Source organism: Mesorhizobium sp. L48C026A00 (assembly GCF_000502375.1).
Classification (GTDB): domain Bacteria; phylum Pseudomonadota; class Alphaproteobacteria; order Rhizobiales; family Rhizobiaceae; genus Mesorhizobium; species Mesorhizobium muleiense.
Map to the genome: position 1 here is coordinate 54271 of NZ_AYWU01000015.1, position 206931 is coordinate 261201.

Genomic DNA, 206931 nt, shown 5'->3' on the forward strand with positions numbered 1-206931 from the left:
GCGACGAGGCCGGGCCGCCGCATCGCGACGAGGACTATCTGATCCTGTCGACCATCCATTCGGCCAAGGGCCAGGAATGGAAGAACGTCTTCGTGCTCAACACCGTCGACGGCTGCATCCCGATCGATCTCGCCGTCGGCTCGAAGGAGGATATCGACGAGGAGCGCCGCCTGCTCTACGTGGCGATGACGCGGGCCAAGGACGGCCTGCACCTGGTCATGCCGCAGCGCTTTTTCGTACACGGCCAGGCGGCGCGCGGCGATCGCCATGTTTACGCCTCGCGCACCCGCTTCATCCCGGCCTCGATCCTCGGCGCCTTCGAACAGACATCGTGGGCGAGCGTCCAGGCCACGGATGATCCGCGCCGCCAGCCGCAAGTGCGCGTCGACCTTGGCGCCCGCATGCGCGACATGTGGAAATAGGCCGCTCTTCGGCACGACGCTCATGCCACGGAGCTTGGTGGCGAAAATCAAATTTCGGCAACATGGAACCTGATGCCGCAATCCGCGTTTCTGGGCGTCCTACCCCCGGTCGGAGAGCGGCGTCCGCCCGTCACCTCCGCCCAATTCGAGAGGCCAGAATGCACGATAAGACATTTTTCACCCCGGTCGCCGTAACCGTCGGCGCCGGCCATAAGCGCATGATCGCTTCGCTGTTCGACATGCATGAGTTCCTGACCGAGTTCCCGCCATCGCGGCGACGCCTGAGCTATGGCGCGGCGGTGAAGGCCTGCGAGGCGGCACGCGCTGGCGAGATCTCGCCCGAGGCCGCGCGCGACGCCCTGACCACCTTCGCAGTTTCGGCAGGCATTCTCTGGCCCTCGGCGCAGCCGGCAGTCTCGGTCAAGCCGATCTCCCGCGGCCAGGGCGGATACGCCGCCTGACTGGCCAGGCCTGTTTTGCGACTATAGCCCGTCGAAGTTGCTGTTCGCCTTCGACGGGTTTCCTGTCAATTCGATCCGGATGATCCCAAATCATGCGTAGGCGCGGCCCTCTTCGCTGCGCTGGAACAGCGTCAGGTCGAGCGGCACCGAAGGCCGGCCGAGAATGGTCAGGATCGCGTGCGCTTGGCCGCGGTGATGGGTCTGGTGATTGAAGAAATGATCAAGCGCCGGCGCCAATCGCTGCGAGACGGTGCGCATGTCGGAGACGGTCATGTAGGAGAAGCGGCCGGACAAAGCCTTGTCGCTTAACGCCCCAACCCAGTCGACGATCCTTTTGTCTTCGGCCTCGCGCGCCAGCCGCAAGCCCGGCAGGGCGCGGTGCAGGACCGTGTCGAGCCTGGCCGGCGCGTCGCCCTCGCCGGTAAAGCGCCTCATCCAGATGCGATCGGCAGTCAGGACATGGTTGAGCGTCCCCATCATCGAGCCGAAGAAGACCCCGACGTTGCGGTGAAAATCTTCCTCGTCGAGATCGGCGGCGGCATCGTAGATGCGGCTATTGGCCCATTGATTGTAGGCCGCAAACATCATGAAGTGCTGTTTCATCGTTTTCTCCGGCCCGCGAGACCCCGTTTCGGGTGCTTACCGCAAGGCCCGAACGTCGCTCTAGTAGACCGCAGGGAAGCTGCCGCCAATGACCATTCTGCTCTATGATCTCGTCGGACGCGATGGCGCCCGTCCGTTCAGCCCGCATTGCTGGAAGGCGACGATGGCGCTTGCCCACAAGGGCCTCGATATCTCAACCGTGCCGACACGCTTTCTCGAAGTGCCCACCGTTGAAGGCGGCGTTTCAAAACTCGTTCCGGTGATCCGCGACGGCGAGAAGGTGGTCGCCGATTCTTTCGCCATCGCGCTCTATCTCGACGAGGCCTATCCAGAGCGACCGACATTGTTTTGCGGCGACGGCGGCAAGGCGATGGCGCGCTTCGTCGAACGCTGGTCGCAACTGACCATCCACCCCTATGTCACCACTGCGGCAATCATGGACCTGCACGCCATGCAGGACGAGGCCAACGCCGCCTATTTTCGCCAAAACCGCGAGCAGCGCTTCGGCCAGAGACTGGAAGAGGTGGTGGCGGCGCGGGACGCCGGCCTTGGTGCCTTCCGTGCCTCGCTGGAGCCGTTGCGCTCGATGCTTGCCTATCAGCCGTTCATCGGCGGCCAATCACCGCTGTTTGCCGACTACATCGTCTTCGGCGCGCTGCAATGGGCGCGCATCGCCTCGCCCTACCGGTTGCTCGACGACAGCGATGTGGTGGCGCAGTGGTTCGAGCGCTGCCTCGGCCTGCATGATGGCCTCGGCCGCAAGGTGCCGGCGGCCGCCGCCGCGGCATAGGGCAGTAGGGCAGTAGGGACTAAGGAAGTAGCGGGGGCGCGCATTCCTACTCCCCTACTGCCCTACTGCCCTACTGCCCTACTGCCCTACTGCCCTACTGCCTTACTGCCCTACTCCTTTGGCAAAGACAGTACGAACACCATGACGTCAGACCCGGAATTCCCGGACGATTTTCGCGCCGATCTGGCCAATCTCTTCCTGTGGCGGCGGGATGTCAGGCGATTCAGGCCGACGCCGCTCCCCGAAGGCGCGCTGGAGCGGCTGCTTGACGTCGCCAGCCTTGCGCCCTCGGTCGGGCTGAGCCAGCCTTGGCGTTTCGTCATGGTCGAGAGCGCGGAATGCCGCGCCGCCGTCAAGGCATGCTTCGAGCGCTGCAATGCGGAGGCGCTCGCGTCGTTCGGCGGCGAACGCGCCGCGCTCTATGCGCGCCTGAAGCTTGCCGGCCTGAACGAGGCGCCTTGTCAATTCGCTGTCTTCGCCGACCGCGGGACGCAACAGGGACATGGGCTCGGCCGCCTGACCATGCCCGCGACCATCGAATATTCGGCGGTGATGGCGATCCATACTTTTTGGCTGGCGGCGCGCGCCGAAGGAATAGGCATGGGCTGGGTCTCGATCCTCGACCCGGCCGAAATGGCGACGATCCTGGACGCGCCGCCGGAGTGGACGCTGATCGGTTACTTCTGCGTCGGCTACCCCTGCGAGAACCACAGCGTGCCGGAACTGGAGCGGGAAGGCTGGGAAGTCCGGCGCGCTTCGATGGTGATAAGGCGGTAGTGCAACGGCAACGCTGCCATCCTCCCTTGCAGGGGAGAATGGATATCAGGATGATTTCGCCGATCGCCGGCGTTGCCGACAAGACACCACGGGAAAGCCAGCCGTGACGGCCTTGATCTGAGGAAGGGCACAAATGTTTCGCTACGACGTGCAGGCCGAGATCTGGGTCTATCCAGGCAAGGGCGGCTGGCATTTCGTGACGCTGCCGCCGGAGCTTGGGGCACGGATCAAGACGGCAATGGCGGGGATGGCACGACCCTGGGGCTCGCTTGGCGTGGAAGCCGTTATCGGCCAGACCAGATGGCGAACATCGCTGTTTCCCGACAAGAAATCCGGCAGCCTGCTGTTGCCGATCAAGACGGCGGTGCGGGTCCGCGAAGGCCTTCGGGCTGGCGACACGGCCAAGCTGACGATCGAGATGAAGTTATGACAACATTGGTTTTGGCTGACGGCGACACGCTATGCGGCGGCTAAAGCACGTCGGAGACGCGCTTAAGTTCTTGTTTTTATGCATGTCGTGATCGCAAAACCGCTGCGCACTCTTGCGCGACATGCATTAGCGCCAGCCCCTTGGCAAGCCGGCGGGCGGCTTGTATAGAGCCCGCCACCGTGAATTCCACTCTCCATCACAAGGACGACCCCATGGCGCTCGAACGCACCTTTTCCATGATCAAGCCGGACGCAACCCGGCGCAATCTCACCGGCGCCATTACCCAGATGCTCGAAGAAGCCGGCCTGCGCGTCGTCGCCTCGCGCCGGGTGTGGATGAGCCGCCGCGAGGCGGAAGGTTTTTATGCTGTGCACAAGGATCGTCCGTTCTTCGGCGAACTGGTCGAGTCGATGTCGTCGGGCCCAACGGTCGTGCAGGTGCTGGAAGGCGAGAACGCCATTGCCAAAAACCGCGACGTGATGGGCGCCACCAACCCGGCCAACGCCGCCGAAGGCACCATCCGCAAAGTGCACGCGCTGTCGATCGGCGAGAATTCCGTGCACGGCTCCGACGCGCCGGAGACCGCCGCGCAGGAGATCAAATACTGGTTCTCGGACACCGAGATCGTCGGCTGAGCCGATAAGTCACCACGTCATATGCAGAAAGGCCGGCGCAATGCCGGCCTTTTTCGTTGCGGCGATCCGGCACCGGACGCCGGGCGCCGACACCCGCCAACTGCGCGTGATGCTCAAAAACCGAAACCGGTTATCAGCTCGCGGCGTTGAAGCGCAGGATGACGCGGTCGTCTTTGTCGACGATGATGAGCTTGCCGGCGTCGACGTGATACGATGCCGCCTTGGCCAGCGCCTCGAACAGCGCCTTTTCCTCGGCCATAGTCTCGGGCGCGCAGGCCTTGAACGTCGAACCGATGTCACTGATGGCAATCGTCGAACCATCGACTTTGGCGGTGGCGAAGTAGACGTTGCAAGGCCCGCTGCCTCCGGCCTTGCCGGCCTCGTCGATCCTGAACGTCGCCTGCGGCTCGGCGATCACACCAATGCCGTCGATATACTCGATCAGCCAGCTCTGCCCGACCACCGGGGCCGACGCCGGCTGCTCGCTCGACGTCACCATCTTCAGCATGATGGTCTGCGGCGCGTCGCTCAGTGGATCGACCTGGTGGCGCATATCGGAGATGAACAACAGCCTGTCGTCGACGGTGATGCGCGCCTGCAGCGCATAGGTCATATGAGGCCGGATCACCTGGGGATCAAAGCTGATCTCGAACTTGATCGGCACCTGGCCGGCCGGCGCCACCTTGCGCTCGCCGATGACAGCGGCCGTCGCGTCGGCCAGCGAGACATCGGCAAGCTGCACGGAAAGCACGGATTTCGGCGGCAGAGCGATGCGCTCGCGATACATCACCTCGCCCTTCAGGGTCTTCTCGGCAGCGACTGACAGCTCAGGCACCACCAGTATACCGACCAGCGGCACGACACCGAAGATGAAGAACTCGGTGATCCTGCCCAGCATGATCCTGCTCCCCATAATGCGCCAAACTGGTCGGAAGGTCTCGCAGGATTGCGGTGGTTCCGTGGCGCCCCACACGGGCTGTTTACACGGCGGTGCCTTCCGGCGGCTCGTTGCCCTGTGGTCGGCCTCCTTGGCGTGACAGGCGAAATATTGCTCACGCCAGGTCCCCATGCGATCACGAAGTCGTGTTCCAAAAAGATGTAACGCAGGGAACCTCCGAACCGAACTAACCATGCGCGCTTGAGGAACGGCGCGCGCAACAACCCAAGCGGAGGTGAAATCATGTCAACAAGATCAACCGTGAGCACGGCCTTTCTGGCCGGCGCCGTTGCCACGGCCCTTGCTTCTTTTGCGACGGCCGCGCCGCTGTCCGAGGCAGAGGCCAAGGCAGCGATGGATGCCGGCAAGGAGAAGTGCTTTGGCGTCGCCCTGAAGGGGCAGAACGACTGCGCGGCAGGACCAGGCACCACCTGCCAAGGCACCTCGACGGTCGATTACCAGGGCAACGCCTGGAAGTTCGTCGACGGCGGCACCTGTACGACGATGGACCTGCCCGGCGACCGCAAGGGCTCGCCCGCGGCGCTGACCCGCGACGTCCCGTCCTAAGCAATGCAAGCTGCCCGGAAAGCGGAGATGAAGATGAACGGACTGGCCCCGGCATCCCGCATATCGAAAACCTCGCGCTTTCCGGCGCACCCGATCGCCGGCCTTGCCGGCACCAGTTTCAAGCACGGGCATCTGCACGCGATCCTTGGCGACGGCCCAAAGGACGGCTTCTTCGAGGTCCACGCCGAAAACTACATGGGCACCGGCGGTCCGCCGCACGATGCGCTGACCAGGATTCGCCGCGACTATCCCGTTTCGCTGCACGGGGTGTGCATGTCGATCGGCGGACCGCGGCCGCTCGACAAAGTGCATCTCGGCCGCTTCAAGGCGCTCGTCGACCGCTATGAGCCGGCGCTCGTTTCCGAGCATCTCGCCTGGTCGACCCACGACACCACCTATTACAACGACCTGCTTCCCCTGCCCTATACGCCGGCAACGGTTTCGCGCGTGGCGGATCACATCGATGAAATGCAGGAGACGATCGGCCGCCCGATCCTGCTCGAGAACCCCTCGACCTACGTCCTTTTCGCGGAATCGACGATGAGCGAGACGGATTTCATCGGCGCGCTGGTGCAGCGCACCGGTTGCGGCCTGCTGCTCGACGTCAACAATGTTTTCGTTTCGGCCACCAATCACGGCTATTCAGCCGTTTCCTACCTCGCGGATTTCCCGCTCGATCATGTCGGGGAAATCCATCTGGCCGGGCACGCCGAGCAGGAGGATGACGAAGGCGACCTGCTGCTCATCGACAGCCATGACGGTCCGGTCGCCGACGCGGTCTGGAAGCTCTTCGATATCGTCATCGGCCGATGCGGACCGCTGCCGACGCTGATCGAGTGGGACAGCAACATTCCCGACTGGCCGGTGCTCAAGGCGGAGGCCGCCGCCGCCCAAGCGATTCTCTACCATCACGGCGACAGCCACCATGTGTTCGGAAAAGCCCATGCCGCAGGATGAGCTCCAGTCGGGCGATCTTAGCCACCGGTTCGACTATGCCACGGCATTCACCGCCGGTTTGCTCGATCCTGACCGTGCCCCGCCTGACGCCGTCTCAGGGCCGAACGGGAAGGCGGCAGTCAAACGATACGCCGTCTACCGCAACAACGTCACGGTCAGCCTGATCGATGCGCTGGTCGCCAGCTTTCCAGCGACGCTGCGCATCACCGGCCCGGACTTCTTTCGGGCGATGGCGCGCTTCCATGTCCGCGAAACGCCACCCACTTCGCCGCTTCTGTTCGAATACGGCCGCGACTTTCCCGACTTCATCGAGCGCTACGACTATGCGCGGCCGATGCCATGGCTGGCTGACGTGGCGCGCCTGGAGCGGGCCTGGCTCGACGCCTATCATGCCGCCGACGCGGAACCGCTGGCTTGCGTAGCACTGGCCTCGATCCCGCCCGAACGGCTGGCCGATACCGTGTTCGTACGGCACTCGGCAACGCATGCCATTCGCTCGCGCTATCCGGTCGTGACGATCTTTGCGGCGAACCGGCGCGACGGCCCCGTCGGGCGGATCGAGGCGGACGGCCCTGAAGATGCGCTGGTCACGCGGCCCGGGCTCGAAGTGTTTGTTCGCCATCTGCCGCCCGGCGGCGCAGCTTTTCTGGATCGTCTGATGGCGGGCGAGCCGCTCGGAGCGGCGGCCGCGGCAGCATTTGCGGAAACTGCCGAATTCGACCTTGCCGCCAACATTGCCGGCCTGCTGCAAGCAGGCGCCTTCACAGCGGCAGACCAGGGAGGGTGAGCATGACGAACCATGGATGGAACGCCAGCACCGAGCCGCGAGGGGCTGCCACCCTCGTCGAGAGGGTGAATGCCGCGCTGCGCACGAGTGCCACACCTTCGCTGACGCAACTCGTCCTGCGCTGCGCCCTCGCTGTCCCGTTCTGGCGGTCCGGCATTAACAAATGGGACGGTTTTTTGCAGCTGAACGATGTGGCCGTGCTGCTTTTCAGTTCGGAGCTCAAGCTGCATCTGCCCGGCGGCCCCTACGATTTTCCCGCGCCTGGGCTGGTGGCCTTCGTCTCAGGGTCGGCGGAAATCTTGCTGCCAATTCTCCTCGTTCTCGGCCTGGCGACACGCCTGGCGGCATTCGGCCTGCTCGTGATGACGCTGGTCATACAACTCACCGTGCCGGACGGCTGGCCGCTGCACATCACCTGGGCGGCGATGGCGCTCGGTATCATGGCGTGGGGACCCGGCCGGGTTGCGCTCGATCACTGGATCGGCACTGACAAGGCTGATGGGAGGCCGAGGGGTGATCGGGGTTGATGTGAACCTCGCCCTCCAGCGGTGACGCGAAGCATCAATTTCGTTTCGGCACGGCCCGCTTCCAGCGGCTTGCGGCCTCGTCGTCGGCCTCCTTGGCATCGACCCAGCCGCCTTCCGAGCCGTCGGTGTGATGTTCCTTCTTCCAGAACGGCGCGCGCGATTTGAGATAATCCATGAGGAAGTTCGCCGCCTCGAACGCCGCCTGCCGATGCGCGGAGGCAGCGACCACCAGCACGATGTTCTCACCGGGCGCGATCCTGCCGTGGCGATGGATGGCGGTGAGCCCCTGCAGCGGCCAGCGCTGAACCGCCTCGGCGGCGATGCGGCCGATCTCGGCCTCGGCCATGCCGGGATAATGTTCGAGTTCGAGTGCCGCCAGCCTGCCCGCTTCGTCGCGGCAGAGACCCGAGAAAGTCACCACGGCGCCGATGTCGGCGCGGCCTTGCGTCATCCTGGCGATCTCGGCGGCGACATCGAAATCCTCCGCCTGGATGCGCACCGTCGGCACCACCGCGCCGGGCATTTCAGCCACCCGTCATCGGCGGGAACAGCGCGATCTCGCGCGCACCTGATATCTTCTCGCGGTGCTCGACATGTTCCTGGTTGATGGCGACGCGGATCACGTCAGGATATTGCAGCGCGTGCTCGTACTCCTCGCCGCGCGATTTCAGCCAGCGCAGCAGGTCGGCTACCGTCTCGATGCCGGCGGGCAATTCGACGTCCTCTTGCGGCTTGCCGATCCGCTCGCGCACCCAGGCGAAATAAATGAGCCTCGTCGACATGCTACTCGTCCTTGATGTGCTTGAGGCCGGCGCGGAAATAGTCGTAGCCGGTGTAGAGCGTCACCAGCGCGGCGATCCACAACAGCACCAGCCCGATCTGCGTAGTCAGCGGGAAGATCTTGTCGCCGGCAGGTCCCGCGAGCAGGAAGGCGATGGCGATCATCTGGATGGTGGTCTTCCACTTCGCCAGCTGCGTCACCGGTACCGAGACCTTCAGCGCCGCCAGATATTCGCGCAGGCCCGAGACGAGGATTTCGCGGCACAGGATGATAATCGCCGCCCACAGCGACCAGCCGGCGATGCCGGCATGCCTATCGGTATCGGCCGCCAGCAGCAGCAGGCACGTGGCGACCAGCAACTTGTCGGCGATCGGATCGAGCATCTTGCCGATATTCGAGGTCTGCTGCCAGGCGCGCGCCAGATAGCCGTCGAAATAATCGGTGATCGAGGCGAGCAGGAAAATGACCAGCGCCGACCAGCGGGCGAAGTCGCTCGACTTCAGATGGCCTTCGAGAAAAAAACACAGCACAACCAGCGGCACCGCGAGGATGCGGACGTAAGTGAGCATGTTGGGCAGGTTGAATGCGCGCTGGGCCATTTCTTTGGAACTCTTTCTACCTGCCCACTCAAATCAGAAGCGAATGTGGGGGGTCAACAGATGATAGTCGATGGACCAGCCGAAAATAGCCGAATCATCAGCTCTCGTGAAAATGGTTGTAGACCAGCTTGGCGACCTGCTCGGAAATGCCATCGACCTTGACCAGATCCTCGATCGCGGCGCGGCTGACCGCCTTGGCGGTGCCGAAATGCATGAGCAGCGCGCGCTTGCGACCGGGACCGATGCCGCTGATCTCGTCAAGCGGGCTCTTGACCATCTCCTTCTTGCGGCGGGCGCGGTGGGAACCGATGGCGAAACGGTGGACCTCGTCGCGCAGCCGCTGAACGAAATAGAGCACGGGGTCGCGTACGGGGAGCGAAAACGGTGGCTTGCCCCTGACGAAGAAGCGTTCGCGGCCGGCGTCACGGTCCTGGCCCTTGGCGATGCCGATGGCCTGGACACGGTCCTCGATGCCGAGGTCGGCGAGGATTTGTCGCACCGCCGTCATCTGGCCCTGGCCGCCATCGATGAGGATGACGTCTGGCCAGGCCGGGAAGCCGCCTGCATCCTCGATATCGTCGCCCTGTTCGGCCAGGTTGTCGTCCGCCGCCAGTTCGCTCCGCGGCACATCGCCATGTTCCTTCAGCAGGCGGGAGAAACGCCGCTCCATCACCTCGCGCATCATGCCGAAATCGTCTCCCGGCGTGATCTCGGTCGAGCGGATGTTGAATTTCCGGTACTGGTTCTTCACGAAGCCTTCCGGCCCGGCGACTACCATGGCGCCGACGGCGTTGGTGCCCATGATGTGGGAGTTGTCGTAGACCTCGATGCGCACCGGCGGTTTCTTCAGGCCGAAAGTCTCGGCGAAACCGGTGAGCAACCGCCCTTGCGTCGAGGTCTCGGCCAGCCGGCGGCCGAGCGCCTCACGGGCATTCTGCAGGGCGTTGTCGGTCAAATCCTTCTTCTCGCCGCGCTGCGGCACCGAGATCGCCACCTTGCGACCCGCGCGGGTGGAGAGCGCCTCAGCCAGCAATTCCTGGTCCTCGACGCCATGCGACAACAGGATGGCGCGCGGCGTCGGCTTGTCGTCATAGAATTGCGCCAGGAACGAGCCCAGCACCTCGGCCGCCTCCATCGCCGGATCGGCCTTGGGGAAATAGGCGCGGTTGCCCCAGTTCTGGCCGGTGCGGAAGAAGAAGACCTGGATGCAGACCTGGCCGCCTTCCTGATGGATGGCGAAGACATCGGCCTCGTCGACGGTCTGCGGATTGATGCCCTGATGGCTCTGCACATGCGACAACGCCGCCAGCCGGTCGCGATAGATTGCGGCGCGCTCGAAATCGAGATTCTCCGCGGCCTGCTGCATGGCGGCGGAGATGTCGGTCTTCACCTTCTGGCTGCGGCCGGACAGGAAGTCCTTCGCCTCGGCGACCAGCCTGGCATAGTCACTATGCGAGATTTCGCCGGTGCACGGGCCGGCGCATCGCTTGATCTGGAACAGCAGGCACGGCCGGGTGCGGTTCTCGTAGAAGGAGTTGGTGCAACTCCTGAGCAGGAAGGCGCGCTGCAGCGAGTTGATGGTGCGGCCGACGGCGCCGGCCGAGGCGAAGGGGCCGAAATAGTCGCCCTTGCGCGAGCGCGCGCCGCGATGCTTGTAGATGCCGGGCGAGACATGATCGCCGGTCAAAAGGATGTAGGGAAACGACTTGTCGTCCCGCATCAGCACATTGAAACGCGGCCGCAAGCGCTTGATAAGATTTGCTTCCAGCAGCAGCGCTTCGATCTCGGTGCGGGTGACGACGAACTCCATCGTCGCCGTCTCGCGCACCATGCGGCCGATGCGGCTGGTGTGGAAGCGGCCTTGTGCGTAATTGGTCACCCGCTTCTTCAGGCTGCGCGCCTTGCCGACATAGAGCACGTCGCCTGCGGCATTCATCATGCGGTAGACGCCGGGCGCGTTGGGCAACCGTTTGACCAGCGTCTGGATGACTTCGGCGCCGACCATGCCGTCGGCATCGCCGGCATGCGGCGTCCAATCGATGGCCGTGAAGGCGACATCAGGGCCGCCGGAACCGCGCGTTGACGGTTCGACGATCTCCTCCGCCACCTCGTCCTCGAGGTCGACATCGGGCGGCAGGTCTACGGCAGCGCCGACACGTTTGTGTTTCTGGTCCATGCGACTCATTCGACAATGCCTGTCACATCGGGAGTCTGCCACGCAAGGTGCTGGCCGCCGTCGAGCGCGATCATCTGGCCGGTGACCGAGCTTGCGCCCCAGAGATAGCGGATGGTGGCGCCGAATTCAGGCAATTCCGGGCCGCGCTTCAGGATCAGGCCGTCGACCTGCGCGGCAAAGTCGCTGTCTTGCTGACGCGCGCTCTTCAGCGTCGGGCCGGGACCGATAGCATTGACGCGAATGCGGGGTGCTAGCGCCTGCGCCATCATCTGCGTCTGCGTCCACAATGTCGATTTCGACAGCGCATAGGAGAAATAGCGGGGCGTCGGGCGCCAGACGCGCTGGTCGATCATATTGACGATCAGCCCTTCCTCGCCTTCCGGCAGCGCGCGGGCGAATTGTTGCGCCAAAAATGCCGGCGCCTTCACGTGGATGGCGAAGTGACGGTCCCAGGCAAGCCAGTCGACGTCCTGAACCGTATCGTCCACGAACAGCGACGCATTGTTGACCAGCAGTGTAACAGGCCCGAGCGCGGCTTCGGCGCGGCCAACGAGGTCCTCGACCGCGGCCATGTCGGTCAGGTCGGCGGCGACCACAGCAGCGCGGCCACCCTGGCCAAAATGACCGCCGTTGATCCGCGCGGCCAATGCTTCCGCCTCGGCCCGCGAGCGGTTGCAATGGATGGCGACGGCAAAACCGTTCGCGGCGAGATCCTCGACGATCGCCTTGCCGATCCGCTGGCCCCCGCCCGTCACCAGCGCCGTTCCAGCGGCCTTGCTCATCCTGTCAATCCTCAATGGGGCTCGATTTTGAGCCTGCCGGCAAAATATGGCCGGCGAAGCGTTAAATGCCGTTCGGACCTTGGGCAGCATTGTGGCAAAGCGGCCGGATCAGTCTTTCGACTGTGGCCGGGACTCGGCCTGCCAGCCGCAATATAGGACTACGGACCCCTTGCTCCAAGCGTCGTTCAGCGCGGCACGGCTAAGCCTCCTGACACCATCTGTTGCGCAGATGCAACGTCAAAGTTCAGCCTTATTCGTGCCAGGTAATGACCCAAGTTCAGGTTCGCTTCAGCCGTATTTTGACACGACATTCGGAACCGTTGAGCGCCAGACCCGTTTTTCCCCCCGGCGGGTTGAGGGCGCTTGTGAAAAGCAAGCCTGTGCCTGTGGCTTAAGGAGTAAAAAACAATGCAAGCCAATCTTAAATTTGCGCGACCGCTGGCGGTGGCGTTCGGGCTCTTCGCCCTCGGCGGAACCGCCTATGCTGCTGACGTCATCGCGGAAGAGCCGCCGGCCCCCGCCCCGATCGCCGAACTTCCGGTCGCTTCCTGGGCCGGTCCCTATGCCGGTGTGAGCGTCGGCTACGGCTTCAGCGGTCACGCCGATGCCGAGGATATCGGCACTGACGTCGACACCGATGGTTTTGTCGGCGGCGTCTTCGGCGGCTATCAGTGGCAGCAAGAGAACTTCGTCTACGGTGCTGAAGCCGATATCGGCTATAGCGGCATCGAGGGCGACGATGGCGGCGTCGAGGCCAAGGGCGGCTTCGAAGGCTCGCTGCGCGCCCGCCTCGGCTACGCCGTCACCCCGGAAATCCTGCTCTACGGCACCGCCGGTGGCGCGCTCAAGAACCAGGAGATCGAAGCGCTCGGCGCCAGCGACGAAAACACCATGCTTGGCTGGACGGCCGGCGTCGGCACCGACATCAAGATCACCGACAATGTGTTTGGCCGTGTCGAGTATCGCTACACCGACTTCGGCGACAAGGACTTTGACGGTATCGGCAAGGTCAAGTCGACCGACAACCGCGTCACCTTCGGCGTCGGTATGAAGTTCTAAAATCGTCCAAGCCACGACACGAAAAAGCCGGGCCTCGTGCCCGGCTTTTTTATGCCCCCTTCTCTGGCAGCCGCTCACGCCGGGACGCTGGGTTTCAGATCGGGAAACTTCTCGTCAAATCGCGCCGCCCAGCGGACCAGCCTGCTGCGGCCCTTTTCCCATTTTCCGGCAAAGCGCAGTGAGAGATAGCCAAGGCAGGCGCGCAGCGCCAGCTGGCCGGCGGTGATCTTCTTTGGCAGCTTTGGCGGATTGGCGTTGAGCAGGTCGAGCGCGCTGGTGATCTTCGCCCACTGGCGGTCGAGCCACGGTTGGTAGACCATGTCTTCGGGGCGCGTGCGCCGCTCATAGACCATCGACAGCGCGCAGTCGCAGATGCCGTCGGCCAGTGCCTCAAGCACTTCCGCCTCGAGGCGCTTGTCGGGATTGCGCGGAAACAGCGCGTTCTTCGACATGCGGTTGAGATGCTGGGTAATGGCGCGGCTATCGTGGATCGAGCGGCCGTCGTCGAGCACCAGCACCGGGATCTTGCCGAGTGGATTGGCGTCGATCAGATCAGCCGGTTTGTCTTCGGTTTTTATCGGCACGAGCTCGACGGCGATGCCGGCATAAAGCGCGGCCATGCGCACTTTGGAACTATAGGGTGACGTGGACGCGTAGAGCAGTCTGGGCATGATCGGGTTCCTGTTTGCCGAGTACAGAGCATGGACGTGCAAAGGACGCTGTAGCACTTTGAATTTGCGTGTGATCCATTTCCGCGACACTGTTGGCCGGACATCCCGACATGATCAACAGCCCACAGGCGGAAAAACCGGGCGCCACGGCGAACGACCGTCCTCTTCCATGATCCGCAGGCAGATGAGCGGTACAGTTCCAGCCTGAGAGCATCTGAACAGGTCAGACGGGTTCGAAACCGAGCCAACTCGTCTTGCACCAAGAATTTCTCTCCGGGCACAGAGAAATGCCCCACCGGACTTCGCCATATGGCGAAGTCCTGGGAGCTGCGAAAAGCTGTCTTCCCTCCGCCTCTGTTGCTGCCCGAGCACTGACCCTGCGAGCGAGGCGCCTATCCGGCACCCGCCCTCAACCGTCCTCAGCACTGTCCTCCGCGAGCGAAGAAGCGCGATTACTTCTTGGCCTTCGCGGTCGCGGCCTTCGCCTTTGGTTTGGCCGCAGGCGCTGCTTTCTTCACCGCTACCGAAGACTTCGCTGCAGCCGCTTTCTTTGCCGGCGCAGCCTTCTTGGCCGGTGCAGTCTTGGCAGGCGCAGTCTTGGCAGGCGCAGCTTTCTTCGCTGCCGGCTTGGCCGCGGCCTTTGCAGCCGGCTTCTTGGCCGGCGCTGCTTTTGCCTTGGCGGGCGCAGCCTTGGCCGGTGCTGCTTTCTTCACTGCCGGTTTTGCCGCAGCCTTCGCAGCCGGCTTCTTGGCGGGCGCTGCTTTTGCCTTGGCCGCGGCGGCCTTCGGCTTGGCAGCAGGTGCTGCTTTCTTCACAGCGGCTGCGGCCTTTGCCGCCACTGCCTTTACTGGTGCTTTCTTTGCCGGTGCCTGCTTTGCCGGTGACTTGGATGCCGGCGCTTTGGATGACTGTTTAGCCATATCATGCCCCTTAGTTATGCCGACGGCCGTTAATGACCCGGCGCGTAATGCATATCTGACTCGCGCTTGTCTAGCCAGCGAAGCATCAGCATGATTTTCGAAGTTTAAGTTTCGGTTACACGCGACACTACGCTCGTGCTGATTTCGCAAAATGCCGGCGCTGCTCTTCGAGCTTTGCCGACCGTTTGCGACAGACATTCTGCGCGCATTGCCGGAGCCAATCCCACTTCAAGGCGCTGAAGCTTAGCAAGCCTTTTTTGTTCGTTGATCGTCGACCGACACCACCATGACGGCTGCTTCATCGATCTCATCTTCTTGTTCTAGCAGGCGATCTACACAAGCTGCAAAAGCAAAGCGCGGCAATTCCGCTGCCATGATTTGTCCGCGGTTGACAGATTACTCTATTTGGGAGAGTATTCTGAATCATCTGGAAGAGCGCATGTCATTCGCGCAATATCGGGCGGCGCTGACCCAGATCAGTGAGACTGAACGCCGGACACCACAGCAGGCCCGATAATGGCTGCCGACGAAATCATCCACCAGAGCGTGCGGCTCAGGATCATGGCGGCGCTGAATTCTCTGGAACGGCGCGAAGCGCTGGAATTCACCCGATTGAAGCTCATCGTCAATGCGACCGACGGCAATCTCGGCGCGCATATCGATACGCTTGCCACGGCGGGCTATGTCGATGTCGAAAAGCTGTTTGTCGGACGTCGACCGCAGACGCGGGTCAGGGCGACGTCAGTCGGACGACGCGCCTTTCGCGGTCACGCCGCCTTCCTTCGCGCCATCCTCGATGAGGCGGAGCAGCCCGGCAAACGCAATCAGCGCAGGACGCGGCAGCGGCCGTTGTAGACCATCCAGCGGTCGAAGCCCGCGACGCAGAATTCGACATTGTCGCCGATCGAGGCAAAGCCCTGCCCTTCCTCGATCAGATACCAGATGGTGCGGGCGTGGCCGTCGGACAGGCTGACGGTGGCGCCGCAATAGCGGCGGCCGATCGGCCAGGTTTCGTTGGCTGGCAGATAGCGATGCTGGTGGATGCCCTGGAAATCGACAATCTCGACGTCGGGCAGATTCGGCACGTGGTGCACCTGGTAGGAGAAGCGGTTGGTGATCTTGTTCAGCACCCAGGCCTCACCGCAAACGCCGCTGTCTTCTTCGGTATAGACGACGGCAAGGTCGGCCGCCTTTGCTGGCTGGATGACAGCGAGGGACGTGCCGAGCGGCGTGCAAAGCGCTATCAGTGCGGCAAGGGCGGATTGGGCGAAGCGAGTCATGGCAGCCTCTTATGGTCGACTGCGCGCACTGTGCGGATTCGCTTGCGCGCGGTCAAGCGGTTGTAGCGACAATGGTTTCCTAGTTCGAAATCGCCTTCAACCAGGACAGGCGCGCGGATAGCTCTGCCGCCTACGCCGCCAGCCATTCCAGCGTCCAGTGCGCCGGTTTTTCAACGACAAGCAAATTGTGCAAAGCCGGCAGCAGCGTGCGCAATTCGCCTTCCAGCGTGAACGGCGGGTTGACCACCACCATGCCGCTGCCGTCAAGGCTGGGCTCGGCCGTTGGCGGCCTGATCTCGAAGCCGATGTCGAGCAGCTTCGGGACACCTGACTGCGCCAGCGCCTTGCGGAAGGCGGCGACCGCCTTGCGGTCCTTGACCGGATACCACAACGCATAGACGCCGCCGGGCCAGCGCTTGTGGGCTTTGCGCAGCCCGTCGACGAGGCGGTCGAACTCGCCCTCCTCCTCGAAGGGCGGATCGACGAGTACAAGGCCGCGCTTTTCCTTCGGCGGCAGATGCGCGCCGAGTGCCAGCCAGCCGTCGAGCTCGATCACCCGGGTCTGGAAATCGCCAGCGAATAGCGCCCTCAGCTTCGCGGCGTCCTGGCGATGCAATTCGACCGCCGACAGCCGATCCTGCTTGCGCATGAGATGACGCGCGATCAGCGGCGAGCCCGGATACTTTTTCACGCCGCCTTCAGGATTGAGCGAACGAACGGCTTCCAGATAAGGCGCCAGCAGTGCTGCCGCCGGCGCGTCAAGCGCGGCATCGACCAGTCGGCCGATGCCGCCTTGCCATTCGCCGGTCTTTTGCGCTTCAGTCGACGATAGGTCGTAGCGGCCGATGCCGGCATGGGTGTCGATGACGCGAAAGGCCTTGTCCTTCTGCTTCAGATATTCGACGAGCCGGCTCAGCACGACATGCTTGACGACATCGGCGAAGTTTCCGGCGTGATAGGCGTGGCGGTAATTCACGATCTAGTTCGAGCCCCTGCCCCAGCGTGGCGGTGGCGGCTGCGAGTTCGGATTTTGCGGCCGGCGGCCGCCGAAACACAACGCCAACAGCAGCCCGATCAGGCCGGCCGCTATCAGCGAGAAGCCGACCGGCCGCGCCCGGCGATCGATCTCGCCGACGCCGGAACGCAGCACGAGGTCCACCGCCCGCATCTCGATGCCTTCGGCGTCGCCCGGGCCGATGGTGAAGAGGTACGGGCCGGGGCTGACCTTCGCGATCAGGCCGGCTTCGTCGCGAAAGATCTTGTCCGGCAGTTGCGGGCTGACCTGGCGCGGATTTTCCGAATGGTTGAATTGCAGCGCCGAGGCGAGCACGGTCCTGCCGCCGGTGGCGGCGGTCAGCGTCAGCACGGTGCGCTGTTGCGAGACGACGATGCGTTCGGTTCTCGCGGTGAGGTCGACCAGCACCCGCACCGGCGCGTCGCGAGCGGCCAGCGGCACCGTCACCGGCATGAACCGGCCCTGTTCGTAAACCCGCCAGGTGCCGATCTCACGGCCGGAGAAATTGGTCATCGCCCAGGGATAGACGACGCCGATGCTGATGCCGGCGAGCAGGATCAGAAGAAACAGAAAGCGCATGCGCTCGACTACCTTGCCGGATATTAGCATTAGCGCCGCGCGGGCGCGTTCCATCTCGTCCCAGGAGCCATGTCGAGGCCGAGATCAAATGTCGTATCGAATTCGGCGGTGCCAAGATAGACAATAGCATCGGACCCAAAGGTGGGAACAGAATCCGAATGATCTGAGCGCCCGATAAGGAGGATCAGCCCTTCCCCTTCTGGAGGCTCGATTCCAATGCGCGCATTCCAGTCTCGTCGAACAAATGCAGATGTTGCGGCGGGAAAGCCACCGTCACCGTCGGGCCAGCCGTCAGCGCCGCCCTGTCCAGCGTGAAGACGTTGAATGGCAGGCCATGCAGGCCGAGATGCAGGATGATGCCGAAGCCGGTCGGCTCGATCAGGTCGACCGTCGCCCTCAGGCTGCTCTCCGATGCCGGCGACATCTCGACATGCTCCGGCCGGATGCCGAGCGTCACCGCCGCGCCTGGCTCGAGTTGATAGGCTGACGAAAGCGCAATCAGCGTTCCGTCAGGCAATCGAGCGCCGGCCGTGCCTGCGCCGACCTCATAGCGCGCCGACAGAAAATTCATCGCCGGCGATCCGATGAAGCCGGCGACGAACAGGTTGGCAGGGCGGTCGTAAAGCTCCAGCGGATTACCGACCTGCTGCACCACGCCCTCATGCATGGCGACGATCCGGTCGGCCAGTGTCATCGCCTCGATCTGGTCGTGGGTGACATAAATCGAGGTCGCGCCGAGATCGCGGTGCAGCTTCTTGATCTCTGCCCGCATCTGCTCACGCAAGCGCGCATCGAGATTGGACAGCGGCTCGTCGAACAGGAATGCCTTGGGCTGTCGCACGATCGCGCGGCCCATCGCCACGCGCTGACGCTGACCGCCCGACAGCGCCTTCGGCCGCCGCGCAAGCAGCGGCTGCAGCTCAAGCTTCCTGGCTGCATTGCTGACGGCGGCCGTGATCTTCTCGCGGGCAGCCTTCCGGATGCGCAGGCCGTAGCTCATGTTCTCGGCGACATTCATGTGCGGATAGAGCGCGTAGGACTGGAACACCATGGCGATGTCGCGGTCCTTGGGCGCCCGCTCATTGACGCGCATGCCGTCGATCCGGATCTCACCTTCGGTCACCTCCTCGAGCCCGGCGATCATGCGCAGCAGCGTGCTCTTGCCGCAGCCCGACGGCCCCACCAGCACCACGAACTCACCGTTCTCTATCGACAGGTCGACGCCATGCAGCACGGAGACGACGCCGAAATTCTTGCGGACGTTGCGGATGTCGATCGATGCCATGGAACCTCACTCAGCCCTTGACCGCGCCGGCCGTCAGGCCCTGGACCAGATAGCGCTGGATGAACAGAAAGAAGAGGCAGGCCGGGACCAGCGCCAGCACGCCGGCCGCCATCATCTGCCCGAAATCGACCGAAAACTTCGACACGAAGGTGAGCAGACCGACCGGAAACGTGGCGGCGCTGTTGCCCGAAATCAGCATCAGCGCGAACAGCAGTTCGCTCCATGCGGCGGTGAATACAAAACCCAGCGTCGCCGCAATGCCGGGCAGCGTCAGCGGCAGGACGATCTGGCGAAACGCCATGAACTGCGTGGCGCCATCGATCTTGGCCGCCTCCTCCAACTCCTTGGGAATGCCGTCGAAAAACGACTGCATCAGGAACGTCGCGAAGGGGATGTTGAAGGCGGTGTAGACGACCACCAGCCCGGTCAGGCTGTTGGTCAGCCCGAGTGGCGAGAGCATCTTGAAGATCGGCGCGACCAGCATCACCAATGGAAACATCTGGGTGAGCAGCATCAGCGCGACCAGCCAGTATTTGCCGCGGAAGGTGAAGCGCGACAGCGCATAGCCGGAGAGAGACGCAAGCAGCGTCACGATCACGGCCGTCGCGCCGGCAACGATCATGCTGTTCCTGAAGAAGACCGGGAATGCGCTGTGGGCCAGCACGAAGCGGAAATGTTCAAAGCTCATCCGTGACGGCCACATCCGCACGCCCTCGGAATAGAGCAGGTCGTTCGGCGTGACCGATACTTTCAACAGCCAGAACAGCGGGAACAGTGCAAAGAGGACGTAGCAGAGGATCGCCAGGCGGTGCAGCGCGGTGCCGAAGGTCGAATAGCTGTTCATCTGGTCATCCCGATCAGGCCCGATCCATCAGGACTTGCCGCAGCATGACGATCAGCATCGAATAGGCGAGCAACAGGACGAGCAGCACCAGCGCAATGGCCGAGGCATAGCCGAAATCCAGGGCCCTGAAGGCTTGCGTGAAGATATAGCTCGCGACGATCTGGGTGCGGTCGGCAGGCCCGCCGCTGGTCATGACGATGATCAGGTCGGCGAAGTTCGAGATCCAGACGGTGCGCAACAGCACGGTGATCGCAATGGTCGGCGCAAGGAACGGCAAGGTGATCGACGTGAACCGCCTGAATGCCCCGGCGCCGTCGATCGCCGCCGCCTCGTAGAGGTCGCGCGGGATGGCCTGGAGCGCGGCCAGCAGCGTGATGGCGAAGAAGGGAATGCCCCACCAGACGTTGGCGATGATAGGTCCCCACATGGCAAGCTGCGGACTGGAAAGGATGTTGGCCGGTTCATTCATGAGGCCGAGCGCATAAAGCCAATGCGGCAGCGGTCCGATCACGGGGTTGAACAGCCACGCCCAGTTGAGCCCGGTGAGGAAAGTCGGTACCGCCCAGGGCAGGAACACCAGCGCCTGCGCTATGGCGCGGCCGGCGAACGGCCGGTCGAGCAACAGCGCCAGGATCAGGCCGAACACGAATTGCAGCAAGACGGACGCACCGGTCCACCACAGCGTGTTGCGCAGCGCCCGATAGAAATTGTCGTCGTCATAAAGGGTGCGAAAATGATCAAGCCCGACATACCCGCCGGAGAAGGGATTGAGCAAGTGCACGTCGCGGAAGGCGTAGGACAGGCCTAGCACTAACGGCGCCAGCATGATGGTGACGATCAGAATCAGCGCCGGGGCGGTGTAAAGATATGGCTCGGCGTGGCGCGTGATCCGGTCGACCAGCGACCGGCGGCGCGATTCGGGGAACCCGGCGGTGGCGTCAAAAACCATCAGCTAACGCATTCGCTCCAATTGGCCATCCGTCCAATCGACCATCCTTCCAACCGACCTTGGACGAGAGCCATCGGAGCCGCCCGCGATGGGCGGCTCCGATGCCTGGCGTCCGCCGTTTATTTCTTGGCCAGGTATTTCTGCTGCGCCTTGGTCAGATAGTCGGCCCACTGGTTGGCCATTTCCTCTGGCGTGATATCGCCAAGCAGTGCCTGTTGACTGGTCTTGATGACCATCGAGTCCTTGAAGAAGGCGAACTCCTCGAGATAGGTCGGCATAACCGTTGGCACCGCATCCTTGTCCTCGAGTTCAGCGAACCAGCCCTTGAACTGCTCGCTTGCGTAGAAGGGATCCTTTTCGGCCGACTTGTGGACCGGCAGTGCTCCGGTGCGTTTGTTCCATTCGACATTGCCCTCGGGCCCTTCGAGCGTTTCGATCAGCTTCCAGGAGAGGTCCTTGTTCTGGCTGGCCGCCATCATCGACCAACCGGCATAGCCGATGGTCGGGAACGTCTTGCCGCTCGGCCCCTTCGGCATGGTCGTGACGCCGTAGTCTTCCGGCTTCATCCGCTCGGCTATCGCGATCAGCGCGTCTGGATCCTGATCAAGCATTGCGCAGGTGCCGGTGTAGAATCCCGCGACGATTTCGTTAAAACCCCAGTTGACGCTGTCCTTCGGCGCCAATCCCTTCTTGTACAGATCGACGACCCAGGTCAGTCCCTTGACCCAGCCCTCGCTGTTCATGGTCGAGGTGCCGTCCTCATTGAAGAACTCGTTAGAGCCGGCCATGGTTGCGCCGAACATGATCCAGCCGTTGAGGCCACCCGGCCCGCCGCGCAGGCAGTAGCCATATTTGCCTGGAAGCTTGGATACTTTCTCCGATGCCGCCACGAACTCGTCCATCGTCTTGGGCGGCTCGGTGACACCAGCCTCCTTGAACAGCTTCTTGTTGTAGAACATCGCCCGCAGATAGAAGCCGTAGGGCAGCATGTAGGCGGTGTTGTTCACGTCGCGGCCGAGTTCGAGCGCGCGATCGGTGAGGCCCGAGGTGTGCTCCCATTTGGCAAGATAGGGTTCGAGGCTTTCGAGAAGGCCGTTGTTGGCATAGAGCGACAGCCAGGTGTCCGGCATCTCCATGACGTCGGGGATTTCGCCGGCAGACACCATGGTCGCGAATTTCTGGAACGCCTCGCCCCAAGGCAGCGAGATCACCTCGACCTTGGTGCCCGGGTTGGCCGCCTCGAACTTGGCGACGATCGACTTCAGGGTTTCGGTACGCTCGGGGCTGGTGATCACCTCCACGAGCTTCAGCGTCGTGTCGGCGAGTGCAGCACCCGACATCAGTACGGTGGCGAATGCGGCGATAAGAAGCTTCTTCATTTTCCGTTCCCTTCTTGTCTGGTTGCTTCAGGTCTTTTCTTCGGAAGCGGCGTCGATCGCCGTTTCCAGGTCACTCCACAGCGCCTCGGTTCCCTCGAGGCCGACATGGAGACGCACGGACCGCGGATGGACGCCGAACGCCATCGCGGAATTGGGTTGGGCCTTCTGCTGCAGCACGACCTCGCCGGGCACGATGAGGCTTTCGTGGCCGCCCCACGACACGCCCAGCTTGAACAGCTTGAGGCGGTCGGCAAAGGTGCGGATGTCGATGCCGTCGCGGAAGACAAATGAGAACAGGCCCGACGTGCCGGTGAGCCCCGCGGGAAGCAGGTTGGCCAACCCTGGATGGCAGACCCTCTCAACGATTGGATGATCCCGCAGGCGCCGTGCGATTTCGAGGCCGGAGGCCTGATGAGCGCGCATCCGAATCGGCAGTGTGCGCAAGCCGCGAATCAAGAGCCAGGCATCGAATGGCGACAGCTTGCCGCCGAGATATGGATAGGCTTCGCCGCGGATGCGGCCGATCAATTCCTTTGAGCCCGCGACCACGCCGGCCACCACGTCGCTGTGGCCGCCCAGGTACTTGGATGCGGAGTGGACCACAACGTCGACGCCGAGCGACAGCGGCCGCTGAAAGACCGGGCTGGCCCAGCTGTTATCGACGATGGTCGGGATGCCGCGGGACTTTGCCCGCGCAGCGAGCGCGCCGATGTCATGCGTTTCCATGACCCAGCTGGTGGGGCTTTCCATATAGAACAGCTTGGCGCCAGGCAGCGCGCTCGCGACAGCCGCCTCGTCGCGCCCGTCGACGTAGGTTACCTCGATGCGCATGCGCGCGAGCAACGTACCGAACAGCCGGAACGCGTCCGGGTAGATATGCCTGACCGCGACAATGCGGTCGCCCGGTTCGACGAAACTCAGCACAGCCGATGAGATGGCGGACATGCCGCTTGCAAAGCCGATCGCGTCCTCGGCGCCCTCCAGCTTTGCCAGCATTTCCTCGAACATGCGCACCGTCGGGTTCAGCCCGCGCGTGTAGGTCGGCCGCACTTTTTCGCCGCGGTATGTTTCGAGCATCTCGTCATAATTCGAGAAGGTGAAGAGCGAGGTCTGCACGATCGGCGGGACGACGGCATCGAAGGCGTTGCCCTCGTCATGGGCGGCGATCAGCGAGGCCTGGTCGAAAAAGTCCGGGCCATTCATTTCGACATTTCCTCGATATCCTCTTCCACGATCTCGAGGATCTTCAGCGTTTTTCCGCGCGCCAGCTCCGCGTCCCCGGCGACGATGGCATCGAACAGCTCACGGTGATACGGGAACGATCGCCGCGCGAAATCCTGCCGGTCGAAAGGATGGTCCCAGAAGCGCTCGAACGCTTCGCGCATCTGCCCCAGGAGCTGCCGGAAAAGCGGGTTGTGCGTGGCATCGTAGACCGCCAGGTGAAAGGCCAGGTCTTCCGGCCCCGACGTGCCGGTGGCGAGATGGACGCGCTCCATCTCGATGAGTTTTTCCTCGATCGTCCGCAGATCGTCGGCTGTCCGCCGCCGCGCCGCAACCATGCTTGCCTCGGCCTCGATGCCGCGGCGCACCTCGAGGGTATGCAAGAGACCGTCGCGCAGCTCAGCCGTATTGAGCGACAGCGGCAGATGGATCGTGCCGGCGGATATCGGCTTGAGAAGATAGGTGCCGCTGCCTTTGCGGGTCTCGGTGACGCCGAGCGCTTCGAAACGCCCCATCGCCTCGCGAATCGTCGAACGCCCCACGGAAAGCGCGGCCATCAATTCGCGTTCGGTCGGAAGCCGGTCACCGCTCTTCAGCGCAGCGCGCTCGACATAGTCTGCCAGCGCTTCCATGACTTGTTTGCCGCGGTCCAACGGCGGGAGCGTGGCGATTGCCACACGCGTGGCAGGTGCCCCGGGCAGTTCGCCGCGCATTCGCATGGGTATCTACGCCCAAAATTGGTCTGACATCTTAGCAGTTTTGCGCGCCACCAGGCTTTCGTCAAGTGGCCTCGGCAGTGCAGAGGTTGCATTTCAGCTCACACCCATTGCGGAACCCTGGACGTTGCCGCGTCTTCTGCGACCTTGCAAAAATCAGCTGCAAAACTGTGACTTTAATCAGCGATTTTGCGACAGTCGCTTTCAGCCAAAGCTACCGTTCAGCCTCATTTTGGAGAGAGGCCATCGAGCAGGAAGCCGAGGCCATTCCTGAAAGCGCCGTCCCAATCATTGTCCAACAGCAGACGAGAGCGTTCGATTGTCGGATAACGTTCGCTGAGACGTGTAAGGCGCTGCTGCGCAGCGGCCCTGTCGTCGTCCGAGAGGTCGAAGCTCGCCCGGGTGATGGTGGCGCCCATCACATAGTTCCAGAGCGACCATATCGCAACGTTCACATCTGCGTCCGCAACGCCGGCTCTGGACAAGGTCTTGCTCAGCAGTTCCAAGCGACCGAGGATGTTCGGGCCGAGCGCTCGGCGCGGCAACAGCGAAGCCGACCAAGGGTGGCGCAGCATGCTGGCGCGCCAGTCTTCGAGCACATGAACGACTTCTCCGCGCCAGTCTTGAGCTGTTTGCGGCAGTCCGCGATATTCAAGCACCGAGTCGAGCGCCAGATCAAAGACATCCTCTTTGTTGTCGACGTGCCAATATAGGCTCATCACGCCCGAGCCGAGGCGATCGGCCAGCCGACGCATCGTCAATCCGTCGACTCCTTGAGCGTCAAGCAGTTCCACCGCGGTCGCCACGATACGTTCCCGAGAGAGCGGCGGTTCACTGCGCGGCTCCTGCAAGGGCTGGAGCCGCTCATTTATCCCTCGTTTGCTCCGGCCGCTGCGTTTGGCCGCCATTCGTCTTCCTCGCTGTTCAGAACGTCGATTTTGACCGGCACCGCGAACGAATGTCGATCTGAACGATTGACTCGTACGGCGTACCATACGATGACTCGTACGTCGCACGAGTCATCGTATGGGCGATACGGTTAAAGTTCAATAATGCCGGCCGCGAGGGTACGTTGCTCGCTTAGCCAAGAGAAAATCATGTCACGCGCAATCAAGCATCTGCTTATCGAAGGGCTAATCATCATGACGATGGGAGTTCCCACTGCCACGACAGCCAATGAGAAGGATCTCAAGCTGACCATCGTCAATCCACAAAACCTCTACGACCCGTCGCCAAATGGCTACAGCACGGCGGTGATCACGCCGCGCGGAGCCCGGGTGGCCTACATCTCCGGACAGGGCGGGCAAGACAGCACGGGAACCTTGTCGCCCGACTTCGCTGTCCAGGTTGAGCAGGCCTACACAAATTTGCGCACCGCCCTCGATGCGCTCGGTGCGAGGCCGGATCAGGTCGCCAAGCTCACCGTCTTCGTGGTCGATCACGATATGTCCAAGCTCGAGGTGTTGACCAAGACCGTCAAAAAAATGTTCGGTGAAGCGCTACCGGCGCAGACCCTGATTCCCGTTGCCAAGCTTGCAATTGACCCCATGCTCTTCGAGGTGGAGGCCGTCGTCATTCTGGAATAGTGGAGCCGCTCGCCTTTCGCAATTGTCATGAGCTTCGCGGAATTACGAATTAAGGATCGCGGTAGGGAGGCCCAGCAATGGGCGTCCCTACCGCGATCAGTAATTAGACGCCATCAACATCAAAACCGGACAACCGGCATTTCCGAGATCATGCCATAACCGGACATTTTGCTGATTTGCCTCCCTGACCGCGCTACAACAAGGCACAGATGGTGCTTAACGGGATCTGCATGATGCGGGCAATCCGATCCACCTTGGCAATCGTCCTACTCTCCGTTTCCGCTTTCGGAGCCGATAATTCTCCTGGAGAGGATGCGATTAGGAGCCTCCTTATCAAACCGGAGACCTGGACGATGTACTTGGAGTTCACGGACGAGGCGATGCCCAGCGACCGAGCCCAGAAGATGATTTGGGAGTACTTTCAGCGTGATCAAAAGGTAATGGGACGCCGGGTCGGCCTCGCATTTGGAGGCTGCGATCTTGAACTCTCGTTGAGAAGCGACGGGTTCAGTTTTCGTTGGTGCCCGCCCCTCGACGCCAGCGGGCCATCACTCGTTTACGATCCGAGTGATCCACAATACCCCTTCAAGGGTCACGGTCCGCAAAAGATCTGGCTCAAGGCAAACGAATGAAAGCGGGTGGGCGCGATGGTGGCGCCCCGCCACCCTTCCGCTCATGCCGGTACCGGGTTGTTGCCGGCGCCCAGGCCACTGGAATATCGCAATCTAATTTGCACAGCCGTCATAGCGCGTAAGCCCGACCGCATCGCCGAGCAAATCGGCAAGGCCGTGAAAAAGGGGAAAACGAGGCAGGCGACGAAGGAAAAATAGTGGGGATCGAGGAGCCGAATGTGATGGCATTGGATGGCGTACGTGCGTTGGTATTCGACGTGTTCGGCACTGTCGTCGATTGGCGCAGCGGCGTGGCGCGCGAAGTTGAGCCGTTCCTGAAGCGCCATGGAGCAGGCTCCGCTATTCCTACCGCTTTCGCGGATGCGTGGCGCCGCCGTTACTCCCCAGCGATGGAGGAGGTGCGCAGCGGCCGGCGGCCCTTTACACGGCTCGACGTGCTGCATCGGGAGAATCTGGAAGCCGTTTTGCCAGAATTCGGGATCGACCCGGCTTCGGTGCCGGCGTCCGAGCTGGACGAACTGAACCTGGCATGGCACCGATTGGAGCCATGGCCGGACGTGGTGGTCGGCCTTACACGGCTCAGGGCCCGCTATATCATCGCGCCGCTCTCGAACGGCAACATCGTCCTCATGCTCAACATGGCGAAGCGCAGTCGCATCCCCTGGGATGCGATCCTCGGCGCCGAAGTCGTGCAAGCCTACAAGCCTGCGCCGGAAGCCTATCTTCGCACCGCTGACGTGCTGTCAATGAAGCCGGATGAGATCTGTCTTGTGGCCGCCCACAATGGCGACCTTGCAGCGGCTCGGGCATGCGGATTGCGAACAGCCTTTGTCCCGCGTCCGACCGAGCACGGGGTGGCGCAGACCACGGATCTGCACCCTGATCAAGCCTGGGACCTGGTGGCCAGCGACTTCATTGACTTGGCTGAACGACTTCAGTTGTAGCAACCCCAGGTTGCTGATCGCCCAGGCGGCAGGCTTTGCTACGCCTTGCGTTCCCAGCGCCGGTCTGGGGTCTGCTGCCAGTAGGTGACTGCGTGGCCGGCTTCCTTCATCGTCTTCCAGTGCGTGCGCGCCGCCTCGACCTGGGCCGCATCGTGGCCGTCGAACAGGAACACGGCGCGCTCATAACCGGCAAGCTTCGGCGGCACCGCGCCGTCAACCAGGAAGCGTATCTGCGCCTCGTTCGGATTGTCATGGCTGGTTGTCAAAAGGATCGGCTGCTCGGCCAGATAGGATTCGCGGTCCGTCGCATGCGCCAGGAAGGAATCGTCCCTGAAGGTCCAAAGATGCTGGTCCAGCGCGTCGCGCCGTTCTTCGGAGCCGGTCTGTACCACGGCGCGCCAACCGCGATCGACACTGCGCTCGAGCAGGCCGGGCAACGCATCCTCCAGAGTCGATTCGGTCAGGTGGTAGAACAGGACGTCGGCCATGATCGCGCCTTGAAAGGCCTCACTCCTCATAGTTGTCGCGAACCAGCCGGTCGAGCAGCCTGACGCCGAAGCCGGAGGCCCATGACTGGTTGATCTCGCTGGACGGCGCGCCCATCGCGGTGCCGGCGATGTCGAGATGCGCCCAGGGTGTATCCCTGACGAATCGCTGCAGGAACTGCGCCGCGATGATGGCACCGCCATAGCGGCCGCCGATGTTCTTCATGTCGGCATTTTTCGAATCGATCAGCTTGTCGTATTCGGTGCCGAGCGGCATCCGCCACACGCGTTCCTGCGTCGCCTGCCCGGCGCTCGTCAGCCTGTTCGCCAATTCGTCATTGTTGGAGAACAGCCCGGCATAGTGCTGGCCGAGCGCGACCATGGTGGCGCCGGTCAGCGTCGCCAGATTGACCATGAATTTCGGCTGGAAGCGATCGCTGCAGTACCACAGCGCATCGGCCAGGACGAGGCGGCCTTCGGCGTCGGTGTTGAGCACCTCGATGGTCTGGCCCGACATCGAAGTGACGATGTCGCCGGGGCGCTGCGCATGGCCGTCGACGGCATTTTCCACCAGCCCGATGATGCCGACGACATTGGCCTTGGCCTTGCGCGCGGCCAGCGCGTGCATCAGCCCGGTCACCGCGGCCGCGCCGCCCATGTCGCCCTTCATGTCCTCCATGCCGGAGGCCGTCTTTATCGAATTGCCGCCGGTGTCGAAAGTGACGCCTTTGCCGACGAAAGCAATCGGGCTGTCCTTGGCCTTGCCGCCGTTCCATCGCATGACGGCCAGGCGCGCGCCACGCGGCGAGCCTTGTGCGACGCCGAGCAGCGCGCCCATGCCGAGCTTCTTCATCTCCTTCTCGACCAGGATCTCGACCGCGACGCCGAGCGCCTCCAGTTCGTTGACGCGGGCGGCGAATTCCACCGGCCCCAGTATATTGGCCGGTTCGTTGACCAGATCGCGCGCCAGGAGCACGCCGTCGATCACCGCCACCTCGTCGGCGAAGGCCTTTTTCGCCGACGCCGGGTCGGCGGTGTGGATGGTCACCTTAACCGGCTTTTTGGGCTCGGCCTTGTTGCCGTCGCGCTGGCCGTCGCCATTGTCCTTTTTCGTCTTGTACTTGTCGAAAGCATAGCTGCGCAGAAGAATGCCCGCGGCAAGCTGTGCCGATTGCCTGCCGCCGACGTCAGCACCCGGCAGATCGAGCATGACCGCCACCTCCGTCGCCTTGCGCAAGGATGCAGCGATGGTGCCGCCAAGCTTGAGCCAGGCATAGTCGTCGAGCGCCGAGACCTTGCCGGCGCCGACCGCCACCAGCCGGTCGAGCGATGTGCCCTCCGGCGCCAGCACTTCGACCAGGCCGGCGAACTTGCCGGAAAAGTCGGCCACCGGAAACGCCCGCTCCAGGGTCTTTGCCGGATCGCAAGCCTTTGCCGCGTCGCCGAGACCGCCATCGTTGGCCGCCAGCATGAAGACGCTGCCTTTTTTGGGCACTGCGAACCTGGCAAAGGCGATCGAAGGTCTCGAAGTCATCATGTCCTGCTTTCGGGAAAGGCGTTGGGTTTTCGGGGGGAGTGCCTTGACGAACCAGATATTTGGCTGTTTCCGACCGGAAGCACCACCCCCATTTTCAATCATCGCCCCTGCCTGGCGATCTGCTGCGTGATTGTGTTGGCGCCGATCACGACCGCACCGTGAAAAATCGATTCCTGGCCGGTTTTGCTGCGCAATTCTGTTACTTCTGCTTTCATGCTTGTACCTGTCGCAGCCGCGGCGGCCATGTCGGTGACCGGCGCGACATTTGGTCGTTTTCCGGCATTTGGCAAGACTTTGCCGGAATCCGATCCCATATGGCAGATGGAATCGATGGCGATTCGTCGCGGCACGGCCCCGCTTTACTGCCGCAACCTGTTGTTAACCATTGATGTTCGCCCTTTCTTATTCAATGCCGCCGACACTCCGGCCACCGGAAACAACGATGTGGGACGGGAACCAGATCGAACCGCCAACGGACCGGTTGTGCAGGCGTCGCCGGGCGACTACCTTGTCTGGAGGCATGATGCCGTTCGGCAAAATCGAGAAAAGCCTTCATGAAGGTCGTTGAACGCTACATCATGCGTCGTGCGTTGGCGGTCTTCCTCGCAGCGCTCATCTGGACGCTGGCGATCGTGTGGACGACGCAGGTGCTCGCCCGCATCGATCTCGTGACCGACAGCGGGCAGTCGGCGCTGACCTTCTTCGAGGTCGCTGCGCTGATCATTCCGTCGATCGTCCCGATCGTCGTGCCCTTCGCCCTGGTGGTCGCGGTCGCGCAGACACTGAGCGCGATGAATTCCGATTCTGAGCTTGCCGTCTTGAACGCCGCAGGCGCTTCGCGCTGGACCATCGTCAGGCCGATCATGCTCCTGGCACTGGCGGCCAGTGTTTTTTCGTTCGCCGTCGACAACGGCGTCGACCCCTATGCACGACAGAAAAACCGCGAGCTGGTGGCGTCGTCGCGCGCCGATCTTCTGTCGCTCATCATCCAGGAAGGCACCTTCCACAAGATCGACGACGGCCTGTTCCTGCAGATCGGCCAGCGGCTTCCGGACAACCGCCTTGGCGGCATTTTTGTCGCCGATTCACGCGAAGAAGGCGTCAACCTCATCTACTACGCCAAGAGCGGCGCCATCATCGAAAGTGGCGACGAGCGGGTGCTGATGATGAACGACGGCGTCATCCATCGCAAAACGCTGGCCGGCGATCTTTCGGTCATCCGGTTCACCTCCTATGCCTTCGACCTGTCGGCCTTCATGTCGGCCTCATCGGAGGTATTGCTCTTGCCGAAGGACCGGACGACACAGTACCTGCTCAATCCCAGTCCGAACGACAAGATGTTCCAGAAAAGGCCGAACAAGTACCTGGCCGAGGTCCACCAGCGTTTCTCCGAATGGTCCTATTCACTCGTTTTCGCGCTGATCGCGCTTGCAGTCGCGGGAGACGCGCGCTCCCATCGCGAGGCGCGCATTCATCCGCTGATCACGTCTATCGCGATTGCCCTTTTCGTGCGCTGGCTCGGTTTCTTTGCCGCTGGGAAGGCCGACAACATTCCGCAATACGCCTATGTGGTCTACGGCGTTCCTATTGTGGCCTCCGCAGTCGCGACATGGTTCATCGTCTCCAACCGGACCATGGAACTGCCGGTCGCCTGGGCCGACTGGATGACGAATTTCGCCGGCCGCTTCGGTGACGGCTGGAGCGCCCTGAAGCTCCGCTTCGCCAGGCGCGGCGCTTCTGGCCAAGAGGCCAGCTGATGGGCTGGACACGCTAATGGGCTGGACTCTGGGCAGATACTTCTTCTTCCGCTACGTGACGATCACCATCTGGTTCTTCATCGGCCTCCTGGCGCTTGTGTTCCTGATCGACTTCACCGAGCTTTCCGGCCGCACGACCGGCTTGCCGGGTTTTACCTACGGCACGGCGTTTGCCATCTCAGGATTGCGAATGCCGATGATCATGCTGCAGACGGTGCCGTTCGTCGGCCTGTTCTCGGCGATGGCGACGCTGGTCTCGCTTAATCGCAGGTATGAACTGGTCATCGCGCGTTCCGCCGGCGTATCCGCATGGCAATTCCTGCTGCCGTGCTGCATCGGGGCGCTGCTGTTCGGGGTGTTGTCGGTCGGTGTCATCAATCCGATCGCCGCGTATGCGTTTTCCTGGTCCGAAAAAATCGAAACCCAGCTCCGCTCCGGCAAGTCGAACACCGTCTCGGCTGACGCCGAGCCCTGGATCCGGCAGAAAACCAGTTCCGGCGATACTATCATCGGCGCGCGCGCCATCCTCAATCAAGGCCTGGAGATGGCCGACGCCGCCTTCTTCGTCCTCAACCCGCAAGGCGACATCGTCGAACGCAAGGACGCAGCGCACGCCTATTTGCGGGATGGCTACTGGGAACTGCAGGACGTCAAGGTGTTCCGGGACGGCAACATCCAATCGGTGGCAACCGACCGCATACCGACCGATCTCAAGCCCGAGTTCGTGCAAGAGCGGCTGGCGCGCCCGGAAACCATCCCTTTCTACGATCTGCCCGGCAAGATCGAGGTTGCCCGCTCCTTCGGCCTCAAGGCAAATGCCTTTGCCATGCAATTTGATTCACTGGTAGCGCTGCCGTTCCTTCTCGTCGCCATGACTTTGATCGCCGCAACGGTGTCGATGCGATTTGCGAGGATGGGACAATCCGCGACGATGATTCTGGGTGGCGTCCTGGCCGGGTTTCTGCTTTATGTCGTGACAGTGCTGGTCAAGGCATTCGGCGTGGCGGGATTCGTACCCACAGTCGTCGCTGCATGGGTTCCGGTTGTCGTGGCTATGTTCTTCGGGGTGACTTTCTTGCTGTACAAGGAAGACGGCTAGTGAGGGGGGCGGTTTTGCGCATCCATAGGCATGCCGATTCGGCGCGCCTCTATGGGGCGAGCGCCTTGGCGTGCCTGCTCGCTTGCGTCGTTCCGAGTATCCCGGCTTTTGCCCAGGATATCAGCGGCATGGCAGCCGACGTTCCCACCGGTTCGCAAATGCTGCTGGCGGCAGATACGCTGGTCTATGACAATGACAACCAGACCGTAACGGCCGTCGGCGGCGTGCAGATCGATTATGGCGGCAACCGCCTCGTCGCCCAGCGGGTAGAATACAATCGCAACACCAAGCGGCTCGTCGCCAGCGGCAATGTCGAGGTCATCAACAGCGACGGCACCAAGATCTATTCGCAGCATGTCGACATCACCGACGATTTTGCCGACGGCTTCGTCAACGCGCTGCGTGTCGAAACCGTCGACAAGACCTATTTCGCCGCCGAAAGCGCGGAACGCATGGGCGGCGTGCTGACGACGTTCCACAACGGCGTCTACACGGCCTGCGAGCCGTGCGAGGACAAGCCGGACAAAGCGCCGACCTGGCGCATCAAGGCCAGAAAGATCATCTGGAACGGCGAAAAGAAGACGGTTCGCTTCGAGAATTCGAATTTCGAGTTCTTCGGCTTTCCGCTCGCCTATCTGCCGGCCTTCGAGATTGCCGACCCGACCGTCAAGCGCAAGAGCGGCTTCCTGATCCCCAGCATCGCTTACAAGAGCGACCTCGGCCTCGGCGTCAAAGTCCCCTATTATTTCGCGCTCTCACCAACCTACGACCTCACCGTCACCGGCAGCGGCTATACCAAGCAGGGCTTTCTCGGCGAAGCCGAGTGGCGCCAGCGCTTCAACAACGGCCAATACAGTCTGAAGATCGCCGGCATCCGGCAAGAGGATCCCGACGAGTTTATCGACGACGACGGGCGCAATGTCGATTCGGGTGCGGCCGGCGACCCAAACGAGTTCCGCGGCATGATGGGCACCAAGGGCCAGTTCGCTATCAATCCGCGCTGGGACTTCGGCTGGGATGTCCTGCTGCAGACCGACAAGAACTTCTCGCGCACCTACGCCATCGAAGACTTCGGCGACAGCGTGCATCGCTCCTCGATCTACCTGACCGGCCTCAACGGCCGCAACTATTTCGACGTGCGCGCCATGCGCTTTGTGGTCCAGGAAGAGGCACTCCCTGACGATCCGACCGCGCGCGCCGGCAAACAGCCCTGGGTGCTGCCCTCGCTCGACTACGCCTACATCCCCGACATGGCGGTGGGCGGCGGGCAGCTGTCGCTCAATGTCAACGCGCAGGCTATCAGCCGCGACAGGCTGGATAGGGCCCTTGCCGATCCGAACAACGCTGCGTCCGTCACCAGTGTACGCGGCATCGAGGGCCAATCGGGCCGTCTCACTGCCGAAGCGGAATGGAAGCGCACCTTCACCACCGATGGCGGGCTGCTGCTGACGCCCCTGCTGGCGCTGCGCGGCGACGCCGGCTATGTCAACGCCTCTTCGGGATCGCTCAATGCCATCAATCAGATGGCGTCTAACCTCGGCGTCGACGACGATACGCGATCGTCGCTCGCCCGCTTCATGGCAACCGCCGGACTGGAAATGCGCTGGCCGGTGCTGTTCTCGTCGACCAGTTCCAGTCACATCTTCGAGCCGATGGCGCAGGTGTTCGTGCGTCCGAACGAGCAATATGTCGGCGGCCTCGCCGTTCCCAACGAGGACGCGCAGAGCTTCGTCTTTGATGCCACGACATTGTTCGAGCGCGACAAGTTCTCCGGCTACGACCGCTTGGAAGGCGGCACGCGCGCCAATGTCGGGCTGCGCTATTCCGGCGCCTATGACAATGGCTGGAGCACCAACGCGCTATTCGGCCAATCCTACCAGCTTGACGGCCAGAACTCCTTCGACGCGCCGGACCTGGTCAACGTCGGCGAAGATTCGGGCCTGGAGACCGCGAGCTCCGATTATGTCGGCCTTGTCGGCTTCAACAGCCCCGGCGGGCTTTCCGGCTCGGTCAGCGGCCGCTTCGACGAGCAGAGCTTCGAGATTCGCCGCGCCGAGGTGAAGGCAGCCTATTCCGGCCTGCCGATTTCGTTCAGCGCCAAATACGCCTTCATCCAGGCTCAGCCGCTCTATGGTTTTACGACCGATCGTCACGAGGTCACGCTCGGCGCCTCGGCGCAACTTGCCGAGAACTGGCGTGTCTTCGGTACCGGCACCTACGATCTCGAGCAAAGCGTCCTGGTCAAGGACGGGGTCGGCTTTGCCTATAGTGATGATTGCTTCACCTACTTGATGACGTTCTCGGAATCCCGCGACCTGAGCACCAAGGAAGTGTCGCAGAATATCGGTTTCAACCTGTCGTTTCGCACGCTCGGCGATTTCGGCTCGACGCAAAGCTCCTTCAACACTGTCCAGTAGCAGACCACTGGCCAATAACGGACAGGCGGAACGGGCGGCCGGCCAACGCACCAGCCCGAAAAATTGAAAGTGTCTTGAGCATACGTCGTGCGTCAAAGTGGACGCACATCGCAGCTAACGACATCGTTTCGCCGCATAGGGCAGGCACGGGTTCCAGTTCCCTCAAAATGCGATAAAATTGGGCCGCAACCGAGATAGGATTGGGATGCTTTCGATGAGGAAATACCTCTTTTCGGCAGGGTTCGCGCTGCTGGTGGCGGCGACCTCAGCCTCGATCACCATGATGACGCCGCCGGCTTTCGCCAGCCAGATCAAATACGTCGTCAACAACGTACCGATCACCACTGGCGACATCCAGCATCGGGCTGCCTTCCTGCGCCTGCAGCGCAAGAAGGGCAATGCCGCCGAGGAAATGATCGAGCAGACGCTGCGCGTCGCCGAAGCCAAGCGTCTCGGCATCCGCATCAGCGACGCCCAGGTCGAGGCCGCCTATCAGCGCTTTGCCACGACCAACAAGATGCAGCTCAAGCAACTCGATGGTGTCATGGCGCAGTCCGGCGTCGGCAAGGAGCATTTCAAGGAGTTCATCCGCTCCCAGATGGCCTGGAACCAGGCGCTGACCGCGCGCCATCGCTCAGAGAGCGGCGGCTCCGTGAGCGAGCAGGACGCAGTCAGGCGCATGCTCGACAAGGGCGGCAACAAGCCGACCGCCATGGAGTACATGCTGCAGCAGGTCATTTTCGTCGTGCCGGCGGCCGAGCGCAGCGCGACGCTGTCCAAGCGCAAGCGCGAGGCCGACGCCATGCGCGCCCGCTTCAACGGCTGCAACACCTCGCGCGAATTCGCCAAGGGCCTGATCGACGTCACCGTTCGCGATCTCGGCCGGATACTGGCGCCGCAATTGCCGCCGGACTGGGCCGACCAGATCAAGGCCACCAAGGTCGGCGGCGCCACCCCCACGCGCGAAACAGACCGCGGCGTCGAGTTCATCGGCATCTGCTCGTCGCGCGAAGTGTCCGACGACAAGGCCGCCCAGATGGTGTTCCAGAGCGAAGGCTCGAGTGGCAAGGACGCCGACGAACTCTCCACGAAATATGTCGAGGAGTTGCGGAAGAAAGCCCGCATCGTCGAGCGCTGAAGCCGCCAGAGGCAGCGCTGGCGCTGAAGCCGCCAGAGGCAGCGCTGGCGCTGAGCGCCGGCGATCCATCCGGCGTCGGGCCGGAAATCGCCATTGCCGCCTGGCAGGCGCGTGACAGCGCTGGTGTGCCGCCCTTCTACCTTATAGCCGATCCGGCGCTGATTGCCGCACGGGCGCGCCTGCTCGGCGCCGATGTGCCAATCACGGAGACAGTGCCAGCCGAAGCGGAGCGCGTCTTTGAGCGCGCCCTGCCCGTCATGCCGCTTGCCGCCCGCTTCGTCGACGACCCCGGCCGGCCGGACCCGGCCAACGCCGCCGGCATCATCGAGGCCATCGACCGCGCTGTTGACGACTGCCTTGGCGGTCGCGCGGCGGCGGTCGTTACGTGCCCGATCGCCAAGAAGCCGCTCTACGATGCCGGCTTCCGTTTTCCCGGTCACACTGAGTATCTGGCGCATCTGGCGACGCTCCACACCGGCGCACAAGCGATGCCAGTGATGATGCTTGCCGGTCCCGAGTTGCGCACGGTTCCGGTCACCATCCACATTGCACTGCGCGAGGTGCCGGAAGCGCTGACGACGGAATTGATCGTCGCGACCGCCCGCATCACCGCCGCCGACCTCGAATATCGCTTCGGCATTGCCAAGCCGCGGCTTGCCGTTGCCGGCCTCAATCCGCATGCCGGTGAAGGCGGCGCGATGGGCGCCGAGGACGAGCGCATCATCCGCCCGGCGATCGAAAGGCTGAGGGCGGAGGGCATCGACGCTTTCGGGCCGCTGCCGGCCGACACGCTGTTCCACGCCCGCGCCCGAGCCGGCTACGATGTGGCGCTGTGCATGTATCACGATCAGGCGCTGATCCCGGCCAAGGCACTGGCGTTCGACGAGGCGGTCAACGTTACGCTCGGCCTACCCTTCATCCGCACTTCACCGGATCACGGCACAGCTTTCGATATCGCCGGCAAGGGCATAGCCCGGACCGACAGCCTGATCGCGGCGCTCAGGCTCGCCCGCAGGCTTGCCGACATCGGGGCGAAGGCTGCCGCCGCATGAGGCTTTGCATGAGAGCGGTCGCATGAGCATCGACGGGCTGCCGCCGTTACGCGCGGTGATCGAACGCCATGGGTTGCAGGCAAAAAAGGCGCTCGGCCAGAATTTCCTGCTCGACCTCAACCTTACCGGCAAGGTCGCGCGTGCCGCCGGCGACCTGACCGACGCCACGGTAATCGAGGTCGGTCCGGGTCCAGGTGGCCTGACCCGGGCGCTGCTGTCCCACGGCGCGGCTCGGGTCATCGCCATCGAGCGCGACGAGCGCTGCCTGGCAGCGCTCGCGGAGGTGTCAGATCACTATCCGGGCCGTTTGGAAATCATTGCCGGCGACGCGTTGAAGACGGATTTTGCAGCGCTTGCCGAATGCGCACATGGAGGCAATGGATCTGTGAGGATCGTCGCCAACCTGCCTTACAATATCGGCACCGAACTTTTGATACGCTGGCTGACCGTCGCCGAGTGGCCGCCCTTTTACGCATCGATGACGCTTATGTTCCAGCGCGAGGTGGCCGAGCGCATCGTCGCCCGCCCCGGCAGCGATGCCTATGGCCGGCTGGGCGTGCTGGCAGGCTGGCGGACGGAGGCAAAAATCGCTTTCGACGTGCCGCCGCAAGCCTTCACGCCGCCGCCCAAGGTGGTGTCGTCGGTGGTGCATCTGGTGCCGCGGGCAAATCCGCTGCCCGCCGAAGTCAAGAAGCTCGGCCGCGTTACCGAAGCGGCCTTCGGCCAGCGCCGCAAAATGCTGCGGCAGAGCGTCAAGAGCCTCGGCGGCGAAGCCCTGCTCACCCGCGCCGGCATCGATCCGACGCGGCGGGCGGAAACCTTGAGCGTCGAGGAATTCGTGCGACTGACCAACGCGGTGTGATTGCGGCGGCCCCTAGTCCGTCTTCTCGTCGAGCAGCCCCGAGACGAAATCGAACAGGCCGGGCCGGCGGTCGCGTCTGAGCCGCTCGGCGATGACTATGCCGCGTACCTCGGCGAAGGCACGGTCGAGATCGTCGTTGATGATGACGAAATCATATTCCTTCCAGTGCTCGATCTCGTTGCGAGCGTTCTTCAGACGCGTCTCGATCACCGATTCCTGGTCCTCGGCGCGGCGCTTCAGCCGCGCCTTCAACTCTTTCATCGAGGGCGGCAGGATGAAGATCGAGACGATGTCGGCGCGCATCTTCTCCTTGAGCTGCTGGGCGCCCTGCCAGTCGATGTCAAACAACATGTCGCGGCCCTGTGCCAGCGCCAGTTCGGCCGGCTCACGCGGCGTGGCATAGCAATTGCCATGCACTTCGGCCCATTCAAGCAGTTCGTCCGAATCGCGCAGCCGCTCGAACTCACGCATAGTGCGGAAATGATAGTGGACGCCTTCGATCTCGCTGCCGCGGCGCGGCCGCGTGGTGACGGAGACCGACAGTTCGAGACTGGAATCGCTCTCCAGAAGATTGCGCGCGATCGTCGACTTGCCGGCGCCGGACGGCGACGACAGCACGAGCATCAAACCCCGCCGGCGAATGCGGGAACCCAAATCCCTGGCAACCATAGGCTCCTTGGCGACCATCAGGGTTACTCCAGATTCTGGACCTGTTCGCGAAACTGGTCGACGACCGCCTTCAGCTCCAGCCCTATGGCGGTGATCGCAGCGGCGTTCGACTTCGAACACAGCGTATTCGATTCGCGGTTGAATTCCTGCGCCAGAAAATCGAGCTTGCGGCCGATGGCGCCGCCGCCTGCCAGCAGCACCCGGCCGGATGCCACATGTGTCTTCAGCCGGTCGATCTCCTCGCGGATGTCGGCCTTGGTGGCCAGGAACGCCGCTTCCATATGCAACCGGCTGGCATCGAGATTGGCGGAGGCATCCATCAGCAGCCGCACCTGCTCGGTAATCCGTTCGCGGATCACCGCCGGCTCACGCGACGGATCGGCCTCGGCGCGCATCGTCAGCGCTTCGATAGCGTCGATATGACCGGACAGCAGCGAGCGCAGGGCGGTGCCCTCGCCCTGGCGTGCCTGCTCCAGCCCGCCCAGCGCCACTTCGAGCGCCGAGAGTATCGCGCTGTCGAGCGCCGCCCGCGCCTCTTCGGTTTCGGCGGTTTCGGGAATGTCGAGCACGCCGCGCAACGAAAGCAGCCCGTCGGCTGTCGCAGGCGCTGCGCCGAACATCTCCTGCAGCCGCTTGGCCAGCCCCGCCAAATCTCTCAGGAAGGCCTCGTTGACCACGGGCTGCGCCTGCTGGCCGGCTGCGCGGCCGACGGTCAGCGTTGCCTGGAAATTGCCGCGCGCAAAGCGCTTCTGCACCCTCTGCCTGGCGGCCGGCTCAAGCCGCTCGAGGCCTTGCGGCAGCCGCAGTCTGACCTCGACGCTCTTGCCGTTGACCGACTTGACCTCCCAGGCGATCGACGTGCCGTCATGTTCGGCGACGGCCCGTGCAAAACCGGTCATGCTCTGCAAATTCATGATGCCCTTGCTTCCCCCTGGCGCATGATCCCGGAAGCGGTTCCGGGCCAGATCGTGCGCGGCTTCAAAATCCGGAGCGCCTGTTCGCGTCGAATCGGACGCAGGGCGCTCCTGATGACAAAATCAGCACGTCCCGGCCGTTAGACGAATCGGAGGGACGACTTCACAACCGTCCGGCGCTACTGCGCCGCCGCTCCAGCATCGCCATCGCCGCCGTCAACCGGCGCGTCGGTCTGACCTTCCACCTTGGCGGCGTCGGCCTTGGCAGCACCGGCCTTGGCGGCTTCATCGGCCAGTTCCTTCTGCAGCGCCCGGTAGCGGGCGACGTTCTCGTTGTGCTCGGCCAGCGTCGCGGCAAAGACGTGACCGCCGGTGCCGTCGGCAACGAAATACAGGTCGTCGGTCTTCGACGGATTGGCGACGGCTTCCAGTGCCGCACGGCCAGGATTGGCGATCGGCGTCGGCGGCAAGCCGTTGATCAGATAAGTGTTGTAGGGCGTCGGCTTCTTGATGTCAGACTGATAAATCGGGCGGTCGGCGGGTTTGCCCTTGCCGCCGAACAGGCCGTAGATAATGGTCGGATCGGACTGCAGCCGCATGCCCTTGGCCAACCGGTTGAGGAAGACGGCCGCGACCCGCGAGCGTTCGTCGCCCTTGCCCGTCTCTTTCTCGACGATCGAAGCCAGGGTGACGAAGTCTTCGACACTGGCCAGAGGCAGATCGGGGGCGCGCCGCTGCCAGACTTCCTCGACAAGGTTCTTCTGGTCCGCCAAAAGCTTTTCGACCATCTGCTGGCGTGTCGCGCCGCGGGTGAAACGCAGCGTGTCGGTAGCAAGGCTGCCCTCGGGTGGAATGGTCCCCGGCATATCGCCGTCGAGCGCTGCCTGATCGGCGATGCGCTGCAGCGCCTGCTCGACCGTCAGCCCCTCGGGGACGGTCAGCGAATACATCACCGACTTGCCGCTCTTCAGCAACTCCATGATGTCGCGCATCGAGGCCTGCGGCTTGATCTCGTATTCGCCGGCCTTCAGGGCGGAATCATTGCCAAAAGCGCGCACGCCAAGGCGGAAGATGCGCGCGTCGCTGATCAGTCCGCGCCGCTCGAGCTGCTCTGCAATCTCCTGGACGCCGGTGTTCGGCTTGACCAGGAAGGTGTCGGCATTGGCCGAAGGGCCGGGCTCGTTGAATTCCTGCTTGCCGAAATACAAGGCAAAGCCAGCCGCCAGAACCATCAGCATCACCAGGGAGATGACGAAGTTCATGAACACCACGAACTGGCTGCGCGAGGCGCGCGAGCGCTTGGGCGGCGGCGTGCCGGCTTCAGGCCGCAATGCCTCGCTGGCCGTTTTCGGCACGATCGGGCCCGACGGTGTGGACCGTTGCCCGAATTGCCCGTTGTCCGCCGAATTTGTGCTCATGGCGCCCTACCGTTTGGTCTTGCAACGAATCCCCTTGGGCACAGTAGGGGCGAATATGGCAAAATTGACGACACGCATAGACCGTGCCGGTCGGCGGACCGGTCAGCCATTGTAGCGCTGGAAGACCAGCGAGGCGTTGGTGCCGCCGAAGCCGAAGGAATTGGACAGCGCCACATCGATTTGGCGGGCGCGCGGCTTGTGCGGCACCAGGTCGATCGCCGTTTCGCGCTCCGGGTTGTCGAGATTGATGGTGGCCGGCGCGATGTTGTCGCGAATGGCGAGGATCGAAAAAATCGCCTCGGCGGCGCCCGCCGCACCCAGAAGGTGGCCTATCGACGACTTGGTCGACGACATCGATATTTTCGAAGCGGCGTTGCCGACCAGCCGCTCGACGGCGCCCAGTTCGATCGTGTCAGCCATGGTCGAGGTGCCGTGCGCATTGATGTAGTCGACGTCTGCGGGCGTCAGCTTGGCCCGGTTCAGCGCCGCCACCATGCAACGAAAGGCGCCGTCACCATCTTCGGCCGGCGCGGTGATGTGATAGGCATCGCCGGTCAAGCCGTAACCGGTGACCTCGGCATAGATCTTGGCGCCACGCGCCCTGGCGTGTTCCAGTTCCTCCAGAATGACGACGCCGGCGCCCTCGCCCATCACGAAGCCGTCGCGGTCGCGGTCATAGGGACGCGAGGCCGTTTCCGGAGCGTCGTTGCGGTCGGTCGACAGTGCCCGGCAAGCGGCGAAGCCGGCGATCGACAGCCGCGTGACCGGCGCTTCCGTGCCGCCTGCGACCATCACGTCGGCATCGCCCCACATGATCAGCCGGGCGGCATCGCCGATGGCATGCGCACCGGTGGAGCAAGCGGTGACGACGGCGTGGTTGGGGCCTTTCAGCCCATGCCGGATCGAAACTTGGCCGGATACAAGATTGATGATCTGGCCGGGGATGAAGAACGGGCTGATGCGGCGCGGACCGCGCTCCTTCAGGATCATCGCATTCTCGGCGATGCCTTCGATGCCGCCGATGCCGGAGCCGATCAGCACGCCGGTGGCGCACTGCTCTTCATGCGTCTTCGGCGCCCACCCCGAATCCTTCAGCGCCTCGTCGGCGGCCGCGATCCCGTAGAGGATGAAGTCGCCGATCTTGCGCAGTTCCTTCGGCTCGAGAACGGTCTCGGGATTGAAGGTGGCATTCTCACCATTGCCGCGCGGGATGACGTGGGCGACCTTGCAGGCAAGATCCTCCACCTCGAACTCGGTGATGCGCTTGGCTGCGCTGCGGCCGGTCAGTAATTCCTTCCAGCCATGCTCAAAGCCTACGCCGAACGGCGAAAGCAGCCCAAGGCCCGTGACGACGACGCGCCTCATCGCAGGTCCTCCTCGGTGATGACTGCAAATAGCGTCAGGCCGAAGCCTTGTCGATGTACTTCACCGCATCGCCGACAGTCAGGATGGTTTCGGCCGCATCGTCCGGGATCTCGACGCCGAATTCTTCTTCGAACGCCATGACGAGTTCGACCGTGTCGAGACTGTCCGCGCCCAGATCATCGATGAAGCTCGCCTGCTCCGTCACCTTGTCGGCATCGACGCCAAGGTGCTCGATAACGATCTTCTTGACGCGCTCTGCGGTGTCACTCATTTGGGCATCCTCGTCTTTTGTTTGTCTGTCTTCGTTAGCGGGCAGAATGCCGCTAATCAAGCTGAAAGATGGTCCTGTCGGAAACGCAACGGCACCGGACCGGTTTTTGCCCGAACCGCCGGGTTGCGGGCCGCATTACACGAAAATCGGCCGGGCTCCAAGGTGAAAAGGGGTGTTTTCCCGCAACTGTCAAATCATCGCCATGCCGCCATTGACGTGAATGGTCTGGCCGGTGACATAGGCGGCTTCGTTGGAAGCGAGGTAGGCGACGGCGGAGGCGACTTCGGCGCTGGTGCCCATGCGTCGTGTCGGAATCGCCGCCATGATCGCCTCTTTCTGCTTGTCGTTGAGCTTGTCGGTCATCGCCGATTCGATGAAGCCCGGGGCGACGCAGTTGACGGTGATGTTGCGCGTGGCGATCTCCTGCGCCAGCGACTTGGAAAAGCCGATCATGCCGGCCTTGGAGGCGCAGTAGTTGGTTTGGCCGGGATTGCCGGTGACGCCAACCACAGAGGTGATGTTGATGATGCGGCCATGCCGGCGCCGCATCATCGGATGGGTGAGTTCGCGGGTCAGCCGGAACACGGCGGTCAGGTTGACCTCGAGCACCGAATCCCAGTCGGCGTCGGCCATGCGCACGAACAGCCCGTCCTTGGTGATGCCGGCATTGTTGACGAGAATGTCGACGCCTTCGAGATCGGCCTCAACCTTCTGGCCGAGCGCCTTGACCTCGTCGCGATTGGAAAGGTTCGCCGGGAACAGCTTGACCCGGTCGCCGAGCTCGGCCGCCAGCGTTTCCAGCTTCTCGACGCGGGTGCCGTGCAGGCCGACGACAGCGCCCTGCGCATGCAGCACCCTGGCGATCGCCTCGCCGATGCCTCCCGATGCGCCTGTGACGAGCGCCTTGCGGCCGGTCAATTCAAACATGTCTTATCCTCTTCTCAATCGTACAAGCCGGGTGAGTTCGGCTACCTCTAAACGCGTGGTTCACCCCAATGCCGCCAGCGCTGCCTCGACATCGGCCGGCGTGCCGACCGCGCCGGTGGCGATGTCGCGGTTGATGCGCCGCGCCAGTCCCGACAGCACCTTGCCGGCGCCCACCTCGTACAGCGTCGCAATGCCGTTGGCGCCAAACCATTCCACCGTTTCGCGCCAGCGCACGCGCCCCGTCACTTGTTCGACCAGGCGGTGGGCGATCGCATCCGGATCGCTGGACGGCGTGACCGACACGTTGGAAACCACGGGCACGAACGGCGCGTTCTTCGTCACGCCGGCCAGCGCCTCGCGCATGACCTCGGCCGCCGGTGCCATCAGCGCCGAATGGAAGGGCGCCGAGACCTGCAGCATCAGCACCCGCTTGGCGCCCTTTTCCGTGCACAGCTTCGCCGCCTGCTCGACGGCCGCCCTGGCGCCGGAGATCACCAGTTGGCCACCGCCATTGTCGTTGGCGATCTGGCAAATCGACTCTTTGGCCGCTTCAGCGCAGGCGGCTTCGACATCGGCCTGTTCCAGCCCGATGATCGCCGCCATGGCGCCCTCGCCGGCCGGCACAGCCGCCTGCATGGCATTGCCGCGGATACGCAAGAGCCGGGCGGCATCGGCGACCGAAACGAAACCGGCGGCGGCAAGTGCCGAATATTCGCCGAGCGAATGGCCGGCAACATAGGCGACCTTGTGCTTCAGCGAGAGGCCGCGCGATTCCAGCGCCCGGATGGCGGCGAGCGACACAGCCATCAGCGCCGGCTGGGCATTGGTGGTCAGCGTCAGCCTCTCTTCCGGCCCTTCCCAGATCAGCTTCGACAGGTTTTCGCCGAGCGCGTCGTCAACCTCTTCGAAGATCTTCCGCGATTCCGGAAAGGCGTCGGCGAGGTCCTTGCCCATGCCGACAGCCTGGCTGCCCTGTCCCGGAAAGGTGAATGCGACTGCCATGCGTGCCTCCCAAGCGGCTGATTTTTCCTGCCTGTGACGCAAGGCGGGCGGACAAGTCAAGTCCGCTAGCAGCCCGACCCGCGCCGCTCCGGCTCGGTATCGCTGGCCGAGTACCTGTTCCAAAAGGCTTTTTTTCGATCACTCATGATGAAAATCGCTCACGATTCGTTTGCTGGCTCTTCTTATTTCAGCCACAGACGCTAGCTTTTCGTGACATATCGATGACAGCTCAATGACACTTTTGTGTATGGTCGGGGGAATTGTAAGGTGGCAAGGATCAAGAAAGGCGTTGGCAAATCCGCGCCACAGTTTCTGGAAGGCGATCCGGCCACCGGCTATCTGCCGGGCCGGAAATGGCCTGTTATCCGCTATGGCCTCGTCAGCCTTCTCGCCGCCACCATCCTGGTTTTTGCCATCGAACTGATCGTGCGCGGCGACTTTGCCGGCACCGTCGGCTTCTTCCTGCAGCCCTTCAAGCCCGGCTGGACCACCATCATCATCTTCGCGCTGATCCTGATCGGCCTCGATGCCGTGCTCGGCCGCAGCCACCAGAGCCTGATGATCGTCGCGCCGCTGACGCTGGCGCTGGCCTTTGTCGGACACCAGAAATCGCTCTATCTCGGCGATCCGCTCTATCCGACTGATTTCCTCTATTCACGTCAGATCGTGGCGCTGATGCCGCTGCTGGTGCGCGAACGTCCGGGAACCGCCATCGCTCTGGCGGTCGGCATCGTCGGCAGCCTCTCGCTGCTCGTTTATGGCTGGCGGCTGTGGCGCCGCCGCGTACCGGCGCTCGGTCGCAAGGGGCGCCTGGCCCGGCTGACGCTGACCGTGCCGCTGCTCGCCTTCTTCGTGTCGATCATGGATTACGCGACGTTCTCGTGGACCCGCGACCGGCTGCAAATCATCCCGATCATGTGGGACCAGAAGGAAAATTACGCCTCCAACGGCTTCGCACTGGCCTTCGCCCTCAACGTGCCAATGGCCCATGTCCCCGCGCCTGCCGGCTACTCCGACAAGGCGATCGCGGCGATCGAAAGATCTGATGTGAAGGCATCGGTGCCGGCCGAGAAGCCAGACATCATCATCGTCATGAGCGAATCCTTCTGGGATCCGACCGAACTGCCCGGCGTCACCATCACGCCCGATCCGATTCCCAATGTGCGGGCGTTGCGCTCCGGCCACGTGTTCTCGCCCGAATTCGGCGGCATGACCGCCAATGTCGAGTTCGAGGCGCTGACCGGCTTTTCCAACGCCTTCCTGCCGGCCGGCAGCATCCCCTACCAGCAATATGTCCGCGCGCCGGTGCCGTCGATGGCGACGTTCCTGAAGAGCCAGGGCTATGAGACGCGCGCCATCCATCCGGGTACAAGCTGGTTCTGGAACCGAACGCCGGTCTATGCCGATTTCGGCTTCGATGACTTCAAGTCCGAAGAAAACATGCCATATCTCGAAAAGCGCGGGCCTCTGACGTCGGACGCGGCGATGACCGACGAGATCATCCGCGAAGCCGACGCCACGGACGATCCGTTCTTCTACTTCGCCGTCAGCCTGCAAAACCACGGACCCTACGAACCGAATCGCTATTACAATCCGACCCACAGGGTGCAGGCTCCGACCAGCCAGTGGGCAAAGGATTCGCTGCTGAGCTTCACGGAAGGCGCATCCGACGCCGACAAGAGCCTCGAGCGCCTCATCGAATGGGCGAAGAACCGGCGGCGACCGACGGTCATCGCCTTCTTCGGCGACCATCTGCCGCCGCTCGGTCCGGTCTATGTCGAGACCGGCTTCCTTAGGGATAACGTCGCGCCACGCAAGGAGCCGCCCGACCAGATGCTGCTGCATCACCGAACACCGCTGATCGTATGGTCCAACCGCACCGGTCCGGTCGCGGACATGGGCACTGTCAGTCCAGCCTTTCTGCCTTACCATGTCCTGACCACGGCCGGGATCAGCCACCCCTATTACACCGGCTTCCTCGGCCAGATGCACGAGCGCTACAGCGTCGTCGACCGCAATTTGTTATTGACGCCGACGGGCGAGGACACGCCCGACTGGGCGCGCAAGAAGCAAATCGACCCGGCGATTCGCGATTTCCGTCTGCTGCAATACGATATGATGTTCGGCAAGCGCCGTGCAGCGCCCGATTTCTTCCCGGAGACGGTGAACAAGCGGGTCCCGCATACAAGCTGAAGATGCGCGACATGTCGTCCTGAGCGCGGCGGTTTTTCGGCTTGCCCTTGTCTTGCGGCCAAATTCCTGTATAGACGCCCGCAATCTGCCGGTCCTTGCTGGGGGCTGAACGAGGGCCGGAGGTTTTCGAAACCTTCGTGTGGAGCCAGAAGCGCTTCCGCCTCCCGTGTCTCCGCTCTCGACCGTCTCGTCATGCTCCTTTCTTCCCCGCCCCGCCAGGGATCGCCGGGTCAGAGAAGTTGCAGAGGCTTTTGCCGCCGGGACCGGGAGAGAAACGAAGAAAGGCAAAGAACAATATGGCTCTTTACGAACATGTGTTTCTTGCCCGGCAGGACCTCTCGCAGCAGCAGGTCGATGCGCTTGTCGAACAGTACAAGAGCGTCATCTCCGCGAATGGCGGGTCCGTCGGCCGGGTCGAGAACTGGGGACTGAAGTCCCTCACCTACCGGGTCAACAAGAACCGGAAGGCATACTATACGCTGATGGACATCACCTGCCCGCCGGCCGCGCTCAACGAGATGGAGCGCCAGATGGGCCTGTCCGAGGATGTGCTGCGTTTCCTCACCATCAAGGTCGATGCGCATGAGGAAGGCCCGTCGGCAATGATGCAGAAGCGCGAAGAGCGCTCGGAACGCGGCGGCTTCGGCGACCGTGACCGTGGCCCGCGCTCGTTCGGCGACCGCGATCGCGGCGACCGTGGCGATCGCCCGCCGCGCAGCTTCGGTGGCGATGGTGCAGACCGTGGCCCGCGCCGTCCGCGCGAAGCTGTTGAAGGGGGAGCAGAATAATGGTCGACATCAACCAGATCCCGACCCGGCGCCCGTTTCACCGCCGCCGCAAGACTTGCCCGTTCTCCGGCGCCAACGCGCCCAAGATCGACTACAAGGACGTGCGACTGCTGCAGCGCTATATTTCCGAGCGCGGCAAGATCGTGCCGTCGCGCATCACCGCCGTCAGCCAGAAGAAGCAGCGCGAACTCGCCAAGGCGATCAAGCGCGCCCGCTTCCTCGGCCTGCTGCCCTACGTGGTTCGCTAACACTGATCAGTTGACCATGATCTTATCCGAAAACCGGTTTCCACTTTTCGGGATCATGGACAAACTGACTAGTTGACCATGATCTTATCCGAAAACCGGTTTCCACTTTTCGGGATCATGGTCTAGCCAGCGGGCAGTTCGCCGCCCGCTTTTCCCACGGCGACGGGCGCCGCGGGGTTGCCATCAAATCCCGGGTTGAGGTGAAGACCTCTAACTGCCGCGACAGGCAGGACAGCGACATCGGCGGCGACGCCCTCAGCTTCCTGACCTGTTCCAGACAATTCGGCGTCGATGCCAGTGATTTGGCGCCCAAACGAAGGAACAAAACCATGGAAGTCATTCTTCTCGAACGCGTTTCCCGCCTCGGCCAGATGGGCGATACCGTCAAGGTCAAGGATGGATTCGCCCGTAACTTCCTGCTGCCGCAGGGCAAAGCGCTGCGCGCCAACGAAGCCAACAAGAAGAAATTCGAAGGCCAGCGCGCCCAGCTCGAAGCCCGCAACCTCGAGCGCAAGTCCGAGGCCATGCAGATTTCGGAGAAGCTGGACGGCAAGAGCTTCATCGCCGTGCGTTCGGCCGGCGAAACCGGCCAGCTCTACGGCTCGGTGTCGACCCGCGACATTGCCGAGTTGCTGACGGCTGAAGGTTTCTCGGTCAACCGCAACCAGATCCTGCTCAACCAGCCGATCAAGACCATCGGCTTGACCAATGTGGCGATCGCGCTGCATCCGGAAGTCGAGGTCACCATCACGCTCAACATCGCCCGCACGGCCGACGAAGCCGAGCGCCAGGCCAAGGGCGAGACGCTGACCACAGCCGAAGCCATCTATGGCGACGACATCAACGACAATGCGCGCCCGGACAACTTCTTCGATCCCAATGCCGAGTTCGAAGGCAGCGAAGACAACGGCTGATTGCACGTCACAAGGCGTCAGAGCGGCGCTTTAAAGCGTTTCGTCGGCTTCCAGTCATTTCTGGACCAACGCCCGGGCGCCTCGCCCGGGCTTTTTTGTGCCAAACGGAACTTTTCGACCCCCTATATCTTGATGCAGACTATAGCGCCGCGCGTCGTTTGGACGCGCAAAGGACGCTGCAGGACTTTGGTTCGGCGCATGATCCTTTCCGAAATCGATTTCGATTGTCGGGTCATGCGCCGAGACAGCGTGTCTGACCGAGAGGGGACATTTGTTCATGAATATTCTGCTGAAACGCATTCTCGACCGCCTGGTGCGCACCGGCAATCTCAAGGTCACCGGACCGAAAGGCCTCTCGGTGACTTTCGGTGACGGCAGCGGCGATCTGGTACACATGCACATCAAGACCACGCATGCCGAACGCGCCATCAGCTTCGATCCGATGCTGGCGGTGCCGGAAGCCTATATGGACGGTGAGCTCGACATACTCGAGGGCGGCGTGCTGGGGGTGATGCGCATCGCCTTCCAGAACATGGACAGCGGCGGCATCGATGCCACCTGGTCGAAGGCGATAGAAGGCCTGCGTCACGCCTTCCGCCGCCTGCAGCAGATCAACACGGCGGCGCGCGCGCGCCGCAACGTGCAGCGCCATTATGATCTGTCAGGCGACCTCTACAGACTCTTCCTCGACGAGGACATGCAGTATTCCTGCGCCTATTTCGAGCAGCCGGACATGACGCTCGACGAGGCGCAGGCAGCCAAGAAGCGCCACATTGCCGCCAAGCTCAGGCTGAAGGCCGGCCAGACGGTGCTCGACATCGGCTCCGGCTGGGGTGGGCTCGGTCTCTATCTCGCCAAGTCCTTCGACGTCGACGTGCAAGGCGTGACGTTGTCGACCGAGCAGCATGGCGTCGCCACCGACCGCGCCCATGCGCAAGGCCTGGAAAACCGCGTGCATTTCGAAGTGAGGGATTACCGCGAGCTCAACGAGCGCTTCGACCGCGTCGTCTCGGTCGGCATGTTCGAGCATGTCGGCGTCAACCACTACCGCACCTTCTTCGACAAATCGGCGACGCTCTTGAAGCCGGACGGCGTCATGCTGCTGCACACGATCGGCCGCTCCGGCGCGCCGTGGGCAACCAGCGCCTTCATCCGCAAATACATTTTCCCGGGCGGCTACGTCCCCTCGCTCTCGGAAGTGATGCCGGCGATCGAAAAGTCGGGCCTCATCGTCACCGACATCGAAGTCCTGCGGCTACATTATGCCGAGACGCTGAGACATTGGAGCCAGCGCTTTGCCGCCAACCGCGACAAGGCCAAGGCGATCTATGACGAACGTTTTTGCCGCATGTGGGAGTTCTATCTGGCAGCCTCGGAAGCCGCTTTCCGCTGGCAGGATCTGGTGGTCTTCCAAATCCAGATCGCCAAGAAGAACGACACGCTGCCGATGTCTCGTGACTATATGGCCAAATGCGAGAAGGCGTTGCAGCTGCGCGACATGGGGCATCGTCCAAAAGCCCCTGCCGCCAAGCCCGCCCGGCGCCGCAAGGTGGCGGATATGGAATAGACTGCCGGCGATCACGCCATTGCCGCTTGCCATTGGCGGCCCACACGCTGAAAAAGGTCTCGCCGTCGCCGCGAGACTTTTTTCATGACCTATCTCATCTACATCGTTGCTGCCCTTGCCGAGATCGCCGGCTGCTTTTCGATCTGGGCGTGGTGGCGGCTGGAAAAGTCGCCGCTGTGGCTGGCGCCAGGCCTGGTCTCGCTCGCTTTGTTCGGCTTCCTGCTGGCGCTGGTAGACATCAGTGCTGCGGGCCGCGCCTATGCCGCCTATGGCGGCATCTACATCGCCGCCTCGCTCGGATGGCTGTGGCTGGTGGAAGGCGTGCGCCCCGACCGCTGGGCCTTACCGGTTCCGCGCTCTGCATCGTTGGCGCCTCGGTGATCCTGCTCGCACCTCGGGGTGCCTGAGCTATGGAACTGCCTATCCCGCTTCGACAGGGCGTCGAGCGTCTCCTCGAAAAAGTGCCGCTGCCGACGCTGAAGCTAGCGGCAAAAACGCTGTCGGACCGCTATCGCGCCGAACTGCGCGACGGCCGCCTGCATATGGCCGAGGAGATCGCGGTCAAAGCCTATCTGGCGACGCGGCTGCCGGCGACCTATGCCGCTGTCCGTGCCAGTCTCGATGCGCTCAGCGAGGCAAGGCCCGATCATGCACCCAAAACCCTGCTCGACGTCGGCGCCGGCCCCGGGACCGTGCTTTGGGCTGCGCTCGATCTCTGGCCCGACCTCGAGCAGGCGGTGCTGATCGAGGCGAGCGCCGCGGTGCGCCGGGTCGGCGCGGCGCTTGCCGCTGAGGCGATGACGGCCAGGGTCGCCTGGCTGGCCGGCGATGTCAGCCTCGATCTCGCCGATCTCAAGCCGGCCGAGCTGGTCACCTGCGCCTATGTGCTGGACGAGATCGTACCAGCGTCGCTGCCAACACTCATCGACCGGCTCTGGCACCTGACCAACGACACGCTGCTGGTCGTCGAGCCGGGCACGCCGGCCGGATGGCAGCGCATTCTTGCCGTGCGCCGACAGCTGATCGAGGCGGGTGCGCACGTGCTTGCGCCTTGCCCGCATAAGTCACCCTGCCCGCTCGCGCCGCCCGACTGGTGCCATTTTTCGCGCCGTGTCGCGCGTTCGCGCCTGCACCGGCTGGCCAAGGACGCCGACGTGCCATGGGAGGACGAGAAATTCATCTATGTCGCTGCCTCCCGCCACGCTGCTGCCCCGCCGCAGGCGCGTGTGATCGCACCGCCGAAATCAGGCTCGGGCAAGGTTCTGCTGAAACTTTGCGAGAAGGACGGCAGCGCCGACGAGAAACTGTTCACCAAGCGCGACGGCGATGTGTTCAAGGCCGCGCGGCGACTCGACTGGGGCGACGCACTGCCGGAGTGATTGGCAGCTATTTTCCTGTTTTGTTCTCGCCCGAGAACGGCTAGGCTCGCCATCTTGATTCGAGTCAATCAAGATTCTTTCCACCGAAAAAACTTGGCTGTGAATCGCGGGCACCGAAGCTGATTGAATGAAGACTGATGCAGATAAGTCATCACCGACCTATCCCGTTACTGATATCGAGAGACCGGCATCGAAATCGGGGACGTAATGGCAGAGGCAGCACGAAAATTCGGCGTGGCGGAAACACCGCTCTATCGCGAGGCACCGAACAACATCGAAGCCGAGCAGGCGCTGCTCGGCGCCATCCTCGTCAACAACGACGCCTTCTACCGCGTGTCGGATTTCCTGAAATCCGGCCATTTTTACGAGCCGCTGCACAGAAAGATCTTTGAGGTCGCCGCCGAGCTCATTCGTATGGGCAAGATAGCGACGCCGATCACGCTGAAGACCTTTCTGCCGGCCGACGAGAGGGTCGGCGACATGACGGTTGCGCAATATGTGGTACGGCTGGCCGTCGAGGCGGTCACCGTCGTCAATGCCGCCGACTACGGCCGCGCCATCTATGATCTCGCCACGCGACGCGCCCTGATCACCGTCGGCGAAGACATGGTCAACATCGCCTACGACGCGCCGGTCGACATGTCGCCATCCGAGCAGATCGAGGACGCCGAGCGGCGCCTGTTCGAACTGGCCGAGACCGGCCGCTACGATGGCGGTTTCGAGAGCTTCACCGACGCGGTCAAGACCGCCGTCGACATGGCCAACGCCGCCTATATGCGCGACGGGCACCTGTCGGGCGTCGCCACGGGCCTGCGCGATCTCGACCGCCGCATGGGCGGCCTGCAGCCGTCCGATCTGATCATCATCGCCGGCCGCCCGGGCATGGGCAAGACCTCGCTTGCTACCAACATGGCCTTCAACATCGCCGAAGCCTATGTGCCGGCGCAACAGGCCGACGGTTCGTTCAAGGCGGCAAATGGCGGCGTCGTCGGCTTCTTCTCGCTCGAAATGTCGTCGGAACAGCTCGCCACCCGCATCATTTCCGAACAGACCGAAATCCCGTCGTCGAAAATCCGCCGCGGCGAGATCAGCGAAATGGATTTCGAAAAGCTGGTCGCCTGCTCGCAGACCATGCAGAAGATCCCGCTGTTCATCGACCAGACCGGCGGCATCTCGATCGCCCAGCTGTCGGCGCGGGCGCGGCGGCTGAAGCGCCAGCGCGGCCTCGACGTCATCGTCATCGACTATATCCAGCTGATGCAAGGGTCGAGCGCCAAATCCTCGCAGAACCGCGTGCAGGAGATCACCGAGATCACCACCGGCCTGAAGGCGCTGGCCAAGGAGCTTGCCGTGCCGATCATTGCGCTGTCGCAGCTGTCGCGTCAGGTCGAAAGCCGCGACGACAAGCGCCCGCAGCTCTCGGACCTGCGCGAATCGGGTTCGATCGAGCAGGATGCCGACGTGGTGATGTTCGTCTACCGCGAGGAATACTACCTGAAGAACCGCGAGCCGAAGCCGGGCACCGACGAATACATCAAATGGGAACACGAGATGAACGAGATGCGCGGCAAGGCCGAGGTCATCGTCGCCAAGCAGCGCCATGGACCGACCGGCTCGGTCAGCCTCGCCTTCCAGGGCGAGTTCACCCGCTTCTCCGACCTCGCCGAGGAGCATCATATTGCGGAGAGGTTTGAGTAGGCATGGGTAAGCGTTTCAGGTTTTCTGTCCGCCTGACTCTCGTGCTCGTCAGCGCGGCTGTCCTGCCTGACGTCGCTTCAGCTTGTTCAATGCCTGCAAACTGGACGCCACAACGAGCATTTGCTGAGGCGGCCCTGGTGTTCCGAGGCTTGGTGACAGCCACAGAGCTTAGTCCGACAAAGCTTGGAATTGTCGCAGCCGATGAGGGTGATGGTCGGATACTGGTTAACGTTCGCTACGAGACAATGGAGGTGTTCAAGGGCAATCCGGAACCGAATGGTGTGATCTCCACGACCACTTTGATCATGGGAGGATGCGGCGTACCTGTTCTGGCTGGGCAAAATTTCTTGTTTTACGTCGACGCGATTGATGAGGAGACGCGAAAAACGCAGCCTGAGTTTGCAGGCCAAACACAAGGCATGATCTCCATTTACGACAGCCAGATGCTATCGCCCAATCCGCAGTTGCTCGATGAGTCGCTTGCCGAAGTACGCGCTCTCGCCAAGAAACACTGAATTGTATCCGCGCTCGCCAAATCCCGGCCGAAAATGCGGACATTCTCGATCCGCCTCCCTTCTAAGGTATGCGAGATTTCATGGCTAAATCGCGCGTCCAGTTCATCTGCCAGAATTGCGGTTCGGTGCATCAGCGCTGGGCTGGCAAATGCGATGCCTGCGGCGAGTGGAACACGCTGGTCGAGGAAGGCACGTCCGGCGGCATCGGCTCGGGCCCGGCCAATACCCGCAATGCGCGCAAGGGCCGCGCCGTGGTGCTCACGACTTTGTCCGGCGACATCGAGGACGCGCCGCGCATCGTTTCCGGCATCGGCGAGCTCGACCGCGCAACCGGCGGCGGTTTCGTGCGCGGCTCGGCCCTGCTGGTCGGCGGCGATCCCGGCATCGGCAAGTCGACGCTGTTGACCCAGGCCGCCGCAGCACTGGCGTCCAAGGGCCACCGCATCGTCTACGTCTCGGGCGAAGAGGCGGTCGCCCAGATCAGGCTGCGTGCGCAGCGGCTCGGCGTCGCCGATACTCCGGTGGAGCTTGCCGCCGAGACCAATGTAGAGGACATCCTCGCCACCATCGCCGACGGCAAGCGGCCGGACCTGGTGATCCTCGATTCGATCCAGACCTTGTGGACCGACATGGCCGATTCGGCGCCCGGCACCGTCACCCAGGTGCGTGCCGCCGCCCAGGCGATGATCCGCTATGCCAAATCCACAGGCGCGGCGATCGTGCTCGTCGGCCACGTTACCAAGGAAGGCCAGATCGCCGGGCCGCGCGTCGTCGAGCATATGGTCGACGCGGTGCTTTATTTCGAGGGCGAAGGCGGCCACCACTACCGCATCCTGCGCACGGTCAAGAACCGCTTCGGACCGACCGACGAGATCGGCGTGTTCGAAATGTCTGATATGGGCCTGCGCGAGGTCGCCAATCCATCCGAGCTTTTTCTCGGCGAACGCCATGCGAAAGCGCCGGGCGCCGCGGTTTTCGCCGGCATGGAAGGTACCAGACCGGTGCTGGTCGAGATCCAGGCGCTGGTGGCGCCGTCGTCGCTGGGCACGCCGCGTCGAGCCGTCGTCGGCTGGGACGGTGCCCGGCTGTCGATGATCCTCGCCGTTCTCGAAGCCCATTGCGGAGTCCGCTTTGGCACGCATGACGTCTATCTCAACGTCGCCGGCGGCTACCGTATCTCGGAGCCGGCCGCCGATCTGGCGGTGGCGGCCGCACTGGTTTCCTCGCTCACCGGTCTTGCCCTTCCCGCCGATTGCGTCTATTTCGGCGAAATCAGCCTTTCGGGCGCCGTGAGGCCGGTTGCGCACGCGCAGCAGCGCCTGAAGGAAGCCGAAAAGCTGGGTTTTGGAAGCGCGGTTCTGCCCTTGGGCAGCGAGGAACTTGCCGGGGGGATAGGGGCCGGCGCTTTCCAGCCCACCGAGCTTGCCGATCTCGTGGCGCGCATAGCCGGCTCACGGCGCAGCCGCGCCGACGAGCAAGAATGACGCGGCTCATGAAGTGGGGCAAAAGACATGCCGATTACGCTGCTTGACGGAATTCTCGTCGGCTTCACCTTGGTCTCGGCGATGCTCGCCATGGTTCGCGGCTTTTCGCGCGAGGTCCTTTCCGTCATCTCCTGGATAGCGGCGGCCGCGGCAGCGTTCTTTTTCTATCAACCGGTCCTGCCTTACGTTCAGCCCTATGTCGACAATGAGAAGATTGCCATGGTGGTGGCCGCCGGCATCGTCTTCATCGTCGCGCTGATCGTCGTCTCCATCATCACCATGAAGCTCGCCGACTGGATCATCGATTCCAGGGTCGGCGCGCTCGACCGCACGCTTGGTTTCCTCTATGGCGCGGCGCGCGGCATCCTGGTCGTCGCGGTGGCCCTGCTGTTCTTCAACTGGCTGGCCGGCCCCAAGGCTCCGGGCTGGGTCGCCGATGCCAAGTCGCGGCCGCTGCTCGAATCGATCGGCGCCAAGCTCGAAAGCCTGCTGCCCGAGGATCCGGAAAACGCGATCCTCAACAGGCTCAATCCGAATCAGCCGGCACCCGAGACCGGCGCCGAGACACCTCCGGCAGCGGATGCACCCGCGGCGGACGCACCGGCAACTGGCGACGATGCTCCGGCGCCCGACGGCAGCGAAACCGACGCGCCACCGGCCGACAATGCACCGGCCAATCCGGCGCCGGCAAACTGACGATCATGTGAAGGCCGCAAACTCTACGTTGCTCTCGAGCCGTCATCACACTATATAGCGACTTTAGCGGAGCTGAAGATGGCAGACGCAGACGACGTGCTTTCCGCCGAGGCTGACGATCATTTCCATGACGAATGCGGTGTGTTCGGTATTTTTGGCCGGCAGGACGCTGCGGCTATCGTCACGCTCGGCCTGCATGCGTTGCAGCACCGCGGCCAGGAAGCGGCCGGTATCGTTTCCTATGACGGCACCCAGTTCCATGTCGAACATCATGTCGGCCTGATCGGCGATACGTTCACCAAACAGCGCGTCATCGACAGCCTGCAAGGCAACCGCGCCATCGGCCACACACGCTACGCCACCACAGGCGGCGCCGGCCAGCGCAACATCCAGCCGTTTTTCGCCGAGCTCGCCGATGGCGGCTTCGCCGTCGCCCACAACGGCAACCTCACCAACGCCATGACGGTGCAGCGCGCGTTGCAGAAACAGGGCGCGATCTTCTCGTCGACCTCCGACACCGAGACGCTGCTGCATCTGGTCGCCACCAGCAGGGAACGCGATCTCAACTCGCGCTTCATCGATGCGGTGCGCCAGGTCGAAGGTGCCTTCTCGCTGGTGGCGATGACTTCAAAGAAGATGATCGGCTGCCGCGATCCGCTCGGCATCCGGCCGCTGGTGCTCGGCGATCTCGACGGCGCCTGGATCCTGGCTTCCGAAACCTGCGCGCTCGACATCATCGGCGCGCGTTTCGTGCGCGACCTGAAGCCCGGCGAGATGGTCGTCGTCACCGCCAAGGGCATAGAGAGCCTGTTTCCGTTCGAGCCGCAGAAGACCCGCTTCTGCATCTTCGAATATGTTTATTTCGCGCGTCCGGATTCGTCGGTCGAGGGCCGCAACGTCTACGAGGTGCGCAAGCGCATCGGCGCCGAGCTGGCGCTCGAAAGCCCGGTCGAGGCCGACATCGTCGTGCCGGTGCCCGACAGCGGCACTCCGGCGGCGATCGGCTTTTCGCAAGCCGCGGGCATCCCGTTCGAGCTCGGCATCATCCGCAATCACTATGTCGGCCGCACCTTCATCCAGCCCGGCGATTCGATCCGCCACATGGGCGTCAAGCTCAAGCATAACGCCAACCGCCGCATGATCGAAGGCAAGCGCGTGGTGCTGGTCGACGATTCGATCGTGCGCGGTACCACCAGCCAGAAGATCGTGCAGATGGTGCGCGATGCCGGCGCCAAGGAAGTGCACATGCGCATCGCCTCGCCGCCGACGCGCGCTTCCTGTTTCTACGGCGTCGATACGCCGGAGAAGTCGAAGCTGCTGGCGTCGCGCATGTCGGTGGAAGAGATGGCCGAGTTCATCCGCGTCGATTCGCTCGGTTTCCTGTCGATCGACGGGCTCTACCGCGCCGTCGGCGAGGCCGGCCGCGACAATGAGCAGCCGCAATTCTGCGACGCCTGCTTCACCGGGCAATATCCGACCCGGCTTGCCGATTTCGAAGGTTCGGACAATGTGCGGACGCTGTCGCTGCTGGCGGCGGGCGGGGCGTAGGATTGCCGGAACACCAATTGCCTTCCCGAGTTTCACGCCTACTCACGGAGGCCCTCGCATGATCCCCACCCCTGGCCTCGACTTGTCCGGCCGCGTCGCAGTCGTCACCGGCGCCTCGCGCGGCATCGGCTACTTCATCGCCCTGGAACTTGCCGCAGCTGGAGCCCACGTCATCGCGGTTGCCCGCACCGTCGGCGGACTGGAGGAACTCGACGACCAGATCAAGGCAACGGGCGGACAGGCGACGCTGGTGCCGCTCGACCTCGCCGACATGGCCGGCATCGACCGGCTGGGCGGCGCCATCCATGAGCGATGGGGCAAGCTCGACATCCTGGTCGCCAATGCGGCGGTGCTCGGCGTCATCTCGCCGATCGGCCATGTCGAGGCCAAGACTTTCGAGAAAGTTATGACCATCAACGTTACCTCGACATGGCGGCTGATCCGCTCGGTCGACCCGTTGCTCAGGCTCTCCGACGCAGGCCGTGCCATCGTGCTTTCCTCCAATGCCGCCCATTCGGCGCGGGCCTTCTGGGCGCCCTACGCGGCGTCGAAGGCGGCAGTCGAGACCATGATGCGTTCCTGGGCGCATGAGACGGAAAACCTGGCCCTCAGGGTCAATGCCGCCGATCCCGGCGCCACCCGCACCGCCATGCGTGCGCAGGCGGTGCCCGGTGAGGATCCGGAGACGCTGCCGCATCCCCAGGAGATCGCCAAACGCATCGTGCCGCTGGCCAGCCCTGCGCTTACGGAAACCGGGCTGATCTTCCAGGCCAAGCACAACCGCTTTGTTGCCTACCGGCAACCGGAGTAGACGCATCGCGCATTTCGACGGAAGAATTGCGCCGCCGCCGACGTTATTGGAATGCCAGATTTTCCGAAACGGAGGACCACCATGCGCAGACTGCTTCTCGTCACCGCCGCTGCATCTCTGGCAGCCATCGGCGTCGCATCCTCGCAGGACGCGACGATGAGCTTCTTCGTCACCAGCGTCGGCTCGGGCAAGGGCGCCGATCTCGGCGGCCTCGCGGGCGCCGATGCGCATTGCGCCTCGCTGGCTGAAGCCGCGGGCGTTGCGGGCAAGACATGGCACGCCTACCTCTCGACTAGCGACACCGATGCACGCGATCGCATTGGCACGGGACCGTGGTTCAACGCCAAGGGCGTCAAGATCGCCGACGATGTCGCTTCGCTGCATAGCGATGCCAACGCCATCACCAAGCAAACAGCGCTCAACGAAAAGGGCGAAGTGGTCAACGGCCGCGGCGAAAAGCCCAACCGGCACGACGTGCTGACCGGGTCCAAGCCCGACGGCACGAAAATTGCCGACCAGACCTGCGGCGACTGGACGCTCAGCGGAGCGGAAGGTGCGGCAATGACGGGGCATCACGACCGCACCGGTCTCGACGATTCGGCCGCCGCCAAATCGTGGAATTCCTCGCACGCTTCACGCGGCGGCTGCAGTCAGGAGGCACTGAGGAGCACCGGCGGCGACGGCCTGTTCTACTGCTTTGCCGTGAACTGAGCCGGCCCAACAAATGCAGAACACGCTGGCATGGCGACCCACCGCGCCAGGCCGCGCTTTCGCCGATCGCCCAGAATTGATAGGATCACCCGACTCCCACAACAAGCGAGGAAATTTCCATGGCTTCGAGCGTAGCGCTGGTCTGGTATCTGGTGATTGCCGGCCCGCAAGGCGGCATGGTGGTGCTGCCCAGCACGTTCGACACTCGCGAACAGTGCGCCTTCGCCGTCACCGAATATCAGAAGCAGCCAACGCCGGCCGGCTGGTCGGTGCAGTGCGTGCCGAGCGCCTCGCCGTTCGCCGACGAGGGCGAAAGCGAGTAGCCGGCGGCGCGCGTTCAGCGCTGAGCGCTGACCGTCAGTTCCGGCCTCGTATTGATGGTCTGAAACACCACGCAATAGCGTTCGGTCAGCTTGAGCAGTGTGTCGACGCGGTCTTGTGGCTCGTCGCTGTCGAGGTTGAAATTCAGCCGGATGGCGCGGAAGCCGACCGGCGCATCTTTTGCCACGCCTAAGGTGCCGCGAAAATCGAGATCGCCTTCGGCCTCCACGGTGGCGGCGCCGAGTTTGAACTCCAGCGCCGTCGCCACTGCCTTCAGCGTTACGCCAGCGCAAGCGACCAGCGCCTCCAGCAGCATGTCGCCCGAGCACAGTTCGAGCCCGGAACCGCCGGTAGCCGGATGCAGACCGGCAACGGCGAGCGCCCTGCCGGTCTCGACCTTGCAGGCGATCGACTGGTCGTCGACCGAGCCCTTGGCCCGAAGCGTGATCAGCGCGCGCGATGCGTCGTCGCGATACGCCTCCTTGAGCGGCGCCTGCATGGCCTTCAGTCCGGTGGTGTCCATGTCCAACCCTTTTCGGCAGTCATTTTCATCGCTCGTCACGATACTCGAATAGAACCGGTACGGCCTAAACCTTGATTTCACGACATTTGGATCGGAGTGACAAGCTGTCCAGACATTGCTGCGTCGTTAGACTTGATGCCTTTCATGCGGCCTGGGGCCGCCACGCGATGACGCCGTCCGTCCGCGTCCGCACCTCGGGTGAGGCCAGGCAGGTGGCGACGGCCTCGTAGCCGGGAGTGCCGGGGTACCGGGCGACGTACGTTGGCGGGCTGTGATTGGCGGGGCAGAGGATGATCGCTTCGTCGGTGCCGACAGCCGCCAGGTCGAGTATCGCGCAGGAGCGCGTGAGCAGAAAAAGCGGTCGACCGCCGGGGCCGCGGCGACGCAAATGGGCAATCAGGGCTTCTTGCGAGGCTTGATCCAGCCCCTGTTCGATCATGTCGACGACCAGGATGGCCGGACCTTCGGCTTCCAATCCGACGAGTAGAGCGATCATTGCGTCGGACACCGCGGCACCGTCCTCGACGAGCCAGGCCAGCGTCTGATCGACCCGCGACCTGAGAGCTGGGTCGGCGTCCACACGAGCCAGAGCCGCCGCACAGCCATTCGCCAGTCGATCCAAGCCAAGGAAGGCGGCGTCGGGCAATGTCTCGGCCAGGCGCTGAGCCAGCCGGGTCTTGCCACTGCCCAGCGGGCCGATGATGTAGTTCAGCGGTCGGATCTGTCCCAGTTCGAACCGCTCGCCTCCCCAAGGCCAGGGAAGGTCGAAAGCGACGCCGAGCGTAGCCTCTGGCGCCAGCAGGCGCGCCAGTTCCCCGGCGCTTGGCGCTTCGCCTCGAGCGAGGTCGTCCCGCAGGCTACCGATCTTCTCTATTACGCCGACAAGCTGGCGCACCCGGCTCTCGAGTACTGCCTGGTGTGCGGCCAAGGCCGGCTCCATGCCCCGGGAGTCACCCTCCATCACCCGCGCCACCTGGGCCAGGCTGAAGCCAAGCGCGCGCAGGGCCGCGATCTCGGCGGCGCGGCTCATTTCGACAGGACCGTAGGCGCGCCATCCGGCCGCAGTGCGGATCGGAGCGATCAGGCCGCGCTGCTCATAAACCCGCAGGGCCTTGGCCGACACCCCGAGCCGGCCGGCGGCTTCGGAAGCGTTCAGGAACTGGGCGGAAGAGTTCATGAATCACCTTGTTGCTGTTGACCGCCTTTCTATCGGGGCTGACCCTGGGGCCGAGTCAACAGGGATGTTCGCGGTCCGCAGGAGGACACAGTGTTGCTCGTCGCCTTCGGCACGTCGTTCGCGCTGGCCTCTATTCTGTGGACGGAGGGCGCGCGGCTCATTCCGGCTGCCGAATCCGGCCTGCTGGGCTCGGCTGAAGTACCGTTCGCGATCCTGTTCGCCTTCCTGTTCCTGGCCGAGGTCCCGCCAGCCGCCAGCATGATCGGCGGCGCCATCGTGCTCTGCGCGGTGTTCGCCCATGGCGGGCGCGACTGGCAAGCGGCCAGGCAGCGCTCTGCCTGCGAAAAATTTGCCCCCGAAAATAAAACTGCGGGTGCAAATAAATTAGCAAGGTCATGGAACCATCAACAGGTTCAGGCATTGTTGGCTTTGACGGGTCATCCAAGTCCCCCCAAACCCCTCGGCCCGTCTAACCTATAGCCGATCGCAAGGTCGGCTTTTTCTTTTGCGAAATCAGCTCGGTGCGCCTGGCAAGGCAAGGTTGCCACTGAACAGCGCAGCCAGATCCTGGGCCGGGGGCTCGGCATCCTGGCGCAGCCGGATGGCGAACTCGGCGATGGGAACCTGCGGCAGGCCAAACTCGCGCGGTGCCTCGACGATGCCGGAATGGGCAAACCGCGCCGTCCGCAGCGTCAGAGCAATGCCGGCATGCACCGCCGTGCGCAGCCCGGCCAGGCTGGCACTGCCGGCGGCGATGCGGTAGCGGCGGCCTGCCCTGTCGAGTGCCGCGATCGCCGCTTCGCGAAAGCCGCAATGCGGATCGAGCAGCGCCAGCGGCAGTTCGTCCTGGTGTGTGGCCAAGCCTCTTTGCGAACAGAGCCACATCATCGGCTCGCGGAGCACGCCGATCTCGTCCGGCGCCGGAGCCTGTCGCATGGCGATCATCAGATCGAGGATGCCGGTTTGCAGCGCCTCGGCCAATTCGGCGGAGCGGCCGACGCGCAGTTCGATCCTGACGCGCGGATAGCTCGCGGCAAAGGCCCTGAGCAAATCCGGGAGGCCGCTGTCGGCGAAATCTTGTGTCGTGCCGATGGCCACGCGCCCATCGGCTCGCACGCCCTTGAGGGCCAGCCACGCTTCGCGATGCACAGCAAGGATGCGCCGCGCATGACCGGCCAGATCTTCGCCCGCCGGCGTCAGGACGCGCCCTCTTCCCTGCGGCGTCAGAAGTGGTTCGCCGACAATATCCTCAAGCCGCTGCATCTGCGTGGTCACCGCCGACGCCGAGCGCCCGACAAATGACGCCGCCTGCGCCAGCGAGCCGCGGTCGACGAAGGCGAGAAAGGTTTTGAGGAGGTCGGGGTCGAGCATTGTCATAATTCGACAGTATCAAAGTTTTCCCTGAAAACAATTCGATTTTCATAACGCAGGAGCGATGGCAAAGATTTCTGACGGCGAGGAGACGCCGCGTAAACCCGAGGAGAGAAATTATGCCGATCATCAATGTCAGCGTCACAGGCAAGCCCGATGCCGTTTTGTCTGCCGCTATCGCCAGGCAGGTGACCGAACTGACCGCCACGCATTTGCGCAAGGATGCGACGATCACAGCGGTGGCCATTTCCTACCATGACCCCGAGCACTGGTTCGCCGGCGGCAAGTCGTTGGCCGAGCATGACGCCAACAGCTTCTGGCTCGACATCAAGGTGGTCGACGGCACCAACACCAAGCTTGAGCTGGAGGCCTATCTCAAGGCGCTCTTCCTTGGCTTTGGCAGCCTGCTGGGCAAGGTGCATGAGGAGAGCTATGCCTTCGTGCATGAAGTCCCGGCCGCCGCCTATGGCTATGGCGGCAAGACGCAGGAATTCCGCTTCATCAGCGGGAGATTGAAGGCGGCGTGAGCCGCCCCCATCAATCCAGGCTCATGCCGCAGGCGCTTTCTCTGCCGCAAGGAAACATAGACACCGCACTTTTCATGGCCGGCCAGGCCAGTAATGCGAAGGTACCGCACCTCCGCATTGACGTTGAGCCCACTTCGTCTAGGTTCTCATCGAAGCGGTCCCGAAGAGCCGCGAGGTCAAAATCTGTTGGGAGAGACGCGGCATGATCCTGACACTGGCGCTGCTTGCGGGTCTCGTCGCGGCCTGGCTGCTGATCGGCGTGGTGGAAAAATTCCGCCTCGGCCTGCGCTTCACGCAGGCGCTGCTCTATGTGCCGTTCAAGCTCGCCTACCGGATTGCCGATGATCGTATGAAGATCGCCCGCAGAACAGCCGCCCCGGTCATTTACGTCATTTCGCACCAGTCGCGCCTCGAACCGGCGCTGATGCTGTCACTGCTGCCGGAAGACACGCTGCACATCCTCGACGAGGTCTCGGCGCGATCGCCCTGGCTCGAACCATGGCGCGAGCTTGGCCGCACTATCGCTTTCAACGCTGAGCATGTCTTCGTCAGCCGCCGGCTGGTGCGGGTGCTGAAGGGCAAGGGCCGCCTTGCCGTCTATCTGCCGGATGCGGTCGAGCCTGATATCAAGACATTTCGCCTGTTTCGCGCCGTCACCCGCATCGCCATGCAGGCCGATGCCCGCATCGTGCCGATCTTCGTCGCCGGCGCGCGCACTCTGCCGGTATCGCTGACTGCGGCGGACAAGGCGCCCCGGCGCTGGTTTCCGCTCCTGTCGATCAGCGTGCTGGAGCCGATGACCATCGCCGAGCTGGTAGCGCGAAACCCTGATCAGTCTTCGAACACCAATGCGCTGTTCGACCGTTTCGCCGAAGCCCGGCTTTTCGGCAGCGATCTTGACCGCGGCCTGTTCCTCGCCATACGCGACGCCGCCGACCGTGTCGGCGCCTCGCATCCCATCGTCGAAGACGTGGTGAGCGGCACGCTGGATTACAGAAAGCTGTTCATCGGCGCGCGGGTGCTGGGCCGCCGCTTCGAGGCGGTGACGGCGCCGAATGAAGCGGTTGGAGTGCTGCTGCCCAACGCCAACGGTGTCGTGCTGTCACTCGTTGGCCTGTTGTCGGCGAGCCGGGTGGCGGCGATGATCAACTACACCGCAGGCCCGGCCAGCGTCACCGCCGCCGTGCGCACGGCGGAGATCCGCACCGTGGTCTCGTCGCGCGCCTTTGTCGACAAGGCCAGCCTCGCTGACATCGTCGCGGCGGTAGAGGAAGGCGGCGCCAGGCTGTTGTGGCTGGAGGATGTGCGGGCCAGCGTAACCGTACTGGACAAGCTCGCCGCCGCCTTGCTGTGGCGCTGGCCGCTGCAGCCGCAGAATGCGGCCAAACCAGCGGTGATCCTGTTCACCTCAGGCTCGGAAGGCACGCCGAAGGCGGTGGTCCTGTCGCACAGAAATCTTCTCGCCAACGCGATGCAGGCTGAGGCCCGCATCACCATCTCGCCGGCCGACATCCTGCTCAACGTGCTGCCGGTGTTCCACTCGTTCGGGCTCACCGGCGGCACCATCCTGCCGCTGGTCACCGGCGTGAAACTGTTCCTCTACCCCTCGCCGCTGCACTACAAGCTGATCCCCGAGGTCGCCCGCAAGGCAAGGCCGACGGTCATGTTCGGCACCGACACGTTCCTCGCCAACTATGCGCGCACCGCCAAGGACGGCGATTTCTCCAGCCTGCGCTTCATCGTCGCCGGCGCCGAGGCGGTGAAACCGGAGACGCGCCGCGTCTACCGGGAGCGCTTCCAGGCCGAGATCATCGAGGGTTTCGGGCTGACCGAGGCAGCGCCCGTCGTTGCCGTCAACACCGCCATCCACGGCCGCGACGGCACGGTCGGGCGACTGTTGCCGGGCATGCGCATGAAGCTCGAGCCGGTCGAGGGCATCAGCGGCGCCGGACGGTTATTGCTCAAGGGGCCGAATTTGATGATGGGCTACATGACCTCAGATCGGCCCGGGGAATTGCAGCCGCTCGACGGCTGGCACGATACCGGCGACATTGTTTCTGTCGACCGCGAGGGCTTCATTACCATTCGCGGCCGGGCCAAGCGCTTCGCCAAGATCGCCGGCGAGATGGTGTCGCTGGGCGCGGTCGAGATGCTGGTGCAGTCGCTGTGGCCGGAAGAGCACCACGCTGTGGTGGCGGTGCCGGACGAGCGCCGCGGCGAGCGTATCGTGCTGGTCACCACCGCCGATGACGCCGACCCCGATGAATTGCGCAAATTCGGCAGACAAGCCGGCGCCGCCGATCTGATGGTGCCGAACGACATCGTCAAGGTCGAGGAAATCCCGGTGCTGGGCTCTGGCAAGACCGACTACGTCTCGACCCGCAAACTGGCGATTGACCGACTGGGGCTCAGCGCGGCAGCCTAGCGCCTAAAGCGCGTCGCGTCTGATTTATGCGACGCGCTTTAAGTTCTTGCTTGAATGCATCTCGTTGTCCCAAAACCGCTGCGCACCTTCGGGTCAGGCCCGAGGGCATGCTTTTGGGCGACATGCATTAGAGGACCACCACCGACAACAGCAGGATGAACCCGACCGCCATCATCAGCAGGCCCGGCCAGTTCTGCGACAGGCCGAGGAAACCGAGGCCGCGCCGCCGCGGCTCAAGTGTCGGGCCTGGCGTTGCAAGATTTGGCGTCGAGCGATCCGGCGCCGCGCGAGCAGGCGCCGGATCGCTGAGCCGCCCACGCCAAAGGGCTGCGCCGGCCATGTACACAACGCCAGCGACAATGAGCAACGCGCCAATGAGGACGACAGCCATTTCTCCTCACTCTTCTTTAAGCTCCTGGGCCTGGGACAGCAGCTTCAAGGCTGATAGCGAGGCGTTCGCGACGTCGCTCGCCTCGCCCGCTGAGTCAGAACGGTCAAGACGCCGGCAGGTTCCGCTAGAGCGGGATGCGTCCGACTTGAACTAATTGAACTATCAGCGAATTGGCGACAGATCTGTCAGCCGAAGTCCGAAGGCGGCACCTTCTCGCCTTCGCGCTTGGCGCGCCTGGAATAGGCGCGGATGCTGAGCGGCAGGAAGAGCAGATAGCCGGCAACCGACGCCGTCAGCGTGTACCAGGGATAGGTCATCAACAGCAGGATGTAGAGGACGACACCGAGGATGATCGGCAGCACCTTGTCGCCCGGGACTTTCAGGCTTTTTCCGGAATAGACCGGCAGCCGGCTGACCAGCAGGAAGGCTATCAGAACGGTGAAACCGGCGGCGATGAAGGCGGCAGGGCGGGACGGCTCCACACCAAGCCGCAGGAAGTACAGGTAAAGCGGCAGCATCACCAGCACGGCGCCCGCCGGCGCCGGCACGCCGACGAAATACTCGGTCTGCCACTGCGGGCGATCAGTTTCTTCGTCGAGCACGTTGTAGCGAGCGAGTCTCAGCCCGCAGGCGATGGTGAACAGCAGCGCGGCAATCCAGCCCGGCGAGCCGGCCTGGTCGAGCAGGAAGGCATAGAGCACCAGCGCGGGTGCTACGCCGAAATTGACGATGTCGGCCAGCGAATCCATCTGCGCGCCGAATTTGGACGTCGCCTTCAGCATGCGTGCCAGACGGCCGTCGATGCCGTCGAGGAAGGCGGCCAGCAGCACCATCACCACTGCCGGCTCGAAACGGCCTTCGAAGCCGAAGCGGATGCCCGAGAGGCCGGCGCAGATGGCGAGCACTGTGACAAGATTGGGCAGCACCATGCGCATCGGAATTTCACGGATGCGCGGGCCGCCGCTGCCATGCGCCTCGAATTTTTTGAACGGCGCGCCCACGGCTCAGGACACCCGCACGAGCGGCGTTGCGGCAACGCCGCCGAATTCGGCCAGTATGGTTTCACCGCCGACCGCAGTCTGGCCGACGGCGACACGCGGCGTTGCGGTCGACGGCAGGAACACATCGACGCGCGAGCCGAAGCGGATCAGCCCGAAGCGCTCGCCGATGCCGATCGTGCCGCCGGTCTCGGCCCAGCAGACGATGCGCCGCGCCACCAGCCCGGCGATCTGCACCGCGGCCACCGTGCCGTTCGGGCTGTCGATGACCAGGCCATTGCGCTCGTTGTCGGCACTCGCCTTGTCAAGTGCGGCGTTGAGGAACTGGCCGGGCCGATGCTCTATCCTTGTGATGCGGCCGCGCACCGGAGCCCGGTTCACGTGGCAGGAGAAGACGTCCATGAACACCGAGATGCGGGTCATCTCGCCGCCCCCGAGGCCAAGTTCGCGCGGTGGCACTGCCGGACCGACCGCCGTGATGATGCCGTCGGCCGGGCTCACCACCAGCCGGTCGTCGACCGGCGTGACGCGCTCCGGATCGCGGAAGAAATAGACGCACCAGGCCGTCAGGATGAGGCAGACCCAGAACAGGATCGAAGAGAAATAGCCGAGGAAAAGCGTCACCGCTGCGAAGGCGGCGATAAACGGATAGCCTTCGCGATGGATCGGAACCAACGTTTTCTTGATCGTGTCGACGAGGTCCATGGAATGGAAACAGCCTAGTTTCAGGTCCGGCCTCAATAGCGGAAACACCCTGTGGCCGCAACGCGACAATGAGGGAACGCCGGATCCGGCGTTCTCGTCCGCATTAGCCGATCGCGGGCGTTGGAAGCGGTCCAATGAGCCTGTCCAAAAAAGCATGACTGGTGTCGGGGCGAACCGGCCTCATGCGTCCTTGGAGATACGGGCCTTGTCAAAGCGCCCACCGAACGAAAGCTGGAGGCAACAAATGCTGTCACGGAAATCAGCAGCAAAGAAAGCGCGGGTCGTGATGAACGGTCTGGCGTTCGGCGAATCGCCGCGCTGGCATGATGGCAGGCTTTGGATCTGCAACTGGGGAACCGGCCAGATCATCGCCGTCGATGCCGACGGCAACAGTGAGGTCATGCTCACCGTGCCGGCCACCCTGCCCTATTCGGTCGACTGGCTGCCGGACGGTCGCCTGGTCGTCGTCTGCGGGCGTGAGGGCTTGGTGCTGCGGCAGGAAGCAGACGGGACGCTGGTCACCCACGCCGATCTGCGACACCTCTCAGGGAACGCCTGGAACGAGATCGTCGTCGACGGGCGCGGCAACATCTACGTCAATGGCGGCGGGCCAGCGCCGGTTTCCGGCCAGCATTTCGGCCCCGGCACCATCGTGCTGATTGCACCGGACGGGTCAGTGCGGCAGGTGGCGGACAAGATCGCCTTCGCCAATGGGATGGCGGTGTCGCCGGACAACAAGACGTTGATCGTCGCCGAGTCCCACGCCAACAGGCTGACCGCGTTCGACATCGCCGCCGATGGCAGCCTTGCCAACCGGCGGCGATGGGCCGACCTCGGCAACGGCTTTCCCGACGGCATCTGCCTCGATGCCGAAGGCGCCATCTGGTATGCCGACGTCCCCAACCGGCACTGCGTGCGGGTGCGCGAGGGCGGGGCGATGCTCGACAGCGTCGATGCAGATCGCGGCTGCTTTGCCTGCATGCTCGGTGGCGCCGACGGCAAGTCGCTGTTCATCGTCGCCGCCGAATGGCGCGGCTTCGAGCACATGATCAGCGATGCGCGCACCGGCCAGGTGCTCAGCATCGAAGCTTCCGCGCCGGGCGCTGGCTGGCCGTAGGGGCTACGACACCTCGGAGGGGCGGCGGCGGACGACAACGCCGAACTCGTCGCGCTCGCGAGCAATGCGCAACCGCTCCTCGGCCTCGGTTGCCTCACGCTGGCGATCCCACATCGACGCGTACAGGCCGGCCTTGCGCATCAAGGCGGCATGCGTGCCGCGCTCGGCGATCTGGCCGTCCTGCAGCACGATGATCTCGTCGGCCGAAATCACCGTCGACAGCCGGTGGGCGATGACGATGGTGGTGCGACCCTTGCTGACGAGGTCGAGTGCCGCCTGGATCTCCTGTTCGGTATGGCTGTCGAGAGCCGAGGTCGCCTCGTCGAGCATCAGGATCGGCGGCGCCTTCAAAATGGTGCGGGCGATTGCCACGCGCTGCTTCTCACCGCCGGACAGTTTCAGTCCGCGCTCTCCGACCATCGAACGGTAGCCGTCGGGCAGCCGCTCGATGAACGGTCCGATCTGGGCGAGTTCTGCCGCCTTGCGCACATCCTCCTCGCTGGCATCGACGCGGCCGTAGCGGATGTTGTAGGCGATGGTGTCGTTGAACAGCACGGTGTCCTGCGGCACCATGCCGATCGCCGCGCGCAAGCTCTGCTGAGTCACGTCGCGAATGTCCTGGCCGTCGATCAGAATCTTGCCGCCCTGGATGTCGTAAAAGCGGAACAGCAGCCGCGAAATGGTCGACTTGCCGGCGCCCGATGGCCCGACAATGGCAACCGTCTTGCCGGCCGGCACTTCGAAGCTGATGCCTTTCAGGATCTTGCGGTTGGGATCGTAGGAAAACTGCACGTCGCGGAACTCGACTTTGCCGGAGCCGACGACCAGCGGCTTGGCCCCCGGCTTGTCGACGATCTCCTGCGGCACATCGAGCAGATCGAACATCTGCTCGATGTCGGTCAGGCCCTGGCGGATTTCGCGATAGATGAAGCCGATGAAGTTTAGTGGCACCGAAAGCTGGATCAGCATGGCGTTGATGAAGACGAAGTCGCCAACCGTCTGCGTGCCGGCCTGCACCTCCAGCGCCGAAAGGCACATGACGATAACCGTGCCGAGACCGAAGATGACGCCCTGGCCGAAGTTCAGCCAGCCGAGCGAGGTCCATATCCGGGTGGCGGCGGTCTCGTAGCGCGCCATCGAACGGTCGAAGCGCTCGGCTTCCATGCCCTCGTTGTTGAAATACTTGACCGTTTCGAAATTGAGCAGCGAGTCGATCGCCTTGGTGCTGGCATCGGTGTCGCTGTCGTTCATGTCGCGGCGAATGACGATGCGCCAGTCGCTCGCCCTGATGGTGAACCAGATATAGAGGCAGACCGTCACCGCCACCACAGCCACGTACTTCCAGCCATAGGTGACCGCGAATATGCCGGCTGTCAGCGCGAATTCGAGGATGGTCGGCAATGTGTTGAGCACGGTGAAGCGGACGATCGTCTCGATGCCCTTGGTGCCGCGCTCGATGATGCGGGACAGGCCGCCGGTTCGGCGCTCGAGATGGAAGCGCAGTGACAATTGATGCATGTGGACGAAAGTGCGGAAGGCGAGCTGGCGCACCGCATATTGGCCGACGCGGGCAAACAGCGCGTCGCGCAGCTGGTTGAAACCGAGCTGCACCAGCCGCACGACATTGTAGGCGATGACCAGCATGACTGGCGCCAGCATGAAGGCCGGCAGCGGCGGCGCCGACTTGGCGTCACCAGCCAGCGCATCGGTCGCCCATTTGAAGAAGTAGGGACCGGCAACCAGCGTCAGCTTGGCGACGACCAGAAGCACCGTCGCCCACACCACCCGCGCCCGCAAATCGGCGCGGTCGGCCGGCCACATATAGGGCCAAAGATTGCGCAATGTCTTGAAGGTCGAGCCAGAATCGGCGGAGACGGTTTTTTCGGCCATTTTATCGCCTTTTCGTATTTCTTATTGCTTGACCACGATCTTTTCCGAAAACCGGCTTCCACTTTTCGCTGACACGGTCCTTCGGTTCGGGATGATGGTCTAGCGGCCGGAGCAGCACGAATTGACCAGAGCGGCCAGCGACGTGGAAACATCTTCGAGCGCATCGCTGTCGACTTCATAGCGCGAGCGTTGCCGATCCGGCTGGTAGCGGACGAGCCCGGCATCGACCAATATCTTCAGGTGCTGCGAAACGGTGGACTGCGCCAGGTCGAGATGGTCGACGACCTCGCGGCAGCAGCAGGAGTGGCTGGCCGAAAGGTGCCGGAGAATTTCGATCCGGGCCGGATGCGAAAGCGCGGCGAGCTTTGCGGCGACGGCCTGGCTGTCGGCGAAGCCGCAGGTCTTCTCGGTCAAGGGAGCGTTCATCGTCTATCGGCGATAGACGATGAATGAACTTTCCGCAAGAGCCCGCTAGAGAAGAAAAGGATTTCTAGTTGGCCTTTGTCGGGGCCGTCGTCATCTGGTCGCCCATCGCCTTGAGGTTGGCGGCTTCGCCTTCCTGCGATTTTCCGGGGACCTTGAACACCTGCCCCGGCCAGATGCGGTCGGGATTCCTGATCTGATCCTGATTGGCGAGGTAGATGGTCGAGTAGCGAACGCCTTGGCCGTAGACGCGCCGCGAAATCCGCCACAGCGTATCGCGGCGGCGGATGATAACGGCGCTGTCGGCGTGTTCGAGCTTCGGCGCCGCCGTCTCGGGCACTCCGGTCGGGGGCGTCGCAGCCGCCATNTATCGGCTGGCGCCTCGGCCGCGGGCGCCGCAGGCGTGGTTGTCGGCGCGGCCGGCTTTGCCTCGGCAGGCGCCACGGCGGCGATCGACTCGCCCGGCTCGCGCTCGAACGGCACGGCGGCACGGGCCACCACCTTGACCCCGTCGGCATCGAGCGCGTCGACGTGGATCGTGTAGGTGCCGACCGGAATGTCGCGCGTCGCCTCGACCAGGAAATGGCCGTCGGGCGAAGTCTTCGCGTCGCCGAGCAAGATATCGTTGGCATAGGCGCGCACCTTGCGGCCGGGGTCGGCGAGGCCGGCGACGAAGATCTTGTTGCCGTCGATCTCGATCGCTTCGACGACGACCTTTGGCCCTGCAGCTGGTGTCGCTGGTGCGGCCGGCCCGCCCGGAGCGGGCGCGGGGACGGCTTCGACGGTGGCCGGCGCCGTGGCAGCCGGTGCGGCTGGGGCTGGTGCTGCGGCAGCGGGGTCCTCGGCAGCGGAGTCCTCGGAAGCCGGGACGGCCGCCTTGTCGCCGGCAGGCGGCGATTCAGGCTTTGTCTCGGGTGTAGGAACGGTGAGCAATTCGGAGGCCTTGCCCGGCTCCTCGATCATCGCCAGCACCTGGCCAGCAGGACTCTTGGGAATCGAGACGATAGCCGTCTGCGCCGAGGGGGTCACGACATTGCCGGTCATCGAGCGCAGCGCGATCGTGTAATCGCCGGGTTTCAGCGCATCATCGAGAACGATGGCAAAAGCGCCATCGGCACCGGCGACCGTCGAGCCGAGAACCGTCGAACCGTTGAGAATCTCGACCTTGGCGTTGGGTGCGGCTTTGCCGGCGACGACAATAGAGCCCTTGATCTCGACCCGAACGATGTCGAAAGTCGGCGCAATCGCATCGGCCGTGGCCGGCGCTGCCGGTGCCATCGCACCAGCGGCAGGCGCCGGCGGCGGCGGTGCATCGGTCACTGGTTCGGCTGGCGTCTCCACCGGCGGCGTCAGCGATGCCACTTCCGCCGGCGGCGTGCGAGTGAGATACGGATCGAGCGCGCCCGACACATAGGCGGTTCCCGCCGCGGCGACGGAGCCGCCGACGACGAACAAAAACGCCTTCAAAGGATTAATTGCCATATTTCCCTGCCCTTAGCCACCTAATGCGGTCTAGCCTGTTTTGCCCAAGGCGACAAGAACAAGGGGGGCCGACAAGAAAAGGGCCCGACACGAATAAACGGGGCCGACAAGAAAAAACCCGCCCGGGCTTGACCGCGAATAAAGACCCAATCACCAATCATGTCATGAACACGATTCGATCCATCTGCGTCTATTGCGGCTCGTCGCCGGGCCGCGATGTAACCTATGCCAAGGCCGGACACCTGCTTGGGCGTTCGATCGCCAAGTCCGGCCTGCGTCTGATCTATGGCGGCGGCACCAGGGGCATCATGGGAGCCGTCGCCGAGGGCGCAATGCGGGCCGGCGGCAAGGTGACGGGGATCATTCCGCGCTTCCTGATCAACAGGGAGGCCACCGAAACCGCGCTTGACCGACTTGACGAGCTCGTCATCACCGAAAACATGCACGAGCGCAAACAAACGATGTTCGAGAAATCCGACGCGTTTGTGGCGCTTCCGGGCGGCATAGGCACTGTCGAGGAAATCATCGAGATCATGACCTGGGGCCAGCTCGGCCATCATCGCAAGCCGATCGTCTTCGGCAACGTTGGAGGATTCTGGGACCCGATGCTGGCGCTGCTCGACCATATGATGGCCGAAGGCTTCATCCACACCGCGCAGCGGGTCAGGCCGCTGGTGGTCGACGATCCGGAAGCGATCGTCGCTGCCATCATGGTCGCGGGATCGTCGGTCGACGCACCGACCGAAGGCGTGCAGTCGGTGATCGACAAGCTTTAGGGTATAGGGGAGTATGTAGTGCATGCCGCGCTCATGAGGCGCTGCCCTACTGCCCTACTGCCCTACTGCCCTACTGCCCTACTGCCCTACTGCCCTACTGCCCTACTGACCCGCCAGATGACATTGCCGACATCGTCGGCGACGAGCAGTGCGCCGCTCTGATCGATAGCAACGCCGACCGGACGGCCCATCGCCCTGCCGTCACGCCCGACGAAGCCAGCGAGCACATCTTTCGGGGGACCGCTCGGTTTACCACCGCGGAACGGCACGAAGATCACCTTGTAACCGCTGAGCACACTTCTGTTCCACGAGCCGTGCTGACCAACGAACGCGCCGTTGCCGTAGGCTGGGCCGAGCGACGCCCCTTTGGAGAAGGTCAGTCCCAGCGAGGCGGTATGGGAACCCAGCGCGTAGTCGGGCTTGACCGCCCTAGCCACGAGACCGGGGCGCTGCGGCTTGACGCGTTCGTCGACGTTCTGTCCGAAATAGCTGTAGGGCCAGCCGTAAAAAGCGCCGTCACGAACCGAGGTCATATAGTCCGGCACAAGATCGTCGCCGATCTCGTCACGCTCGTTCACGGCGACCCAAAGCTTGCCGGTTTCAGGGTTCCAGGAGAGCCCGTTCGGGTTGCGCAGCCCTGACGCGAAGACCCGGGTACGGCGGGTCGACCGGTCCACTTCAAGGACGGCGGCGCGGTTCTTCTCCGCGGCCATGCCGTTTTCTCCAACGTTACTGTTGGAGCCGACGGTGACATAGAGCTTGCGTCCATCCGGACTTGCGATCACATCCTTGGTCCAATGATGGTTGAGATCTCCGGCCGGTAAGTCGACGATCTTTTCCGGCGGCGTTGTGGCTCGGGTCTGGCCATTGGAGTAGGGGAAAGCGACAAGCGCGTCGGTGTTCGCTACATAGAGAATGCCTTTGGACAGCGTCATACCAAAGGGAGAATTGAGGCCTTCTGCGAACGTCCTGCGCACATCCGCAATGCCGTCGCCATTGGTGTCGCGCAGGAGCGTGATGCGGTTGGCGCTTTTGGTCGCGGCCCCGGCGCGCTTCATAGCCAGGTCCATAAAGACCTTTCTAAGGCTGAAGCCTTCGTCATGCTTGGCAGGGGCATTGGTTTCGGCAACCAGCACGTCCCCGTTCGGAAGCACGTGCAGCCAGCGCGGATGGTCGAGGCCGGTGGCGTAGGGGTTCACCGTCAGCCCGTTCGCCGGGGTCGGCATACCACCTTTCTGCCAGCCTTTCGCCTCGGCGATGTTGACGGTCGGGATCAGCGTCGGTCTTGGTTTCGGTAAGGTTGGGTTGGGGCCATAGCCGATTATTGCCCCCGTTTTCTGCGCCGAAAAGCCAGCGCAGCCGGCAATGACGGCTCCCAATACCGCTATGAGTAGGCTTCGTGGGAAGCCGGCATGCATCGGACGTCCTCCGCATGGATTGCGTCGTGCTCTTTACGCAAACGCGAGTCAACGACGTATTATTCCAAACTGGCTCCAAACAACGGCGTTGGTACGCCGCCTCGGATGACCGTCAAAACAGTCACACGAAAACGGTTCGCCCGTGCTAATAATCACAGTCTAGGTCGCCGCCACGCGGCGTATTCGAGAGACTGGCGACGCGATCATGAACATCCCTCTCAATCCAGACGGCAGCGATCTGTCGCCTTACCTGCCGGACGAGCACGGGCTGTTCTTCGTCTATCACTTCGCCGCCGAAGGCACGAGAACCAAAGACGCGACCACCACACACTGGACATGGCGCAGCTACCAGGTTTCCGACATGCGCGCGCGCCACGAGATCGCCACCGAGCCGGCTTGCCGCCGCCGGTGCGCGATGCCTTCCTGTCGGCCGGCCATGGCTGCCATAGCGACCTCGAGGGCGACTGGCTGTACGGCGATTTGCCGGACCTGCGCCACGACTATTCGGCGGAGGCGCGCGGGCTTGGCCATTTCCGCTTCGCCTTCAACGACACGATGCTGATCGGCGGCCGCAAGCAACCGCTGCAATCGGTCGACAAAATCCGCAAGGCGATCGACAACGGATCGCGAAAGTTCCGCTCTCCGGCCGAACTGATCGAGGCTGTCATGGGCCAGTCGCTCGACGGCATGACGACGGAACTCGCTGGCCTTGGCGACACGCTCGATGGCATCGAGGACCGCATCGTCTGCGATGCATGGCACAATGAGCTGCAGGCGCTGGTCGATGCGCGCCGGCAACTGGTGGTGATCCATCGAGCAGATGGCGACGCTGACCAGCCTGTTCCGCCATCTCGACCATTCGCATCGCAATGACCTGCCGGACGCAATCAACGACATGGCGGCATGGCTTTCGCACCGCGCCCATACGTTGCATCACGACGGCGAGCAATTGCAGGCCCGCGCCCGGCTCTTGCAGGACGAGCTGATGGCCAAGCTGACGACGCAGTCGAACCAGTTGCTTTACATGCTGTCGGTGATGACCGCGGTGCTGTTGCCGATGACGATCGTCTCAGGCCTGTTCGGCATGAATGTCGGCGGGCTGCCGCTGGTCGACACGCCGGTGGGCTTTTGGGTGGCGTCGGCGATATCGCTCGCCGTCGCGGTGGTCGTCTATCTGTTCGTCAGGCGGCTGGGGCGCGGGATGTAGCGGCAACTGTTACAAGGTCGCGCGAAAATCCTCGATGACAGTGCCGGCAGCGCGCACCTCCGCTTCGTGGTTCGGCTCGCGCCACTCCTCTGCAAGGGCTGCCGCGTACCATTCGCGCATCGCCGGCAGAGCCAGCAATCGCGCCGGATAGGTGGCAGCCGCGCCCTCGAAGGACAGTCCGTAGGACTGAACCCTAAACGCCACCGGGGCAAAGAAGGCGTCAACGGCAGTGAAGCGATCGCCAGCCAGGAACGGTCCGCCGAAGCGGCGAAGCCCGTCGTCCCAGAGATCGCCGAGGCGAAAAAGGTCGTGCTTCAGCGCATCCGACATCGGCACCGGCGCGACGCGGACACCGCAGTTCATCGGACAGGAGCCGCGCAAGGCGGTGAAGCTCGAATGCATTTCGGCCGCTGCCGACCGCGCCCAGGCTCGCGCCTTCGGCTCGGCAGGCCAGACGCCAGCGTGGCGCTCGGCCAGATATTCGGTGATGCCGAGCGAATCCCAGACTGCCCAGCCGTCGTCAATCAGGCACGGTACGAGGCCGCTGGGCGAGAACGGCCGGTAGAGGCTCCAACTCGATCCGGTCGGAAACGGTGTCAGCCGCTCCTCGAAGGCGACGTCCAATGTCCGCATCAGCACCCATGGCCGCAGCGACCACGAGGAATAATTCTTGTTTGCTATGTGCAGCACGTACATCGAAAATCCTCGCTCTAACGCATTGCCGGCCGGATCTCGCGGCCGCGGAACATCGACCAGGAATAGATCGCCAGCGCCGCCCAGATCAGGCCGAAGGCGATGGCCTGGGTGCTGCCGAAGGGTTCGCCGAAAATCAGCACGGCGATCAGGAACACAATGGTCGGCGCGATATACTGCATGATGCCGATGGTGGAGAGACGCAGCAGCTTGGCCCCGAAGCCAAACAGCAGCAGCGGTATGGCGGTGACCGGGCCGCAGCCGATCAGCAGTGCGGTATCGTTCAGGGAACTGGAGACGAAATGGTCCTGCCCGGTGACGATGAGGAAGATGATGTAGCCGAGCGCCGGCACCGACAGCAAAAGCACTTCAAGCAAGAAACCCTGGCTGGGACCGATCGGCAGCGTCTTGCGGAAGAAGGCGTAGGCGGCGAAGGAAAACGCCAGCACCAGCGACACCCAGGGCAGCTTGCCGGCGTCGATCGTCAGCACCGCGACCGCGATGGCCGCCAGCACCACCGCCGCGATTTGCAGCCGGTCGAGCCGTTCGCTGAGCAGCAGCGCGCCGACAACGACGCTGACAAGCGGGTTGATGTAGTAGCCAAGCGCGGTCTCGATGGTACGGTCGACCGCGATGGCCCAGACATAGATGCCCCAGTTGACCGAAATCAGCGCCGCCGTCAGCGCCGCCATGGAAATGATGCGCGGCGAACGCAACGCCGCTTTGAAATCCGCCGTGCGGCCGGCCCAGATCAAAACGGCCGCCGCGATGGGCACCGACCAGACGATGCGGTGCGCGATGACTTCGGCCAGCGGCAGATGTGCGACCGCCTTCATATAGAAGGGCAGCAACCCCCACAGGAGATAGGCGCCCAGCGCCAGCAGGAATCCACGCCGGGCCTTTGAGTCTGCTTCGAGCTGAATTGCATCCATGGCCATGGCCCGACGCTATGCGCCAGCCGCCGGGCCAAGACCATCGCAAAGTTCTGATGGATCAATGGACTTTCGCTGATGGTTCAATCCTACTCCGCCGCGACCAGCCCGGCCATCTCGCGGTTCTTCATCAGCTTGTAGACGATCGAATCCATCAGCGCCTGGAATGAAGCGTCGATGATGTTTTCTGAGACGCCGACCGTCCACCAGCGGGCGCCGGTTGCATCGTGCGATTCGATCAGCACGCGCGTGATCGCCTCGGTGCCGCCATTGAGGATACGCACCTTGAAGTCGGCGAGCTCGAGGTCGGCGATCTCGTTCTGAAATTTTCCGAGATCCTTGCGCAGCGCGATGTCGAGCGCGTTGACCGGGCCGTGCCCTTCCGCCACCGACATCTTCTCCTCGCCATCGACCAGCACCTTGACGATCGCCTCTGAGACCGTCTTCAGCTGGCCATTGGCGTCGAAGCGGCGCTCGACCATGCAGCGGAACGAGGTGACGCTGAAGAATTCCGGCAGGCCGTGCAGGATCTTGCGCGCCAGCAGCTCGAAGCTGGCATCGGCGCCTTCATAGGCATAGCCCTCGGCCTCGCGCTCCTTGACCACTGATATCAGCGCGTCCAGCCGGTGGTCGTCTTTCGGCATTTCGATGCCGCGCCGTTTCAACTCGGCGAGGAAATTGGCCTTGCCGCCCTGGTCCGAGACCATGACCCGGCGGCGGTTGCCGACCGCTTCCGGCGGCACATGCTCGTAAGTGGCCGGCTCCTTGGCCAGCGCCGAGGCATGGATGCCGGCCTTGGTGGCGAAGGCGGAAGCGCCGACATAGGGCGCCTGCGCTTCCGGCGCGCGGTTCAGCAATTCGTCGAAGGCGCGGGACAGGCGCGATATGCCGGCCAATGCTTCGGCCGAGATGCCTGTCTCGAAGCGGTTGGAAAAGGCCGGCTTCAGCGCCAGCGTCGGCACGATCGAGATCAGATTGGCGTTGCCGCAGCGCTCGCCGATGCCGTTCAGCGTGCCCTGGATCTGGCGCACGCCGGCCTCGACGGCGGCCAGCGAATTTGCCACCGCCTGGCCGGTGTCGTCATGGGCATGGATGCCGAGATGGTCCCCCGGTATGCCTGCCTCGATGATCTTCTCGACGATGGCGCGCACTTCCGACGGCTGCGTGCCGCCATTGGTGTCGCACAGCACCACCCAGCGCGCGCCGGCGTCGTAAGCGGTCCTGGCGCAAGCCAGCGCATAATCGGGATTGGCCTTGAAGCCGTCGAAGAAATGCTCGCAGTCGACCAGTGCTTCCTTCCCGGCAGCAACCGCCGCCTCGACCGACGCCTTGATCGCCTCGAGGTTTTCTTGGTTGGTGCAGCCCAGCGCAACGCGGACATGGTAGTCCCAGCTCTTGGCGACAAAGCAGATGGCGTCCGACTTCGACTGGACCAATGCGGCAAGGCCTGGATCGTTCGAGGTCGACACCCCTGCCCGCTTGGTCATGCCGAAGGCGACGAATTTGGCGGTGGCCGTGCGGTGCTTGGCAAAGAAGGCCGTGTCGGTCGGATTTGCGCCGGGATAGCCGCCTTCGATATAATCGACGCCGAACCCGTCGAGCAGCCCGGCGATGGCGATCTTGTCCTCGACCGAAAAGTCGATGCCCGGCGTCTGCTGGCCATCGCGCAGTGTGGTGTCGAAGAGATAGAGGCGCTCGCGGCCCATGATCATTTCCCCGCAAACTTATCCGTCGCCCGGATCAGCCGGTCGAGGATGCCCGGCTCCGAATAGGCATGGCCGGCGCCCTCGACCAGATGGAAGTCCGCCTTCGGCCATGCCTTGTGCAGCGCCCAGGCATAGCGCGCCGGGCACGGCATGTCGTAGCGGCCATGGACGATGGTGCCGGGGATGTCCTTCAGCTTGAAGGCATCACGCAGCAGCTGCCCTTCCTCAAGCCAGCCAGCATGGACGAAATAATGGTTCTCGATGCGGGCGAAGGCGACGGCGTAATCGTCTTCGCCAAACCGGCTGCTGGTTTCCGGATCGGGCAACAGCGTGATCGTCTCGCCTTCCCACAGGCTCCAGGCGCGGGCGGCCTCGACCTGCGCCTTGCGGTCGCTGCCGACCAGCCGCTTGCGATAGGCGGCCATCATGTCGCCGCGCTCGCCCTCGGGGATCGGCGCCAGGAAGCGCTCCCATTTGTCGGGAAACATTTCCGAGACGCCGAACTGATAATACCATTCGAGCTCCGCGCGCGTCAGTGTGTAGATGCCGCGCACGACCAGTTCGCTGACCCGCTCGGGGTGCGTCTCGGCATAAGCCAGCGCCAGGGTCGAGCCCCACGAGCCGCCGAACACCAGCCATTTGTCGAAGCTGCACATGTCGCGCAGGCGCTCGATGTCGGCGACCAGATGCCAGGTAGTGTTGGCCTCGAGCGAGGCGTTGGGCGTCGACTTCCCGCAGCCGCGCTGGTCGAACAGGATGACATCGTAAAGCTTCGGATCGAACAGCCGTCGGTGCTTTGGCGAAATGGTGCCGCCCGGTCCGCCATGCAGGAACACGGCCGGCTTGGCGCCCCTGGTGCCGGAACGCTCCCAATAGACCTGATGGCCATCGCCGACATCGAGCATGCCTGAGTCGAAGGCCTCGATCTCCGGATAGAGGGTGCGCAGGTCATTGCTCATAATTTCAGGCCCTGCTGCGGCCAATTGGCCGTCTCGTGATCCGGATGCTGGAAGGAGATGATCGATTCCTGCCGGGTGTAGTAGTCAGGATCGTCATGGACCGGCGCGTCGAAGATCTTCTCCACCCAAGGCAGCCGGGCGGCATAGTTGATCTGGATCTGCGGTGCGAGGTCGGAGCGATCGTCAAAGGCGCCGATGGCGATCTCAAGCCCGCCAGGCTGCCTGTAGGTCAACGGCGTGCCGCAGCGGCTGCAAAAGCCGCGATCGATGTTGACCGACGACTGGAAATAGCTCGGCTCCTCGCGCACCCATTCGACACCGTCCTTCGGCACCGTCACCAGCGCGCCGAAGAAGGAACCGAACTGTTTCTGGCACATGCGGCAATGGCAGATGGAAGGGCGTCCAAGCGCCCCACGAATGCGGAAACGCACGGCGCCGCACTGGCAGCCGCCGGTTCGAACGGTTTCGGTCATGATCTTTCCTCCGGCGGCCATTGTTCGGTGTCGTGGTCGGGGTGCTGGTAAGAAACGAGATCGGCGAGATAGGAGGACGACGAAACATCGGCCATCGTCTCCTCGCCAGGCAATTCGTGGATGTGATCGACATAGGGGAGTTTTGCTTCGGTGCCCCACTGGATGGTCGGCGCGATCTCCTCCGCATGGTCGAAGGCCGCGATGGCGAGTGCGATGCCGTCGGGCGCCTCGAAAGTCAGCGGCGTGCCGCAATCGGCGCAAAAACCGCGCCAGGCGGCGTTGGAGGAACGAAAGCGTTTGGGCACGCCGCGCGTCCAGTCGAGTTTTGCGCCACGCACCGACACCAGCGGCAGGTAGAAATTGCCGCTTGCTTTCTGGCACATGCGACAATGACAGACGGAGGCGTCGCCCAGCGCGCCTTCGACACGGAAACGCACGGCGCCGCACTGGCAGCCGCCTGTGTAGACCGGTCTGTTATCCAGGCTCATCACTTCACTCCGGGGCATGGCAGACGGCTTCGACATTGTTGCCGTCGGGGTCGAAGACAAAGGCGCCATAGTAGTTCGCGTGATAGTGCGGACGAAGGCCCGGCCCACCATTATCCTTGCCGCCGGCGGCGATGGCGGCGGCGTGGAAGGCATCGACTTCAGCGCGGCTGCGCGCGGTGAAGGCGACATGCTGGCGGTCCTTCGGCTTGTCCTTGCCTTGATGCAGCCAGAACACCGGCCGGTCGCGGCCATAGCCGCCGACCATGGCGCCACCGGTGTATTCCTGCGGCACCATGTAGAGCAGCGAGGCACCGAGCGGCGCCATCGCCCTGTCGTAGAAAGCTTTCGACACGTCGAAATCGGAAACGGTGATGCCAAGATGGTCGATCATGGAACTACGTCCCTTGCTGGTTCGCCGGCCGCCCTCATCGCTTTACCTCCCACGTCGTCACGCGCTCGCCGGTGACCGGATCCTTGCCGTCCTTCAGTTGCACGCCCTGCGCCAGAAGCGCGTCGCGAATGCGGTCGGCCTGGGCCCAGTTCTTGGTGGCGATCAGTTCCAGGCGCCTGGCGATGGCCCTGGCGATGGCATCTTCATCAACCTTGGCCGGCGTAACGTCGAAGCCGAGGAACGACAGTGCCGCCTTCAGCGAAGCGGCAGCATGGTTGCCCGCGGCGGCGTTGCCGCCACCGGCAGCATTGGAATCCACAGCCTCGCCAGCCAGTTGCGTCAGCACCTGGAACGCGGAATAGGTTGCGAGATCGTCCGACAAGGCTTCCACCACTTCGACCGGCAATTGCTTGGCCGCCGCCGGTGCCAGGTCCGCCGCCCGCTTCCATTTGCGCAGCGTATTTTCCGCCTCTTCCAGCTTGCGCACGGAAAAGTCGATCGGCTCGCGATAATGCGTCATCAGCATCGCCAGCCTGAGCACCTCGCCCGGCCACTTGCGGCCGCCAAAGGTCTCCGTCTCCAGCAACTCGTTGATCGAGTAGAAGTTGCCCAGGCTCTTGGACATCTTCTGCCCCTCGACCTGCAGGAAGCCGTTGTGCATCCACACCTTGGCCATTACCTCGGTGCCATGGGCACAGCGCGACTGTGCAATTTCATTCTCGTGGTGCGGGAAGATCAGGTCGAGCCCGCCGCCATGAATGTCGAAGACCTCGCCGAGATAGGCGGCCGACATCGCCGAGCACTCGATGTGCCAGCCCGGCCGGCCCCTGCCCCACTGGCTGTCCCAGCCCGGCTCTTCCGGCGAGGACAGCTTCCACAGCACGAAATCGCCTGGGTTCTTCTTATGCGGATCCACGGCGACGCGAGCGCCGGCCTGCTGCTCGTCGAGATTGCGTTTCGACAATTGGCCGTAGTCCGGCATCGAAGCCGTGTCGAACAGAACTTCGCCTGCCGCAACATAGGCATGGCCGCGTTCGATCAAGCGTTGAATCAAGGAGATCATGTCGACTTTGCCATCTGCGCGCGGCTCGACGAATTCAGTGGCCCGCGGCTCGACCGTAGGTTGCAGGCAGCCGAGCGTCGCCACATCCTTGTGGAACTGGTCAGCGGTCTTTTCGGTGACCCGCCGGATCGCCTCGTTCAGCGACAGCTTTCCCGAGGCAATCTCGGTGCCGAAATCGCGCAGCGCGCGGTCGTTGATCTTGTCGTCGACATCCGTGATGTTGCGCACATAGGTGACGTGCGCTTGCCCGTAGAGATGGCGCAGCAGACGAAACAGCACGTCGAAGACGATCACCGGTCGCGCGTTGCCGATATGGGCAAAGTCGTAGACCGTCGGGCCGCAGACATACATGCGCACATTGCGCGGATCGATCGGGAAGAAATCCTCCTTGGTCCGCGTCAGCGTGTTGTAGAGGCGCAGGCCCTTCGATGCGTCAGACATTCGTGCCTTCCCGGTGCGTTACTTTTTGGTTGGGCCACCTGCGCCGAGACGCAAATCAGCCACCAGCCTGCTGGCCGGGGCGTTTGTCCACTCTAGAAGGAAGATAGGCGAAAACGTCCGGACCAGCGCGAAGCTAGCCAATAATGCAGATGCCACAAATGGCGAATGACGTTCTCATGAGCGGCTTTATCGCCTCAGCCAGTGTTGCCGTCAAGTCGCAACTTTCGGCAAATGAGCCGCTGGATCACAGGTAATGACGCGGTGAAACATTTTATTAAACATCTCGGCACAGTCATGAAACATTCACCGGCTAGATCAGCAGATGTCACGATTTGGTCGGATTCGACCAGCAAACGCGGACACGAAGACGTTACCAGGGAAGAGAAAGATGCCTCGAGCCAAGCAGGACTCCAGCAGCGCCAAGCAACCGGCGCTCGCCAGCCAATACCGGGCGATCGGCCCGGCCGCGATCGTCGCCGCCCTTCTCCACACAGCGAAGAAGAAGAAGCCGGTGCAGAAGATCACCTCGCCCCGCGCTGCCTGATGTGACGTGCGGCCGGCCGTTCGCCAGGAAATGGCAGCGCCGGCAATGAAGGCGCTGAGGCGCCCCAGAAAATAGCAGCTACTGCTGAAACAAGCTCATCTGACTGTCGTCGGCGCCCGGCTTCCGGCGCCTGGCCTTCTCGGGCTCCGGCCCCCTTTCCTGAATCTCCGGCCCGGTGTTGGCGACCTTGTTGACGAGGTCGGAAACCCGGACGGCCTCAAAGAAATCGAGTTGTGCCGGTCTGAGCAGGTCGGCGACGTCGCGCGGCTCGCGCGTGCGGCAATCCAGCCAGCGGGCGAAATCCTGCGGATCTATCACCACCGGCATGCGGTCGTGGATATGGGCAATGTCGGCATTGGCGTTGACGGTCAGGATGGCGCCGGTGTCCATCTCCGAGCCGCCCGGCTCGGCATAGGTCTCGATCAGACCGGCGAAGGCGACAAGCCCGCCATGCTTCGGCCGCACCCAATAGGGCTGTCCCCGCTTGCCGCCTGACCGACGCCATTCGTAGAAGCCGGAAGCCGGCACCAAAGCGCGGCGGTGGCGCATGGCGGCGCGAAACGAGGCCTTTTGCGCGGCTCCCTCCGAGCGCGCGTTGAACAGCAAAGGAAACTCACGCGTGTCCTTCACCCACGCTGGGATCAGCCCCCAGCGCACCAGCATCGGCTGCCGGTCTTGCAGGTTCGAGTCTGGCAGGTTCGAGCCTGGCGCTCGCGGCAAGCCTGCAATCGCCATCAGCACCGGCTGCGTCGGTGCGATGTTGTAGCGGGGCGGGAAATCCTCCAGTTCTGGCAGACCGAGAAAAGCGGCGGCCCGGTCCGGCGTGGCGGTCAAGGCGAAGCGTCCGCACATAAGCTGAAACTCGTTGGATTGGTCGGATGTGAAGGTGGCGATGGAACCGGCGTTGCGCAACCGCTAATGCTTGTTCTCGCCGACCGGTCCACAACCGGCTGCGGCAAATGGCGATCGGAGATCCATGGACGAGATGCGCAAAATACTCCCGGCTGTATCGGTCGCCATTGTCCGCGGCGACACGGTGCTGCTGGTCAAGCGGGCGCGGCAGCCTTCGCAAGGATTCTACGCGTTTCCAGGCGGCAAGGTCGAGGCCGGCGAAACGCTGGAACAAGCCGCGCAGCGCGAATTGCTGGAGGAAACCGGGTTGCATGCGCACAACTACCGCCGCCTTCGGGAAATCCACATCGACGGCGGCAGCGACGGGCACCCGGTCGACTATCTGCTGACGGTATTCGGCGCCACCTATGCCGGCGGCGAGCCCGTGGCCAGCGACGACGCCGAGACCGCCGCCTTCTATACACTCAGCGAAATGACGGCGCTGCCGATTGCCGCTTCGGTGTTTGCTGTTGCCGACGAATTGCTCAGGAATACAGGCGCGTAACCTCCAAAATCGCCTTGCAGGCGACAAATTGTTTGGCCACATAGATTTATGATCCGCGCATCGGTTTTCCTTGCAGCTTGCCTCGCCGCCAGTACGGCAATCGGGGCGCGGCCGGCCATGGCCGCCGAGTCGCCGTTCGAGCCGGGGCTGATGCGGCTGGCCGAGGTGCTTGGGTCGCTGCATTTCCTGCGTAATCTGTGCGGGGAGAAGGGCGACCAATGGCGGGTCGGGATGGAGAAGCTGATTGCTTCGGAAAACCCAAACCCGGAGCGGCGCGCCCGCTTCATCGCCAGCTTCAACCGCGGCTACCGCTCCTTTGGCGGCACCTATACACAGTGTACCGCCTCGGCGACCGAAGCCATCAGCCGCTACATGAAGGAAGGCGAGACGCTGTCGCGCGACATCGCCTCGCGCTACGGCAACTGAGCCTGGCTCCGCCTGCTTGTGTCCCGGCCCGCTTGTGTCTGGTGGCGTCTTGGTGCAATTGTTGTGTTGCACTTCTGCAACGGTGTTAACAAAACGTTACGGCGCGGATGTGGAATTAACTCAAACTGAAGGTTTTCATCCCGCTCGCCGGCCTAATCGGCTAAGTTTTGAATCGGATCGAACGCAGGTTTGCAAAACGTGACGAACCCTTGTCGAAACGACCCCAGAAATGTCGTATTTACAAGTACTTACTTAACCTGCGAGTAAAAGGGACAGCCCAAGCCTGATCCGCATCCGCCGGATCGCCGCTTGAAAAGGGTGGACATCGCAATGGAACATGGCGTCAACGACATCGACGCGCTGGTCAGGGAAGAAAAGCGCCTGACTGCAGTGGAAAGCCACAGCGAGGCCTGGGCGGAAGGGCTTTCGGCCGGAATCGAGACGGAAATCATCGCCGAGGCGGCCCTCGAAACCGCGTTCGGCGAGATGCTGCGCGCCAATGGCGAGACCTCAGCCCTTGCCTTGCTCGACCGCATGCGTGAAAAGGTGATAGCTGGGGCCTTCGAGCCGGGACGGCTGCGGCACTGATTGGCATCAGGCTCTTCGATGACGGCGTGCCGCTTGGGCGTCATGCCCCGGGCACCTGGGCGGGCCTGGGCACCTGTAAGGGCCCGGGCAGCTGGACGGAATCATGGAGAGGCAGGCGGTGAATTTTTCGACGTCAGGCCAGCCGCGTGGCTTGGCCCTCAGCATCCGGCTTGCCGCTTTTTGCGCCGCGTTTCCGCTGGCGCTTTGCCTCGCAATCAGCCCCGCCTATGCTTTGAGTGAAATCAAGCGCGAGGACCTGCCCTCGCCAGTCACGCCGCCCGCCGACGACGACATGTCGCCGCCCGGAACCACGGTGCCGACGCCCGGCCCGCTCGGCGCGACGCCGCCTGCGGCGAGCCAACCGACGCCACCCGACGAACGGGAACAGGTCGAACCGGGCGGGCCAACAGACGATGGTGGCATAGCCAATCCGCAAGTCGACCCGGATGAACCCTTGCCCGAGGTCGTCTACGATCTCGGCAAGCTGCCGGAGCCGGTCAGGCGCATGCACGATTTGATTATCGGGGCCTGCAAGAGCGGCGACATCGAAAAACTCCGGCCGCTGATCGGCCAGGGCGATGCGATGACCCAATTGTCGCTGGCCGAGATCGAAGGCGATCCGATCACCTTCCTGAAAGGGCTTTCGGGCGACGCGGAAGGCCAGGAAATCCTCGCCATCCTGGAAGAGGTGCTCAGTGCCGGCTATGTCCATGTCGATGTCGGCACGCCGCAGGAGCTCTATGTCTGGCCATATTTCTTCGCGCTGCCGCTGGACAAGCTCGACGCCAGGCAGCGGGTCGAGCTGTTCAAGATCGTCACCGCCGGCGACTATGACAGCATGAAGCAGTTCGGTGCCTACATCTTCTACCGCGTCGGCATCACCCCGGATGGACAGTGGACGTTTTTCGTCGCCGGAGACTGAGCGGCATAGCCTCTCCTACCCTCAAGCCCGCTCAGAGCATCGGAGTCGATACCGGTTTTGGGAGAATCCGATGCTCAAACAGAAGATAAGCGGCGGGACGATGCGATTTGAAAGTCCGCCGCTCTATACCGCCAGCGCCTCGGAAAACTCCACCGCACTGCCCTGTCCGGGTGTGACGATCTCGCCTTCCCACATTACGCGCCGGCCGCGCACGATCGTGCCGACCGGCCAGCCGGTGACTTGCCGGCCGTCGTAGGGCGTCCAGCCGGCCTTTGAGCCTGCCTGCGCATTGGTGATGGTCTCGCGGCGCTTCAGATCGACGATCGTGAAATCGGCGTCGTAGCCGGCGGCGATGCGGCCTTTCCTGGCCATGCCGAAGATACGCTGCGGGCCGTGGCTGGACAGGTCGACGAAACGCTGCAACGTCAGCCGGCCGGCATTGACGTGATCGAGCATGATCGGCACCAGCGTCTGCACGCCGGTCATGCCCGACGGCGAGGCCGGGTAGGGTTTCGCCTTCTCGGCCAGCGTGTGCGGGGCGTGGTCGGAACCCAGCACATCGACAATGCCTTGCGCAATGCCGCGCCAGATGCCGTCGCGGTGGCGCGATGCGCGTACCGGCGGGTTCATCTGGATCAGTGTGCCAAGCTGCGCATAATCATCCGCGCTCAGCGTCAGATGATGCGGCGTCGCCTCGCAGGTCGCGACGTCCTTGTGCTGTTCGAGGAAAACAATCTCCTCGGCGGTCGAGATGTGCAGCACGTGGATGCGGGCGCGAACCTGGCGCGCAATGCGCACCAGGCGCTCGGTGCAGCGTAAGGCGGCGATCTCGTCGCGCCACACAGGATGCGAGGCCGGGTTGCCCTCGATGCGTTCGCCGAGCCGCTCGCGCAGCCGGAATTCGTCCTCGGAATGGAAGGCCGCACGGCGGCGCGTATTCCTCAGGATCGAGGCAACGCTTTCATCGTCCTCGACCAAAAGGTCACCGGTCGACGAGCCCATGAACACTTTTATGCCGGCAGCACCGGGTAGCCGCTCAAGGTCGCCGGCGTCCTTTGCGTTCTCGCGGGTGCCACCGACCCAGAAGGCAAAGTCGCAATGCATGCGGCCGGTGGCACGCCGAACCTTGTCGGCAAGCGCTGCTTCGCTCGTGGTCAGCGGGTTGGTGTTGGGCATCTCGAAGACGGCGGTGACGCCGCCCAGCGCCGCTGCCCGCGAACCTGTCTCCAGATCTTCCTTGTGCTCCAGCCCCGGCTCGCGGAAATGCACCTGGCTGTCGACGACGCCCGGCAGGATGTGCAGGCCGCGACAGTCGACCGTTTCGCCAGCGGAAGCCTGGCCGAGATCGCCGATAGCGGCGATGCGCCCGCCGTTGATGCCGATGTCGCGCCGGCCTTCGCCGTCGTGGTTGACCACCGTGCCGCCTGTCAGGATGAGGTCGTAGGTCGTGGCCATGCTGATCCGGTCTCTTGCGGGGGGAGTGCCAGCGGCTTACGTAATGGCCGACCGTTTTGCAAGATCAGGTTCTTTTCCGCCCATGCCCTTTGCCCAGTTGAAAGACCGCGCGCTCGTTTCCGTGTCAGGCCCGGATGCCGAGAGTTTTTTGCAGAACATTCTGACCACCGACCTCGACGCGCTGGCTGCCGGCGAGGCAAAGCCGGGCGCTTTGCTGACGCCGCAAGGCAAGATTCTGTTCGACTTCCTGATCTCCCGCGCTGGCGAGAATTTGTTCCGCCTCGAATGCCGATCCGATATATCAGACGATTTCATACGCCGGCTGATGCTCTACAAATTGCGCGCCAAGGTCGAGATCGCCAAGGCAGATCAGGGACTTGTCGCTGTTGTTTGGGGGGATGATTCAACTGCTTCGCAGTTTGATTCAACGCCGGTTGCCGATGCACGGTTCCGCGACGCAGTCGTCAATCGCTTTTATGGCGCCGCTGCCGCCGGCGGCGACCCGGCCGCATGGCAAGCTCTGCGCATCGCCCATGGGATTGCCGAAAGTGGCAGCGACTATCAGCTCGGCGACGCCTTCCCGCATGATGTGCTGCTCGACGAGACCGGCGGCGTCGGCTTCAGGAAGGGTTGCTATGTCGGCCAGGAGGTGGTTTCGCGGATGCAGCATCGCGGCACCGCCAGACGGCGGGTGCTGATCGTTTCGGCCGAACGGCCCCTGCCCGCTCCTGGCACAGAGTTGACAGTTGCAGGGCGACCGGTCGGCACGCTTGGCACGGCCGCCGGCACGGCGGGCCTCGCCATAGCCCGCATCGACCGCGTCAAGGCAGCGCTCGACTCCGGCCAGCCGATCATAGCGGATGACGTCCCTGTGTCGCTCACCATCCCGGCCTGGGCGAAATTCATCTTCCCGCAGGAACCCGTCGGCGCGGAGGAGGCCTGATGGCGGCTGACCGTCCCGGCGCGCCGCCGCGCGCCTGGCAGCGCATGCTGTCGGGCCGGCGGCTCGATCTGCTCGACCCCTCGCCGCTCGACATCGAGATTTCGGACATCGCCCATGGGCTTGCCCGCGTCGCCCGCTGGAATGGCCAGACCATCGGCGATCACGCCTTTTCCGTCGCCCAGCATTCGCTGCTGGTCGAGGCGCTTTTCGGCGAGCTGGTGCCGGACGCCCCAGCCGATGCGCGGCTGGCGGCTTTGCTGCACGACGCGCCGGAATATGTCATCGGCGACATGATCTCACCGTTCAAATCGGTCATGGGCGGCAGCTACAAGGAGTGCGAGCTGAGGCTGCAGCGTGCCATCCATCTGCGCTTTTTGCTGCCGGTCGAACCGGTTGCGGGCCTGCGCAAGGAGATCAAGCGCGCCGACCAGATCGCCGCCTATTTCGAGGCGACGCTGCTTGCCGGTTTTTCGACCGCCGAGGCGACCGAATTCTTCGGCCGGCCGCGCGGCTTCAATGCCGACCGCTTCGATTTCACCCCGCGTTCGGTGACCTGGGCGCAAAACGCGTTTCTCAAACGGTATGCGGCAATCGAGAAATCGCGGCGCCAAACAGAGCAGCCGGCCGACTGAAAAACGCTGAGGGGATACAGCGCCGTGTTCGGGCGGGGAGCCGAAGGTGTGAGCCTGCCGCGACGGATAGAAGGCTGGGGCGTCGATCGGATAGAACCCCTGCTACCGTCCCTGTCGGTCGAGCCGCTCCAGGAACCACTGCGTCAGCCGCACCCAGACCTCATCTTTTTCGCCAGAGTCCTCCCAGCCATGGTCGAGGTTGGGATTGTCGTTGACCTCTATGACGAAGACACCGTCCTTGGTCTCTTTGAGGTCGACGCCGTAGAGGCCATCGCCGATGCAGCGCGCCGCCCTCACCGCCGTCTCGACGACATGGGCCGGCGCCTCCTTCAAGGTGAAGGTCTTGATGCCGCCCTGGTCAGGCTTGCCGTTGGCCTTGTGGTTGACGATCTGCCAGTGCTTCTTGGCCATCAGGTAGTGCACGGCAAACAGCGGCTGGCCGCCGAGCACGCCGACGCGCCAGTCATATTGGGTCGGAATGAATTTCTGTGCGATCAGGAGATCGGAATCCTCCAGCCATTCGGTGGCAAGCGTCTTCAACTCCTCAAAGGTAGCGCATTTCTTGACTCCGCGTGAAAACGACGAGTCCGGGATTTTCAGCACCAGCGGAAAGCCCAGCGTCTGCGCCGCCACTTCAAGGTCCGAGATGCCGGCGATCATCACCGTCGGCGGCACCGGCACCTTGTTGTAGGTCATCAGCTCGTTGAGATAGACCTTGTTGGTGCAGCGGATCATCGACAGCGGATCATCGATGACCGGCATGCCTTCCTGCTGGGCGCGGCGCGCGAAGCGGTAGGTGTGATTGGAGATCGAAGTCGTCTCGCGGATGAACAGCGCGTCGTAGTTGGCGAGCTTGGCCAGATCCTTTTTGGTGATCGGCTCGATTTCGACGCCCATCTTCTCGGCGATCTTGGCCCAATAGCGCAGCGACGAGATCTCCGATGGCGGCAACTCCTCATGCGGATCGACCAGCGTGGCGAAGGTGTAGCGCGCCGGCGTGCGGCCCTTGGTGTCACGCCACTCGCGGCTGGTGTAGGTCTCGAGGCACTGAAGAAAGCGCTTTTCTTCGTCCTCGGTCATCCTGGCCAGCGGATGGAAGCCGATCTTGCGGATCGACGCCCATTCGGCGTTGTCCGTGATATGGACTTCCAGCGCCGGCGCCCGGAACCAGTCGAACAAAAGCTTGGCGAAGCGATCCCAAATCTTCGACGAGCCGATGCCGAAAAAGATGCAGACTTTTTGCGGAAAGGCTCCGCCCAGATCCTTGCGGCATTTGTTGAGCGCGAGTTCCAGTTCCGGCAGCGCATGCTCGTAGAGCTTGCGCTCGGACAGGTCGATCATCGTCTCGACCGTCGGAATGACCTTGTGACCGCGCGAACCGGCGAGCAGCGAGGCATAGTAGCCGCGGCTTTGGTAGCCGTAATTGTTCGACAGGTTGATGACTTTCGGCCGTTGGCCGCGAAACAGCGCCGGATGCGCAAGATAGTCGCGATTGGTGATGATCTTGTGCGGTGTCGCCACCTGATCGAGATCGTTCTGCCGGCCGGTAAGGATGACCCAGGTCATTGTCTTCAGCGCTTTCCGAGGATTATGGCGGCACGCAATCCATCGCGGCCGAATTGCGCCATGTTCATGAAGATGCCGTAAGGCACCGGAATGTTGGCGGCATCAAGGATGGTCTCCTGTCTCTCGTCTTCGACCCAGGGATCGTGGATCAGGATATGGTCGCCATCGTCGCCGATGGCCAGCACCCAGTGCGGAACCTTCTTGCCGAACATAAGGAAGCCGCTGATCAGGACCAACACCAGTTTTCCTTCTGCGATTGCGGTGCGGATATCGTCTATGGCGAATGGACGGTAATTCACCGGGATGCCGTAACGTTCCGCGCGCCGGCGAAAGTCGACCTGCGCCAGTTCCATCACCCGGCGCTTGTCTTGGCTGCGCACCGACTGCAGGAACAGCGCACCATGAAAGGAGACATATATCTCGGCAGACAGCCCGCTTTCGTGGCCGGCAACGGCGAGGCCGAACGGCTCGCAGCCGCCCGGCCCCGACATCATGAAAACGGTGGTCGACTCGCGCCACAAACGGATTTCCATCACCGGGTCGGGCACGAAGCCGGCATCGAAATTGGCCATCGCCATCATCAGGCAGCACGGGCCGCAAGTGAAATCGCAGGTCTGCTGGTAGAACGGCACCCTGGTGGCGACCGGAATGTCGCCGCGCAGGGTCTTTTCGTAGCGCAGCGCCGTGGCGCCGTCCTCGTAATAGCCCGGTTCGCGGCCGATCTTGCGGTAGCCGCTCTGCTCGTAAATGCGGATGGCTCGGCTGTTGTCCTCGCGCACCTCGAGACGCAGCATCATGCGGTTGTGCTCGAAGGCGGCTTCCTCGGCCCGTTCCAGCAGCATGCGGCCAATGCCGAGCCCGCCGGAAAACGGACCGGTGGCAATGGAATAGAGCCGCGCGACTCCGCTGCCCTTGCGAAACAGCACGACCGCATAGCCGGCGATGCGGCCGTCGTTTTCGGCAACCAGCATCTCGGCGGTCTCGCGTTCGATCAACTGACGAAAGGAACGGCGGGAAATGCGGTCGCCAGAGAAAACAGCTTTTTCGATCGCCGCGAGGTCATCGACGTCGGACGCGCGGGCCGTGCGAATCTCGGCAGGCATGCGGGCTTGGAAAACCTCGATTGGATTCTTGGAAAGGCCTGGTCAGAAGTGTCGACAACACAGCCGAAGCGCCAGCATCCGTCAAGCGCTATCGCACCTCGATTCGGGCTGAATTGTGACAGTTTCGGCGGCGCATGACCCCCAAAAAAATCGAAATCGATTTTCGGAAAGTATCATGCGCAAAAATTAAGTGCCGCAGCCTTTGCGTGTCCAAAGACGCGGCGCTGTAGACGCAAGCTTTGAAAAACAGCGCAGCTCAGCTGGCAAGCCCGGCGACAAGCTGGCTGTAGGCGCTCTTCGCCACTGCAGTCAGCTGCGCGCGCGGCAGCGAGCCGACGACGGCGCAGCCATAGCCCTTGTCCAACCAGTAGATCGCCTCGGGGCCGTCTTCTTCCGATCCATAAGTGCCCTTGGTCTTCTCGGCCGATTCCGCTGTGACGAACAGCGAGATGCGCTCGCCCTTGGCGTCCTCATAAAGCAACATCGCGGCCTTGCTCTCGCCAGCGGGCAGCAGCCGACCGCCGATGAGCTGGAATCCTTGCGCCGCCAGATCCGGTGCGACCAGCTTCAGGCCGAGCCTATTGGACAGCCAGGTCTGCAGATGATCCTTGTCGCTGGCCGGCACTTCCACCGCATGCCGCTGCTCGGCGGCATAGAGGACATGGGCTGCGATCGCCTGTTCGGCGAGTTGGTCCTCGGCCGGATCTTCCAGACCGAGATGGTCGATGCCGGCGACATAGCCGCCAACACCGCCGATGGCCAGCATCGCCGCTGCGGCGGCCGCCCGCCACCAGCGCGAGCTCGATGCCGCCGTCTTGACCGGCCCCTCGCCGAACACGATATTTTGCAACCGCGCCGGCACCGGCTCGTCGAGCACGCCGGCGAAGGCGGCACGAAGTGCTGCGCGGTCGGCGACATAGCGGACGCTCCTCGCCTTCATTTCAGGATTGGCCTCGAGCCAGGCGTCATAAGCCACGCGCTCGTCAACCGGCAGCTCGTCATCGAGGGCCATATGGATGTCGCGTTCGGAAAAGTCGCGCCGGGTCATTTCTCGACGATCCTTATCGCCCGGCGACGCGCGGCATCATCCAGCAACCCGCGCAACTCGTCACGCCCGCGCGCGATGCGCGACATCAGCGTGCCGGCCGGAACGCCGAGGATGTTGGCGGCCTCGGCATAGGAAAAGCCTTCGATGGCGACCATGACCAGTGCTGCGCGCCGATCGGGGCTGATCGCCTGCAACGCGTCGATGATCTCGCGCGAGGCGATGCTCTCCACCTGCTCAGCGGGCGCTGCCTGCGCCTCGCGCGCTTCCAGCGGCAAGATCGCTGCTTCGCCGCGCCGGTTCACCTTGCGCATCTGGTCGATGAACAAATGATGCATGATCGTAAACAGCCACCTCCTGGGGCTTTCTCCAGTCTGCCAATTGTCGAGCCGCACAAGCGCCCGTTCGAGACAGTCCTGAACGAGATCGTCGGCGGAATCGCGATCGCGCAGCAGCGAGCGCGCGTAACGGCGCAGGCGTGGTATCTCGCCAAGGATTGCTGCCTTCTTTTCGTCCATGACCGCTGGTTCTGAGGTCGCCCTTGTTCATCCGATTGAACGCGCCTTCACGGCGCGGCGCAAGCGGCCAGCGCGAAGCGGTCCGCCGCCCGGCCACCCAAGCAATGCAATAACGCTGGCGCGGACCGGTTTATTCCCGGTGGGATTGAGAGGCAACGCAGAGTCCTCTCATCGCGGGCCCCGATAACCCGCCGTGGCATGTGCGGAAGGCGCAGCGAGCCGCCGAGTTCCTTCGCACCCCTCCAGCGCTGCGAAATATCCCACGCCGTATTGGGACTCACAGTTGAACCGCCCAGACCGGGCTCGCCAGCGTCAGTCTTCCCATGCCTCGTCAGTAAATGCCTTCATGTCGAAGTTGGGATCGGATGGCCCCAACGCGGCACACTTCTCCTGCCACACCGCAATCCTGTCCCGTAAAGGCTTGCAGGCGTGGTTACGCTCAAGTTCATGCAAAAGCGCAATCCGCACGGCTTCCGTTTTGCTGGCGGCGTTGATCTCTCGCTGCAGTTTCGTGGCCAACGCATCCACTTCGTCATCGCGAATATAGAGCGGCACTTGAAAGTCTCCTTCGGGATATTCAAATATTTCATTTTGAATATCCAAACAACAGACCTTTAGGTTCCTCTCGCTGCTCTTGTCAGCAGCCGCTGATAGAACAGGCCGATGCCGATCAGCACCGCGCCGAGGCCGATGAAGGACAGCGCCCTCAGAACGCCTTCCAGTTCCGACATGTCGAAGAGGAACACCTTCAACACCGCGACCGAGATCAGGGCGGCCGACGCAACGCGCAGCACCTGCGACTTCAGCCAGACGCCGGCGGTGAGCAGCGCCACGCCAATGATCAGCCACAGCGCGGAATAGGTGTAGGTCTCGAGCTGGCCGAGGCCGCTCCACAGGCCGATGAACTCGCCCTTGAACAGCCGCCGCACCGATAGCGTCGCATAGACGAAGGCGAGCAGCGCCGCCATCAGCGCCAGCATCGCGGCATACCATTTCGGCCGCTTGTCACGGGCGTAGAGCGCGAGCCCGCCGGCAGCGATGGCCGGCAAGAGATAGGCGAGGAACAGCAGGTTGAACACCGGGATCCGGCCGGTTGATTCGTCGGTAAACAGCGGGTTCAGCGCCACAAAATGCTGGATGACGATGAAGGCGACCGAGACGACGCCCGCGGCAAGCGAACCATAGCGCAGCATCAAGCTTGGCGAGCGCATGTCGACGGCGACCAGGATGGCGCCGGCGCCGATGGCGATCAGCGTGTAGATCGCCTGCTCGGCGAGCGTCGCAGCACCCATGTCGATGACGCCGCCATGCATGGCATGGCGCACCAATATGGCAACCGTGAGCACTGCAAACAGCGCTGCGCCCGCTTCCATGGCGAGGCGTGGCCGGCCATTTGTGGTGCGGGCGAGTTGCCAGGCGGCGAAGCCGAAGGCAAGCGCCGGCACGCCGTAGCCCGGCAGCAGCCAGTTGAACACCGGCGTCCTCGACAGGAATTCAGCGCCGACGATTGTCGGATCGAAGGCGATGCGACCGAGCACCGCGATGACCGCAGCGACCGAAATCCAGCCGAGCACCGGGTAGGCGCGCCAGCGGGTGGCCAGCGCCGGCACGATGGCCGCGGCACCCAGAAGCATGGTCGTCCAGCCGGACCCAAAGGCCATGTAGAGCATCAGCAAGGCAGCGACTGCTGCCCCGCCAAGCGCGAACGAGACGGCCGCACCGCCCCGCAGCGGCGGCTGTTCACCGCGCGCAATCCACTCGCCGCCGGTGGCGAAGACCACCACCAAAAGGGCTGCAACCGCCGCGTAGACAAGATCGCGGTCGAGATTGCCGAAGGTGAACCAGAGCGCCAACAGAATGACCAGCGGCGCGACAACGCCCCATGCCGCCCATGAGGCGGCGCGGATGTGAGCCGATGCAGCAAATTTGCGCGCTGCCCAGAAGCCGGCTGCGATGAGCACAAGTCCGAGAACGATGCCGATCCTGAGTATCAGCGTATCGGCAACTGCCGCCGGCAGGCCATCGACGCCGAGAGCGCCACCCGAAAAGTCTGAAACGACAGAGGTTGGCGGAATGATGCCGAGGTAGACCAGAACCGTCGCCAGCCCTGCGGCGTGCAGAAGCGCCAGCGCCAGCGGTCGGTAGAGCGCTACCGCGACCAAGGCTGCGATAAGGGCTGCACCCGGCAGAGCATCGCCGGCAGCGTATGCGGGGTCGACGAACAGCGCCATCGCCGAAAGGCCGACGAAGAAGCCAGGCGCGACCGATGGCCAGTCGAAGCCCCTGGCGGGTTCTGCTTCGCCACCGCGACGGCCGAGCCAGACGAGGGCGAGCACCGCCAGGGTCACCGCATTGATAAAGAGGACGACAGGCAGGTTGGTGCCCGGCGCATCGGTCATGTAAAGAATGGTCCAGAGGCCGGTGCCGACGAACGCTGCCGCCATCAGCAATTTCCAGTCGCGCAGGCGGGCGATCACGCCGGTAGCGGCGAGCACAATCGCCAAATAGCCGAACAGCGCCCAAGGATTCGGCGCCTGCGAGGCGACCAGCATGGGCGTCACCACCGCGCCGAGCAGGCCGACACCGGCCAGCGCCTTGCCATGGACGAGGGCTGCTGCGATCGTCGCCACACCGATGGCGCCGAGCAGCGTGAAGGCGAGCGCCGGCCCGATGAAGCCGTAGACGCCATGCGCGGCATAAACCGTGCCGAACAGGATGAAAGCACCGGCCGCCGTCAGGATCGCCGGAATATAGGCGCCGGCGACTCCCTGCACCGGCACCTTGAAGCCGGTACGGCGGATGAACTCGCCGACGGCGACCAGCACCAGCCCGAGCATTGCTGCCATGCTCAGCCGCACGCCGGGACCGAAAATGCCGGCCTCGATGGTGTAGCGGATCAGAAACAGCCCGCCCAGCGCCAGCGCGATGCCGCCGACCCAGACCGCCCAGCGGGTGCCGAGCGCCGTTTCAATATCGGGTTTTTGGGCCGGTTTCGCCGTCGCGGCCACCGGTTGCGCAGGTGCAGGCCCAGCCGGCGCCGCTTCACCCGCAGCCCACGGTCCGGATGCAGCCTCCGTGGCTTCAACCTCCGTGGGCGGCTTTTCCTCAGCAGCAGCTTCGCCCGCCGGTGGCGGGGCAATGTCGGTGACGGCCGCAATTGCCGCGTCTGCCGGCATGCTGTCGTTTGCGGCCTGTTCTACCGGCTTGGCCTGCGGCGGGGCCACATGGACGCCCGAAAGCACGAGGCTGCGCAGCGCACCAAGTTCGCGCTCGATCAGGCCGATGCGGCTCTGCTGGCGCGAGATAATGACGAACAGCGCGATGATCGCGACGAGGCCGATCAGGCTTTCGAACATGGCGGTTCCCCCAAACCAAGCCAGTAGTGACCGACAAATACGGCGGCCAGACGGCCAGCCGAGTCAGCGCCGCCAGACTGGCGAGCGGAAAGACTGGCGAGCGGAAAGATCGAGCATGTTTCGGTGCCGAAAGCCAGCGGCGGCGCCTTGTATTTGTTGTCGATGATGCGCTGGAGCAATTCCAGGCCGGTATATTCAGCCGATGTCGGCGTGTGGAATGGTGCCGAGGCCGGGCGGCGAGACCTGGCCTGGAAAGAGTTCCACGTCGCTCATGTAATGATTTCTCCGGCGGCGGTCTCGGCGCCAATCTCTTTGCCCGCCGCATGGTGCTTGCGTAGGGCGGCGAGGAAGCCGGTGCGGGCACCGGGCGCCTCGATCCCGCGCGGCTCGTAGACATGGCGGGAAAAAAAGAAGCCGGTCAGCCGGAAGGCGTCCTCGATCGCCGCCGGATCGGCGCGCAGCCCGGAGCCGCGCTGCAGGAATTCGGGGAGCACCAGCATCTTGTCGCGCCATGGCGCGCCTGCGGCGCGCGACACGGCGCGCCCGGACTTCGGCGAGACATAGGCAAGGTCCTGCCTGGCGCCGGTCGCGGCACACTGGCTGAGATCGAGGCCGAAGCCGAGTTCGTCGAGAATCAGCAATTCGAAGCGCGCCACCAGCTCGCCGGCGGCGTCCGCATCGTCGAGATGGGCGATCATCACGGCCAGCGTCTCGTAGAGACCGTCATGCGCGTCGCGCTCGGGCAGCAGGCGCAGATGCGCCGCCATGGTCTGCAGCCCATAGATGGCGACGGCGCTGTCCATGAGCCGGGCGGCGTTCATCTCGATCGCCTCGGCCTGGAAGGTGCCCAGATGCTCGTCGAGTCGCGCCCGCCACAACAGGTCGACGCGGTTGCCGGGCTGCAGAACCGGCTGTTGCTTGCGCGAGCGGCCGCCGCGCACAAGGCCGAGGTGGCGGCCGTGCGCACGCGTCATGACCTCAAGAATGGCGCTGGTTTCGCCATGCTTGCGGGTGCCGAGAATAATTCCCTCGTCGCGCCATTCCATGAACGCAGCTTGTCATCGCTTCGGTGGCGAAATCAAGTTTTTCAGGCGCTGTGTGGGTGCCCTCCGCGGCGATCCCGCGCGGAGGTGATCGGCAAGCACTTCATCGATCACGCGTCGCGACTTTTCAACCTCAATTGGATTGATGTCTATATGGCCGGCGACCGTAATCAGCGCTTTCCATAGCGTCCAGCCACGGCCTCGCGCCCAGGTTGCCTCATCGGCCTGAAGACCGGCGCGAAACACCTCTCGGCTTTTCCCTTCGAAGAGCGTCCACGCAATCGCCAAGTCGCACGAGGGATCGCCCACGCCTGAAGTTCCGAAGTCGATCACGGCGCTCAAAGCACCTTGCCTGACCAACAGGTTTCCCCAACTGACGTCGCCGTGGAACCAGACGGGCGCGCCGTGCCATGTCGCGGCAAGCGCTGCTTCCCACACCGCGCTCGCGGCGACCGTGTCGATCTTGCCGTCGAGGGTTGCAATTGCTTGCCGGGTCTCACCGTCATAGACGCTCAGTGGTCCGCCGCGAAAAAAATTGTGCTGCCCTGGCGCCGGTCCACCGGCGGGATCGATCCGTTGCAGGGCGACCAGGAACTGGGCCAGGCCGGCCGCGAATTGCGGCAGGCTGGCAATACGCTCCAGCGTCGCCGTCTCGCCTTCGATCCAGCGGTAGACGGACCAATGCCAGGGATAGTCGTCGGCCGGGGCTCCCATCGCCAGCGGGACAGGGACAGGCAGCGGCAGCAGAGGCGCAAGCCTTGGCAGCCAGCGATGTTCCTTTTCGACCTGCAAGGCATAGGCGGCCGCACTCGGCAGCCTCACCAGCATATGGTCTCCGAGATAAAAGGTCCTGTTGTCCCATCCGCCTGATGCAACCGGCCGGACAGCAAGATCCTTCCATCGCGGAAATTGCGTGGCGACCAACCGGCTCACGAGGGCTGTGTCGATAGTGACTTCTGGTTCGAGCATGATCTTTTCCGAAAACCGGCTCCCACTTTTCGGGAACATGCTCTAATGCGGAAAATCCAGCCCCATCTCGCGATAGCGCTCGGGGTCGTCGCCCCAGTTCTCGCGCACCTTGACGAACAGGAAAAGATGCACCTTCTGTTCAAGGATACCGGATATCTCCATGCGTGCCGCCTGGCCGATGGCACGGATCGTCTCGCCCTTGTGGCCGAGCACGATCTTCTTCTGGCTGTCACGCTCGACATAGATGGTCTGGTCGATGCGCACCGAGCCGTCCTTCTTCTCTTCCCATTTCTCGGTCTCGATATGGGAGGAATAGGGCAGTTCCTGATGCAGCCTGAGATAGAGCTTTTCGCGGGTGATCTCGGCCGCCAGCTGACGCATCGGCAAGTCGGAGATCTGGTCTTCCGGGTAATACCAGGGGCCGGCAGGCAGGGTTTCCGAGAGATAGTCGAGCACGTCCTTGCAGCCCGACCCGGTTAGCGCCGAGACCATGAAGGTGCGCTTGAACGGCACTCTTTCATTCGCTGCCGCGGACAGGGCCAGCAGCGCCTCGGGCTTGACCCGGTCGACCTTGTTGAGGATCAGCACCATCGGCTGGCGGACATCCTTCAGCCGTTCGAGGATCGCGTCGGCGTCGCCCCTGATGCCGCGCTCGGCGTCGATCAGCAGCAGCACGATGTCGGCGTCCTTGGCGCCGCCCCAGGCGGTCGTCACCATCGCCGTGTCCAACCGCCGCTTCGGCTTGAAGATGCCCGGCGTGTCGACGAAGACGATCTGTGCGTTATTGTGGATGGCGATGCCGCGCACGATGGCGCGCGTCGTCTGCACCTTGTGGGTGACGATCGACACCTTGGCGCCGACCAGTTGGTTGACCAGCGTCGATTTCCCCGCATTGGGCGCGCCGATCAACGCGACGAAGCCAGAATGCGTGGTGGCGGCTTCTGTTGCCGGCGGCGGGACGTCTTCGGTGGCGGTCATGCCGCGCTCCCCTTGTTTAGCCAGACGCCTTCGCGCAACAGCAGTGCGGTCGCGGCGGCTTGCTCGGCCTCGCGCTTGGAGCGCCCGCTGCCGCTCACCGGCGGATAGGCGCCGACCTTGACGCTGACGGTGAACAGCGGATCGTGGTCCGGTCCCTCGCGGCTGTCAATTATGTAGACCGGCACGGCGCCTGCCGCCTGATGCGCCCATTCCTGCAGTTCGGTCTTGGCATCGCGGCGGGCGGCACCGATGGCCTGCGAGCGCGGCCGCCAGTATTTGTGGATGAAGGCGCGGGCCGCCTCCAGCCCGCCGTCGAGATAGAGCACGGCGATCAGCGATTCCAGCGCATCAGCCCGCAGATTGACGCGTTTGCGCCCGTCCAGGCCGCGTACGTCCGAGCCGGCACGGATCAGCTCCGGCAGGCCGATCTCCTCGGCGATGTCCGCCAGCACCTCGGCATTGACCAGCGCGTTGAGCCGGAGCGACAGCTCACCTTCGGCAGCATCAGGATACGCCGCCAGCAGCATGTCGGCGACGACCAGGCCGAGGACGCGGTCGCCCAGGAATTCGAAACGCTCATAGTCAATGCCGGCATGGCTGCTGCGGGCGCTGGCATGGGTCAGCGCGCGCTGCAAGCGCAGTCGATCGGCAAAGGCGTGGCCGGTGCGCTCCATGAGCGCTTCGGCGAGCGCGTCGACGGTCAGCCGTTTTGTCGCCACCATGACCTATTTGACGAAATGGAGCAGGCGCGACGCGCGCATCTGCGACGGCCATTTCCAGATTTCGAGCGGGCTGGCGCTGCCACCGATCGAGAAGAAGATGAGGTTGGCGCGACCGACCAGGTTCTCGTCGGGCACGAAACCGACGGTGAAGCGGCTGTCCGAGGAATTGTCTCTGTTGTCGCCCATCATGAAATAGTAGCCGGGCGGCACGTCGAACTCCTGGGTGTTGTCACCGATCGAGTTGGGTATCAGGTCGAGCGTGTCATAGCTGACGCCATTCGGCAATGTCTCGCGATAGACGTCGACCGGCCCGCTCTCCTCGGTGATGTCGCGATTGTCGATCTGCCCGACCTTCTGGCGCTGCACGCCGACGCCGTTGATGAAGAGCTGGCCATCCTTGACCTGGATCTTGTCGCCCGGCAGGCCGACGACGCGCTTGATGTAGTCGACGGAGGGGTCCGGCGGGAACTTGAACACCGCCACGTCGCCGCGCTTCGGCTCGGCGCCCCAGATGCGGCCCGAAAACAGGTCCGGCCCGAACGGCAGCGAATAGCGCGAGAAGCCATAGGACCATTTGGTGACGAAGAGATAGTCGCCTTCGAGCAAGGTCGGCCGCATCGACCCGGACGGTATAGAAAATGGCTGGAAAAGAAGCGTGCGGATGACCAGAGCGAGCAACAGCGCCTGGACGATGACGCTGACGGTTTCGCCAAGCCCGCCGGATTTCTTCTGGGATTTTTCAGCCACGCTCATGTCGTCCTCGATTATGCGTTGGTTGGTATAGAGTCTCGGCGCGCGCTGGGCAACGTCATGCCGGTGGTGAGATGCGATCAATATGGCGCTTATTCGACGGGCATCGCCTCGATTATCACAAAGGCTTGAGCAAGCGGAAAATCATCGGTGATGGTGAGGTGGATCGCCGCTCTGTGCCCTTCAGGCAGGATCTTGTCCAACTGCGCCGCCGCCCCGCCGGTCAACGCCATGGTTGGCTTGCCGCTGGCCAGATTGACGACGCCCATGTCGCGCCAGAACACCCCTTGCGCCATACCGGTGCCCAGCGCCTTGGCGCAGGCCTCCTTGGCAGCAAAACGCTTGGCATAAGAGGCGGCGCGGGCGCCGCGGTTTTCGGAGCGGGCCTGTTCGACCTCGGTGTAGATACGCTGGATGAAGCGCTGGCCATGGCGCTCCAACGATTTTTCGATGCGTCTGATATCGATCAGGTCGCTGCCGATGCCAATGATCATTGAGCGGGAACTTCCCGTCCGGCCGTTCCAGCTCTGTTCGTCAGGCGCATGGAGCGCGAGAAAGAGCGGCGTGGCCATACGTAGGTGCGCACCCGCTCGAGAAGACCATCAGGCTTGCGGCGTCGAAAAAGCACTCTGTCCCTGTCCTGATCCAATACGCCGGCCCCGGCCACCCGGTAGCGGGTCTTCAAGCACGCCGGAAGGCAATCAAGGCTTCGATATAGCGACACCCAAGTCCCAAGACAACGAATCGCTGCCGCGATGGTCTGCCACAGGAGGTAACCAAATGCGACGGGTTCGCCTTGCCCCGAAGCAGCAAGTTGCATGGACGTCAGCTTGCGAGCGCCAAGCTTCAGCCGCACTCCTATAGTGCACGGCCGGCGTTGCCGGTCTCGAAAACCCAGCCGTCGGGGTAATCTTGAGCAAAGCCAGCCTCGGGAATGAGCAGCGTAGCACGGTATGGCACTGTGGGAGCCTCGTAGATGTACTCGGTCTCACTCACACGATGGTAGGTTTGCGGCAGAACAACCAAACTCGACACGCCAGCCACCAGCCAGGCCACCGGAAAATCCGCCTTGTCGCCGACCTTCAGGTTCATTCTGCGAATTTGTTGTAGGTTCGTCGCCGGCGTAAAGCTGTAGTCCAGATCCACCATCGACTGAACCGCCGGCTGCCGCTGCCCATTGACAGTCCAGCCGGTCTCGTTGCGGATTATTGTGAGATCAACTGACTGGGAACCGATGAACCCGCGAACGCTGCCGGATTTGGTCGTCCAATCTTCGGCCAGTTGCACAGCGTAGTCCAAACGTGCCGGGCCCGCATCCGACAGGTATACAGCGGCTCCATTCAAGTGCCAGCCGAGGTCTGTCTGCTTTAGCTGCACGACATCGTGCCCTGGTGCGTCCGTCCTGCGCCAGATAGCGAGTAGAGACATCTCTCACCTCTCGATGCGTTGTTCATCACCACGATCAATTTTTCGGCCGAGGTCGGATACGAGTTGCTGAAGGCTGCTCCCCAATATGACCAGGCTCACTCCGAGCAAGGCGACATCCTTGATCAGAAAGGCACCTAACCCGTTGAGGAAGGGAAATCCTCCGGAGCCCGTTTCCCAGATCGGCAGGGTGAGCATTGTCGAGGATGTCAGCGCGAAGATGACTGAGCCGATGGCACCCCCCACGAGGCCGGCCCAAACGCTGCGGACAGATGCTATCAGCAGAAGCGCTGTGACCAGTTCGACCACGCCCAGGAAGTAGGAGGCTCCCGCAGATCCGAACGCGGGATAGAGCCATGCCAGCCAAGGCGTATTCTCGATGAATGGCCTAAGCGCCTCGATCTCGATTGCGGTAAATTTCAAAATGCCGATCAACAGCAGAGGGAGCGCCACCCCCAGAAGGGTTACCGCGCGACCGACGGCAGCAAGGTGGTAGCCAGCTTGATTGATGCGCGCCACGAACGGAGCGTTGGCGGTTGCAGAGGTGAACATGGCCTTCTCCTTTCGATTTGTATGCTCAAAGCATATAATAATTCGACCTTGATGTATATGCTCCGAGCATATATTTTTTGGCGATGACCGATTCCAGGATTGAAAATGTGATTGGCGCTCTAGCGCTCGCCTTTGCGGACATTTTGCAGCGGGACGCTCAGGCCAAAGCACCGGAGCCCGGCCCAGCGGCTTCCGCGATCACCCTCATTGGCCACGTACCGGGCCTGTCGATCGAGAGGCTGCGCCGCGCATTGTCACTGTCCCATTCGGGCACCGTCAGACTGGTCGATCGACTGGTCGCGGAGGGATTGGCGGCTCGGTTCTCGGCGCCTGACGACCATCGCGCGGTAGCGCTAAGGCTCACTCCTTTGGGCGAGACGACCTGCAGTGCTATTCTTTCCGCTCGCCAGAAAGGGCTCGCGTCAGCGCTCGCTGTTCTAAGTCAGGAGGAGCTGCAGGAATTCGGTAACCTTGCCGCCAAGCTGTTGCGTGGGCTCGTCAGCACCGAGGACCATGCATACCGTATTTGCCGGCTCTGCAACTATACCGCTTGCCTTGACTGCCCTGTGGAAGCGGAACTGGCCTGAGCTGTGGCTTTGGCAAAACTAAAGCGCGTCGCACCTCGATGATGGCTGCGGCGGGCGTGAACACGGTTGCCCGCAAGCCGACTTGCCGATGCGCTCGTTCGCGCCGAAAATTCCGGTTACCTGTTGTACCAGCTGATCTCGACGAGATTGCCGTCCGGATCGCGGAAATAGACGGACATCATCGGGCCACGGGCTCCGATCCGCTCGACCGGCCCGACTTCTATCGCCACGCCATTGGCAGCCAGGCTGGCACATATCTCCGAGAGCGGGCGCGCGGCGACCAGGCAAAAATCCGCGGAGCCCGGCGTCGGCGCCTTGGCCTTCGGCTCGAAAGTGTGGCCTGCCTCATGCACATTGATCTTTTGCGTTCCAAACAGCAGCGCCGTCGGCCGGTCCGGCTCGTCGAGGCGCTTGAAGCCGAGCACGCGCTGATAGAAGGCGCAGGTGTCTTCGACGGAGCGAACGGTCAGCACGAAATGATCGATGCCGGTAATCACGGTAGCGCCTCAGTTAATGTTTGTTTTAGCAGGTCGTGTCCAAAAACTGCTACGCACCCTCGGTTCAAGCCCCGGTTCAAGCCCAAGGCATGCTTTTAGGCGACATGCCTTAAATGTTGCGGCTGCCCGGCTTGACAGGCGGTATGGCGGCAAGCTCGGGCGGCAGCCTGTCGGCCGGGTAGGCCGGAACCTCATATTCGGCGAGCGCGATCAGCGGCACGCCGACATCGGTCTTGCCGGCCGAGCGGTCGATGATGCAGGCAGCGGCAACCACCTCGGCGCCAAGCGCGCGCAGGCAGTCGATGGTCTCGCGGATCGACAGGCCGGTGGTGACGATGTCCTCGACGATGACGACGCGCGACCCGCTGGCGATCTCGAAGCGGCGGAGCCTGAACTCGCCCGCTTCCCGCTCGACCCAGATCGCCGGTGCGCCAAGATGGCGCGAGGTTTCGTAAGCCGGGATCAGCCCGCCGATCGCCGGGCCGACGACGTAATCGATCCTGCCGGACACAGCAGCGCGGATTTTTTGGGCCAGCGCCTTGCACAGGCGCTCGGTCTTGTCGGCATGCATGAAGACCCGCGCCTTCTGCAGGAAGACCGGGCTACGCAAGCCCGATGTCAGAATGAAATGCCCTTCGAGAACGGCACCGGCTTCACGGAAAACGCCCAGCACTTCGTCGGTGTTCATTGTTCGCTCCGTCCATGGTGAATGGTGAATGGTGAATAGTCAGTAGTCGGCAGTGAGAGCGCCCTTCTTTCACTATTCACTATTCACTATTCACTATTCACTATTCACTATTCACTATTCACTATTCACTATTCACTATTCACTATTCACTATTCACTATTCACTACTCTCGCCATTCACCCATTCACCCGCCGTGCGTCGCTGACGCTCGAATTGTCCTTGAGCTGCGACAGCAGCCGGTTCAGGTGCTTCAGGTCCCAGACTTCGAGATCGATCAGCATTTCGGTGAAATCAGGCGCGGTGCGCACCATCGACAATGTATGGATGTTGGCGTCGTTGGATGCAACGACCTGCGCAATGTCGGCCAGCGAGCCCGGCGCGTTGATGGCGGTGACCGAGACGCGCGCCGGAAACCGCTCCTTGGTGCGCTCGTCAATGTCCCAGCGCACGTCGATCCAGCGTTCTGGCTGGTCGTCGAAGGCCTGCAGCGCCGGCGACTGGATCGGATAGATGGTGATGCCGGTCCCCGGCTGCACGATGCCGACGATGCGGTCGCCGGGCACGGCACCTTCCGGCGCGAAGCGCACCGGCAGGTCGCCGCGCACGCCGCGGATCGGTACGGCGCCGTCCCTTGGCTGGTCCTTGTCCTTGCGTGCGGCGCGGCCCGGAATCTGGAACAGCATGCCGGCGGCGTTGCGGATCTTCGACCAGCCCTCCTCGCGCTGCTTGGGCGCCGCCAGCGTGATGCGCTCGTCCTTGTAGTCGGGAAACACCGCCTTGATGACATCGGTAGAGGCAAGTTCGCCGCGGCCGACAGAGGCCAGCACATCCTCGATGTCCTTGCGTGCCAGCCGATGCAGCACCGATTTCAAGCTTTCCTTGGTAAAAATTTTGCCTGACCGTTCGAAAGCACGTTCCAGTATGCGGATGCCGAGACCCGAATACTGCTTGCGGATGGCGTTCTTGGTGGCGCGGCGGATCGCCGAGCGCGCCTTGCCGGTGACGACGACCGATTCCCATGCCGCCGGCGGCACCTGCGCCTTGGAGCGGATGATCTCGACCTCGTCGCCATTCTTCAGTTCGGTCATCAGCGGCATGATGCGGCCGTTGACCTTGGCGCCGACGCAGGTGTCACCGACATCGGTGTGCACGGCGTAGGCGAAATCGATCGGCGTCGCGCCGCGCGGCAGCGCGATCAGCATGCCCTTGGGCGTGAAGCAGAAAACCTGGTCCTGGAACAACTCGAGCTTGGTGTTTTCGAGGAAGTCCTCGGGATTGTCGCCTTCGGCAAGCTGCTCGATGGTGCGCCGCAGCCAGGCATAGGCGTTGGTCTCCTTCGAGATCGCATGGGCAGTGCCGTTCACCTTGCCGCCGCTGTCCTTGTAGATCGAATGCGCGGCAACGCCATATTCGGCGATCTTGTTCATCTGATAGGTGCGGATCTGCAGCTCGACGCGCTGGCGCGACGGTCCGACGATGGTGGTGTGGATCGAACGGTAGTCGTTCTGCTTCGGCGTCGAGATGTAGTCCTTGAAGCGGCCGGGCACCATCGACCATGTCGTGTGGATGGCGCCGAGCGCCCGGTAGCAGTCCTCGACAGTATCGACGACGACGCGAAAGCCGAAAATGTCGGACAGCTGCTCGAAGGACAGCGCCTTGGCCTCCATCTTGCGGAACACCGACCACGGCTTCTTCTGACGGCTCTTGACCTCGGCCTTGATCGCATATTTGTCGAACAGCGTGGATAGCGCCTTCTCGATCTCGGACAGCACATCCTTGTTGCGCTCGAAGATTTCCGCGAGCCGCGCGGTGACGGCGCGGTAGGCTTCCGGATTGATGAAGCGGAAGGCGATCTCCTCGAGCTCCTCGCGCATGCCTTGCATGCCCATGCGCCCGGCCAGCGGCGCATAGATATCCATCGTTTCCTCGGCGATGCGCAGGCGCTTGGCTTCGGGCACATGGTCGAGAGTGCGCATGTTGTGCAAGCGGTCGGCAAGCTTGACCAGCAGCACGCGAACGTCTTCCGATATCGCCAGCAAGAGCTTGCGCAGGTTTTCCGCCTGCTCGGCCTTCTTGGAGACGAGGTCGAGTTTCTTCAGCTTGGTCAGGCCTTCGACCAGCTTGCCCATTTCCGGACCGAACAGCTCGTCGATCTCGGCCCTGGTCGCCGTGGTGTCCTCGATCGTGTCGTGCAGCAAGGCAACCGCGATGGTCGCCTCATCCATGTGCATTTCGGTGAGGATGGCGGCGACCTCGAGCGGATGCGAGAAATAGGGATCACCGGAGGCGCGCTTCTGGTGACCATGCTTCTGCATGGCGTAGACATAGGCCTTGTTGAGCAGCGCCTCGTTGACGTCAGGCTTGTAGCGCTGGACGCGCTCGACAAGCTCATACTGACGCATCATGGGCGGGATCTCGCAGTGCAGAAATGAATCATGCGCCGCACTGGCGTACGGCGCATGTCATAGATAACCACGAAACCGCCGGCGCGAAAGTGTCGGCGGCCGGTGGGAAGATTAATAATCGTCGCTTTTTTCCGGCGGCACCAGACCTTCGATGCCGGCCAGGAGGTCTTCCTCAGTCATGCGGTCGAAGGTGATGTTGTCCTCGGTGTCGTCGGCGTCAGTTGCCGCAGCGGCGGTGCCGGTCTGGTCGGCGATCGCCTCGCCGTCGGCTTCCGGCTCGTCGACCTCGACATGCTTCTGCAGCGAGTGGATCAGGTCTTCCTTGAGGTCGTCGGGCGACAATGTCTCCTCGGCGATCTCGCGCAGCGCGATGACCGGATTCTTGTCGTTGTCACGAGGAACGGTGATCTGCGCGCCCTGGCTGATCTGACGGGCGCGGTGGCCAGCCAGAAGCACGAGCTCGAAGCGGTTGTTGACCTTGTCGATGCAATCTTCAACGGTTACGCGGGCCATGAGCTGCCCCTTTCATGCCTGGATTTGATGGAAAACAGGCGCGGTCCATAACCCGAACGCCGCCAAAATACAAGCTTTTTGGCAGTGCCGGACAATGCCGGGCTTGGGGCCTGGGCCTGGGGTCTGGCCAAGGCCAGTCTGGGCGCGCGCCGCCTGCGACATGCGGCACCGATCACAATTGCTTGCTATGCAGTATCATACCCTTGGATTGCCGTAAAACCGGCGTTATCTCGAATGACGAAGGTCAGCCGGTTATTTCAAGCCGACCGATAGTCACGCGCATTTAGACGACCGCTTATTTTCGAAAAGGAATATTTCCATGTTCGACCCTCGTGAAAAAATCGCTCTTTTCATCGACGGTGCCAATCTTTACGCCACCTCGCGTGCGCTCGGCTTCGACATCGACTACCGCAGGCTTTTGTCGAACTTCCAGAAGCGCGGCTACCTGCTGCGTGCCTACTACTACACCGCGCTGGTCGAGGATCAGGAATATTCCTCGATCCGGCCGCTGATCGATTGGCTCGACTATAATGGCTTCAAGGTGGTGACCAAGCCGGCCAAGGAGTTCACCGACTCGACCGGCCGCCGCAAGATCAAGGGCAATATGGACATCGAGCTGACCGTCGATGCACTGGAACTCGCCGATGTCGTCGACCACTATGTCATCTTTTCCGGCGACGGCGATTTCCGCACGCTGGTCGAGGCGCTGCAACGGCGCGGGCGCAAGGTCTCGATCGTCTCGACCATGGCTTCGCAGCCGCCGATGATTTCCGACGATCTGCGCCGCCAGGCCGATCATTTCATCGACCTGATTACCTTGAAGAGCGATGTCGGCCGCGATCCGTCAGAGCGGCCGGTGCGCCGGCCCGAACCGGCCGAAGTCGACGAGGACGAGTATTGACGGCGGCGGTCTTGACCGCTCCCCTGGTCGCGTCCTCCGAGCCCGACCGCGATTGCCCGCTCTGCCCGCGGCTGCATGATTTTATCGCGCAATGGCGGCAGCGCGAGCCGTCCTGGTTCAATGCACCAGTGCCGACCTTTCTGCCACCCGAGGGCGAGGATGCGGTGCGGCTGCTGATCGTCGGACTGGCGCCGGGCCTGCGCGGCGCAAACCGCACCGGACGCCCCTTCACCGGCGATTTTGCCGGCGACCTGCTCTACAACACGCTGATCGCACACGGCTTTGCCCGTGGCCAATTCAAGGCGCGGCCCGATGACGGGCTGGAGCTTGTCGGCACGGCGATTACCAATGCAGTTCGCTGCGTGCCGCCGGACAACAAGCCGGCCGGCGCCGAGATTGCCACCTGCCGGACGTTCCTGGTGCCGACGATCGCGCGGTTCAAGAACCTGCGCGCCGTGCTGGCGCTGGGCTCGATCGCGCACCAGTCGACCGTGCGGGCGCTCGGCCAGCGTGTCGCCGCTTATCCGTTCAAGCATGGCGGGCAGCAGCAAACCAATGGCGTGACGCTGTTTTCCAGCTATCATTGCTCGCGCTACAACACCAACACCGGCGTGCTGACGGAAGCAATGTTCGTCAACGTATTCAGGGAGATAGCGGCGTTTCTGGAGAGATAGATTCGGGCGGTGACGCAAACAGCTCGGCCAATTTCTCCGGCCCGCCCTGAAGCACATTCAGATCGACATCCCCGGTGATGCCGTCGACGCGACCGCTGTCGTGGTACTGCCAATAGATCCAGTCGTCATGACCTGGCTGCAGCGCCAGCGAACGAACCCAGCGCGGGCGGCCGACGATCTGGCTGGTATAGGCCCGTGCCGCGTCGTCGGTCACGTAAAGGATCGCCGTCTTGCCGAAAGCTGCCTCGACAGGGCCGAGGAAAGCCGAGAGTTCAACGCTCAATTCTTCGGGCGATGGCCGTCGCGGGCAATTGCCGACGAATTCGATATCAACCGCCGGCGGCAGCAGCGCTTGATCGCTCGGCACGACGGAGATGAAATTCTTCGCCTGATTGGCGCCAGGCCGGCAGAAGGTGAAGAAATGATAGGCGCCGACCGCCAGACCAGCCGCACGCGCCTCACGCAGATTGGCCGCGAAGGCATCGTCGACGTGGTCGCCGCCTTCAGTTGCCTTGATGATGGCGAAGGCGACATCGTCGGCGGCAACACGCCGCCAGTCGATCTGTCGCTGATGATGCGAAACGTCGATGCCCCTGACCGGATATTTGCCGCGGTCCGGAGAAAACGGCTGGAAGTAGAAATAGCCGGCGGCCGTGACAAGGCACGCCAGGATCAGGCTGGCCGCACCCCAAAGGACAATTCGGTTCCTCATCCGGTTCTTCAAAAGAGTGGCTCCCGGCCTACCCACGCTCCTTCAGCAGCCGGCCCTTTTCGCGCGACCAGTCGCGCTGCTTTTCGGTCTCGCGCTTGTCGTGCAGTTTCTTGCCACGGCCGACGGCGAGCACAAGCTTCGCCCGGCCCTTTTCATTGAAATAGATTTTTAGCGGCACCAGCGTCATGCCTTCGCGATCGACACTCTGCGACAGCTTGGCCATCTCGCGCTTGTTGAGCAGGAGTTTGCGGCGCCGGCGCGGCTCATGGTTGAAGCGGTTGGCCTGCAGATATTCCGGCAGATAGGAGTTGATCAGCCAGATCTCGCCGCCCTCGACCGAGGCGTAGCTGTCCTGGATGTTGGCCTGGCCCTGGCGCAGCGACTTCACCTCGGTGCCGGTCAGCACCAGGCCGGCCTCGATCGTGTCGAGCACCTCGTAGGAAAACCGCGCCTTGCGGTTTTCCGCAACGGTCTTGTTGTTGGGATCGGCTTTTCTGACCTGGTTCATGACGTCTATAGTCCGTTTCGAAACTCGCTCCTGCGAGTCAGATGATGGTGGCACTAGAGCGCCGCGCGTTTTTCAAACGCGCAAAGGACGCTCTAGAAGCCTGAGCTTGCGCATGGTCCTTTCCGAAAGCGAACGCTTTCGGGGCCATGCGCGAACCGGAGCGGAGCGTACATATAGTACGTGAGCACCGGAAGCGCAGGTGACGCCTTCAGTTGGCCGCAGGAGTAGAGTTTCCAAACGGGCTCGCTAGTTAATCAAGCCGGCGTGCTTCATGGCCGCATCGATCTTCTCGGCGGTCGACTGCTCGACGGTGACCAGCGGCGAACGCAACACATTCTCGACCTTGCCGAGCTTCGACAGCGCATATTTTGCGCCGGACACGCCGGGTTCCAGGAAAATCGCCTTGTGCAGCGGCAGCAGGCGGTCCTGCAAGTCCAGCGCCTTGGCGTTGTCGCCGGAAAGCGTCGCCTCCTGGAATTCGGCGCACAGCCGCGGCGCGACATTCGCCGTCACCGAGATGCAGCCGACGCCGCCATGGGCGTTGAAACCGAGTGCCGAGGCGTCCTCGCCGGAAAGCTGGATGAAATCTTTGCCACAGGTGGCACGCTGCTCGGAAACCCGCTCGACCTTGCCGGTGGCGTCCTTGACGCCGACGATGTTCTTGAAGTCATGCACCAGCTGGCCCATCGTCTCGGGCATCATGTCGATCACCGAGCGCGGCGGAATGTTGTAGATGATGATCGGCAGGCTGGTCGCTTTGGCGACGGCAGCGAAATGCGCATAGAGGCCGCGCTGCGTCGGCCGGTTGTAGTAGGGCGTGACGACGAGTGCCGCGTCGGCGCCCGCCTTCTCGGCATATTGCACCAGGCCAACCGCCTCCTCGGTGTTGTTGGAGCCGGCGCCGGCGACGACCGGAACGCGGCCCTTTGCCACCTCGACGCACACTTTGACGACGTGGCGGTGCTCGTCATGCGACAGCGTCGGCGACTCGCCGGTGGTGCCGACCGGAACCACGCCGGTCGTGCCTTCAGCGATCTGCCAGGCGATGAAGGCGCGAAACGCTTTCTCGTCGAAACGGCCGCTCTTTTCGAACGGTGTCACGAGCGCGGTAAGCGAGCCTCTCAGCATGTCGTCCAACTCCTTGGGGCTGGCGCACGAGCCCGAAAATCGGAGCCGATTCACGGAAAGATCATGCGCCAAATTTAAAGTGCCACAGCGTCCTTTGCGCATCCGAGATGACGCGCGGTGCTGCAGGTGTTTTGTCGTGCGCGCCTTCTAGCCGAAAGCGAAGCGGCGCACCATAGTCTCGACATTGTTGCGCGGCAAGCATGACAAGAATGCCAGCAAGCGCAATTTGAACGACTTCGATAGTCCCGTTTACAGGCTCTTCACCACAGCCAACTAGGCTTCAGTTGATCTGTGCCTGTTGGTGATTGTGCAAGACAGGAAATGATGAAGACGATGCCGACCCGGCAGCCTCATTTTTTCGCGCTGCTTGGCGCAATTCTCCTGTTGACGCCGACCCTTGTGGCCGCCGGCAAGGTCGATGCACAGGTCACGTCGACCATTCCGAAGCCAAACCTGCTGGATACCGGCCTGCAGGGTCCGGAATCCCCTCCCGCCAGCGTCGCCAGGTTGAAGAGCGGCCTCGATGCGCTGGCGGCAAACGACATTGCCGGTGCGCGCCAGGTGCGCGACGCCCTGCCGGTCAATTCGCTCGACCAGCACATCCTTGCCTGGGCGATCGCGTTCTATGGCGGCGACAAGGTGCCAAGCGGCGACATCGCCGATGCTGCGAAAATGCTGCCGAACTGGCCGGGCATGATCGCCTTGCGCAAGAACAGTGAGCGCGCGCTCTACCGCGAAAACCCCGCGCCTGAGATCGTGGTGCAGGCTTTCGGCGGCAGCCAGCCGCAAACAGCCGAGGGCGTGGTGATCCTCGCCCGCTCCTATGTCTCGCTCGGCAACGTCGAGGCGGCGCGCTCGGTGCTGTCGCCTTTCTGGCGCACCGAAAAACTGCAAGCCAGGGACGAGGCGGCGATCATCCAGGAATTCGGCAAGCTGATCCCCGCAGCCGACCACCGTTTCCGCATGGAGCGCATGTTTTATGCCGACCGGGTGAATTCGGCGCTGCGCGTCGCCGGCCTTGCCGGCGCCCGGCAGCTGGCCGACGCCTGGGCCGCGGCGGACAAGGGCGACAAGAATGCGGGGGACAAGAACGCGGCCAGACTGCTGAAGGTGGTGCCCGCCGCGCAGCGTTCGGCCGGCTATCTCTTCGCCCAAGCCCAATATCTGCGCAAGCAGCAGAAGTTTTCCGACGCCGCCGCAATGGTGATGAAGGCGCCGAGCGACCGCAACGCTCTGATCGACCCGGATGCCTGGTGGGCCGAGCGCCGGGTGCTTTCGCGCGAACTGGTCGACCAGGGCAACATGAAGACCGCCTACAGGATAGTCGCCGCACACGCCGGCGAAACTGCTGCCAACGCGGCGGATGCGGAGTTTCATGCCGGCTGGTACGCGCTGCGCGGCCTCAACGATCCCACCACCGCTGCCAAGCATTTTGAGCGGATCGCCGGTCTCGCCCAGGGGCCGATATCGCTGTCGCGCGCCTACTATTGGCTCGGCCGTGCCGCCGCGGCCGGCGGCCCCGGCAGCGCCAGGGATTATTTTAGCCGTGCCGCCGCCTACGGCACGACGTTCTACGGCCAGCTCGCCGGTGAGCGCGTCGGCCGGCAGGTCCTCAACATCGCCCATCCGCAGCCGAGCGCCAGCGATCACCGGAATTTTTCCAGCCGCGAGGCGGTCTGCGCCATCAGGCGACTGCAGCAGGCGGGCTATCAGCGCTACGCCGACACGCTTTACCGCGACCTCGCCGGACAGTTGAGCAGTCCCGGAGAGCTGGCGCTGCTGGCCGCGATGGCGGAAAAGCAGGGCAATCACTTCCTGGCGCTGAAGGTCGGCAAGATCGCCGGTGCGCGCGGCATCGATGTCGGGGCGCTGTCGCATCCGCTCGGCGCCATTCCCGAGACCGCCAACATTTCCGGCTCCGGCAAGGCGCTGGCCTATGCGATCGCCCGCCAGGAAAGCGAGTTCAACATCGGCGCCGTCTCCAGCGCCGGCGCACGTGGCCTGCTGCAGCTGATGCCGGCGACCGCCAGGCAATTGGCTGACAAGGCCGGAATGACCTTCTCGCAGGCGCGGCTGACCACCGACGCCGGCTACAACGCGACCTTGGGCGCCGCCTTCCTCGGCGAGCAGCTCGGCCGCTTCGACGGCTCCTATGTGCTGACCTTCGCCGGCTACAATGCCGGCCCCGGCCGCGCCGCCCAGTGGGTGCCCAGATACGGCGACCCGCGCGGCAAGGACATCGACGCCGTCGTCGACTGGATCGAGCGGATTCCCTATACCGAAACAAGAAGTTACGTCCAGCGCGTGATGGAGAATTACGAAGTCTACAAGATGCGTATTTCCGGCAAGTACGACATTGTGGGAGATTTGGTGAACGGGCGGAGTTGATCCGTTCGGGCGAAGGCTGGCTTGGCGAAGCACCCCCCTCTGCCCTGCCGGGCATCTCCCCCTCAAGGGGGGAGATTGGCAGTTACACTGGCGGCGCCTTCCTTATCAGCGTTGGCGATTGGCGAAAGCAAAGGGACAGCCAATCTCCCCCCTTGAGGGGGAGATGTCCGGCAGGACAGAGGGGGGCGCTGTCCCGCCGACATCTCGAAAATGACGCTTCGATTTGACCGTGCCCGCCCTCCCCTGTAGCAGTCGACGATCCGGCAACGGCGAGGAATCGAGTCCCAAAATGTCGATCGATTTTTCCGACTTCTTCTACGCCTCGCCGGACGGGCTTGAACTCCACGCCCGCATCTATGGCGAAGCGAATTCCGGCCACTGGCCGGTCGTCTGCCTGCCCGGCCTGACCCGCAATTGCCGCGATTTTCATGAGTTGGCGCTGCATCTGTCGCGGCGGGCGCAAACGCCGCGAAAAATCGTCGCTTTCGACTATCGCGGGCGCGGGCAATCCGCCTACGACCCCGATATCGGCCACTACAATATCGGCGTCGAAGCCGGTGACATCCTCGCCGGGTTGGCGGCGCTGGGCATCGACGAGGCTGGTTTCATCGGCACGTCACGCGGCGGGCTGATCATCCATGTGCTTGGCGTGATGCGGCCGGCAGTCCTGCGGGCTATCGTGCTCAACGATATCGGCCCGGTGCTCGAGGCCGGCGGTCTCGCCCATATCCGCTCCTATCTCGAGCGCGCGCCGAAGCCGAAAACCCACGCCGAGGCCGTCGGCGCCCTGCGCGGCGCGCATGGCAGCGACTTTCCTGCCCTGACCGTGGCGGACTGGGAGCGGATGGCAGCGGCGCTCCACCGAGAGACGGTTGAAGGATTATTGCCGGATTTCGACCCGAAGCTGGTCGAGACGCTGGCGGGACTCGATCTGACCCAGAAGCTGCCAGACATGTGGCCGCAGTTCGAGGCGCTGGCGGCGATACCCTTGCTCGCCATCCGCGGCGCCAATTCGAAGCTGCTGTCCGCCGAGACCTTCGAACTGATGCGAAACCGTCATCCCGGTGTCGAGACGATCACGGTCGAGGGCCAGGGCCATGCGCCGATCCTCGAGACCGGCGGCCTGCCCGGCGCCTTCGCCGCTTTTCTGGACAGGGCCGAGCAACACTTCGCCGGGAGCCGGTTTTTTCAACGATAATGGGTCAGGCTTGTTGATTGTGCCGGCGCTTTTCTTTATCCACCAGCGCAACGGAGAGGTGGCCGAGTGGTCGAAGGCGCTCCCCTGCTAAGGGAGTAGAGGTCAAAAGCTTCTCGTGGGTTCGAATCCCATCCTCTCCGCCATCCCGCTTCGCGCTTCGCGCTCGCCGCTTTTCGCCATGCGGCGATTCTGCGGCAACGCCTTGGCCGGCGACTCACAGACATCGCCGCAATTGCGGCAGGCAATTGCCGGAATCGGCCGGATTGCAAGGGCTGGCCCAATGGGTCTCCAACCTGTCTCCGGCAGCCCAATGGTTAACGGGAGCTTTCCGAGTGAGGCCAAATCGTGTCATTTGTGCAACAAGGCAGGGTGATAGCGCCTGCACAGACCTTTCGCCGATGCGATGGTTGTTGAACGCCGCCGCCTCATGGGTAATGTCGGGTTCGAAGGAGCGGCGCGGTGCGCATCTTTTTCGGTAGTGGGGATGGGGCAGGGAACGCTGTCCTTCAGCAAAGAATACCCAGACCCGTTTTTTAACTTTTGACTGGAGGTCAGAAAATGAACATCAAGAGCCTTCTTCTTGGCTCCGCTGCGGCTCTGGTCGCAGTTTCCGGTGCGCGCGCCGCCGACGCCGTCGTCGTCGCCGAGCCGGAACCCGCTGAATACGTCCGCATCTGCGACGTCTACGGCGCTGGCTACTTCTACATCCCCGGCACCGAGACCTGCCTGCGCATCGGCGGCTATGTCCGCTACGACATCGGCGTCGGCGACGTCGGCTCGTTCGACGGTGCTGAGAACTTCGACGTCGAGGACGGCGACATTCAGGACACCTACTACAAGCAGGCGCGCTTTAACCTGAAGACCTGGACCGGCCAGGAAACTGAGCTCGGCACCTTGAAGACCTACACCGAGACCCGCTTCAACTTCGGCAACCGGAACCGGCACGTCAGCAGCACATACGTCCCCGGTGTCGATCCGGACGGCGACGGTCCGCTGCCCGCGCCGCCAGGTGAGACTATCATTGATGTCGCTAACCCTGCCGAAAACAAAGGCATTTCGCTGAACTTCGCCTGGATCCAGCTCGGCGGCCTGCGCGTCGGTAAAGACGAATCGGCCTTCGATACGTTCATCGGCTACGCCGGCAACGTCATCCAGGATACGCTGGTTCCCTACGGCGGCTTCGACACCAACGTCGTCCAGTACTATTTCGACGCCGGCAACGGCTTCTCGGCCGTGGTCTCGCTCGAACAAGGTTATGGCGACTTCACGATCGACAGCTATGTTCCGCATGTCGTCGGCGGCGTGAAGTGGACGCAGGGCTGGGGCGCCATCACCGGCGTCATTGCTTACGACGCCAACTACGAAGAAGTGGCCGGCAAGGTTCGCCTCGACGTCACCCCAATGGAGAACCTGTCGCTGTTCATCATGGCCGGCTACGGCACTGACGACAACTACGAGGATCCCGGCTTCGCAACACCCGTCGCCGGCGGCCGCGGCATGTACAAGCTGTGGAGCGGCAACTGGGCGGNGATCTCGTATGACGAAGGCGAAAACCTCGGCATCGCTGCCAACATCGCCTATGACATCGTTCCGGGCCTGACGATCACGGCCGAAGTCGATTACCTGCACGCCGGCGAGTTCGGCGAGGCCGGCTTCAGCAACTGGACCGCTGCGGACGACGAAGACAGCCTCGGCGGCATGCTCCGCTTCCAGCGCTCGTTCTAATCAGCAGCGTTTGACTGAACTCGAACCCGGCGGGCAACCGCCGGGTTTTTTCGTGTCGGCGTGGCTGTCAAGGGCGGAATGTTTTCAGCCGAATAATGCAGCTGCACAGAATGAAAGCAGCGGCGATCCTTCGCGCCCCCCTCTGTCCTGCTGGACAGGGCTCTTCCTTCTCCCCCTGTGGGAGAAGGTGGATTGGCGCGCAGCGCCAAGACGGTTGAGGGGTGTTGGACGGAGTGCGGTTGGTGCCAAGCTGGAACACCCCTCATCCGACCGAGCTTCGCTCGGCCACCTTCTCCCACAAGGGGAGAAGGAGAGAGCCCCGGTCAAATCTCAGCAAGATCGCCCAGCGACTGTATCAGTGGCTGAATTTCGTTTTCATAATTCTTCCAGCGCTTGACCGACGATTTGTAGATCGGTTGGCGAACCTGCCAGCGGCTGGGCGTGTTGACCGAGCCATCCCTGTCGAAAAAGCGCAGGCAGGCGTCATCCCAGGGCAGCCCGAGATAATCTATCAGGCGGCGCGACTGGGCTTCCTGGTCGTCGACCAGCTTCTCGTAGCGGTTTTCGAAGATAAGGCCTGGAAAGACCTCGTTCCAGTGCCGCATCAGGCGGTCATATTCGCGATAGTACAGGCCTAGTGTTGTCAGGTCGGTGTTGTAGCTGTGTGCCTCGCTGAAGTTGAGGACGAAGCAGGAGACGCAATTGTCGATGGCGTCACGACGGCAATGAATGATGCGCGCGTTGGGGAAAAGAAGCCCGATAAGGCCGATCAGTTCAAAATTGTGCGGCGTCTTGTCCACGACGCGAAGTGCGGCAGGCGCCCGCTCCCGCAAATAGGACAGATGCTCTTCGGCCAACGTTCTGGACAGGTCTTCCGTGATCGAGGTGATCGGCTGGCTCAAATCACCAGCCGATAATGTCTTGAGGCCGATCGCATTCGCGACCCGACTCAGTTTGCTAAGCTCCCCTGCGCCATGAACGTCCGGATGGCTGGCGCAGATCTGCTCGGTGAGCGTCGTCCCCGAGCGTGGCATGCCAACCACGAACACAGGCGCTTCGGAAGGATTTCCATAGCCGGCGCGGTCAGCCAAAAAGTCCGGCGTGAAGGTTTCGATCATCGAATCGACCCACCGACGATACAGGTCGATATCGAACCTTTGGCCGGAGGCCTGTTTCGCCTTGTTGAAATGGTCGAATGCCTCGTCATAGCGCTTGAGGTCATTCAGCACCTTGCCGGCGGCGTGATGGAGTTGCTGCGCGCCTTCCGAACCAAGTTTCGGATTACCGAGCTCACGAAGGATGGATTGGAGTTCCTCAGGCTCCTCGGTGAAGCTTCGCGTCTGTACAAGGTCGTTGTAAGCAGCCGGCACGCCAATACGACGTGCGATTGCTTCTCTCAGATATGCGGCGGCTTCATCCATACGCCCCAGGCCGCTGAGCGCGCTGGCCAGCCCGGCTCGCACCTTGGGATGATCGCGGTTGATTTTCAGCGCCTTTTCGTAAAGCGGTAAAGCCATGTCGGGCTTGTCGAACGCCGTGTAAGTGCGCCCCAATGCACAAAGTGCTTCGATAAGGCCGGGCTGCAGTTCCAAGGCATACTGCATATGCTTGATTGCTGGCGAATACTCGCTGACCTTCACATAGGCCTCGCCCAGGCTGAGGTGGTAGTAGGGGTTTTTAGGTTCCTCGCCGACCGCCCGTGCGAAATATCGCAAGGCCCGCTCATCGTCGTAACCCAGGTATATGGTCCCCAGGATGTATAAGGCGAGCGGATGGTTTGGCGTGCGCTCCAGAACCCGAAGGCATAGGTCCTGAGCCTCGTCGAGCCGCTTGGCCTGCTGAAAGGCATATGCCTGTTTCAGCAATGCGTCGTCGGCCTGCGCACGCGATTGGGCGCTTGCTTTCTGCGGGCTCACCAAAGGCTTCACTATCGGCCCCTTCACTTTTGGCGCGGGTCCGGGCTTGATGTGCTTTGACCAGGCAGGCGGGAGTCGATTGTTCATGATATCTCGCTAGCAAAAAGAAATATCTCGCTAGCAAAAAGTGCGGGGGGAATCCAGCATGCTGCTGCAGCCAAGGCGGGAGCTTGCGCGGCCACCTGTGCCGCGCTAGCAAGAAGGCACTTTTGGAGCGAGCCCCCTTTTTTTGCGAGACTTGCCATGCGCCAGCGCCCTCCCCTCACGCCGATCGTCAGCGTGCTTCCTTCGACGGTGCCGTTTGTCGGCCCGGAGGCGCAGGAGCGGGATCGCGGCCGCGCGTTTCGCGCCCGCATCGGCGCCAATGAGAGCAGTTTTGGCCCCTCGCCGCGCGTCATAGCCCGCATGGCCGGCATCGCCGGCGACATGTGGATGTATTGTGATCCAGACAATCACGATTTGAAGGTGACTGTTGCCGGGCATCTTGGCGTTGGCGTCGAAAACGTGGTGGTCGGCGAAGGCATAGACGGGTTGCTCAGCCTGGTGGCGCGCATGTATGTGGCATCAGGCGACGCGGTGGTCACCTCGCTCGGCGCCTATCCGACCTTCAATTTCCATATTGCCGGCGTCGGCGGCCGGCTGGTCGCGGTCCCCTACGAGAACGACCGGGAAAGCCTGGACGGCCTGTTGGCTGCGGTCACCAGGGACAAAGCGCCGCTGGTCTACCTGTCCAACCCGGACAATCCGATGGGCAGTTGGTGGGAGGCGGCGGAACTCATCCGCTTCATCGAAGCCCTGCCGGAGACCACCATGCTGGTGCTCGACGAGGCCTATGGCGAATTGGGCCCTGCCTCGGCGCTGCCGCCGATCGACGTGTCGCGGCCGAACGTCATCCGCTTGCGCACCTTCTCGAAGGCCTACGGGCTGGCCGGCATACGCTGCGGCTATGCGGTAGCCGACGCTCAGGTGATCCGCGATTTCGAGAAGATCCGCAACCACTACGGCGTCAGCCGCATGGCGCAGATCGCCGGCGTCGAGGCGCTGGCCGATCAGGACTATCTGCAAAGCGTGGTGGCGCGGGTCGCTTCCGGCCGCCGGCGCATCGCCGAGATCGCCGAGGCCAATGCGCTGAAGCCGCTGCCCTCGGCTACCAATTTCGTCACCATGGACTGCGGCGGCGACGGCGCCTTCGCGCTGAAGGTGCTGCAGGCGCTTTTGTCGCGCGATGTGTTCATCCGCAAGCCGATGGTGCCGGTGCTCGACCGTTGTATCAGGGTCAGCGTCGGCCTCGACCACGAGCTCGACATTTTTGCCGAGGAATTGCCGGGTGCGCTGGCGGCAGCACGGGGAAGCTGAAAGGCGCTCTTCCTTCTCCCCTTGTGGGAGAAGGTGGATCGGCGCGCAGCGCCGAGACGGATGAGGGGTGTTGGACGGAATGCCGACGGTGCCAAGNTGTGGGAGAAGGTGGATCGGCGCGCAGCGCCGAGACGGATGAGGGGTGTTGGACGGAATGCCGACGGTGCCAAGCTGGAACACCCTCATCCGACCTCGCTTCGCGAGGCCACCTTCTCCCACAAGGGGAGAAGAAGGAGTCGCGCTCTTGAATTAATTGAACGTTCGTTTTATTTCTTACCCTCTCAACGAGGCTTGCATGGCGCGCACGACCGGTTCCGACGGCGAAAAGACCGAAGCAGCGGTTCGCGAGGCGGCGGTCAGCCTGATCGCGCGTCTGGGCTATGAGGCGATGTCGATGCGCCAGCTGGCCGCCGAGGTCGGCGTCCAGGCGGCGGCGCTCTACCGTTATTTTCCGACCAAGCAAGACCTCTTGTTCACGCTGATGCGCGAGCACATGGAAGGGCTGATCGGGGCATGGGACGCGGCGCGCCCGGTCGCGGCCGATCCGGCGACACGGCTCGCCGCCTATGTCGAAAACCACATCGCCTTCCACATCGAACGCCGCCATTCCACCCATGTCTCGAACATGGAATTGCGCAGCCTGTCGCATGACCGCCTGACGCAGATCCTGCGTATGCGCACCGCCTATGAGAAGGAGCTGCGCGTCATCTTGCGCGACGGCGCGGAAGCCGGCGTCTTCGACGTCGAAGACACAGGGCTGACCGCCATGGCGCTGATCCAGATGATGACCGGCGTCATCGTCTGGTTCCGGCCGGGCGAGCGGCTATCGATCTCGGAGGTAACCGCCACATATCTTTCAATGACGATGCGCCTGGTTGGAGGCAAAGGCCTCTGGCGCGACAACGACCTGCAGCGCCGCAGCCGGCGAGCAAAGGACGCTGTAGCACTTTGATTTTGCGCCCTTCCCGAAATCGAATTCGATTTCGGGGCCGTGCGCCGGGAGAAACGGCATGTACACGCACACACTCAACTTCGGGCTTGACGAAGACATCGAAGCGCTGCGCGACCTGGTGCGGCGCTTCGCCCAGGACAAGATCGCCCCAATCGCCGCCGAGATCGACCGCTCGAATGAATTTCCGGCGCATCTGTGGGCCGAGCTCGGTGGGCTCGGCCTGCTCGGCATCACCGCCGATCCGGAATTCGGCGGCACCGGCATGGGCTATCTCGCCCATGTCGTGGCGATGGAGGAGATTTCGCGCGCCTCGGCCTCGGTCGGCCTCTCCTACGGCGCCCATTCCAACCTCTGTGTCAACCAGATCAATCGCTGGGCAACACCGGCGCAGAAGGAAAAATATATGCCTGCGCTGTGCAGCGGCGCAAAGGTCGGCGCGCTGGCAATGTCGGAATCCGGCGCCGGCTCCGACGTCGTGTCGCTCAAACTGCGCGCCGAAAAGCGCAACGATTGCTATGTGCTCAACGGCACCAAGATCTGGATCACCAACGGCCCGGACGCCGAGACGCTGGTCGTCTACGCCAAGACCGATCCAGAACTCCAGTCGCGCGGCATCACCGCCTTCATCGTCGAAAAGGATTTCGCCGGATTTTCCGTCGCGCAAAAGCTCGACAAGCTCGGCATGCGCGGCTCCAACACCGGCGAACTGGTTTTTTCGGATGTCGAAGTGCCGTTCGACAACGTGCTGCATGAGGAGGGGCGCGGCGTCGAGGTGCTGATGTCGGGTCTCGACTACGAGCGCACGGTGCTCGCCGGCGGCCCGCTCGGGCTGATGGCGGCGTGCCTCGATGTGGCGGTCCCCTATGTGCACGAACGCAAGCAGTTCGGTCAGCCGATCGGCGAGTTCCAGCTGGTGCAGGGCAAGCTCGCCGACATGTATACGACGATGAACGCCGCGCGCGCCTATGTCTATGCCGTCGCCGCCGCCTGCGACCGCGGCCAGACGAGTCGCAAGGACGCCGCCGCCTGCGTGCTGTTCGCTGCCGAGAAGGCGACGCAGATGGCGCTCGACGCCATCCAGCTGCTGGGCGGCAATGGCTACATCAACGACTATCCGACCGGCCGGCTTTTGCGCGACGCCAAGCTCTACGAGATCGGCGCCGGCACCAGCGAGATCCGCCGCTGGCTGATCGGGCGGGAAATCATGGCGGAAGGAGTCTGATGGCGCTATCTCCTGAATTTGCCATGCTGGACGATTTTCCCCATATTTCTCGTGATATGTCATATTTTTGGAACGAGGCGGGCTATGGCGAACGGAACCGAAAAGGCTGGGTTTGACGGGAATCCGCCGACACAATTCGAGGCAGGAGCTCAAAAAACTCCGCTCCGGTTGCCAGCGAAACGCGAGCGCGTCAGACTTGGCGAGGGCGGACGCTTCGTGATCCCGGCTGCGATGCGCGAGGAAATGGGCGTGAAGCCTGGTGAAGACTTGATCCTTCATGTCGAGAACGGCGAGTTGCGGGTAAGGTCGTGGCTTCGGAATCTGCGGCGCGTCCAGGCCGAATTGTCAGCGTTGAAAAAGCCCGGCGAAAGTGTCGTCGACGAATTTCTGAAGGAGCGGCGGGAAGAACAGCGTCGAAGCGATAGACGTTTGGACCGGCTTCATGCCGAAGGAACGGCGGGGAAGGGAGCGAAGTGAAAGCTTACGTCATGGACAGCTCGGCGGCGCTTGCGATCCTGCTTAACGAGAAAGGCACCGATGTTGCCTTGGGTTTCGCGCCGGATGCGCAATTCAGCTCCGTCAATGCGGCCGAAATTATCGCCAAGCTGATCGACAAGGGACGCAGCATGGAAGAGGCCGCGGACGACCTCGCCAGTCTCGGCATGCCGGTCGCTGCTTTCGACGAGATGATGGGCATCGCCGCCGGTCAGCTTCGCGAGCTGACGCGGCATCGCGGCTTGTCGCTGGGCGATCGGGCCTGCCTGGCCCTGGCTATTCGCGAGAACGCCATAGCCGTCACCGCCGACCGCGGCTGGGGCGACCTGGATATCGGCTGCAAGATCGAACTGATCCGGTAACGCCAATGGCCCCCCTCACCTCGCAAATCTCGCCAGCCTCCGACACCTTCCGCGCCAATGCCGAGCGCATGCGGGCGCTGGTCGCCGACATTGCGCAAAAGGCGGCAACCGCCGAGCGTGGCGGCTCGGAGGAAGCGCGTGAGCGCCACCAGAGCCGCGGCAAGCTTTTGCCGCGCGAGCGCCTCGCCCAATTGCTCGACACCGGCTCGCCATTCCTCGAGATCGGCCAGTTCGCCGCGTGGTCGATGTATGGCGAGGACATCGCATCGGCCGGCATCATTACCGGCATCGGCCACGTCGAAGGCACCGAAGTGATGGTCGTCGTCAACGACGCCACGGTGAAGGGCGGCACCTATTATCCAATGACGGTGAAGAAGCATCTGCGCGCCCAGGAGATCGCGCTGCAGAACAGATTGCCTTGCGTCTATCTGGTCGACAGCGGCGGCGCCAACCTGCCCAACCAGGACGAGGTGTTTCCCGACCGCGACCATTTCGGCCGCATCTTCTACAACCAGGCCAACATGTCGGCTGCTGGCATTCCGCAGATCGCCTGCGTCATGGGTTCGTGCACGGCGGGCGGCGCCTATGTGCCGGCGATGTCGGACGAGACGATCATGGTGCGCAACCAGGCGACCATCTTCCTCGGCGGTCCGCCGCTGGTGAAGGCCGCTACCGGCGAGGACGTCAGCGCGGAGGAATTGGGCGGCGCCGAGGTCCACACGCGGCTTTCCGGCGTGGCCGATCATTTTGCGCTGGACGACGAGCATGCGCTGGCGATCGCGCGCCGCATCGTCAAGAACCTCAATCGAAAGAAGCAGATCGGGCTGGCGCTACGCGATCCGATTGCGCCGCTTCATGCAGCCGAAGAACTCTACGGCATCGTGCCGACCGATCTGCGCCAGCCCTATGACGTGCGTGAAGTGATCGCCCGCATCGTCGACGGCTCCGAATTCGACGAGTTCAAGCAGAACTATGGCACCACGCTGGTCACCGGCTTTGCCCATCTCAACGGCATGCCGGTCGGCATCATCGCCAACAACGGCGTGCTGTTTTCCGAAAGTGCGCTGAAGGGCGCGCATTTCATCGAGTTGTGCTGCCAGCGCAAGATTCCGCTGATCTTCCTGCAGAACATCACCGGCTTCATGGTCGGGCGAAAATACGAGGCCGGCGGCATCGCCAAGGACGGCGCCAAGCTGGTGATGGCGGTCGCCACGGCCCGCGTGCCGAAGGTCACCATGATCATCGGCGGCTCGTTCGGCGCCGGCAATTACGGCATGTGCGGACGCGCCTATTCGCCACGCTTCCTGTGGATGTGGCCGAATGCCCGCATTTCGGTGATGGGCGGCGAGCAGGCGGCCACCGTGCTGGCCGTGGTCAAGCGCGAGGGGATCGAACGCAAGGGCGGGGAATGGAGCGCGGAGGAGGAGGCAAAATTCAAGAAGCCGATCCTGATGAAATACGAGCATGAAGGCCACCCGCTGTATTCCTCCGCCCGGCTCTGGGACGACGGCATCATCGATCCGGCCAAGACGCGCGAGGTGCTGGCGCTCAGCCTGTCAGCCGCGCTGAACGCCGGGATCGAGGAGACAAGCTTCGGCGTGTTCAGGATGTGACCGATGAGCGAGATCGAGGCAAGGATTCGCGTTCATGTCGGCGACATCACCAGGCTGGCGGTCGACGCCATCGTCAACGCCGCCAACACCTCACTTCTGGGTGGCGGGGGCGTCGACGGCGCCATCCACCGTGCGGCCGGCCCCGAACTTCTGGCCGAATGCCAAACCCTGAATGGCTGCAAGGTCGGCGACGCAAAACTCACCAAGGGCTACAGGCTGCCGGCACGCTATGTCATCCACACGGTCGGGCCGGTCTGGCAAGGCGGCGGCAAGGGCGAAGCCGAGTTGTTGGCCTCCTGCTACCGCCGGTCGCTCGAACTCGCCGCCGGCAAGGATTGCAGGACGGTGGCATTTCCGGCGATCTCGACCGGTGTATACCGGTATCCAAAGGACCAGGCGACGCAGATCGCCGTTGGCACGGTGAGCGCCTTTGTCAGCCACAATGCGGTTCCTGAAACCGTCATCTTCTGCTGCTTCGACCAACAGACGGCGGACCTATACCAACAGGCGTTGCTGCGCATGGCGGAGCGCTACCGGCTCAGGTAAGAAAATCCATTCATAGTTTTCAGACTTATTTTCATTCCCCGATCTGGCCAGACGAAAGAATCGCGGCTATTGCTCATTGCAAATACCAATGGGGATTGGGCGAAGATGAGACAGCAGCTTTTTCAGAAAACAACTGTATCTGTACTTGCGGGATTGCTTATATTAGCAGCGCCCGGCATTGGAGCGGCGGAATCGCTGGCGGGAAGCAAGGGCGACAGACGTTTCGCCGTCCATTTTCCGGCAGGTTCGACTGGAGATTGCCCGAAGGCCTACAAGGCCTATGTCGCGGCGAGCGGTCATTCGGCCTATGCGACGACGTTCCAATCGCGCGTGACCGACCTCTACATCATCTGCGGCTCCAAACTCAACGCACCCTCGCAACAGGCCGCGGAAGAGAGTGCGTTGCGCAATTGCCAGGCCGGCTTGACAAGATGGAAGGTCAAGACCGCGGCCGGCGGCTGCGGGATCGCTGCCTCCAAGTAGGCAGGCTGGCTTACCGATCCTTTGACAATGGCCGGACTGCAAAGCAGGGTGTTGCCACAGCACGCGTGAAGGAGCATTCGCGCCGTTGGCGGCAAGCTCTGGCTTTGGAGGTCCCATGTTCGCCAAAATCCTGATCGCCAACCGCGGCGAGATCGCTTGCCGGGTGATCCGCACCGCGCGCAGGATGGGCGTGCGCACGGTCGCCGTCTATTCCGACGCCGACGCCGGCGCCTTGCATGTCGAGATGGCCGACGAAGCGGTGCATATCGGACCCTCGCCGGTCGGCGAAAGTTATCTGCGCGGCGACAAGATCGTCGCGGCGGCTTTGGCCACCGGCGTCGAAGCCATCCATCCCGGCTACGGCTTTCTGTCGGAAAACCCTGATTTCGTCGATCAGGTGACAGCGGCCGGGCTCGTCTTCATCGGCCCGTCGGCCGCCTCGATCCGCGCCATGGGGCTGAAGGACGCGGCCAAGCGGCTGATGGAGAAGGCCGGCGTGCCGGTTGTGCCGGGCTATCACGGCGAGGCGCAGGAGATCGTGCTGCTCGCCTCCAAGGCACGCGAGATCGGCTATCCCGTGCTGATCAAGGCGCGCGCCGGCGGCGGCGGCAAGGGCATGCGGCGCGTCGAACATCCAGACGACTTTTCCGAGGCGCTGTCGGGTGCGCGGCGCGAGGCCAAGGCCGCGTTCGGCGACGACCGCGTGTTGGTCGAGAAATATGTCGACAAGCCGCGCCACATCGAGGTTCAGGTTTTCGGCGATATCTTCGGCAATGTCGTGCATCTCTACGAGCGCGACTGCTCGGCGCAGCGGCGCCATCAGAAGGTGATCGAGGAGGCACCCGCCCCCGGGATGACACCGGCATTGCGCAAGGCGATGACGGAGGCGGCGGTGAAGGCCGCCAAGGCGATCGACTATTCCGGCGCCGGCACGATCGAGTTCATCGTCGACGCCTCGCAAGGGCTGAAGGCCGACCGCTTCTGGTTCATGGAAATGAACACCCGCCTGCAGGTCGAGCACCCCGTCACCGAAATGGTCACCGGCACCGACCTGGTCGAGTGGCAGTTGCGGGTGGCGTCCGGCGAAAAGCTGCCGAAGACGCAGAGCGAGATTGCGCTCTCCGGTCACGCCTTCGAGGCGCGCATCTATGCCGAGGACGCGGCAAAGGGCTTTTTGCCGGCGACGGGCACGCTGCATCACCTGAAATTTCCGGATACAGTGCCGGAGGGCGCCAGCATGCGGATCGAGACCGGCGTGCGGACCGGCGATGCCATCTCGCCGTTCTACGACCCGATGATCGCCAAGCTCGTCGTCCACGGCAAGAACAGGCAGGCGGCGCTCGAGGCACTGGGCATTTCCCTTTCGCAAACCGAGATTGCCGGCTCGACCGTCAACACCGCCTTTCTCGCGGCTCTCGCCGCTGACGCGGATTTTTCGGCAGGTGACGTCGACACCGGGCTGATCGGCAGGCATCAGCAAGCGCTGACCGCAGTGCCGCCGCCGAGCAGCGAGATCGTCGCTGCAGCCGCACTTGCGGCGTCCGGCGCCGGGGCTCAGGCACCGACCCGCGACCCGTGGTCGTCGCTTGCCGGCTATGCGCATTTCCACGCGATGGCGCGGCGCACGCGGCTTCGCTACGGCGAGGACGATATCCTGGCGCTTGTATCGATGCGGCCGGACGGGCGCTTCCAGGTGGCACTGGACGCACCTTATGACAGCGCGCTTGATCTTCGCGCTGCCCCTCGCCTCGCCCGCTGGCCAGGCCATGTCACTGTCTTTTCAGGCGCCGTCGGCTACAGCTTCGCGGTGCCGGACCCGTTGGCAAGGGCCGACGAAATCGCCGCCGGTGCCGACAGCCTGCGCGCGCCGATGCCGGGACTGGTCAAGCTGGTGCGCGCGGCAAAAGGCGAAACCGTCATCAAGGGCCAGCCGCTGTTGATCCTGGAAGCGATGAAGATGGAGCACACGATTTCCGCCACGCATGACGGGACGATCGCCGAGATCGCAACAGAGGGCGCGCAGGTCACCGATGGGACGGTGCTGGTGCGTTTTGCCGAGGAAGCCCACGGCTGACGCTGTTCATCCAAGGAGAGGCGACGACGGAAGACGCGCGCCACAAACGCATCACCAAATGAAAATGGCCGGATCTGCCCCGGCCATCTCCGATTGTCGCCAGGCAAAGCCGGCGATCAAGGCTGGATCGGCGCGTATTTGCCGTCGTGCCACTGGTTGATGTCGTAGCTGACGTTCTTGAGGTCGCCCTTTTCATCGAAAGTGACAGGGCCGACGACGGTGCTGATCGGCTGGCCATTCTTCAGCGCTTCGGCAACCTTGGCCGGGTCGTCACTGCCGGCGCGCTTGATACCCTCGGCAAAGGCCTGGATCACGGCATAGGAGAACAGCGTAAAGCCCTCGGGCACGAAGCCGCCCGCCTTGATCTTTTCGATGGCCTGCTTGGCTTCGGGCTTCGCCTGCGGATCCGACGGGAAGACGAACATGGTGCCTTCGCCGGCCGGGCCGGCAACCTGCCAGAATTCCGGCGTGGCAATCGAGTCCGGCATGATCAGCTGGAACTTGAAGTCCTGTTCCGCCGACTGGCGCAGGATGAGGCCGGCCTCTGGGTGGTAGCCGCCGAAATAGACCACATCAGCCTTCAGTTCCTTGAGCTTGGTGACAAGCGCCGAATAGTCCTTTTCGCCGGCGTTGATGCCCTCGTAGAGGATCTCGTTGAGGCCGTTCTGGTTCATCGTCGCCTTGACGGCATCGGCCACGCCCTGCCCATAGGCGCTCTTGTCATGCATGATGACGACCTTCTTGCCGGCGTATTTCTTGGCGATCCATGGACCGATGAAGGCGCCCTGCGCATCATCGCGCGTATAAAGGCGCATGATCGTCGGCCAGCGGGATTTCGCCGCCGCGTCCGTCAGCTCCGGGTTCGACGAAGCCGGACTCATCATCATCGCACCGGCTTCGGCATAGACGGCCGAGGCCGGGATGCTCGAGCCCGAGCAGGCATGGCCATCGATGAACTTGACGCCGTTGGCGACGATGCGGTTTGCGACCGAAACCGCCTGCTTCGGATCGCACTGGTCATCCTGGACGTCGAGCTTGATCTGGCGGCCGTCGACGGCGCCGGCGGCGTTGATCGCGTCGGCGGCGGCTTGCGCGCCCTGCTTGAACTGGTCGCCGATGGTGGCAAGCTGTCCGGTCATCGGTCCGACCACCGAAAAGGTGATGTCTTCGGCGAAGGCCGGCGCGCTCATCACCAGGCCGACAATGGCCGCGCTCAAAATACGCAACTTTTTCATGGCGATACAACTCCTCCACTCGCGCGCGGCCGCTCCGACCGCGCCTCTTCCAGATTAGGTGGGAGAATTTCACCGTTCGCCAAGCCTGTCTTGGCGCATCGGCGGCACTCGATTGGGCCTGCCGCCTTTCTGTTTGGCCATGATCTTCTTCCAAAAACCGGTTTCCACTTTTTGGGACCATGGTCCGAAAACGCGAAAAGCCGCGCCGGCCTTGTTCCGGCCGGTCGCGGCTTTTGTCGATCGAACAATCCCGAACGCTACGCGCGCCCCGAAAACCGCTCGCCTTCCCTGTCCGTCGCGCAGATGGGCTGTATCCGGCCTGCGGCGTTCTTGTCATTGTTGGTCCGGCCGTCTTGCGCGGCCTTGTTCTTGCCGGTCCGGCCGTCTTCGCGCGGCCTTGAAGCGTCCCTGTCGGTGACCTCAGTACATGATGAGTTCAGGTGAGACTTAGTGCATCGTCATCCATTCGCGGGCTTCGCGCAGCGCCCTGGCGATCTCGACTTTCGACATGGCGGCCGACAATTCCGAGCGCAGTTCCGCGGCCCGGACCGAGCCCTTGATCGCAGCGATGTTGAACCATTTGTGGGCGGCGACGACATCGGTCTCGCAATCGCGGCCGGTCGCATACATCATGCCCAGTTCGAAAAGAATGTCGGCCTGGGCAGTTGCCCCCATGGCGCCGAAGTCGGCTTCAGGCATTTCAAAACGTGCCATTTCAATCCCCTGTTCTAGCCCCTGTCAGGCTCCCGAGAGCTGCCTCGTTCTGTCCCCTGGAAACCCTTGGGGCGGCCGCTCTTTCGATGCTTTCGAGAATGAACCGAAGGCTTGAATCCGTCGTTAAACGGCGTGCTTAATTTGAGGAAAACAAAGCTAAAACAAGAGGTAAACGCCGAAATTCATTAACGATGCAAAGCCAGCAATTGCGCCGGTTTGCGCCAAAATTGATGAAAATTTGCGAGGCGCAAATCAAGACTCCGCTAACCACGGAAGACAAAGCCAGCATGCCCGGTGTTTCATTTCTCGCCGACCAGACCGCTTCAGGCGGCCGGGAAAAATCCCGAAGTCTTCCGCAGCGGCACCGCTTTTGTTTTGCCGGGAGGTGGATTAGCTTACGTTTGCGTAAGAGGCAGACTGGCGGGGCGGAACGTTCGTCCGGATGCCCACAGGGAGGAGAAACATGTTTCGCAAAATCAGCATGGGCCTCGCGGCCACATTGATCATGGCCGGCACCGCTTGGGCCGACCCGATCGAAGGCAACTGGAAAACGCAAGCCGGTTCGACCGCCGCCATCACGGGCGGTGGCGACGCATTTTCCATCACGCTCAAATCCGGCAAGTTTGCCGGCAAGCGCATCGGTTCGTTCCAGGTGTCCGGCGCCAACAAATACACGGGTACGATAACCGACCCGGAGACCGACAAGACCTATTCGGGCAAGGCCTCGGTCTCAGGCGCTTCGCTCAAGATGNGCTCAAGATGAGCGGCTGCGTGCTCGGCGGGCTGATCTGCAGGAGCCAGACCTGGCACAAGCTCTGATCGTTTCGACTGCCGCACAATGAAAACGGGGCCGCAAAGGCCCCGTTTTTGTTCGCGCCTCTGTGTTTGGGACACCGACCGATCGACCGGGCTGCGCCTTCTGCGCCCTGACAGTCCAAATTTGAACCGCAGATGAACGCCGGCATCAGAACCGGTTCAGTTGCATCAGGGCATTCTCATGCGTGTCGAAGGAGACACCACGCCATGTTCGCCCGCCGCTTCACCATCGTCTGCCTGCTGATGAGCCTGTTCGGCATGGCGTTCGCCATCCTCGTTGCCGAGGCCGGGCGCCCGGCCCGCTCCTGGGACCAGGCCAATTCCTGCCGGTTCGATTGCGTGAACCATTTTCGCCCCTGAACCGACAAAGTCTTCGAGAGGAGAAAAGCAAAAACCATGGACCGCATCGCCGCCAACGCCCGCAAGACCCTTCGGCTAGTGCCGCGGGCGACGCTCATCCTGATGGTTCTTGCCNACCGCATCGCCGCCAACGCCCGCAAGACCCTTCGGCTAGTGCCGCGGGCGACGCTCATCCTGATGGTTCTTGCCGCGCCGGTTCTGGCCGTGCCGACGATGCGCGCCGATGCCGGCTCGACGATCGAAGCGCCGGCGCTGAAGAAGACCGGCGTCGGCTTTGTGCTGCTGATCAGCCTGCGGCGTGGCTAGGCAATCGGCCTTCATCGAAACCATTCAAAACAAAAAACGACCCTTCGGCCCCCTCCCAACCGCGTGGCCAAGCCTCTATATTGGGTCATGGAAAAGCGAATCTACCCCCAAGCCATAGACTCAGTCGTGATGCCGGAGCCATTTGGCCGGCAGATCTTCAATGATGCAGCAAAGGCCGTCGCGGCCTTGCAGGCCCTCTACGACCGCAACACCAAATTCCTGCGCGATTCGTTTACGGCGCTCGCCGCAGGCGGCGACAACAACAAGCGCTACCGGGCCTTTTATCCGGAGGTCGGTGTCACCACGACTTCGTTCACCCAGATCGACTCGCGGCAGGCTTACGGCCATATGCCGACGCCCGGGCATTTCTCGACCACCATAACCCAGCCGGCCCTTTTCGAACGCTATCTCATCGAACAGCTTCGCCTGATCATGCGCAATCACGGCGTTCCGGTCACGGTTTCGGAATCGACGACGCCCATCCCGCTGCATTTCGCGTTCCTGGAAGGCTCGCATGTCGACGGCGCGGCAGCCGAGCGCATCAGGCGGCCGATCCGTGACCTGTTCGACGTGCCGGATCTCGACGGCACCGACGACCAGATCGCCAACGGCACGTTCGAAGTGGCGTTAGGCGAAGCCAGGCCGTTGGCGGCGTTCACGGCGCAACGCATCGACTACTCGCTGCACCGGATGTCGCACTACACGGCGACCAGTCCCCAGCATTTCCAGAATTTCGTGCTGTTCACCAATTACCAGTTCTACATCGACGAATTCGTCGCCCGTGCGCACGATCTGATGGCGAAAGGCGGCGGCGGATACGTCGAATTCGTCGAGCCGGGAAACGTCGTCACCAAGGCTGGACAAAACGCGCCCAGCCATGGCGTGGCGCCGCCGCGCCTGCCGCAGATGCCGGCCTATCATCTGAAGAAGCCGAACCATGGCGGCATCACCATGGTCAATATCGGCGTCGGCCCCTCCAACGCCAAGACGATCACCGACCACATAGCGGTGCTCAGGCCGCATGCCTGGGTGATGCTCGGCCATTGCGCCGGCCTGCGCAACACCCAGGCGCTGGGCGACTATGTGCTGGCGCACGCCTATGTGCGGGAAGACCATGTTCTGGACGACGATCTTCCGGTCTGGGTGCCGATCCCGCCGCTGGCCGAAATCCAGGTGGCGCTGCAGGAGGCGGTCGCCGAAGTCACCGGCCTTTCCGGCTATGACCTCAAGCGTATCATGCGGACCGGCACTGTTGCCACCATCGACAACCGCAACTGGGAGTTGCGCGACCAGCGTGGGCCGGTGCAGCGGCTGTCGCAGTCACGGGCGATCGCGCTCGACATGGAGTCGGCGACGATCGCCGCCAATGGCTTCCGCTTCCGCGTACCCTACGGTACGCTGCTCTGCGTCTCCGACAAGCCCCTGCATGGCGAATTGAAGCTGCCCGGCATGGCGACCGAATTCTACAAGCGGCAGGTGGCACAGCATTTGACCATCGGCATCAGGGCGATGGAAAAGCTGGCCGAGATGCCGATGGAACGGTTGCATTCGCGCAAGCTCAGAAGCTTTTCGGAGACGGCGTTCCAGTAGCGCCGCTCGGCCTGCGACCCTGGCAACAGCGCGGCAGGGCATTTCGTAATCTTGCTTTGGGCTGCATTTCTGCCGATAAGCAAAAGAGATGGCACCCGTTCGAGACATGATGGCTTCGATGGCATTCGTCGCAATGCTCGTCTTCTCGGTCGCGCTGGTGGCCGGGTTTTTCGGAACGCTGCATCCGGCCTTCGATTCCTTCGCTCATTTCCGCGTTCATCTTGCCGTGCTGATGGCGCTTTGCGCGCTGCCGCTGCTGGCGACCTCGTTTCGCCTGCAGGCGGCCACAGGGCTGCTCTTTGCGGTGGCTGCCTTTGCCACCACGTCGAACGCCCTGTCGGTGCCCCGCCTGTGGCCGGTCCAGGCAGCCTACGAAGTCGAGGCCGGCGATCAGGCGGTCTACCCCGGTGATCAGGCGGTCTACCGCCTGCTGCAGATGAACCTGCGGTTCAACAATTCAACGCCTGAAAAAGTCCTGTCGCTGATCGGCCGGACCCAGCCTGATGTGATCACCCTCGACGAGGTGTCCGACATGTGGAAGGCGAAACTTGGCCATGTTGCCAGCGCCTACCCTTACCGGATCTTCTGCCCCTACCCCAATGGCGTATTCGGCGTTGCGCTGCTGTCCAGACGGTCGTTTGCCGCCGGCGCGCAACCGCGCTGCTATGGCCGCGGCGCGATGGCCATCGCGACGGTCGATTTCGGCGGAACCGAAGTCGACGTCGCCGCCATGCACCTCACCTGGCCATGGCCGCGCAACCAGTCACGGCAGATCGGCGGATTGTCGGGGGAGTTCGCCTCGCTTGGCGAGACATCGATCATGGCATGCGACTGCAATGCAGCGCCGTGGAGCGCCGCCGTCCGGCGCGTCGCAGGTCTTGGCAAGCTGACCGTGGCGCCTTCGCCGGGGCCGACCTGGCTCCCTATCAAGCTGCCGGAATTCCTGCGCTTCGCCGGACTGCCGATCGACCTTGTTTTCAGCAAGGGCGCGGTTCTCATCCATTCGGTGTCGAGGCTAGAAAACACCGGCTCCGACCATCTTCCGCTGATGGTGGAGTTCTCGCTCAGGCAGGAACAGAAGAAGCCGGTCGACGAACAAGAAACCGCGACGGCATCGGTGAGACAGAACGGCAGGACCCGAGGCTGAGCTACTGCTTGCGCAACAGCGCCCTGATGAGGTGCTCGACATGGCCGCCGTCGCGATGCTCGCGCGCGTCGAAGGCGTTCTGTTTCGCCTCGTATTCGGCATAGACGGCCTTGATCCGGCGCCTCGCCTCGCGGTGCGTCTTGCTGCAAAACAAGTTGTCGGCGAACTCCAGTCCAGTGATCGATCTTTCGGTCGCCCGCATCATTGCCCTAGCGATCCGGCCATGGTTATGCTCGTGAGCACGAACGCCCGCGAAAAACCGCTTCCAGCGCTTCTGCAGCGCCGGTGTCGCAGCCGAGGCCAAACGCGGCAAGGTGTAGGTGAGATCGAGCGTGCCATTGGCCTGCCGCAGACGGCAGACACCACCCTCCCTTGTGACGTCAAGGTCCCAATCCACGGTATAGGCGGCCAGCGCGATGGCGTGCGTCATGAAGCCGTGCCGCTTCGGACCGTTGCGGTCCATGGCCTCGATCAGGGCGGCGCCCGTGGTTCCAGTGATGTCGTAGGTCCGTGTCTTGACCAGCACCTTCGTGTCAGCCAATGCCGACGGTGCGAAGCCGCACAAACCGCCAATCGCCGCAAGGCACGTCAGAACCGCCAGGCGCATGGTCATCTCCCGGGTCAGAAAGAATGGAACCACAGGCGCCGCCCCGCTTCAACTTCTTTTAGACGCCGCACATATAATAGGCCTTCACGCGCTTTCATTATCGGCGGTCGAGACGGCCGCCGGGCCGTTCTGGCTTGCTGGGCTACATGTTCTGGTAGACAGGTCCCTCGCCACCTTGTGGCGGCACCCAGGTAATATTTCGGTTCGGGTCCTTGATGTCGCAGGTCTTGCAGTGGACGCAGTTCTGCGCGTTGATGACGAAGCGCACGTCCTTCGCCTCGGGATCGGCGGCGGCGTTGCCATCCTTGTCGACCCATTCGTAGACGCCGGCCGGGCAGTAGCGTGTCGAGGGCCCGGCATAGACATCGTGTTCGGAGCGCTGCTGCAGGTCCATATCCGCGACCAGCAGGTGGACAGGCTCGTTTTCCTCGTGGTTGGTATTGGACAGGAACACCGAGGACAGGCGGTCGAAGGTGAGCACGCCGTCCGGCTTCGGATAGGCGATCTTGTTATGCCTGGCGGCCGGCTCCAGCGTCGCATGATCGGCCTTGCCGTGCTTCAGCGTGCCAAAAGGCGAGAACCCGAACAGCGAATTCAGCCACATGTCGAGGCCGCCGATGCCGACGCCGACGACGGTGCCGAAGCGCGACCACAACGGCTTGACGTTGCGCACCTTCTTCAAATCCTTGCCGATGTCGGTTGCCCGCCATGCCGCCTCGTAGGAAGCCAGTTCGTCATTGGCGCGGCCGGCGCCGATCGCCTCGGCGACATGCTCGGCCGCCAGCATTCCGGAGAGCACGGCATTGTGCGAGCCCTTGATGCGCGGCACGTTGACGAAGCCGGCAGCACACCCGATCAGCGCGCCGCCGGGGAAGGACAGTTTCGGCACTGATTGCCAGCCGCCCTCGGTGATGGCACGGGCGCCATAGCCGAGCCGCTTGCCGCCCTCGAATGTACCCCTGATCGCCGGGTGGGTCTTGAAGCGCTGGAACTCGTCGAACGGCGACAGATAGGGGTTCTTGTAGTTGAGGTGGACGACGAAGCCGACCGCCACCTGGTTGTCCTCCAGATGGTAGAGGAAGGAGCCACCGCCCGTCTTCATGTCGAGCGGCCAGCCGAAGGAGTGCTGGACAAGGCCCGGCCGATGGTTCTCCGGCTTGACCTGCCAGAGCTCCTTGAGACCGATGCCGTATTTGCCGGGCTCGCGGCCGTCGGAAAGATGGTATTTGGCGATCAACTGCTTGGCCAGCGAGCCGCGCGCGCCCTCGCCGATCAGCACATATTTGCCCATCAGCGCCATGCCCGGCGCGAAGCCCGGGCCACGCGTGCCATCCTTCTCGACGCCCATGTCGCCGGTGACAACGCCGGTGACCGCGCCCTCGTCACTGTAAATGAGATCCACGGCGGCAAAGCCCGGATAGATCTCGACGCCCAGCGCCTCGGCCTTGGTCGCCAGCCAGCGGCAGACATTGCCGAGCGAAACGATGTAGTTGCCGTGGTTGTTCATCAGCGGCGGCATCAGGATATTGGGCAGACGGAACGAACCGGCGGGGCCGAGGACCAGGAAATGGTCTGCCGTGACCGGCGTCTTGAACGGATGTCCCTCCTCGTCACGCCAGCCCGGCAGCAGCCGGTCGATGCCGATCGGATCGACGACGGCGCCGGACAGGATGTGGGCGCCGACTTCGCCGCCCTTTTCCAGGACGACGACGGAAAGCTCGGGATTGACCTGCTTGAGACGGATAGCGGCAGCGAGGCCGGCCGGACCGGCGCCGACGATGACCACGTCGAATTCCATGCTTTCGCGTTCGATCTCGCTCATCAACCCCTCACTGGCTGCCGCATTTGCGCATCTTGCTGGCTTATCCGCTGCATAGCGCATCAATTCGCGACGCGAAACCGGCGCTGACGTGACAATGCCGATTTCGTCAAAAAGGCCGCGCATCGTACTACAAAATCGCGATTTGCGGGTCCACCAACATCGATCCGAGTCCAAAGAGAGCCGTTGCCCTGATTTTTTTTAATTGTTCGACGGCTTGCTTATCGGCCATACTTCGCACCATGCGCACATACGGGCCATCCGGCTTTTCATCGACGCGCTTTTTTTCGTCGCCCGGACGGATTTGCCGGGCGCTCGTTTTGGCCCTTTTGCCCCTGGCGTCCGTTGGCGCCCGCGCCGAGCCGCAAAGGGTCTGGGTGGCCGGAGCCTACTCCTTTTCCGACGAGCTGGGCGGCTTCCGCATCACCAGCGCCTCGGGCATCGGGACAAAGGAGGACCCGCTTGTCATCACCGAAGAGCTGAATTCGGCGACACCAGTGACACTGACGATCCGCACGACAAAGCCGATCCAGCCCTTCGGCACTGCGGGCCAATTTGCCAACGGCCTCATGTATATGCGCGTCGACGTGCTCAACAACAGCGGCCAGGCCTGGGTCGAGTTCCAGTTCGAGCTCCAGGAGATACTCCACCGGCCGAGCGTGTTCGGCGACGGCCTGTCGTTCGACCAGCGCAACAAGACGCCTGACAACATCTGGTCGAGCAGCTTTGCCGATTTCGATCGCGACTTCGAACCCTATGACCGGCTGCTGTTCAAGAGCGGCAAGATCGACCCGTTGAAGACAGCGAAATTCGATTACCTGATCACCGACTACACACCACGCTGGACGTTCTATCTGGTGCAGGATCCGCGTATACCGTCGAGCTGAACCATTTCGTCATCCAGGGCGAAGCAGGAGCGAAGCGACGTCGCTGAGGCCCTGGATGACGAAATCATGAAGCATCGCGCCAATCACGATGTTGCAAATTCCTGCCGCGCGACTGAATGTGAAAGCATGACTGCCGTTTCCCGAGACAACCGACCTGATATTGCGGAGCTGCTGGCCTTCTACGCCAGCGCCGGCGTCGATGAAGCGCTCGAAGAGGAGCCGCTGAACAGGTTTGCCGAGGCTGCGTCAAAGCCGCCTGAGCGGGGGCCAGCGACAGTTACGCCGCCAACCGGTGAGAACGCAGCGCTGCCTCGCTCGACAAGCCTGTCACGCGCCGGAATGGGCGAAAGGCAAGCTGCGGCACCGGCGGTGCGCGCGCCGTCCGGTACGGCGACAGTGCCCGACGAGCAGCAAGCGGCATTGGCGCGACACCTGGCGACGACGGCGGCAACCCTGGACGAGCTTCGCCAGTACATGGCGGCTTTCGACGGCTGCCACCTCAAATTCACCGCCAAGAACCTGGTGTACGCCGACGGCAATCCGAATGCTGCCGTCATGCTGGTCGGCGAGGCGCCCGGGCGCGACGAGGACATCGAGGGATTGCCGTTCGTCGGCCGCTCGGGCCGGCTGCTCGACCGGATGCTGGCCGCAATCGGCCTCGACCGGACCTCGGCCTACATCGCCAATGTCATTCCCTGGCGGCCGCCGGGCAACCGCACGCCGACGCCGCACGAGACCGAGATTTGCCGGCCGTTCATCGAACGGCAGATCGAGCTGGTCAATCCGAAGGTGCTGGTCAATTTAGGCGGCCCCTCGGCAAGCACCCTTCTCAACACCACAGAGGGCATCCTGCGGCTGCGCGGCAACTGGCGCGTCCACACGACCGCCGCCGGCATTGCCATTCCCGCCATGCCGACGCTTCATCCGGCCTATCTCTTGAGAACCCCCGCGCACAAGAAGCTGGCGTGGCGGGATTTTCTTGAGGTGAAGGCGAAACTGCGGACGCTGGGTTGAGGGTGAAGGGAAGAGCGGCGCTATAACCTCCCCGGTAATTGAAATGCATCTGCGGCCGGCCTAGTCATGCGCTCATGACAGCAACCCAGACTTCCGCCGGCAGCCTCATTCGCGAATGGCGCATGCGCCGGCGCATGAGCCAGCTCGATCTCGCCATGGAAGCCGAAATCTCGCAGCGGCATCTGAGTTTCGTGGAAAGCGGCCGCGCGGCACCCTCGCGCGACATGGTGCTGCATCTGGCCGAGCAGCTGTCGATCCCGCTGAGGCAGCGCAACCGGCTCCTGCTGGCCGCAGGCTTTGCCCCTAGCTTCAGCGAGCGTCCGGTCAGCGATGCCTCGCTGGCGCCGGCGATGGCGGCGGTCGCGATCGTGCTCAGGGGGCACGAACCCTTCCCGGCTCTGGCTGTCGACCGGCACTGGAACCTGGTGTCGGCGAACACCGCCATCGGCCCGTTCCTGGCCAATGTTGCCGAGCCTTCCTTGCTGAAGCCGCCAGTCAACGTGCTGCGGCTCAGCCTGCACCCGGGTGGCGTCGCGCCGCGCATCGTCAATCTGGCCGAATGGCGCGCGCATCTTCTCGACCGGCTGAAACACCAGAACGACGCTTCAGGCGACCCGGTTCTGGTCGAACTGGAGCGCGAGCTTCGGACCTATCCGTCCGGCCTGAACGGCGCACGGCCGCTGCCGGTCGAGCCGAACGCGATCGTGCACCCGCTGCGGCTTGCGCATGGCGATGCCGTGCTGTCGTTCATCAGCACCATCACCGTGTTCGGCACGCCGCTCGACGTGACGCTGTCGGAACTGGCGATCGAATCGTTTTTCCCCGCCGATGAGCAGACAAGGACCGTGCTGGTGCGATTGGCGAACGAGCGGGCCTAGCCGTCCTGATCATCCTTGTGGCGGGGTCGCCTGGCGGGTGCGGGCACGTTCAAGGCCCAGTTGCCGCTCGCGCCAGATGATGAAGATGCCGGCGGCAACGACGATCACGCCGCCGATAAGCATATAAACCGTCGGGACGTCGCCGAAGGCGAGATAGCCGACAACGATGCCAAGCAGCATCGACGTGTATTCGAAAGGCGCCACGACCGAGGCCTCGGCATGGCGATAGGCGGCCGTCATCAGAATCTGGGCGAGCCCGCCGCAAAAGCCTGCAGCAATGAGCAGGCCCGCCTGCGCCGGTGTCAGCGCCTGCCAGCCGAACGGCAGCGACAGCAACGCCAGGAGGCTCGCCGTCACCGAAAACCACAGCACGATGGTTGCCGTCGGCTCGCTCTGGACGAGGTTGCGCACCAGCAGCATGGCGACGGCCGAGATCGCTGCCGCGACCAGTGCGGCGATGACGCCGAGCACCTCCTGATCGCCGAGTGCTGCGCCCGAACCCAGCAGCGTCAGTTCCGGCCATGAGATGACCAGCACCCCGACCAGTCCGACCGCAACCGCGCTCCAGCGATAGACGCGGATCGCTTCGCCGAGGAAGATCGAACTGAACACCACCACCAGCAGCGGCTGTGCGTAGTTCAGCGCGATCGCTTCCGGCAGCGGCAGCCGAATCAGCGCGAAGAAGCCGAGCCCCATGGCGCAGACGCCGACAACGCCGCGCGCAATGTGGTTGAGCGGGCGCTTGGTCGAAAATGCGGTGCCAAGTTTTCCCTGGAAGGCCAGGAAGACGACGATCGGAAAGATGGCGAAGAACGAGCGGAAGAAGACGATCTGGCCCGCCGGCACCGTGCCCGCCGCCTTGATGCAGGACGACATGGCGACGAAGACCGCCACCGACACGATCTTGAGCATGATCCCGGTCAGCGTGTTGTGCCCGCCGGGATGGTCCGTCGGGTTCACTTGGCAGCTGCTTCCTGGATCGCCGCCCAGATGCGCGCCGGCATTGCCGGCATGTCGATGTGCCTGATGCCGTAGGCGCGATAGAGCGCATCCGTCACCGCGTTGAGCGCGGCCGGCGTCGCTCCGATCGTGCCCGCCTCGCCTGCCCCCTTGATGCCGAGCGCATTGGTGGTCGAGGGCACGTTGCGGGTCTCGAAATGGAAGAACGGCAAATCGTCGGCGCGCGGCATGGCATAGTCCATGAAACTTGCCGTCAACAGCTGCCCGTCCTCGTCATAGACCGTGTTCTCGGTCAGCGCCTGGCCGATGCCCTGGACGACGCCGCCATGCACCTGGCCGGCCAGCAGCATAGGGTTCACGGTGACGCCGAAATCGTCGACGATCGTATAGCGGACAATTTCCGTCACGCCGGTGTCGGGATCGATCTCGACCTCGCAGATGTGGGTGCCGTTCGGATAGGTGCATTCGTCCTGCACGAACTCGCCAAAGCCCTTGAGATCGTCCGGGTTCTTGGCTGCCTTGGCGATGCTCGAAAAATCGATCGTGCGGTCGGTGCCGACGATGCGAGCAACGCCGTTGGACAATTCGATGTCGTCGGCCGAGGCTTCCAGCTCATCTGCGGCGATGCGCCTGATCTTGATGGCCAGATCCTCGCCGGCGCGAGAAGCTGACACACCGCCAAGCGGAATGGAGCGCGAGCCACCGGTGCCGCCGCCGGCCTTCAGCTCGTCGGTGTCGCCCTGGCGGACATGAATGTTGCCGATGTCGAGATGAAGCTTTTCCGAGAGGAACTGCGCATAGGCGGTCGCATGCCCCTGCCCGTTGGTCTGGGTGCCGATCTTCAGCGTCACCGTGCCGTCGCCGTTCAATTCGACAAAGGCCGGTTCAGAGCCGGGAAAGGCACAGGCCTCGATATAGGTCGCCATGCCGATGCCGCGGATTTTGCCTTCCGCCTTCGACTGCGCCAGTCGCTCCGGGAACGCCTGCCACTCCGCTTGTTCGATGGCGCGGTCCATATGGCCTGCGAATTCACCGGTATCATAGAGGCGGTCGGTCTGCGTGCGGTAAGGAAACTGTTCGGGCCTGATGAAATTGCGCCGGCGGATCTCTTCGACTGGCAAGGCCAGGTCGTGGGCGCAGGCGTCGACGAGCTTTTCCAGCAGGAATGCCGCTTCCGGACGGCCGGCGCCGCGGTAGGCATCGACCGGGCAAGTGTTGGTGTAGAGGCCGGTCACCGAAACGTCGAGCGCCTGGATGTCGTAGACGCCGGTCGACATGGTGACGCCGATATAGGGGATGAACGGGCCATATTGCGAGATATAGGCACCGATATTGGCGAGGAGATCGACCTTCATGCCGAGAAAGCGGCCGTCCTTGTCCATCGCCATCTCGGCGGTCACGACATTGTCGCGACCTTGCGCATCGGTGAGGAAATGCTCGGTGCGGTCGCCGGCCCATTTCACCGGGCGGCCAAGGCGCCTGGCGGCCTCCAGCACCAGCGGATGCTCGCGATAGACGAAGCTTTTCGGCCCGAAGCCGCCGCCGACATCCGGCGTGATGACGCGCAGCTGATTCTTCTTGATCTTGAATATGTCGGCCAGGATGTACTGCATGGAATGCACGCCCTGCGAGCCTGTGGTCAGCACGAAGCGGTTCTCCTGCGTGTTCCACTCGCCGATCGCCGAACGCGGCTCCATGTAGTTGCAGACCAGCCGGTTGTTGATGAATTCGATGCGGGTGACATACGCCGCCCTGGCGAATGCCGCCGCGGTCTTCGCCTTGTCGCCGATGTGGTAGCTGAAGGCGCGGTTGGAGCCGAGTTCCGGCCAGACAAGCGGCGTGCCTTCGTCAAGCGCCGTGGCGGTGCCGGACGCGGCATCCTCGCCCTCGTATTCGACCTCGATCAGTTCGGCCGCGTCCTGCGCCAGCGCGCGGCTGTCGGCGACGACGAAGGCGACGGCGTCGCCGACATAATTGACCCGGTCGCGGCAAAGGACCGGAATGTCGCGGGTCGGCGCCTTGGTGCCGTCCGGCTGCCTCTGCATGACGCCGGATTTCAGCTTGCCGAGATGAGCAAGATCCGCACCGGTCAGCACCAGATGGACGCCAGATGCCGCCTTGGCCGCCTCGGTCGAACCGAGGGTGAAGCTTGCCTTGGCCACCGGCGAGCGCAGGACATAGCCGTGCAGGAGGCCGGCCGGTTGGATGTCGTCCGTATAGCGGCCGAGACCCTTGATGAAGGCCTGGTCCTCGCGACGCAGCACAGAGGCGCCCATGCCGAATTTCGGTGTGACGACGGTCATGGATACCTCGCGACGATGATTGGAAAACGAGTGCCTGAAATAGGCGCTGCGCCAGTTTTGTCGAGTGACGGTTTCGTGTAAAGAGCGCGTGCTTCACATTTCTTCGACCAGCGGACCCACCTGCCGCTGCGGGAATCGACAGGAAAACCAACGGAATGCGCACGGACACCGGCCAGGTCTTCAAGCTCGAAGACTATCGCCCCACCGACTATCTCATTCCGGAAACCGGCCTGACTTTCCGGCTGTCGCCGGAAGCCACGCGCGTCATCGCCGTGCTGACGGTCGAGCGCCGCGACGGCGTCGCGGCGTCAATGCCGCTGGTGCTGGACGGCGATGGCCTGACGCTCAGCCGCATCGCAATCGACGGCCAGACACTTGCGCCGGCCGATTTTTTCGCCACGCCCGATCAGTTGACGATCACCACGCCGCCTACAGCAGCCCGCTTCCAGCTGCTGATCGAAACCGAGCTGGCGCCGGCGCACAACGAAGCCCTGATGGGCCTCTATCGCTCGAGCAACGTCTATTGCACGCAATGCGAGGCCGAGGGCTTTCGGCGCATTACCTATTTTCTCGACCGTCCCGATATCCTGTCGGTCTATACGGTGCGCATCGAGGCGCCGCACCACGAGTCGCCACTGCTTCTTTCCAACGGCAACCCGGCTGGCGGCGGCGAACTTGCCGACGGCTGGCACTATGCAGTCTGGCACGACCCCTTCCCCAAGCCGTCCTATCTGTTCGCGCTGGTCGCAGGCGCTCTCGGCAAGGTCGCGGACAGCTTCGTCACATTGTCCGGCCGCGAGGTCGAGCTCGGCATCTTTGTCGAGCCGGGCAAGGAGCGGCTCGCCGGCTACGCCATGGACGCCCTGAAACGGTCGATGAAATGGGACGAGGAGGCGTTCGGCCGCGAATACGACCTCGACGTCTTCAACATCGTCGCCGTGTCCGACTTCAACATGGGCGCGATGGAGAACAAGGGCCTCAACATCTTCAACGACAAGTATGTGCTGGCCGACCAGGAGACCGCAACGGACGCCGATTTCGCCAATATCGAGGCGATCATCGCGCACGAGTATTTCCACAATTGGACTGGCAACCGAATCACTTGCCGTGACTGGTTCCAGCTTTGCCTGAAGGAAGGGCTGACGGTTTTCCGCGATCACGAATTCTCCGCCGACCAGCGATCGCGAGCGGTGAAACGCATTGCCGAAGTGCGCACGCTCAAGGCACATCAGTTTCCCGAAGACCAGGGACCGCTGGCGCATCCAGTGCGACCGCGCCGCTACCGCGAGATCAACAATTTCTACACGGCGACAGTCTACGAAAAGGGCTCGGAAGTGGTGCGCATGATCCGCACCATTCTCGGCGCCGAGACGTTCCGGGCCGGCATGGATCTCTATTTCGAGCGCCATGACGGCGAGGCTGCGACAATCGAGGACTTCATCAAGGTGTTCGAGGATGTGTCCGGGCGCGACCTCGCGCAATTTTCGCTCTGGTACCATCAGGCCGGCACGCCCAATCTGACCATCAGTTCGACGCACAATGCGGCGGCCCAGGAATTCACGCTCGAGATCGAGCAGTCGGTGCCGCCAACGCCGTCCGAAAGCCGCAAGCGGCTGATGCATATTCCGCTGGCCTTCAGCCTGGTCGGCACCGACGGCAAAGCGATAGAATATAGCGGCGTCGAGGGCGCCAGCGTCGAGGACGGCGTCATCCATATCCGCAGGCGCCGGCACATGGTGCGCTTCTCGGGCGTCGCCGAGCGCCCGGCGATGTCGCTCAACCGCGGCTTCTCGGCGCCGGTGACGCTTTCCGTCGAGCAGAGGGCCGACGATCAGTTCTTCCTTGCTGGCCATGACAACGATACCTTCTCGCGCTGGCAGGCGTTCAACACACTTTTGACCGAGGCTCTGATATCCACCTTCCGCCAGGTCCTTGACGGCAAGCAGCCCGGTTTCGCATCGCGGTTGATCGAGCTTGCCGGCAAAATAGCCGGCGACGAGACACTCGAACCAGCCTATCGGGCGCTGGCCCTGGCGCTTCCAAGCGAAGCCGATATCGCCCGTGACATCGGCAAGAACATCGACCCCGATGCCATTTTCTCGGCCCGCGAGGCGCTGACGGTCGCAATCGCCGAGGCGAATCGGGAGATATTCTCCGACCTCTACGATCGACTGACCGACAAGGACGCTTTCAGTCCTGATGCGGCAAGCGCCGGTCGCCGGGCGCTGCGCAACACCTTGCTCGACTATCTTTCGCTGCTGCAAGGAGGTGCGACGCTTGCGGCCCGGCATTTCCAGTCCGCGACCAACATGACCGACCGCGCCGCCGCATTGAGCGTGCTTGCGCTGCGCCATGGCGGTTCGCCCGAGACGGTCAAGGCGCTGGCGGAGTTCGAAGCGAAATATGCGACCGATCCGCTGGTGATGGACAAATGGTTCCATATCCAGGCCAGCGTGCCGGGCCCGCAAACCATTCATGCGGTGCGCGCCCTGACCGGCCACCCGGCCTTCTCGATGGCCAACCCGAACCGGGTGCGCTCGCTCGTCGGCACGTTTTCCAGCGCCAACCAGACCGGCTTCCATCGCGCCGACGGCGAAGGCTACCGGTTTTTCGTCGAAACGGTCCTGCAGGTCGAAAAGCGCAACCCGCAATTGGCCGCCAGGCTGGCGACGGCACTCAGATCATGGCGCTCGCTGGAACCTGCCCGGCAGGGCAAGGCAAGGGAAGCGCTGCTTTCGATTGCCAATACCGAGAACCTGTCGGCCGATTTGCGCGACATCGTCGAGCGCACGCTGGCGTAAGGTGTGTCGATATTCAGGTGATGCCGGCCTGCGAACGGCGGTTTCCTGCGCTTCCGGTGCTCACGTACCCAAAAGTACGGTCCGCTCCGGTTCTCGGAATCCACCGTTCTCGGCGCGGCCTGACCTGAATCTCAACACACCTTAGAAGGTTGCCGCCCGGCATCATCGGGCGGGAAAGTCCATTATTTTAGTCGATTTTTAATCTTTTTTCGCTGCGCCTCTGGACAAGCCGAATCACCTTTGATTCTTTAGCTGAAGATTCGGAAGTGCGGCGTCGCCGGATCGTCAAGCAGATTTAAAATCGGGGAGAGCCATTTATGGCGAAGGCGGACGCGTGGGGCGCGCCCGGAGGGACGGGTTTTGAGCAGCGTGAGGCGGGAAGCGACGGTCTCGCCGGCAATGCGCGGCTGATCGCCGAACCCGCCTACCGACGGCTTCTGGCAGCCGAGCCATTGCTGCGCCGATCGATACCGGCCCTCATCATCATTTTCCTGATTGTCATCGCGGCACTGCGGTTCCTGTCGCTGATGCACGAGCGCGACGACGTGGAACGCGACGCCAAGGCGATCCTCTCGCTCGCGGCGGGCCAACTGGCCAGTTCGATCAGCGTCGATGCGAGCATGGCCTCGACGCCTGGCGCGACGCAGGACCTGTTGGAGGGCATCAGCCGTCAGGGCGCCCTGGGCCGAAGCCACGTGCTTGCGGTCACCGACAGCGCGTTCAAGATCGTTGCCGTGACACCGCAATCGACGGGCTGGGAAGGGCGGTCGCTCGACGCCATCGCCCAGGGCGGTCAACCGCTGTTCATGTTCGGTGACCGCGCCGGGGTGATGGAGGTCAGCATCGGCGGCCAGGACTGGTATGGCGCGGTGAGCCTGGCAAATGGCAGGAATGGTGCTGCCGCAGCGCTCGTTCCGCAGGATGCGGTCTTCGACACGTGGCGCAAGACCGTTTCGCTCAACGTCACGCTGTTCGTGCTGACGGCCGGCGTGCTGATCATCGTCCTCTATGCCTATTTCGGCCAGGCGGCGCGCGCCCAGACCGCCGACCGCATCTATCTCGAAGCGCACCAGCGCATCGACATGGCGCTGGTGCGCGGCCGCTGCGGCCTGTGGGACTGGGACATGGTGCGCGGCAAGATGTACTGGTCGCGTTCGATGTACGACATGCTGGGCTATGAGCCCTGCGACACGATGCTGTCGTTCGGCGAGGTCGACGGGATCATCCATCCCGAGGACGGCGACCTATTCCAACTCGCCAACAGGATCGTCGCACGAGAGATCGACCACATCGACCAAGTGTTCCGGATGCGCCACGCCGACGGACAATGGGTGTGGATGCGCGCAAGAGCGCAGGTGATCGACCCGGAAGCGCCGGAGATCCAGTTGATCGGCATCGCCGTCGACGTCACCGAGCAGCGGCATTTGGCGCTGCGCTCTGAGGCCGCGGATCTTCGCCTGCGAACGGCCATCGAAAACATCAACGAATCCTTCGTGCTCTGGGATTCGGCCCAGCGCCTGATCATGTGCAATTCCAAGTACCAGCAGGACAACGGCCTGTCGGATCGCGACGTAATGCCGGGCGCCTCGCGCGCCGTTCTCGAAGATCGCATGCTTGCCTTCGCCTCGGAGCGCCGGCTTGCCAACACCAACGGGCAGCAAGGCGGCGTGACCTTCGAGCGGCAGCTTGCCGATGGCCGCTGGCTGCAGGTGAACGAATTGCGGACCAGGGACGGCGGCACCGTCTCGGTCGGCTCCGACATCACCCAGATCAAGCTGCACCAGGAGAAGCTGGTCGACAGCGAGCGCCGGCTGATGGCGACGATCCACGATCTCAGCCTTGCCCGCCGGGCAGAGGAAGAGCGGTCGCGCGAACTGGTCGAGCTCAATCACAAATACATGAAGGAAACCGAGCGCGCCGAGGCCGCGAACCGGGCCAAATCCGAGTTCCTGGCCAACATGTCGCATGAATTGCGCACGCCGCTCAACGCGATCATCGGCTTCTCCGAACTGATGGAACAGGCGCTGTTCGGGCCCCTGGGTTCGCCGCGCTACGAGGAATACGCCACCGACATCAACGGCAGCGGCAAATATCTTCTGGGCGTCATCAACGACATCCTCGACATGTCGAAGATCGAGGCCGGCCAGTTCTCGATGGATCAGGAGGAGATCGACCTCTGCCCGCTGATGCGGGAAACGGTGCGCGTCATCTCGCTGCAGGCGGCGGAAAAGTCGATCACCGTCGAAACACGCATCCCCGATTCGCTGACGCTGTTCGCCGACCGCCGGGCGATCAAGCAGATCATCATCAACCTGCTGTCGAATGCGGTGAAGTTCACCGGCCAGGGCGGCCGCATTGCGGTAAGGGCCCGCAACACCTCCAGCGCTCTGGTGCTGACGATCGAAGACAATGGCTGCGGCATCCCGAAGGAGGCGCTGAGCAAGCTCGGGCGGCCGTTCGAGCAGGTGCAGAACCAGTTTTCCAAGAGCCATGCCGGTTCCGGCCTTGGCCTTGCCATCTCACGCTCGTTGGCCGAGCTTCAGGGCGGCGCCTTGAAAATCCGCTCCACCGAAGGCACCGGCACGATCGTGTCGGTGCGCATTCCGACCAGGAAGCCGACGCAGCCAGTCAGGGCCGCCGCCTGACTAGTGAATAGTGAATAGTGAAATAGTCAGTAGTGAATATCTAATTCCATTCACCATTCACTACTCACTACTCATTCACACGAAGCAAAAAGCCAAAATCCTTCCTGACATTTTGCGACGTCTCCTTGAGGTGCGCTTCCAGCACCCCGAAATCCGGCAGGTCGGTGACCGCCAGTAGCAGATCCGAAAGCCCCGGCGGAACGTCGTCGCGTTCGAATACGCCGGTGAGGCAGAGCCGCGTCATCTGGGTCAGCGCCAGATAGAGCGCATAGGCATCGCAAAGCTCCTGCCTGATCTGCGCCTCGGCGAAATCCGGCGCCAGCCTCGACAGCACGTCCGCCGTCCCGGTGACCCGGCGGCCGGCTTCGACCTTTCCCGTGATCACCGCCACCTGCGCGATGAATTCGAGATCGATGAGACCACCCGGGATCAGCTTGATGTCCCAGAGATCGCGCGGCGGTTTTTCCTTCTCGATCATCGCGCGCATCTCGGCCGCCTCGGCCATCACCTTGGCGCTGTCGCGCGGCAGGGCAAGCACCTGTGCCACTTCGGTCTCGACCTCGGCGCATAGCGCTTGATCGCCGCCGATCGCGCGGGCCCTTGACAGCGCCATATGCTCCCAGGTCCAGGCGTCCTTGCGCTGGTACTTCTTGAAGGCATCGACATGGGTCGCCACCGGCCCCTTGTTGCCGGACGGCCGCAAGCGAAGGTCGAGTTCGTAGAGAACGCCCTCGGCGGTCGGCGCGGACACCGCAGCGATCAGCCGCTGCGTCATCCTGGCGTAATAGTGCGACGGGGCGAGCGGCTTGTCGCCATCGGATTCTTCGGCATCGGCGTCGTGATCATAGAGCAGGATGAGGTCGACGTCTGAGCCGGCCGTCAATTCGCGGCTGCCGAGCTTGCCCATGCCGAGCAGCGCAACCGTGCCGCCGGCGATGCGACCGTGGCGTAGCGCGAACTCGGCGATGACCGCCCGCAGCGCCGCGTCGATGGTGAGATCGGCCAGATCGGAAAAGGCACGGCCGGCGCGCGCCGGATCGATCGAGCCGGCAAGCAGCCTGACGCCGATCAGGAATTTTTGCTCGGACGCAAAGATGCGCAAGCGGTCGAGCACGTCCTCATAGGCCCTGTCGCCCTCGAGGAACGCGGCGAGACGGCCGGACAGATAGGCGCGGTCCGGCAGTTCGGTCAAAAGGGCCGGATCAAGCAGGCCGTCAAACACGTGCGGCCGGCGTGTGATGATGGCGGCCAGCCGGGGCGCCGCGCCCATGATGGTCGCCAGCAGCTTCAGCAGAGCCGGATTGGAGTGGAGCAGCGAGAACAGCTGAATGCCGGCGGGCAGACCGGCAAGGAATTCGTCGAAGCGTATCAACGCCTCGTCCGCGCGGCGCGTCTGGCCGAAGGATTGCAGCAGCGCCGGCGTCAGTTCGGTCAACCGCTCGCGCGCCTCGGCTGACTGGGTGACGCGATAGCGGCCGAAATGCCAGCCGCGGATGACGCGGCAGATGTCGCTCGCCCGCTGGAATCCCAATCTCTGCAGGGTCTGCAACGTATCGGGGTCGTCGACATCGCCGGTAAAGACCAGATTGCCGATGCCCGCCGAAAGCTCGGGCGCGGTCTCGAAAAGCGCTGCGTAGTGGCGTTCGACCTGATGGAGTGCGGCGCGGAACGCCTCGGCAAAGGTCGCCGCATCGGCAAAACCGAGCAGGCGAGCAATGCGTTCGAGCCCTTCGTCATCGTCCGGCAGTATGTGGATCTGCTCGTCGGCGACCATCTGAACGGCGTGCTCGACGCGGCGCAGGAGCCAGTACTGCCTTGTGAGCGTATCGCGCGCATCGGCAGTGATCCAGCCGCGTGCCGCAAGCTGGCCAAGCATCGGCACCGTCTCGCGGCCGCGCAGTTCGGGGAAGCGGCCGCCGGCGATGAGCTGCTGGGTCTGGACGAAGAACTCGATCTCGCGGATGCCGCCGCGGCCGAGCTTGACGTTGTGGCCCTTCACCGCGATCTCCCCAAGACCCTTGTGGGCGTGGATCTGGCGCTTGATCGAATGGACGTCGGCGATCGCTGCATAGTCCATGTATTTGCGCCAGATGTAGGGCTGGAGCTCCTTCAGGAACGCAGTGCCGGCGGCGACATCGCCGGCCACCGGACGCGCCTTGATCATTGCGGCCCTCTCCCAGTTCTGGCCCCGCGCCTCGTAGTAGCGCAGCGCCGCCTCGACCGGGATCGCCAGCGGCGTCGAACCGGGGTCGGGACGAAGCCTGAGGTCGGTGCGGAAAACATAGCCGTGTTCGGTGCGGTCCTGGAGCATGCGGACCAGCCGGCGGGTCAGGCGCGAAAACAGCTCCGTCGCATCGAGCGGATCGACGACTGCTGGCGCTTGCGGGTCGAAGAAAACGACGAGGTCGATGTCGGAGGAGAAGTTCAGCTCATGCGCGCCAAGCTTGCCCATGCCGAGCAGGATCCAGCCCGACCGGCGCGCCGGATCCTCGAGATCCGGCAGTTTGAGCTTGCCTTGTCGGTGCGCGTCGCGAAGCAGGAAGTCGACGGCAGCGCGGGTGCAGGCGTCGGCAAGATCGCTCAGCCGCCGTACTGTGATTGCAGTTTCGGCCTCGCCTGCAAGATCGGCCAGCGCGATCAGGACATGCGCTTCCGCTTTCCATTGCCGCAACTCCATCATCAGGCCGTTTTCAGAGATGGCTTCCGCCCGCGCGGCCTTGCCGATGGCGGCGCCGATCGACGCCAGCCGCGCCTCGACGGTCTCATCGAAAAGCGCATCCAGGATCTGCGGGCGGCGGCGCACTGTGTCGCGCAGGAATGGCGACAGGTCGAAGACTGCCGCGAGGAACTCCTGGACGGCGCCCTCGCCGGCCAGGAATTTCGCCAGCACGGCAAGCCCCTCTTCCTGCGCTGCGGAAGCGATCTCCGACAATTCCCGCCGGGCTCGGTTCTGATCCAGAGGCACGAGCCTTGCCGCCGGCTTCAGAAGCCAGTTGGTGTGTTCCGCAGCCGCCTTCACCGCCATCAGCGATCCTCCCGTTCGGGAAAACTCATGACGACGGATAATCCAGGATTGGCGGGCAGGAGATCAAGCCGCCCTTTGTGGAATGTCATGATCGCCTTGGCGAGGCTGAGGCCGAGACCGGAACCCGGCTGCGAGCGGCTCTTCTCCAGCCGCACGAAACGCTCGGTCGCCCTGGCGCGATCGGCATCGTCGGGAATGCCCTGGCCGTTGTCGGTGACGGAAAGCCTGATTTCGCTGCCGACGCGATCGAGCGCCACGCGAACGGTCGGCTTGGCTGTCGAGTCGGTCGAATATTTGATCGCGTTGTCGACGATGTTCGATAGCGCCTGGCCGATCAGCTCGCGATTGCCTTCAACGGCGAAGCCGTCCTGCACAGAGGTCTCGAGTGTCACTCCCGCGTCCTCCGCCACCGGCTCGTAGAGCTCGACGACATCGCGCACCGAAGCAGCCAGATCGACCCGGCTGGTGATTTCTGAGGAATAGCCCGCCTCCAGCCTTGAGATCATCAGGATGGCGTTGAAGGTCTTTATCAGATGGTCGGACTCGGCGATGGTCGCTTCCAGCGCCTGCCGGTAGTCGGCGGAGTTGTGCTTGCCGGAGAGCGTCGCCTCGGCGCGGTTGCGCAGCCGGGTCAGCGGCGTCTTCAGATCGTGGGCGATGTTGTCGGAGACCTGCTTCAGCCCTTCATTCAGCGTGGCGATCCTGGCCAGCATGGAATTGAGATTTTCGGAGAGCCGATCGAACTCGTCGCCGGCCCCGGTGACCGGCAGCCGGCCGGAAAGGTCGCCGCCCAAGATGCGGCGACTGGCCTGCGACACCGAGTCGATGCGCTTCAGCGCCGCGCGTCCGACGAAGAACCAGATCAAAATTCCGCCAAGCGCCATCATGCCGAGCGCCAACGTCAAGGCGCGACGGATGACGGCGCGGAACCGCTCCGGCTCGCCGAGATCGCGGCCGACCAGCATGATCATCTGGTTCGGCAGGCGCAGCACCAAGGCAATGGCGTTGTGGCCCTTCTCGCCTTCGACCTGGACTTCGCTCTGGCTGGGTTCGTCCGGGTCGGCGATCGGGTTGCGTTGCCGCTCGAGCTCGCCCTCGCCGAAGCGCCGGTAGGAAAACGGCTCCGTCGTCCAGCCGTCGGCCTCGAGAACGCCGGGTTCCAGGCTCTGCACGTTTCCGGTCAGGATCTGGCCGTTGGCGTCGGCGATCAAATAGAGATTGGCGCCGGGCTGGCGGGAGCGCTGCTCGACCACGCGCACCAGCAGCGGCAAGCCGCCGCGCTGATAGACCCGGGCGAGGCCGAGCACCTCGTCGTTGATGGTCTCCTGCGTCTGGCCGGTCAGCATGCGCGCCGACAGCGAGGTCATGTAGAAGACGAGCAGCACCGCACAGATGGTGAACAGCAGGAGATAGAGCGCCGAAAGCCGCGCTGCCGTCGTCTTCATGATGGCCGGCATGGAAAGGGCCATGCTAGCCGCTCTTGAGCATATAGCCGGCGCCACGAACCGTGTGCAGGATCGGCTTGTCGAAGCCCTTCTCGATCTTGCCGCGCAGCCGTGAGACGTGAACGTCGATGACGTTGGTCTGCGGATCGAAATGATAGTCCCATACATTTTCCAGCAGCATGGTGCGCGTCACCACCTGGCCGGCATGGCGCATCAGATATTCGAGCAGGCGGAACTCGCGCGGCTGCAGCGTAATCTCGCGGGCCGCGCGCCGCACCGAATGTGACAGCCTGTCGAGTTCGAGATCGCCGACCCGGTAGACGGTTTCGGCCTCCCTGGCGCTGGCGCGGCGGTTCAGCACCTCGACCCGGGCCAGAAGCTCGGAAAAGGCATAGGGCTTGGTCAGATAGTCGTCGCCGCCGGCGCGCAAGCCGGTGACCCGGTCGTCGACTTCGCCGAGCGCCGACAGGATCAGCACCGGCGTAGTCTTGCCTCGGGATCTAAGACCGGCGATGACCGACAGGCCGTCGCGGCGCGGCAGCATGCGGTCGACGACCATCACGTCATAGTCGCCGGAGTCAGCGAGCGCGAAGCCGGTTTCGCCGTCGCCGGCGACATGGGCGGTATGTCCGGCCTCGGTAAAGGCCTTCTGGAGGTAATCGGCCGCTTCGCGATCGTCTTCTATGACGAGAATCTTCATGGGACCGTTATACGCGATTTCGCTGGAAGATTGAGTGGCCGGCATAGGCATCATGGCCTCAAGTGTATCGCGAACAAAATGATTCAAGAACGAGCAGTAAGCCTTTGTTTTATAATGTTATTGGCGTCGAGCCGCCGCATCCTCGGATTTGGGCGAGATGCTTTGTTGTTTGAGCATGTCGTCATCCCAAAACCGCTTCACACTTTGGGCGACTGCTCTGTTGTTCGAGCGGCAGCGGGCGATGGGAGCCCGCTGCCGCTGGGCCGGAACACGATGACTGACTAACGTATTCAAGCCCCGCTTTCCCATGCTACGGCTCGGGTGTTTGAAACCGCCGCATCGGAAGAGTCTGGAACGTCAGCCCTTGGCGACAGGCAGCGCGACGAAGCGGTTGCTGTCGTCGCGGGTGATCTGCATCAGCACCGCCTTGCGGCCCGACTTCACCGCGTCGGCCATGGCCTTGGCGACGTCCTCGATGCCATTGACCTCCGTGGAATTGACCGAGGTGATGACATCGCCGGGCTGGATCCCGCGATCGGCAGCATCGCTGTCGGGATCGACATCGGTCACCACAAGCCCTTTGCCATCGTCGGACCTGGTGACGGTGAGACCGAGGTCGGCCAGCGTATCGGCCTTTGGCGGAGCCGAAGGCTGCTGGTCGGCCGAAGCCTGCTTGTCACTCGAAGGCAGCGTGCCGAGGTCGACCTTGACCGTTTCACTCTTGCCGTCACGCCACAGCGTGACGGCGACCGGCTTGCCGGGCGGGTAGGCGCCGATCAGGCGGGCGAGTTCCTTCGGCGAAGCGACGTCCTTGCCGTCCACCTGAGTGATGACGTCACCAGCCGATATGCCGGCCTCCTTGCCGGGACCATCGTCCTGGGCGCTGGAAACGAGAGCGCCCTTATCGGACTTCAGCCCGAGCGATTCGGCGATTTCGGAGGTGACCGGCTGGATCTCGACGCCAAGCCAGCCGCGCTGGACGGTGCCGTCCTTCATCAGATCCTGAACGACCTGTTTGGCGGTCGAGGCGGGAATGTCGAAGGCAATGCCGACGCTGCCGCCGGACGGCGAGAAGATCGCGGTGTTGATGCCGACGACCTGGCCGTTGAGGTTGAAGGTCGGGCCACCCGAATTGCCGCGGTTCACCGAGGCATCGATCTGGATGAAATCATCATAAGGACCGGCGCCGATGTCGCGACCACGGGCCGAGACGATGCCGGCAGTGACTGTGCCGCCGAGGCCGAACGGATTGCCGACGGCCACCACCCAGTCGCCGACGCGAACCTTTGAATCATCGGCGAAGTCGACATAGGTGAACTTGCCGTCGCCTTCGACCTTGAGCACTGCGAGATCGGTGCGCGGATCTGTGCCGACCAACTTGGCGTCGAGTTCCTTGCCGTCATGCATCACCACCGTAAAGGACGAGCCCTCTCCGACGACATGGTTGTTGGTGACGAGGTAGCCATCCTCGGAGATGAAGAAGCCGGACCCTTGCGCGACCGGCCGTGGCTGGCGGTCACCGCGTCCGAAACGTCGCATTCCATCCCGGCTATCCTGATCGCCAAAGCCACGGAACTCCCTGAAGAAGCGGCGCAATTGCGGATCGTCGGGGAGATTGCCGAAGGCGTCGGGAAGGTCGGAGCCGTCGTCAGCGGTCGATACTATCTTGGCTTTGACGCGGACACTGACGACCGCCGGCGAAACGCGCTCGACCACGTCGGCGAAGCTCGGTACTTGAGGCGCCTCGACACGCACGGCCTCGGCCAGGACGGGGGCTGTCCCGGTGGCAACCGCGCCGAAGCCGATCGCGCCGGCAATGGCCACTGATGCGGCGGCAGCCATCAGGCGTTTGCGGGTGCGGGAATGTGAATTGGGGGCAATATTCATGGGTCTCGTATCCTCTTTCAAGGGATGCGCTTCGGTCGGCATCCTCGGCCAAGAGAAATAGAGGCGCGCACATTACGGCGCCATTTCCAGTGCATGAAACTTTGGTAATGTTTGCGGGCACAAACGCCTTGGTTGTGCCGCCCCTTGCCCTATGTTGTACACAGTTGAGCACAAGGCTTTCACCATGACCGCAAGCGCCACCATGACGATTCGGGTTTCGTCCGAAACCAAGCTGAAGCTGGAGCGGATCGCCGCCGACACGCGGCGCAGCAAGTCCTTCCTCGCGGCCGAGGCGATATCGGCCTATGTCGATCGCGAGCTTGAGATCATCGAAGGCATCAAACGCGGCATGGCCGACGCGGCAGCCGGCCGTGTCGTGCCGCACGACGAAGCCATGACGGAAATCGACGCCATCATGAAGCATCGGAAGCCAGGCGCGCGGACAAGGCGTGAAGCGGTTCGTCACCTGGTCGCGAGAAGCGCTGGACGACATCAAACAGCAAATCGGCTTCATCGCGCGGAACAATCCAGCCGCCGCCAGACGCCTTGCGGTTCGCATTCGTGATGCGGGCCGCGGTCTTGGCGACATGGCGACGGGCCGGCCTGGCCGAGTAACAGGTACCTATGAGAAGCCGATCAGCCGCCTGCCCTATGTCATTGCCTATGAGCTGCGGCCGATCGCCGGGCGTGAGAGCGTCGTTATCTTGCACGTCATTTACACGTCCCGGGACTGGCCGCCGGAGGAATGGCCGAATTAGTTACTCAGCACCTTGTCCAACGCTGCCTTCTCCTCGGCGGTGAGCATGGCCGCAGGCGCCGATCGGCGCGACCGGGCGGTCAGCACGATGAAAATCCCGCCGGCAAGCAGCAGAAGGACCGGCGTGCCCCACAACAGCGCATTGCGCAGGCTGAAGCGCGGCTTCAACAGCACGAACTCGCCGTAGCGGGAAACGATGTAGTCGATTACCTGCCGGTCGGTATCGCCGGCGACCAGGCGCTGGCGCACCAGCACGCGCAGGTCGCGGGCAAGGTCGGCATCGGATTCGTCGATCGACTGGTTCTGGCAAACCATGCAGCGCAGCTCTTCCGAAAGCGTCCGCGCCCGCGCCTCGAGCGCCGGGTCGGCCAGAACCTCGTCCGGCTTCACCGCAAGTGCGGCGCCAGCAAACAACAGCGTCAGCAGCAGGATCAGGGAGGCCAGTGAAGTTTTTCTTGCGGTCATGGCAGGCTCGCCGAAGGCATGGCGCCCACCGATCTGCGGCGGCGCGACGGTGCGCCGACGCGCAGCCGCCGGTCCATCAGCGACATCGCAGCACCTGCCATCATGACAAGGGCGCCGCCCCAGATCAGCGTCACCAGCGGCTTCCACCACAGCCGCACCACGACGGAGCCGTCGGTCGCCTCGTCGCCAAGCGATAGGTAGAGCTGGCTAAAACCGATCGTCTTGATACCCGACTCGGTCGTCGTCATCTGCCGGACCGGATAGGAGCGCTTGGACGAGGTGATCACGGCGGTGGTGCTTCCATCGGCGCCGAGCAGGGCGAAGCGGCCGCGATCCTCGCTGTAGTTAGGCCCCTGGGCCGGATAGAGCCCTTCGAAGCGCAGTGTGTGGCCGGACAGTTGCACGGTCTCGCCGGCACGCATCGACAGTATCTTCTCGGTGCCGAAGCAAAGTGTGCCGACGATGCCCAGCGTCGTCAGCCCAAGACCGAGATGGGCGAGCGCGGTGCCGAAGACCGAACGCGGCAGGCCGGCGAAGCGCGTGAGCATGACGCCGGGCGCGACACTGCCAAGGCCGGACTTGACGGCAATATCGGTGAGCGCGCCGCAGATCAGCCAGAAAGCCAGGCCGACGCCAAGTGCTGCGAACACCGACGCGCCGTCGATGAACAAGGCCGTCACCAGCACGGCCAGAAGCGCGGCGGCGAAGGCCGCCATCAGCCGCTGGGCGACGGCGAAAATGTCGCCGCGCTTCCAGGCCAGAAGCGGCCCGAACGGAACCGCGACCAGGAGCGGCACCATCAGCGGGCCGAACGTCAGGTTGAAGAACGGCGCGCCGACCGAAATCTTGTCGGCCGAAACGGCCTCGACGACCAGCGGATAGAGCGTGCCGATCAGCACGGTGGCGGTGGCCGTGGTCAGGAACAGATTGTTGAGGACCAGCGCCCCTTCGCGCGAGATCGGATGAAACAGGCCGCCGGCCGTCAACCTCGAGGCGCGAAAGGCGAACAACGCCAGTGATCCGCCGATGAACAGTGTCAGGATGCAGAGAATGAACACGCCGCGCGTTGGATCGGTGGCGAAGGCGTGGACGGAGGTGAGCACGCCGGAGCGCACCAGTAAGGTGCCGAGCAGCGACAGCGAGAAGGTCAGGATCGCCAGCAACAGTGTCCAGATCTTCAGGGCCGAGCGCTTTTCCATGACGATCGCCGAATGGAGCAGCGCGGTGCCGGCCAGCCAAGGCATGAACGAGGCGTTCTCGACCGGATCCCAGAACCAGAAACCGCCCCAGCCAAGTTCGTAATAGGCCCAGTAGGAACCCATGGCGATGCCGCCGGTCAGGAACATCCAGGCGACCAGCGTCCATGGCCGCACCCAGCGCGCCCAGGACGCGTCGATGCGGCCTTCGATGAGGGCGGCGACCGAGAAGGAAAAGCAGATCGAGAAGCCGACATAGCCGAGATAGAGCAGCGGCGGATGGATGGCGAGGCCGAGATCCTGCAGGATCGGGTTGAGATCGCGGCCCTCGATCGGCGCCGGATTGAGCCTGGCGAACGGGTTGGACGTCGCCAGGATGAACAGCAAGAAGGTGGCGCCGATCGCGCCTTGCACGGCCAGCACGTTGGCTCGAAGGGTCGCTGGAAGATTGCTGCCGAAAGCAGCGACGAGCGCCCCGAAGAAGCTCAGGATCAGCACCCAGAGCAGCATCGAGCCCTCGTGATTGCCCCATGTGCCGGTGATCTTGTAGATCAGCGGCTGCAGCGAATGCGAGTTGTCCCAGACGTTGGCCACCGAAAAGTCGGACGTCGCATAGGCCGTCGCCAACGCCGCGAAGGACAGAGCGGTCAAGGCGAAGCCGGTCACCGCGACCGGACCGCCGACGGCCATCATCTTCTGGCTGTTGATACGCGCGCCGAACAGCGGCACCAGCGCCTGTACCAAAGACAGCGCGAACGCCAGGACCAGTGCGAAATGTCCGGTTTCAACCATTGTGGCCAAGCCCGCCAGGTTTTTGCTTTGCCGCAGGGTCTTGCCGCAAAATCGTGGGAACCCTCGGGTCAAGCCCGAGAGCAGGCTTTTGCGGAACCTGCTTAGTCACTTTTTGCTCTCCTGCCACACGCCTCTGGACTTGAGGCCGTCGGCCACCTCCTTGGGCATATAGTTCTCGTCGTGCTTGGCCAGCACGCTGTCGGCGACGAAGACGCCGTCCGGGCGAAAAATGCCTTCAGTGATGACGCCCTGCTCCTCGCGGAAAAGGTCGGGAAGAATGCCGGTGTAGGTGACCTTGACCTGCTTCTGGTTGTCGGTCACCGAAAAGGCGACGGTGGTCCCCTGACCGCGCTCGATCGTGCCTTTTTCGACGAGGCCCCCGAGCCTGATACGCTGCCCGGGCTGCAGGCTGGCGGTGGTCAGATCGGCGGGCATGTAGAAGTAGGAGGCCTTCTGGCCGAGCGCATAGAAGGTCAGGCCGGTGGCGGCACCGAGGAAGGCCAACCCTCCGGCGATCACCGACAGTCTTTTCTGCTTGCGCGTCATTTCTTACTCCGTCGCCGTCAGGCCAAGCGAGGCGGCAAAGGCGGTGAATTTCTTCGCTTCGTCACTATCGGAGCCAAAAACGGCGATACCGCGATTGAGCGCGTCGCGCGCCTGATCGGCCTTGCCCAGCACGACATAGGAACGAATAAGCTGCATCCATCCTTCCACATCGCGCGGGTTTTGCCGCAGTTTTTCGTCAAGCCCCGCAACCATGGTGTTGATCATCGCTTCCTTATCCTGCGGCGACATCGACGAGGCGGCGTCGACATCCCCGGCGTTCGGGCCTTTTGCAGGCACTCCCGAAGCGACGCTGCGCCTGGCGGTTTCGGCCAGTGCCTGCGCGACGGCGCCGCGCCAGGGCGAGTCCTGCGGCAAGGCCGCGAGCATTTTCTGCCAGCCGGCCGTCGCCTCCTCGATGCGGCCTTCCTGCGCCATGCCCATCGCCAGATAAAAGCTGGCCTTCGGAGTCGCCGGATCGAGCTTCAGCGCCGCCTCGAAGGCTGCCTGGGCATCGGCCGAGACAATGCCGCCCGCTTCGCTGGCGATCGCCTCGCCGAGGCCGGCCTGGCGGGCTGCGCTGTCGCCGTCGAGGCGAATAGCGTTGCGGTAGGCCGTCACTGCGTCGGAGAACCGCTGCATCCGCAGATAGATTGGCGCCAGGACGTCCCAACCCTTGCCATCGGACGGGTTGGCGGCAAGGTGGGCCTCGGCGCGTGCCACCAGTTCGTCGACCGAACTGTCGGCGGGATTCTTGGCCAGTCGCTCGCTGAGCGGCTGCGACGGCAGATCGGGCGAGCCGAGTTGGCTGTACAAGCCCCAACTGACCAGCGGAACCGCCAGGACCGCAGCCGTCGCGACCAGCCTGGTCGCCATCGACGGCTGCCGCGCCGCTGCCTTGTCGGCGGCATTGTCGAGGCGAAGGATGCGGCGGGCGATCTCCGCACGCGCCTCTTCGGCCTCGGCCGGCTGGATCAGGCCACGCGCCACGTCGCGGTCAAGCTCGGACAGCTGGTCGCGATAGACTTCAAGGTCATGATCGCTGCTTGGCGAACCACCCTTCGGGCCGCCGGCCAGTGGCAGCAGCACCGCCAGGCTTGCACCCAGCGTGAGAATGGCGGCTATGACCCAGAACAGCATGCTTCTTCCAATAACGGCAGAGCCCTGCCCTGCCAACACAGGCGTCCTGCGACGCTTTGACGGCAGATGCGTCGCATGTCCTTGATTGATGTCAACCGGACCTAAAGCGCGTCGCGTTCGACCGGCGTCATGCGACGCACCTTAGATAGTTGTTTTCATGCATATCGTCATCGCAAGATCGCTGCACACCCTCGAGTCAGGCCCGAGGGCATGCTTTTGCGCGAATTATTGTTTTTATGCATGTCGTTATCGCAAAACCGCTGCACACTTTTGCGCGACATGCATTATCCGGCCGGTCGTTACGTTAGCGGCGTCCAGCTGCCATCGGCGTTGCGGCAAGCGGTTCCGCGCGCGGTGGCGCCGGCGGCGCCGGTAAACACCGTATGGGTGTATTGTCGGCAGTCCTGCGAGCCGACACGATAGGGCTGGGCGGGCACGACTTCACCGTAATGCGCCGACCGATCGCTCTTCCACGTCACCTTCTGGCTGCTCGCCGTGTACTCGAGCGCCCTGTATTCCGCCTCCAGCGCCTTGCGCTTTTCGGGATCGCTCAAGCCAGTACCGATCGATCCGCTGACGAGGCCGCCGCCCATGGCGGAAATGACCGTCGTCGCGATCTTGCCGTCACTTGGCGGCGTTGCGGCCGGCTGCGGCGCCACCGTGGGGCCAGGGTTCCTGCCCAGCGTCGTGCAGCCGGAAACGGCCAGCAGTGCGGAGACGAGCGCGACGCGAATCTTCATGCCAAAAACCGGTCTCTTGAGTTAAAGCTGGGGGCCGCGCCATCGGGGGAAGTCGGCGTGGCCATAGTGTCGATGTTTGTCGGAAATTTGGCCGCGGCCGACGGCTCCGGGACCAGTCGACATGCCGCCATATCACGCACCGTCGATCAATGTCGACCGGCCCAGCAAAAAGCATAGGCCTAGTGAAGGCTCCGCATTCGAACCACCGCCTTCAACCCGCCCATGCTGGACCGTTCCAGAGCCAGAACGCCTCCGTATTCGTTGACGAGGTCGGCGACGATGGCAAGTCCAAGCCCGGTGCCCGGCTTTGTCTCGTCGAGACGCCGTCCGCGCTTCAGCGCCTCGCGTGCCTTGTCTTCCGGAATACCCGGGCCGTCATCCTCGATGCTGATCTCGAACAGGTTGACGGCACCCTCCTTGCCGGCGCCAGTCTTCTTGGCGGAGATTGGCGCCACCGATACCGCGACGGCGCTCTTTGCCCATTTCATGGCGTTGTCGAGCAAATTGCCAAGCAATTCTTCCAGATCCTCGCGTTCGCCGGCAAAGACGATATCGACTGCCGGCAGCGAAAGCGAGAGAGCGGTCTGGGGATTGAGTTTTTGCAGCACGCGCACCATGCGCTGGACCAGCGGCGCCACCGGCGTACGGTAGACGACGCTGTCACGTTGCGCCGCAACGCGGGCGCGCTGCAGATAATGGTCAATCTGCTTCTGCATCGAGGCGGCCTGTTCGGCTATGAGCTGGCCCTTGGCGCCGCCGAGCGCCCGTCCCTCGTTGATCAGCACCGCCAGCGGCGTCTTCAGCGAATGGGCGAGGTTGCCGACCTGCGTCCGCGAGCGCTCGACGATACGCTTGTTGTTTTCGATCAACGCGTTGGTCTCGTTCGCGAGCGGCTCGATCTCGGCAGGGAAGCGACCGTCGAGCTTTTGCGCGGTTCCTTCGCGCACCATGGCGAGAGCGTCCCTGACCCGGCGCAATGGCTGCAGGCCCAGCAGGATGGCGATGGCGTTGATGGCGATCATGCCGACGCCGAACAGCGAAAGATAGGTCAGCAGGCGACGCTGAAAGGCGCTTATCTCCTGCTCGAGCTCGGTCCGGTTGCCCATGACGCGGAAGCGCGCTGCGCGATTTTTCGCGTCGAGAACGAACTCGCTCTCGAACACTTCCAGTTCCTCGCCATCGATGCCTTCTGTCGTATAGCTGCGCTGGAAGCTGGCATTGAAAGGAACCTCGGCGACGCTTGGCGACAGGATCGCCTTGGTCATCGAGGAGGAGTGCAACTCACCACTCACTCCTTCCGACGCAGGCTCCACCGACCAGTACCAGCCGGAATTCGGCTCCGAGAACCGAAGGTCGCCCAGGTCGGGAGCGCCGGTCAGCGAACCGCCTTCGGACACGCCGACCGAGCCGATCAGATTGAACAGATGCGCCGACAACAGGCTGTCGAAACCGCGCTCGCTCGCCTGGCGATAAAGGGTTGTGATCAGCGTGAAGATGACAACCAGGGTGAGTATCGCCCAGACCGTGGAAAAGGCGATCACCCGGAACGCCAGCGAACGCGGCCCGAACCGCAGTGAAAGCGGCGTCCTTGCAGTCTGTCTGAGCGGTTCCGCCTTACGCCTCCGGCTCACGCATCCGATAGCCCATGCCGCGAACGGTTTCTATCATGTCGATGCCCATCTTCTTGCGAAGCCGCCCGACAAAGACCTCGATTGTGTTGGAATCGCGGTCGAAATCCTGATCGTAAAGGTGCTCGACCAACTCGGTTCGGGACACGACCTCGCCCATATGGTGCATCAGATAGGCAAGCAGGCGAAATTCGTGCGACGTCAGCTTCAACGGCACGCCGTCGACATCGGCCTTGGAGGCTTTGGTGTCGAGCCGCAGCGGTCCGCAGGTCAGTTCGGACGACGCATGGCCGGCCGCGCGCCGGATGAGCGCTCGGACCCTGGCCAGCACCTCTTCGATGTGGAACGGCTTGGTGACATAATCGTCGGCGCCGGCGTCGATGCCGGAGACTTTGTCGCTCCAGCGATCGCGCGCCGTCAGAATCAGGACCGGCATCTTGCGGCCGCCGCGCCGCCAGCGTTCGACCACGCTGATGCCGTCCATCTGCGGCAAGCCGATGTCGAGCACCACGGCGTCATAGGGCTCGGTGTCGCCGAGGAAATGCCCTTCCTCACCGTCGAAAGCCCGGTCGACAACATAGCCGGCATCGACCAGCGCGTCGGATATCTGCCGGTTCAGGTCCTTGTCATCTTCGACAACGAGTACGCGCATATGGGATCATACCAGTTGAGGAATCGGCCTGTTGAGGAGCTGGACGTCAGGTATAGGCCGATTCCAGCGCCTAGGATACGGCAGGCATCAGTTCAGCGGAACGACGATCTCCGTGCGGCGTGGACGCTGCCCATCCTTGCCCGGGACCAGCACGACGATGACGCAGACCGGCTGGCCACCGCGCGTCGACTGTGACGCCTTGGCCAGCGTGCCGCCATTCTGCTCGGCGACCTGCTGACCGATCGCGTAGCAGTCGGAGGCGGCCAGGACGATCGGCCGGTTCTGCTCGGGCACGACGACCGGCAGCGCCGTCGCCTGCGACGCAAACAGACCGGCAGCGCAGAGAGCAAGTGTCGCGGTTGGGAAGTGGGAGCGAAGCGTTTTCATGATCAGCGTCCTAACGCATCGGTGCTGAACGTGATATGAACATTGCCTGCAACACATGCCTGTCTCACCCACAACCAACCCCGGTGATTTGGCCGCCCCAACCCGGCAAATCCCGGCGCCAGTCTAGACTGTGTTGCAGCCTTGTTGAAAGCGCGTCAGGCGTTTTCTTCCGTCACGGCAAGAAAGCGCAGCAGCCCGTGACAGGCTGAAAGATCCTGGTCGTAACGGACCTCGGTGAATTCGAGCCTGAGATTGACGCGGTGATGCTCGTCGAGCGCGAGCGCCGCATCCTGGAGGCGGGCGCTGACCATGTCCATCACGTCGAGCATTTCTTTCCTGGCCTCGGATTTCGACCAGAAATGCAGAGTGAAAAGCTGCTCGGCGTCTTTCTCCCTGCCTGTTACCCAATCATAGACGCTGGTCCGGCCGAACGTCACATAGGGAAACGGGATGTTTTCCGGGACATGGTCGAATAGTTTTGCGCCGCCCAGCGCCGCTGACAGGGAACCGTCAGCGTCCAGCGCCTGGAACAAGGCCTTCTGCAACGCGGCAGCCGGCACGGTCATTGTATTCTCCCTCGCCCGTCGCGGCCGAACAGGCCTTCACCCGACAGATTCCGCCTGCAGCGTAGCCGCGTTGAAATTCTGCCGCCAGATCCCGGGATTTCCAAGGCCGCGATCGCGCGGACAGTCGGGATTTATCGAAAATCGGCTGCGGTCAGCACATACATGCTCTTGCCGGTACGGGTATAAGCGTTCCTTGCGACGTCATGTATGGGACCGACGGCCGAATCGAAGGCGGCGAGATATGTGGCTTCAGCTGTCGCCGTCCCCGGCGGCGCCGTCGAGATGGCGTCTGCATGGACAAAGAAAGAGATCTGGCACATGCCATCATAGCCGACGAAGCGGATCCGCCGGCTCGCCTCGTCGTAGCTTCGGCTTAGGTTTGGAAATGTCAGGCTCATGACTTGATGCCGTCAAGCGGCCCCCGCTTTCTTGCCTGCCGCCCGCTTTTTCTTGGGAGCGACGGGATTGAGGGCTTCCGCCGCACGGTCGGCCTCTTCCTTGGCCAGCCGCAGCGCCCGCAACTTTTCGGTCTTGATGGTCCTGGCCTTGGCCTCGGAAATATATTCGGCCGTAGCCTGATTTCGCTCGGCGGTTTTCTTCTGCTTCTCCATGAAGCGCGCTTCAGCTTTTTCCATGATATTCTGATTGGGTTCCGCCATCGATAAAATCTCCTTTTCGCTGAGGTGATGAAAATTAGTTTCTCACCTAAAATAGGAACTCGGAACGGAAAAACCAATTTTCAGAATGTTTTTGATTGAACAAATGCTTGAAATGACATTGTGAAATAATACTGAATTCATTCGCACAAAACTCAATGCGGCACCGACTGCTCATGTACGCCCGCTCCGACCAGTGCTAGCCTGGGCTTACGGCCGCCATCTATTCGGGCAGGGACGCTGCGCTGATCCTCACGAGACCGGTGCTGCGCGACCCTCTTCCGTGCGCCGCGCAATGAATTCGTCGAGAACACCTGATGTGGCACCGGCGCAAGCCGGCGGCCGAAAATCGGCCAGCAGCCGTTTCCAGATGCCGGTGGCGCGCTCGGTGGCGGTTCTTGACCCGGCCTGCGTCCAGTTGCCGAAATTCGACCAGTCGGCGACCAGCGGTTCGTAGAATGCGGTGCGGTAGCGCGCCATTGTGTGCCCGGTCGAGAAGAAATGCCCGCCCGGCTGCACTTCGGCGATGGTCTCGAAGCCGATCGCGGCCTCGTCGCCGGGCGTCGCGGCGCAGAGTTCCGCGATGGTCTGCAGCGCCTCGATATCGGTGATCAGCTTCTCGAACGAGACGCTCAACCCGCCTTCGAGCCAGCCCGCAGCATGGATGCAGACCGTCGCGCCGGCGAGCACCGAACCCCATAGCGCGAACTGCGTTTCGTGGGCTGCCTGCGCGTCCGAAATGTTGGCGGCACTGCCGCCGCCGGACCGCCAGGGAAGGCCGGTGAAGCGTGCAAGCTGACCGGCGCCGAGCGTCGCCTTGACGTGCTCCGGCGTGCCGAAGGCCGGCGCCCCGGACTTCATGTCGACATTGGAGGAGAAGGAGCCATAGACCACCGGCGCGCCCGGCCGCACGATCTGGGCCAGCGTCAGCCCGGCCAGCGCTTCGGCGTGCTGCAGCGTCAGCGCGCCGGCCACGGTGATCGGCGCCATGGCGCCGGCCAGGCAGAAGGGCGTTATGATCAGCACCTGCCCCGCCTTGGCAAAGTCGATGATGCCTTGTGCCATCGGAATGTCGAGCTGACGCGGCGAGTTGGTGTTGATGACGGTGTAGCAATGAGCGCCCGAACGGAATTCGTCCTCGGACAAGCCGCGCGCCAGCCGCAGCATCTCGAAGCCATCCTCGACCTGCGGCGTGCCGCGCGCGAAGACGAACGGCAGCTTGTCCGACAGCGTCAACTGCGCGCGGTTGACGGCATAATGGCGGAAGCGGTTGTCGATGTCCTGCGGCTCGATGCAAGGTCCCAGCATGTGCAGCACGTCGAAATGCTGCACCAGGCGGATGAGATCCTCGAAAGCGGCAAGCGTTCCCGGCCGCCGGCCGTGCTCCAGATCGGTGACGTTTGGCGCCCCGGATCCTGCCAGGAACGTCATCGAGCCGAGTTCGAGCGTGAGGTCGCGGGCACGGTCACCGGCATGGACGCGGATCGATTTCGGCGCCGAGCCCAGCGCCGCCGAGACGATATCGCGGCCGATGCGCACCATCTGGCTGTCCTCGTCGACCAGCGCGCCGGCACGGGCAAGAATGGCGCGCGCCTCCGGCAGCAGCACCTTGGCGCCGAGTTGCTCGAGCACGCGCAGCGCCGTGTCGTGGATCGCGGCGACCTGGTCAGCCGAAAAGATCGGCTGCGGCAGGAACGGGTTCTTCAGCGAACGATAGTCCGGCCGGCGGCTGGTCTCGCTGCCGGCCTCGCCGGTTCGTCCGCGCCTGCGTTCGCGCCTGAGGTTGCGTGCGGCGTCATCGACCATGGCGGATACTCCTCATTGCCGTATTGCCCTGCGTTGCGGATCGTAGGCAGGAGCCGCGATGACGCGCGTCGGCCGCTCGGCCCAGTTCGTTGAGGCAGACAGGATACTTGTACTGTACATATGTGTCTAGTACGGTTGTATGCAGTTCGCCCTCATGCCTATTGTGCGGCCATGACCATGATTTCTCCGCAGCACGAGCCGGCGCCCGGCAACACCAAGGTGACGCGCCGGGACTGGATCAATCTTGCGCTCCAGACACTGATTTCAGACGGCATCGAAAGCGTGCGCGTGCTGCCGCTCGGCCAGAAGCTCGGCGTATCGCGCTCAAGCTTCTACTGGTATTTCGAGAGCCGTCAGGACCTGCTCGACCAGTTGCTTGCCCATTGGCGGGACACCAACACCAAGTCGATCGTCGAACGCGCGCAGCGGCCGGCCGAAAGCATCATCATGGGGGTCATGAACGTGTTCGAATGCTGGGCCGACGAGCGCCTGTTCGATCCCGGGCTCGACTTCGCCATCCGGGAATGGGCGCGTCGCTCCTACGACGTGCGCCGGGCCATCGACCAGGCTGACAATGACCGACTGGGCGCGATCCGCGACATGTATCGCCGGCATGGCTACGCCGAAGAGGATGCCTTCATCCGCGCCCGTGTGCTCTACTACATGCAGATCGGCTATTATGTGCTCGACCTCAAGGAACCGGTCGAGGCAAGAGTCAGTCATCTCGCCGCTTATCTGCGCAGTTTCACCGGCCAGGAGCCAAGCGATGCCGACGTGGCGCATTTCATGCGTTTTATCGCGGCGCGTTAAGTGAGTGCGAGGTGGCAGAGGTGGCAGGCGCGACCCTGGTATCAACAAACTGTACCGCGAAAGCCCCCCTCACCCTTGTGAGCGAGGCCAAAATGGACAAATAGTCTGGTACGAGTGCCGCTTCTCAGTGGGAGGCGTAGCCGCAGCCGGATCTTGGAATGGCCAGTCCTTTGAAAACACGCAGGAGAAGGGGTCCGATTGCCGCAAGACTGCTGGCGGCGGATGCGTGGTTCGATTCCTCGCTCTACGAGACCGGCTTCAAGGCGCGCCGGTTCTGGGAAGCGGCCACCATTTTTTTCCGGCGCTTCCGCGTCTCCGGCTGGCGCCGCGGCATCATCGAACTGTTGAGCGAAGGTTTCACGCTCGGCGCCGGCGGCATCGTCGTCATGCTGGCGCTCGCCTTGCCGGCCTTCCAGGAAACCGCCGGCGACTGGCGCGCCCAGGGCGATTTCGCCATCACCTTCCTCGACCGCTACGGCAATGAGATCGGCCAGCGCGGCATCATCCAGCGCGATTCGGTGCCGGTCGACGAGATGCCCGACCAAGTCATCAAGGCGGTGCTGGCCACCGAGGATCGGCGTTTCTTCGATCACTACGGCATCGACGCGCTCGGCCTTTCGCGCGCGATCTTCGCGAATGTGCGGGCGAATTCCGTGGTGCAGGGCGGCTCGAGCATCACCCAGCAGCTGGCCAAGAACCTGTTCCTGACGAATGAACGGACGTTGGAGCGCAAGGTCAAGGAAGCCTTCCTGGCGCTGTGGCTCGAGGCCAATCTGTCGAAGAAGGAGATCCTGCAGCTCTATCTCGACCGCGTCTATATGGGCGGCGGCACGTTCGGCATCGAAGCGGCCGCCGATTTCTATTTCGGCAAAAGCGTCAAGGATGTGAACCTCGCCGAAGCGGCGATGCTGGCCGGTCTGTTCAAGGCACCGACCAAATACGCGCCGCACATCAACCTGCCTGCTGCCAGGGCGCGGGCCAATGTGGTGCTGTCGAATCTCGTCGAAGGCGGCTTCATGAGCGAGGGTCAGGTGCTGCAGGCGCGGCTGCATCCGGCTGAAATCGTCGACCGCGGCGAGCAGAAGAGCCCGGATTACTACCTCGACTGGGCATTCGAAGAGGTCAAGAAGATCGCCGCGAAGTCCGGCCAGCACTCGCTGGTCGCCCACACAACTTTCGACGCCAACATCCAGAAGGCGGCGGAAGAATCGATGGAATTCCATCTCCGCCAGTTCGGCAAGGAATACAACGTCACCGAAGGCGCCATGGTCGTCATCGAAACCAATGGCGCAGTCAGGGCGATCGTCGGCGGCCGCGACTACGGTGCCAGCCAGTTCAACCGCGCCACCAAGGCGCTGCGCCAGAGCGGCTCATCGTTTAAACCCTACGTATACGCAACGGCGATGGAGCACGGCTTCACGCCGGACTCCGTCGTTTCCGGCGCGCCGATCTCCTGGGGTGCCTGGTCGCCGCACAATTACAATGACGGACGGGCCGGCAAGGTCACGCTGATCACCGCGATGGCCAAATCGGTCAACACCGTGCCGGTGCGGCTGGCCAAGAATCATCTCGGCATCAAGCCGATCAAGGCGATGGCGGAAGCCATGGGCGTCGAATCGCCGCTCGAATCGCACAAGACGATGGTGCTCGGCACATCGGGCATGACCGTGATGGACCAGGCGACAGGCTTTAGCGTGTTCGCCCAGAACGGCTTTGTCGGCTCCCGGCATGGCGTCACCCAGCTCGTCACCCGCACCGGCGAGGTGGTTTACGATTTCGCCAAGGATGCGCCGCCGCCGCGCCGTGTGCTCTCGGAGCAGGCGCTGAAATCCATGAACACCATGCTGGCGGCGGTGCCGGTGATGGGCACGGCGCGGCGCGCTGCGCTTCCCAATATCGTTTCGGCCGGCAAAACCGGCACAACGCAGTCTTACCGCGACGCCTGGTATGTCGGCTTCACCGGCAACTACACGGCTGCCGTGTGGCTCGGCAATGACGACTTCACCCCGACCAACAACATGACCGGCGGCTCGCTGCCGGCGATGGTTTGGCAGCGGCTGATGGTCTATGCGCACCAGAATATCGACCTCAAGCCGATCCCCGGCCTCGATCATCCGTTCGTCGACGAAGAGATCGCCGCCAAGGCCGAGGAAGCGGAAAAGAAGAATGCCGAGCAGGCAGCGGCCGACACCGCCGCCGAGCGGCCGCCGGTGCTGTCCAGCCAGACGACGCGGGCGCTCAGGGACATCACCAGGCTGTTCCAGTCGGCGCCCGTCCTCCAGGCGCCTGTGACACCGGAGACCCTGTCGGCGCTTTGATGCCGGCACGACAGGCCAGGCCATCCCTCGCGCCGCAATTCCACAGAGGTCCGCTTGCCATCGCCCCCTGCCCCGCGATATCCCCGAGCGGCACTCCTCTTGCCCGCGGCTCTTCATGCTCAAGAACGCATTCCTGACGCTCCTCGCGCTTGCCATAGCCATCGGCGGCGGCGGCGGCAGCGTCTGGTACGCCCTCAAGACGCAGGATGGCATTGGCGCGATCAGGATCNATTCCTGACGCTCCTCGCGCTTGCCATAGCCATCGGCGGCGGCGGCGGCAGCGTCTGGTACGCCCTCAAGACGCAGGATGGCATTGGCGCGATCAGGATCGGCCAATGGACGGCGTTTCCCGATATCGGCACGCAGACGGCGGATCCTTATTCGAAAGCCCGCGTGGCGCGCGAGGGTGTCCTTGCACTCGGGCAGGCAGAAGGCCTGTCGTTTATCGCCGAACGCGATTCCGATGGCGAACTATTGAAACGCCAATGCGCCTATGAAATCGAAGGCGGATTTCCCACAGCCCGGTTCTGGACCCTCTATGCCGCCGATCGGTCGCTCGGCGTGGTCGAGACCGGCAAGCCAAGGCTTGCGGCACTTCAGTCCTACCAAGTGCTGCGCCAGCCCGACAATTCCGTGCTTATTTCCGTCAGCAACCGCCCCGCGCCCGGCAACTGGCTGCTTTCCGACGGCTTCGGCCGGATGTATCTCGTGCTGACATTCTACGACACGCCGATCGCCAGCAGCACGGGCCTTTCGGATGTCACGCTGCCGCAGATCGTAAAGGTCGGCTGCAATGCGTAGGCTGCTGCACGCGATCCTGCTCGGCCTGCTTGGCGCCGGCATCGTACACATCATCGTGCTGCTGCTCGCCCCGGAATTTTCCGAACGCAATGCCTGGTCGCGGCTGGCCATGGCCTCCAACCTTTATCGGATGACCAGGCTGGACGCTGAGGCCGGCGGTACGCCTGTGGTGAAATCGGTCGATCCGCTGTTTTATGCTGCGGCTTGCCGCTTCGATCTGTCCGATGGGATGGTTCGGGTGAAGGCACCGGGAACCGTCCCGTTCTGGTCCGTATCGGTCTTTGACCGCAGCGGCCATAACATCTACTCCTTCAACGACCACAGCGCGACCGGAAGGGTGCTGGACAGTATCGTACTGACGCCGGCGCAGATGATCGAGATCCGCAAGGATCTCCCGGAGGAATTGCAAGGGGCAATCTTCGTTGAAGCGCCGATCGACGAAGGCATGTTCGTCATCCGCTCCTTCGTGCCCGACGACAGCTGGAAGCCGACCGTGTCGCGGTTTCTCGAGCAGAGTTCCTGCGAGTTGCAGGACTACTGACGACAACCGAAACATGCCGCCGGTTGCGGCCCGTGCCTTGCGAGCCGAACAGGGCCGCGGCTCTCATTCAACGGGATAGAGCGTCCTTTGCGCGCCCAACGGGGCGCGGCCAATCCATTCAGCCGCGACGCGCTTCAATGATGCGGAACAGGCAACGTCCCCGACGTCCCCGGCATCGTCCTTGACGAACCCGGCTTGTCCGGACCGGCGCCTGGCCGCGTCTCGCCCGTCAGTGGCGGTTGCTCGTAGCGGACGCCGGGGAAAATGATCACCGCCGCCGGCGCTCCGGTGTTTCGGTCTGCTCGATTGGTTGCCGCCGGTCGCGGCACGAAAGACAGTACCATGCCCATGGTTCGTGCATTCCTCTCGGTTGCCCCGGAGCACAACGCAACGCCTCCAATCTGATTAAGGAGCCAGTAGGTTAACGGAACGCTAACGGATCGCCGCTAATTTGATCTTTGTTCTGAGGTCAGGAAGTCCTGACCCGTGGCAAATGCGAAACCGACACAGTCCCGGTCGAGCATGGTCCAGACTGTGTCGAGTGTCAGGCGTATCCTTCGTGTCATCTGCGGATTTCAGGCAAATCGCTATACGGGCTGAATCGGGAAAGGCCGAAAGGCTGTTCCGCGCCACGGTGTCGGCGTTCTGTTCGCTGACCCGCCCTTCGCGCCGGGAGATCGCGCAACTTGAGGATCTGACGCTGCCGCTTTTCGCCGATGTGTCGGTCGAATCGCGCCGCTACGTCGCCGCCGCCCTTTCCGAATGCGAATATGCGCCCGCTGCGCTGGTCCGGCGGCTTTGCCAGGAGCCGGTCGACGTTGCCGCACCGCTGCTCATCCGCTCGCGCGCGCTCAGCGATATCGACCTCATCGCGCTGATCGGACGCCATGGCCTGCCGCATGCGCGCGCCATTGCGCGCCGCAAGGATCTGAACCCGACCATCGCCCACCTGATTAGGGCGCTTGAAAAGCCGACGCTGGTGAGCGTGCGGCAGCCTGAGGCGAACGCCAAGACGGTGCCCGAAAGCGCCGAAGTCGTCGCCGACAGCCAGCAGGTGCCCGGCGCCGCCGCCGAGACTGCACGGCGCCGGCTGCGGTCGATGATGCGTGATGCCGAAAGCGGCGGCGCGACGATCAATCCGTTCGCCGGCGCTAACACCTATGTCAAACTGCGCGAGACGGCGCTGACCGGCAATGCCGCATTCTTCCAGACAGCACTGGCCGACGCGCTCAAGATCGATTTTTCAACGGCGCGGTCGCTCACCGCGAACCAGAACTACACGTCGCTGCTGGCCGCCTTGCGCGCGCTCGATCTCAGCGAAGAGAGGGCGTTCCTGATCACCGCCGCCGCCTATCCCACAGAGTTCTCGCATCCGCAGGCCATCCGCATCTTTCTCGACCGCTATCGGCTGCTGCATCGCGACGGAGCGCTGGACAGGCTACGCGGCTGGAAAGCCGAGACACTGTCGAAGGCCATTCGCAATGCCGGACCGATCGCGGCAAACGCCGACGTCCGCAAAGCGCACAGCGACAATACTGCCGCCAGCCCTAACGCGCGTCGCGTTTGACCCTGAAAAGAGATTCAAGCGAACGCTCTAAGCCTTTGTCTGCATATCGCTATTGCGACTTGACGGAAAGAAGCTCCTCGACGGGAACCGAGCCGGCCTCGATCTCGACCACCCAGATGTCGGGGTCGAATTTCTTCTCCCTCTCCAGTCGCGCGTCAAAGACGGCGGCATCGTCGCCGGCGCCGAGCAGGCTGAAGAAACGGTCGTCGGGTTTGGCTGAATCGTAGCTCGTCTGCGGCGCCGGGCCAAACAAGGCAATCTCGCCCATGCGGCCACGCGCCAGCACGAAGACGGCGCCGGCCTCGGTCGCGCCGCGCTTGACCACGGCGGCAAAGCCCCCGGCGCCGAAAACCCGGCGCAACAGGGCCGACACCCACAGATCGGTGGTTACGCGCATGGCAGCATTCTGAAAGACATCGGACGGTACTTAGAGCGCTTTGCGTTTGGGTGAAACCAAAACCGCGCGCCTGCGCCCATCAGTTGGTCAGGCCGATCTCGCGCATCTTGACGTAGACGACCTCGTCAGGTTCGCCGGTCTCAGGCAGGCCGAACAGCGACTGGAACTCCCTGATCGCTGCCTTGGTGCGGGCCCCGACCACGCCATCGAGCTGCATGTCGTCATTGCCGAATGCCTTCAACCCGGCCTGGATCTTGATGATGCGGGCGTCGGGTGCCTGCGCCGACGCATCTGCCGGCGAAGCCGAGACGGGAATCGCGGCCATGTCGTCCGGACGGGGTGCCGGATGTGGCACGACCGTCGAGGCGGTTGGCATGGCGCCCAGTTGATCGAGCAGAATGCTGTCGATCTCGCCGGAAGCGTTGAGCCCGACCTTCTGCTGATAGGCTTGGATGGCCTTGCGCGTGTTGGGGCCGGAAATACCGTCAACGGTGCCGGAATAGAAATCGAGATCCTGCAATATGCCCTGGACCTGCTCGACGACCGGATCGCTCTTGATCGGGGCCGGGTCCGGCCGCACGATGTTGATGGTGGTTTCAGGCTCGTCGGCGCCGGCTCGAGGAAAGCCCTCCATGCTCCTAGTCGCAAAAAACGCGCCGGCATGAGGAAAAGGCTGATACCACAAAGCGTTCGCCGAGACGTAGAACAGCGTCACCAGGAAGGCGGTCGAACCACCAACCAGAACCGGATTGCGTGAAATCTGGCTGCCGAGGGCGACCGCGCTGCGTTGGAAGGCATTGCCGCGGCGCTTGACCGCCTTAGGCTGTTTTGCGGAGCGAGCCATGCCTGTCCCCTTTCGTCTCCGCCTTGGCTGCAGGCATCGGCAGTACGCCGGGCTTGTCGTTCGAACGTCCTTTCGGTCCGTTCACCGGCAAGCTGATCGTGACCGTGGTGCCCTCCCCCGGCATGCTTTCGATCGACATCGTGCCCTCGTGCAGCGCCACCAGACCCTTCACCAGCGACAGGCCGAGCCCGGTCCCCTCGAAGCGGCGCGTATAGTCGTTCTGGATCTGCATGAATGGCTTGCCGAGATTGGCAAAGTCTTCCTCGGCGATGCCGATGCCGGTGTCCCTGACCCAAAAATGCAGTCGCGAGCCGATCCGCTTGGCGCCGACGACGACATCGCCGCCATCGGGCGTGAACTTGATGGCGTTGGAGACGAGGTTGATGAGTATCTGCTGCACGGCACGACGGTCGGCGTTAATCTCGCCTGCATCCGGTGCGATCTGGGCCTGAAGATCGATGTTCTTTGCCTCGGCCTGCAAGCGCATCATCGACTGGCACATTTCGACCGCTTCCACGAAACGGAAGGGTTCTGGCTCGGTCGCGTAGGCGCCGGCTTCGATCCTCGACACGTCGAGTATCGAGGTGACGACGGCAAGCAGATGCTGGCCGGACTCCTTGACCAGGCCGACATATTCCTTCTGGCGCGGGTCCTTGAAGGTGCCGAACATCTCATGCAGCAGCATGTCGGAAAAACCGATTATGGCGTTCAACGGCGTGCGCAGCTCGTGGCTGACGACCGCCAGAAACCGTCCCTTTGCCACTTCGGCAGACGCGGCCGCCTCTTTCGCAGCGGCTAGCTCTTCGCGCAAGCCGGCGAGTTCGTAGTTGTCGCGCAGGACGAACGTGAGGACGTCCTGCTGCTCTTCCCCCCGCGCCAATTCAAGCGAAAACGGCCGGTAATTGTCCGCCGTCGGGCCGTTGCAGTTTTGCGGCAGCCGGACGCGAAGATCCAGCCGGCGCGCCGGCGCGCCATCGCGCATGTCGGCCAGCGCGCTGAGGTATGCGACGCGATCGGACAGGTGGATGCGGTCGAACAGGCCGGTACCGAACAGCAGTTCCGGCTGCAGCTTGAGGATCGTGCGCGCCTTTGCCGACGCATCCAGAACCTCGCCATGCCTGCCGGCCCGCAGGACAACGGCGTCGATGATGTTCTCGAGCCGGTCGTCGGTCGCCGGATCAAGCTGCGCGCCGGCCGGGCTGCCAAGCGCTGCGACGCGGGGAATGAGAGTGAGCGCCCAGGCCAGCGGCAGCAGCCAATGCCAAGCGGCGATTTCCGCCGGGCCGAACGGAAAGACAGAACCGGCAAAAGCCTGCAGCAGGATAGCGACACATGCGGATAGGGCACCCCAGAATGCAGCGCGACGAGACGCGCCGATCCACCAGGCTTCGAACGGCAGCGCCACGACAAGCATGGCGACCGGCGAGGCCATCCCGCCCGCCGCGGCAATGATACCGGCAAGAGCAAGACTGCCCATCACCAGGGCGACCTGGCCGGCGAACGCCATCTTGCCCGATGCTGCCACCAGCAAGGCAGCAAACCAGCAGAGGCCGAACGTCGCAAAGATCGCAGCCATGGTCACGGCCACGCCCATGCCCGAGGTGACCAGCGTGACTGCTGCGCCTGCGGCAAAGAACGGAGCGGCCAGCATGACACCGATAAACCGCCTCTGGCACCGGCGGTCGTTCTGTCCGAGGATCGACGGATGAACCATACGTTCGCAACCGGCTGCCATCGCGCCGGGCAACTCAACGTATCTGGCCCTTATCGAACTCAACTCAACGCACTCGCACCTGGTCGTGAACAGCCCTGCTTCGCAGTTGCTTTTGTCGATCTGAAACTCGCATCCAGCGTTTAAGGAATGGATAAGGCAGGACCGATCAATGCCCGGCCTGAGGCAGATATTGGGAGGCCGGCACGGGGCAAACCTTGGCAATTGCGGCCATAGTAAATGGAGCGTTATCCGCGCGAACCGCCCTCCCGCCTTTGACAGTCGCCCCCGGTAAGCCGTGCTTCTGGGAAATACATAAGGAAAACAGCTGGATAGATGGTTAAGCTTAAGTGAAGAAAATCGGCTGGATTTGAGACAAATCCATTGCAAAATGCTTCGTTTCGAATTTGCCTAAAATTTGAGGAAAATTTTCGCTGACCGGGCAAGCCGTCCTTTGCGCGTCCATGCCACTATCGTATCCATAAAGAGGTCATGTCGCATGAACGCATGATCCGGTCACGAATGAGGGCATACAGATGGGCTTTCTGATCAGAATGGCTTTCTGGTTTTCGCTGGTGCTTCTGGCGCTGCCGCTGAATGTCGGCTCCGACGAGACCGGCCACCAAAGCGTCGGGCCGATCCAGGCGTTGTTTGCGGCACGCGAAGCCGTCGGCGACATTGCCGGCATATGCGAGCGCAAGCCCGACGTCTGCGAGACCGGCAAGTCCGCAATGCACACGATCACCGCCCGGGCCAGGGAGACAGCCAAGATCGCGGCCGCCATGTTGGACGACAAGACCGCCGAACCCGACACGGCGACAACGACCGGCAGCGTGCCCGAAGACATCGTGTTGCCGGCGAAAGTCGATTTGCCGGCGAAAAACTGAGATATTTTTCAGCGCATCTGTCACAGCACCGCAGCCCGTCCGCCCTAAAGCGTTTTGGCCGGCCTCACGCGACGCGCTTTTCCTCTTTTTCCGTGACGCGGCGCCGCCGGATGATTATATCCGGGGCTATGACCACGACGATCCAAACGATCCGCGACGACTTCTCCCTGCTTGACGAGTGGGAAGACCGCTATCGCTATGTGATCGAACTGGGCGAGGCCCTACCGCCATTTCCCGACGAGGAACGCAACCCTGCCAACAAGGTGCCCGGCTGCGTCAGCCAGGTCTGGCTGACCACCGAGTATGGTCCGGGGCCCGACCCAGTCGTCACCTTCGCCGGCGATTCGGACGCCCATATCGTGCGCGGCCTCGTCGCTATCATGCTGGCGCTGTTTTCCAGACGACCCGCCAGCGAGATCCAGAAAACCGATGCGGAAGCCACGCTGAAGGCACTTGGCCTCGACGAGCACCTGTCGCCGCAACGTGCCAATGGTCTTCGTTCCATGGTCAAGCGCATCAAGCGCGACGCAGAGGCGGCCTTGAAGCAGACGGCCTGATCAGACGAACAGCGCGCGATGGCCCGACATGATCGGAGCCGCACATGTCGCAACGCATATCGATTGCTCCAGCATCGCCCCAAGATCAAAACGGCGCCCTGAGGCGCCGTTGATCATCTAACCCAGGTTGGGAAGAGAGCCGGTATCAGCGCCCCTTGCGCTTGCGGCCGAGACCCATCTTCTTGGCGAGCTGTGAGCGGGCGGCAGCATAGTTGGGAGCAACCATCGGGTAGCTGGCGTCCAGGCCCCATTTTTCACGATACTCGTCGGGCGTCAGACCGTAGTGGGTCATCAAGTGACGCTTCAGCGACTTGAACTTCTTGCCGTCTTCAAGACAGACGATGTAGTCGTCATGGACGGAGCGTTTCGGGTTTACTGCCGGCTTCTGCTTGTCGGCAGGAGGCTGTTCACTGGCCCCGCCCACGCGCCCGAGGGCGGCATGGACATCGGCGATGAGGCTAGGCAGTTCGCCGACCGGCACCGGATTGTTGCTGACATAGGCGGCCACGACATCGGCCGTCAATTCGATCAGCGCATCACTATTTCTGGAAGGTGTTTCGATAATGTCCATGGCTTCCTGGCCCCAACGTGAGTTGTTTCTACCTGCGCCCTATTTTTGATAGGTCGGGCATCGCGCGAAATTTTTGCAGGAAAGAGCCTCTGCGATTCGCGTCGCAGCATCCTAATGAGCCACTAAACCAAGTAAGTCAATTCGCTTCTTGCGCTGTATTCATCGATGGCAATAAAATATTCGACGATCAGCTTCAACCTTTCGTGCACTCTGTAACTTTGCGATATTTTCTGGGCAGACCAGCAGCGGCGGACGCCCAGTCAAGCTGCCGTTACATCCATGAGAGCAGTAAAAAAATCTCAATGCTTGGCTATGCTTGGTTGTGGCGTAGGCTATCTGGTTGTTTTTAGAATCTACAAAACCATAGGTTGCGATTTGCTTTTGCAAGCAAGCCGGCACCGCGGACCGGCACCGATCCATCAATGTGGGGTGATGTATTTTCCGTAGACCCAGCCGGTGACGAAATTGCCGTTCTGGGCCGGATCGTGCCAGACTTCGCACCAGCGATAGCGGATCTTCTGTTCCTGCTTCCAAACCGGCTGTTTGCCGATGTCGAGCAGGTTTATGCCGCCGGTGCATCTCCCGGTCATCTGCAAAACAGCACCGTTGGGATAGGCGGCCTGCCTCTGGGACGATCCCGCCGGATACTTGCGCACGTTGAGCGTGTCGCCAAACGGAAGGTTGGTCACTTGCCAAGCTGCGAACACGGTTGCATGAGATTGGCCGATAAAGGCCAAGACTGTCGAAGCGACGGCGAAAGCCGCAGCAGCGTGAAAACGGAACTTCATTTTTCCCTCTCCTCCGGCTCATCTTCTGGAGCCCGGCGCAAACATATACTCCGGCTCTTGAACCTGCGCTGATCGGCGTGTTCATTCTCCATACAAGTAACTTCCACAGCGAGACGCAATGACCCGAACCCCAGCATTTCCGACTGTCAGCCCGCCGCAACCAGAGAAGCGACCGGTCTTCGATGTGCACCATGGAGTGACGCGGACGGACGACTATGCCTGGCTGAGAGCCGACAACTGGCAAGAGATGTTCAGGGATCCGTCGCTGCTCGACGCCCAGATCCGCGCCCATCTCGAAGCCGAGAACGTCTATCAGGCAGCCCTCATGGCCGAGACCGCCCAGGTGCGGAAGCAGCTTTTCAAGGAGATGAAGGGCCGCATCAAGGAGGACGATTCGTCCGTGCCGATGAAGGATGGGCCGTACGCCTATGGGTCATCTTTCAAGCTTGGCGGCGAGCAGCCGCGTTATTTCCGCACGCCGCGCGAGGGCGGCGACCAAGAGATCCTGCTCGACGGCGATCTCGAGGCCGAAGGAAAGGCCTATTTCCGCCTCGGCGGTGTCGACCATTCGACCGACCACCGCAAGCTTCTGTGGGCCTTCGACGACAAGGGTTCCGAATTCTACACGCTTCGCGTCCGCGACCTCGCCGACAGCAACGATCTGGCCGACAGGATTCCGGATACCGGTGGCGGCGGCGTGTGGGATGCCGGAAATGACGGATTTTTTTACACCCGCCTCGATCCCAACCACCGTCCTTCCAAGGTGCTGTTCCATGCCCTTGGCGACAGTCCTGAGAACGACCGGCTGATCTACGAAGAAACCGATCCAGGTTTCTTCATGAATGTCGGCGGCACACGCTCCAACGAGTGGATCATGGTTGGCATCAACGACCACGAGACCTCGGAATATCGCATCATGAGCGCCAGCGAGCCGTTCGCCGAACCGAAGCTGGTTGCCCCGCGCGAGACCGGCCTGCAATACGACCTCGAAGAAGGTGGCGATATCTTCTTCATTCTCACCAACGCCGACGGCGCCAAGGATTTCAAGATCATGACTGCGCCGGCGAGCGACCCGGTGCGCGCCAACTGGCAGGAGTTGGTGCCGCACGAAGCGGGCCGGCTGATCCTTTCGGTGATCGGCTTCAAGGACCACATGGTCAGGCTTGAGCGCAAGGAAGGCCTGCCGCGCATCGTCGTGCATGACCGCAACAGCGGCGAGGAACACCTGATCTCCTTCGACGAGGAAGCCTTCTCGCTCGGCCTGTCGGGATCCTATGAATACGATACCGAGATCATGCGTTTTTCCTACTCATCCATGACAACGCCGGCGCAGGTCTTCGACTACAACATGCGGACCCGTGAGCGCGTGCTGCTGAAGACCCAGGAAGTTCCGTCCGGCCACGACCCGGACCACTACGTGACGCGGCGGCTGATGGCGCCCGCAGCCGACGGCGAACTGGTGCCGGTCTCGCTCATCCACCATCGCGACACGCCGCTCGACGGATCAGCGCCTTGCCTGCTTTACGGCTACGGCTCCTACGGCATCACGGTCCCGGCCGCCTTTAACACCAATTTGTTATCGCTGGTCGATCGCGGCTTCGTCTACGCGATTGCCCATGTCCGCGGCGGCAAGGACAAGGGCTATGGCTGGTACGACGACGGCAAGCGGGCGCACAAAATGAACACGTTCACCGATTTCATCGCAGCCGCCCACCATCTCGTCGCCGAACGCTATACGCAACATGACCGCATCGTCGGTCAGGGCGGCTCGGCCGGCGGCCTGCTGATGGGCGCCGTCGCGAATATGGCGCCGGAATGCTTCGGCGGTATTGTCGCCGAGGTTCCGTTCGTCGACGTGCTCACCACCATGCTCGACGCAACCCTGCCGCTGACGCCACCGGAATGGCCCGAATGGGGCAATCCGATCGCCTCGGAGGAGGACTACCGAACGATCGCCGCCTACTCGCCCTATGACAATGTCGCCGCGCTCGACTATCCGCCGATCCTGGCGCTTGCCGGCCTCACCGACCCGCGTGTCACCTATTGGGAGCCGGCCAAGTGGGTGGCGCGGCTGCGCGACCGCAAGATCGGCGACAATCCGGTGCTGTTCAAGATCAACATGGACTCCGGTCATGCCGGTGCATCCGGCCGGTTTTCCCGGCTCGAGGAAATCGCCTTCACCTATGCGTTTGCGCTGAAGGTGGCGGGCAAGGCCGACCTTGCCACCACAGCGCCGCCGACCCTGTTGGACGCACAGACGGCGCTGTAGGAGCTTGATCTTGCGCACCATCCCCACCAGCGGAAAATCGATTCTGGGTCAGGTCAGGTCGATTTTCCGCTCGCGATTGCCATAGCTGCGCGCTACCCAATGCGCGGCTTTTCGCAGCCGCGCCACCCAAAAATCATCCAGTCACGCCAAGGGTCCGCCATGTTGCTCGTCGACGTCTATCTCGACAAATCGCCCATCCAGGGCATCGGTGTCTTTGCCAAGAACCACATTCCCCGCGGCACACTGATCTGGAAGCTCCATCCCAATTACGACCGGCGCATCCCAGTCGAGGTCTATGAACGCGAAACCGGGCCGGTCAGAGCCTATCTCGATCGCTATTCTTATCCCGACCGGCGCGATCCAAACTTTGTCGTCTTCGAAGCCGACGACGCCCGCTACATGAACCATGCCGACGACCCGAATTGCGACGTCGCCTCGCCCGAGGAGACTTATGCACTGCGCGACATCGCGCCCGGCGAGGAAATGACCTGCAACTACAATCATTTCTTCGAGACCGGCTTCGATTTCCTCGGCGATCGCTGACGCGCCGCCATCCCGTCCGGCTCCCGGAATCAGTTCGCTGGCTGCTTGCGCGCCGGATAGCCGCTGGGATGCGGCGGTATCGCCTTGAGATAGGCTGATATCGCCGCCCGGTCCTCGGGCGTCAACTCGGCCAAGTTTCTCTGCACGTCGACCATGGCGCCACCGACGGAATCGAAATCCGGGGTGAAGCCGGTCTCCAGAAAGTAGGCTATGTCGGCCTCCGACCAGTCACCGAGCCCGCCTTCGCCCGAAGTGATGTTCGGCACGATGCCGCTGCCTTCGGCAGCGGTGGCTCCGGCCAGCCACTCGCTCTTCCTGGTGCCGCCAGCAAAATCGCGCGGCGTGTGGCATTCGCCGCAATGGCCGGGCCCTTCGACCAGGTAACGGCCGGCCATCACCGGATCCGGCGTGCCATCGGGGAAGGAAACCACCGGCTGGTCACTCAAATAGAGACGTTTCCACAGCCCGATGCCGCGACGGATGTTGAATGGGAACCCCAGCGAATTGGGCGGCGCCTTGCCCGCCACCGCCGGAAGCGTTTTCAGGAAGGCATGGAGATCGGCAATGTCGGCCGGCTTCATGCGTGCGTAGGACGCATAGGGAAACGCCGGATAGAAGTGCTCGCCGCTCGGCGACACGCCCTTCAGCATGGCGTTGGCGAGGTCTTCGACCGACCAGCCGCCGATACCGTCCGTGGCATCCTGCGAGATGTTCGGTGGCACGAAGATGCCGAACGGCGTCTTGAGTTCGAGACCGCCGGCCAGTTGAAGGCGGGCGTCGCCTTGCGAGCCTGGCTTCGCATGACAGGACGTGCAGCCGCCGGCATAAAAAATGCGCTTGCCCCTGGCGGCATCGCCGGGGCCGAGCTGCGCCAGAGCCTCGCTGTCGAGCCTGACCGGCGCCGACAGGAACCAGCCGGCAACCGCGCCGGCGACGCCCAGAACGAGGGCGGCGCCGACGAGTTTTTTCAGCAGGCGCATCGCCCGCTATCAGCCCTTCTTAATCCTGTATGTCTTGTGGCAGGTGCCGCAATCGCCGCCTATGGTGTTGAACCCCGCCTTGAAGGCATCGACGTCGGCAGGAGCGGCGGCCGCCGCAGCCTTGACGTCGGCGAGATATTTTTCTTCCACCGCCTTGAAGCCGGCCATATCGTCCCAGATTTTTGGGGCAGCTGTGGTGTCGCCGGTGTCGCTGCCAGCCGGGAAAAGAGTGTCGAGGTTTGCATGGAACTTCTCGGCGTTTGCCTCCAGCGCCTTCAACGCCGCCAGCACGGCCGCTGCGTCGTAAGGGGTCTCGCCCTTGACGACTTTCGACAATTGGCCGGCGATCTTTCCACGTTCCTTCATAATGGCCTGCCGCTCCTGGATCGGATCGGCAAACGCCGCCGAACCGGCGAAGGCGAGCATCGAGATGGCGAGGATAAGCTTTCTCATTCAACTGGCTCCATGGTGAAGATGTTTCGGGTGAAGGTCCGACTGATCCATAACGGCAAAACTGGCTTGAAAATTCCGGAAATTCGCCTCACGCTTGTGTGAATTTTTCGCGACGGTCGTTGGAAAAGGGCGGCCGATCATTTGGCACATAGAGAAAAGCCCCGGTTTTGCCGGGGCTCTTCTGCAACTCAGTCAGGCCTACGCCTTTTCGTAGAGCTCGAGGACATGGTCCCAGTTGATGAGATTGTCGACGAAGGCTTCGAGATATTTCGGCCGGGCGTTGCGATAGTCGATATAGTAGGAGTGCTCCCAGACATCGACGCCCAGGATCGGGGTCGCGCCATGGACCAGCGGGTTCTCGCCGTTCGGGGTCTTCGAGATCGCCAGCTTGCCGTCCTTGACCGAAACCCAGGCCCAGCCCGAACCGAACTGGGTGGTGCCGGCGGCGACGAAATCGGCCTTGAACTTGTCGTAACCGCCAAGATCGCTGTCAAACGCCTTTTGCAGCGCGCCGGGCAATTTGTTGCCGCCGCCGCCCTTCTTCATCCACTGCCAGAAGTGGATGTGATTGTAGTGCTGGCCGGCATTGTTGAAGAGCCCGGGGTTCTTGCCGAAGGATTGTTTCACAATCTCTTCGACCGACAAATCGCCGAGCCCGGCTTCGGCAGCCAGCTTGTTGCCGTTGTCGACATAGGCCTTGTGGTGCTTGTCGTGGTGATACTCCAGCGTCTCCTTCGACATGTAAGGCTGCAATGCCTCATAGTCATAGGGCAAGGCGGGCAATTCAAAAGCCATCGGTCGTACTCCTCGTGGAAAAAATCCGGTGTCGATACCGGACTAACATAGGTCTGGATTGGTGTGGAGCAACTCCGGAACGAAGCGCCGGTTCGCTTTTTAGCCAGTCAGCCGGCCGAAGTCGAATGCGCCCACTCCCAATAGAGTTCGCGCGCCTTTTTCGCTACAGGCCCGGGCTGGAGATTGCGATCCTCGATGCGGGTGACCGGCACGACTTTCGAGTGGTTTCCGGTCGAGAATATCTCGTCGGCTTCGAGGAATTCGCGCACCGACAGCGCCTTTTCGATGGTCTTGAAGCCATATTCGTCAAGCAGCGTCATCGTCCGCGAACGGGTGATGCCGGACAGGAACGTGCCGTTCGGCGCCGGCGTCAGGACATGGCCATCCTTGACCAGGAAAATGTTCGAGGTTCCGGTCTCGGCGACATTGCCCAGCATGTCGAGCACCAGCGCGTTGTCGAAGCCGCGCATCTTGGCTTCGAGGATGGCACGACCATTGTTGGGATAAAGGCAGCCGGCCTTGGCGTTGGTCGGCATGGTCTCGATGGTCGGGCGCCGGAACGGCGAGACGGTGACAGAAAAGCCTGCCGGCGAGATCATCGGCGATTCATAGAGGCAAAGGCAGAACCGGGTCGAGGCCGGATCTGCCGGCACGCCCATATAGCCACCATGTTCGGCCCAGTACATCGGCCTTATGTAGACCGCCGTCTTGCCGTCGAAGTTCTTCAGCCCGTCCCAGGTCAGCCCGACGATCTTTTCGGCGCTCATGGATGGTTTGAGACCAAGCGCGTTCGCCGAGGCGTTCACCCTGGCGGCGTGGCGGTCGAGGTCGGGGGCGACGCCCTCGAACCAGCGGGCGCCGTCGAACACGCTGGTGCCGAGCCACATGGCATGGCTGCGCGGCCCCAGAATGGCGACGTTGCCGTCATACCAGTCGCCATCCACGAAGGTCCATGTCGCGGATTGCGCCGCAGCCGCCAGTGTCATCGCTTGATTCCGCGTTTCAGAGCTGTCTTGTCTCGCCATTGGAAGATGCTTTGGCGTCTGCCGTCAACTGATATGGCTGAGATTTGTTAAGGCCAGCGGCATGCGAAATTGCAATCCGTGCTTGCGCCTGGCCTTGCCTCGCCGCAAAACTGTCACCATGCAACATGCGGCTTACGTTTTCGACGCTTACGGAACGCTGTTCGACGTGCACGCAGCCGTCCGCCGTCATGCCGACCAGATCGGACCGGACGGCCAGCTCCTGTCGGAGATCTGGCGCGCCAAACAATTGGAATATTCCTGGGTGAGGACGCTGATGGGCGCCTACGCCGATTTCTGGCAACTCACCGAACAGGCGCTGGATTTCGCCTTGCGCAAGGTTCCCTCCGCGGACAAGGGACTGAGGGCCAAGCTGCTCGACGCCTATTGGCGGCTGGACTGCTATCCGGAGGTGCCGGCCGTGCTCAAGGCGCTCAAAGCATCTGGCGCCAAGCTGGCGATCCTATCCAACGGCTCGCCTGAAATGCTGGAAGCGGCGGTCAAATCGGCCGCGCTCGACCAGGTTCTGGACGACATCTATTCCGTCGAGGCCGTCAAGCGCTTCAAGGCCGATCCGTCGGTCTACGACATGGTCACGACAGGCTGGCGTCTCTATCCGGGTGCGGTGTCGTTTCAGTCATCCAACCGCTGGGACGTCGCCGGCGCCACCAAATTCGGGTTCCGGACAGTCTGGATCAACCGCTCCGACCAGCCCGAGGAATACCGGGACTTTCCGCCGGCCCTGATCCTGCCCTCGCTCGAAGGCCTGCTCGCCGCAGGCTGACACATGAGCCCAAATCGGAATCGATTTTTGGAAAGGATCATTACGCGCGGCGCTGCGGGCCTGTTGCCTCGGCGCAACAGGGGCTGAACCGTCACAGCTTTGCCTTTGTTTGTTCACCCTCAGGCCAGAATCGGAACCGCCTATCGCGCCAGGCATTGGTAGGGCTGGCGCGCCGCAGTGATTGGCGTATTCATGTTCTGTTTCGATATGAGACTTAAAAAAGGCAACGATGTTCACAACCGAAATCGACTCCTATCGCCTAAGCCGTCGCGGCTTTCTCAACGCCGCTGCGCTCGGCGCCGCCTCGATTGCGGTTTCCGCCTGCACCACGACGGCAGGCCGGCCTGTCGAGCCGCCGCCGCCTGCCAACGTCGAGCCGCCGCTCATGGACTATGCAACAATGTACGGTCCGGTCAGCGACAATGGGTTCGAGCTGCCGGGCATACCCTACGAGAAAATCGACGAGCAATTTCTGCGTCAGATCGTTCCCGATCCGACCGGCCAAGCGCCCGGCACCATCGTCGTCGATACGGCCGGCCACCACCTCTATTTCGTGCGTCCGGGCGGACAAGCCATTCGTTATGGGGTCGGGCTGGGTCGCGCCGGTTTCGAATGGTCTGGCGATGCCGTCGTCCAGTGGAAGCAGAAGTGGCCGAAATGGACGCCGCCGGCCGAAATGATCGCCCGCCAGCCCGAGTACGCAAAATACAGCGCCGAGAATGGCGGCATGCCCGGCGGGCTCACCAATCCGCTCGGAGCGCGGGCGCTGTATCTCTTCGAGGGCAACGAGGACACGCTGTACCGCCTGCACGGCTCGCCGGAGTGGTTTTCCATAGGCAAATCAGTGTCATCTGGCTGCGTTCGCTTGATAAATCAGGACATTATCGACCTTTATGACCGTGTGCCCAACAAGACGCCGGTGATCGTTACCTCCGGTGTCGGTCAGGAACTGGTTGCCACGGCAGACCGCAAAGCCATTCCAATCGATGCGGGCGTCCCGGAAGGATCGATCCTGCTCGGCCCGGCAAGGGCGATCTCGGACCCGGTCTTCTGAGCTGGTCGAAGGCGCTGGAGCGGCGGACTTTCGGCGCCGCGAATTTCCGGTCCGATGCTTTTCCCCGAGCATCGGATTCTCGCAAAACCGGTGCCCGGTTTTGGGTCCGATGCGGTGCTTTCAGCGCCGCCCCCTGGCCAGGCTGCCGAGGATGCCGCGCACGATCGCCCGTCCAACCGACGTGCCGACCGAGCGAACCACCGATTTGATCGCCGCCTCCGCCACCGTTTGGCGATTGGACGCTCGTGGCGCCGGTGCCCGCCTGCCGCCGGTGGGCTGGGGCGCGGGATCGTCATTGCCGAAGCCTGGAATGGTCCAGCGCGAGCCGCCGCTCTCCTGCTGCTGCGCCTCCGCGTCCAGAGCGTCCTTGGCTTTTTTCTGCAGCATCTCGAAAGCCGATTCACGATCGACGGTCTGGTCGTACTGTCCCACAACCGGGCTCTCGGTGATCAGCGTGCGGCGCTCGTCAGGCGTGATCGGGCCAAGTCGCGACGACGGCGGGCGAACCAGCGTCCGCTGGACCATGGACGGAACACCTTTGGCTTCCAGCGTCGAGACCAGCGCCTCGCCAGTGCCGAGCTGCGTGATCACGGTAGCACAGTCGAAGTCGGGATTGGGCCTGAACGTCTCGGCGGCGGTCCTCACGGCCTTCTGCTCCCGTGGCGTGTAGGCGCGCAGGGCGTGCTGCACCCGGTTGCCGAGCTGGGCCAGAACGGTTTCGGGGATATCCAGCGGATTCTGGGTGACGAAGTAGACGCCGACGCCCTTCGAACGGATCAGGCGGACCACCTGCTCGACGCGGTCGATCAGCACCTTCGGCGCGTCGTCGAACAGAAGGTGCGCCTCGTCGAAGAAGAAGACCAGCTTTGGCTTGTCGGGATCGCCGACTTCGGGCAGCTCCTCGAACAGTTCCGACATCAGCCACAACAGGAATGTCGCATAGAGCCGGGGATTCATCATCAGCTTGTCGGCGGCCAGCACGCTGATCGCGCCGCGCCCGTCGCGGGTAGTGCGCATGATGTCGGCGATCCGCAATGCCGGCTCGCCGAAGAAATTCGTCGCGCCCTGCTGCTCCAGAACCAGCAGCGTGCGCTGGATTGCGCCAACCGAAGGTTTCGTCACATTGCCGTAGCGAGCGCCGATTCCTTCGGCACGTTCGGCGATGTTGGCAAGAAGCGCTTGCAGGTCCTTCAGGTCCAGCAGCAACAAGCCTTCCTCGTCGGCGATGCGGAAGGCGATGTTCATGATGCCTTCCTGCGCCTCGGAAAGGTTCATAAGCCGCGACAGCAGCAGCGGCCCCATTTCCGAGACGGTGGCGCGGATCGGATGGCCCTGCTCGCCGAAAAGATCCCAGAATATGACCGGAAATTCCTGGAAATCATAGGGATCGAGCTTGACCTGCTCGGCGCGCTTGACCAGAAAATCCTGTGCCGCGCCCATCATGGCGATACCGGACAGGTCGCCCTTGATGTCGGCGCAGAAGACCGGCACGCCGGCATTGGAGAAACCTTCCGCCAAAATCTGCAAGCTCACGGTCTTGCCGGTGCCGGTCGCGCCGGTGACCAGGCCATGACGATTGCCATACTGAAGCAGCAGGTTTTCGGCGCGCTGGTAGCTGTCATCAGGCTTTCGGCTGGCTCCGATGAAAATACTGGTGTCGTCAGCCATGTGTCGGGTCTCCGCAACCTGAAGTGTTGAATGCCCTGATCTATTGAAAGTAGCGGGGCTCGCCGCAGGTATAATGACGCCATTGCGCAGCGACAATGGCCATGGTCGAAATTGGGTTTTGGAGCTTGCGGATTTTGCGCATGTTTGGCAATCGGTTGACGGTTCACCGTCGCAGGGCCCGTGTTGCATTGTGATATGCGACGGGGAACCGTAGACTGACGTTCCAGGCCTATCGGCCGAGAAGACGAGGAGAGCGGATGGCCGGTGCCTTGAACCACGATGCCGAACTTCCGAACCCTGACCGGCAGCGGTGGCTGGCCCTTGCGGAAAAAGCCCTGGCCGGCGGATCCTTCGAGGAAAAACTCGTATCCCATACGGACGATGCCATCCGCATCGAACCGCTTTATGATCGTTCGGTCACCGCAGAGCCTCTCCCACGGGCAAACCCCGGATCGCCGTGGATCGTCAGCCAGCGTATCGACGATCCGGATGTCGGCCGCGCCAAAGCCCAGGCCCTGGAGGACGTCGCACAGGGCGCCACCGGATTGTCGCTTGTCTTCGAAGGCGCGCCGAATGCGTTCGGCTACGGCCTGCCGAGGACTGCCGAGGCGCTGGAGACCGTGCTGGACGGCGTGCCGCTCAACCGCATCCAGGTCCGCATCGACGCGCATCCCTGGAGCCGCGCCGTGGCCGACTGGCTGGTTGCGTTCTTGAGCAAGCGCCGGTCAGACCCGGCAAAGCTCAACCTGTCCTTCGGCATCGACCCGGCGGCGATCTTTGCCGGAACCGGCCGGTTGCGGATGTCGATCGAGGCCCTGCAGGCGTCGATGCCGCAGTCCCTGGCGCACTTTTTCTCGATGGGCGTGCCCGGGGTCCTGCTGGAGGCAGACGGACGCGTCTTCCACAATGCCGGTGCCACCGAAGCGCAGGAGCTGGGCACCATGATGGCTTCGGCGGTCTCCTATCTCCGGATGTTTGAGGAGGCGCGCCAGCCGCTTGTCTATGCGGCGCCCCATATCGGCTTTGCGCTGAGCGTCGACCAGGACCAGTTCGTATCGATGGCCAAGGTCAGGGCCCTGCGCAGGCTGTGGGCGCGGGTCCAGGAGGCATGCTCGATCTCCGCCGCCACCGCCAACATCCATGCCGAGACATCGTTCCGCATGATGACCTCGGCGGATCCGGAGACGAACATCCTGCGCACCACGATCGCCGCTTTTGCCGCGGCAGCCGGCGGGGCGGACTCGGTCTCCATCCTGCCTCATACGATCGCGCATGGCCTGCCGGCGGGCTTTGGCCGCCGTGTTGCCCGCAATACGCAACTGATCATGGCCAACGAAAGCCATATCGATCATGTCGCAGACCCTGCTTGCGGTTCGGGCGCCGTTGAAGCGCTGACTGGCGAACTCTGTGAAGCTGCGTGGGAAGAATTCCAGCGGATCGAGGCGGAAGGCGGCGTGCTGTCCAGCCTGCAGCAAGGACACATCCAGAAACGGGTTCAGGCGGCCGCCGCCCGCCGCAATGCCGCCTATCAGGCGGGCGACCGGGCCATCATCGGCACGACGCTTCACCCGTCGAAGATCGAACGTCCGGTCGAAACCTTGGCGGCGGAGCGGCGGCCCTCGGTCACCGAGGGCGTCGCGGTGTGCGAGCCGCTGTTTCCGATCCGTATCGATCAATCGATCGGAGCAGCATCATGATTCCGGATTTCAGCCAGATCGGCTGGTCGGCGCCGCGCCGGGCGCCGATTGAGGTCAAGGGCCAGCGGATGACCCCGGAAGGACTGGCCATCAAGCATCTGTACAACCAGGGCGACCTCAAGGGGTTGCCGCATCTCGACACTTATCCGGGCCTGCCGCCATTCGTGCACGGCCCCTACCCGACCATGTATGTCCAGCAGCCGTGGACGATCAGGCAATATGCCGGCTTCTCGACGGCGGAAGAGTCGAACGCCTTTTACCGGCGCAACCTCGCGGCCGGCCAGAAGGGACTGTCGGTCGCTTTCGACCTTGCCACGCATCGCGGCTACGACAGCGATCATCCGCGCGTTGCCGGTGATGTCGGCATGGCAGGCGTCGCCATCGATTCCATCCTCGACATGCGCCAGCTCTTCGACGGCATCCCGCTTGACGAGATGACGGTGTCGATGACCATGAACGGCGCGGTGCTGCCAATCATGGCGCTCTACATCGTCGCCGCGGAAGAACAGGGCGTTGCGCAAAAGGACCTCGCCGGGACCATTCAGAACGACATTCTGAAAGAGTTCATGGTGCGCAACACCTACATCTATCCGCCAAAACCTTCGATGCGGATCGTGTCGGACATCTTCTCCTATACGTCGCAGCACATGCCGAAGTTCAATTCGATTTCGATCTCCGGCTATCACATGCAGGAGGCAGGGGCGACCGCCGACCTCGAGCTCGCCTACACGATCGCCGATGGAATCGAATATGCCCGCGCCGGTGTCGCGGCGGGTCTCGATATCGACCGTTTTGCGCCGCGCCTGTCCTTCTTCTGGGCGATCGGCATGAACTTCTTCATGGAGGTCGCCAAGCTGAGGGCAGCCCGCCTTTTGTGGTCGACCCTGATGCTGAAGAACTTCTCGCCGAAGGACGAGCGCTCGCTGTCGCTGCGCACCCATTGCCAGACTTCGGGCTGGTCGCTAACGGCGCAGGACCCTTACAACAACATCATTCGCACCATGATCGAGGCGATGGCGGCGACGCAGGGTCATACACAATCGCTGCACACCAACGCCTTCGACGAGGCGATGGCGCTGCCGACCGACCATTCGGCCCGCATCGCCCGCAACACGCAGCTCATCCTGCAAAAGGAATCCGGCACCACCCGCATCATCGACCCGTGGGGCGGCTCTGCCTATCTCGAACGGCTGACACATGACCTGGCGGCGCGCGCGCTTGCCCATATCGAAGAGGTCGAGAGCCTGGGCGGCATGGCCGCCGCAACCGAAAAAAACATACCGAAGCTGCGCATCGAAGAGGCCGCCGCGCGCACGCAGGCGCGGATCGATTCCGGCGAGCAGATCCTGGTCGGCGTCAACGCCCATCGTCCCGAGACGGATATCAAAGTCGACGTGCTGAAGATCGACAACGCCGAAGTCAGGGCCCGGCAATTGTCGAAACTGCAGCGGCTGAAAGGCACGCGCGACGTCGGCGCCGTCGAGAGCGCACTGAGTGCGCTGAGCCGGGCTGCGGAGAGCGGCGAAAATCTGCTGGAGTTCGCCATTCGCGCCGCACGCGCCAACGCCACGGTCGGCGAGATTTCACTGGCGCTGGAAAAGGTTTTTGGCCGCCATGTCGCCTCCGTCCAGACGATCTCCGGCGTCTATCGCAAGGCGCTCGGCGACAATCCGGCGGTCGATCGGCTGCAGGACAAGATCGTCGCGTTCGAGGAGAAGTCCGGCGGCAAGCCACGCATTCTCGTCGCCAAGATGGGACAGGATGGCCACGATCGCGGCCAGAAAGTGATCGCCACCGCCTTTGCCGATCTAGGCTTCGACGTCACCGTCGGGCCGATGTTCCAGACGCCGGACGAGATCGCCAGGCTTGGCGTCGAGCACGACGTGCATATCATTGGCGCCTCGTCGCTGGCCGCGGGTCATTTGACGCTCATTCCCGAACTCAGGGACGCGCTGAAGAAGCTTGGCCGCGACGATATGCTGATCGTCGCCGGCGGCGTCATCCCGCCGCAAGATCATGAGGCGGTACGGCAGGCGGGTGCTGTGGAAATCTTCCCGCCAGGCACCGTCATCCCGGAAGCGGCGGAGCGGCTGATGGATAGGCTGCTGCAGGCCGGCTGAACTTGTTATAATCCATGTTGCAACGACCGACAATTGGAGTTATAATTGGCGTTGCAACAAGGGTTGAATCCATGAACACGACCATTCGCAAAATCGGCAATTCCGAAGGCGTGATCCTGCCCAAGGAAATTCTCGATCACCTGAATCTGAAGGCCGGCGATCAGCTTGAGATCGTCGAAACGAGCAAGGGCATCGCCCTTCGGCCAGTGGACGACAGCTTCGAGCGGCAGATGGAAGCTGCTCGCCAAGTCATGGACAAATACAAAGTCGCGCTTCAGAAGCTCGCCGAATGAGCTGGGAGTTCCTGAGCCGGCGTGCGGTCGAAGCCATGCACGCCGAGCAGTTGCGTCGGCACGGCGGAGCGCACGGTTTGAGGGATGAGAATGCCCTCGAATCGGCGCTCGCCCGAGCCGAGAACAAGGCGAACTATGGTGATCCATCGATCGAGGATCTGGCGGCGGCCTATATCTTCGGCATCGCCAGAAATCACGCCTTTGTCGACGGCAACAAGCGCGCGGCCATCGTCGCCGCCGGCGCGTTCCTGATTGTCAACGGCTATGTGCTGACGGCCGACAACGGCACGATCTATGAGTTCGTCATGGGCGTCGCCGCCGGCGAAATCGACGAGGCGGGTGCTGCGGCGTTCTTCCGCGACCATGTCGTCAAGGTCGAGGGCTAATGTGCGTCGCGTTCGGGATGGATTCCCGCGACGCGCTTTAAGTTCTCGTTTTTATGCAGTCGCTATCGCAAAACCGCTGCGCACCCTCGGGTCAGGCCCGCATGCTTTTGGGGCGACATGCATTAGCTGTCGGAGAGCTTCACAATCTCCCACTCCCTGCCGTTCACCACGGCAATTTCGCCGACCTTCTTGCCGAACAAGGCCAAGGCCATCGGTGAAACATGGGAAATCGTCCCCTTGGCCGGATCGGCCTCATCCTCGCCGACAATCCTCCAGTGCACCTTCCTGCCGTCCTCGCCTTCCAGCGTGACGCCCATGCCGAAGCGAACCAGGTCGCTGCCCGGTTCCGGCACGGAAAGCTCGGCGCTTTCACGCCGCGCGGTCCAGTAGCGCAGGTCGCGCGAGATGAGCGCGATGCGCTCGCGGTCGGCCCTCTTTTCCGCTCTGCCCAGATCGTCGCGCAGGGCAGCCAGTTCGGCGTCGATCAGCGCCAGGCCGCGTTGCGTCACCAGATTGCGATGGTGGCTGATCGGCCGCTCGCCGATGCCGGCGATGGCGTTTTCGCTATCCTCTTCGCGCGTGAAGGCTCTGCTCATCAGTCGAGCTTATGCCTCGCGTGGCGACTCCACAAGCTATTGCCGGAAAACCGGATCTGCCGATCCGGCGTGACACGATTCCTGCGGCGCGACGGGAGGACGCTGGGAGTTTGTGTGGCTTTGCGCAACTGACCGTCGGACGCAATCATGCGAGCTGAATGCCCGTTCTCAGTCCAGCGCAGCAGTAGGGCGGAGTGAGCCGACCTTGGCGCCGATCCGGCTTTCTATGGGCGGATGTGCCTCTTCGGTCAGTATCGCCGCCAGCGCCTTGTCGGCGTGCAAAAACCTGGCCAGCACGGCCGCGACCGTGACTTCAGCGGCGCGGCCGGCGCCATCATCGCATTTCAGCGCAATGCCTAGGCCAAGCTCGGGAAGTGCCGCGCAATAGACGCCTTCGGCCCCTCCCTTCACAAAAATCCGGCCTGACGCGGCCTGCATCAGCGCAACATCAGCCCTGCCCGTGCCGGCGACCAGAAATGGCTCGGCCATGCAGGCGGAAAGCAGCCGCTTTGCGGCCTTGGCGCGCACGGGTTCAAAGCCGGCACCGGTCGCCATGCGGGCAAAGCCGAGCGCGAAGCTGCGTAGCGGCACGGCATAGGTCGGGATCGAGCAGCCGTCAGTGCCGCAATGATCGACATCATGGGCAGCACCGGTCACCGCTTGCATTGCATCGCGCACCATGTCCTGCGAGGCATGGCCTGATTTGACATAGCCGCGATGAGCAACGCCGGCGTGGACGCAGGTGCAGAGGAAGCCCGCATGCTTGCCGGAACAATTGTTGTGCAGCGCGTTTGGCAAATTGCCGTTGCTGGCCAGCGCAACGGTCGCGTCATGGCTGGACGGCCAATGCGCGCCGCATTCCAGTGCCGCCACGTCCAGCCCGGCCTTGGCCAGCATCGCCCGCGCCAGTTCGACATGCGCTGGCTCGCCGGAATGCGAAGCGCAGGCCAGCGCCAGTTCGCGGTCGCCGAAACCGTACGCATCGGCGGCGCCGCTTTCGACCAGCGGCAGCGCCTGGATCGCCTTGACCGCCGAGCGCGGGAACACCGGGCGAGCCGTATCGCCGATTTCCCAGACCGGCTTGCCATCGGCATCGAAGACCGCAATGGCGCCACGATGCGCGCTCTCGACCACGGCGCCGCGCAAAACTTCGACCAGAACCGGATTTGTCATGAATTCCCCGCTAACGCACGACCTCGAAAATCGGATTCGATTTTCGAAAAGGATCATGCGTAAAATCAAAGTGTTACAGCGTCCTTTGCGCGCCCGGAAGGGCGCGCGGCGCTGTAATGCGGGCGGGTTTTATCTGATCCGATCGAGAATGGAAACATAGTTGGCGACGGCGGCGCCGCCCATATTGAAGATGCCGCCGAGCTTTGCTCCGGGCACCTGGATGCCGCCGGCCTCGCCGACGAGCTGCATGGCGCTCAGCACGTGCATCGACACGCCGGTGGCGCCGATCGGATGGCCCTTGGCTTTCAGCCCGCCTGACGGATTGACCGGCAGCCGGCCGTCCTTCGCCGTCTCGCCGTCCAGCGCCAGTTTTGCGCCCTCGCCCGGTTTCGCCAGGCCCATCGCCTCATATTCGATCAGCTCGGCGATGGTGAAGCAGTCATGCGTCTCGACGAAGGACAGATCGTCGAGCGTCACACCGGCCTTGTTCAGCGCCTGGTTCCACGCCTGCTCGCAACCCTCGAATGCCAGGATGTCACGCTTCGACATCGGCAGGAAATCCTGCACATGCTCGTTGGCGCGGAAAGCGACGGCGCGGCGCATCTTCAATGCCGTCGCCGTGTCGGCAAGCACCAGCGCGGCGGCGCCGTCCGACACCAGCGAGCAGTCGGTACGCTTCAGGGGACCGGCGACGAAGGGGTTCTTCTCGCTCTCGTGCCGGCAGAACTCATAGCCGAAATCCTTGCGCATCTGCGCATAGGGATTGTCGACGCCGTTCCTGTGGTTCTTGGCGGCGATCATCGCCAGCGCGTCCGACTGGTCGCCATAGCGTTGGAAGTAGGCTTGGGCGATCTGGCCGAAAACGCCGGCGAAGCCTGCCGGCGTGTCGCCCTCCTCGGGCAAATAAGAGGCCTTGAGAAGATTCTTGCCGATTTCTGGACCTGATGTCGTCGTCATCTGCTCGGCGCCGACCACCAGCACGATGCGAGCCGCATTGGCGTCGATAGCGCGGATGCCTTGCCTGACCGCCGCCGAGCCGGTGGCGCAGGCGTTCTCGACGCGCGTCGCCGGCTTGAAGCGCAGCCGGTCATCGGCCTGCAGGACCAGGCTTGCGGTGAAATCCTGTGCGGAAAAGCCGGCATTGAAGTGGCCGAGCACGATCTCGTCGACCTCGTCCGGACCGATGCCGGCATGATCGAGCGCCTCGCTAGCCACCTTGGTGATGAGGCCCTCCAGTGTCTCGCCTTCGAGCTTGCCGAAGCGCGAATGCGCCCAGCCAACGATGCATGCTGTCATGGTTATCTCCATCCCTGCGGGCCGGGCTACGCGATGTGGCGGCGCGCTATCAACATTGTTCAAGAATGAACCGTTCCAGCGACTTCGTAAAGGGGCCAGAACCACACAACCACTTGATCTTGATATCTGGTCACGGCAGCTGACATTTGCCACACAATCGCGTCGGATTTTTGTTGATTGATCCGTCAATAAAAAATAATCTTGCCGCAAGGGACCGGAGCAAAGATGCCGAAAATCGGAATGGAGCCGCTGCGCCGCAGGGCGCTGATCGACGCGACGATCTCGGCGATCGGCGAGCGCGGTTCGCTTGATGTGACGATGTCGGAAATCGCCGGGCGAGCCGGGGTGTCCTCGGCGCTCGCCCATCACTATTTCGGCGCCAAGGACGAACTTTTGCTGGCGACGATGCGGCACATCCTGGCCGAGTTGACCGCCGACATGCGGCGCGCGCTTCGATCGGCCAGCACGCCACGCCAGCGCGTTTCGGCGGTGGTCGCGGTCAATTTCTCCGACGCCCAGTTCCAGCCGGAAACGATAGCCGCCTGGCTCGCCTTCTATGTCGAGGCGCAGAAATCGCGAGCGCTGCGCCGGCTGCTCAAGGTCTATGCGCGACGCCTGCATTCCAATCTGTTGAACGGGCTGACCTGCATCCTGCCGAGAAGCGAAGCCGACCGCGTCGCCGAGGCGACAGCGGCGCTGATCGACGGGCTCTACATCAGGCGCGCGCTGAAGGACGGCGTGCCCAATGCCGCGACCGCGATCGCGCTGATCGAGGACTATCTCGAAACGAAACTCGGCCGGCGGAGCGCGCAGTGACGTCGAAGCGACCCAATTTTCTGATCGTCATGGTCGATCAGCTCAACGGCACATTGTTCCCGGATGGGCCGGCGGACTTCCTGCATGCGCCGCATCTGAAGGCGCTGGCGGCTCGTTCGGCGCGCTTCAAGAACAATTACACCGCCTCGCCGCTCTGCGCGCCGGGCCGTGCGGCGTTCATGAGCGGCCAGTTGCCGTCGCGCACCGAGGTCTATGACAATGCCGCCGAATTCGCCTCGTCGATCCCGACCTATGCGCATCATCTGCGTGCCGCCGGCTACCACGCCTGCCTGTCCGGCAAGATGCATTTCGTCGGGCCGGATCAGTTGCATGGTTTCGAGGAGCGGCTGACCACCGACATCTATCCGGCCGATTTCGGTTGGACGCCGGATTATCGCAAGCCCGGCGAGCGGATCGACTGGTGGTATCACAATCTCGGCTCGGTGGCCGGCGCCGGCGTCGCCGAGATCACCAACCAGATGGAATATGACGACGAGGTCGCCTTTCACGCGGTGCAGAAGCTTTATGATTTCGCCCGCGTCTCGGACGATGCCGCGCGCCGGCCGTGGTGCCTGACCGTCTCCTTCACCCATCCGCACGACCCGTATGTCGCGCGCCGGCGCTATTGGGATCTCTACGAGGATTGCCCGGCGCTCGAGCCGGAAGTCGGCTTCATCCCCTATGACGAACAGGATCTGCATTCGCGGCGGCTTTACCGCGCCAGCGACTATGACAGTTTCGACATCACCGGCGAGCAGATCCGCCGCGCGCGGCGCGGCTATTTCGCCAGCATCTCTTATCTCGACGACAAGGTCGGCGAACTGCTGTCGGTGCTCGAGCGCACGCGGATGCTCGACGACACGATCATCCTGTTCTGCTCCGATCACGGCGACATGCTCGGCGAGCGCGGCCTGTGGTTCAAGATGTGCTTTTTCGAGGGCTCGGCGCGGGTGCCGCTGATGATCGCCGGAAAAGACATTTCGGCCATCCTGATCGACGCACCGGTCTCCAATCTCGACGTCGTGCCGACGCTTTGCGACCTCGCCGGCATCGACATGAGCGCGATTGCTCCATGGACCGACGGCCAGTCGCTGCTGCCGCTGCTCGACGGCAAGACGCGCACTGAACCTGTGCTGATGGAATATGCGGCCGAAGGCTCCAACGCGCCGATGGTGGCGATCCGCGAGGGCCGTTACAAATTCATCCATTGCGAGATCGATCCGCCGCAACTGTTTGATCTTGAATCGGATCCGCGGGAATTGACCAACCTCGCCGCCGACCCGGCGCACGCGGCTTTGGTGGCTTCTTTCACCGATAAGGTCCGGGCGCGCTGGGACATGGCTGCCTTCGATGCCGCCGTACGCGCCAGCCAGGCGCGCCGCTGGGTGGTCTATCCGGCGCTGCGCAACGGCACGCATTACCCCTGGGAATTCCAGCCGCTGCAGAAGGCCTCGGAACGTTACATGCGCAACCACATGAACCTCGACCTGCTCGAAGAGCAGAAGCGCTTTCCGCGAGGCGAATGATGACAACCCTCGTCCCCTCCCTCGATCACCTCAAACAGGCGTATGCCGTCACCGCCAAGGCGACGCAGATCACGCCGCTGCTGGAGTCGGCGGCCTTGGCCAGGGAGACCGGCGCCTTGCGCGTCTTCGTCAAGCCGGAGTCGCTGCAATGGGCCGGTTCCTTCAAGATGCGCGGCGCCTATTGGCGGCTGAAGCGGCTTTCGCCCGATGAAGCCAGGAAGGGCGTCGTCGCCTATTCCTCCGGCAATTTTGGGCAAGGGCTGGCCGCCACCGGCCAGGCGCTGGGCATTCCAGTGACCATCGTCATGCCGATCGACGCGCCGGCCGCCAAGCGCGACGCAACGACCGGCTATGGCGCGCGCGTGGTGCTGACCGACCATGGCGAGCGCGCGCGTGAGGAGGTTGCCGCCGCCACGGCGCGAGAGATCGCCGAGACCGAGGGGCTGGCGCTGCTGCATCCGTTCGATGACCCCGAGATCGTCGCCGGCCAGGCTGGTGCCGGGCTGGAGGCACTCGAGCAACTCGATGCCAGGAATGCCAGCGCCGATCTGCTGTTCTGCGCGGTCGGCGGCGGCGGGCTGATCGGCGGCGTTTCGCTGGCTTTCCACTATCTGTCGCCGGCGACCGAGATCATTGGCGTCGAGCCGGAAGGTTTCGACGGCATGGGCGCGTCGCTGGCGCATGGCGTCATCGAAACCATGCCGATCGGGCCGAAATCGATATGCGACGGGCTGATGGCGCGCAGGCCCGGCGACGCGCCGTTCGCGGCGGTCAGGACCGCGGGCGTTCGCGGCATCACCGTCGACGATCAATCGGTGCGCGGCGCGATGCGCGTCGCCTTCGAACGGTTGAAGCTGGTGCTGGAACCTTCGGGCGCTGCATCGCTCGCGGCGCTGCTCGGCGGCAAGGTGGATGTGAGCGGCAAGACCGTGCTCGTGGTGGCAACCGGCGGCAATGTCTCGCTCACCGATTTCATGACGCATATGAACGATGGGCGCATATGAACCATGCTTGAGGCGGATTTCGTCATCATCGGCGCCGGCTCGGCCGGCTCGGCCATGGCCTACCGGCTGTCGGAGGATGGCAAATATTCGGTGATCGTCATCGAATTTGGCGGCAGCGACATCGGGCCGCTGATCCAGATGCCGTCGGCGCTGTCGATCCCGCTCAATATGAGCCTCTACGACTGGGGTTTTGCCAGCGAGCCGGAGCCGCATCTCGGCGGCCGTGTGCTGGCGACGCCGCGCGGCAAGGTCATCGGCGGCTCGTCCTCGATCAACGGCATGGTCTATGTACGCGGTCACGCCCGCGATTTCGACCATTGGGCCGAACAGGGCGCGGCTGGCTGGGGGTTTGCCGACGTGCTCCCCTACTTCAAGCGCATGGAGGACGCCAACGGCGGCGAGAATGGCTGGCGCGGCCACGGCGGCCCGCTGACCGTGCAGCGCGGCTCAAGGACGAATCCACTCTACGGCGCCTTCGTCGAGGCAGGCCGTCAGGCCGGCTTCGTGCTGACCGACGACTACAACGGCGCGAAGCAGGAAGGCTTTGGTCCGATGGAGCAGACCATTCGCGGCGGCCGCCGCTGGTCGGCGGCGAGTGCCTATCTCAGGCCGGCGCTGAGGCGGAAAAATGTAAGCCTGGTCAAGGGCTTCGCCCGACGGGTGATCATCGAGAATCAACGCGCCACCGGTGTCGAGATCGAAGTGCGCAGACGGATTCAGGTGATCAAGGCGCGACGTGAAGTGATCGTTGCCGCCTCCTCGATCAATTCGCCCAAGATCCTGATGCTGTCCGGCATCGGCCCGGCCCAACATCTGAGGGAATACGGCATTCCGGTGGTCGCCGACCGGCCCGGCGTCGGCCGCAACCTGCAGGACCATATGGAGCTCTACATCCAGCAGGAATCGACGCAGCCGATCACGCTGAATTCGGTGCTGAACCCGTTCTCCAAGGCGCTGATCGGCGCGCAATGGCTGTTCTTCAAGTCGGGCCTTGGTGCAACCAACCATTTCGAGGCGGCCGCCTTCGTGCGCTCGCGCGCCGGCGTCGACTATCCCGACATCCAGTATCACTTCATCCCGGCGGCGGTCCGCTATGACGGCAAGGCGGCGGCGAAAGCGCATGGTTTCCAGGCGCATGTCGGGCCGATGCGATCGAAGTCGCGCGGTTCCGTCACGCTGCGCTCGCCCGATCCCGGCTCGAAGCCGGTGATCCGTTTCAACTACATGTCGCATCCGGACGACTGGATCGAGTTCCGCCACTGCATCCGGCTGACGCGCGAGATCTTCGGCCAGTCGGCCTTCGATGCCTATCGCGGCAAGGAGATCTCGCCGGGCTCGCACGTGCAGTCGGACGACGATCTCGATGCCTTCATCCGCGATCACGCCGAAAGCGCCTACCACCCTTGCGGCACTTGCAAGATGGGCCGCAAGGATGATCCGATGAGCGTCGTCGATCCGCAATGCCGTGTCATCGGCGTCGACGGGCTGCGGATCGCCGATTCTTCGATCTTCCCGCGCGTCACCAACGGCAATCTCAACGCGCCGTCAATCATGACCGGCGAAAAGGCCGCCGACCACATTCTCGGCCGCACGCCGCTGGCGCCGTCCAACCAGGAACCATGGATCAATCCGCGCTGGCAGGTGTCGGATCGATAGAACGACGTTCGTCCATTCGGACGCACAAGCGCTCTATCGCTTTTTTAGTCCTCGCATCGTGCTTTCCGAAAATCGATTCCGATTTTCGGGCCGATGCGATAAGCGATGATCCGGCGGTGTCTGCCCGCCGGTCGCATCGAAAGACAATTTGGAGAAGGTCCCATGCGCGCCCAGCCAAAGGCATCGCACTATGTCAACGGACGCTACATCGACGATGAGCAAGGTGCGCCGCTGCCGGTCATCTATCCGGCAACCGGCGAGACCATCGCGATGCTGCGTTCGGCGACGCCGAACGTGCTGGAACTGGCGATCGAAGCAGCGCGTGCAGCACAACCGGCCTGGGCGCGGCTGAAGCCGGTCGAGCGCGGGCGCATCCTGCGCCGCGCCGCCGACATATTGCGCGTGCGCAACGCCGACCTGGCGCGCATCGAGACGCTGGATACCGGCAAGGCGATCCAGGAGACGCTGGTGGCGGACGCGCCATCGGCAGCCGACTGCCTCGAATATTTCGGCGGCGCGGTCGCTGCCTATAATGGCGAGTCCGTCGATCTCGGCGGCGCCTTTGCCTATACAAGGCGCGAGGCGCTGGGCGTCTGCGTCGGCATCGGCGCCTGGAACTACCCGATCCAGATCGCCGGCTGGAAATCGGCGCCGGCACTCGCCATGGGCAACGCCATGGTGTTCAAGCCGTCGGAGAACACGCCGATGTCGGCGCTGGCGCTCGCCGAAATCTACACCGAGGCCGGCCTGCCCGATGGGCTGTTCAACGTCGTGCAGGGCTATGGCGATGTCGGCGCCGGCCTCGTCGGCCACGATGTCGTCGCCAAGGTTTCGGTGACCGGCTCGGTGCCGACCGGCCGCAAGGTGCTGTCGCTCGCCGGCTCGAAGATGAAGCATGCCACCATGGAGCTTGGCGGCAAGTCGCCGCTGATCATCTTCGACGATGCCGATCTCGAAAATGCCATCGGCGGCGCCATGCTCGGCAATTTCTATTCGACCGGCCAGATCTGCTCCAACGGCACGCGGGTCTTCGTGCAGAAGGGCATCCACGACCGTTTCGTCGAACGACTCGTCGAGCGGACCAAGAAAATCCGTATCGGCGATCCGCTCGACCAGGAAACGCAGATGGGACCGCTGGTCTCCAAGGCGCAGCATGAAAAGGTCATCGGCTATATCGAGGCCGGCAAGCAGGATGGCGCTGTGCTCGCCTGCGGCGGCAATGTACCTTCGCTGCAAGGTTTCCAAGGCGGCTTCTTCGTCGAGCCGACGGTCTTCACCGGCGTCACCGACACGATGCGCATCGCGCGCGAGGAGATTTTCGGGCCTGTCATGAGCGTGCTGAAATTCGACGGTGAGGACGAGGTGATCGAGCGCGCCAACGATACCGAATTTGGCCTTGCCGCCGGCGTGTTCACGCGCGACCTGCCGCGCGCCCACCGCGTCATCGCCGAGTTGCAGGCCGGCACCTGCTGGATCAACGCCTACAACCTGACGCCCGTCGAAATTCCCTTCGGCGGCTTCAAGCAGTCGGGAATCGGGCGAGAAAACTCGCTTGCGGCGTTGGCACTCTATTCGCAGTTGAAGTCGGTCTATGTCGAGACCGGGGATGTGGCGAGCCCCTATTGAGGCTCACCGGCGCCGCCGACCAGAGACCTTAGCCAGAGAACTTAGAACGTCTGGTTGTAGGCGCCGACCTCAGGGCTGCGGCGCAGCACCGCATCGACGGCTTCGAACATCTGCCGGCGCCGTTCGGACGACACCGGGCTCTCCACCACGACGACAAGCTCCGGCTTGTTCGACGACGCCCGCACCAGGCCCCAGGTGCCGTCCTCGGCAACGACGCGAACGCCATTGACGGTGATCAGCTCGGCGATCTTCTGGCCGGCGAAGATGGCGCCGTCATGCTTCATGGCTTGAAAGTCGGAAACGACCCGCTCGACCACGCCATATTTCAGCTCGTCGGCGCAGTGCGGCGACATGGTCGGCGTGCCGAAAGTCAGCGGCAGGTCGCGATAGAGATCGGCCATGCTGCTTGTCGGGCTGCGATCCAGCATCTCGCAGATGGCGATGGCTGTGATCAGACCATCATCATAGCCGCGCCCGATCGGCGGGTTGAAGAAGAAATGACCGGATTTCTCGAAACCGGCGATGGCGCCAAGCTCGGCCACGCGCCGCTTTATATAGGAGTGGCCGGTCTTCCAATAATCGGTGACGGCGCCATCGGCGCGCAGCGCGGCGTCGGTATTGAACAATCCGGTCGACTTGACGTCGACGACGAAGGTCGAGCCTGGATGCAGGCGCGCAATGTCGCGCGCGAGCATGACGCCGACCTTGTCGGCGAAGATCTCGTTGCCTTCATTGTCGACCACGCCGCAGCGGTCGCCATCGCCGTCGAAGCCAAGCCCGACATCTGCTCCTGTCTCCAGCACCTTGTCGCGGATCGCGTGCAGCATCTTCATGTCTTCGGGATTGGGGTTGTAATTCGGAAACTTATGATCGAGCTCGACATCGAGCGGGATCACCTCGCAGCCGATCCGTTCCAGCGCTTCAGGTGCAAAAGCGCCGGCAGTGCCGTTGCCGCAGGCGGCGACCACCTTGAGCTTTCTCGCTATGCGCTTGTCGCGGGTCAGGTCGTCGAGATAGATCTTGCGGAAATCCGCAACGAAGTCATAGGAGCCGCCGCCGACCAGGTCGAAGTCGCCGGCAAGCACGATCGCCTTCAATGCGCTCATTTCCTCCGGACCGAAAGTCAGCGGACGCGCCGCCCCCATCTTGACGCCGCTCCAGCCGTTCTCGTTGTGCGAGGCGGTGACCATGGCGACAGACGGCGTGTCGAGCGCGAACTGGGCGAAATAAGCCATCGGCGATAGCGCCAACCCGATATCCCTAACCCGCGCGCCGGCGGCCATCAGCCCGGAAACCAGCGCCAGCTTGATCGCCAGCGAATAGGAGCGGAAATCATGCCCGGTCACGATGTCCGGCCCGGCGCCCAAACGCCGGATCAGCGTGCCGAGCCCCATGCCGAGCGCCTGGACACCGATCAGGTTGAGCTCAGGTGGCTTTGCAGAGCCCGGATGGCCGAACCACCAGCGCGCATCATACTCACGAAAGCCGGACGCCTTGATCAGCGCCGAGGTTTCAAACTCGAAAGTGTTGGGAAGGGCTTCGCTAACAATCTTCAGGGACAAGACAGCAACTCCAAGCGGCTGGATTCAGAGTGGTTTCAACGCAGGTGGCCATGCCTATAACACGAGCCGTTAAGCGGTGTTTATCCCGCAGGGAACTGAAACCTGTATGACGTTAGAGCGAAACGGCAAGAAATGCGACAGAAGCGCTGCCATTGGCGCTTGCAGGAACGAAGTACGGCGGCTATAAGCCCGCGGTCTGGTCACGGAGTGTAGCGCAGCCTGGTAGCGCACATCGTTCGGGACGATGGGGTCGCAGGTTCAAATCCTGCCACTCCGACCAGAAAAAACAATGGGTTAGGCATCCCGAATACTGCCTGCCCCACAGATATCCCCACTGAAAAGATGGAAAAGTATCTAGGCCGCTCGATGGAGCTGGCAGACGCATAACTATTTAACTGCGACACGCTATTGCTGCCATTTCACCCGCCAACCCCAGGTCGGCTGTTCCGGCACATACCCACTCGCGATTTTGCAGAATCTGAGGCCGCGCCATCTAAACTATGTCTGCTTCGCGCACCATTGGCGCTGTGCCCGGGACTTAGGCGGATCGGACACCGCCGGCACCGGCGAATCGTCCAACGATCTTGCCCAGCGTTCGCAGCGTCCAGGCCAGCGGCGCCAGAACCATCCTCAGCAGAGAAGCCAGGACAAGACAGAGTATAAGGTAGGCCGCAAAGGCGCCGAGCCAGGCCGGGAGACCTGCTTGTTCGGCTATCCAACCGGCCGCGTTTGTCAGAAGGTGAGGTCGCGTGATCGCCACATAGGGAAGTGCGACGACGGCGGCGACACCGGCTGCGGTACCGACGGCGGAAAGCGATTGGAACGCACCTTTGCCTGCAGCCCTCAGATGTGCGATCCGCACAGTTCCGCGACCAGCTGCGGCCACCGGTGCCCTCGCAACCCGCAATGCCTTGGCTGCGGCGCCCATGCCCCCGACGACGATTGCCGCATCGAAGGCCGCCCAACCCATCTCGTCCCAGGTCGGAAGCCGCTCGCCGCGGGTGATCACCCCTTCCAGGTCGGAAACGCCGCCCAGGACTATGTTCTTCGCACCAAGCAGCGTGCGGGTGAACTGTCTGCGGACTGCTGTTCCGTCAACGATCTCGAACTCCGACAGCATCTCATGCCCGCGATCCTTGAGCTCGCGAATGGCAACAAGCCCATATTGCTCCGGCGAAATCTCGGCGAGGCCGAATCCCACCTGCCGGTCGTCCCACAGGCTCGAGAGGCCCTGACCGATGGTTTCCTGCAACAAGTACTGCGACGATCCATTCTTCACGAAGTAAGCAATCACCGGCACGACCGGATGGCCGAGACGGTCGAAAACCTCCACGAAATCCGCATCCTCGCCATAGACGAGGAACACTCTGGCTGCATCGTCGCCATATTTCGCCGCTGCCTCATGCCAGCCGAGCCCGCCTGCCGCGCAGGCTGCAAGAACCCATGGCCGAGCCTGCTCCACAGCTTTGCTGCTGAGCGGGCAACGGGTGTCGTCCCGGCGAACTTCCTCCGCCAGCGCGGCTCGCATGACGTCATCCTCGAAGTGATGGGGCTCCAGCCATTCCCATCTGAGCGTCAGGACGATCGCCACAACGAGTGAGGCTGCTAGCAGATATCTCATTCTCAAGGGGGCATCCTCCCGCAGTCATGTCATGCCAAGACGTGCCGAAGCTATCAGCCAATCCCGATGAAGCGACCGTTAGTTCTGGGATGTGGTGGAAATTTGCTGGAGGGTGCGCCGACAGCGGACGTTCCGTTTTCCACCAAACCTCGGCCGTTCATGGTCATTTTGGGGCCGCAAGCGGACTGGCAGCTTTGGCCCTCGGATCTTCAATAGCTGACCTTCACGTCGGTGCGAGTAACGCCGTGACGTGCCCCCCTGCGGACGTTCGTGGCATCGCAGCGAACGTCCGGAATGTATGACAGCTGACGTTTGTTGTCAGATAGACAAATCTGAGCGAGCGGTAAGGAAGCTTGAAAAGGCAACCTACGTGCTGCTATTGGCCGGAGCACATGAGGCGACATGATCAGCTCAGTCCGTCGCCGCTCGTGGCTGCAAAGCCGATTGCCTGCACAGACGTACCGGCTCCCGCTTGTATTAGTCACGCATCTGGTACCCTTGCCCGGACCCCGGCCCGCGGGGCTCAATCCTCCGGCAGGGTGAAGACCGCGCAGGGATCAGCGATACCGCGCAATAAGTGCTCGCCCAAAGGGATCAAAGCCGTTGTCGTCTCCGCCGCGACCGCGCCCGAGATGAGCACGCTGCGACCAAGGGGCCTGCATAGCCCTTCGAGCCGGCTGACCAGGTTGACCGCAGGGCCGATGGCAGTGAAGTCCAGCCGGTCGGCCGCGCCGATATTGCCCCACAGCATCTCACCGAGATGCAGTGCCGCGCCGAAGGGCAGCGGCGGCAGCCCCTCCGTCTGCCGCACCGCATCGAGATGGGCCATGCCGGCGCGGGCGGCGACAACAGCCCGCAGCGCCGCCTCGCAGGCCTCGGCCGGGGCGCCCGTGACCGGGAAAATCGCCAGCACACCGTCGCCGATGAACTTCAGCACCTCGCCCCCGAAAGCATGCACCGCCCCGGCGACGCGGTCGAACCAAGCGTCGAGGGCGGTGATCATCGCTGCGGGCTCCGTCGCCTCGGACAGGGCGGTGAAGTCACGCAGATCGGCACAGAGCAGCGCGGCGCGGATGGTCTCCCCGGTGCCGCGGCGCAGCGCGCCGGCCTGCACCCGGGCGGCACTGCGCCTGCCAAGATAGGCCTCGAGCAGCGCTGCCAGCGCCGCCCGCGCGGTCAGGGC

General features: G+C 63.1%; 203 protein-coding genes, 2 tRNA genes and 5 pseudogenes (1 of these 210 only partly in view). 100 read left to right on the forward strand and 110 right to left on the reverse strand.

Annotated features, from left to right (window positions below):
• Nucleotides 1-422: the end of an ATP-dependent helicase gene (locus tag X738_RS64600; RefSeq protein WP_023800657.1), read on the forward strand. 1660 nt of this gene lie to the left of the window's left edge; 422 of the gene's 2082 nt are visible here — the last part of the coding sequence; its start codon lies beyond the left edge, outside the window; the stop codon is at nucleotides 420-422.
• A 158-nt stretch (nucleotides 423-580) separates the two neighbouring features.
• Nucleotides 581-883 carry a DUF982 domain-containing protein gene (locus tag X738_RS64605; RefSeq protein ID WP_023800658.1) on the forward strand — a complete coding sequence of 101 codons (303 nt, stop codon included), beginning with the start codon at nucleotides 581-583 and terminating at the stop codon, nucleotides 881-883.
• A 90-nt stretch (nucleotides 884-973) separates the two neighbouring features.
• Here X738_RS64605 and X738_RS64610 read toward each other — a convergent pair whose 3' ends face one another.
• Nucleotides 974-1486, reverse strand: coding sequence for a DinB family protein (locus X738_RS64610; RefSeq protein ID WP_023800659.1), 513 nt, complete (start codon nucleotides 1484-1486; stop codon nucleotides 974-976).
• Between the two features lie 88 nt (nucleotides 1487-1574).
• Between X738_RS64610 and X738_RS64615 the strand changes: the two genes are divergently transcribed.
• From X738_RS64615 to ndk, 4 genes are all read left to right on the forward strand, one after another.
• Nucleotides 1575-2276 carry a glutathione S-transferase family protein gene (locus X738_RS64615; protein ID WP_023800660.1) on the forward strand — a complete coding sequence of 234 codons (702 nt, stop codon included), beginning with the start codon at nucleotides 1575-1577 and terminating at the stop codon, nucleotides 2274-2276.
• A 141-nt stretch (nucleotides 2277-2417) separates the two neighbouring features.
• Nucleotides 2418-3053, forward strand: a complete 636-nt coding sequence (gene bluB, locus X738_RS64620; protein WP_023800661.1) for a 5,6-dimethylbenzimidazole synthase — start codon at nucleotides 2418-2420, stop codon at nucleotides 3051-3053.
• 133 nt (nucleotides 3054-3186) lie between these two features.
• The gene (locus X738_RS64625; protein WP_023800662.1) at nucleotides 3187-3483 is read left to right on the forward strand and encodes a DUF1905 domain-containing protein; all 297 of its coding nucleotides are present in this window, start codon (nucleotides 3187-3189) and stop codon (nucleotides 3481-3483) included.
• A 212-nt stretch (nucleotides 3484-3695) separates the two neighbouring features.
• Nucleotides 3696-4118 (forward strand): nucleoside-diphosphate kinase, encoded by a 423-nt coding sequence (ndk, locus tag X738_RS64630; protein ID WP_023800663.1) that lies wholly within the window; start codon nucleotides 3696-3698, stop codon nucleotides 4116-4118.
• Between the two features lie 133 nt (nucleotides 4119-4251).
• Here the strand turns inward: ndk and X738_RS64635 are convergent, their stop codons facing one another.
• Nucleotides 4252-5016, reverse strand: coding sequence for a YbaY family lipoprotein (locus tag X738_RS64635; protein ID WP_023800664.1), 765 nt, complete (start codon nucleotides 5014-5016; stop codon nucleotides 4252-4254).
• 282 nt (nucleotides 5017-5298) lie between these two features.
• Between X738_RS64635 and X738_RS64640 the strand changes: the two genes are divergently transcribed.
• From X738_RS64640 to X738_RS64655, 4 genes are read left to right on the forward strand one after another with little or no spacing between them, the layout of a single operon-like run.
• Nucleotides 5299-5622: a BufA1 family periplasmic bufferin-type metallophore gene (locus X738_RS64640; protein ID WP_023800665.1), complete on the forward strand. Its 324-nt coding sequence runs from the start codon at nucleotides 5299-5301 to the stop codon at nucleotides 5620-5622.
• 27 nt (nucleotides 5623-5649) lie between these two features.
• Nucleotides 5650-6579, forward strand: coding sequence for an MNIO family bufferin maturase (gene bufB / locus X738_RS64645; protein WP_023800666.1), 930 nt, complete (start codon nucleotides 5650-5652; stop codon nucleotides 6577-6579).
• Nucleotides 6566-7366, forward strand: a complete 801-nt coding sequence (locus tag X738_RS64650) for an HvfC/BufC N-terminal domain-containing protein (protein ID WP_023800667.1) — start codon at nucleotides 6566-6568, stop codon at nucleotides 7364-7366. Before bufB ends, X738_RS64650 begins: the two co-directional genes overlap by 14 nt.
• 2 nt (nucleotides 7367-7368) lie before the next feature.
• The gene (locus tag X738_RS64655) at nucleotides 7369-7893 is read left to right on the forward strand and encodes a DoxX family protein (RefSeq protein ID WP_023800668.1); all 525 of its coding nucleotides are present in this window, start codon (nucleotides 7369-7371) and stop codon (nucleotides 7891-7893) included.
• Nucleotides 7894-7927: 34 nt separating this feature from the next.
• Here X738_RS64655 and X738_RS64660 read toward each other — a convergent pair whose 3' ends face one another.
• The 5 genes from X738_RS64660 to X738_RS64680 all read right to left on the reverse strand — a co-directional run bounded on the left by X738_RS64660 (nucleotide 7928) and on the right by X738_RS64680 (nucleotide 12231).
• Complete coding sequence (locus X738_RS64660; RefSeq protein ID WP_023800669.1) at nucleotides 7928-8416, reverse strand: molybdenum cofactor biosynthesis protein MoaE; 489 nt, start codon at nucleotides 8414-8416, stop codon at nucleotides 7928-7930.
• Nucleotide 8417: 1 nt separating this feature from the next.
• Nucleotides 8418-8675: a molybdopterin converting factor subunit 1 gene (gene moaD, locus X738_RS64665; protein ID WP_023800670.1), complete on the reverse strand. Its 258-nt coding sequence runs from the start codon at nucleotides 8673-8675 to the stop codon at nucleotides 8418-8420.
• 1 nt (nucleotide 8676) lies between these two features.
• Complete coding sequence (gene pgsA / locus X738_RS64670) at nucleotides 8677-9273, reverse strand: CDP-diacylglycerol--glycerol-3-phosphate 3-phosphatidyltransferase (RefSeq protein ID WP_023800671.1); 597 nt, start codon at nucleotides 9271-9273, stop codon at nucleotides 8677-8679.
• 97 nt (nucleotides 9274-9370) lie between these two features.
• Nucleotides 9371-11458: an excinuclease ABC subunit UvrC gene (gene uvrC, locus X738_RS64675; protein ID WP_023800672.1), complete on the reverse strand. Its 2088-nt coding sequence runs from the start codon at nucleotides 11456-11458 to the stop codon at nucleotides 9371-9373.
• On the reverse strand, nucleotides 11455-12231 hold the full coding sequence (locus tag X738_RS64680) for an SDR family oxidoreductase (protein ID WP_023800673.1): 777 nt from the start codon (nucleotides 12229-12231) through the stop codon (nucleotides 11455-11457). Before X738_RS64680 ends, uvrC begins: the two co-directional genes overlap by 4 nt.
• A 408-nt stretch (nucleotides 12232-12639) precedes the next feature.
• Here X738_RS64680 and X738_RS64685 point away from each other — a divergent pair, with 408 nt between their 5' ends.
• Nucleotides 12640-13290 carry an outer membrane protein gene (locus tag X738_RS64685; protein ID WP_023800674.1) on the forward strand — a complete coding sequence of 217 codons (651 nt, stop codon included), beginning with the start codon at nucleotides 12640-12642 and terminating at the stop codon, nucleotides 13288-13290.
• A gap of 74 nt (nucleotides 13291-13364) precedes the next feature.
• On the opposite strand, the gene X738_RS64690 is transcribed toward X738_RS64685, so the two are convergent.
• From X738_RS64690 to X738_RS88420, 3 genes are all read right to left on the reverse strand, one after another.
• Nucleotides 13365-13961, reverse strand: coding sequence for a glutathione S-transferase family protein (locus X738_RS64690; RefSeq protein WP_023800675.1), 597 nt, complete (start codon nucleotides 13959-13961; stop codon nucleotides 13365-13367).
• 452 nt (nucleotides 13962-14413) lie between these two features.
• Nucleotides 14414-15079, reverse strand: a complete 666-nt coding sequence (locus X738_RS64695) for a hypothetical protein (protein ID WP_198032848.1) — start codon at nucleotides 15077-15079, stop codon at nucleotides 14414-14416.
• A gap of 45 nt (nucleotides 15080-15124) precedes the next feature.
• Complete coding sequence (locus X738_RS88420; RefSeq protein WP_268931698.1) at nucleotides 15125-15256, reverse strand: hypothetical protein; 132 nt, start codon at nucleotides 15254-15256, stop codon at nucleotides 15125-15127.
• A 141-nt stretch (nucleotides 15257-15397) separates the two neighbouring features.
• Between X738_RS88420 and X738_RS64700 the strand changes: the two genes are divergently transcribed.
• A complete protein-coding gene (locus X738_RS64700) occupies nucleotides 15398-15736 on the forward strand; it encodes a transcriptional regulator (protein WP_023800677.1) in 339 nt (112 codons plus the stop codon).
• Here the strand turns inward: X738_RS64700 and X738_RS64705 are convergent.
• From X738_RS64705 to X738_RS64750, 10 genes are all read right to left on the reverse strand, one after another.
• Nucleotides 15706-16161: a hypothetical protein gene (locus tag X738_RS64705; protein WP_023800678.1), complete on the reverse strand. Its 456-nt coding sequence runs from the start codon at nucleotides 16159-16161 to the stop codon at nucleotides 15706-15708. The genes X738_RS64700 and X738_RS64705 overlap by 31 nt on opposite strands.
• A 130-nt stretch (nucleotides 16162-16291) precedes the next feature.
• On the reverse strand, nucleotides 16292-17137 hold the full coding sequence (locus X738_RS64710) for a 23S rRNA (adenine(2030)-N(6))-methyltransferase RlmJ (RefSeq protein WP_023800679.1): 846 nt from the start codon (nucleotides 17135-17137) through the stop codon (nucleotides 16292-16294).
• A gap of 3 nt (nucleotides 17138-17140) precedes the next feature.
• Nucleotides 17141-17755: a hypothetical protein gene (locus X738_RS64715; RefSeq protein ID WP_023800680.1), complete on the reverse strand. Its 615-nt coding sequence runs from the start codon at nucleotides 17753-17755 to the stop codon at nucleotides 17141-17143.
• Between the two features lie 184 nt (nucleotides 17756-17939).
• Nucleotides 17940-19040 carry an ABC transporter ATP-binding protein gene (locus X738_RS64720; RefSeq protein WP_023800681.1) on the reverse strand — a complete coding sequence of 367 codons (1101 nt, stop codon included), beginning with the start codon at nucleotides 19038-19040 and terminating at the stop codon, nucleotides 17940-17942.
• Between the two features lie 10 nt (nucleotides 19041-19050).
• The gene (locus X738_RS64725) at nucleotides 19051-19884 is read right to left on the reverse strand and encodes a carbohydrate ABC transporter permease (protein ID WP_023800682.1); all 834 of its coding nucleotides are present in this window, start codon (nucleotides 19882-19884) and stop codon (nucleotides 19051-19053) included.
• Between the two features lie 13 nt (nucleotides 19885-19897).
• Nucleotides 19898-20833: a carbohydrate ABC transporter permease gene (locus tag X738_RS64730; RefSeq protein WP_023800683.1), complete on the reverse strand. Its 936-nt coding sequence runs from the start codon at nucleotides 20831-20833 to the stop codon at nucleotides 19898-19900.
• 119 nt (nucleotides 20834-20952) lie between these two features.
• Nucleotides 20953-22212 (reverse strand): ABC transporter substrate-binding protein, encoded by a 1260-nt coding sequence (locus X738_RS64735; RefSeq protein ID WP_023800684.1) that lies wholly within the window; start codon nucleotides 22210-22212, stop codon nucleotides 20953-20955.
• A gap of 27 nt (nucleotides 22213-22239) precedes the next feature.
• A complete protein-coding gene (locus X738_RS64740; protein WP_023800685.1) occupies nucleotides 22240-23415 on the reverse strand; it encodes a PLP-dependent transferase in 1176 nt (391 codons plus the stop codon).
• A complete protein-coding gene (locus X738_RS64745; protein WP_023800686.1) occupies nucleotides 23412-24146 on the reverse strand; it encodes a FadR/GntR family transcriptional regulator in 735 nt (244 codons plus the stop codon). Before X738_RS64745 ends, X738_RS64740 begins: the two co-directional genes overlap by 4 nt.
• 230 nt (nucleotides 24147-24376) lie before the next feature.
• The gene (locus X738_RS64750; protein ID WP_023800687.1) at nucleotides 24377-25057 is read right to left on the reverse strand and encodes a TetR/AcrR family transcriptional regulator; all 681 of its coding nucleotides are present in this window, start codon (nucleotides 25055-25057) and stop codon (nucleotides 24377-24379) included.
• Nucleotides 25058-25246: 189 nt separating this feature from the next.
• On the opposite strand from X738_RS64750, the gene X738_RS64755 reads away from it, so the two are divergent.
• The 3 genes from X738_RS64755 (at nucleotide 25247) to X738_RS64765 (ending at nucleotide 27311) form a co-directional block, all read left to right on the forward strand.
• On the forward strand, nucleotides 25247-25735 hold the full coding sequence (locus X738_RS64755; RefSeq protein WP_023800688.1) for a RidA family protein: 489 nt from the start codon (nucleotides 25247-25249) through the stop codon (nucleotides 25733-25735).
• Between the two features lie 230 nt (nucleotides 25736-25965).
• Entirely contained in the window at nucleotides 25966-26367 is a 402-nt protein-coding gene (locus X738_RS64760; RefSeq protein WP_156942618.1) for a hypothetical protein, read from the forward strand.
• A 197-nt stretch (nucleotides 26368-26564) separates the two neighbouring features.
• A complete protein-coding gene (locus X738_RS64765; RefSeq protein ID WP_306454970.1) occupies nucleotides 26565-27311 on the forward strand; it encodes a haloacid dehalogenase type II in 747 nt (248 codons plus the stop codon).
• Between the two features lie 38 nt (nucleotides 27312-27349).
• Here the strand turns inward: X738_RS64765 and X738_RS64770 are convergent, their stop codons facing one another.
• From X738_RS64770 to X738_RS84930, 3 genes are all read right to left on the reverse strand, one after another.
• Nucleotides 27350-27799, reverse strand: coding sequence for a DNA polymerase III subunit chi (locus tag X738_RS64770; protein ID WP_023800692.1), 450 nt, complete (start codon nucleotides 27797-27799; stop codon nucleotides 27350-27352).
• 19 nt (nucleotides 27800-27818) lie between these two features.
• Nucleotides 27819-29330 carry a leucyl aminopeptidase gene (locus X738_RS64775; protein WP_023800693.1) on the reverse strand — a complete coding sequence of 504 codons (1512 nt, stop codon included), beginning with the start codon at nucleotides 29328-29330 and terminating at the stop codon, nucleotides 27819-27821.
• A 101-nt stretch (nucleotides 29331-29431) separates the two neighbouring features.
• Entirely contained in the window at nucleotides 29432-29578 is a 147-nt protein-coding gene (locus X738_RS84930) for a hypothetical protein (protein ID WP_023800694.1), read from the reverse strand.
• Between X738_RS84930 and X738_RS64780 the strand changes: the two genes are divergently transcribed.
• The 7 genes from X738_RS64780 to rsmA all read left to right on the forward strand — a co-directional run bounded on the left by X738_RS64780 (nucleotide 29577) and on the right by rsmA (nucleotide 37658).
• The gene (locus tag X738_RS64780; RefSeq protein WP_023800695.1) at nucleotides 29577-29891 is read left to right on the forward strand and encodes a hypothetical protein; all 315 of its coding nucleotides are present in this window, start codon (nucleotides 29577-29579) and stop codon (nucleotides 29889-29891) included. The genes X738_RS84930 and X738_RS64780 overlap by 2 nt on opposite strands.
• The gene (gene lptF / locus X738_RS64785) at nucleotides 29888-31090 is read left to right on the forward strand and encodes an LPS export ABC transporter permease LptF (protein WP_023800696.1); all 1203 of its coding nucleotides are present in this window, start codon (nucleotides 29888-29890) and stop codon (nucleotides 31088-31090) included. The genes X738_RS64780 and lptF overlap by 4 nt, the downstream gene beginning before the upstream one ends.
• Nucleotides 31091-31106: 16 nt before the next feature.
• Complete coding sequence (gene lptG, locus X738_RS64790; protein ID WP_023800697.1) at nucleotides 31107-32189, forward strand: LPS export ABC transporter permease LptG; 1083 nt, start codon at nucleotides 31107-31109, stop codon at nucleotides 32187-32189.
• Nucleotides 32190-32317: 128 nt separating this feature from the next.
• Complete coding sequence (locus tag X738_RS64795) at nucleotides 32318-34606, forward strand: LPS-assembly protein LptD (RefSeq protein WP_268931370.1); 2289 nt, start codon at nucleotides 32318-32320, stop codon at nucleotides 34604-34606.
• Nucleotides 34607-34811: 205 nt separating this feature from the next.
• Complete coding sequence (locus X738_RS64800) at nucleotides 34812-35744, forward strand: peptidylprolyl isomerase (protein WP_023800699.1); 933 nt, start codon at nucleotides 34812-34814, stop codon at nucleotides 35742-35744.
• Between the two features lie 23 nt (nucleotides 35745-35767).
• Complete coding sequence (gene pdxA, locus X738_RS64805) at nucleotides 35768-36796, forward strand: 4-hydroxythreonine-4-phosphate dehydrogenase PdxA (RefSeq protein ID WP_023800700.1); 1029 nt, start codon at nucleotides 35768-35770, stop codon at nucleotides 36794-36796.
• A gap of 22 nt (nucleotides 36797-36818) precedes the next feature.
• Nucleotides 36819-37658 carry a 16S rRNA (adenine(1518)-N(6)/adenine(1519)-N(6))-dimethyltransferase RsmA gene (rsmA, locus tag X738_RS64810; RefSeq protein ID WP_023800701.1) on the forward strand — a complete coding sequence of 280 codons (840 nt, stop codon included), beginning with the start codon at nucleotides 36819-36821 and terminating at the stop codon, nucleotides 37656-37658.
• Nucleotides 37659-37670: 12 nt separating this feature from the next.
• Here the strand turns inward: rsmA and gmk are convergent, their stop codons facing one another.
• The 7 genes from gmk to fabD form a co-directional block, all read right to left on the reverse strand.
• Nucleotides 37671-38345 carry a guanylate kinase gene (gene gmk / locus X738_RS64815; RefSeq protein WP_027152668.1) on the reverse strand — a complete coding sequence of 225 codons (675 nt, stop codon included), beginning with the start codon at nucleotides 38343-38345 and terminating at the stop codon, nucleotides 37671-37673.
• Between the two features lie 5 nt (nucleotides 38346-38350).
• Nucleotides 38351-39241, reverse strand: coding sequence for a YicC/YloC family endoribonuclease (locus tag X738_RS64820; protein WP_023800703.1), 891 nt, complete (start codon nucleotides 39239-39241; stop codon nucleotides 38351-38353).
• A gap of 179 nt (nucleotides 39242-39420) precedes the next feature.
• Complete coding sequence (gene mltG, locus X738_RS64825) at nucleotides 39421-40659, reverse strand: endolytic transglycosylase MltG (protein ID WP_023800704.1); 1239 nt, start codon at nucleotides 40657-40659, stop codon at nucleotides 39421-39423.
• Between the two features lie 102 nt (nucleotides 40660-40761).
• A complete protein-coding gene (gene fabF / locus X738_RS64830; RefSeq protein ID WP_023800705.1) occupies nucleotides 40762-42024 on the reverse strand; it encodes a beta-ketoacyl-ACP synthase II in 1263 nt (420 codons plus the stop codon).
• Between the two features lie 34 nt (nucleotides 42025-42058).
• Complete coding sequence (locus tag X738_RS64835; RefSeq protein ID WP_006203723.1) at nucleotides 42059-42295, reverse strand: acyl carrier protein; 237 nt, start codon at nucleotides 42293-42295, stop codon at nucleotides 42059-42061.
• 189 nt (nucleotides 42296-42484) lie between these two features.
• The gene (gene fabG, locus X738_RS64840) at nucleotides 42485-43222 is read right to left on the reverse strand and encodes a 3-oxoacyl-[acyl-carrier-protein] reductase (protein ID WP_023800706.1); all 738 of its coding nucleotides are present in this window, start codon (nucleotides 43220-43222) and stop codon (nucleotides 42485-42487) included.
• A 60-nt stretch (nucleotides 43223-43282) separates the two neighbouring features.
• Entirely contained in the window at nucleotides 43283-44224 is a 942-nt protein-coding gene (gene fabD, locus X738_RS64845) for an ACP S-malonyltransferase (RefSeq protein WP_023800707.1), read from the reverse strand.
• Between the two features lie 267 nt (nucleotides 44225-44491).
• Between fabD and X738_RS64850 the strand changes: the two genes are divergently transcribed.
• The 15 genes and pseudogenes from X738_RS64850 to X738_RS0142330 all read left to right on the forward strand — a co-directional run bounded on the left by X738_RS64850 (nucleotide 44492) and on the right by X738_RS0142330 (nucleotide 59099).
• Nucleotides 44492-46417: an LTA synthase family protein gene (locus tag X738_RS64850; protein WP_023800708.1), complete on the forward strand. Its 1926-nt coding sequence runs from the start codon at nucleotides 44492-44494 to the stop codon at nucleotides 46415-46417.
• A 296-nt stretch (nucleotides 46418-46713) separates the two neighbouring features.
• A complete protein-coding gene (gene rpsF, locus X738_RS64855; RefSeq protein WP_023800709.1) occupies nucleotides 46714-47205 on the forward strand; it encodes a 30S ribosomal protein S6 in 492 nt (163 codons plus the stop codon).
• Nucleotides 47205-47453, forward strand: a complete 249-nt coding sequence (gene rpsR / locus X738_RS64860) for a 30S ribosomal protein S18 (protein WP_006203718.1) — start codon at nucleotides 47205-47207, stop codon at nucleotides 47451-47453. The genes rpsF and rpsR overlap by 1 nt, the downstream gene beginning before the upstream one ends.
• 329 nt (nucleotides 47454-47782) lie before the next feature.
• A complete protein-coding gene (gene rplI / locus X738_RS64865) occupies nucleotides 47783-48367 on the forward strand; it encodes a 50S ribosomal protein L9 (RefSeq protein ID WP_023800710.1) in 585 nt (194 codons plus the stop codon).
• A gap of 277 nt (nucleotides 48368-48644) precedes the next feature.
• Entirely contained in the window at nucleotides 48645-49934 is a 1290-nt protein-coding gene (locus X738_RS64870; RefSeq protein WP_023800711.1) for an SAM-dependent methyltransferase, read from the forward strand.
• 84 nt (nucleotides 49935-50018) lie between these two features.
• Nucleotides 50019-50341, forward strand: a pseudogene (locus X738_RS64875) (YnfA family protein).
• Between the two features lie 3 nt (nucleotides 50342-50344).
• Nucleotides 50345-51313 (forward strand): small ribosomal subunit Rsm22 family protein, encoded by a 969-nt coding sequence (locus X738_RS64880; protein ID WP_023800712.1) that lies wholly within the window; start codon nucleotides 50345-50347, stop codon nucleotides 51311-51313.
• Nucleotides 51314-51520: 207 nt separating this feature from the next.
• Nucleotides 51521-53011, forward strand: coding sequence for a replicative DNA helicase (locus tag X738_RS64885; protein WP_023800713.1), 1491 nt, complete (start codon nucleotides 51521-51523; stop codon nucleotides 53009-53011).
• A 2-nt stretch (nucleotides 53012-53013) separates the two neighbouring features.
• Nucleotides 53014-53526, forward strand: a complete 513-nt coding sequence (locus tag X738_RS64890; RefSeq protein ID WP_023800714.1) for a hypothetical protein — start codon at nucleotides 53014-53016, stop codon at nucleotides 53524-53526.
• An 80-nt stretch (nucleotides 53527-53606) separates the two neighbouring features.
• The gene (gene radA, locus X738_RS64895; protein ID WP_023800715.1) at nucleotides 53607-55010 is read left to right on the forward strand and encodes a DNA repair protein RadA; all 1404 of its coding nucleotides are present in this window, start codon (nucleotides 53607-53609) and stop codon (nucleotides 55008-55010) included.
• Between the two features lie 27 nt (nucleotides 55011-55037).
• Complete coding sequence (locus X738_RS64900; protein WP_023800716.1) at nucleotides 55038-55706, forward strand: CvpA family protein; 669 nt, start codon at nucleotides 55038-55040, stop codon at nucleotides 55704-55706.
• 78 nt (nucleotides 55707-55784) lie between these two features.
• The gene (purF, locus tag X738_RS64905) at nucleotides 55785-57254 is read left to right on the forward strand and encodes an amidophosphoribosyltransferase (RefSeq protein ID WP_023800717.1); all 1470 of its coding nucleotides are present in this window, start codon (nucleotides 55785-55787) and stop codon (nucleotides 57252-57254) included.
• 58 nt (nucleotides 57255-57312) lie between these two features.
• Entirely contained in the window at nucleotides 57313-58065 is a 753-nt protein-coding gene (locus X738_RS64910) for an SDR family NAD(P)-dependent oxidoreductase (protein ID WP_031255525.1), read from the forward strand.
• A gap of 81 nt (nucleotides 58066-58146) precedes the next feature.
• Nucleotides 58147-58776, forward strand: coding sequence for a hypothetical protein (locus X738_RS64915; protein WP_023800719.1), 630 nt, complete (start codon nucleotides 58147-58149; stop codon nucleotides 58774-58776).
• A gap of 119 nt (nucleotides 58777-58895) precedes the next feature.
• Nucleotides 58896-59099: a hypothetical protein gene (locus X738_RS0142330; RefSeq protein WP_027152685.1), complete on the forward strand. Its 204-nt coding sequence runs from the start codon at nucleotides 58896-58898 to the stop codon at nucleotides 59097-59099.
• Between the two features lie 14 nt (nucleotides 59100-59113).
• Here the strand turns inward: X738_RS0142330 and X738_RS64920 are convergent, their stop codons facing one another.
• Together X738_RS64920 and X738_RS64925 are read right to left on the reverse strand one after the other, a co-directional pair.
• Nucleotides 59114-59620: an OsmC family protein gene (locus X738_RS64920; protein WP_023800720.1), complete on the reverse strand. Its 507-nt coding sequence runs from the start codon at nucleotides 59618-59620 to the stop codon at nucleotides 59114-59116.
• Nucleotides 59621-59762: 142 nt separating this feature from the next.
• Nucleotides 59763-60797: a MerR family transcriptional regulator gene (locus X738_RS64925; protein ID WP_023800721.1), complete on the reverse strand. Its 1035-nt coding sequence runs from the start codon at nucleotides 60795-60797 to the stop codon at nucleotides 59763-59765.
• 84 nt (nucleotides 60798-60881) lie between these two features.
• Here X738_RS64925 and X738_RS82900 point away from each other — a divergent pair.
• Nucleotides 60882-61136: pseudogene (locus X738_RS82900) on the forward strand (DMT family transporter); the annotation flags it as partial.
• 174 nt (nucleotides 61137-61310) lie between these two features.
• Here the strand turns inward: X738_RS82900 and X738_RS64935 are convergent.
• Nucleotides 61311-62174 (reverse strand): LysR substrate-binding domain-containing protein, encoded by an 864-nt coding sequence (locus X738_RS64935; protein ID WP_023800723.1) that lies wholly within the window; start codon nucleotides 62172-62174, stop codon nucleotides 61311-61313.
• A 113-nt stretch (nucleotides 62175-62287) separates the two neighbouring features.
• Between X738_RS64935 and X738_RS64940 the strand changes: the two genes are divergently transcribed.
• Both X738_RS64940 and X738_RS64945 read left to right on the forward strand, forming a co-directional pair.
• Complete coding sequence (locus tag X738_RS64940; protein ID WP_023800724.1) at nucleotides 62288-62695, forward strand: tautomerase family protein; 408 nt, start codon at nucleotides 62288-62290, stop codon at nucleotides 62693-62695.
• A gap of 202 nt (nucleotides 62696-62897) precedes the next feature.
• Nucleotides 62898-65120 carry an AMP-binding protein gene (locus X738_RS64945; RefSeq protein ID WP_023800725.1) on the forward strand — a complete coding sequence of 741 codons (2223 nt, stop codon included), beginning with the start codon at nucleotides 62898-62900 and terminating at the stop codon, nucleotides 65118-65120.
• A gap of 127 nt (nucleotides 65121-65247) precedes the next feature.
• Here the strand turns inward: X738_RS64945 and X738_RS64950 are convergent, their stop codons facing one another.
• The 3 genes from X738_RS64950 to X738_RS64960 form a co-directional block, all read right to left on the reverse strand.
• Nucleotides 65248-65511 (reverse strand): hypothetical protein, encoded by a 264-nt coding sequence (locus X738_RS64950; protein ID WP_023800726.1) that lies wholly within the window; start codon nucleotides 65509-65511, stop codon nucleotides 65248-65250.
• Between the two features lie 185 nt (nucleotides 65512-65696).
• Entirely contained in the window at nucleotides 65697-66512 is an 816-nt protein-coding gene (locus X738_RS64955; protein ID WP_023800727.1) for a CDP-alcohol phosphatidyltransferase family protein, read from the reverse strand.
• 3 nt (nucleotides 66513-66515) lie between these two features.
• Nucleotides 66516-67214 (reverse strand): phosphatidylserine decarboxylase, encoded by a 699-nt coding sequence (locus X738_RS64960; RefSeq protein WP_023800728.1) that lies wholly within the window; start codon nucleotides 67212-67214, stop codon nucleotides 66516-66518.
• A 244-nt stretch (nucleotides 67215-67458) separates the two neighbouring features.
• Here X738_RS64960 and X738_RS64965 point away from each other — a divergent pair, with 244 nt between their 5' ends.
• On the forward strand, nucleotides 67459-68331 hold the full coding sequence (locus tag X738_RS64965; protein WP_023800729.1) for an SMP-30/gluconolactonase/LRE family protein: 873 nt from the start codon (nucleotides 67459-67461) through the stop codon (nucleotides 68329-68331).
• Nucleotides 68332-68334: 3 nt separating this feature from the next.
• Here X738_RS64965 and X738_RS64970 read toward each other — a convergent pair whose 3' ends face one another.
• From X738_RS64970 to X738_RS64980, 3 genes and pseudogenes are all read right to left on the reverse strand, one after another.
• Nucleotides 68335-70221 (reverse strand): ABCB family ABC transporter ATP-binding protein/permease, encoded by a 1887-nt coding sequence (locus tag X738_RS64970; protein ID WP_023800730.1) that lies wholly within the window; start codon nucleotides 70219-70221, stop codon nucleotides 68335-68337.
• A gap of 99 nt (nucleotides 70222-70320) precedes the next feature.
• On the reverse strand, nucleotides 70321-70647 hold the full coding sequence (locus X738_RS64975) for an ArsR/SmtB family transcription factor (RefSeq protein WP_023800731.1): 327 nt from the start codon (nucleotides 70645-70647) through the stop codon (nucleotides 70321-70323).
• A 64-nt stretch (nucleotides 70648-70711) separates the two neighbouring features.
• Nucleotides 70712-72126: pseudogene (locus X738_RS64980) on the reverse strand (Ig-like domain-containing protein).
• A 164-nt stretch (nucleotides 72127-72290) separates the two neighbouring features.
• Between X738_RS64980 and X738_RS64985 the strand changes: the two are divergent.
• Complete coding sequence (locus X738_RS64985; protein ID WP_023800732.1) at nucleotides 72291-72902, forward strand: TIGR00730 family Rossman fold protein; 612 nt, start codon at nucleotides 72291-72293, stop codon at nucleotides 72900-72902.
• 86 nt (nucleotides 72903-72988) lie between these two features.
• Here X738_RS64985 and X738_RS64990 read toward each other — a convergent pair whose 3' ends face one another.
• On the reverse strand, nucleotides 72989-74320 hold the full coding sequence (locus X738_RS64990) for a PQQ-dependent sugar dehydrogenase (RefSeq protein WP_023800733.1): 1332 nt from the start codon (nucleotides 74318-74320) through the stop codon (nucleotides 72989-72991).
• Nucleotides 74321-74716: 396 nt separating this feature from the next.
• Between X738_RS64990 and X738_RS88425 the strand changes: the two genes are divergently transcribed.
• Nucleotides 74717-75193, forward strand: coding sequence for a CorA family divalent cation transporter (locus X738_RS88425; RefSeq protein WP_280809501.1), 477 nt, complete (start codon nucleotides 74717-74719; stop codon nucleotides 75191-75193).
• Nucleotides 75141-75527 carry a CorA family divalent cation transporter gene (locus X738_RS88430; RefSeq protein WP_280809503.1) on the forward strand — a complete coding sequence of 129 codons (387 nt, stop codon included), beginning with the start codon at nucleotides 75141-75143 and terminating at the stop codon, nucleotides 75525-75527. Before X738_RS88425 ends, X738_RS88430 begins: the two co-directional genes overlap by 53 nt.
• A gap of 9 nt (nucleotides 75528-75536) precedes the next feature.
• On the opposite strand, the gene X738_RS65000 is transcribed toward X738_RS88430, so the two are convergent.
• The 8 genes from X738_RS65000 to cysS all read right to left on the reverse strand — a co-directional run bounded on the left by X738_RS65000 (nucleotide 75537) and on the right by cysS (nucleotide 82673).
• Nucleotides 75537-76223 (reverse strand): glutathione S-transferase family protein, encoded by a 687-nt coding sequence (locus tag X738_RS65000; protein WP_023800734.1) that lies wholly within the window; start codon nucleotides 76221-76223, stop codon nucleotides 75537-75539.
• Between the two features lie 14 nt (nucleotides 76224-76237).
• Nucleotides 76238-77158 (reverse strand): EamA family transporter RarD, encoded by a 921-nt coding sequence (rarD, locus tag X738_RS65005; protein WP_023800735.1) that lies wholly within the window; start codon nucleotides 77156-77158, stop codon nucleotides 76238-76240.
• Nucleotides 77159-77241: 83 nt separating this feature from the next.
• Nucleotides 77242-78858, reverse strand: a complete 1617-nt coding sequence (gene cimA, locus X738_RS65010; RefSeq protein ID WP_023800736.1) for a citramalate synthase — start codon at nucleotides 78856-78858, stop codon at nucleotides 77242-77244.
• A 2-nt stretch (nucleotides 78859-78860) separates the two neighbouring features.
• Nucleotides 78861-79817, reverse strand: coding sequence for a prolyl aminopeptidase (pip, locus tag X738_RS65015; protein ID WP_023800737.1), 957 nt, complete (start codon nucleotides 79815-79817; stop codon nucleotides 78861-78863).
• The gene (locus tag X738_RS65020) at nucleotides 79814-80290 is read right to left on the reverse strand and encodes a GFA family protein (RefSeq protein WP_023800738.1); all 477 of its coding nucleotides are present in this window, start codon (nucleotides 80288-80290) and stop codon (nucleotides 79814-79816) included. Before X738_RS65020 ends, pip begins: the two co-directional genes overlap by 4 nt.
• Nucleotides 80287-80778: a GFA family protein gene (locus X738_RS65025; RefSeq protein ID WP_023800739.1), complete on the reverse strand. Its 492-nt coding sequence runs from the start codon at nucleotides 80776-80778 to the stop codon at nucleotides 80287-80289. The genes X738_RS65020 and X738_RS65025 overlap by 4 nt, the downstream gene beginning before the upstream one ends.
• A 4-nt stretch (nucleotides 80779-80782) precedes the next feature.
• Nucleotides 80783-81169 (reverse strand): VOC family protein, encoded by a 387-nt coding sequence (locus X738_RS65030; protein ID WP_023800740.1) that lies wholly within the window; start codon nucleotides 81167-81169, stop codon nucleotides 80783-80785.
• Nucleotides 81170-81203: 34 nt separating this feature from the next.
• Nucleotides 81204-82673 carry a cysteine--tRNA ligase gene (cysS, locus tag X738_RS65035; RefSeq protein ID WP_023800741.1) on the reverse strand — a complete coding sequence of 490 codons (1470 nt, stop codon included), beginning with the start codon at nucleotides 82671-82673 and terminating at the stop codon, nucleotides 81204-81206.
• A 388-nt stretch (nucleotides 82674-83061) separates the two neighbouring features.
• On the opposite strand from cysS, the gene X738_RS82905 reads away from it, so the two are divergent.
• Complete coding sequence (locus tag X738_RS82905; protein WP_023800743.1) at nucleotides 83062-83217, forward strand: hypothetical protein; 156 nt, start codon at nucleotides 83062-83064, stop codon at nucleotides 83215-83217.
• A 78-nt stretch (nucleotides 83218-83295) separates the two neighbouring features.
• On the opposite strand, the gene X738_RS65040 is transcribed toward X738_RS82905, so the two are convergent.
• Nucleotides 83296-84069: an SOS response-associated peptidase gene (locus X738_RS65040; RefSeq protein WP_023800744.1), complete on the reverse strand. Its 774-nt coding sequence runs from the start codon at nucleotides 84067-84069 to the stop codon at nucleotides 83296-83298.
• 124 nt (nucleotides 84070-84193) lie between these two features.
• Between X738_RS65040 and X738_RS65045 the strand changes: the two genes are divergently transcribed.
• The 4 genes from X738_RS65045 (at nucleotide 84194) to X738_RS65060 (ending at nucleotide 86549) form a co-directional block, all read left to right on the forward strand.
• Nucleotides 84194-84613, forward strand: coding sequence for an NUDIX hydrolase (locus X738_RS65045; RefSeq protein WP_023800745.1), 420 nt, complete (start codon nucleotides 84194-84196; stop codon nucleotides 84611-84613).
• 48 nt (nucleotides 84614-84661) lie between these two features.
• Nucleotides 84662-85039, forward strand: a complete 378-nt coding sequence (locus X738_RS65050; protein ID WP_023800746.1) for a TIGR02301 family protein — start codon at nucleotides 84662-84664, stop codon at nucleotides 85037-85039.
• A gap of 330 nt (nucleotides 85040-85369) precedes the next feature.
• Nucleotides 85370-85627, forward strand: coding sequence for a hypothetical protein (locus X738_RS65055; RefSeq protein ID WP_023800747.1), 258 nt, complete (start codon nucleotides 85370-85372; stop codon nucleotides 85625-85627).
• 118 nt (nucleotides 85628-85745) lie between these two features.
• A complete protein-coding gene (locus X738_RS65060) occupies nucleotides 85746-86549 on the forward strand; it encodes a hypothetical protein (protein WP_023800748.1) in 804 nt (267 codons plus the stop codon).
• A 123-nt stretch (nucleotides 86550-86672) separates the two neighbouring features.
• Here the strand turns inward: X738_RS65060 and X738_RS65065 are convergent, their stop codons facing one another.
• A complete protein-coding gene (locus X738_RS65065; RefSeq protein WP_023800749.1) occupies nucleotides 86673-88004 on the reverse strand; it encodes a dihydroorotase in 1332 nt (443 codons plus the stop codon).
• 82 nt (nucleotides 88005-88086) lie between these two features.
• On the opposite strand from X738_RS65065, the gene ygfZ reads away from it, so the two are divergent.
• Both ygfZ and X738_RS65075 read left to right on the forward strand, forming a co-directional pair.
• Nucleotides 88087-88947, forward strand: a complete 861-nt coding sequence (gene ygfZ / locus X738_RS65070; protein ID WP_023800750.1) for a CAF17-like 4Fe-4S cluster assembly/insertion protein YgfZ — start codon at nucleotides 88087-88089, stop codon at nucleotides 88945-88947.
• Nucleotides 88947-89579 carry an HD family hydrolase gene (locus X738_RS65075; RefSeq protein WP_023800751.1) on the forward strand — a complete coding sequence of 211 codons (633 nt, stop codon included), beginning with the start codon at nucleotides 88947-88949 and terminating at the stop codon, nucleotides 89577-89579. Before ygfZ ends, X738_RS65075 begins: the two co-directional genes overlap by 1 nt.
• A gap of 102 nt (nucleotides 89580-89681) precedes the next feature.
• Here the strand turns inward: X738_RS65075 and X738_RS65080 are convergent, their stop codons facing one another.
• The 14 genes from X738_RS65080 to X738_RS65150 all read right to left on the reverse strand — a co-directional run bounded on the left by X738_RS65080 (nucleotide 89682) and on the right by X738_RS65150 (nucleotide 103606).
• A complete protein-coding gene (locus X738_RS65080) occupies nucleotides 89682-91145 on the reverse strand; it encodes a RimK family protein (RefSeq protein WP_023800752.1) in 1464 nt (487 codons plus the stop codon).
• 5 nt (nucleotides 91146-91150) lie between these two features.
• Entirely contained in the window at nucleotides 91151-92248 is a 1098-nt protein-coding gene (locus tag X738_RS65085; RefSeq protein WP_031255527.1) for a peptidase C39 family protein, read from the reverse strand.
• A 256-nt stretch (nucleotides 92249-92504) separates the two neighbouring features.
• The gene (locus tag X738_RS65090) at nucleotides 92505-93296 is read right to left on the reverse strand and encodes an anti-sigma factor family protein (RefSeq protein ID WP_023800755.1); all 792 of its coding nucleotides are present in this window, start codon (nucleotides 93294-93296) and stop codon (nucleotides 92505-92507) included.
• Entirely contained in the window at nucleotides 93293-93811 is a 519-nt protein-coding gene (locus X738_RS65095) for a sigma-70 family RNA polymerase sigma factor (RefSeq protein WP_023800756.1), read from the reverse strand. Before X738_RS65095 ends, X738_RS65090 begins: the two co-directional genes overlap by 4 nt.
• Nucleotides 93812-94123: 312 nt before the next feature.
• Nucleotides 94124-94366, reverse strand: a complete 243-nt coding sequence (locus tag X738_RS65100; protein ID WP_023800757.1) for a type II toxin-antitoxin system VapB family antitoxin — start codon at nucleotides 94364-94366, stop codon at nucleotides 94124-94126.
• Nucleotides 94367-94425: 59 nt separating this feature from the next.
• A complete protein-coding gene (locus X738_RS65105) occupies nucleotides 94426-97167 on the reverse strand; it encodes a DUF2339 domain-containing protein (protein WP_023800758.1) in 2742 nt (913 codons plus the stop codon).
• Between the two features lie 269 nt (nucleotides 97168-97436).
• On the reverse strand, nucleotides 97437-98213 hold the full coding sequence (gene recO / locus X738_RS65115; protein ID WP_023800760.1) for a DNA repair protein RecO: 777 nt from the start codon (nucleotides 98211-98213) through the stop codon (nucleotides 97437-97439).
• A gap of 12 nt (nucleotides 98214-98225) precedes the next feature.
• The gene (locus X738_RS65120) at nucleotides 98226-99179 is read right to left on the reverse strand and encodes an aminoglycoside phosphotransferase family protein (protein WP_023800761.1); all 954 of its coding nucleotides are present in this window, start codon (nucleotides 99177-99179) and stop codon (nucleotides 98226-98228) included.
• Between the two features lie 42 nt (nucleotides 99180-99221).
• Nucleotides 99222-100157 carry a GTPase Era gene (gene era, locus X738_RS65125; RefSeq protein WP_023800762.1) on the reverse strand — a complete coding sequence of 312 codons (936 nt, stop codon included), beginning with the start codon at nucleotides 100155-100157 and terminating at the stop codon, nucleotides 99222-99224.
• Nucleotides 100154-100879 (reverse strand): ribonuclease III, encoded by a 726-nt coding sequence (gene rnc, locus X738_RS65130; protein WP_031255532.1) that lies wholly within the window; start codon nucleotides 100877-100879, stop codon nucleotides 100154-100156. Before rnc ends, era begins: the two co-directional genes overlap by 4 nt.
• Nucleotides 100880-100882: 3 nt before the next feature.
• Entirely contained in the window at nucleotides 100883-101632 is a 750-nt protein-coding gene (lepB, locus tag X738_RS65135) for a signal peptidase I (protein WP_023800764.1), read from the reverse strand.
• An 89-nt stretch (nucleotides 101633-101721) separates the two neighbouring features.
• Nucleotides 101722-102123: a holo-ACP synthase gene (gene acpS, locus X738_RS65140; RefSeq protein WP_023800765.1), complete on the reverse strand. Its 402-nt coding sequence runs from the start codon at nucleotides 102121-102123 to the stop codon at nucleotides 101722-101724.
• Between the two features lie 364 nt (nucleotides 102124-102487).
• A complete protein-coding gene (locus X738_RS65145; RefSeq protein WP_023800766.1) occupies nucleotides 102488-103057 on the reverse strand; it encodes a putative glycolipid-binding domain-containing protein in 570 nt (189 codons plus the stop codon).
• Nucleotides 103058-103060: 3 nt separating this feature from the next.
• Complete coding sequence (locus X738_RS65150) at nucleotides 103061-103606, reverse strand: DUF417 family protein (protein ID WP_051407873.1); 546 nt, start codon at nucleotides 103604-103606, stop codon at nucleotides 103061-103063.
• Between the two features lie 83 nt (nucleotides 103607-103689).
• Here X738_RS65150 and X738_RS65155 point away from each other — a divergent pair, with 83 nt between their 5' ends.
• On the forward strand, nucleotides 103690-104193 hold the full coding sequence (locus tag X738_RS65155; RefSeq protein WP_023800768.1) for a MarR family winged helix-turn-helix transcriptional regulator: 504 nt from the start codon (nucleotides 103690-103692) through the stop codon (nucleotides 104191-104193).
• 116 nt (nucleotides 104194-104309) lie between these two features.
• On the opposite strand, the gene X738_RS65160 is transcribed toward X738_RS65155, so the two are convergent.
• The 4 genes from X738_RS65160 to rpoZ all read right to left on the reverse strand — a co-directional run bounded on the left by X738_RS65160 (nucleotide 104310) and on the right by rpoZ (nucleotide 108296).
• Complete coding sequence (locus X738_RS65160; RefSeq protein WP_023800769.1) at nucleotides 104310-104690, reverse strand: VOC family protein; 381 nt, start codon at nucleotides 104688-104690, stop codon at nucleotides 104310-104312.
• Between the two features lie 109 nt (nucleotides 104691-104799).
• Nucleotides 104800-105378: an orotate phosphoribosyltransferase gene (gene pyrE, locus X738_RS65165; protein ID WP_023800770.1), complete on the reverse strand. Its 579-nt coding sequence runs from the start codon at nucleotides 105376-105378 to the stop codon at nucleotides 104800-104802.
• A 176-nt stretch (nucleotides 105379-105554) separates the two neighbouring features.
• On the reverse strand, nucleotides 105555-107783 hold the full coding sequence (locus tag X738_RS65170) for a RelA/SpoT family protein (protein WP_023800771.1): 2229 nt from the start codon (nucleotides 107781-107783) through the stop codon (nucleotides 105555-105557).
• A gap of 111 nt (nucleotides 107784-107894) precedes the next feature.
• Nucleotides 107895-108296 (reverse strand): DNA-directed RNA polymerase subunit omega, encoded by a 402-nt coding sequence (gene rpoZ / locus X738_RS65175; RefSeq protein ID WP_023800772.1) that lies wholly within the window; start codon nucleotides 108294-108296, stop codon nucleotides 107895-107897.
• A gap of 319 nt (nucleotides 108297-108615) precedes the next feature.
• On the opposite strand from rpoZ, the gene X738_RS65180 reads away from it, so the two are divergent.
• A complete protein-coding gene (locus X738_RS65180; RefSeq protein ID WP_023800773.1) occupies nucleotides 108616-109197 on the forward strand; it encodes a LabA-like NYN domain-containing protein in 582 nt (193 codons plus the stop codon).
• Entirely contained in the window at nucleotides 109194-109871 is a 678-nt protein-coding gene (locus X738_RS65185; protein WP_373420431.1) for a uracil-DNA glycosylase, read from the forward strand. The genes X738_RS65180 and X738_RS65185 overlap by 4 nt, the downstream gene beginning before the upstream one ends.
• Here X738_RS65185 and X738_RS65190 read toward each other — a convergent pair.
• The 3 genes from X738_RS65190 to dapA all read right to left on the reverse strand — a co-directional run bounded on the left by X738_RS65190 (nucleotide 109840) and on the right by dapA (nucleotide 112219).
• Nucleotides 109840-110583 carry a glycoside hydrolase family 25 protein gene (locus tag X738_RS65190; protein WP_023800775.1) on the reverse strand — a complete coding sequence of 248 codons (744 nt, stop codon included), beginning with the start codon at nucleotides 110581-110583 and terminating at the stop codon, nucleotides 109840-109842. The genes X738_RS65185 and X738_RS65190 overlap by 32 nt on opposite strands.
• Before the next feature lie 28 nt (nucleotides 110584-110611).
• A complete protein-coding gene (gene smpB, locus X738_RS65195; RefSeq protein ID WP_023800776.1) occupies nucleotides 110612-111091 on the reverse strand; it encodes an SsrA-binding protein SmpB in 480 nt (159 codons plus the stop codon).
• 246 nt (nucleotides 111092-111337) lie between these two features.
• A complete protein-coding gene (gene dapA / locus X738_RS65200; RefSeq protein WP_023800777.1) occupies nucleotides 111338-112219 on the reverse strand; it encodes a 4-hydroxy-tetrahydrodipicolinate synthase in 882 nt (293 codons plus the stop codon).
• Between the two features lie 333 nt (nucleotides 112220-112552).
• Between dapA and X738_RS65205 the strand changes: the two genes are divergently transcribed.
• From X738_RS65205 to X738_RS65220, 4 genes are all read left to right on the forward strand, one after another.
• Entirely contained in the window at nucleotides 112553-114607 is a 2055-nt protein-coding gene (locus tag X738_RS65205; protein WP_023800778.1) for a lytic transglycosylase domain-containing protein, read from the forward strand.
• A gap of 289 nt (nucleotides 114608-114896) precedes the next feature.
• The gene (locus tag X738_RS65210) at nucleotides 114897-115805 is read left to right on the forward strand and encodes an alpha/beta fold hydrolase (protein ID WP_023800779.1); all 909 of its coding nucleotides are present in this window, start codon (nucleotides 114897-114899) and stop codon (nucleotides 115803-115805) included.
• A gap of 52 nt (nucleotides 115806-115857) precedes the next feature.
• Nucleotides 115858-115948, forward strand: a tRNA-Ser gene (locus X738_RS65215).
• Nucleotides 115949-116363: 415 nt separating this feature from the next.
• A complete protein-coding gene (locus X738_RS65220) occupies nucleotides 116364-117530 on the forward strand; it encodes a porin (RefSeq protein WP_023800780.1) in 1167 nt (388 codons plus the stop codon).
• A gap of 323 nt (nucleotides 117531-117853) precedes the next feature.
• Here the strand turns inward: X738_RS65220 and X738_RS65225 are convergent, their stop codons facing one another.
• Complete coding sequence (locus X738_RS65225; RefSeq protein WP_023800781.1) at nucleotides 117854-119533, reverse strand: tetratricopeptide repeat-containing sulfotransferase family protein; 1680 nt, start codon at nucleotides 119531-119533, stop codon at nucleotides 117854-117856.
• A gap of 156 nt (nucleotides 119534-119689) precedes the next feature.
• On the opposite strand from X738_RS65225, the gene X738_RS65230 reads away from it, so the two are divergent.
• From X738_RS65230 to X738_RS65270, 9 genes are all read left to right on the forward strand, one after another.
• Nucleotides 119690-120802, forward strand: a complete 1113-nt coding sequence (locus X738_RS65230; protein ID WP_023800782.1) for a pyridoxal phosphate-dependent aminotransferase — start codon at nucleotides 119690-119692, stop codon at nucleotides 120800-120802.
• A gap of 295 nt (nucleotides 120803-121097) precedes the next feature.
• Complete coding sequence (locus tag X738_RS65235; protein WP_023800783.1) at nucleotides 121098-121754, forward strand: TetR/AcrR family transcriptional regulator; 657 nt, start codon at nucleotides 121098-121100, stop codon at nucleotides 121752-121754.
• Nucleotides 121755-121812: 58 nt separating this feature from the next.
• Nucleotides 121813-122976 carry an isovaleryl-CoA dehydrogenase gene (locus X738_RS65240; RefSeq protein ID WP_023800784.1) on the forward strand — a complete coding sequence of 388 codons (1164 nt, stop codon included), beginning with the start codon at nucleotides 121813-121815 and terminating at the stop codon, nucleotides 122974-122976.
• Between the two features lie 84 nt (nucleotides 122977-123060).
• Entirely contained in the window at nucleotides 123061-123453 is a 393-nt protein-coding gene (locus X738_RS65245) for an AbrB/MazE/SpoVT family DNA-binding domain-containing protein (protein WP_023800785.1), read from the forward strand.
• Nucleotides 123450-123833: a type II toxin-antitoxin system VapC family toxin gene (locus tag X738_RS65250; protein ID WP_023800786.1), complete on the forward strand. Its 384-nt coding sequence runs from the start codon at nucleotides 123450-123452 to the stop codon at nucleotides 123831-123833. The genes X738_RS65245 and X738_RS65250 overlap by 4 nt, the downstream gene beginning before the upstream one ends.
• Nucleotides 123834-123838: 5 nt before the next feature.
• A complete protein-coding gene (locus X738_RS65255) occupies nucleotides 123839-125446 on the forward strand; it encodes a carboxyl transferase domain-containing protein (RefSeq protein WP_023800787.1) in 1608 nt (535 codons plus the stop codon).
• 3 nt (nucleotides 125447-125449) lie between these two features.
• Entirely contained in the window at nucleotides 125450-125992 is a 543-nt protein-coding gene (locus X738_RS65260; RefSeq protein WP_023800788.1) for an O-acetyl-ADP-ribose deacetylase, read from the forward strand.
• 105 nt (nucleotides 125993-126097) lie between these two features.
• Nucleotides 126098-126475 (forward strand): hypothetical protein, encoded by a 378-nt coding sequence (locus X738_RS65265; RefSeq protein ID WP_023800789.1) that lies wholly within the window; start codon nucleotides 126098-126100, stop codon nucleotides 126473-126475.
• Nucleotides 126476-126590: 115 nt separating this feature from the next.
• Entirely contained in the window at nucleotides 126591-128549 is a 1959-nt protein-coding gene (locus X738_RS65270) for an acetyl/propionyl/methylcrotonyl-CoA carboxylase subunit alpha (protein WP_023800790.1), read from the forward strand.
• A 116-nt stretch (nucleotides 128550-128665) separates the two neighbouring features.
• On the opposite strand, the gene X738_RS65275 is transcribed toward X738_RS65270, so the two are convergent.
• Together X738_RS65275 and X738_RS65280 are read right to left on the reverse strand one after the other, a co-directional pair.
• Nucleotides 128666-129784 (reverse strand): ABC transporter substrate-binding protein, encoded by a 1119-nt coding sequence (locus X738_RS65275; protein ID WP_023800791.1) that lies wholly within the window; start codon nucleotides 129782-129784, stop codon nucleotides 128666-128668.
• A gap of 447 nt (nucleotides 129785-130231) precedes the next feature.
• The gene (locus tag X738_RS65280) at nucleotides 130232-130498 is read right to left on the reverse strand and encodes an SEL1-like repeat protein (RefSeq protein ID WP_023800793.1); all 267 of its coding nucleotides are present in this window, start codon (nucleotides 130496-130498) and stop codon (nucleotides 130232-130234) included.
• Between the two features lie 463 nt (nucleotides 130499-130961).
• On the opposite strand from X738_RS65280, the pseudogene X738_RS65285 reads away from it, so the two are divergent.
• The 5 genes and pseudogenes from X738_RS65285 to X738_RS65295 all read left to right on the forward strand — a co-directional run bounded on the left by X738_RS65285 (nucleotide 130962) and on the right by X738_RS65295 (nucleotide 134717).
• Nucleotides 130962-131317: pseudogene (locus X738_RS65285) on the forward strand (DUF2147 domain-containing protein).
• Between the two features lie 204 nt (nucleotides 131318-131521).
• Nucleotides 131522-131674 carry a hypothetical protein gene (locus tag X738_RS86170; protein ID WP_023800794.1) on the forward strand — a complete coding sequence of 51 codons (153 nt, stop codon included), beginning with the start codon at nucleotides 131522-131524 and terminating at the stop codon, nucleotides 131672-131674.
• A gap of 102 nt (nucleotides 131675-131776) precedes the next feature.
• Nucleotides 131777-131980, forward strand: coding sequence for a hypothetical protein (locus X738_RS0142365; RefSeq protein ID WP_031255542.1), 204 nt, complete (start codon nucleotides 131777-131779; stop codon nucleotides 131978-131980).
• A 129-nt stretch (nucleotides 131981-132109) separates the two neighbouring features.
• On the forward strand, nucleotides 132110-133570 hold the full coding sequence (locus X738_RS65290; RefSeq protein WP_245277730.1) for an AMP nucleosidase: 1461 nt from the start codon (nucleotides 132110-132112) through the stop codon (nucleotides 133568-133570).
• Between the two features lie 118 nt (nucleotides 133571-133688).
• Complete coding sequence (locus X738_RS65295) at nucleotides 133689-134717, forward strand: endonuclease/exonuclease/phosphatase family protein (RefSeq protein ID WP_245277731.1); 1029 nt, start codon at nucleotides 133689-133691, stop codon at nucleotides 134715-134717.
• A 1-nt stretch (nucleotide 134718) separates the two neighbouring features.
• Here X738_RS65295 and X738_RS65300 read toward each other — a convergent pair whose 3' ends face one another.
• Entirely contained in the window at nucleotides 134719-135324 is a 606-nt protein-coding gene (locus tag X738_RS65300) for a DUF922 domain-containing protein (protein ID WP_023800798.1), read from the reverse strand.
• A gap of 142 nt (nucleotides 135325-135466) precedes the next feature.
• Nucleotides 135467-137146 carry an electron transfer flavoprotein-ubiquinone oxidoreductase gene (locus X738_RS65305; RefSeq protein ID WP_023800799.1) on the reverse strand — a complete coding sequence of 560 codons (1680 nt, stop codon included), beginning with the start codon at nucleotides 137144-137146 and terminating at the stop codon, nucleotides 135467-135469.
• A gap of 239 nt (nucleotides 137147-137385) precedes the next feature.
• Here X738_RS65305 and X738_RS65310 point away from each other — a divergent pair, with 239 nt between their 5' ends.
• From X738_RS65310 to X738_RS65320, 3 genes are all read left to right on the forward strand, one after another.
• Complete coding sequence (locus X738_RS65310; RefSeq protein ID WP_023800801.1) at nucleotides 137386-138030, forward strand: hypothetical protein; 645 nt, start codon at nucleotides 137386-137388, stop codon at nucleotides 138028-138030.
• 126 nt (nucleotides 138031-138156) lie between these two features.
• Complete coding sequence (locus tag X738_RS65315; RefSeq protein WP_023800802.1) at nucleotides 138157-139044, forward strand: uracil-DNA glycosylase; 888 nt, start codon at nucleotides 138157-138159, stop codon at nucleotides 139042-139044.
• 74 nt (nucleotides 139045-139118) lie between these two features.
• On the forward strand, nucleotides 139119-139922 hold the full coding sequence (locus X738_RS65320) for a helix-turn-helix domain-containing protein (protein WP_023800803.1): 804 nt from the start codon (nucleotides 139119-139121) through the stop codon (nucleotides 139920-139922).
• Nucleotides 139923-139931: 9 nt separating this feature from the next.
• Here the strand turns inward: X738_RS65320 and X738_RS65325 are convergent, their stop codons facing one another.
• Complete coding sequence (locus tag X738_RS65325; RefSeq protein WP_084833792.1) at nucleotides 139932-140834, reverse strand: DMT family transporter; 903 nt, start codon at nucleotides 140832-140834, stop codon at nucleotides 139932-139934.
• 44 nt (nucleotides 140835-140878) lie between these two features.
• The gene (locus tag X738_RS65330) at nucleotides 140879-143185 is read right to left on the reverse strand and encodes a xanthine dehydrogenase family protein molybdopterin-binding subunit (RefSeq protein WP_023800805.1); all 2307 of its coding nucleotides are present in this window, start codon (nucleotides 143183-143185) and stop codon (nucleotides 140879-140881) included.
• A gap of 155 nt (nucleotides 143186-143340) precedes the next feature.
• On the opposite strand from X738_RS65330, the gene pepN reads away from it, so the two are divergent.
• Complete coding sequence (gene pepN / locus X738_RS65335; RefSeq protein WP_023800806.1) at nucleotides 143341-145986, forward strand: aminopeptidase N; 2646 nt, start codon at nucleotides 143341-143343, stop codon at nucleotides 145984-145986.
• A gap of 317 nt (nucleotides 145987-146303) precedes the next feature.
• Complete coding sequence (locus X738_RS65340; protein WP_023800807.1) at nucleotides 146304-148631, forward strand: PAS domain-containing sensor histidine kinase; 2328 nt, start codon at nucleotides 146304-146306, stop codon at nucleotides 148629-148631.
• Nucleotides 148632-148698: 67 nt separating this feature from the next.
• Here the strand turns inward: X738_RS65340 and X738_RS65345 are convergent, their stop codons facing one another.
• The 4 genes from X738_RS65345 to X738_RS65360 form a co-directional block, all read right to left on the reverse strand.
• A complete protein-coding gene (locus X738_RS65345) occupies nucleotides 148699-151656 on the reverse strand; it encodes a bifunctional [glutamine synthetase] adenylyltransferase/[glutamine synthetase]-adenylyl-L-tyrosine phosphorylase (protein ID WP_023800808.1) in 2958 nt (985 codons plus the stop codon).
• On the reverse strand, nucleotides 151656-153125 hold the full coding sequence (locus tag X738_RS65350; protein ID WP_023800809.1) for a sensor histidine kinase: 1470 nt from the start codon (nucleotides 153123-153125) through the stop codon (nucleotides 151656-151658). Before X738_RS65350 ends, X738_RS65345 begins: the two co-directional genes overlap by 1 nt.
• 1 nt (nucleotide 153126) lies before the next feature.
• Nucleotides 153127-153801, reverse strand: a complete 675-nt coding sequence (locus X738_RS65355) for a response regulator transcription factor (RefSeq protein ID WP_023800810.1) — start codon at nucleotides 153799-153801, stop codon at nucleotides 153127-153129.
• Nucleotides 153802-154158: 357 nt separating this feature from the next.
• The gene (locus tag X738_RS65360) at nucleotides 154159-155688 is read right to left on the reverse strand and encodes a Do family serine endopeptidase (protein WP_023800811.1); all 1530 of its coding nucleotides are present in this window, start codon (nucleotides 155686-155688) and stop codon (nucleotides 154159-154161) included.
• 184 nt (nucleotides 155689-155872) lie between these two features.
• Here X738_RS65360 and X738_RS87235 point away from each other — a divergent pair.
• Together X738_RS87235 and X738_RS65365 are read left to right on the forward strand one after the other, a co-directional pair.
• Nucleotides 155873-156124: pseudogene (locus tag X738_RS87235) on the forward strand (CopG family ribbon-helix-helix protein); the annotation flags it as partial.
• 13 nt (nucleotides 156125-156137) lie between these two features.
• Nucleotides 156138-156446 (forward strand): type II toxin-antitoxin system RelE/ParE family toxin, encoded by a 309-nt coding sequence (locus X738_RS65365; protein ID WP_023800813.1) that lies wholly within the window; start codon nucleotides 156138-156140, stop codon nucleotides 156444-156446.
• Here the strand turns inward: X738_RS65365 and X738_RS65370 are convergent.
• The 12 genes from X738_RS65370 to X738_RS65425 all read right to left on the reverse strand — a co-directional run bounded on the left by X738_RS65370 (nucleotide 156443) and on the right by X738_RS65425 (nucleotide 167016).
• On the reverse strand, nucleotides 156443-156910 hold the full coding sequence (locus X738_RS65370) for a cytochrome c-type biogenesis protein (RefSeq protein WP_023800814.1): 468 nt from the start codon (nucleotides 156908-156910) through the stop codon (nucleotides 156443-156445). The genes X738_RS65365 and X738_RS65370 overlap by 4 nt on opposite strands.
• Entirely contained in the window at nucleotides 156907-158898 is a 1992-nt protein-coding gene (locus X738_RS65375) for a heme lyase CcmF/NrfE family subunit (protein WP_023800815.1), read from the reverse strand. The genes X738_RS65370 and X738_RS65375 overlap by 4 nt, the downstream gene beginning before the upstream one ends.
• 105 nt (nucleotides 158899-159003) lie before the next feature.
• Entirely contained in the window at nucleotides 159004-159444 is a 441-nt protein-coding gene (ccmE, locus tag X738_RS65380; RefSeq protein ID WP_023800816.1) for a cytochrome c maturation protein CcmE, read from the reverse strand.
• A gap of 3 nt (nucleotides 159445-159447) precedes the next feature.
• A complete protein-coding gene (ccmI, locus tag X738_RS65385) occupies nucleotides 159448-160581 on the reverse strand; it encodes a c-type cytochrome biogenesis protein CcmI (protein WP_023800817.1) in 1134 nt (377 codons plus the stop codon).
• A 299-nt stretch (nucleotides 160582-160880) separates the two neighbouring features.
• Nucleotides 160881-161321, reverse strand: coding sequence for a hypothetical protein (locus X738_RS65390; RefSeq protein WP_023800818.1), 441 nt, complete (start codon nucleotides 161319-161321; stop codon nucleotides 160881-160883).
• Between the two features lie 179 nt (nucleotides 161322-161500).
• Nucleotides 161501-162952, reverse strand: coding sequence for an ATP-binding protein (locus X738_RS65395; protein WP_023800819.1), 1452 nt, complete (start codon nucleotides 162950-162952; stop codon nucleotides 161501-161503).
• Entirely contained in the window at nucleotides 162936-163601 is a 666-nt protein-coding gene (locus X738_RS65400) for a response regulator transcription factor (RefSeq protein ID WP_023800820.1), read from the reverse strand. The genes X738_RS65395 and X738_RS65400 overlap by 17 nt, the downstream gene beginning before the upstream one ends.
• A gap of 87 nt (nucleotides 163602-163688) precedes the next feature.
• A complete protein-coding gene (locus tag X738_RS65405; RefSeq protein WP_023800821.1) occupies nucleotides 163689-163988 on the reverse strand; it encodes a hypothetical protein in 300 nt (99 codons plus the stop codon).
• A gap of 155 nt (nucleotides 163989-164143) precedes the next feature.
• Nucleotides 164144-164554: a DUF3168 domain-containing protein gene (locus X738_RS65410; RefSeq protein WP_023800822.1), complete on the reverse strand. Its 411-nt coding sequence runs from the start codon at nucleotides 164552-164554 to the stop codon at nucleotides 164144-164146.
• A gap of 131 nt (nucleotides 164555-164685) precedes the next feature.
• The gene (locus X738_RS65415; protein ID WP_023800823.1) at nucleotides 164686-164952 is read right to left on the reverse strand and encodes a DUF1488 domain-containing protein; all 267 of its coding nucleotides are present in this window, start codon (nucleotides 164950-164952) and stop codon (nucleotides 164686-164688) included.
• Nucleotides 164953-164964: 12 nt separating this feature from the next.
• Nucleotides 164965-165213, reverse strand: coding sequence for a hypothetical protein (locus X738_RS65420; protein WP_023800824.1), 249 nt, complete (start codon nucleotides 165211-165213; stop codon nucleotides 164965-164967).
• A gap of 249 nt (nucleotides 165214-165462) precedes the next feature.
• Entirely contained in the window at nucleotides 165463-167016 is a 1554-nt protein-coding gene (locus X738_RS65425) for a trimethylamine methyltransferase family protein (RefSeq protein ID WP_023800825.1), read from the reverse strand.
• A 171-nt stretch (nucleotides 167017-167187) separates the two neighbouring features.
• Between X738_RS65425 and X738_RS65430 the strand changes: the two genes are divergently transcribed.
• From X738_RS65430 to X738_RS65450, 5 genes are all read left to right on the forward strand, one after another.
• Nucleotides 167188-167826, forward strand: coding sequence for a TetR/AcrR family transcriptional regulator (locus tag X738_RS65430; protein ID WP_023800826.1), 639 nt, complete (start codon nucleotides 167188-167190; stop codon nucleotides 167824-167826).
• A 158-nt stretch (nucleotides 167827-167984) separates the two neighbouring features.
• Nucleotides 167985-170144 (forward strand): transglycosylase domain-containing protein, encoded by a 2160-nt coding sequence (locus X738_RS65435; RefSeq protein ID WP_023800827.1) that lies wholly within the window; start codon nucleotides 167985-167987, stop codon nucleotides 170142-170144.
• Between the two features lie 183 nt (nucleotides 170145-170327).
• Entirely contained in the window at nucleotides 170328-170945 is a 618-nt protein-coding gene (locus tag X738_RS65440; protein WP_051407875.1) for a DUF1214 domain-containing protein, read from the forward strand.
• The gene (locus tag X738_RS65445; RefSeq protein WP_023800829.1) at nucleotides 170938-171486 is read left to right on the forward strand and encodes a DUF1254 domain-containing protein; all 549 of its coding nucleotides are present in this window, start codon (nucleotides 170938-170940) and stop codon (nucleotides 171484-171486) included. Before X738_RS65440 ends, X738_RS65445 begins: the two co-directional genes overlap by 8 nt.
• Nucleotides 171487-172045: 559 nt before the next feature.
• On the forward strand, nucleotides 172046-173053 hold the full coding sequence (locus tag X738_RS65450) for a hypothetical protein (RefSeq protein ID WP_023800830.1): 1008 nt from the start codon (nucleotides 172046-172048) through the stop codon (nucleotides 173051-173053).
• A gap of 49 nt (nucleotides 173054-173102) precedes the next feature.
• Here the strand turns inward: X738_RS65450 and X738_RS65455 are convergent, their stop codons facing one another.
• The 3 genes from X738_RS65455 to X738_RS65465 all read right to left on the reverse strand — a co-directional run bounded on the left by X738_RS65455 (nucleotide 173103) and on the right by X738_RS65465 (nucleotide 176008).
• Nucleotides 173103-173450 (reverse strand): DUF1491 family protein, encoded by a 348-nt coding sequence (locus X738_RS65455; protein WP_023800831.1) that lies wholly within the window; start codon nucleotides 173448-173450, stop codon nucleotides 173103-173105.
• A 79-nt stretch (nucleotides 173451-173529) separates the two neighbouring features.
• Nucleotides 173530-174294 (reverse strand): peptidoglycan-binding domain-containing protein, encoded by a 765-nt coding sequence (locus X738_RS65460; RefSeq protein ID WP_023800832.1) that lies wholly within the window; start codon nucleotides 174292-174294, stop codon nucleotides 173530-173532.
• Complete coding sequence (locus X738_RS65465; protein ID WP_023800833.1) at nucleotides 174269-176008, reverse strand: PAS domain-containing sensor histidine kinase; 1740 nt, start codon at nucleotides 176006-176008, stop codon at nucleotides 174269-174271. Before X738_RS65465 ends, X738_RS65460 begins: the two co-directional genes overlap by 26 nt.
• A 533-nt stretch (nucleotides 176009-176541) precedes the next feature.
• Here X738_RS65465 and X738_RS65470 point away from each other — a divergent pair.
• On the forward strand, nucleotides 176542-176892 hold the full coding sequence (locus X738_RS65470; RefSeq protein WP_023800834.1) for a DUF5330 domain-containing protein: 351 nt from the start codon (nucleotides 176542-176544) through the stop codon (nucleotides 176890-176892).
• Nucleotides 176893-177020: 128 nt separating this feature from the next.
• Nucleotides 177021-177449, forward strand: a complete 429-nt coding sequence (locus tag X738_RS65475; protein WP_023800835.1) for a SufE family protein — start codon at nucleotides 177021-177023, stop codon at nucleotides 177447-177449.
• A gap of 145 nt (nucleotides 177450-177594) precedes the next feature.
• Here X738_RS65475 and X738_RS65480 read toward each other — a convergent pair whose 3' ends face one another.
• Nucleotides 177595-178020, reverse strand: coding sequence for a MucR family transcriptional regulator (locus X738_RS65480; protein WP_023800837.1), 426 nt, complete (start codon nucleotides 178018-178020; stop codon nucleotides 177595-177597).
• A 419-nt stretch (nucleotides 178021-178439) separates the two neighbouring features.
• A complete protein-coding gene (locus tag X738_RS65485) occupies nucleotides 178440-178808 on the reverse strand; it encodes a hypothetical protein (protein WP_023800838.1) in 369 nt (122 codons plus the stop codon).
• 118 nt (nucleotides 178809-178926) lie between these two features.
• Here X738_RS65485 and X738_RS65490 point away from each other — a divergent pair, with 118 nt between their 5' ends.
• Nucleotides 178927-181077 (forward strand): S9 family peptidase, encoded by a 2151-nt coding sequence (locus X738_RS65490; protein ID WP_023800839.1) that lies wholly within the window; start codon nucleotides 178927-178929, stop codon nucleotides 181075-181077.
• Between the two features lie 159 nt (nucleotides 181078-181236).
• The gene (locus X738_RS65495) at nucleotides 181237-181620 is read left to right on the forward strand and encodes an SET domain-containing protein (protein WP_023800840.1); all 384 of its coding nucleotides are present in this window, start codon (nucleotides 181237-181239) and stop codon (nucleotides 181618-181620) included.
• 29 nt (nucleotides 181621-181649) lie between these two features.
• Here the strand turns inward: X738_RS65495 and X738_RS65500 are convergent, their stop codons facing one another.
• The 4 genes from X738_RS65500 to X738_RS65515 all read right to left on the reverse strand — a co-directional run bounded on the left by X738_RS65500 (nucleotide 181650) and on the right by X738_RS65515 (nucleotide 184834).
• Nucleotides 181650-182600 carry a cytochrome c gene (locus X738_RS65500; RefSeq protein ID WP_023800841.1) on the reverse strand — a complete coding sequence of 317 codons (951 nt, stop codon included), beginning with the start codon at nucleotides 182598-182600 and terminating at the stop codon, nucleotides 181650-181652.
• A gap of 9 nt (nucleotides 182601-182609) precedes the next feature.
• Complete coding sequence (locus X738_RS65505; protein ID WP_023800842.1) at nucleotides 182610-183053, reverse strand: c-type cytochrome; 444 nt, start codon at nucleotides 183051-183053, stop codon at nucleotides 182610-182612.
• Nucleotides 183054-183251: 198 nt separating this feature from the next.
• A complete protein-coding gene (locus X738_RS65510) occupies nucleotides 183252-183848 on the reverse strand; it encodes a superoxide dismutase (RefSeq protein WP_023800843.1) in 597 nt (198 codons plus the stop codon).
• A gap of 107 nt (nucleotides 183849-183955) precedes the next feature.
• The gene (locus X738_RS65515; protein ID WP_023800844.1) at nucleotides 183956-184834 is read right to left on the reverse strand and encodes a branched-chain amino acid aminotransferase; all 879 of its coding nucleotides are present in this window, start codon (nucleotides 184832-184834) and stop codon (nucleotides 183956-183958) included.
• 157 nt (nucleotides 184835-184991) lie between these two features.
• On the opposite strand from X738_RS65515, the gene X738_RS65520 reads away from it, so the two are divergent.
• Nucleotides 184992-185654 carry a haloacid dehalogenase type II gene (locus X738_RS65520; protein ID WP_023800845.1) on the forward strand — a complete coding sequence of 221 codons (663 nt, stop codon included), beginning with the start codon at nucleotides 184992-184994 and terminating at the stop codon, nucleotides 185652-185654.
• A 229-nt stretch (nucleotides 185655-185883) separates the two neighbouring features.
• Nucleotides 185884-186708 carry a L,D-transpeptidase gene (locus X738_RS65525; protein ID WP_023800846.1) on the forward strand — a complete coding sequence of 275 codons (825 nt, stop codon included), beginning with the start codon at nucleotides 185884-185886 and terminating at the stop codon, nucleotides 186706-186708.
• A gap of 120 nt (nucleotides 186709-186828) precedes the next feature.
• Here the strand turns inward: X738_RS65525 and X738_RS65530 are convergent, their stop codons facing one another.
• Nucleotides 186829-188376, reverse strand: coding sequence for a helicase HerA-like C-terminal domain-containing protein (locus X738_RS65530; protein ID WP_023800847.1), 1548 nt, complete (start codon nucleotides 188374-188376; stop codon nucleotides 186829-186831).
• Between the two features lie 257 nt (nucleotides 188377-188633).
• Here X738_RS65530 and X738_RS65535 point away from each other — a divergent pair, with 257 nt between their 5' ends.
• The 4 genes from X738_RS65535 (at nucleotide 188634) to X738_RS65550 (ending at nucleotide 192872) form a co-directional block, all read left to right on the forward strand.
• Nucleotides 188634-190073 carry a methylmalonyl-CoA mutase subunit beta gene (locus tag X738_RS65535; RefSeq protein ID WP_023800848.1) on the forward strand — a complete coding sequence of 480 codons (1440 nt, stop codon included), beginning with the start codon at nucleotides 188634-188636 and terminating at the stop codon, nucleotides 190071-190073.
• A complete protein-coding gene (gene scpA / locus X738_RS65540; RefSeq protein WP_023800849.1) occupies nucleotides 190070-192193 on the forward strand; it encodes a methylmalonyl-CoA mutase in 2124 nt (707 codons plus the stop codon). Before X738_RS65535 ends, scpA begins: the two co-directional genes overlap by 4 nt.
• Before the next feature lie 71 nt (nucleotides 192194-192264).
• Nucleotides 192265-192486, forward strand: coding sequence for an AbrB/MazE/SpoVT family DNA-binding domain-containing protein (locus tag X738_RS65545; protein WP_023800850.1), 222 nt, complete (start codon nucleotides 192265-192267; stop codon nucleotides 192484-192486).
• Complete coding sequence (locus tag X738_RS65550; RefSeq protein ID WP_023800851.1) at nucleotides 192483-192872, forward strand: type II toxin-antitoxin system death-on-curing family toxin; 390 nt, start codon at nucleotides 192483-192485, stop codon at nucleotides 192870-192872. The genes X738_RS65545 and X738_RS65550 overlap by 4 nt, the downstream gene beginning before the upstream one ends.
• Before the next feature lie 122 nt (nucleotides 192873-192994).
• Here the strand turns inward: X738_RS65550 and greA are convergent, their stop codons facing one another.
• From greA to X738_RS65565, 3 genes are all read right to left on the reverse strand, one after another.
• The gene (greA, locus tag X738_RS65555; protein ID WP_023800852.1) at nucleotides 192995-193468 is read right to left on the reverse strand and encodes a transcription elongation factor GreA; all 474 of its coding nucleotides are present in this window, start codon (nucleotides 193466-193468) and stop codon (nucleotides 192995-192997) included.
• A 168-nt stretch (nucleotides 193469-193636) separates the two neighbouring features.
• Nucleotides 193637-194641: an asparaginase gene (locus tag X738_RS65560; RefSeq protein ID WP_023800853.1), complete on the reverse strand. Its 1005-nt coding sequence runs from the start codon at nucleotides 194639-194641 to the stop codon at nucleotides 193637-193639.
• A gap of 129 nt (nucleotides 194642-194770) precedes the next feature.
• Entirely contained in the window at nucleotides 194771-195937 is a 1167-nt protein-coding gene (locus X738_RS65565; protein ID WP_023800854.1) for an acetyl-CoA acetyltransferase, read from the reverse strand.
• Between the two features lie 225 nt (nucleotides 195938-196162).
• Between X738_RS65565 and betI the strand changes: the two genes are divergently transcribed.
• The 5 genes from betI to betB all read left to right on the forward strand — a co-directional run bounded on the left by betI (nucleotide 196163) and on the right by betB (nucleotide 202565).
• Entirely contained in the window at nucleotides 196163-196753 is a 591-nt protein-coding gene (gene betI, locus X738_RS65570) for a choline-binding transcriptional repressor BetI (protein ID WP_023800855.1), read from the forward strand.
• A complete protein-coding gene (betC, locus tag X738_RS65575) occupies nucleotides 196750-198279 on the forward strand; it encodes a choline-sulfatase (RefSeq protein ID WP_023800856.1) in 1530 nt (509 codons plus the stop codon). The genes betI and betC overlap by 4 nt, the downstream gene beginning before the upstream one ends.
• Complete coding sequence (locus X738_RS65580) at nucleotides 198276-199283, forward strand: threonine/serine dehydratase (protein WP_023800857.1); 1008 nt, start codon at nucleotides 198276-198278, stop codon at nucleotides 199281-199283. Before betC ends, X738_RS65580 begins: the two co-directional genes overlap by 4 nt.
• A gap of 3 nt (nucleotides 199284-199286) precedes the next feature.
• On the forward strand, nucleotides 199287-200939 hold the full coding sequence (gene betA / locus X738_RS65585) for a choline dehydrogenase (RefSeq protein WP_023800858.1): 1653 nt from the start codon (nucleotides 199287-199289) through the stop codon (nucleotides 200937-200939).
• A gap of 162 nt (nucleotides 200940-201101) precedes the next feature.
• The gene (gene betB, locus X738_RS65590) at nucleotides 201102-202565 is read left to right on the forward strand and encodes a betaine-aldehyde dehydrogenase (protein WP_023800859.1); all 1464 of its coding nucleotides are present in this window, start codon (nucleotides 201102-201104) and stop codon (nucleotides 202563-202565) included.
• Between the two features lie 41 nt (nucleotides 202566-202606).
• On the opposite strand, the gene X738_RS65595 is transcribed toward betB, so the two are convergent.
• Nucleotides 202607-204127 carry a phosphomannomutase/phosphoglucomutase gene (locus X738_RS65595; RefSeq protein ID WP_023800860.1) on the reverse strand — a complete coding sequence of 507 codons (1521 nt, stop codon included), beginning with the start codon at nucleotides 204125-204127 and terminating at the stop codon, nucleotides 202607-202609.
• Nucleotides 204128-204330: 203 nt separating this feature from the next.
• Between X738_RS65595 and X738_RS65600 the strand changes: the two genes are divergently transcribed.
• Nucleotides 204331-204407: transfer RNA gene (locus tag X738_RS65600), tRNA-Pro, on the forward strand.
• 258 nt (nucleotides 204408-204665) lie between these two features.
• Here the strand turns inward: X738_RS65600 and X738_RS65605 are convergent.
• Both X738_RS65605 and X738_RS65610 read right to left on the reverse strand, forming a co-directional pair.
• A complete protein-coding gene (locus X738_RS65605) occupies nucleotides 204666-205748 on the reverse strand; it encodes a hypothetical protein (protein ID WP_023800861.1) in 1083 nt (360 codons plus the stop codon).
• Between the two features lie 523 nt (nucleotides 205749-206271).
• Nucleotides 206272-206931, reverse strand: a 660-nt coding sequence (locus tag X738_RS65610; protein WP_023800862.1) for an adenylate/guanylate cyclase domain-containing protein, incomplete at its 5' end; no start/stop codon positions are given.

Bases quoted from the DNA above. Each gene is read 5' to 3' on its own strand.
- X738_RS65405 (WP_023800821.1), bottom strand. From the start codon at position 163,988: ATGAAAACGCTTCGCTCCCACTTCCCAACCGCGACACTTGCTCTCTGC.
- dapA (WP_023800777.1), bottom strand. From the start codon at position 112,219: ATGCTGAGAGGCTCGCTTACCGCGCTCGTGACACCGTTCGAAAAGAGC.
- X738_RS64690 (WP_023800675.1), bottom strand. From the start codon at position 13,961: ATGCCCAGACTGCTCTACGCGTCCACGTCACCCTATAGTTCCAAAGTG.
- X738_RS64655 (WP_023800668.1), top strand. From the start codon at position 7,369: ATGACGAACCATGGATGGAACGCCAGCACCGAGCCGCGAGGGGCTGCC.
- X738_RS65345 (WP_023800808.1), bottom strand. From the start codon at position 151,656: ATGGCGGTGAAGGCGGCTGCGGAACACACCAACTGGCTTCTGAAGCCG.
- X738_RS65400 (WP_023800820.1), bottom strand. From the start codon at position 163,601: ATGCGCGTACTCGTTGTCGAAGATGACAAGGACCTGAACCGGCAGATA.
- X738_RS88430 (WP_280809503.1), top strand. From the start codon at position 75,141: ATGGCGACGCTGACCAGCCTGTTCCGCCATCTCGACCATTCGCATCGC.
- X738_RS65325 (WP_084833792.1), bottom strand. From the start codon at position 140,834: ATGCTCAAGATCGTGTCGGTGGCGGTCTTCGTCGCCATGTCGTCCTGC.
- X738_RS86170 (WP_023800794.1), top strand. From the start codon at position 131,522: ATGTTCGCCCGCCGCTTCACCATCGTCTGCCTGCTGATGAGCCTGTTC.
- X738_RS64615 (WP_023800660.1), top strand. From the start codon at position 1,575: ATGACCATTCTGCTCTATGATCTCGTCGGACGCGATGGCGCCCGTCCG.
- moaD (WP_023800670.1), bottom strand. From the start codon at position 8,675: ATGTCGACGAGGCTCATTTATTTCGCCTGGGTGCGCGAGCGGATCGGC.
- X738_RS65475 (WP_023800835.1), top strand. From the start codon at position 177,021: ATGACCACGACGATCCAAACGATCCGCGACGACTTCTCCCTGCTTGAC.
- X738_RS64695 (WP_198032848.1), bottom strand. From the start codon at position 15,079: ATGTCTGTCGCAAACGGTCGGCAAAGCTCGAAGAGCAGCGCCGGCATT.
- X738_RS64705 (WP_023800678.1), bottom strand. From the start codon at position 16,161: ATGACTCGCTTCGCCCAATCCGCCCTTGCCGCACTGATAGCGCTTTGC.
- fabD (WP_023800707.1), bottom strand. From the start codon at position 44,224: ATGGCAGTCGCATTCACCTTTCCGGGACAGGGCAGCCAGGCTGTCGGC.
- X738_RS0142330 (WP_027152685.1), top strand. From the start codon at position 58,896: ATGGCTTCGAGCGTAGCGCTGGTCTGGTATCTGGTGATTGCCGGCCCG.
- X738_RS65260 (WP_023800788.1), top strand. From the start codon at position 125,450: ATGAGCGAGATCGAGGCAAGGATTCGCGTTCATGTCGGCGACATCACC.
- X738_RS64910 (WP_031255525.1), top strand. From the start codon at position 57,313: ATGATCCCCACCCCTGGCCTCGACTTGTCCGGCCGCGTCGCAGTCGTC.
- X738_RS65150 (WP_051407873.1), bottom strand. From the start codon at position 103,606: ATGTTCACCTCTGCAACCGCCAACGCTCCGTTCGTGGCGCGCATCAAT.
- X738_RS65485 (WP_023800838.1), bottom strand. From the start codon at position 178,808: ATGAAGTTCCGTTTTCACGCTGCTGCGGCTTTCGCCGTCGCTTCGACA.
- X738_RS65495 (WP_023800840.1), top strand. From the start codon at position 181,237: ATGTTGCTCGTCGACGTCTATCTCGACAAATCGCCCATCCAGGGCATC.
- X738_RS65190 (WP_023800775.1), bottom strand. From the start codon at position 110,583: ATGAGGAACCGAATTGTCCTTTGGGGTGCGGCCAGCCTGATCCTGGCG.
- X738_RS64760 (WP_156942618.1), top strand. From the start codon at position 25,966: ATGATGCGGGCAATCCGATCCACCTTGGCAATCGTCCTACTCTCCGTT.
- X738_RS65225 (WP_023800781.1), bottom strand. From the start codon at position 119,533: ATGAACAATCGACTCCCGCCTGCCTGGTCAAAGCACATCAAGCCCGGA.
- X738_RS65310 (WP_023800801.1), top strand. From the start codon at position 137,386: ATGCGCACATACGGGCCATCCGGCTTTTCATCGACGCGCTTTTTTTCG.
- X738_RS65265 (WP_023800789.1), top strand. From the start codon at position 126,098: ATGAGACAGCAGCTTTTTCAGAAAACAACTGTATCTGTACTTGCGGGA.
- X738_RS65410 (WP_023800822.1), bottom strand. From the start codon at position 164,554: ATGACCGTGCCGGCTGCCGCGTTGCAGAAGGCCTTGTTCCAGGCGCTG.
- X738_RS65460 (WP_023800832.1), bottom strand. From the start codon at position 174,294: ATGGCTCGCTCCGCAAAACAGCCTAAGGCGGTCAAGCGCCGCGGCAAT.
- X738_RS65525 (WP_023800846.1), top strand. From the start codon at position 185,884: ATGTTCACAACCGAAATCGACTCCTATCGCCTAAGCCGTCGCGGCTTT.
- pip (WP_023800737.1), bottom strand. From the start codon at position 79,817: ATGAGCAATGACCTGCGCACCCTCTATCCGGAGATCGAGGCCTTCGAC.
- X738_RS65420 (WP_023800824.1), bottom strand. From the start codon at position 165,213: ATGGCGGAACCCAATCAGAATATCATGGAAAAAGCTGAAGCGCGCTTC.
- bufB (WP_023800666.1), top strand. From the start codon at position 5,650: ATGAAGATGAACGGACTGGCCCCGGCATCCCGCATATCGAAAACCTCG.
- X738_RS64745 (WP_023800686.1), bottom strand. From the start codon at position 24,146: ATGCGCGGCGAACTGCCCGGGGCACCTGCCACGCGTGTGGCAATCGCC.
- X738_RS64800 (WP_023800699.1), top strand. From the start codon at position 34,812: ATGCTTTCGATGAGGAAATACCTCTTTTCGGCAGGGTTCGCGCTGCTG.
- rsmA (WP_023800701.1), top strand. From the start codon at position 36,819: ATGAGCATCGACGGGCTGCCGCCGTTACGCGCGGTGATCGAACGCCAT.
- X738_RS64795 (WP_268931370.1), top strand. From the start codon at position 32,318: ATGGCAGCCGACGTTCCCACCGGTTCGCAAATGCTGCTGGCGGCAGAT.
- X738_RS65040 (WP_023800744.1), bottom strand. From the start codon at position 84,069: ATGTGCGGACGCTTCGCCTTGACCGCCACGCCGGACCGGGCCGCCGCT.
- X738_RS65095 (WP_023800756.1), bottom strand. From the start codon at position 93,811: ATGGACGAAAAGAAGGCAGCAATCCTTGGCGAGATACCACGCCTGCGC.
- X738_RS84930 (WP_023800694.1), bottom strand. From the start codon at position 29,578: ATGGCCGCCGCGGCTGCGACAGGTACAAGCATGAAAGCAGAAGTAACA.
- X738_RS65535 (WP_023800848.1), top strand. From the start codon at position 188,634: ATGGCCGGTGCCTTGAACCACGATGCCGAACTTCCGAACCCTGACCGG.
- X738_RS64750 (WP_023800687.1), bottom strand. From the start codon at position 25,057: ATGGCGGCCAAACGCAGCGGCCGGAGCAAACGAGGGATAAATGAGCGG.
- X738_RS82905 (WP_023800743.1), top strand. From the start codon at position 83,062: ATGCCTCGAGCCAAGCAGGACTCCAGCAGCGCCAAGCAACCGGCGCTC.
- X738_RS64685 (WP_023800674.1), top strand. From the start codon at position 12,640: ATGCAAGCCAATCTTAAATTTGCGCGACCGCTGGCGGTGGCGTTCGGG.
- X738_RS65030 (WP_023800740.1), bottom strand. From the start codon at position 81,169: ATGATCGACCATCTTGGCATCACCGTTTCCGATTTCGACGTGTCGAAA.
- X738_RS65605 (WP_023800861.1), bottom strand. From the start codon at position 205,748: ATGAGATATCTGCTAGCAGCCTCACTCGTTGTGGCGATCGTCCTGACG.
- X738_RS64635 (WP_023800664.1), bottom strand. From the start codon at position 5,016: ATGCTGGGCAGGATCACCGAGTTCTTCATCTTCGGTGTCGTGCCGCTG.
- pyrE (WP_023800770.1), bottom strand. From the start codon at position 105,378: ATGAACACCGACGAAGTGCTGGGCGTTTTCCGTGAAGCCGGTGCCGTT.
- X738_RS65370 (WP_023800814.1), bottom strand. From the start codon at position 156,910: ATGACCGCAAGAAAAACTTCACTGGCCTCCCTGATCCTGCTGCTGACG.
- X738_RS65055 (WP_023800747.1), top strand. From the start codon at position 85,370: ATGGAACATGGCGTCAACGACATCGACGCGCTGGTCAGGGAAGAAAAG.
- X738_RS64680 (WP_023800673.1), bottom strand. From the start codon at position 12,231: ATGAGCAAGGCCGCTGGAACGGCGCTGGTGACGGGCGGGGGCCAGCGG.
- X738_RS65480 (WP_023800837.1), bottom strand. From the start codon at position 178,020: ATGGACATTATCGAAACACCTTCCAGAAATAGTGATGCGCTGATCGAA.
- X738_RS65580 (WP_023800857.1), top strand. From the start codon at position 198,276: ATGATGACAACCCTCGTCCCCTCCCTCGATCACCTCAAACAGGCGTAT.
- X738_RS64715 (WP_023800680.1), bottom strand. From the start codon at position 17,755: ATGCGCTTTCTGTTTCTTCTGATCCTGCTCGCCGGCATCAGCATCGGC.
- X738_RS64660 (WP_023800669.1), bottom strand. From the start codon at position 8,416: ATGCCCGGCGCGGTGGTGCCGACGGTGCGCATCCAGGCGGAGGATTTC.
- X738_RS65425 (WP_023800825.1), bottom strand. From the start codon at position 167,016: ATGGTCGATGACGCCGCACGCAACCTCAGGCGCGAACGCAGGCGCGGA.
- scpA (WP_023800849.1), top strand. From the start codon at position 190,070: ATGATTCCGGATTTCAGCCAGATCGGCTGGTCGGCGCCGCGCCGGGCG.
- X738_RS65445 (WP_023800829.1), top strand. From the start codon at position 170,938: ATGCGTAGGCTGCTGCACGCGATCCTGCTCGGCCTGCTTGGCGCCGGC.
- X738_RS65550 (WP_023800851.1), top strand. From the start codon at position 192,483: ATGAGCTGGGAGTTCCTGAGCCGGCGTGCGGTCGAAGCCATGCACGCC.
- X738_RS65275 (WP_023800791.1), bottom strand. From the start codon at position 129,784: ATGAAAAAGTTGCGTATTTTGAGCGCGGCCATTGTCGGCCTGGTGATG.
- cimA (WP_023800736.1), bottom strand. From the start codon at position 78,858: ATGGGCCGCGAGCGCCTCTATCTCTTCGACACCACACTGCGCGATGGC.
- cysS (WP_023800741.1), bottom strand. From the start codon at position 82,673: ATGTCTGACGCATCGAAGGGCCTGCGCCTCTACAACACGCTGACGCGG.
- X738_RS64970 (WP_023800730.1), bottom strand. From the start codon at position 70,221: ATGGCCGAAAAAACCGTCTCCGCCGATTCTGGCTCGACCTTCAAGACA.
- X738_RS65510 (WP_023800843.1), bottom strand. From the start codon at position 183,848: ATGGCTTTTGAATTGCCCGCCTTGCCCTATGACTATGAGGCATTGCAG.
- fabF (WP_023800705.1), bottom strand. From the start codon at position 42,024: ATGAGGCGCGTCGTCGTCACGGGCCTTGGGCTGCTTTCGCCGTTCGGC.
- rpsF (WP_023800709.1), top strand. From the start codon at position 46,714: ATGGCTCTTTACGAACATGTGTTTCTTGCCCGGCAGGACCTCTCGCAG.
- rplI (WP_023800710.1), top strand. From the start codon at position 47,783: ATGGAAGTCATTCTTCTCGAACGCGTTTCCCGCCTCGGCCAGATGGGC.
- X738_RS65505 (WP_023800842.1), bottom strand. From the start codon at position 183,053: ATGAGAAAGCTTATCCTCGCCATCTCGATGCTCGCCTTCGCCGGTTCG.
- X738_RS64640 (WP_023800665.1), top strand. From the start codon at position 5,299: ATGTCAACAAGATCAACCGTGAGCACGGCCTTTCTGGCCGGCGCCGTT.
- X738_RS65230 (WP_023800782.1), top strand. From the start codon at position 119,690: ATGCGCCAGCGCCCTCCCCTCACGCCGATCGTCAGCGTGCTTCCTTCG.
- X738_RS64770 (WP_023800692.1), bottom strand. From the start codon at position 27,799: ATGGCCGACGTCCTGTTCTACCACCTGACCGAATCGACTCTGGAGGAT.
- X738_RS65520 (WP_023800845.1), top strand. From the start codon at position 184,992: ATGCAACATGCGGCTTACGTTTTCGACGCTTACGGAACGCTGTTCGAC.
- X738_RS65235 (WP_023800783.1), top strand. From the start codon at position 121,098: ATGGCGCGCACGACCGGTTCCGACGGCGAAAAGACCGAAGCAGCGGTT.
- X738_RS65170 (WP_023800771.1), bottom strand. From the start codon at position 107,783: ATGATGCGTCAGTATGAGCTTGTCGAGCGCGTCCAGCGCTACAAGCCT.
- X738_RS64775 (WP_023800693.1), bottom strand. From the start codon at position 29,330: ATGACTTCGAGACCTTCGATCGCCTTTGCCAGGTTCGCAGTGCCCAAA.
- X738_RS65430 (WP_023800826.1), top strand. From the start codon at position 167,188: ATGACCATGATTTCTCCGCAGCACGAGCCGGCGCCCGGCAACACCAAG.
- mltG (WP_023800704.1), bottom strand. From the start codon at position 40,659: ATGAGCACAAATTCGGCGGACAACGGGCAATTCGGGCAACGGTCCACA.
- lepB (WP_023800764.1), bottom strand. From the start codon at position 101,632: ATGAGCGTGGCTGAAAAATCCCAGAAGAAATCCGGCGGGCTTGGCGAA.
- X738_RS65435 (WP_023800827.1), top strand. From the start codon at position 167,985: ATGGCCAGTCCTTTGAAAACACGCAGGAGAAGGGGTCCGATTGCCGCA.
- era (WP_023800762.1), bottom strand. From the start codon at position 100,157: ATGACCGCCACCGAAGACGTCCCGCCGCCGGCAACAGAAGCCGCCACC.
- X738_RS65280 (WP_023800793.1), bottom strand. From the start codon at position 130,498: ATGGCACGTTTTGAAATGCCTGAAGCCGACTTCGGCGCCATGGGGGCA.
- X738_RS65530 (WP_023800847.1), bottom strand. From the start codon at position 188,376: ATGGCTGACGACACCAGTATTTTCATCGGAGCCAGCCGAAAGCCTGAT.
- betA (WP_023800858.1), top strand. From the start codon at position 199,287: ATGCTTGAGGCGGATTTCGTCATCATCGGCGCCGGCTCGGCCGGCTCG.
- ccmI (WP_023800817.1), bottom strand. From the start codon at position 160,581: ATGCTGTTCTGGGTCATAGCCGCCATTCTCACGCTGGGTGCAAGCCTG.
- X738_RS64920 (WP_023800720.1), bottom strand. From the start codon at position 59,620: ATGGACACCACCGGACTGAAGGCCATGCAGGCGCCGCTCAAGGAGGCG.
- X738_RS65360 (WP_023800811.1), bottom strand. From the start codon at position 155,688: ATGAATATTGCCCCCAATTCACATTCCCGCACCCGCAAACGCCTGATG.
- purF (WP_023800717.1), top strand. From the start codon at position 55,785: ATGGCAGACGCAGACGACGTGCTTTCCGCCGAGGCTGACGATCATTTC.
- X738_RS65355 (WP_023800810.1), bottom strand. From the start codon at position 153,801: ATGAAGATTCTCGTCATAGAAGACGATCGCGAAGCGGCCGATTACCTC.
- X738_RS64945 (WP_023800725.1), top strand. From the start codon at position 62,898: ATGATCCTGACACTGGCGCTGCTTGCGGGTCTCGTCGCGGCCTGGCTG.
- ygfZ (WP_023800750.1), top strand. From the start codon at position 88,087: ATGCCCTTTGCCCAGTTGAAAGACCGCGCGCTCGTTTCCGTGTCAGGC.
- X738_RS65000 (WP_023800734.1), bottom strand. From the start codon at position 76,223: ATGTACGTGCTGCACATAGCAAACAAGAATTATTCCTCGTGGTCGCTG.
- pepN (WP_023800806.1), top strand. From the start codon at position 143,341: ATGCGCACGGACACCGGCCAGGTCTTCAAGCTCGAAGACTATCGCCCC.
- X738_RS65320 (WP_023800803.1), top strand. From the start codon at position 139,119: ATGACAGCAACCCAGACTTCCGCCGGCAGCCTCATTCGCGAATGGCGC.
- X738_RS65155 (WP_023800768.1), top strand. From the start codon at position 103,690: ATGACCGATTCCAGGATTGAAAATGTGATTGGCGCTCTAGCGCTCGCC.
- X738_RS65415 (WP_023800823.1), bottom strand. From the start codon at position 164,952: ATGAGCCTGACATTTCCAAACCTAAGCCGAAGCTACGACGAGGCGAGC.
- X738_RS65105 (WP_023800758.1), bottom strand. From the start codon at position 97,167: ATGTTCGAAAGCCTGATCGGCCTCGTCGCGATCATCGCGCTGTTCGTC.
- X738_RS65560 (WP_023800853.1), bottom strand. From the start codon at position 194,641: ATGACAAATCCGGTTCTGGTCGAAGTTTTGCGCGGCGCCGTGGTCGAG.
- X738_RS65255 (WP_023800787.1), top strand. From the start codon at position 123,839: ATGGCCCCCCTCACCTCGCAAATCTCGCCAGCCTCCGACACCTTCCGC.
- X738_RS65300 (WP_023800798.1), bottom strand. From the start codon at position 135,324: ATGCGCCTGGCGGTTCTGACGTGCCTTGCGGCGATTGGCGGTTTGTGC.
- X738_RS65090 (WP_023800755.1), bottom strand. From the start codon at position 93,296: ATGACCCGGCGCGACTTTTCCGAACGCGACATCCATATGGCCCTCGAT.
- X738_RS64720 (WP_023800681.1), bottom strand. From the start codon at position 19,040: ATGGCATCGATCGACATCCGCAACGTCCGCAAGAATTTCGGCGTCGTC.
- radA (WP_023800715.1), top strand. From the start codon at position 53,607: ATGGCTAAATCGCGCGTCCAGTTCATCTGCCAGAATTGCGGTTCGGTG.
- X738_RS65075 (WP_023800751.1), top strand. From the start codon at position 88,947: ATGGCGGCTGACCGTCCCGGCGCGCCGCCGCGCGCCTGGCAGCGCATG.
- pgsA (WP_023800671.1), bottom strand. From the start codon at position 9,273: ATGGCCCAGCGCGCATTCAACCTGCCCAACATGCTCACTTACGTCCGC.
- X738_RS65210 (WP_023800779.1), top strand. From the start codon at position 114,897: ATGTCGATCGATTTTTCCGACTTCTTCTACGCCTCGCCGGACGGGCTT.
- X738_RS64780 (WP_023800695.1), top strand. From the start codon at position 29,577: ATGTCGGTGACCGGCGCGACATTTGGTCGTTTTCCGGCATTTGGCAAG.
- X738_RS65340 (WP_023800807.1), top strand. From the start codon at position 146,304: ATGGCGAAGGCGGACGCGTGGGGCGCGCCCGGAGGGACGGGTTTTGAG.
- X738_RS65490 (WP_023800839.1), top strand. From the start codon at position 178,927: ATGACCCGAACCCCAGCATTTCCGACTGTCAGCCCGCCGCAACCAGAG.
- X738_RS65205 (WP_023800778.1), top strand. From the start codon at position 112,553: ATGCCGACCCGGCAGCCTCATTTTTTCGCGCTGCTTGGCGCAATTCTC.
- X738_RS64890 (WP_023800714.1), top strand. From the start codon at position 53,014: ATGGGTAAGCGTTTCAGGTTTTCTGTCCGCCTGACTCTCGTGCTCGTC.
- X738_RS64975 (WP_023800731.1), bottom strand. From the start codon at position 70,647: ATGAACGCTCCCTTGACCGAGAAGACCTGCGGCTTCGCCGACAGCCAG.
- X738_RS65545 (WP_023800850.1), top strand. From the start codon at position 192,265: ATGAACACGACCATTCGCAAAATCGGCAATTCCGAAGGCGTGATCCTG.
- acpS (WP_023800765.1), bottom strand. From the start codon at position 102,123: ATGATCATTGGCATCGGCAGCGACCTGATCGATATCAGACGCATCGAA.
- X738_RS64820 (WP_023800703.1), bottom strand. From the start codon at position 39,241: ATGAATTTGCAGAGCATGACCGGTTTTGCACGGGCCGTCGCCGAACAT.
- ccmE (WP_023800816.1), bottom strand. From the start codon at position 159,444: ATGACGCGCAAGCAGAAAAGACTGTCGGTGATCGCCGGAGGGTTGGCC.
- X738_RS65500 (WP_023800841.1), bottom strand. From the start codon at position 182,600: ATGCGCCTGCTGAAAAAACTCGTCGGCGCCGCCCTCGTTCTGGGCGTC.
- X738_RS64650 (WP_023800667.1), top strand. From the start codon at position 6,566: ATGCCGCAGGATGAGCTCCAGTCGGGCGATCTTAGCCACCGGTTCGAC.
- X738_RS64880 (WP_023800712.1), top strand. From the start codon at position 50,345: ATGGAACTGCCTATCCCGCTTCGACAGGGCGTCGAGCGTCTCCTCGAA.
- X738_RS65350 (WP_023800809.1), bottom strand. From the start codon at position 153,125: ATGGCCCTTTCCATGCCGGCCATCATGAAGACGACGGCAGCGCGGCTT.
- lptG (WP_023800697.1), top strand. From the start codon at position 31,107: ATGGGCTGGACTCTGGGCAGATACTTCTTCTTCCGCTACGTGACGATC.
- X738_RS64730 (WP_023800683.1), bottom strand. From the start codon at position 20,833: ATGGTTTTTGACGCCACCGCCGGGTTCCCCGAATCGCGCCGCCGGTCG.
- X738_RS64935 (WP_023800723.1), bottom strand. From the start codon at position 62,174: ATGACAATGCTCGACCCCGACCTCCTCAAAACCTTTCTCGCCTTCGTC.
- X738_RS65240 (WP_023800784.1), top strand. From the start codon at position 121,813: ATGTACACGCACACACTCAACTTCGGGCTTGACGAAGACATCGAAGCG.
- X738_RS65120 (WP_023800761.1), bottom strand. From the start codon at position 99,179: ATGCTCGAACCAGAAGTCACTATCGACACAGCCCTCGTGAGCCGGTTG.
- X738_RS64915 (WP_023800719.1), top strand. From the start codon at position 58,147: ATGCGCAGACTGCTTCTCGTCACCGCCGCTGCATCTCTGGCAGCCATC.
- rpoZ (WP_023800772.1), bottom strand. From the start codon at position 108,296: ATGGCCCGCGTAACCGTTGAAGATTGCATCGACAAGGTCAACAACCGC.
- X738_RS65375 (WP_023800815.1), bottom strand. From the start codon at position 158,898: ATGGTTGAAACCGGACATTTCGCACTGGTCCTGGCGTTCGCGCTGTCT.
- X738_RS64900 (WP_023800716.1), top strand. From the start codon at position 55,038: ATGCCGATTACGCTGCTTGACGGAATTCTCGTCGGCTTCACCTTGGTC.
- X738_RS65515 (WP_023800844.1), bottom strand. From the start codon at position 184,834: ATGACACTGGCGGCTGCGGCGCAATCCGCGACATGGACCTTCGTGGAT.
- X738_RS64870 (WP_023800711.1), top strand. From the start codon at position 48,645: ATGAATATTCTGCTGAAACGCATTCTCGACCGCCTGGTGCGCACCGGC.
- X738_RS64965 (WP_023800729.1), top strand. From the start codon at position 67,459: ATGCTGTCACGGAAATCAGCAGCAAAGAAAGCGCGGGTCGTGATGAAC.
- X738_RS64960 (WP_023800728.1), bottom strand. From the start codon at position 67,214: ATGGACCTCGTCGACACGATCAAGAAAACGTTGGTTCCGATCCATCGC.
- uvrC (WP_023800672.1), bottom strand. From the start codon at position 11,458: ATGAGTCGCATGGACCAGAAACACAAACGTGTCGGCGCTGCCGTAGAC.
- X738_RS65045 (WP_023800745.1), top strand. From the start codon at position 84,194: ATGGACGAGATGCGCAAAATACTCCCGGCTGTATCGGTCGCCATTGTC.
- X738_RS64725 (WP_023800682.1), bottom strand. From the start codon at position 19,884: ATGAACAGCTATTCGACCTTCGGCACCGCGCTGCACCGCCTGGCGATC.
- betB (WP_023800859.1), top strand. From the start codon at position 201,102: ATGCGCGCCCAGCCAAAGGCATCGCACTATGTCAACGGACGCTACATC.
- X738_RS65145 (WP_023800766.1), bottom strand. From the start codon at position 103,057: ATGTCTCTACTCGCTATCTGGCGCAGGACGGACGCACCAGGGCACGAT.
- fabG (WP_023800706.1), bottom strand. From the start codon at position 43,222: ATGTTTGAATTGACCGGCCGCAAGGCGCTCGTCACAGGCGCATCGGGA.
- X738_RS65455 (WP_023800831.1), bottom strand. From the start codon at position 173,450: ATGCGCGTAACCACCGATCTGTGGGTGTCGGCCCTGTTGCGCCGGGTT.
- smpB (WP_023800776.1), bottom strand. From the start codon at position 111,091: ATGAACCAGGTCAGAAAAGCCGATCCCAACAACAAGACCGTTGCGGAA.
- X738_RS65470 (WP_023800834.1), top strand. From the start codon at position 176,542: ATGGGCTTTCTGATCAGAATGGCTTTCTGGTTTTCGCTGGTGCTTCTG.
- X738_RS64835 (WP_006203723.1), bottom strand. From the start codon at position 42,295: ATGAGTGACACCGCAGAGCGCGTCAAGAAGATCGTTATCGAGCACCTT.
- X738_RS65295 (WP_245277731.1), top strand. From the start codon at position 133,689: ATGGCATTCGTCGCAATGCTCGTCTTCTCGGTCGCGCTGGTGGCCGGG.
- X738_RS65020 (WP_023800738.1), bottom strand. From the start codon at position 80,290: ATGACCGAAACCGTTCGAACCGGCGGCTGCCAGTGCGGCGCCGTGCGT.
- rpsR (WP_006203718.1), top strand. From the start codon at position 47,205: ATGGTCGACATCAACCAGATCCCGACCCGGCGCCCGTTTCACCGCCGC.
- greA (WP_023800852.1), bottom strand. From the start codon at position 193,468: ATGAGCAGAGCCTTCACGCGCGAAGAGGATAGCGAAAACGCCATCGCC.
- X738_RS65465 (WP_023800833.1), bottom strand. From the start codon at position 176,008: ATGGTTCATCCGTCGATCCTCGGACAGAACGACCGCCGGTGCCAGAGG.
- X738_RS64605 (WP_023800658.1), top strand. From the start codon at position 581: ATGCACGATAAGACATTTTTCACCCCGGTCGCCGTAACCGTCGGCGCC.
- X738_RS88420 (WP_268931698.1), bottom strand. From the start codon at position 15,256: ATGGCAGCGGAATTGCCGCGCTTTGCTTTTGCAGCTTGTGTAGATCGC.
- X738_RS65025 (WP_023800739.1), bottom strand. From the start codon at position 80,778: ATGAGCCTGGATAACAGACCGGTCTACACAGGCGGCTGCCAGTGCGGC.
- lptF (WP_023800696.1), top strand. From the start codon at position 29,888: ATGAAGGTCGTTGAACGCTACATCATGCGTCGTGCGTTGGCGGTCTTC.
- X738_RS65085 (WP_031255527.1), bottom strand. From the start codon at position 92,248: ATGCCTGCCGAGATTCGCACGGCCCGCGCGTCCGACGTCGATGACCTC.
- X738_RS64740 (WP_023800685.1), bottom strand. From the start codon at position 23,415: ATGAATGGCCCGGACTTTTTCGACCAGGCCTCGCTGATCGCCGCCCAT.
- X738_RS65330 (WP_023800805.1), bottom strand. From the start codon at position 143,185: ATGACCGTCGTCACACCGAAATTCGGCATGGGCGCCTCTGTGCTGCGT.
- ndk (WP_023800663.1), top strand. From the start codon at position 3,696: ATGGCGCTCGAACGCACCTTTTCCATGATCAAGCCGGACGCAACCCGG.
- X738_RS64925 (WP_023800721.1), bottom strand. From the start codon at position 60,797: ATGAACTCTTCCGCCCAGTTCCTGAACGCTTCCGAAGCCGCCGGCCGG.
- X738_RS65245 (WP_023800785.1), top strand. From the start codon at position 123,061: ATGGCGAACGGAACCGAAAAGGCTGGGTTTGACGGGAATCCGCCGACA.
- X738_RS64940 (WP_023800724.1), top strand. From the start codon at position 62,288: ATGCCGATCATCAATGTCAGCGTCACAGGCAAGCCCGATGCCGTTTTG.
- X738_RS65270 (WP_023800790.1), top strand. From the start codon at position 126,591: ATGTTCGCCAAAATCCTGATCGCCAACCGCGGCGAGATCGCTTGCCGG.
- gmk (WP_027152668.1), bottom strand. From the start codon at position 38,345: ATGGTCGCCAAGGAGCCTATGGTTGCCAGGGATTTGGGTTCCCGCATT.
- X738_RS64625 (WP_023800662.1), top strand. From the start codon at position 3,187: ATGTTTCGCTACGACGTGCAGGCCGAGATCTGGGTCTATCCAGGCAAG.
- X738_RS65065 (WP_023800749.1), bottom strand. From the start codon at position 88,004: ATGGCCACGACCTACGACCTCATCCTGACAGGCGGCACGGTGGTCAAC.
- X738_RS64950 (WP_023800726.1), bottom strand. From the start codon at position 65,511: ATGGCTGTCGTCCTCATTGGCGCGTTGCTCATTGTCGCTGGCGTTGTG.
- X738_RS65305 (WP_023800799.1), bottom strand. From the start codon at position 137,146: ATGAGCGAGATCGAACGCGAAAGCATGGAATTCGACGTGGTCATCGTC.
- X738_RS65565 (WP_023800854.1), bottom strand. From the start codon at position 195,937: ATGACAGCATGCATCGTTGGCTGGGCGCATTCGCGCTTCGGCAAGCTC.
- X738_RS65390 (WP_023800818.1), bottom strand. From the start codon at position 161,321: ATGAAGATTCGCGTCGCGCTCGTCTCCGCACTGCTGGCCGTTTCCGGC.
- X738_RS64610 (WP_023800659.1), bottom strand. From the start codon at position 1,486: ATGAAACAGCACTTCATGATGTTTGCGGCCTACAATCAATGGGCCAAT.
- X738_RS64985 (WP_023800732.1), top strand. From the start codon at position 72,291: ATGAACACGATTCGATCCATCTGCGTCTATTGCGGCTCGTCGCCGGGC.
- X738_RS65315 (WP_023800802.1), top strand. From the start codon at position 138,157: ATGACTGCCGTTTCCCGAGACAACCGACCTGATATTGCGGAGCTGCTG.
- X738_RS65290 (WP_245277730.1), top strand. From the start codon at position 132,110: ATGCCGGAGCCATTTGGCCGGCAGATCTTCAATGATGCAGCAAAGGCC.
- betI (WP_023800855.1), top strand. From the start codon at position 196,163: ATGCCGAAAATCGGAATGGAGCCGCTGCGCCGCAGGGCGCTGATCGAC.
- X738_RS64700 (WP_023800677.1), top strand. From the start codon at position 15,398: ATGGCTGCCGACGAAATCATCCACCAGAGCGTGCGGCTCAGGATCATG.
- bluB (WP_023800661.1), top strand. From the start codon at position 2,418: ATGACGTCAGACCCGGAATTCCCGGACGATTTTCGCGCCGATCTGGCC.
- rnc (WP_031255532.1), bottom strand. From the start codon at position 100,879: ATGGTGGCGACAAAACGGCTGACCGTCGACGCGCTCGCCGAAGCGCTC.
- X738_RS64735 (WP_023800684.1), bottom strand. From the start codon at position 22,212: ATGAAGAAGCTTCTTATCGCCGCATTCGCCACCGTACTGATGTCGGGT.
- X738_RS64990 (WP_023800733.1), bottom strand. From the start codon at position 74,320: ATGCATGCCGGCTTCCCACGAAGCCTACTCATAGCGGTATTGGGAGCC.
- recO (WP_023800760.1), bottom strand. From the start codon at position 98,213: ATGGAATGGCGCGACGAGGGAATTATTCTCGGCACCCGCAAGCATGGC.
- rarD (WP_023800735.1), bottom strand. From the start codon at position 77,158: ATGGCCATGGATGCAATTCAGCTCGAAGCAGACTCAAAGGCCCGGCGT.
- X738_RS65180 (WP_023800773.1), top strand. From the start codon at position 108,616: ATGTTCGACCCTCGTGAAAAAATCGCTCTTTTCATCGACGGTGCCAAT.
- X738_RS64885 (WP_023800713.1), top strand. From the start codon at position 51,521: ATGGCAGAGGCAGCACGAAAATTCGGCGTGGCGGAAACACCGCTCTAT.
- X738_RS64755 (WP_023800688.1), top strand. From the start codon at position 25,247: ATGTCACGCGCAATCAAGCATCTGCTTATCGAAGGGCTAATCATCATG.
- X738_RS65080 (WP_023800752.1), bottom strand. From the start codon at position 91,145: ATGACCTGGGTCATCCTTACCGGCCGGCAGAACGATCTCGATCAGGTG.
- X738_RS65050 (WP_023800746.1), top strand. From the start codon at position 84,662: ATGATCCGCGCATCGGTTTTCCTTGCAGCTTGCCTCGCCGCCAGTACG.